The organism is Roseobacter sp. HKCC-CH-9351 (assembly GCF_037830295.1).
Taxonomy (GTDB): Bacteria; Pseudomonadota; Alphaproteobacteria; order Rhodobacterales; family Rhodobacteraceae; genus M30B80.
On record NZ_JBBLYM010000001.1, the window covers coordinates 170,148 to 396,365 of the forward strand.

The following is a 226,218-nucleotide window of genomic DNA, read 5'->3' on the forward strand; positions in this document are numbered from 1 at the left end:
TTCTTAATTGCGGGCGGCACTGACTTCCTGCGCTCTGATCCCGAATATGACATGGGGATCACGGGCTGCCTTAAAATTCATAATATGGCCGAAAGTTTTGGCGTGGATGTCGAGGTGCATGCCTGTGGGCCCGCGCATCGCCACATGATCGCCCGCAGCCGCAACTCAAATTTCTACGAGGTGGCCCTGGTGGGGCCTGACTGCCCAAATGCAGTGCCGCCAGTGTATGAATGCGGCTACACTGACCAACTCGACTGCATTGACGAAAACGGCATGGTCCAATTGCCTGATGGCGTGGGGCTTGGCGTGGCTTACGACTGGGAGTTTATTGCCGCGCACAAAACACACCAGCTCATTTACAACTAGAGGGCCGATCTAGTCATCAAGACAATATTGGGCCCTGAGCTGGCTATTGGATCTAATCCACACTACAAAATATCATTGAGGCTCAAAAGCACCTCCGGCAGAGAGGCGGCATCCGCACCGCATGAAAAATTTTATTCCAAAAATCGTTGAAGAGAGCCTTAAGCTGTTGGTGCAGCGCCCCGAGTGGGTTCAAGTCGGCGCACTGTGCTATCGCCACAAAAAAGGGAAATTACAGATCCTTCTGGTTACGAGCCGCGGCACAAAGCGCTGGATTATTCCGAAGGGCTGGCCAATGCCGGGCAAGCACGGGTCCCCCGCTGCAAAGCAGGAAGCTTGGGAGGAGGCCGGCGTGGCTGTTGCTCAGATCGAAAGCGAACCGCTCGGACAATATCGCTATCGCAAGAACATGGCGAGTGGCCTGGCCCTGCCCGTCACGACTTTTGTGTATCCCTGCGAGGTATCGAAGGTCGCAAAAAACTACCCCGAGAAAAGCCAGCGTAAGCGTAAGTGGTTCACCCCGAAGAAGGCAGCCAAAAAAGTTTCGGAACCCGAATTAAAAAAGATGATCTTAGATTTCTCGACAGCGATATCCGGACAAGATACACCCGTGGGGCGCTGACGAACTTTACGGCCTTGGAGAGAGATATGGCACAAAATTAGTTTGATCCACGGCACTTGGAGACCCTCGACCTTGACCTCGATCGTCTTTCTGCAATTGAAGTTGCGTCTAATTATGTTTCACGCCCAATTGTTGGCCCGAGTCTTGCGATTGTTTTTATTGCGATAGCCGGTTTAGCCAGTGCCACAATGTTCGGCTTCTCCAATGGTGGCTTCTTAATTGTGTTGGCAGCAATTTTTGGTGCCTACATGGCACTCAACATTGGAGCCAACGACGTCGCAAATAATATGGGGCCAGCCGTAGGCGCAAAGGCAATTACAATTGCCGGCGCTATCGCGATTGCCGTTTTATTCGAGAGCGCGGGCGCATTGATTGCAGGCGGAGATGTTGTCTCGACTATTGCGAAGGGCATTATTGACCAATCCGCATTGTCAAACACTCAGAGTTTCATCTGGGCTATGCTTGCCGCCCTATTGGCCTCTGCCCTGTGGGTTAACTTAGCGACTTGGATTGGCGCGCCAGTGTCCACCACTCACTCAGTTGTGGGCGGGGTCATGGGCGCGGGCATCGCCTCCGCGGGGTTGGCCAGCGTTAATTGGCCCACCATGAGTGCGATCGCGGCGAGTTGGGTCATCTCACCCATGTTGGGTGGCGTCATCGCGGCGGGCTTTTTGGCGCTGATCAAGTCCCGGATCATCTATCAGGAAGATAAAATTCAGGCGGCTCGAAAGTGGGTCCCGATTTTACTTGGAATTATGGCCGGTGCATTTGCAACTTACTCGGCGCTCAAGGGCATCAAGAAGTTAGTGAAGATTGATCTCACCACAGCGCTCGGTATCGGAGTGGCAGCGGGCATCTTAGTCACAATCCTAATGTTTCCAGTGATCAAGAAACAATCCGAGGGACTGGAAAATAGAAATAAGTCGCTCAAGGTATTGTTCCGCATACCGCTACTCGTCTCCGCGGCATTGTTGAGTTTCGCACATGGCGCAAACGACGTGGCCAATGCCGTGGGTCCGCTTGCTGCCATTGTGCAGGCCTCGCAATCAGGTATGGTGGAAAGTACCGCAGCCATTCCCCTTTGGGTCATGATTATTGGGGCGCTCGGGATCTCATTTGGCTTATTCCTATTTGGCCCCAAACTGATCCACATGGTCGGCAATCAAATCACGAAACTTAACCCAATGCGGGCCTACTGCGTGGCCCTCTCAGCGGCTATCACGGTTATCGTGGCCAGCTGGCTCGGGCTACCAGTAAGCTCAACTCACATAGCGGTTGGTGGTGTCTTCGGAGTGGGCTTTTTCCGAGAGTGGGATGCAGATCGGCGGCGCCAGAAGCTACAGATTGGTCTATCAAAATCTGACCTACCGGGGCGCGAGGAGAAGAAGCGCCGCAAGCTGGTACGCCGGTCACACTTCATGACGATTATCGCCGCATGGGTGATAACAGTCCCATCTGCGGCCTTAATTTCAGCAGCAATTTACTTGGTATTTTCAAACCTCTGAGACGACTATTGTCTAGCCAGCGTTATTTGCTAGCCCATAGGCAGTCCTCAGGTGGTTAAAGTGGCGTGCCGCCATACCACGATAGGCCACCCAACCCTCTGCGGTATCCCTCGCCACTTTATCCTCTAGCACCGCCAGGGGGCGTCCAGTTGCATAGGCCAGCATGAGGGTCTGGGCCGCACGCTCGAAAAAATAAAGATCCTCAAACGCATCGGCAACGGTAGGTCCCACGACAGTGACGCCGTGGTTGCCCATCACGAGCACTGATTTATCAGACAGTGCCTCTGCAATCCTTTCGCCTTCCTCTAGCGCGTCCGCAATGCCACCAAAGTGCAGGTCGTACGCGACCCGGCCGAAGAAGCGTGCAGTGTTATTGTCAATCGGCCAGAGTGTGGGGTCTTCAAGGCAGGCTAAGGCAGTCGCATAGGGCGAGTGCACGTGCAACACCACACGCGCGCTCGGCAGTCGCCGGTGGATTGTCCCATGAATACACCAAGCAGATGCATCGGGCGCATTATCCCGCGTCATGACGGATGGGTCACCTGAGTTTAAGGCCAAGAGATCCTCGGGACTGATAGTCGCAAAGTGCTGCCACCGGGGATTTAGAAGAAAGACTTTGCCATCCGGGTCTAGCGCCGCGCTGAAGTGGTTACCGACACTTTCGCTCCAGCCGAGAGCGTGACAAATTCGAAACGCATCGGCTAATTCTGCGCGCAGGGTAATTTCATGTTCGTCCATCATGACTTGAACCGCCCCTCACTGACCAATGCGCGATATGTCGAGCGCATCTCGCCGCGATCAACGTAGCAACCGCGCAGATAGCGATCTCCACTCGTTGCTGAATAGGCCGCGCGCCCGTGAACAATTCGGTGATTATCAAACACCATGCACTCGCCGCCCTTCATCAGGAAGCGCATCATATACTTGTCCTCTTGGAGCATACGGCCAAACCGGCAGAAGGCGGGGTAATACTCGTCCAACAGCGTCTGATCGAGGTCAAAAATATCTGCCATGTGCTGGCTAATTGTGAGACCCGACACCTCGCCATGATTGTCGAGTTCAATCACAGTCTGGCGTGAGCGTGCATCGTAGTGGTCGTGTTCACAGAAGAACGGAATTGAGATCGTTGAGAGGAGCTCAAACCCCCGTGGGTCTCGCAGCCGGAAGTCATTAGCCACTGCAACGCCATCAGAGTAAAGGCTCTGCCCTCCCTCAACCGTGTTGACACGACAGTGAAGGAACTGAATGCCCGGCGCAAACTCCTCGGCGGGTGTGTCTGTGTGTAGCTCGAGCGCAGCCGAGGTGTAGGCGGTGTTGGTTGGATTGATGTGAGTGCGCACATCAAAATACGTGCCGAAGAATGTCGGGCGAACATACCCCATCAACTCAGCAGTCTGGGTCAATCCCTCGTCACTATCGGGCATGCCCGTGACTATCGTAAAGCCATGGACGATCATGGCCTCAATCCACGCTGAGCGCTGTCCAGTGTCTGCAAGGAGATCCGCTTGCGCAAAACGCGGAACTTTGGGGTAGTGATCGCTGTACCAAGCCTCACGCTTGAGGTCAGCTGGATCTGGGCGGGGCTTGCCAATTGCATAAGTTTCAATCCAGTGCAGCGGCATGCGCGTCACGTGATCCTCGTCTGCCCACTCAACGTGCAGGATGCCATCAACAATCCGGGCTGCTTTCGCTCGTGGCGCTTGCTCTAAATGAAAAATGTCAAAACTGCGTTCACGCGTGACTGGGCTGAAGGAACTAGGGCAATTGTCGCGCAGCCAATAATAATTTAGGTAGCGACGGCCCTGCTTGGGCAGGGTCACGAACAGGCCCCTATCCCCCAACTCTACTGCCGTCACGACTGAGGATTTTCCGTCAAGCATTACTTTAGTCCGGATGATTGCAATAATAAATAATTACAATTGCACATTGATTTTTTAAATATAGATGGATTTATATGAATATAACATAAGTCGTGAGTTATAATCATATTATGGACCACTTCCCCCCACTTCGCTTGTTAGTCTGCTTTGAGGCATTCGCCCGGCACGGATCCATGCGCGAGACTGCCGCACAAATGAACGTGAGCCAGCCAGCGATCAGCCAGGCGATTAAGACGCTCGAGGAATATATTGGCACCACACTATTGGATCGGCGCCGCAAACCAGCAAGCTTGACGGAAGAAGGTGAGATGCTGGCACGCTCTGTGCGGGAGGGATTGAGCCAAATTCGCGCGACCATCAGCGACATTCAGGCAGCGCAAGCGGGACATGAGCTGCAAATCACAGTCGCTTGCACTCTGGGGGTTGCAACCTATTGGCTGATGCCCCGCCTCCCGCAGTTTTACGCGCTGCACCCAGAAATAACGGTGAATGTCCAGGCGCCACCCACAGACTTACCGGTACTGTCGCCGGATATCGATCTGGCCCTGCGTTATGGGGCTCAGAATTGGCGCGACGGGCACAACGAAAAGCTGTTTGATGAAGTGGTCTGTCCCGTGGGAGCCCCTAAGTTCATCGACACACTGCGAGCAAGTGGCACTCCAATATGGAGCGCCCCCTTGATACATGTGCGAAACCCGCACACACAACACTGGGCCGGGTGGGAGGCCTATCTCTCAGCCAAGGGCATGCCAGCGCCCAAGCAGGCAGGGCACTCATTCAATAACTATGTCCAAGCCATGCAGGCAGCTCTGGATGGCCGAGGCCTCATGCTGGGGTGGCGCTCAATTACTGCTGGCGCAATTAATGACGGAACACTTCGACCACTCGCAGATCTAGCCCATAATTTTGGCACGGCATATTACATCTCAAGCTCGAAAACACCGACACAAAATACCCGCTCGTTTATTAACTGGATCAAGACGGTGGCTTAGTCTGCGGGGCTAAGTCTACAAATTATATCAACGTGCAGTTATCTTTCATCTTGATAGAAAAAACACGCATGGTAGCCTCTCTTAATGAGCGATCCGATTCCAGAGTTGAGACTGTGGCAAGCCGTCCTGTGGAGGGCCACTCAGGATTTACAAACAAGCGAAAGCAGCAGAGGTCGAGAGTTTCAAGACGTCAGGCGCTGGATTGGGGAATACCCATCGAGGGACTTTCGAGAAGTGTGTATGATGGCGAACTTGGAACCTGATTTTGTACACCCGCGGCTTCATAAAGCACTATCAGAAAAGTTAGAGCACCTAGCACCACACAGACAACGTAAAAACTTTGCCGCCGAGTAGGCGTAACGGCTGAGCTATACTGCTTGTGGGGATAAGTTATGTTTGGGTGTGCAAAAATTTACTTCCACGGGAAGTCTGCTTGCCATTCATCGCATTTGCAGATGGCTCAGGAGAGTTCGCGGAGCAATCTGAAGAAAAGCATCGAAACTACGAGCACTGCTGCAAAACCTAACACATCTCCGACAAATATCGCACCCGAGGCCTGCGCATCAGTGACGTTCAAGCTATAATGCAGCACAGCGTTGATCAGCGCGCCGCCAGCACCGGCGAGAACCAGACTTTTCCAATCGATTGAAACCGCGAGATAATTACGCTCGATAAAGTCAAAGCGGCTCAATACCTCAAAGGCCAGAACGCAGGCCACGAGGCTACCCAAGGCCAGAACAAGCCCTTCGAGGATCATGGCCGCATCACCCCCAAGCCCCGCATAGACCGCGCTGATAGGCAGAAGGTAGAGGATGCTCCGCCAGCCAAATAAATAGGCCGCCAGCACCCGAACACCATGCGGGAAGAACAGCACGCTGCCATAAATAATGCCCGGCACCACGGACTGCTGCAATTTATCCGACACAACGAATACAGCCTCAAAGGCCATCGCGTAAAAGATCGAACACATGACCAAGGCCACAAGATCGGTCATAAGTGCATGCCGCATACGCACAGCCTTACTCGGGAAATTAAAAGATCAAGCCACGATAATATAATCGGACTTGCGACCTGCGCCTGCGCGCTTCAGCTTGCCCTTATCGATCAGGCAGCGCAGGGTGCGAAACTTTGTGCTCACGGGCATGTCCGCAATCAAATCCTGCGCCTCTAAATCATGCAGCGAAAATGAGCCGTCTGCTTTTGCAGCCAATGCCGCGGCACTGAGCACATATTTCTCAGCCTCAGTGAGTTGGTGAATGCCCACTGACGCCTCCATTTTTTCCAACGTATAGCGCAACCGCGCGACATTGGTGAGGATGTCAAAATTTAAAGCCAATTGCCTCCACCTCGCAAAAGTTTGCCTCACTGGGTTGAATTATAACCCGCGAAACACTTGCTGCATAGCCACTCATGTGGCCAAGCACGGCCTGGCCACACAACGCTTCAGTTACTTTATGAGCAAACCGTCAAGTGACTTGCCGGAGGCAAGATGTGCCTCGACCCACTTTGGCTGGCGCCCACGCCCAGTCCAAGTCTGCTCTGAATTGTCGGGGTTCACGTATTTTGGCGCTACCTTGGATACCGACTTCCTTGGTTTCCCCCCCAACAAGTCCGAAAGCGAAAAGCCCATCTCAGCAGCCTGCTTTTCAAGTTTGGCTAGCGCCTCCCTCTTCATTCGGTCTTCGTAGCCATCGATAGCCTTACTGACGCGCTTATTCAAATCACGGAGTTCAGCTAAGGAAAGGTTATCAAGATCTATATTCATTTTGATACTCCAAATCAATTGCGTGAAACTAATTCAATAAATGGAAGAAAAATTCAAGATTTTTTAATGGGGGCCCAAAAAAATTTTTTTAAAATTTTTCATAAATAATTAATTAGTGAAGCGAAAATAGTTAACTAGCTAAAAAATTCAGAATGAAAGAGAAGATTTAATACCAAAAATATAATAATATCAATCTGGCAACGAAATTGCGTACCCAGCTTTCTTGTCCGTTCCGAGACTAGTTACTTAGCCACCTGCACACAAAGCTTTGAGTGAACGAAAAAAAGAACTCCGAGACACACCGTCCTCTCCCCTCAACATTTCAAGAACCTCAACCGGAGAAAATATATTTTCCGAATTGGATGCCGCAAAGGCTGCCCTCAACACCTTCCTCTCAAGATGAGACAGGCTGCCTATCCCAGCAGCCTGCTCCATGCGCTCCAGACGCGATGCCAGTACACAGATACGAGCTAAACTTGCATGCCGCCCCATTGGAAGCCACTCCAAATAATTTAATCCACGCGGACGATGTACCTCAGCAGGTCAAATCAATCAGTTGCGCCAGCAATCGAGGGTAATATTATTCATACAACGGCGACCATTTTATCAAACTACTATTACATTAGAAATCGCCAGAAATGATGAAAATTTATCGCGAGACGAGTGGCAAATGATATACGTGACCCTACAGGCCCTCAGCTGGCTGGGGGCGCCTCTGCAGTTGACGCGTCTACTTCAGCTTCCGACTGGGCAGCCGCGCGCTCAAGTGCAGCCGCCTCACGAGCTATGAAGTCACAGTGAGCACCCAATTGAGCCGACAGTAATTTACCGTCATGCGAAAGGTCAGCAATTTTCCAACGATACCCGTCGCGCAATAACGTCACATCCACGCGCTGCGAGCCCGGAGTGCGACCGGTCAATACGGATACCTGTGCTGCTTGCTGGCTCTCTATCTGGCTCTCGTAAACCAAGGTCTCGGGGAGTTCCGTGAGGATTGGCAGGACGTCACCCATCTCTAGTGGCACCCCATAGGCTTCCTGGTGGCAGGCCGAAGCTCGGGCCGAGGCCTGCACCAAATCATCGGTCAGATATTGCGGCTGCAATTCGGGATCTGTGAAGGCGGCAAGAACCACCCCACCACGGGGCGGGATCACCTGCGCCAAAGCCTGTTGAGGAGGGCTCAACTCTTCCACAGGGGGCATGCTCATCGATTGACACCCTGCAAGGAGGGTGGCGGTCAAGATCGAAGCAACGGGCAAGTGGCGCATGGGTTTGGCCCTCCTTGGGGCAGTCGAAATTCTGGTCACGCCTCCCCTAGCAAACCCTTGCGCTTGGGGCAAAGAAATAGCGCGCGCCGAAGATAAATTCAGCACGCGCCTGTGTATGCTAGGTGGGGTGCCTTAATCCGTCAGGGTCAGAGCAACAAAGCGTGGATCCCCCGCGCGGCGGATCAGCAAAAGAATAGATTTTTGCCCTGCATCACGCGCCTCTCCAACAATTTGGTCGAATTCCTGCGGGGTGGAAATCGGCATTTGTGCGACTTCGGTCACGATATCGCCCGCCTGAAGGCCCTTTGCCGCCGCGTCCGAGCTTGGATCGACCGCCTCAATCACCACACCGCTCAGGCCCCGTGCTGCGAGATCTGCACGATCCTCTTCGGTGATAAGACCTAGGCGCAGGCCAAGCACATCCACGGATGCGGGTTTAATCGGTTCGGGCTGCCCCGCGCCGCCTGCATCTGCGGTCTCGCGGCGCCCCAAGGTGACAGAGAGGGTTTCAACGGCACCACTGCGCAGAACGGCCATATCCACCGTTTCCCCAACAGGGGCCGCGGCCACAACACGCACCAATTCGCGGGTATCCTGAATATCCTGCCCATCAAAGCTGAGGATCACATCGCCCACCTCGACCCCCGCATTACGGGCGGGGCCTTCTGGCACATCTGTGACCAATGCACCGCGCGCCTCCTCCAAGGACAGGCCATCAGCAATATCTTGGGTCACGTCCTGAATGCGCACGCCCAACCATCCGCGGCGCGTTTCGCCGAATTGCTGCAATTGATCAACCACATCGCTGACCACGGCAGAGGCCATAGAAAACCCGATACCAATCGAGCCACCGTTAGGCGACAGGATCGCAGTGTTCACGCCGATGACATCGCCCTCGAGGTTGAACAATGGCCCGCCCGAGTTACCGCGATTGATTGCAGCATCTGTCTGGATGAAATCATCATAGGCCCCCGACAATTCCCGTCCGCGTGCCGATACGACGCCGACCGAGACAGAGAACCCCTGCCCGAGCGGGTTTCCCATGGCCATAACCCAATCCCCCACGCGCAGCGCGTCACTATCCCCAAAGGAGACAGAGGTGAGCGGGCTTTCAGGGTCGACCTTCAAAAGCGCGATATCAGTGTTGGGGTCTGTGCCGATTAATTCAGCCTGCAACACCTCGCCCGTGCGGAATTCGACCGAAATCTCATCGGCCCCTTCGATCACGTGATTATTGGTGACGATAAACCCATTGTCAGAGATCACAAACCCCGATCCCAGCGCCTGAGAGCGGCGGGGGGCTTGGCCCCCTTGACCGTTGCGGTTCATGAAATCGTTAAAGAAATCTTCAAATGGCGATCCAGGTGGCAGCATGGGTTGGATGCCCTGCGGCCCTTGTTGGCGGGCGGCAACGATTGAGGTTGTGGTTATGTTCACCACTGCATCGCCCACTTGATCCACCAAATCTGCGAATGTGTCAGGCCGCGCCGATTGCGCATGCGCGGGGCTTTGCAGGGTGATCAGCCCCAGCGCCAACAGCGCGGTCGCCAAGAAAAGCGCCGCTTGGCGCAGACGCGAGACCGGCGGTGGCGCAATGGCAATTGCCTTCACTCGCGCCACAGCTCTTGGCCGCATCCATTCCGTGGTTTGATAATCGCGTCTCACCTGCACACTCCTTTTTCATCTCCCAAACCACGCCCAGACGAGCTGTGGTTAGGTTCAGTCATAACCAATAGGGTCAGATGAATATTTGGCGGCCCACAAGGCTATTCAAGAACCATCCCTATCACTCTATCTCACACCCCCGTCACAAGGCCGTGAAAGTAATTTACAAACTTCCCGCAAAGGCCAGAATGATAACCCCGAAACACACCGCGCCAAAGCCGATGAGGCGGCGTGTTTCCACGGGGATCGCCGCGAGAAAAGCAATCAGATTTTCCAAACGCGAAGGGGCCAGCACAAAGACCAGCCCCTCGATCAGCAGGGCCATACCAAGCCCTGCAATTATAATGTCCCACGACAATCCCAGCATCAGCGCGGGCTCTGCGAAGACCCCAAGTAATCAAAGAATTCGCTATCAGGGGCCAAGAGGAAGGTTGAATTCCCCGTGCGCAGGGCTTGGCTGTAGGCATTCATCGAACGATAGAATTCAAAGAATTCTGTGTCCTGCGAAAACGCCTCGGCAAAGATGCGGTTCCGTTCGCCATCTGCCTCACCGCGGATGATTTCGGCTTCGCGGGTTGCCGCTGACACGGTCTCAACCACGGTGCGGTCGGCTTGGGCGCGGACACGCTGTGCAGCCTCGGCACCACGTGCGCGTTCATCTGTGGCTTCGCGCTGCCGCTCTGCCTCCATGCGGGCGAAGGTGGCTTCAAGGTTTTGCTGTGGCAATTCCGTGCGCTTGAGGCGCACATCTAGAACTTCAAGACCAACCCGATCTGCCAGGTTGCGTGCCTGTTCCGTGATGCGTGCCATAAGTGAGGCGCGCTCACTGGACAAAATCGTGTTTGACGTCACACCATCAGCACCCAACACGGCACGGATCTGTGGGTTGAGAATATCTTGTAGCTGCGCCTCAGCCGCGCGCAGACCGCCCGCGCCAATCGCCTGACGGAAGGCAACAACATCCGAAATCCGATAGCGCGCAAATGCATCAACCACCAAGCGGCGATCATCAGACGGGGTCACCTCAATCGGTTGGGTGTCAAGCGAAAGGATCCGGTCGTCATAATAAACCACCTCTTGGATGAACGGCACTTTGACGTTCAACCCTGGCTCCTCGATGACCTGACGGATTTGACCAAACTGCAGAACAAGCGCCTTTTGACGCTCATCCACGATGAACAGTGAGCTGAACGCCACGGCAACAGCGAGAACGACAACGGGGATTAGGAAAGCAATACGAGACATCAGTTATTCCCCCCTGCTGCAGAGTCAGTTCTACGCAATTCATTGAGTGGCAAATACGGCACAACGCCATTCCCTCCGCTATTCTCATCCATGACGATCAGGTTCACATCACCCAAAACCTGCTCCATGGTTTCAAGATAGATACGGCGGCGTGTCACTTCGGGCGCCCCGCGATATTCTTGAAGAACCGCCAAGAAACGGCTTGCTTGACCCTCGGCCTCATTGACCACTTGGGCGCGATACCCTTCGGCCTCTTCCAGCAGCTGCGCCGCTTCACCGCGCGCGCCTGCGAGGGCTTGGTTGGCATAGGCATCCGCCTGACGCTCTAGTCGGTCGCGCTCCTGTTCTGCGGCTTGCACGTCACGGAAGGCGTCAATCACCTCGGCGGGCGGGTCAGCGCGGTCAAGGTTAAGGCGCACAATATTAATGCCTGAATCATATCCATCCATCGTGGCTTGGATCAAATCCCGCACCTGATCTGCAACTAGGCCGCGATCCCGGTTTAAAATTGGAGACAGCTCGGACTGCGCGATGACTTCACGCATCGCGGCCTCTGATACAGAGCGTACAGTTGCCTCTGGATCTCGAAGGTTAAAGAGGAACTCTGCGGGGTCTTTGATGTTCCAAACAACTTGGAAATCAATATCGACGATGTTTTCATCCGTGGTCAGCATGAGGCCTTCGCCCGCGCGGGAAGACCCAATCGCCTCGGTGCGCTGCGTGGTGACTTCGATCACTTGGGCGCGCACAAAGGGCCAAGGCGCCAAATGCGGGCCATCGCCCGTGGTGCGATAGAAACTGCCAAAGAATGTTTCAACGCCCTGCTGAGACGGCTGAACCGTGTAAAAGGACGCCAAGAACCAAGCAACGATGCCTGCGCCCGCGCCAAGCAGGAACATGCTGCGTGTCGGCTTAAAACCACCGCCGCCTGCGCCGCCGCCAAAGCCGCCATTGCCGCCACCGCGCCCCCCCATCAAAACGCGGAGTTGCTCTTGGCCCTTGCGAACCAAATCATCCAATTCGGGGATCTGTTGCCCACCGCCCTGTTCAGGGCGGCGCGGGCCACCATTGCGACCATCATCATCGCCACCGCGATTTCCGCCAGAGCCCCAAGGGCCGCCGTTATTTCCAGCCATGCTGCGCTATATCCTCTTGTGATCTCTCGTCTTACATATTCAGTCAAATCTGTACCCTGCCGCGCCACGCTGCACCACATGGGCCATCACCGTCTTATCACAGATGTGCCTTTGCGCCTGATTTTCAAGCCACGCGGACGGGTGTTTTCAGTGTCACCAATTCCTCCGACATGGTGGGATGCACGGCGCAGACGCGGTCAAAATCTTCCTTGGTTGCGCCCATTTTCACAGCAATACCCGCCAATTGGATCATCTCACCCGCCTGCGGGGCGACAATGTGACAGCCCAAAACGCGGCGCGTTTCAGCGCAAACCACTAATTTCATCATCACCCGATCAGACCGCCCCGCAAAACTGGATTGCATCGCTTTGAAAGATGTCGCGTAGACCTCAATTGGGCCTGCTGCGCGGGCCTCTTCCTCAGACAGGCCCACAGTGCCAAATTCGGGCTGCGTGAACACCGCCGAGGGGATTAAATCATGATCCACGGGCGTCTTCTTGCCTTCAAAGACTGTCGCCACAAAGGCCATCGCTTCGCGAATGGCAACGGGGGTCAGGTTCACACGATTGGTCACATCCCCAATCGCATAAATCGAAGGCACGGCGGTTTGGCTGAATTGATCCACCACAATCTCACCACCACGGCCCAATTCGACGCCGAGGGCGTCTAACCCCAACCCATCGGTGTTGGGGCGGCGACCTGTGGCAAAAAACACCTGATCGAAACTTTGCGTCTCGCCATTTGTCGCCTCAACACGCAGGCCCGTGTCTGTTTTCTCAATCCCGATCACATCGGTGCCCATATGGATAGAAATCCCATTGGCCCGCATCTGGTCGCAAATCAGCCCACGCGCCTCATCATCAAAGCTACGCAGAATTTGTGCGCCGCGATAATATTGCGTGACCTCAACCCCAAGGCCATTGAGAATACAGGCGAACTCGCAGGCGATATAGCCGCCACCCACAATCAATATTGATTCCGGCAGTTGCGGCAGGTTGAAAATATCATCCGATACGATGCCATATTCCGCGCCGTTGACATCGGGGCGGACGGGCCGACCGCCCGTAGCAATCAAGATATGTTTCGCGGATTTGATTGTGCCATCGGCAAGGCGCACGGAATGCGGATCCGACAGGGTGGCGCGCTGCGCAAAAACAGTGACGCCTGATTTGCCCAACAGGCCGTTATAAACCCCTTCCAAGCGATCTAACTCGGCGGATAATTTGCGCTGGAAATTCGGCCAATGAAATACCCCCAGTGAAATGTCCCACCCATAGGCCGCTGCATCTTCTGCCATCGGCGCATATTCAGAGGCAAAGACCATCAGTTTTTTGGGAACGCATCCGCGGATCACACAGGTGCCCCCCATGCGGCTATCCTCAGCCAAGGCCACCTTGGCCCCCAAACCTGCTGCAACGCGTGCGGCGCGCACACCGCCAGAGCCGCCACCAATTACGAAAAGATCATAGTCAAATGTCATCAATCAGCCTGAGTTGAGGGATTAGGAGAGGTTAAAGAGGTTATCACCCTCAAGAATTTCGATCTTTTCCCGCTCGACCGTGCCATCGTTGATATTGCGCACCTCAACGGTGCCATCACCATTGCCGATCACAATAATGTCGCAAATATCGAGGAACAAACCATTCTCCACCACGCCAGGGATCTGGTTTAGAACAAGCGAGGCTTGTTGCGGGTTGGCAATGCGCTTGAGATGCAAGTCGATGATGAAATTCCCTTCGTCTGTGCGATAGGGTTCTTCCCCCGAAAGGCGCAAAGATGTGCTGCGACCCAGAACATCGAGATTGACCAAAACTTCCTCAATCAGGGCTTTGGTGGTTTGCCATCCAAACGGAATAACCTCAACGGGCAAGGGGAAGGCCCCAAGACCCGTTACCTCTTTTGCAGGGTCGGCAATCACGATCATCTGATCCGAAGCGGTTGCTACGATTTTTTCTTGCAACAAAGCACCACCACCACCTTTGATGAGGTTCAGGTTTGGGTCAAACTCATCCGCGCCGTCAATCGTGAGATCCAGCCATTTCACCTCGTCCAAGGTTTTGACTGTGATGCCAACTTCACGGGCAAGCTCTGCTGTGCGGGTTGATGTGGCAACACCTGTGACCTGCAATCCGTCTTCGCGCACCATCTCGCCCAGACAGCGCACCATCCATGCTGCCGTTGATCCCGTCCCAAGCCCAAGGCACATCCCATCTTCAACAAAATCAACAGCGCGCTTTGCCGCCACATATTTTGCTTTATCAGTTGGGTTAAGGTCAGCCGCCATTCGCGCGTCTCCATATTGTCATGCCAGAGGGTCAGCCGCACTGCGCCAGTGGCGTTTGTCGATCTCGCATCATGTTTAACGAAACTTGTTCAGGGATGCGAGGGTCAAAGAGACAAACCGAAACTCTGCAAAACCTGATCACGGTAGCGCGCAGGCAAAATGGCAAGCAGCCCTGCCCCCTTGGCCATCAGACGCAGCGCCCCACCCTCGGCCTTGTTGGATGTGCCAATCTGCCCCATCGGATCGAAGGTCAAACCATCGAGAGGCCAACGCAGCCCCTCAGCGGCACAGGCCACAGGGGCAAAAGGGAACAAAGAGACCCGCGTATCTCGCGGTAATTCAAAAGCTATTTCGCGATGCGCAGGGAGGTGGAAAACCACATCCTGCGCGCTTTGCAAAATGACGGGCGCGCCTTGATGCCGTGCCAAGGCCTGCATCGCGGCCAATCCATGATCGGCGCGCGGCCCGAGAAAACCAAAACCAATGATGCCCGCAACATCCAAAACCCGCAAAGATTTCTCAAAATCGGTGCTATCCTGCTCGGGAATGTGATGCAGAACATCCCCGAATTGAGCGCGCGTCTCAGGGCTGATGGAATCCATATCGCCAATCACGGCAACGGGCTGCAGACCAAGGCGTAAGGCGTGATTAGCACCACCGTCAGCCGCGACCACAATCGCTCCAGAGTTGACCAGCGCCTTTACTGGCTGTTCTTCAATTTCTCCACCACCTATCAGGCACACAAGACGTTCGGTGTAGGCTAAACTGTTCTCTGACGCTGATATCCCGCCAAAGCTAAGCTCGTTATCATTCACCTCTACGCTCACGAATGCGTTCAATCCAAATTCTGCAATAGTGAAAAAAAATCGTTTTGGTTTTGGCTCATTAGCCCTAGCGTATCACTCGAAGTGATACTGCAGAAGCTAAAAAATGCTTTTGGAAAATACATAGAGCATAGCTAAACAAAATACTAAGGGGCTCTATAGCTTATGAAGCTGCGCCAATGAATTTGGAATTAAAATGTTAGGATTACCAGTTGATAAATCAATTCAAGCTCAAAGATAAAGTTGTTGTTGTAGTAGGTGGAGCAAACGGTATTGGCGAAGCCTGTGCAAATTATATGGCGTCTTTAGGTTCGCATATCATAATATTGGACAAGGATGGAGCTGCAGCCAAATCGGTTAGCGAGAATATACCAAACTCACTCTCATTCGAGCTTGATATTTGCGACGCAAGCCAAATCGACGAAGTGTTCGAGCAAGTCCCGAGCGTAGACGTCTTGGTGAATAGTGCCGGCGTAGCGCGTCGGCAACCGGCTCTGGACCATAACAAGTCGGACTGGGATTTGGTTGCAAACGTCAACACCACCGGATCTTTTCTATGTGCTCAGGCTGCAGCCAGAAAGATGGTCAAAGCAAAACAACCGGGATGCATCACAAATATAGCCTCAATTATGGGGCTTTCAGGGGGGGGTATTTACCCCAATGTCTCGTATCAAACGTCAAAGGGAGCTATAGTAAATATGACACGTGCCTTGGCAGTTGAGTGGGCCCCTTATGATATCCGTGTCAACTCTGTTGCCCCTACGTATGTGAGAACGGAATTTATTAGACCGTTACTTGATGACCCCTATACTGTTCGACGCATCGAGGAAATGACGCCCCTAGGCAAGATTGCTGAGCCAGGAGATGTGGCTGCCGCTGTCGCTTTTCTATCGTCGTCAGCAGCATCTATGATCACTGGGCATACTCTTCCCGTCGATGGAGGTTTTTTGGCCCAGTAGTGACTGGGTTACGATGGACCTACCAAACCAAAAGGATACCGAAGTCGATGCAAGAAGTAACTTACGATTTTTCCAATAGAATTGCTGTAGTGACGGGGGGGGCAAACGGAATCGGCTCTCAGATTGCCTCACAATACCTTGATGCCGGAGCCAAGGTAGTCATATGGGATCTCCATCCCCCAAAGAACAAAAGAAAAAATGCAATTTTCAAGGAAGTTGACGTTAGTGACCTCAGCCAAGTCGAAAATGCAACCAAAGACACAATTAACAATTGGGGCAAGATTGATTTCCTCTCACACAATGCTGGTTACGCCGGCCCAACTGAGAACACAATTAACTACGACACGGAAGCTTGGATCAAAACTGTGCAAGTCAATTTAATTGGCACTTATATCGTAGCAAAAACAGTAGCTCCATGTATGGTCTCTGAGGGGTACGGTCGCATAATTAATATGGCGTCTCTTGCAGGCAAAGAGGGTACACCCTACGCATCTGCATATTCTGCGGCAAAAGCTGGTGTAATAGGCTTTACTAAGTCGCTCGCAAAAGAGCTGGCCGAAACCAATGTTCGAGTGAATTGTGTGGCACCTGCCGCAGTAAAAACGAACATTCTCGACCAGATGGAACCTGACTTTGTGGAAACTATGATAGCAAAGTCACCGATGAAGCGCCTTGGCTCCGCACGGGAGGTCGCCGATATAGTGATGTGGCTTTCCTCTAGTGCATGCTCATTTAACACCGGCGCTGTTTTTGATATGTCGGGAGGCAGAGCCACGTACTAACGCGTTAGTGTTTACCGTCTTTGTCGCCGTTGTTATCTGCCTGTCCAACGCCCTTGAAAACGGCTTTGAATGGCAGGGCCCACAAAATACCAAGCCCCACATATATGGCAAACTCCACCCAGATGGAGGGGCGCTCAAACAAGCTCATCAGCCACCACGCCGCCGCGATATAGGCAGGCAGCCCGAAGATCAGGATAAGCAGGGACAAACGCTTGCGGGTTTTATAGCCAAGGGCCATGACAGGCAGCTCTCCCTTTGTTCGGTGATCAGATCAATCCGCGAACGGGTCAGTCACAAGAATTGTGTCTTCACGCTCGGGTGAGGTAGAAAGTAGCGCCACGGGGCAGTCAATCAACTCCTCCACACGGCGCACATATTTGATCGCGTTGGCAGGCAAATCCGCCCAAGAGCGTGCGCCTTCGGTCGTCTCATGCCACCCTTCCATCTCTTCATAGATTGGCGTGCAGCGTTTTTGCGCCTCAGACGCGGTTGGAAGGTAATCAATCCGCGTGCCGTCTAATTCATATCCCACGCAAATTTTGAGCGTGTCAAACCCGTCAAGAACATCCAGCTTCGTCAGCGCGATCCCGTTCACACCAGAGGTCGCACAGGTCTGGCGCACAAGGGCGGCGTCAAACCACCCACAGCGCCGCTTGCGCCCTGTGACCGTGCCAAATTCATGGCCACGCGTCCCCAGACGGGTGCCATCGTCATCGTACAATTCCGTTGGAAACGGCCCCTCGCCCACGCGGGTTGTGTAGGCTTTCACGATGCCCAGCACATAATCAACCGCACCTGGCCCAAGACCGACACCTGTCGCAGCCTGCCCTGCAATGACGTTGGAGGAGGTCACAAAGGGATAGGTGCCAAAATCAATATCCAGCAGCGCACCTTGAGCGCCCTCGAACAAAATACGCTTACCCGCGCGGCGCTGTTCGTTCAGAACCTTCCAAACAGGTGCGGCATAGGGCAAAATCTCAGGCGCAATGGCCTTAAGCTTTCCGATCAGCGCATCGCGATCGACAGGCGCGATACCAAGGCCACGGCGCAGCGGGTCGTGATGCTGTAGCGCGCGATCAACACGGGCGATCAAGGTGGCCTCATCCGCCAAATCCGCAACCCGCACCGATCGGCGACCAACCTTATCCTCGTAGGCAGGGCCGATGCCGCGGCCTGTGGTACCGATTTTGGTGCCGGCGCTGGCCGCATCTTCGCGGGCACGATCCAACTCACCATGGATTGGCAGGATCAGCGGGGTATTCTCCGCAATCATCAATGTTTCAGGACTGATGGTCACACCATCTTGGCGGATTTTTGCAATCTCTTCGATGAGATGCCAAGGATCGAGAACAACGCCATTTCCAATAACGCTAAGCTTGCCGCCGCGCACTACACCCGAAGGCAGCGCGTTGAGTTTGTAGACCTTGCCATCAATAACCAATGTATGGCCTGCGTTATGCCCGCCTTGAAAGCGGCAAATCACATCCGCGCGCTCGCTGAGCCAGTCGACAAGCTTGCCCTTGCCTTCATCCCCCCATTGCGCGCCAACAACCACAACATTCGCCATTTTACGATCCGTCCTTATCCGCAGGCCAGAATGGCCGGCTCTTGCAAACGATGGCGTCTATAACGACACGCAGCCTCGGTGAAAAGCGCGAAACGCATAGCCCGCCTGCAGCAGAACGCGGGACGGGCCCGCATCCTTGGGTCATGGAACTGTCACATGTGTTGCAATATTCAAAGGATTCGCCTTAAAGTTGTGAAACTCTTGGCTTGCGGCGGCGGGTCGCATCCCCTAAGTAAGCCGCGAAAAGTGACGGATTGTTACAGACACGCACCTGAGGCCGCTCATGGAAAATATTGTTCTCGTCATCCATCTTATCCTCGCAATCTGCTTGATTGCCGTGGTGCTTTTGCAGCGCTCCGAAGGGGGCGGCATGGGCCTTGGTGGCGGCGGTGGTGCAGGCGGTGGCCTTATGACAGGCCGTCAAGCGGCAACAGCCCTCAGCAAACTCACATGGGCCTTTGCGACTGCGTTTCTAATTACATCGGTCACATTGACTATTTTGGCGGCGCAAAACTCGACCACCACATCTGTGCTAGACCGCATTGGCACATCAGCCCCCACTGACGGGGCCGCAACCGATGGCACAAGCGACAGCGCGCCCGCGGCAGATAGCCTTCTGCCCCCAGCACTGGGGGATGCGCCTGCGCTGCCGCCACGGGCGGAATAACGCAGCATCTAAAATTAATTCACCGCAAAGACCCAATAAATATTGGGTCTTTGTTATTTTTAGCCACATGATATAGCGCTGACCGCTTGCCCTAAGGACACGAATCCTGATACGGTCAAATCCCGTGATACTGGTGGCAAACGCGGTCTGTTTCCAACAGACAAAATAGTCCGCGCGGGAGAATACAGGTATATGGCACGATACATTTTTATCACGGGTGGTGTGGTCTCTTCGCTTGGCAAGGGCCTCGCGTCAGCCGCGCTTGGTGCATTGCTACAGGCACGTGGCTACACCGTGCGTTTGCGCAAGCTTGACCCCTATCTCAACGTTGATCCTGGGACGATGTCGCCCTTTGAACATGGCGAAGTTTTCGTGACCGATGATGGTGCGGAAACCGATCTAGATTTAGGCCATTACGAGCGCTTCACAGGCGTCTCTGCCCGCGCAACGGACAGCGTCTCATCAGGCCGCATTTATTCCAACGTTTTGGAAAAAGAGCGCCGTGGTGATTACCTAGGCAAAACCATCCAAGTGATTCCCCACGTCACAAATGAGATCAAAGATTTTATCGCCATCGGCGAAGATGAAGTGGATTTCATGCTGTGCGAAATCGGCGGCACGGTCGGCGATATCGAGGGCCTGCCGTTTTTCGAGGCGATCCGTCAATTCGGCCAAGAGTGCCCGCGTGGCCAGTGTATCTTTATGCACCTGACCCTGTTGCCCTATATCAAAGCATCGGGTGAGTTGAAAACGAAGCCCACCCAACATAGCGTAAAAGAGCTGCGCTCTATTGGGCTTGCCCCCGATATTTTGGTATGCCGTTCTGAGGGGCCGATCCCGCGCAAAGAGCGCGAGAAGCTTGCGCTGTTTTGCAATGTGCGCCCCGATAGCGTGATTGCCGCACAAGACCTCAGCACGATTTATGATGCACCTTTGGCCTATCACAGCGAAGGGTTGGATCAGGCGGTGTTGGATGCTTTCCAAATCGCCCCCGCCCCGAAGCCAGATCTCAGCCGTTGGGAAGATGTATCAGATCGCATTCACAATCCCGAAGGCGAAGTGCGCGTGGCGATTGTTGGCAAATACACGCAGTTGGAAGATGCCTATAAATCTATTGCCGAGGCGCTGACCCATGGCGGCATGGCCAATCGCGTCAAAGTGCGCGCCGAATGGATTGATGCCGAGATTTTCGACCGCGAAGATCCTGCGCCACATCTTGAAGGCTTCCATGCGATCCTTGTCCCTGGTGGATTTGGTGAGCGAGGAACCGAGGGCAAGATCAAGGCGGCAGAATTCGCCCGAACCCGCAAGATCCCCTATTTGGGCATCTGCTTGGGTATGCAAATGGCGGTGATCGAGGCTGCGCGCAATCTGGCGGGCATGGCCAAAGCAGGGTCGGAGGAATTTGATCACGAAGCGGGTCAAAAGCGGTTCGAGCCGATTGTGTATCACCTCAAAGAATGGGTGCAGGGCAATTATAAAGTCACCCGCAAATCAGATGATGACAAAGGCGGCACGATGCGTTTGGGTGCCTATGATGCGGTTCTCGCAGAAGGCAGCCGCGTAGCCGAGGCCTATGGCACAACCGCCATCGAGGAACGTCATCGCCACCGCTATGAAGTCGATATCAAATATCGTGATAAACTTGAAAAATGCGGTCTGCTTTTCTCGGGCCTTTCGCCCGATGGGAAACTGCCTGAGATTGTCGAGATCAAAGACCACCCGTGGTATATCGGGGTTCAGTTCCATCCAGAATTGAAATCGAAACCCTTCGCACCGCACCCGCTGTTCCGTGACTTTGTGCGGGCAGCCAAGGATGTCAGCAGGCTTGTCTAAGCCTGCCTGACAGGCCCGCGATGCTGTCTTATCAACATATCTATCATGCGGGCAATTTGGCCGATGTGCATAAGCACGCGGCCCTCGCATGGATGTTGGATTACCTGACGCGCAAAGACAAACCGCTGAGTTATATCGAAACCCATGCGGGGCGGGGGCTTTATGATCTTGCCGCCCCCGAAGCCGTCAAAACGGGCGAGGCAGAGGCAGGCATCGCCCGCTTGCGCGCAGGCTTTGCAGCAGATCATCCTTACGCGACCCTGCAGGAAAAAATTGCCGCAAAATACGGCCCACAGGCCTATGCGGGTTCCCCCCTTTTGGCGGCGGAATTATTGCGGCCCATGGATAATTTGCATCTGGCAGAATTGCATCCTCAGGAACATGAGGCCCTGCAGGCGGCAATGATGCAAGCGGGCGGGGCGCAGCTCTATCGCCAAGACGGGTTCGAGATGGCGCAATCCATTTGCCCACCTGATCCACGGCGTGGCCTGATGTTGATTGATCCCTCTTATGAGGTGAAGACCGACTATGTCCGCATCCCAAAAATCATGGGGCAGTTGGCGCGCAAATGGAATGTTGGGATTATAATCTTGTGGTATCCGATCCTCGCAAACAAAGCCCATCAGCCGATGGAAACAGAGTTACGCCAAACCTTTGCTGATGCGATGCTTCACCGCCAGACCTTCCCCCCCGCCCGCGAAGGGCATGGGATGATTGGCTCGGGCCTGTTTGTCCTCAACCCGCCTTTCGGCATGGAGGCCGCATTGGCCGAAATTGCAGCGGTGTTTGCAAAAGCCAAGGCGCATTAGGCGGGTTCTCTTATCGCAAAAACAGCTTATATTGGAGCCTATGTTTGCAGACCTCCTTCGCCGCCTTGGCGCGCCCAAACCAGAACCCATCACTGACAGCGATGCGCGGCTGGCGCTTTGCGCATTACTCGTACGTCTTGCGCGCAGTGACGGCGATTATGCCCAAGCAGAACGCGCGAAAATCGCGGAAACCTTAGCGGCGCGCTACGGGCTTGACCCGTCAGGCGTTGATGCCCTGATCCATGAGGCCGAGGCGGTTGAAGCAGAAGCCCCAGACACGGTGCGCTTTACACGCGCCATCAAAGAGTCGGTCGCCTATGAAGATCGGATCGTGGTGATTGAGGCCCTTTGGGCGATTGCCTTAGCCGATGGGCACCGCAGCGCGGATGAGGACGCGCTATTGCGTATGGTGGCGCCTATGTTGGGGATCAACGACCGCGACAGCGCCCTTGCGCGCCAACGTGTGGCCAAACTTTAGGCAGGCGCGAAAATTACGCGCAAGCCTGCGCGAATTTCGCTGCCATTTCAAAAATGCCGCGCTAGACTGGCCGCATGAGCAGCTATCTCAACGATAATCCTGAGATCAAAACGATCCGTGTTGCGGCCTCTGATCTCAATGGTCAGCCGCGCGGAAAACGGATTGCGCGGCGCTATGCGCAAAAAGCATGGGAAGATGGAACACGCTTTCCCTTCTCCGTCATGAACCTTGATATTTGGGGCGAAGATATCGATGACAGCCCGCTTGTCTTTGAAAGCGGTGATCCCGATGGTCTGCTTCTGCCGACCGAGCGGGGCTTTGTGCCAATGCCATGGCTGAGCAATCCAACCGCGCTGTTGCCGCTTTGGATGTTCCACGAAGATGGCCGCCCCTTTGCGGGTGATCCGCGCCACGCGCTGGCGCGGGTTCTAGATCGGTATAAGGCGCTTGGCCTGACCCCTGTTGTGGCCACTGAGTTGGAATTTTACATCATTGATGATCGCGGCCCCGACTTGCGCGTGCCGCCATCGCCCCGCTCAGGCAAAAGACGCAATCAAGCCGAAATTCTGGCCCTCAGGCAGCTTGATGCCTTTGATCAGTTCTTTACCGAAATTTATGATGCCTGCGAGGCGATGGATATACCCGCCGACACATTGATTTCCGAGGCAGGCCCCGGACAGTTCGAAATTAATATGATGCACCAATCCGATGCTTTGAAGGCGGCGGATGACGCGTGGCTGTTCAAGCTTTTGGTCAAAGGCGTTGCGCGCAAATACGGCTTTGCCGCCTCGTTTATGGCGAAACCCTACGAAGATTACGCGGGCAACGGAATGCATATGCATTTCTCGGTTCTTGATCAGCAGGGGCGCAATATTTTCGACAATGGCAGCGCCGAAGGATCAGAGGCGCTGCACCATGCCATTGCAGGGTGTTTGAAAGGGATGGCGGGGTCTATGCTGATCTGCGCCCCCCATGCCAGCAGCTATGATCGATTTGTGCCAGGCGCCCATGCCCCGACCGCTTTGGCGTGGGGTTATGAGAACCGCACAACCGCGCTGCGGGTTCCCTCTGGCGCGCCTGCCGCGCGGCGGATCGAACATCGGGTCGCAGGGGGCGATGTGAACCCCTATCTCTTGGTGGCCAGTATCCTTGGTGCGGCACTCACGGGGATTGAGGGCAAACTCACCCCCCCCGCGCCCACCCATGGCAACGCCTATGATGCGGCGAGCCCGCATTTGCCCACCACATGGGGTGAGGCCATCGCGGCCTTTGAAGACTGCCAGATGACCGCGCAAATCTTTCCACGGGAGTTGGTCGCAAACTACCTCGCCACCAAGCGTCAAGAGATGCATTACATGGCCGAGCTTTCGCCCGAAGAGCAGATGCAACTCTACCTCGACACTGTCTAAACTGCCCCCTTGCCGAAGGATGCGCGGCGGCGTAGCCTTTGGATATCCTTTTTTTACAGGCCACCCATGATCATTGGCATTTTACAAACAGGCCATATGCCTGACGAATTGAAACCTGATTTTACCGATTACGCGCGGCTTTTTGCCCAGCTTTTAGACGGGCAAGATTTCGAATTCCGCGTCTATAACGTGGTCGATATGGAGTTTCCCACAGGCCTATTTGATGCCGATGGGTGGCTCATTACTGGCTCACGCCATGGGGTCTATGAGGATCATCCGTTTATCCCGCCGCTCGAGGCATTGATCCGCGACATCCACGCCGCGCGCATTCCGTTGATTGGGGTATGTTTCGGGCACCAAATCATCGCGCAGGCCCTTGGCGGTCGGGTTGAAAAATTTTCAGGCGGCTGGTGTGTCGGACGGCAAGAATACCACCTCAAAGATGGCCGCAAATTGCATTTGAACGCATGGCATCAAGATCAGGTGATTACCCCCTGCGAGGGGGCGGAAACCCTTGCCTCGAATGAATTTTGCGCCCATGCGATGCTGTCTTACGGGGGGCATACCTTTACTGTGCAAGCACATCCAGAATTCGGGGCTGATGTGATTGCGGGGTTGATTGCGCATCGGGGTCAAGGGATTGTGCCCGCCCCCCTCTTACAGCGCGCCAAGGCCGAACTGTCAGCCCCCACCGATAACGGGATTTTGGCTGAACAGATGGCAAGCCTATTCAAAAGCGCCAAGGTGCCTGCATGAGCAGCGTTTATGACAGTTTTCTCGACAAGCTTCCTGAGGTTGCGCGCAGTTTTCTAGAAAATCGCCGCTTGGACGAGGTGGAATGTATCGTCTCCGACCTTGCAGGTGTTGCGCGTGGTAAGGCCATGCCCGGCCAGAAATTTGCAGGCCAAACTCAGTTTTACCTACCCAATTCTATCTTCTTCCAAACGATCACGGGGGATTGGGCGGATGCTTCGCCTGACGGGTTCACTGAACCTGATATGGTGTTGACCCCTGATTGGGATACTGTCCTGCCTGCGCCATGGACAGCCGATTGGACGCTACAGGTGATCCATAACATTCATGACCAACAAGGTCAGATGGTGCCCTTTGCCCCGCGCAATGTGCTGCGCCGCGTGGTCGAAATGTATAACGCCAAAGGGCTCGCGCCGATTGTGGCGCCTGAGATGGAATTCTACCTCGTGGCCCCGAACACCGACCCCGCCCGCGAGATCGAGCCACCTATGGGCCGCTCAGGGCGGCGGGCTGCCGCCCGACAGGCCTATTCCATGTCTGCGGTCGATGAATATGGCCCTGTGATTGACGATATCTACGACTTTGCCGAAGCCATGGGCCTTGAGATTGATGGTATTTTGCAAGAGGGCGGCGCAGGCCAAATTGAGTTGAACCTCCGCCATGGCGACCCTGTGCGATTGGCAGATGAGATTTTCTATTTCAAGCGCATGATCCGCGAGGCCGCGTTGCGCCACAACTGCTATGCCACCTTTATGGCGAAACCGATCGAGGGCGAGCCCGGTTCAGCGATGCATATCCATCATTCAGTGGTGAATATGGCCACAGGGCAAAATATCTTCTCGACCCTGACAGGTGATGAAACGCCTGAATTTCTACATTTCATCGCAGGGCTACAGAACAACCTGCCTGCTGCGATTGCCCTGCTAGCCCCATATGTAAACAGCTATCGCCGCTATGTCCCTGATTTCGCAGCCCCCATTAACCTTGAATGGGGCCGCGATAATCGCACGACAGGCCTGCGTGTGCCCGTGTCCGACCCTGCAAGCCGCCGTGTCGAAAACCGCCTGCCAGGCATGGATTGCAACCCCTATCTTGGGATTGCCGCCTCTCTGGCCTGCGGTTTGATCGGGCTGCAAGAGGGCAAAATGCCAAGCGCAGAATTCAAAGGCGATGCCTATCAAGGCGATGACAATATTCCCCGCGGTCTTGGCGATGCTTTGGATTTATTCGTGGAAAACGCGGCAATGACAAAAATCCTAGGGCCTGAATTTTGTAGCGTCTACAAGACGGTCAAAGACCTCGAATATAAAGAATTCCTGCAAGTCATCAGCCCTTGGGAACGCGAGCATCTTTTGTTGAACGTATGAACCCGCTTTATCGCAACGACATTTCGGGACATCATGCCCCCTCTTGGTATGCGGCCTCAGTGCCCCCCGCGCCTGATCGGCCCGCATTGGCCGACACGATCCGCGCTGATGTGGCCATCTTGGGCGCAGGGTTCACAGGTCTTTGGGCGGCCCTAACCCTTGCCCGCCGTGGCGTGCGGGTTGTGGTTCTAGACGCGCATCGCGTGGGGTTTGGGGCATCGGGGCGCAATGGCGGGCAGGTGCATTCTGGCTTTAACAAAGGGCAAGATTGGCTTGAGGCGCGGCTTGGGGTCGATGCGGCCCGCGCCTTATGGGCCCTTAGCGAAGCGGCAAAGAAAAACCTGCGCGATTTTTGCGAGACCCACGCGCCCGAAGCAGAATATCGCTCAGGGATCGCGCATGGCGCTTATAGCATGGCCGAGCGGGATGAATTAGCCCGCGAGGCTGATTATATGGCCCGCACCTATAACCATGAGATCCATGTGATGGATCGTTCCCAATTTGCGGAATTGGTCAAATCCCCGCTTTATCGCGGTGGCACACTTGACCCAAGTGGCGGACATCTACACCCCTTGGCCTATGCCCAAGCCCTTGCCCGATCGGCCGAAGCCGAAGGGGCGGTCATCCACGAATGCAGCGAGGTGACAGAAATTGTCCGCGGGGCAAAGGCAACCCTGAAAACCGCCAAGGGCAGCGTCACAGCAGATCAGGTGATTGTCGCAGGAAATGGGTATCTGCCCAATATTCTGCCGCAAGTGAATGCGGCCGTGATGCCCATTAACAGTTTCATTGCTGCGACCGAACCCCTGCCCCAAAAATGGCAAGAGGTGCTGAACCAAGATATTGCCGTTGCGGATAGCAAATTCGTTGTGAATTACTATCGCTTCAGCGCAGATCGGCGGTTTTTATTCGGCGGGCGGGAAAGCTATTCGATTGGCTTTCCCGATGATATCGCTACCGCGCTTGTCGCACGGATGCATCGCCTATTCCCTCAGCTTGAGGGGGTGAAGATCGACTATGTTTGGGGTGGCGCGCTTGGCATCACCCCCACCCGTTTGCCGATGGTCAAGCGCATCGCGCCCAATATCATCGCTGCTGGCGGGTTTTCGGGACAGGGGGTTGCGCTGTCAGGCATGGCGGGGCGCATCATGGCTGAGGCCATTTTAGGGGATGGGCGCGGGCTTGAGACATTCGCCACCCTTCCCACGCCCCGCTTTCCAGGTGGCAGCGCATTGCGCGCGCCAATCCTTGCCCTTGCGATGACATGGTTTGCTTTGCGCGACCGATTGGGAATTTAGCGCTGCGGCACTGATGCCACAGACGCATGGCGAATTGCCCTGACCGCCCCAGTGTCACAAAAGCTTCGCTAGATTTTGAACCGCGTTTTATGTAAAGATTTTTGAAAGGGACTTTTTCAAAAAGGTGAAATCATGACCGTTGCGCCAAATGTTTATGACGCAGAACCGATCCCCGAAGCCGCGCGTGCCGAGATCGACCGCCTTCTGCACTCTGGCGATCTGTTCCGCTACACCGCCCCCGCCGATGCGCCTGTTGCGCTGCTTGAGCGCGAATTTGCAGATTTGATGGGCGTGAAATACGCGCTTGCGGTGTCCTCTTGTTCCGCCGCGCTGTTTTTATCGCTCGAGGCGCTTGGCCTGAAACAGGGCGCGCGGGTGATTATTCCTGCCTTCACCTTTGCCGCTGTTCCCTCGTCCATCGTGCATGCACGGATGCAGCCTGTATTGGTCGAAGTGGGTGAAAACTACCGCATTGATTTGGACGATTTCACAGCCAAGATCGACCAAGACATTGATGCGGTTTTGATCAGCCATATGCGCGGCCATACATCCGATATGGATGCCATCAAGGCGCTGTGTGACGCGCGCAATATCCCCGTGATTGAGGACGCGGCCCATTCGCTTGGCACGCTGTGGCATGGCGAAAAAATTGGCACGATTGGCAAAGTTGGGTGTTTCTCTTTCCAGTCTTATAAAATGATCAACGCGGGCGAAGGCGGGATTTTAATCTCGAATGATCCCGACCTGATTGCCCGCGCTGTGATCATGTCAGGGGCCTATGAACATAATTGGAAAAAGCACAAAGGCCCGAATGGTCAAAATGACCCAGAATTGGCTGAGGCCTTTGCGCGTTGGCAAAACCAATTGCCGCTTTACAACATGCGCCTGCAAAACCTGTCTGCCGCAGTGATCCGTCCGCAATTGCCTGAATTGGCGCGCCGTGTGCGTGATGGCCTTGCCAATCACGACTATGTCGCGGGTGAGTTGAACAAATCACCTTGGCTGAATGTGCCCCCTGCCTTAGCGCCCGAAACCCGCGCACCAGATTCTATCCAGTTTAATCTGATGGATTTTGCGCGTGATGAGGATGCGGTCGCCTTTCAAGATGCAGCAGCAGCGCGCGGCGTGAAGGTGCAGGTCTTTGGCCTATCGACCGACAATGCCCGTGCGTTTTGGAACTGGCAATTCATTCCCGGTGAGATCCCTGATCTGCCAAAGACCCGCACGATGTTGATGCGCGCCTGCGATGTGCGCCTGCCCGCCCGCCTGACACGCAGCGAGCTAGACTTTATCATTAACGCGCTGGTGATGGCGGCCGAAGATGTGATGGGGTCAGAGGAGGCCGCCTACGGCACGTAACGCAGCACCCCTGATCCAATAGCAAGACAGGCCCGCGCACAATTTTGCGCGGGCTTTTTATTATGGCTTTGGCGCGTTTGCCCAATTGCAGCAGCGCAGATGCGGCGCTAGCCTCTGCACAGACACGCTTGAAGGAGTGACCAGATGCCCGCGCATGATCATAGCCCGCTCAATTCATGGGAAGCCCGCGCTGCAGAATATAGTCTTTATGGCTTTACCGATCTGCCATCCGTTCGGGATCGTGGCACTGTCGTTTTAACCCATGGCGAGGGGCCTTATGTGTTCGACACAAACGGCAAACGCTATTTGGACGCGAACTCTGGCCTTTGGAATATGGTGGCGGGGTTTGATCACAAAGGTTTGGCCGAGGCCGCCAAGGCACAATATGACCGCTTTCCTGGCTATCACGCCTTTTTTGGGCGGATGTCAGATCAGACTGTTGCCCTCTCTGAACGTCTGATTGAGGTATCCCCCTTTGACAGCGGCAAGGTGTTTTATACCAATTCTGGGTCTGAGGCGAATGACACCATGGTCAAGATGCTATGGTTCATGACACAGGCCGAGGGGCGGCCACAGGGGCGCAAGATTCTGACCCGCAAGAATGCCTATCATGGCGTCACCGCGGTTTCAGCCTCGATGACAGGCAAACCTTACAACAGCCTCTTTGGTCTTCCGATGGAGGGGTTCATCCACCTGACTTGTCCGCATTACTGGCGTGAAGGGCGCGCAGATGAAACCGAGGCAGAATTCAGCGCCCGCCTTGGCGCAGAATTGGAGGAGGTGATCGCGCGGGAAGGCGCCGACACAATCGCAGGGTTTTTCGCAGAACCCGTCATGGGTGCAGGCGGCGTGATCCCCCCCTCAGCAGGCTATTTCCAGATCTTGCAACAGATCTTGCGCAAGCATAACATCCCCCTCATCGCAGATGAGGTGATCTGCGGCTTTGGTCGCACGGGCAACATATGGGGATGCGACACTTACCAATTTGTGCCTGATGCGATTATCTCCTCCAAGGTGCTGACCGCAGGCTATTTCCCGATGGGCGCAGTGATTTTAGGGCCAGAATTATCCGCGCGACTGCAAGCCACCATCGACCCAGTCGAGGAATTTCCGCACGGCTTCACCGCCTCAGGCCATCCTGTGGGCTGCGCCGTTGCGCTTAAGGCAATCGATGTGGTTCTGAACGAGGGATTGGCCGATATGGTGAAGATCGGTGCACCCCGCATGGAAGCAGGTCTTCGCGAGATCGCGAAGCACCCAAATATCGGCGAGTTGCGCGGGATCGGCTATATGTGGGCGCTTGAGGCGGTGCAGGATCGCGCCACAAAAACCCCCTTTGCCTCTGATTTATCGGTCAGTGAGCGCATCGCCAACACCTGCACGGATCACGGCTTGATTTGCCGCCCCTTGGGACAGTCCGTGGTTCTGTGTCCGCCGTTCAATCTGACCAATGAGCAAATGGGCGAAATGTGCGACAAGCTGAACAGCGCATTGAACGCCGTGTTTAGAGAGGTTGCCTAAACAGGGAGCAGGGCCGCACCGATGCGCCGCCCCTCGCCAAGCAGCACATTATAGCTGCGCGCGGCTGAAGGGCTGCTCATCACTTCGACACCCAATCCCGCGCCTTCAAGTGCCGCGCGTAGTTTGGCGGGGATATGCGCAATCTCCGCCCCTGTGCCAATCAGCAAAACATCAATTAAACCCGCCGCTGCAAGCAGGGGCGCGGGATTATCATAGCCGCCCCAATCTTGCCGCCCATTGGGCAAGATCAGCTGAGCGCCGTGATAGACCGCCCCGTCAATGCGGAAAAAGCCTGCGCCATATCCGTCAATCGGCATGCCGCCATAATAGCGCACCTCGTTAAGTTCCATTGGAAATACGCCCCCCTTCGGATTAGGTTTTTTCCGCGAAGGTCGTGCCTGCCTTCTGGTCTGGTTTTGTCCAATCGCGCTTTACGCCAATCATCAACACCACGTTCTTTGCAACATAGATCGAGGAATAGGTGCCAACGATGACACCCCAGAAAATCGCAAAAACGAAGCTGCGGATCACATCCCCCCCCAGAACAAGCAGCGCTAAAAGCGCCAAAAGGGTGGTGCCAGATGTCATCAAGGTGCGGCTGAGTGTTTCATTGGCCGATAGGTTCATCACATCCTGCAAATCGCGTTTTTTGTATTTGATCAAATTCTCGCGCAGGCGGTCAAAAATCACCACAGTATCGTTGATCGAATAACCGATTATCGTCAGGATCGCGGCAATGGTCGCCAGATCGAAACGGATTTGGAGAAGGGAAAAGAGGCCAATGGTAAGCAGAACGTCATGCACCAGCGCCGCAATTGCACCCACCGAAAATTGCCACTCAAATCGCAGCCAAATATAAATCAAAATCGCCGCAAGGGACGCGCCCACCGCAATGAGGGCTGTGGCGATCAATTCACCCGAGACTTTGGGGCCAACGGATTCCACCGATGGGAATGTCATATCAGCGGCGATGGTTTGCAACGCGGCTTCAACCGCCGCGATCATCTCGGGCGTAACAGACTCTTCACCCGCCTGTGCCTGAATTCGGATCATGGCCACATGTCGGTTTTCGCCAAAGCTTGGATCGAACACTTCGGAAATCGCGATATCGCCAAGGCCCAGCGGGCTGAGGGCTTCACGATAGGCCCCAACATCGACAGGGGTCGAGCTTTCGGCGCGGATGGTCGTGCCACCCAAAAAATCAATCCCAAAATTCAGACCAAGCGCGAACCAAATCCCAATGGACAGAAACACCGCCACCACAGAGGCCCCAAAGGTGATACGGGCATGACGGAAGAAGTCGATATTGGTGACTTCTGGAACCAGTCTCAGACGTTTCATATCAGACCTCGATCTTTTTGGGGCGGGCGCGTTCGAACCATGTCACGACCATGACCCGCGTCACATAAAGCGCAGCGAAAACAGATGTGATGATCCCAATGGCCAAAGTGACGGCAAAGCCTTTGACAGGGCCAGAGCCAAGGGTGAACAGGATCACCGCGATTAGGAAGGTTGTGATATTGGCATCCACAATCGCCGACATCGCACGATCATAGCCTAGTTCAATCGCGCGGGCGGGGCCGCGTGCAGTTTTCAATTCTTCACGGATCCGTTCAAAGACCAACACATTGGCATCAACCGCCATACCAATCGTCAGGACGATCCCCGCAATCCCCGGCAATGTCAGGGTAGCACCCACAAGGCTTAGGATACCAAAGATCATCGCCACGTTCATCAGCAGCGCGATATTGGCGAAAAGGCCGAAAAGGCCGTAGCTCGCCTGCATGAACAGCAGCACCGCCACAAAGGCCACAATCGCGGCAATCCGACCCGCTGCGATACTATCAGCCCCCAATTCAGGGCCAATGGTGCGTTCCTCAAGGAAGGTCATCTCAGCAGGCAAGGCCCCTGCGCGCAGAAGAACCGCCAATTGGGTCGAACTTTCGACCGTAAAACTTCCTGTAATCTGACCAGAGCCGCCCGTGATCGCCTGACGGATTGTGGGCGCTGAAATAACCTCATTGTCCAGAACAATGGCAAAAGGCGCACCGACATTAGCGGATGTATATTCCCCAAAGAGGCGCGCGCCATGCGGGTTAAAGCGGAAGCTGACATTGGGTTGGCCATTTTGCGCGTCAAAACCGGGTTGGCTGTCAACAAGATCATCGCCCGTCACCACAGGGGTTTCTTCCAGAATATAATACGCGCCCTCTTCATCCATGGAGGGCAGCAGCAGTTGCCGCGCGTCCACACGGGCCTCAGGGTCGCTGGTGCGGGTGATGACAGGGTGAAAGGTCAGGCGTGCCGTGGTGCCAATCAGGTCTTTCAACTCTTGTGCAGAGCCGACACCAGGGACTTGGATCAAAATCCGATTTTCGCCTTGGCGTTGGATTGTCGGCTCGCGGGTGCCTGCCTCATCCACACGGCGGCGCACAATTTCCACAGATTGCTGCATAGTGCGATCATCGGTTGCGATCTTCTCCGCCTCAGAGAGCGAGACGATCAGCACATCGCCCTCGCCGCGCGCCTCAAGGCTGGCTGATCCTACACCTGTTAGGCTGACAACAGGGCCGCCCAAACCGCGGGCCAATTCCACCGCGCGGGCCATGCCCGAAGCCTCACCCAATTGCACCCGCAATTCGCCTGCGGGGGCATCGGTGCGGCGAATGGGGCCGACCTCATCGCGGGCATCGCGCAAGGCATCGCGCAACTCGGGCCACAGCGCGTCCATGCGTGCGGCATAGACATCCTCAACCCGCACCTCAGCCAAAAGATGCGCGCCACCGCGCAAATCAAGCCCAAGATTAACAAGGCTTGAGGGCAGAACAGACGGCCAAAGCGCCAAATCCGCTTCGAGTTCAGGCGTAGAGGGCGCGCCACCTTCGAGGGCAGCAAGGGCATCATTGTGACGCTCGACCCGATCATAGGCCAAATTTGGAACGGCCGAAGCCAGTGCAACCAGAACCACCCCCCAAATCAGGATGCGTTTCCATAGCGGGATATCGAGCATATCTTAGCCTTTTCTCACACAAAGCCCCGCCAAATGGCAGGGCTTGGTCAGTCGAAAATTATTCTTTGGCGGGTTCTGTTTTTGAAACAACCTGCGTGATGGTGTTGCGCACAACGCGGACATTTACACCCGCTGCAATCTCAAGCTCGACCTCGCGCTCATCCTTCACTTTGCTTACCTTGCCCATGATACCGCCTGCGGTCACAACCTGATCGCCACGGCGCAGGGCGGCAACCATCGCCTGATGCTCTTTGGCTTTTTTCTGCTGGGGACGGATCAAAAGCAGATACATGATCGCGAAGATCAAAATCAGCGGCACGAATTGTGCAAATGCTTCCATGGTCGGTCTATCCTTATATTCGCGCCCGCGGCGGCGGAGGCTTGATCAAATTCACCCAAGATCGGGCAGATGGTTGGCGGCCTTGGGTGTATAATGATCCAAGGCCCCTCAATTTGGCGGCACGTTACTTTCCCCCCGCCCGAAGCGCAAGGCAGGCCAATACTGCAACTGCGCCCTGCGGCAATCCTGCCATCGCGCCCTATATGGGTATAAGATGCAGTGCTGTCAGCCCCTGGGGCGCCAAGAATTGTAACACCCCCTTTCCCCGCGCCGCGCAATATTGCATACCGCCCAAAAGGGAACCTGCGCCCCGTTCTGAGATAAAGGCAAATCCAATGCATGACATCCGCGCCATTCGTGAAAACCCTGCACAATTTGACGCAAACCTTGCGCGCCGCAGTCTCGCCCCACTATCTGCGGAAATTCTGGCGTTGGACGAGGCACGGCGCGCCTGCATCACGGCATCCGAGGCGGCGCAGGCCGAACGCAATGCCGCATCAAAAGATGTGGGGGCGGCCAAAGCCCGCGGTGATGAGGCTGAATTCGAGCGCCTGCGCGCCCTTGTTGCAGAAAAGAAAGACGAGATTGCCCGCCTTGAGGACGAGGCCAAGACCCGTGATGCGGCTTTGCGCGATATGCTGGCCACGATCCCTAACGCGCCCGCCGCTGATGTGCCCGATGGGGCGGATGAGAATGACAATGTGGAATTGCACAAATGGGGCACCCCGCGCAGCTTTGATTTCAAACCTGTAGAGCATTTTGAGTTGGCCTCTGTTGCGCCAAGCATGGATTTTGAGACAGCCGCAAAACTGTCAGGCTCGCGCTTTGTGATGCTTGGGGGTGCTGTGGCGCGGATCCACCGCGCCTTGGCGCAATTCATGCTCGACACCCATGTCGATCAAAACGGCCTGACTGAAATGAACGGCCCTGTCCTTGTGCGCCCTGAAACAATGTTCGGCACGGGCCAATTGCCGAAATTCGGGGACGACAGTTATGAAACCACCAATGGCTGGTGGATGATCCCAACCTCCGAGGTGACGCTGACCAATATCGTCTCAGGCGAAATTGTGGAGGAGGCCGCATTGCCAATGCGCTATACCGCGCATTCCCTGTGTTTTCGGTCTGAAGCAGGCAGCGCAGGGCGCGATACGGCGGGAATGCTGCGTCAGCACCAGTTCGAAAAAGTTGAAATGGTTTCGATCACGCATCCCGATCACTCGGATGATGAACAAAAGCGGATGTTGCGCTGTGCTGAGGGCATTTTAGAGGCGCTCAATATCCCCTATCGCACTGTCACGCTCTGCACGGGCGATATGGGCTTTGGCGCGGTGCGCACCTATGACATCGAAGCATGGCTTCCGGGTCAGGATTGCTATCGCGAGATTTCCTCAGTCTCAAGCTGCGGAGATTTTCAAGCACGCCGCATGAATGCGCGCTTCCGCCCATCAGGCGGCGGCAAGCCTGAATTTGTGCATACCCTCAACGGCTCTGGCCTTGCGGTTGGGCGCTGTTTGATTGCAGTGCTTGAAAATGGGCAAGAGGCAGATGGCTCCGTCACCCTGCCTGCGGCGCTGCACCCCTATTTGGGCAGCAAAACACGGCTTTTGGCGGATGGCACGCTTGGCTAACTCTGGCCTAAACCCCATAACATTGCGTGCCGCTGTCACGCTGGTCTTGGTTTTGGCCTTTGCAGGCGCGCCGCTTTTAACCGCGCCTTTCACAGGATTTGACCCCGCAACCCTGCCCTATGATGTCAGCACCCCGCCTGTGCAACCTGCGGGCTATGCCTTTGCGATTTGGGGGGTCATTTACCTGTGGCTGATTGCAAGCGCGGGCTATGGGCTGTGGCGTCACGCCAACAATCCAAACTGGGATGCCATGCGCTGGCACCTGATCGTTAGCGCAGGCATTGGCGCAATCTGGATTGAGGTGGCGCTGCGCAGTCCGATTTGGGCCACGATCCTTATCTTCGTCATGCTGATCACCGCCGTTCTGGCCTGTTTGCGCGCACCGATAAGCCCAACTTCATGGGCGCGGGCGCCTTTGGGCCTATACGCGGGGTGGCTCTCGGCGGCAGGGTTTGTGGCGCTTGCAACAACCTTAACGGGCTTTGGCATAGTGCCCCGCGAGATCGCAAGTTGGGCGGGTCTTTTGGGGGCGCTTGCCACCGCCTCCGCCTTGACCACGCGGCTCAGGGTCATCACCTATCCGATAGCCGTGATCTGGGCCTTGGTTGGCGTGATTGTCTCGCAATGGCAAAGTGATCCATCACTGAGCCTTGCCGCTGTTGGCGGGATCGCCGCTCTCGCCTATCAGGGGATCCGTGCCCGCGTGTGAGGCTTGCGCGCAATCTTGCAAATTGGCAAAATAGGGTTTGCAAAGCCAACCAAGGGGCAAATCCATGCGCGCGAATGGCCAAGATACACGCAAGCTCTATGTTGGCGCGAAATTGCGCGAATTGCGTCAAAGGCTTGAACTGACGCAGAAGGACTTCGCGGCCAAGCTTGGCATTTCCTTGCCCTATCTGAACCAAATGGAAAACAACAACCGCCCGCTTTCGACTGTGGTTGTTTTGGCCTTGGCGCAGGAATTTGGTTTTGATGTGACTGAACTGACCTCGGGCGATGCGGAACGCCTGATCTCTGATATGCGCGAGGCCTTGGCAGACCCCGTTTTCACGGATGGCCAACCTGCGCTGACCGATCTAAGGCTGGCCGCCTCAAACGCGCCCGCGCTTGCCCGTAGTTTTCTATCCCTGCATCGCGCCTATCGTCAGGCACAAGAGCGCCTCGCCTCCTTGGATGAGGCATTGGGGCGCGATGGCAGCGGCGCTGCCCCCTCGCCTTGGGAGGAGGTGCGGGATTTCTTCCATTATTGCGACAATTACATTGATGCCGTGGATCATGCCGCCGAACGTTTTGCCGCGAAAGCGCAAGGGGACCTGGCCGCGCATACCGAGGCCATGTTGGCCGCGCAAGGCGTCACAATTCGGCGCGCGACAGATCAGGGATTGCGCCGCTATGACACCGAAACCCGCGTTTTAACGCTGTCGCCACGCGCCGCGCCCGAAACACAGCGCTTTCAATTGCTGCATCAATACGCGCTTTTGGGGCAGGCGCAGTTGTTGGACGCAACGCTTGATTTCGCGCGGTTCCAATCGGAGACAGCCCGCGCCATTGCCCAAGTCGGCATGGCCAATTATTTCGCGGGCGCTGTGTTAATGCCCTATACCCGTTTTGCCGAGGCCGCGCGCACCACCCGCCATGATCTAGAACGCCTGTCGATCCAGTTTGGCGCTTCAATTGAACAAGTTGCCCATCGTCTGGCCACCCTACAAAGACCAGGGGCCAAAGGGGTGCCGTTTTTCTTTACCCGTGTCGATCAAGCAGGCACGATCACCAAGCGCCATTCTGCGACACGCTTTCAATTCGCGCGCTTTGGCGGGGCTTGCCCTTTGTGGAATGTCCATCAGGCTTTTGAAACACCTACCCAATTCTTGCGTCAATTGGCCGAAACGCCTGACGGGGTGCGCTATTTCATTTTGGCGCGGGATGTTTCGAAATCAGGCGGGGCATGGGGCGCACCGCTGCGCCGCTTTGCGATCTCTTTGGGCTGCGAGGTGAAACATGCCAAGGAATTGATCTATGCCGATGGCATGCCCTTGGATGATGATGGGGCCTATCAGCCCATCGGGATTTCTTGCCGCATTTGCGAACGGCAAAATTGTCACCAACGCTCTGTGCCGCCTCTCGAAGGAAAACTGCGCGTTGATCCGCATGAACGCGGCACACTGCCCTATCGCCTCGAAACTTAGACCATGCAGAATTGACGGCTGACCGCCCTGGGATATAGGGTTTTCGCAACATAGTGACGGAGATGACATCCATGGAATTAGCAGCCTCTCGTATTTTGAACGCAGACCGCGCAACCGTTTGGGCGGCGCTGAATTCCGCCGAGGTGCTCAAGGCGTGCATCCCAGGATGCGAGGAATTGACAGGCAGCCCTGAGGAAGGCTTCGCCGCTACAGTCAAACAGAAGGTTGGGCCTGTTTCAGCAACCTTTAGGGGCGAGGTCACGCTTTCCGATATCGTTCCGCTTGAAAGCTACACGATCACAGGCGAAGGCAAAGGCGGTGTTGCGGGCTTTGCCAAAGGGGGCGCGAAAGTGGCCTTATCCGATGCCGAGGGCGGTGGCACCGAACTGACCTATGAGGTTGAGGCCAAAGTTGGCGGTAAAATCGCGCAACTTGGCTCGCGCTTGATTGATAGCTTTGCCACTAAAATGGCTGATCAATTCTTTGAACGGTTTCAGGCGCAGGTCGAAGGCACTGCTGAGGGCTAAGACGGGGGGCCAATCAGGCCCGCCCCCAAATTTTCAATCTTCGATCACGCCGCCGCCAACATGGCGGCGATTTCGTCTTTGAGACGCATCCGCTCCTTGCGTAGCGCCATTTCAGCCAATTCTTCCAATGGCTCAACACCTGTCTCGGCACGATGCACGGCGCGGTTCACCTCGTGATAGTCAGCCGCCAGTTTTGCAAAGTGCGCGTTTTGGGTTTTCAGCTCATGGATTTTCTCAGCATCCTGCGGAAAATCTTCGGCCAGTTCATGCGGGGTGTTCGACATCGGTTCGCGTCCTTTTACCATTACAGTCACGCCCCATGTAAATCCCCAGACAGGCAGCAGTCTTTGCGCTAAATCAAATGATTGCACTTTGCATGCGCCACAGCTTGGCGCTAGGGTTTCGGCATATAAGGGAGGGACAGAATGGAACATTACGTCAATTGGGGCATTTTGGGCGCATCCAATTTTGCACTAAACGAGATGGCACCTGCGCTGCATCTGGCGGGGCGTGGGCGTTTGGCGGGAATTGCCACGCGCGATGTCGACAAGGCCGCGCCCTTTACTCAGATCGCCCCTGACCTGAAGGTGCATGACAGCTATGACGCGCTCTTGGTGGATCCGATGATTGACGCGGTCTATATTCCGCTGCCCCATACGATGCATGTTGAATGGGGGATCAAAGCCCTCCAAGCGGGCAAGCATGTTTTGGTTGAAAAACCAACCGCAATGACCGCGCCCGAAATCCAACCTTTGATCGAAGCCCGAGATAAATCAGGTCTGGTTGCAAGCGAGGCCTTTATGATCGTGCATCACCCGCAATGGCAAATGGCCCGAGAGATTATTGCATCGGGCCAATTGGGGCAGCTGCAGCGCGCGCGTGCAGCCTTTACCTATAACAATGCGGCCGATACCCAGAACATCCGCAATAAGGCGGCCATGGGTGGGGGATCATTGCCCGATATCGGGGTTTACACCATCGGCTCGACCCGTTTTGCAACAGGTGGAACCTTACGCGAGATTTATGACGCGAAAATCGAATATGAGGGCGATTGTGAAGTTACCGCAGAGGCGCGTGCAGGCTTTGATGGGTTTGATGCGCAATGGCTCACCTCAATGCGGATGCACCCGTTCCAAGAGGTCACCTTCCACGGCAGCGATGGGGTTTTACGCGTCCCAACCCCCTATAATGCGGGCGTGTTCGACCAGGCCCGCCTCGTGATTGAAACAGGGATGGAGCGCCGCGAAATCCGCTTCCCCAAGGTCAATCAATATGTGTTGCAGGTGGAAAATCTAAATGCGGCCATTTTGGATGGTGCCGCGCTCAAATGGCGACTTGAGGATGCGGTAGAAACCCAAGCAACGATTGACGCAATCCGCGTCAAGGCGGGGTAAGAAAAAAGGGGCCACGCATCCGCGCGGCCCCTTTTTCTTTGGCTGTGGTGGCGCGGGGTTATTCCATCGCCTCTAGCTCATCAATCATGCTTTCAATCATCGACAGGCCCTTATCCCAAAACGCAGGGTCAGAGGCGTCAAGCCCAAAGGGCGCAAGCAGTTCTTTGTGATGCTTTGATCCGCCTGCCTTTAGCATATCAAAATACTTCTCCTCGAACCCGTCTTGGCCCTCTTCATAGGCCGCATAAAGTGCGTTCACCAGCCCATCGCCAAAGGCATAGGCATATACGTAGAAGGGCGAATGCACGAAATGCGGGATATAGGCCCAGAAGGTTTCATAGCCTTCCATGAAGTTAAACACAGGCCCAAGGCTTTCGGCCTGGACGCTCATCCAAAGCGCGTTGATATCGTCAGGGGTCAACTCCCCCTCGCGCCGCGCCGCATGGAGTTTGCATTCAAAATCATAAAACGCAATTTGCCGCACGACTGTGTTGATCATATCCTCAACCTTGCCCGCCAACATAACCTTGCGCGCAGCTTGATCTTTGGCCTCAGACAACATTCTGCGGAAGGTCAGCATCTCGCCAAAAACGCTTGCCGTCTCCGCCAAGGTCAAAGGCGTGAAGGACAACAATTCGCCCTGCCCTGCCGCCAGACGCTGATGCACCCCGTGGCCCAATTCATGCGCCAAGGTCATCACATCGCGCGGTTTCCCCAGATAGTTGAGCATCACATAAGGATGGGCATCGGCCACAGTGGGATGCGCAAAGGCACCGGGCGCTTTGCCCTCTTTCACCGCCGCGTCAATCCAACCATCGGTGAAAAACGGCTCGGCCAATTCGGCCATGCGCGGATCAAAGGCTGAATAAGCCTCGGTCACAATACGGCGCGCCTCGATCCATGGCACGATGCGCTCATCCTCCATCGGCAGCGGCGCGTTGCGATCCCAGACCTCCAAAGTTTCAAGGCCCAGCCACTTGGCCTTAAGCGCGTAATAGCGGTGCGAAAGGCGCGGATAGGCCGCCACGACCGCGTTGCGCAGCGCCTCGACCACCTCGGGCTCGACATGGTTGGCCAAATGCCGTGCCGCCTGCGCGGAGGGCAATTTGCGCCACCGATCCTCGATCTCTTTTTCTTTGGCCAAAGTGTTGTGCACCCGCGCAAAGAGGGGCAATTGCGCAGCGAACCCCTTTACCAATGCGCGCGCACCCGCCTCGCGCTTGGCGCGGTTCTGCTCAGATAGGCAATTGAGCGTGGCCTCAATCCCCATCACTTCGCCATCCACCTCAAAGCTCATGCCTGCGATCGTTTCGTCAAAAAGACGGTTCCATGCAGCCGCCCCCACGACCGATTGGTCATGCAGAAATTTCTCCATCTCGTCAGACAGCTGATAGGGCTTCATCGCGCGCATCCGATCAAAGACGGGGCGATACCGCGCCAGTTCGGCATTCGCAGCCAACAACGCCTCAAGATGGGCTTCGTCTAAACGGTTAAATTCAAGGCTAAAGAATACCAGCGCAGTGGTCGCATTGGTGATCTTGTCCTGACAATCGGACATGAATTTTGCGCGGCCTGCATCGGTGGTTTTTTGGTAATAGCGCAAACCTGCAAAGGACATGATCCGCCCTGCCACCATGTCGATCTTTTCATAGCGCAGCACGCAGTCCATCATGGCCTTGGCATCGAGATTGGCCAATTTGCCCTCGTAATCCGCGGCAAATGCCGCGCATTCTTTGGTCAAAAATTCCATGTCGCGTTTGAGTTCTGGGGCATCAACCGATGGGTAAAGGTCGCTCAAATCCCATTCGGGCAAATCCGCCCATGCCCCGCCACCTGTCTCGGACTGGGCATCGAATTGGCGGGGATCAGTATGATGGGTCATGTCACTGCCTTTGATAAACTGCGAAATATCTTTCCCAAGATATGCGGTGCAAACCCCGCGCCCTCAACCCCTAAGGCGCAGATTTCCTCTCAGGGCGCCAAGTTAAAGGTCAAGATCAACCACAACGGGGAAGTGATCGGATGCCACCAACAGCGCTGTGCGCAGATCAATATCCGCATAGCAGGCGGCATCCTCGAACGGATGCCAGATGCGCCACTGCCCCCGTTTTGCGCGCAAATCGGGGCTAACCATGATGTAATCTAGCAGCGCTGACAGATAGCGTTTTTCCTCTGGGATATAAAACCGCGCGCTGGTTTGTGTTGCCGCAGTCAGGCTTTGCAACGCGCGCGCGGCATGCGGATCAAACAATTGTTGCGCCCGCGGCAGATCGCAGCCCAAAACAACCTCAAGCGAGGAGCGCCCAAACAGTTTTTCATATTCATCCAAACCTGGCCCGTCATTGAAATCGCCCATCACAATCAAGGGATCACCTGCGGCTAAATGGTCATCAACACGGGCACGCAACCAGATCGCTTGGGCCAGTTGTTTGCGCCGATTGGCGATGGCGAGGCGCATCACCTCCTCGGGGCTACGAGCCCCATGCGGGGCTTTGGATTTCACATGAACACCGATCATGCGCATTGCGCCTTTGGCGGTTGTTACTGCGACCTCAAGCGGCGGCTTGGAAAAGCCAATCACATCGGCGCGCGCATCAATATCGAGATCAATTCGGAATTTTCCGTCAAACCGCGGCGCGGCCTCGCTTGCTGCGGGATCATGGTGCACATCCATCTGATCAGGATCATACAAAAGCGCAATTTGCTGTTGTGTGTCGTTATCAAACCCTTTGATAGCCTTACGGCAGCGCAACTCAAATCGGGCCGCAAAATTTTCAAGGGCACGCACTGTGTCGCGGGATTTCTTGGTGTCTGGGGCTTCGATGATCATCACCGCATTGGCATCTAGCTCGATGAAAACCCGCCCCAAGGCCCGCACTTGATCCGCGCGGGTGATTTTATAGCGCGATGACCATGTGCCATCTTCAAGCAAGCTGCCATCATCCGAAAACAGCGCATCAAACCATTCGACATTGTAGCTGGCGAAGCGCATCTATCCCCCCTGTCGGGTCTGGGATTTTACAATCTCGTCATAGGCGCGGTTGATCGCCGCCATTTTATGAGCAGCAAGGTTAACCGCTTCGGGTGGCACGCCACGGGCCTGCATCTGGTCTGGGTGGTTTTCCCGCACAAGCGCGCGATAGCGGCTGCGAATATCCTCTGCACTGGCCTCAGGGGATATGCCCAAAATTGCAAAAGGGTCTTGTGGCGCATCTGGGATAAATGTTGCGCGCAGGGCCGAAAACCGCGTAGGCGAAATTCCAAAAATCTCGGCAACTCGCGCCAAAAATTCATCTTCAGCGGGGTGATAGTGACCATCGGCTTGGGCGATATGAAACAGACCTGAAAGCAGATCCTCTAAAATTGGCGCGGCGGGCTCAAACATCCGTGCGATGCGGCGCGCGTAATCCTGAAATCCTGCTACATCCTCGCGCGCTAGGTTGAAAACACGCGCAGCGGCGGCAGTATCGGCCGCAGGAATATGGAACACTTGCCGAAAGGCTGCGACCTCATCACGGGTGACATGACCATCCGCCTTGGCCATTTTTGCCCCAAGCGCGATGACTGCGATGGTAAAGGCCACACTGCGCTCGGGCGGACGGCGCAGGCGCTCGAACAGAACCGAGAGGCTTTCACCACGGGCGAGGGCGGATATGGCATCCGTTATTTTGGCCCAGATCGACATGGGCCTAGCCATAGCTTGTTTGGCAGGGCTTGTCAGAGTTTTTTGGGCTTTTGCCACCACTCAAAGATCTTTCTGCATCAAGACCAGATCGTGCCAGCGTTCAAATTTCCACCCCATGCGCGGCATCCGCCCCGTTTCGGTATATCCCATCGATTTATGGAATTTCTGCGCGATGTCATTTTCGCCACCAATACCCGCAACGAAACGCGCGATGCCTGCCTTTCGCCCTTCGTCCTCAAGCGCCGATAGGAGGCGGGGGCCGAGCCCGCATGCGCGCGCCGATGGGGCCATTAAGATCGTATGTTCTGCGATAAACCTATAACCATCCCCCCCACGAAACGGGCCAAAGCGCGCGAACCCAATGACCCGCGCCCCTTCGACCATCACAAGCGCGCATTGATCGGTGAGAATATGTTCCACATCTTCAACCGTCTTGAGCGTGATTGTGAATGTATAGGCCGTGTCACGGATCACATGGTTCCAGATCTCAAGGATCGAAGGAATATGTGCGGCACGGGCGGGACAAATTTCTAGGGTCATTTTGAAGGTGTCGATTGTTGAGAGAACCAAAATTTAAAGAACCACAGTGCCAGTTTCGGTCGCAAGCGTTACGGAAATCTTAGGCGCGTCCGCCTTGGCGATAGACAGGCGGGTATCCGCAAAAAGAGGCGCAAGCGCGGCCCGAAGCGCCTCTGCCTGTGGCGTTTCTAGCGCGAGCGCCTCAAGCCGCACCCCAACCTCATTTAGGCGCGTTGCAGGATGGCCGCCCGATTGCCATTCGATCAGCGCAGGGAACAGGCCATCAAACGGCAAAATCCCATCTTCAGGGATCGTCATGCGCCACCGCAGATCACCACGGCCCAAATTCCAGACCTTGCCCACAGGAAAGGGAATTTGCGCTAAAACAGCGTCCAAATCTGTCACTGCGCAGACCCAAGACCGCGCCCGCGGCGCGCCAGAGAACCGATCCAAATCAAACCAACGCGGTTGCGAAGGTGCGGGAATGTCTGGGCACGGGGTAATCAGTTCCAAATATTCCGAAGGCCCAAGCCCAATCAGGCGATTATGAGTGCCCATATCCATATGCTGACCGCCGCCTTGAAAGGTCAGGCCATGGGCCGCGGTCAATTCTGCCTCAGCGCTAGCCAAGTCTTCTGCGGCGATTGCCACGTGATCTAATACCATCATCATCTTCAAGTCGCCTTTATGCAGGGTTATGGTCGCGCGCAAACATCCTTGCGCTCTTGCACAACCTTATGATCGTGTTGAATGAAGATTTCGGCGCAAAGGCAAGAGGCAAAAATGACAACCCCGGATGACAAGGCGCTCTTGCGCAAATCTGCCTTCGCCGCGCGTAAATTGGCCCATACCGAATTAGGGCCTGCGCCTGAGGCCGCGACCGCGCGACTTTTGGCTGAAATCGGGCCAGTCGAGGGGGCAATCATCGCCGCCTACATGCCCATCCGCACGGAAATAGACCCCCGCCCTGCAATGGCACGTTTGGGGCAGAAAAATCGCCTCTGCCTTCCCGTAATCGTGGCCAAGGATGCAGCGCTGCTGTTTCGAGAATGGGCTTATGATGGCCCGTTGATCACGGGGGACTTTGGCGCAGAAATCCCGCCAGAAGGGGCAAGCCTGATCCCTGATATCGTCATTGTTCCTTTGGTCGGTTTTGACGATCATGGTCAGCGCCTTGGGTATGGAGGCGGGTTTTACGACCGCAGCCTAGAAGGTCTGCGCGCAGCAAAGCCTAATTTGCGCGCGATTGGCTTTGCCTATAGTGCCCAACGATTTGGCGGCTTGCCCGTTGAGCCAACAGATCAACCCTTGGATGTGGTCGTCACCGAAAGCGGCCTCCACCATGCTGCGCTTGCGCAAAACACCAAAGGGGACTAGGGGTTTCCCCATGAAATGCCTTTTCTTAGGAGATGTGATGGGCCGCGCGGGGCGCGCCGCCATCACCACCCATCTGCCGCGTCTGCGCGAAGACTGGAAACTTGATTTCGTTGTTGTGAATGGCGAGAACGCCACTTCGGGCATGGGACTGTCGGGTGGGCATGCGAAAGATATTCTGGCGGCTGGGGTTGATTGCATAACTTTGGGCGATCATGCGTTTGATCAAAAGGATATGTTTGGCTTTATCGAAAATGAGCCGCGCGTGATACGGCCCCTGAATATCTCGAAAGCGGCGCCTGGACAGGGCGCGCGTATTTTCACAGCACCGGGTGGGCGCAAAGTATTGGTTGCGCAGGCCTTGGGTCAGGTGTTCATGAAACACCCCTATGATGATCCCTTCTCAGCCCTTGATCCGATCCTAAAGTCGCATCCTTTGGGCGGCATGGTGCAGGCGGTCATTGTGGATTTCCACGCTGAAGCGACATCCGAGAAGATGGCCATGGGCCATTACTGCAATGGCCGCGCGAGCCTTGTTGTAGGCACCCACACCCATGTGCCGACCGCAGACACGATGATCTTGTCAAATGGCACCGCCTATCAAACAGATGCGGGGATGTGCGGCGATTATGACAGCGTGATCGGGATGGATAAGGCCGAACCGCTGCGCCGTTTCTTGACCCATATCCCAAAAGAGCGTTTTAGCCCCGCCCTCGGTGAGGCGACCCTATCAGGGATATACATTGAAACCGATGACCGCACAGGCCGCGCCACTGTCGCGCGCGCGGTGCGGGTCGGCGGCAAGCTGTCTCAGGCAACTGCGTGAATAGGGTGCTTGCGCTCTCCTGATCAGATGGGGAAGATGGGGCTGTGGGCGGGCTGACCTTGGCCTGCACAAGCGAGGGTGCCAATGCTAGACTTGGGACTGACACCAACGGGTGAGGCGATTACAACCCTGATCATTTTGGTTGGGATGTTCATCCTATTCCTGCGCGAGACCTACCCGACCGAGGTGGTGGCCATTGGTGTCGTTGGCCTGCTCCTGATCACGGGTCTTTTGCCCTATAGTGATGGTTTGGCGGTTTTGTCGAACCCCGCACCATGGACAATTGCGGCCATGTTCATTGTCATGGGGGCTTTGGTGCGAACAGGGTCGCTTGATCGGGTGACGCGTTTGGCGGAAAGCACGGCCAAAACGCATCCGAAATTGGCGGTGACGCTGTTGCTTGGTTTTGCGGCTTTGGCCTCGGCCTTTATCAACAACACGCCCATTGTGGTCATCATGATCCCGATTTTCGTGCAGGTCGCGAAAATCCTCAAACAATCTGCGTCTAAACTTTTGATCCCGCTTTCATATGCCGCAATCATGGGGGGCACGCTGACATTGATCGGCACATCAACCAATCTTTTGGTCGATGGGGTGGCGCGCAGTCAGGGATTAGAGCCTTTCACGATTTTTGAGGTAACCCCGCTTGGCCTTGTCGTGGTCGCATGGGGCATGATTTACCTTGCCTTAATCGGGCGGCATCTGCTGCCTGATCGCGCCTCTATGGCCACGCTTTTGGGCGGCAATCGGGCCAAAATGAAATTCTTTACCGAAGTGGCCATTCCAGAAGACAGTGCGCTGATCGGGCAAAATGTCACCGAGGTCGAGCTGTTTACCCGAGACGGGGTGCGTTTGATTGACGTTTTGCGCGGGGATGCCTCGCTGCGGCGCAACATGGACGGGGTCACGTTACAGTTGGGCGATCGCGTGGTTTTGCGCACCGAGATGGCCGAGCTGTTGGGGATGCAAAGCTCAAAAGAGCTGCGCACGATTGATAAGCTGTCTTCGGTGGAAACCACCACTGTTGAGGTTCTGATTACACCTGGGTGCCGCATGGTGGGCCGATCCCTCGGGTCTATGCGCCTGCGGCGGCGCTATGGCGTTTACCCATTGGCAGCGCATCGGCGGAACCAAAATATCGGTCGGCAATTAGATGATTTGGTCGTGCAAGTGGGCGACACCCTGTTGTTGGAGGGCGATCCCGCCGACATCCAACGCCTTGCAGCTGACATGGACATGGTCGATGTCTCAACCCCGTCCGAACGCCCCTATCGCCGCGAGAAAGCTCCAATCGCGCTGTTGGCTATGGCAGGCATCGTGGTTTTGGCCGCGCTGAATTTGGCCCCTATTTTGCCCTTGGCCGTCTTAGCCATGGCCGTGGTTCTGATTGCACGCTGCATTGACGCAGAGGAAGCGTTCTCTTTTGTCGAAGGGCGGCTTTTGGCTTTGATTTTCGCCATGCTGGCTGTTGGCGCAGCGCTTGAACACACGGGCGCCATCGAGCTTTTGGTTGGCAGTCTTGCCCCTTGGCTTGAAAATGTGCCGCCCGTGGTTCTGATTTGGACAATCTATTTCATCACAACACTTCTGACGGAACTGGTGTCCAATAACGCAATCGCCGTGATTATGGCCCCGATTGCCATCGCACTTGGGCAGACGATCGGGGTGGATCCGCGCCCCTTGGTCGTGGCGGTGATGATTGCAGCCTCTGCCTGTTTTGCGACACCGATTGGATACCAGACCAATATGCTTGTTTACGGGCCTGGGGGCTATCGCTTTACCGACTATCTCAAAGTGGGTATCCCTTTGAATATATCCTTAGGTGTCGTGGTCTGTTTGACCATTCCTCTGCTTTGGCCACTGTGAAAAGGATGGTTCTTGATCACACGCAATTTTGCACTTGTGCCTTTGGTTTTTGCGCTCTGTGCTTGCGCGCTTTCCCAAGTGAACCCAAACCCTACGGACATCCGCCTTTCGCGTGGTGACCTAGAGGTGCGAATGAGTGATGGAACGACCTGCACCGTAACCGCGCCCGAAGGGGATGTGACGCTGTGGCAAGGGGCGCTTGAGGGCTGCCCTGATGGCTTTGGCTATGTGGTTGAGATTGACCCGCGCAGCAATATCTTGCGCCGCGTGGTCGAATTGGTGGTCAAATCCGTGGCACCCGAAGCCAAGCTTCCCCCGGTGGCAAGCGTGACCATCACCGATGCGCGGGGCCAGACCTACGAATTTGTATCACCCCGCCCCGTTGCCCCCATTCGCTGATCATCCCGAAAGCCGCGCTTGCGCAATCTGGGCCGCAGGGCTAAAACCCCGCGCGAGTTTCAAACACAAGGACGCATGCCATGGCAGGCCATTCAAAATGGGCGAATATTCAGCATCGCAAAGGGCGGCAGGACAAGCTGCGCTCTAAGCTGTTTTCTAAGCTGGCAAAGGAAATCACCGTTGCCGCGAAGATGGGCGACCCCGATCCTGATAAAAACCCACGTTTGCGCCTTGCCGTGAAAGAAGCGAAGTCAAGCTCGGTGCCGAAAGACGTGATTGAGCGCGCGATCAAGAAATCGCAAGGCGGCGATGCGGAGAATTACGAAGAAATCCGTTACGAAGGCTATGGCCCCAATGGCGTTGCGGTCATCGTAGAAGCCATGACAGACAACCGCAATCGCACCGCATCAAATGTGCGTTCGACCTTTAGCAAGAATGGCGGGAATTTGGGCGAAACAGGGTCGGTTTCCTTTATGTTCGACCGCAAAGGTCAGGTCAGCTATCCCGCCTCTGCAGGGGATGCGGATAGCGTCATGATGGCCGCAATTGAGGCCGGGGCCGAGGATGTCGAAAGCAGCGAAGATGGTCATATCATCTGGTGCGCCGACACCGACCTGTCGGATGTTTCGACCGCCCTTGAAGATCAATTGGGGGAATCGGAAAGCACCAAATTGGTCTGGCGCCCCCAGACGACAACACCGCTTGATCTTGACGGGGCGCAGAAGCTGATGAAGCTGATTGATGCGCTTGAAGATGATGACGATGTGCAAACCGTCACAGCGAATTTTGAAATTCCTGACGAGATCATGGATCAACTGTGATCTGACCTGCCCGCATGAGAATTAAAAAAGGCTGGCCATGTGGCCAGCCTTTTTTGCACCTTATTCAGCGGCGTGTTGGCCCTGCCCGTCAGCGCTGGGTCTGACCAATTTTGTAATATCCAAAACATGCAGCAAGGGCAGGTCAGCAGGAAATTCGCCCTCTTCGGCCAAACGGCTGGGAAAGCCCACCACATGGCACCCCGCATCTTGCGCGGCATAGGCCGCGGCACCGCGATCAACGATTACCAAAACCTTGTTTGCTGGAACCTCTAGCGCCCTGATGCAGCTTTGCATGGCCTCAGGATGGGGGGCGTGGCGGGTGACATCGCCGCGCAGGATCACAGCGTCAAAGGAAATTCCTTCGCGGGCACGGGCCGTTGCCCCCAAAAGCGCGCGCACAGGCATCAAATCCGAGCGCGAGACAAAGCCAAGACCCCGCCCCCCATGGGCCGCAGCACGCAGCACATCGCGCACACCCGAACGCAAGTGAATGTTCTGAGCCAGTTTCGCTGCAAAGATTTTCTGGTGGGTCGCATCAAGTGCATCAGCACGATGATCTTCACCATGCAGCGCCGCATAGGCCGCTGCCAAATGACGATGCCCTACCTCATGGGTCAGGGACGCATATGTTTTCCATGACCAGAACCAATCTAACCCATGGATACGAAAGGCCGCGTTCCACGCGGCAAGGTCAAGCTCTGCACAATCGGCCAATGTGCCAAGCCCACCAAAAATCACCGCACCATAGCCCTGCAACCAGTCAGACATTCACCGCAACTCCTTTGGTTTGACTGAAGCAGATCAATGTAAAGGAACAATGAAATGGTCGCCCTTTCTGCATTGCAGCGTGGCAGGTTGGTGCGCGCTTGTGCAAAAAACAAGCGCGATGCCCAAGAAACAGGCAATCCAAAATTCACCTACTTTGTTTGCGGCACCGCTGGCGTGATTTGACGGCGATTCAAGACCGCTTCGCGCCATGTGATAAAGGAAATAGAGCCAATGATAATCGCCCCACCTAAAATCACATAAGGATCGGCCGCCTCGCCAAACACGACCGCCCCCATCGTGGTCGCCCATACAAGTTGAAGGAAGGTCACAGGCTGCGTGACAGTCAAAGGTGCAGCTGCAAAGGCCAAGGTCATTGTGTAATGTCCAGCCGTGGCGAAACAGGCCACAAGGAACAGCCAAAAAATCTGTTCCCATGTGGGTGTGATCCAAACCGCAAAAGCAAAGGGGGCAAGGCCGATGGTCACTGTGACCGACAGCATCCCAACCACCACTGCTGCATCAACCCGATCTGCCATGATCTTGGCGACCAAATAGCCGCCTGCAAAAAACAGGGCCGTGAAAATCATCGCGGAATGCCCCATCGATAATTCGCGAAAGCCCGGGCGCAAGATCACAAGCGCCCCAACAAAGGCCAAAAGCACCGCAAGCGCGCGGCGCAGCGCCATACGCTCGCCCAAGAAAAGCACTGCCATAACAGTGACATAAACAGGGTTCAGATAGTTCATCGCCGTCACTTCAGCGATGGGGATTTGCGTCATCGCATAGAACCAACAAATCACGCCCAAACTGTGCAACACGCCCCGCAAAGAAAACAGCGCCAGATCCCCCCGCGTCAGGCGCGCGCGCAAAATGGGGCGGATCATCGGGATCAAGAAACCCAAGCCTAAAATATAGCGCAAAAAGGCGGATTGTGCGGGCGGGACATCACTGCCAACATGTTTGACCAAGGCCGTCACTAGAACGAAACAGAGGCCCGTCAACAGCATCCACGCCATCCCAATCACGGGGCGCGTGGCTGTTTCTTTTTTGAGGCGTGGGGTGGTCGTCATAGCGCGCATGATGCGCCAATCTCAAAAAACCACAAGCCGCCCTTTGTCGATTTCAGGTGTAGCACGCTATAGTTTGCCCCCGATGGAAATTGTCGCCTGCGCAAGCCCCGCAATGGTGCGCAATTATCCAGAGGCAGCCATCCTAAAGGCCCCCCGTCTGGTCACCGCGCCAAAATCATCTCTGCCCGATATTTGGGCCAAGGCACATTTTGGTAATAAGCATGATGCGTTTGGCCCTGCGCGGATCATGCCCTCGCTTGGGGATTGAGTGATTGGCGCACAATTGGGCCTTGGCTGGGTCGCGGCCCCACATGACATGCTCAAAGGCCCCCTTGAAACCGGCAGTTTGGTGCAAATAGGCAGCGGCAGAGCGCGGGCCGAAAAACCATTTTACTGGCATCTTCAACAGCGACTTGAAGAGGCGTTTACCTCCCTCATCACAGCCCTGAACGCAGAACCCGCCTGAACGCAGGTTAGGCGGGAATGATCCCGCCCTTAACGGCCAGTTCACGCATTTTCTTTTGCAGCTTTTCAAAGGCACGCACCTCGATCTGGCGCACGCGTTCGCGGCTGACATTGTATTTTCCGGACAGTTCCTCAAGGGTGACAGGCACATCTTGTAGGCGGCGCTGCGCGAGAATCTCACGCTCGCGCTCATTCAAAACTTCCATGGCCTGCTCCATCAAGGCCATACGGCTTTGATACTCATCCCGCTCGGCGTAATCTTCGGCTTGGTTAGCATCCTCATCTTCAAGCCAGTCTTGCCATTGCGTGGCACCCTCGCCATCGCTGCCAATCACCGCATTGAGCGAGGCATCCCCGCCCGACAGGCGGCGGTTCATTGAGATCACTTCATCCTCAGTCACACCCAAATCTGTGGCGATTTTGGCGACATTCTCGGGGCGCAAATCGCCCTCCTCCAACACGCCGATACGGGCCTTCGCCTTACGCAGATTGAAGAACAGCTTTTTCTGTGCTGATGTCGTGCCAAGTTTTACAAGACTCCAAGAGCGCAGGACGTATTCTTGGATCGCCGCGCGGATCCACCACATCGCGTAGGTGGCGAGACGAAACCCTTTTTCGGGATCAAAACGTTTGACTGCCTGCATCAGGCCCACATTGGCCTCAGAGATCACCTCGGCCTGCGGCAAGCCATACCCACGATACCCCATCGCAATTTTAGCCGCCAAACGCAGATGCGATGTGACCAATTGATGGGCCGCTTCGGTATCTTGATCTTCCACCCAACGCTTGGCCAACATGTATTCTTGTTCGGGCTCAAGCAGGGGGAATTTGCGAATTTCCTGCAAATAGCGGTTCAACCCCTGTTCGGGGGAAGGTGCTGGAAGATTTGCATAGCTGCTCATAAGCATGTGATCCCTGATGTTCGTCTTAATTTGCACGATTTTTTTAAGAAACCGTGAATGTAACGATGATTAACTTCACCTCAGATGGGAATTTTTATTCCCCATTCAAGGGGAAGCGTGCACAAAGACCCTAGGCCTACCCCCGCAACGAGCAGCAAACAAGGCATACTGCCGTTATTTATAGCAAAGCTCACGCGGATATGATCGCAATGCGCCCCACCCCTTGTCACGAGGCAGCCGCGACATAAGCTAAGGCTCAACGCGTGACGAGGGACAAACCATGCTTAACACCACACAAGGATTTCGGGGCGCCGTGACAGCCCCCCATCATTTGGCCGCACAGGCAGGTCAGGATATTCTCGCCGAGGGCGGCAGCGCCGTTGAAGCGATGGTGGCCATGGCCGCAACAATCGCCGTGACCTATCCGCATATGAACGGGATCGGCGGCGATGGGTTTTGGCTGATCAAACGCAAAGATGCCCCTGTGCAGGCGATTTTTGCAGGGGGCCACTCTGCTGCGTTGGCAAGCCAAGCATGGTATGAGGCGGCAGGTTTCACCGATGCAATCCCCACCCGCGGCGCCAAGGCCGCGTTGACTGTTCCAGGATCAGTGGATGGGTGGCGCGCCGCGCTCGAAGCCGCTCCAAGCGCTACCCCCCTGCCCCTGTCTCGCCTTCTTGAGCATGCGATCTATCACGCAGAAGCAGGCTTTCCTGTCAGCAACAACCAATCCCAGTGCATCGCAGATAAGATTGACGGGCTGAAAGATGTGCCTGGATTTGCGGATACCTATCTGTTTGGCGGCGCAATCCCTGTTGCAGGTGCGCGGTTTACACAACCTTCTTTGGCGGCAACGCTGCGCCAGATCGCACAAAAGGGCATTAAAGATTATTATCACGGCGATTTGGCCAAAACCCACGCGGCCTTTCTTGAGGCTCAAGGCAGCCCTTTGCGTCTTGAAGATTTCACCGCATATAGCGCCCGTGCTGTGACACCGCTGTCGGTCAAGACATCAAAAGCCATGCTTTACAACATGATCCCACCCACCCAAGGGATGTCATCACTGATGATTTTGGGGATTTATGATCGCATCCAAACATGGGCCAAAGAAGGGGTCGCGCCTATTCACGCCCTGATCGAAGCCACGAAGCAGGCCTTTATTCTGCGCAATCGTGAATTGGGTGACCTCAGCGCCATGCGGCAACCGCCGGAGACGTTCTTACAAGATCAGGTGCTAGACGATCTGGCAGGGGAAATTGACCACAAGCGCGCATTGCCATGGCCCTATGAGCCAAAGAACGGTGATACAATCTGGATGGGGGCCAGCGATGCTGAAGGCACATCAGTGAGCTTCATCCAAAGCGTCTACTGGGAATTTGGATCAGGCCTGACCTGCCCCGACACGGGCGTGTTTTTCCAAAACCGTGGTGCAGGCTTTGGTATGGGCAATGGCCCGAACCAAATCGCGCCGCGCAAAGTGCCATTCCATACCCTCAACCCCGCAATGGCCGTGTTCGAAGACGGGCGGGTCATGGCCTATGGCACGATGGGCGGCGAAGGGCAGCCACAAACCCAAGCGGCGATTTTTGCGCGCTATGCCTATCTGGGTCAGGAGTTGCAGCAGGCGGTTACCGCGCCGCGATGGCTGTTGGGGCGAACATGGGGCGATGCAACGACCTCTCTGAAACTCGAGGCGCGGTTTGACCCTGGCTGGATCACGGCCCTCTCCGATATGGGGCATGAGACAGAAATCTTACCCGATTACAGCGATTTGGTTGGTCATGCGGGCGCTGTTGTCACCCATGTGGACGGCTTGGTTGAGGCCGCGACCGACCCCCGCGCAAATGGTTTGGCCTTGGCGCGCTAAGCTAAGGTTGCCTCAAGGCGGGTGACGAGGGTTGCCATATCCTCGGGCAAACCCGCCTCAAAGCGCATCCATTCGCCACTGGCAGGGTGTGCAAAGCCAAGCGAGGCAGCGTGTAGCGCCTGACGCGGAAATTGGTTCACGGCACCCGCAAGCTCGGGCCCAAGCAGCTTTTCCGAAACCCTACGCCGCCCGCCATAGACGGGGTCCCCCACAAGCGCGTGACCTGCATGGGAAAGATGCACGCGAATTTGATGCGTGCGACCCGTCTCTAGCCTGCATTCAATCAAGGCCAAGGCATCGTGATAGCTTTGCAAGGGTTTGACACGCGTCACGGCGTGACGCCCCCCTTGGAACAGAACCGCTTGACGTTGACGGTCAGTTTTATGGCGCGCCAATTGGGTGGTGATCTTTAGGATATTACCATCCTCAAAACTTGTGCCACGCACACCGCGCAGGCGGGGATCAGCGGGGTCAGGGCTGCCATGGCATAGCGCGATGTAATGCCGCTCGGCACTATGGGCGGCGAATTGGTCGGCCAGCCCATGATGCGCACGATCTGATTTCGCAATGACCAGAAGGCCCGATGTGTCCTTATCGATGCGATGCACGATGCCTGGCCGCTTTTCGCCGCCCACCCCAGATAAATTGCCGCCAAAATGATGCAGCAGCGCATTCACAAGCGTGTGGTCAGGACTGCCTGGTGCGGGGTGGACAACCAAACCTGCGGGCTTATTCACCACAATCAGATCGTCATCCTCGTAGCAAATATCAAGCGGGATATCCTGAGGACGGGTTTCCACCTCTGACGCCTCGGCCACACGAATGGTGACCTGATCGCCCTCAACAACACGCGCGCGGGCATCTGTGATTGTTGCGCCATTGATCGCGACATCCCCTGCCGCAATCAACCGGGCAAGGCGGGATCGGCTGAGCGCGGCTTCTTCTGGCACATCGCGGCCAAGTGCCTTATCAAGACGAGGTGCAGGCTCTGGCCCAATCTCGAAACTAATGATGCGGAGTTCCGCCATGAACACGCCTTCCTCAGGTGACGATCCCCAATCTGCCGCGCTGCCATCCCATCTGGTCTGGCTGCAGCGTATAGTTTGGGTTTTGACCCTTGTGATGATCTTGGGCCTGATAACGGTGGTTTCGGTTTTTGTCACCCGTTTCCCAAAGCCCGCGCAAAATGAAATCACCCTTCCAACCGACCTTACCCTGCCCGAAGGGATCACAGCAACGGCCGTGACCTTTGGCGATGGGTGGATTGCGGTGGTCGATCAGGGCGCGCAGATCATTGTGTTTGACGCGACCACCATGGCCGAAATCGGACGGTTGGAAATAACAACCGCGGACTAACGACAGACTGGCAGATAGAGATGGTACCGCCTCCCCGGCTTGAACGGGGGACCTCTGGATCCACAATCCAGCGCTCTAACCAACTGAGCTAAGGCGGCACTGTCGGCGGAAATAGCCCCCTCGCGCCGCGATTGCAAGGGGTGGATGACGCGGATATTGTCATTCATGGCGCAAAGGATTAGGGCCTTTGCCGCAAGGGGCAATGCATCCGTGCCTTTTGTCATCTGGAGAGGAAGAGATGAGTATCAATAGCGAAAGCGATATCGCCGCGAATCTACAGATCGGGCCAACAAGCCTTGGGATGGTGCGCATCTATGTCGAGGCCGAAGGTGTCGACCTTCCGCTTGATTTCGATCCTGACGAGGCAGATGAGATCGCCGAAGAATTGCGCCTCGCCGCCGAAGCCGCACGCAAATCGCGCAAATAATCAATAACGCCCCATCGGGTCGCGCATCCGCGCCAAGCGCCGCGCGGCAGTCTGCGCCAGATCATGCGTGATCTTTTTGCGCCGCGCGGGGGCCAGTTTCACCTCTGGCCCCATGCGGATCACTTCGGCATCGTAATCATCCGCAAAGATCAGCCCAGTATCCTCGGGCAGAATTTCGGTTGGGAAATCGGCATCAACCGCCCAGAAATAGCGGTCACACCATTCGAGGTAGCCGTCCCATTTGCCGTCACTGCGAAAATCAGCCACGCCTGATTTGCACTCGATAATCCAAATTTCACCTTTGGGCCCAAGTGCGATGACATCAACGCGCTTGCCCCGTTTGGGGCAAAACTCCTCCAATGTGGTGAAACCAAGCCGCGCAAAATGCCGACACACCCCCCGTGCAAGACGTTGGCCTGCAGTCATTAAATCGGACGGGTGCGGATCAGAGGCAGTCATAGCCATATGATTGGAACAAATACGGAACAAAAGCAAGGCTTGGGTTGATCCCGCCCCACTTGTCGAAAGCCACGGAAAGACCTAAGTGAAGCGGTGACGGTTCTGCGCCATTCGTATCTGTGGCAACATTCCGGTGGCCTTAATCATTTCCGAGGGAGCTGGCTCTGTCACGGCCCTGGTCGCGTTACCTGGCACCCACCTGTATATGCAGGCTCTCGGGAATTACGCCTCTACGGTGGATGCGGTTCCGTCACCTCAGCCTTAAACTTTGCCGCGCTTATCCTCTCGGATACGAACGGGAATTGGCTGCATCTCGGGGGTAAAGGCCCGATCACGGCGACCCTGATCGCCTTTGTCATCATCGGATAGGGTCATAATGCGATACCCGATTTGCGCCGAACCGAAGGTGATGGTGCAAAAGATATAGAGCATCACAACGGCAAGAACCCCATCGGCGCTGTTCAGAACCAAATGACGCAGATTGGCAAGGTTGAACCCCAACAGCATCGCAACAAAGGCAAAGGCAATCACGGCACCAATGGCCGCATGGCGTAGAATGAAACGGATATTTTCTGGCATCTCGCACCTCCCTTTGCAGGATAATTTGGGATTCCCTAAAAAGAGGTTAGCGCAAAGAAACGCCAGTGCAACTGCGTTTCCTGCGACAGATCGGCCGCATGGCTTTAGCGGTTAAAACGCTTCGGGGCGTGCTTCGCGGGCGATATGATCTAGCACGGCGTTCACGAATTTTGGTTCGCGCCCTTCGGGAAAGAACGCCCGCGCAATATCAACAAATTCCGTGATGATGACCTTGGGCGGTGTATCAGACCCAACCAACTCCGCCCCAGCCGCGCGAAACAAAGCGCGCAAGGTGGGATCAATGCGGTCAATCGGCCATTTTGCAACCAAGGCACGATCGGTCATTTGGTCGATCTTGGCCTGACGCGCCACAGCATCCTCAAGAAGCTGGGTGAAGAGGTCGATATTGCCCTCAGCCATTTCTTCACCATCCAGAACCGCACCAAAGCGATGCGACTCGAATTCGCGGCGCACGGCATCCACGCTTTGGCCAGAATGCTCCATCTGGAATAGGGCTTGCACCGCGTATAGACGGGCTGCCGATTTCATCTGCCGCGCATTTTGTGGGGCAGTCGCTCGGCTGGGGGTGTCATCTGACGGGGTGCTCATCGGGCTTGTATCAATCCTTGGGGCGCGGCATCTCGCGCGCGCATCATCTGTCATAAGTCGCGCCGCATCTAAGGTGCTTCGCGCGGCGCGTCAACGCAGAGAGGTGTTAACCTTTCCAATCCTGCAATCGGGCGACGTAGCGCGCGAGCATATCAATCTCGATATTCAGGCGCGCGCCCACCGCCATTGCCCCCCATGTAGTGACGGATTTCGTGTGGGGGATCACATTCACACCGAACACATCGCCTTCCACTTCGTTCACCGTCAACGATGTGCCATTCAGCGCGACCGATCCTTTTGGCGCGATAAATCCGGCCAAATCGCGTGGCGCGCGAAACCGCATACGGGTGGATTGGCCTTCGTCATACATTTCAATCAGTTCAGCAACGCCATCCACATGGCCCGAAACGATATGGCCCCCCATCTCATCACCCAAGCGCAAGGCCCGCTCAAGGTTGATGTGATGCCCCTCGACCCAGTCCGAAATCGTGGTTTTCGACACGGTCTCGGCCGAGATATCGACCGCGAACCAATCCTCACCCAATGACACAACCGTCAAACAAACGCCGTCACAGGAAATCGAAGCCCCGATATCAATGCGTGTCGTGTCATAATGCGTAGAAATGCGCGCACGCAAATCCCCGCGCGGCTCTAATGCCGTGACCGTTCCGATATCTGTGATGATGCCAGTGAACATCGGCCTGCCTTTCGTTTGAGACCCTCTTTGTCCCTCTGCCTAGCGCCGCCCCTACCTTAGAGCAAGAGCGCGCCCAAAAGCTGCGCCAAATTTGTGCCACAATTTAGCCCTACTGCAACCAACATCTGAGCGTATGATTTTTGTGGGATCGCCTCAATCGTCTGCGCAAAGCGTTTTAGACGCGCGACCATTGGCTGATAATATCCGCCCCAACCGCATGATGGGTAAGGCGCGAGAACCGTGGTGCAGCGGCAAGTTCAGAAATCCCTAAAGCACCAAGCGCGGGCTTCCCCTCGGCACCAATCAGGCTGCCTGCGGAAAATACGCTAAGACGATCCACCAAATCCGCCGATAATAGACCTGCGGCCAAAGCCCCCCCGCCCTCGCAGAAAACGGAGGTCAGACCTACATCCCCCAACGCCTGCAATGCGGCGTTCAACTCAAGATGCCCCCCTTGGGACTGGGCAAGCGAGATCAAATGCGCCCCTGCCTCGCCCCAATAGGCACAGGCCTCATGCGAGGCGTCTTGGCCATGGACAAGCCAAAGCGGCGCCTTCACGATAGAGGCTTGCAAGCGCCCCCCACGCGGCAAATCTAACCTGCGCGAAAGGATAACGCGCAACGGCTGATGCGGGCTGCCAATGTCGCGCAAGGTGAGGTCAGGGTCATCGGCCCGCGCTGTGGCGGCACCGATCATCACAGCATCATGGCAGCCACGCATGACATGGGTCATACGCCGCGCCTCAGGGCCCGTGATCCAGCGGCTTTCGCCACTGGCCGTTGCGATGCGGCCATCAAGCGTTGTTGCCAGTTTCAAATGCACCAAGGGCCTGCCGCGTGTCACACGCATGAAAAACCCTGCATGGGCCTGCGCAGCTTCGGGCGCGGCAATATCGGTCGTCACAGATATACCCGCGTGACGCAGCCGCGCGATGCCCTGCCTTGCGGTGCGCGGGTCGGGATCATCTTGGGCGATGACCACACGGGCCACCCCCGCCTCAATCAAGGCCATGCTGCAAGGCGGGGTTTGGCCGTGATGATTGCACGGCTCAAGCGTAACATAGGCAGTCGCCCCCCGCGCGCCTTCCCCCGCTTGTGCCAAGGCTTGCGTTTCGGCATGTGGCCGGCCCGAAGGTGCGGTCACGCCCCGCCCGATGATCACGCCATCTTTAACAATCACACAGCCAACAGCAGGGTTTGGCCAAGTGCGACCTTGCCCGCGCTGTCCGAGTGTCAGCGCGGCCCGCATGAAGCGTAAATCTTCTTCCTGCGAAGCCGCGATCATTGCGGCTTACCCCTCAGGAGGGATCGGCGGGCGCAATTCAGCAACGAAATCTTCGAAATCATCCGCAGCTTGGAAATTCTTATACACGCTCGCAAAGCGCACATATGCGACTGTATCAATCCGCGCGAGGCTTTCCATCACGATCTCACCGATGGTTTTCGATGGAATATCCGTGTCGCCGATACTTTCCAAACGCCGCACAATGCCAGAGATCATTTGATCAATCCGTTCAGGCTCGACCGGACGCTTCTGCATAGAAATACGAATGGAGCGTTCAAGCTTATCGCGGTCGAAATCTTCGCGCTTACCATTGGTTTTCACGACCACCAAATCGCGCAGTTGCACCCTTTCATAAGTGGTGAACCGTCCCCCACAACCTGGGCAGAGCCTACGGCGGCGGATGGCGACATGGTCTTCGGCGGGGCGGCTGTCTTTGACTTGGGTGTCAACATTTCCGCAAAAGGGGCAACGCATGGTGGTTCCTTATCCCTGCTCAATATCCTGCATCTGGATGTTAGTTATCCACAGCCAGTCTAGGGGAATCAATAGGGATTGGGTAGAGGCAGGTTCAAACTACTGCATTTTGCGACAAAACTGCGCTTTACAAGATCTCGGACGGATGCAGAAATCTTGCCGATGAATCGCTTGACACCTGCGGCGAAGGCCCGTATCCCCTCGCGAGATTAAGGGGCGTGAAGCCTTCCGCGCCCTTTTATAATTATACACCGTTCTTATGACGAGGATGATCCAAATGTCACGCGTCTGCGAATTGACTGGCAAGGGGCCGATGTCTGGCAACAATGTCAGCCATGCCAACAACAAAACCAAGCGCCGCTTCCTGCCGAACCTGACGGAAGTGAATTTGGGCTCTGAAATTCTTGATCGCAGCTTCAAACTGCGTATTTCCAACTCTGCTTTGCGCACCGTTGATGCGCGCGGCGGGTTGGATGCTGTTCTTCTGCGCGCGAAGGATGACGTCTTGTCGCCCCGCGCCTTGAAGATCAAGCGCGAGATTGCCAAAGCGCAAGCTGCGCAAGCCTAATCATCGCTTATCGAGATCTTGACCTTCGCGGGTTAGGATGCTGCAAGAAACGCCCCCAACCCTTGGTTGTGGGGTGTTTCGTTTTATGCGGCAGCGCGACACCATCGCGCAGGGCCAGACATTATCTTTTGTGGTTTTGATTGGCGCCATGACACGCAAGGCTACCAATTGGCTGATGACAGCGCTGATTGCGCTGACGGCGCTAACGAGCAGCGCCCATGCCATGGCGCGCGGTCAAATGGTTTGGGGCGACTTAACCACATTGTGCCTCGGGGCCGAGCAGGTCTGGATCGTCACCGATGCGCAAGGCTTGCCGCTTCTGGATCAAGACGGCACGCCTGTCGCGCACAAACACGCCTGCCTTGATTGCCATCTGGCCCATACTGCCCCGTTGATCCTAAGCCCCGATTGGCAGGCTAATGCAAGCTATCATAAATTTGACCAGACACGCGAAGCTCCCACCCTAATTGGAGCCTCTCTCCCCCGCCACAAACAGGCCCGCGCACCCCCCATCCTTCTGTGAATTCAACCCTATTGAATTTCAACACAGATCTGGATGGAGATATCCAAAATGAAAAAACAGTTTTTCCTCGCGGCAGCCCTAAGCGCGCTGCCCTCTTTTGCGTTGGCCGATATGGTCGTCAGCGATGCCTATGCCCGCAGCACAGGCCCCTCGGCCCCCACAGGTGCGGCCTTTATGCACATCACCAACGACACGGGCCAAGATGACGTCATCACAGGCGTGATGTCAGATGCGGCTGCCAAAGTCGAGCTACACACTCATATCGCCGATGGGGATGGGGTGATGCGTATGGTGCATGTCGAAGAGGGGTTTCCCATTGCAGCAGGCGAAACCATCTTCCTAGAACGTGGCGGCAAGCACGTGATGTTCATGGGGCTGAGTGCACCGATGGAAAATGGTGCTGAGATCGAAGTGACGTTCACCTTCGAGACAGCAAGCCCGCTGACAGTGACTATCCCCGTTGATCTTGATCGTATGCCCGCAGGCCATACCATGAGTGGCCACGGGTCGATGGGCGAAGGCCATAACAACTGATCTCACAAACCCGCGCGAGCTGGGCTCGTGCTTGCGCGGGTTTATCATCTGAGCCCCCTTTCCTATTGGCCCGCCTTGCGCTATCTGACCGCTTACTGCACGCATAGCCTAGGGCCAACATGACCGAGCTTTCTCGCATTCGTAACTTCTCCATCGTGGCGCATATCGACCACGGCAAATCCACCTTGGCGGATCGGCTGATCCAACTGACCGGCACTGTGTCTGAGCGGGATATGAAAGAGCAATTGCTTGACGCGATGGATATCGAGCGCGAACGCGGGATCACCATCAAGGCCAATACTGTGCGGATTGAATACCCTGCCAAGAACGGCCAGACCTATGTTCTGAACCTGATCGACACGCCCGGCCATGTCGATTTCGCCTATGAGGTCAGCCGCTCGATGCGGGCGGTGGAAGGGTCGCTTTTGGTTGTGGATGCCAGCCAAGGGGTTGAAGCCCAGACCTTGGCCAATGTGTATCAGGCGATTGAAGCGGATCATGAGATTGTTCCCGTTCTCAATAAGATTGACCTGCCTGCCGCCGAACCTGAGCGGATTTGCGAACAGATCGAAGATGTGATCGGGATTGATGCCTCAGACGCGGTCATGATTTCCGCGAAAACGGGTTTGGGCATCCCTGACGTTCTAGAGGCAATCGTCACCCGCCTGCCTGCACCCATAGGTGACGCGAATGCACCGCTCAAGGCCATGCTGATCGACAGCTATTACGACCCTTATCTCGGCGTGGTCGTTCTGATCCGCGTGGTGGACGGCAAGATCAAAAAGGGCGACCGCGTCCGTATGATGAAAACGGGCGGGCTGTATCAAATTGACCGCCTCGGCGTGTTCCGCCCCCAGATGGAAAATATTGCAGAGCTCGGGCCAGGCGAGATCGGGTTTTTGACCGCCTCCATCAAACAGGTGCGCGACACCCGTGTGGGCGACACCATCACCCATGATAAAGGCGGCTGTGCGGCAGCGCTTCCCGGGTTCAAGCCCTCGATCCCTGTGGTGTTCTGCGGCCTTTTCCCTGTGGATGCTAATGATTTCGAAGACCTGCGCGATGCGATTGAGAAATTGGCCCTCAATGACGCAAGCTTTACCTATGAGATGGAAACCTCAGCCGCGCTTGGGTTCGGCTTCCGCTGCGGGTTCTTGGGTCTTTTGCACCTTGAGGTCATCCGCGATCGTCTCGAACGTGAATATGATATCGACCTAATCACCACCGCGCCTTCGGTGATTTATCATGTGCACATGCGTGATGGATCGATGGTAGAATTGCACAATCCCGCGGATATGCCCGACCTGACCTATGTCGATCACATCGAAGAGCCGCGGATCAAGGCCACGATCCTTGTGCCTGATGATTTCTTGGGCGACGTTTTAAAACTGTGCCAAGACCGCCGCGGGGTGCAGCTTGACCTAACCTATGCGGGCAACCGCGCGATGGTGGTCTATGATTTGCCGCTGAACGAAGTGGTATTTGACTTCTACGACCGCCTGAAATCAGTGACAAAGGGCTACGCAAGCTTTGACTATCAGATGACGGGCTATCAACAGGATTACTTGGTCAAAATGCAGATCCTGGTGAACGATGAGCCAGTTGATGCCCTATCGACCATGGTGCATCGTGATCGGGCCGAACAGCGGGGCCGCATGATGTGCGAAAAACTCAAGGAGCTGATCCCCCGCCATATGTTCAAAATCCCGATCCAAGCCGCGATTGGCGGGCGCATCATCGCACGCGAAACCTTGGCCGCGCTGCGCAAGGACGTGACTGCAAAATGTTACGGCGGGGATGCAACCCGCAAGCGGAAACTTTTGGATAAGCAGAAAGCGGGCAAGAAGAAGATGCGCCAATTCGGTAGGGTCGAAATCCCGCAAAGCGCCTTTATCAACGCGTTGAAGATGGATGATTGAGGGCGCAGCAAGGCATCAACCTGATCGGAACAGAAAAGAGATGTCAAAACCACTGGGCTATAGCGGCACACAGATTGCGCTGCATTGGGGGATAGCCGCCCTCATCATTTATCAATTCGTCTACCACGAAGGCATTGAAGAGGCCTATGAGCAGGCGCTTGAAACAGGCGTTTACGCGCAATCCTTGGGATGGGCGAGCCACGCCATTCCGGGGATTATAGTGCTGCTTTTGGTGATCTGGCGGCTTGTTCTGCGCCTGCGGCGCGGCGCGCCTGATGCCCCCGCCGAAGAACCCACGATTTTCGCGCGGCTGTCCCATACCGCCCATTGGGCATTTTATGCGCTGATGCTGGCCTTGCCGATCACAGGGATACTGGCATGGGGTGGTCAGATTAAGGCGAGCGCCGAGGTGCATGAGGTTCTCAAGTCGCTTCTCATGCTTTTGGCCTTGGTGCATGTGGGCGCGGTATTGATGCATCAATTTGTCTGGAAGACCAATATCATGCAGCGCATGAAACGCGCAGGTTAGCCCAAGAACACCTTAAGGCTTTCCACAAATTCCCGCGGAGTGTCAGCATGGAGCCAATGCCCAGCTTGCGGAATTTTGGCGAATTTCGCATTGGGAAATAGTGCCTTAATGGAGGGGCGATGCTCGGGTAGAACATAATCGGAACGCCCACCCGATAGGAACAAGATATCACCGTCAAAGGGGGTAAGATCCCCCTCAGGCCAGCCTGTGATCTTCGCCATTTCGCGCGAGAGAACATCTAAATTTAGACGCCAAGCCTGTCCCTTAGCGTCCAGAGATTGCAGCAAAAACGCGCGAACCCCTGCATCGTCCACATGGGCCTGCAATTGGCGATCTGCATCCCCGCGCGTCGCAACCGCGCTGAGATCGATCGCGCGCATGGCATCAATCATAGGTTGTTGCGAATGGCCATAGGTCACTGGGGAAATATCCGCGATCACGGCGCGGCGGATCAATTCGGGCCGCTTCAGTGCCAACATCATCACGGCTTTGCCGCCCATCGAATGGCCAACCACATCGGCACAGGCGCCATGCGCCTCGATCACTTGGGCCAGATCATTGGCCAGATCAGGGTAGCTGTGACTGTCATACCATGGGCTTGCGCCATGGTTGCGCATATCAACGGTGAGGCAATGTCGTTCGACCCGTTTTGCAATCACACCCCAATTGCGCGCTGATCCATAAAGACCATGTGCGATCAAAAGAGGCGGGCGATCCTGCGGCGTGCCATGTTCGACAATGTTCAACATAGGCCGCTTTTTAGGGGATCCCCCGCCCCTTGGAAAGGTGACTTAATGTGCGGGCGCCACAAAGGTGCCATTGCGCAAATCCGCAATTGCTTGGCGGATTTCGTCTTGGGTGTTCATCACAATTGGCCCATGCCACGCGACAGGCTCTTCGATCGGTGCGCCTGAGATCAGAAGGAACCGCACACCTTTAGGCCCCGCCTGCACGGTGATCTCATCGCCTGTGCCAAATCGGATCAACGTGCGATCGCCAGACATATCGCGAATGTTCACTTCTTGCCCCATGACCTCTTTTTCCAAAAGCACGCCTGTGGGTTGACTTGCATCTGCGAACGCGGCTTGGCCTTCGAAGACATAGGCAAAGGCGCGGCGATAGGTGTCGATGCGGAAGTTTTTCTTCACGCCCGCAGGGATCGAAACATCCAAATATTGGGGATCAGCAGCAATGCCATCAACGGGGCCTTTCTTGCCCCAAAATTCTCCAACGATCACTTTGACACGGGTGCCATCGTCATCAATCACCTCTGGAATTTCTTGCGCGGCTACGTCTTGATAGCGCGGATCCGTCATTTTCATAGATGATGGCAGATTACCCCACAGCTGAAACCCGTGCATTTGTCCTTTGGCGTTTCCGAGCGGCATTTCTTGGTGCAAGATACCCCGCCCTGCAGTCATCCATTGCACCGAACCTGCCCCCAATTTGCCAGTATTGCCAAGGCTGTCTGAGTGCTCAACCGTGCCTGCCAGCACATAGGTGATGGTCTCGATCCCACGATGGGGATGCCACGGGAACCCTTTCTGGAAATAGGCGGGGTCTTCGTTGCGAAAATCGTCAAACAACAAGAACGGGTCAAGTTCGGTTGGATCGTGAAAGCCAAAGGCACGGTGCAAATGCACCCCTGCCCCTTCCAAAGTGGGCTTTGCGCTGCGCTCTTCTACAACAGGACGGATCGACATGAGCTTTCTCCTTCTTATGCCCCACACGGTCTGCAGGGTCGCGTTGTGGATCAAACTAGTGCGCAGCCCCCACCATGACAATCTGCACAAATCCGCAAAAAGATGTGCATCTTTGCGAGGGCCAATATTCCATGTATGAGCAAGGAGCAGATTTCAGCGAAAGGAATGCTTCGTGGCCAAGAAACGCGCCCCAGACGAGATTATCGGTTATATCGCCCCCAATATTGCCCGCCGCAGCTTTGCGGTGTTTTGTTTGGGTGGCCTGGGGTTTCTGCTGATCATGATTGCGGCCACAAACCCGCCCCAACATCTCTTCTGGCTCTTGCTATTAATTGTGTTTGGCTTGGGGTCATTGGGGATGGCCTATAAATTGTGGAAAGCCTCATCGCATAAGCTGATCCTGACCCGCGAATGTCTGCGCGAAGAAAATGGCCGCGTGTTGTTCCATATCGACAATGTCGAAAGCGTGGATCGTGGGTTTCTAGCGATGAAGCCGGCGGGGGGCTTTATCGTATTTTTGCACAAACCCGAGGAAGGGGGACGCGTTTATGCCCCTGGTCTTTGGCGGCGTTGGGGGAAATCTGTTGCCGTTGGCGGCGTCACTTCGGCAGGCGAAGCCAAAGCTGTGGCCGATTTGATCAAAATCATATTGGCGGAGCGGGATTTGGAGGCGGCATCCTAAAGCGCGAGGCCGCCCCCGAAAGAGGTCGGCAAAATACCTGAGTTTGTCGCAACTTGACGAAACCCTTCTGCGCTGCTGCCCTAGGGTGAGCCTAGGGACAAAGGGAGAGGTCAGATGCGCTATTCAGGCCTTCGTGTGATCAGCGAAGGATTGCTAGGACAAAAATCATGGACGCGCGCGTGGCGCGATCCTGCTCCAAAAGCGCAGTATGACATGATTATCATTGGCGGTGGCGGCCACGGTCTGGCAACCGCCTATTACCTCGCCAAAAATCATGGCATCACAAATATTGCCGTGCTTGAGAAGGGCTATTTGGGCGGTGGCAATATCGGTCGTAATACCACCATTGTGCGCGCAAATTACCTACTTGAAGGCAATTCTCAATTTTACAGCCATTCCCTGAAACTGTGGGAAGGGCTAGAGCAAGACCTGAATTACAATGTCATGCACAGCCAGCGCGGCATCATCAACCTGTTCCATTCAGACGGGCAACGTGATGCCTTTGCGCGGCGCGGGAATGCGATGATCAATCAAGGCGATGATGCGATCTTGTTGGATCGCGATGAATTGCGGCGCATAATCCCCTATCTCGATTATGATCAAACACGTTTCCCAATTTTTGGCGGGCTCTACCACAAACGCGGCGGCACAGCGCGGCATGATGCGGTGGCTTGGGGCTATGCCCGCGCGGCGGATCAACGCGGTGTAGACCTCATCCAGAATTGCGAAGTCACAGGGATTGATGTGCATCAGGGCCGCGTCACGGGTGTCCAAACCACGCGGGGTGCAATTAGCGCACGCAAGATTGGCGTTGTGGTGGCGGGACGCAGTTCTCAGGTGGCCGCAATGGCAGGCCTGCGCTTGCCCATTGAGAGCCATGTGTTGCAGGCCTTTGTCACCGAAGGGCTAAAGCCCGCAATTGACCATGTGATCACTTATGGCATGGGGCATTTCTATATCAGCCAGTCTGACAAGGGCGGACTGGTCTTTGGCGGTGACCTTGATTTTTATGCATCCTATGCCTCGCGCGGGAACCTGCCCACCGCAGAGCATGTGGTGGAAACAGGCATGACGCTCATGCCGATGATCGGACAGGCCAAAATGCTGCGCTCTTGGGGCGGGATTATGGATATGTCCTCGGATGGCAGCCCCATTATCGACAAAAGCCCGATAGAGGGCCTCTATTTGAATTGTGGGTGGTGTTATGGCGGCTTTAAGGCTGTGCCGGGATCAGGTTATGCCTTCGCGCATCTTATGGCCACAGATCAGCCGCATCAAAGCGCCGAGCGCTTTCGCCTCGACCGGTTTGAGACGGGGCGGGGCCTCATGGATGAAGAAGGCCGCGGCAGCCAACATAATTTGCATTAGAGATCGAGACGGTTATGCGTATCCCCTGCCCCATTTGCGGCGAAAGAGACAGCCGCGAATTTCGTCCCAAAGGCGATATTACATATGCAGATCGCCCTGCGGCTGAGGCGGGCGTGGCGGCGTGGCACAGCTATCTGCATTTGCGAGACAATCAACCGGGCCAAATCGTTGAGATTTGGCGCCATGCACACGGCTGCGGGGTGTGGATATCTGTCACTCGAAACACAGTCAGCCACGCCATCCTAGGGGCACAGTTGCTACGCGATCGAGGGCAAGATCATGCGGGTTGAGGGCAAAGGACGGATCAATCGCGACAAGCCGCTCAATTTTACCTTTGACGGCAAAACCTATCAGGGGTTCGAGGGCGATAGCCTTGCCTCTGCCCTTCTGGCCAATGATGTCGCATTAGTCGGGCGCAGTTTCAAATATCACCGCCCCCGCGGGATCGTGACGGCAGGCTCGGATGATCCAAACGGCTTGGTTGAACTGTCACGCGGGCCATATGGGGCCGCAATCCCAAACACACGCGCCACAATGCAATCCCTCTATGAGGGGCTTGTTGCGAACAGTCAAAACCATCTTGGGCCGCTTGGGTTTGATCTTTTGGCCGTGAATGATCTGGCCGCGCCCTTCTTAAGCGCGGGGTTTTACTACAAAACATTCATGTGGCCGCGCCGCTTTTGGGAAGCGGTTTACGAACCCCTGATCCGCCGCGCAGCGGGTTTGGGCCGCTTGTCCCGCGAGATGCAGGCAGAACCATCTGAAAAGGCCTTTGGGCATTGTGATCTTCTGGTCATTGGCGCTGGCCCTTCGGGCCTGACTGCCGCCCTTGTCGCGGCTGAGGCGGGCGCGGATGTGATCCTTGTTGACGAGAACACAGAACTCGGCGGCAGGCTTTGGCTTGAGGATGCTGCGATTGACGATATGCCTGCGCAAACTTGGCTCGCGCAGATATCGGCCAAGCTTTCTGCCATGCCCAATGTGCGGATCATGCCGCGTTGCACAGTCACGGGGGCCTATGATGGTGGCACCTATGGCATGATGGAGCGCGTGGGACTTGAGCACGCCCCGAATGGCACTGTGCCACGCGAATGTTTCTGGCGCATCACTGCGCGCGCTGCGATTTTGGCCACAGGCGCTGTTGAACGGCCCATCGCATTTGCAGACAATGACCGCCCCGCCATTATGATGGCAGGCGCAATGCGATTCTATCTCGACCGCTACGGCGTCTTGCCAGTGCGCAAAATCGCGCTGTTTGTCAGCACGGATCAAGGACATCGCGACGCGCTTGCCTTGCAGGCCGCGGGGGCAACCCTTGCCGCCGTCATCGATCCGCGCAGCGATGCGCCTGCGCTTGGCGATTATCCCCTTTATCGTGGTGCGGAGGTCGTGGCGACACGCGGCCGAACGCGTATCTCGGGCATAACCATTCGTGATGCCGCGGGAAAAACCACCGATATGGACATAGGCGCTTTGGGAATGTCTGGGGGATGGAACCCCAATATTCACCTTGCCTGCCATATGGGCGCCCGCGCAATTTGGAACGCGGAGAAATCCTGTTTTCTTGCCCCTGAGGGCGCGGTGCCTGCCCTGCATTACGCAGGCAGTGCTGCAGGATATTTCAGCACTGCCGAGTGTTTCACCTCGGGGTTTGCAGCGGCGATCAATGCCCTGTCCGAATTGGGCCTGACGGCCCCTCATACGCCCTGCCCAACCGCCCCCGCTTCGCGCGAGACAGCGAGGCCCCATTGGGTGGTTTCTGGCAAAAAGCGGGCATGGATTGATTTTGCCAATGATGTGACCACCAAAGATATCCGCCTTGCCGCGCAAGAAGGGTATCAATCGGTCGAACATATGAAGCGCTACACGACCCAAGGAATGGCGCCCGATCAAGGACGCAGTTCAAACACGACCGCGATTGCGGTTTTGGCAGATGCCACGGGTCGTGGAATTTCCGAGACTGGCACAACAACCTATCGCCCGCCCTTTGTGCCCGTGTCCCTTGGTGCGATTGGCGCGGGCGCGCAAGGCAAAGGGTTTGCACCGGAACGCCTGACCACCAGCCATGCAGCAAGTGTTGCCCGCAATGCCCCGATGGTGGCCACGGGCCTGTGGTATCGTGCATCCTATTTCCCACAAAATGGCGAGACAACATGGCTGCAATCCTGCAACCGCGAGGTGGGCTATGTGCGCAATGCGGTCGGTGTTGTCGATGTTTCCACTTTGGGCAAAATCGCCGTGTCTGGCCCTGATGCCGCGCGGTTCCTTGATTTTGTCTACAGCAATATGATGTCGACCCTGCCAGAGGGGCGTGTGCGCTATGGTTTGATGCTGCGCGAAGATGGGTTTGTTATGGATGACGGAACCTGCGCGCGGGTAGGCCCCTATGACTATGTGATCACCACGACCACTGCCGCCGCAGCCGAGGTCATGGCGCATCTGGAATTTGTAGCGCAGGTCTTTTGCCCTAATTGGAAACTCAGCCTGACCTCTACAACAGAGGCTTGGGCGCAATTCGCGGTGGCAGGGCCAAAGGCGTTTGACCTTGTGGCGGGTCTGACCACAGACCTGCGCCGCGATGAATTGCCCTTTATGGGATGGGTCGCGCGGGATGTTTTGGGCGTGCCTGCCCGCATTTTCCGCATCTCTTTCTCAGGCGAGGAAGGGTATGAAATCGCGGTTCCCGTGGGCTATGGCGCAAGCCTTTATGACGCGCTTATGACCCGCGCCGAAGCCATGGGGGGCGGGCCTTATGGGGTCGAGGCCCTCAATGTCTTGCGTCTTGAAAAGGGCTTTATAACCCATGCCGAAATCAATGGCCGCATGACCGCGGGTGACTTGGGCATGGCGGGGCTATTGTCCAAGAAGAAAAGTGATTTCATCGGCCGTGCAGGCGCGGCGCGCGAAGGGTTGCTTGACCCTGCGCGCCCCGCATTAATCGGGTTGCGCCCTGTTGATGGCCAATCAAAAATTCTTGCAGGCGGGCATTTGTTCGAGGCCGATGCAAAACCCAGTCGGGAAACCTCAAAAGGCTACGTATCTTCCGCCTGTTTCTCGCCAACCTTGGGCCATCCAATCGCACTTGGCTTCTTTGTGGATGGGCGCGCACGACATGGGGATCAGGTGAAAATGGTTGATCATCTACGCGGGCAAGAAACCCTTTGCGAGATTTGCCCGCCTGTCTTCTTTGACCCTGACGGAGGGCGGATGCGTGACTGATCTTTCCCTAGCCCCAGTTGTAACGGGCCCCAGTGAAATCTCTCATGGCGCGATTCAGCTCAGCATTGATGCCCCCCAAAACATCACGGCACTCTTGCCCCATCCAAACTGCCTTGATGCGGTGAACACGATCCTGAAATCTGATTTGGGCCTAAAATTTCCTGCGCCTAGTGAGGTCGTCACAAACGACACACTGCGGCTGATTTGGAACGGGCTAGATCATGCGCTTCTTTTGGGGGCTTCAGCCCCCCTTGCTCCCTTGGCACCTTACGCGCTTTTGGCAGATCAAAGCGGAGCTTTGGCGCGGTTCACGCTGACAGGGCCTGATCTGGCCGAGGTTTTGGCGCGGCTTTGTCCTTTGGATCTGCGCCCGGCCGCCTTCGGGCCACGGCGTTCTGCGCGCAGTTTATTGGGCCATATTGATGCGCTATTTGTGACAGCCGATGACGGAGATCACATCGAGATATTTGTGATGCGATCCATGGCACAATCAGCCCTGACCGAACTGACCCATGCAATGCAAGGGGTGGCCGCGCGCAGATCAGCCGCGCTGTGAATTTGCCCACAGGGTTCTCCACAGAGGATCGCGCGGCGGCATCTGGACAGCGCCTGCGTTCGCGCAGATACTCGCCCCATGAGTTTACCGCCTGGATTTTTGGATGAATTGCGCACCCGCATCTCGCTGTCGCAGGTGGTCGGGCGCAAAGTCACGTGGGATAACCGCAAATCCAATGCAGCCAAGGGGGATATGTGGGCCCCTTGCCCCTTTCACCAAGAGAGAACCGCATCCTTCCATGTCGATGATCGCAAGGGGTTTTATTATTGTTTCGGCTGTCAGGCCAAAGGCGATGCAATCAGCTTTGTGAAAGATACTGAAAATGTCAGCTTCATAGAGGCAATTGAAATCCTTGCGCGTGAGGCAGGTATGCCCATGCCAGAACGAGATCCACGCGCACAGGAAAAATCAGACGCGCGCGAGAAATTGGCACAGGCCACCGAGGCGGCGGTGCAATTCTATAAGCTACAGTTGAAATCCTCTGCGGCCCGTGACGCGCGGGATTATCTTGAAAAGCGGGGCATAGATGAAGCCACGCTTGCGCGGTTTGAAATCGGCTTTGCCCCATCAGCACGGCGCGGGGCCTTTGAGGCATTGCAGGCCAAAGGTATCGCTGCCGAGGATATCATCACCGCAGGGATTGCCAGCAAACCCGATGACGGTGGCGCGCCCTATGATGCGTTTCGAGATCGGATCATGTTTCCCATCCGTGATCCGCGCGGGCGCTGCATCGGCTTTGGTGGGCGCGCGATGGATCCGAACGCACGCGCCAAATATCTCAACAGTCGCGAGACACCTCTGTTCGATAAGGGGCGCGCCTTGTTCAATCACGGCCCCGCCCGCGAAGCCGCGGGCAAGGGCCAGCCTTTGATCGTGGCAGAAGGCTATATGGATGTCATCGCGCTATGGCGTGCAGGGTTTGAGGCGGCGGTGGCCCCGCTTGGCACCGCCATCACCGCCGATCAATTGCACCTCATGTGGCGCATTTCGCCCGAGCCGATCATCGCCCTTGACGGGGATAAGGCGGGCTTGCGCGCCGCAATGCGCCTGATTGATCTAGCCCTGCCCATGTTGGGTGCGCAAAAATCCCTGCGGTTTTGCATCCTTCCTGAGGGCCAAGACCCTGATGATCTGATCCGTGCCAAAGGGCGCGGCGCAATGCAAACCCTGATTGACGGGGCGCAGCCCTTGGTCAACCTCTTGTGGCAGCGCGAAACCGAAGGCCGTGTTTTTGACAGCCCCGAACGGCGCGCCGAATTGGACAAATCGCTGCGCCGCGCCACGGCACAGATCCAAGATCCTGATTTACGCCACCACTACGATACAGCATTCAAAGACCTCAAATGGCAGCTGTTCCGCCAAAAACGGCAGAGTCCGGCAGCACCTAAAACAGCCCGCAGCCCCCGCAAGGCTGGGTTTATGCGCCCTGACCTCCCTCTCGAACCTTTGGCGGAAACCCTTGCCTCGGCCCTCGCATCAGGGGCAATTAGCGAAAAAGATCTGCGTTGGTCGGTCATCTTGGCGTTGTTGTGTCTTTACCCCGCCTTGCTCGATCATTTTGAGCCGCAGCTTGACCGACTACACCCTGAGCTGGAGGAATATCGCCGCCTGAGTGCGCATCTTTTGGGGACGCGATGCCGTGACAAAGAAAGCCTTAACCAAGAATTAGAGGCTTTTGGGTTATCTCCCCTTCTTGAAAATCTGCTCTCAATGGGCCATGTGCGCATTACACCGCCCATTTTATCGCAGGGCGCGGAAGACAAAGCAAGAGACTGCCTCACGGAGGAATTCGCGAAACTGGCCGCGTGGCATGGGATCGACCATGAAATGGCCGAAGCGCTTGAGGGGTTGGATCGCACCGAAGACGATCCGCACCTGTCATGGCGTTTAACTCAGGCCTTAAAGACGTTACAACAAGCCACAAAGCCGAAAAGAAACGACCAAGCGGATGCCAGTGAAGACACATCTGCATATTCAAACCGCCTGCGCCACTTGATAGAGGAGCGCGTGTGGGAGAAGAAAAAACGTTAATCCGCTTTGCGAATCACTGATTCGCACTACAATGATTTCAGGTGCAAGCGTCAGCCGACCTTGGCCGAGCTTGAACGAAAAGGATAATCGCCGATGGCCAAAGACAGCGATGACGGCAAACCCGAAGGCGAAGAGACCGAAATCGGTCTAGATATGAGTCAAGCTGCCGTCAAAAAAATGATCGCCGAGGCCCGCGCGCGTGGCTTTATCACCTATGATCAATTGAACGCTGTCTTGCCGCCTGAACAGGTCTCCTCTGAACAGATCGAAGATGTCATGTCGATGCTGTCTGAGATGGGCGTGAATATCATCGAAGATGATGAAGTCGAGGACGAGGAAAACAAATCCTCAGGCGGTGAGTTGGTGGAAACCTCCACCTCGCGCGAAGTGGCCTTGGCCAGCAGCGAGACCGAAAAACTGGATCGCACAGATGACCCTGTACGGATGTATCTGCGCGAAATGGGCAGCGTTGAGTTGCTCTCGCGTGAAGGTGAAATTGCGATTGCCAAGCGCATTGAAGCGGGCCGCAACACCATGATCGCAGGGCTTTGTGAAAGCCCCCTGACCTTTCAGGCGATCACCATCTGGCGGGACGAATTGCTAGAAGAAGATATTCTTCTGCGCGATGTGATTGACCTAGACGCCACATTTGGCCGCTCAATCGGTGAAGAAGATGATGAAGCACCCGTGGTTGGTGGTTTGGATGGCGACAACCGCGACAGCGGCAGTGCTGCATCGAACCAGAGTGACGAACCAGAATTAGACGCGGATGGGAACCCAATCGCCCGCGATGATGACGAGGACGAGGACGATCAAGCCAATATGAGCTTGGCCGCGATGGAGGCCGCGCTTAAGCCACGCGTTTTGGAAACCCTAGATCGTATCGCCAATGATTACATCTATCTGGCCGAAATGCAGGACAAGCGTATCTCGGCCACGCTGAATGAAGATTCGAGCTTTGATTCGGGCGATGAGGCCACCTATCAAAAACTGCGCGGCGAGATTGTGGAATTGGTGAATGAACTGCACCTGCACAACAACCGTATCGAGGCGCTGATTGACCAGCTTTACGGCATCAACCGCCGCATCATGTCGATCGATAGCGCCATGGTGAAACTGGCCGATCAGGCCCGTATCAATCGCCATGAATTCATCGAGGCCTATCGCGGCTATGAACTTGACCCCACATGGGTGGATCGCATGGCCGAAAAACCTGGCCGTGGGTGGCAAGCCATGATGGAACGCTCCCGCGATAAGGTCGAAGACTTGCGCGCCGATATGGCCCAAGTTGGCCAATATGTCGGCCTTGATATCAGCGAATTCCGCCGCATCGTGAACCAAGTTCAAAAGGGCGAGAAAGAAGCGCGTCAGGCGAAGAAAGAAATGGTCGAGGCGAATTTGCGCCTCGTGATCTCCATCGCCAAGAAATATACCAATCGCGGCCTGCAATTCTTGGATTTGATTCAAGAGGGCAATATCGGCCTGATGAAGGCGGTGGATAAATTCGAATATCGCCGCGGCTATAAATTCTCGACCTATGCGACATGGTGGATCAGGCAGGCGATCACGCGTTCGATTGCGGATCAGGCCCGCACGATCCGTATCCCTGTGCATATGATTGAAACGATCAACAAACTGGTGCGCACAGGCCGTCAGATGTTGCACGAAATCGGCCGCGAACCCACGCCCGAGGAATTGGCCGAAAAGCTGCAAATGCCGCTTGAGAAAGTGCGCAAGGTCATGAAAATCGCCAAGGAACCTATTTCCTTGGAAACCCCGATTGGCGATGAAGAAGACAGCCAGCTTGGCGATTTCATCGAAGACAAGAACGCCGTGCTACCGTTGGACAGCGCCATTCAGGAAAATTTGAAGGAAACCACGACCCGCGTTCTGGCCTCGCTCACGCCGCGTGAGGAACGCGTGCTGCGGATGCGCTTCGGCATCGGGATGAATACCGACCATACGCTCGAGGAAGTGGGACAGCAGTTTTCCGTGACCCGCGAGCGGATCAGGCAGATCGAGGCGAAAGCCCTGCGGAAGCTGAAGCACCCCTCGCGGAGCAGGAAGCTGCGGAGTTTCTTGGATCAGTGATGCACGGCCTGCCTTTGCTTTTGTTGATCGCCAAAGGCGCGCTCATGCGGAAAACGGCCTAAGGGGCCATTTTTCCCAAAATCTCCGCCGCCGCCGCATCGGGGCTGATTTTACCCTCTGCGACATCACGCACGCGGGTCTCGATGGCGGCGCGGATCGTTTGATCCTCGCGCAGCCGCGCCAATAACCCCTCACGCAATTCTGTCTCGAACCAATGAGCCGCTTGCGTGGCGCGGGTTTCTTCCCAGATGCCCGCCTCCCTTCGCCACTGCGCCAAGTTCTGCATCTCGGCCCATGCTGTCTCAATCCCTGCCCCTTCCGCGGCAGAAACGGCCAGTGCCTTGGGGAACCCTTCGGGGTCTTGCGGGCGTTTGCGCAACAGCCGCAGCGCGCCTGCGTAATCGGCAACTGTGCGGGTGGCGGTGGCGCGCAAATCACCATCAGCCTTGTTCACCAATATCAGATCGGCGATTTCCATGATCCCGCGCTTGACCCCTTGCAATTCATCCCCGCCCGCGGGCGCCAAAAGCAGCACGAAAAGATCGCACATCTCGGCCACCATCGTTTCGGATTGGCCCACACCCACTGTCTCGATCAAGACCACATCAAACCCCGCCGCCTCGCACAGCGACACCGCCGCGCGGGTGCGGCGCGCCACACCGCCGAGGCTTGCCTGGCTGGGGGAGGGGCGGATAAAGGCCGAAGGCACGCGCGAGAGCTGCTCCATCCGTGTCTTATCGCCCAAGATTGACCCGCCTGAGCGCGCAGAGCTTGGATCAACCGCCAAAACCGCCACGCGCAGCCCTGCATCGGTCAGCATCATCCCAAAGGCCTCGATAAAGGTGGATTTCCCTACACCGGGCGTGCCCGAGAGGCCGATGCGCAGCGCCTCACGCCCATGGCCGCGCAGCGCGTCCAAAAGTGCGGCCGCCTGCGCACGATGATCAGCGCGGCTGCTTTCGACCAAGGTCACGGCACGGGCAAGCGCACGGCGTTCACCCGCCAAAATCCGATCCTTGAGATCGAGAATATCCAATTCTGCCGTCATCGGGACTGATTACTCCTTGACCTTACAAGGGCTTTTCTGCCTGTTCGGCCAAGCTACGTCCACCCCGAAAGACTTTTGCCGCCCCATGCGCCTGCCGATTGATGATATCCTGCCCGAGCTGATCGCCGCCCTTGCGCGCGCAGGCCGCGCCGTTTTGCAGGCCCCGCCTGGCGCGGGCAAAACCACGCGTGTGCCCCTTGCCCTGCTTGAGGCGGGGGCGGTGCAGGGTCGTATCCTCATGCTTGAACCCCGCCGTTTGGCCGCGCGTGCCGCTGCCGAACGCATGGCGCAAACCTTGGGCGAGGGGGTGGGGCAGACCATCGGCTACCGCATGCGCGGCGACAGCAAAACAAGCCCTGCCACGCGGATTGAGGTTGTGACCGAAGGCATCCTCACCCGCATGATCCAAGACGCGCCTGACCTGCCTGAAATTGGCGCGATCATCTTTGATGAATTCCATGAGCGGTCGCTCAATGCTGATCTTGGGCTTGCCTTGAGTTGGGAATTACGCGGCGCGCTTAGGCCAGATCTAAAGATCTTGGTCATGTCGGCCACATTGGATGCGGCCCCCGTGGCGGCACTCCTTGATGACGCGCCCCTTGTCACATCAGCGGGCCAAGCCTTTGAGGTGGTGACCCATCATCTGCCCGCCCCCCTACCCAAAGAGACGCGGCTTGAGCGCGCGATGGCCGATCTGATCCTGCAGGCCCTGCACAAAACGGAGGGGGGCATCTTGACCTTTTTGCCGGGTCAAGGCGAGATTGCGCGCACCGCAGCCCTGCTTGATTTACCCCGCGATATTCGCCTGCATCAACTTTATGGGGCAATGCCCTTGGCCGCACAGCGTGCGGCCATTACCCCCGAGGCAGATGGTGCGCGAAAATTGGTGCTTGCCACATCCATCGCTGAAACCTCACTGACCATTGCGGATATATCCGTGGTCATCGACAGTGGCCGCGCCAGGCGCGCGCGGTTTGACCCCGCCTCAGGCATGACACGGCTTGTAACCGAACCCGTCAGCCGCGCCGAGGCGGATCAACGCCGTGGCCGCGCGGGTCGTGTCTCGGCAGGCATTTGTTATCGAAATTGGACGAAGGGCAGCGAAGGCGCGCTACCCGCTTTCCCCCCCGCCGAAATCGAGGCCGCCGATTTGACAGGCTTGGCATTGGAATTGGCCCTTTGGGGCAGCGCGGATGGCTTGGCTTTTCTCACACAGCCCCCTCTGGGCGCTCTGGCCGAGGCGCGGGCCTTGTTGCAGGGGCTTGGGGGTTTGGACGCCGAAGGGCGGATCACGACTCACGGGCGCGCGATGGCTGCAATGCCCTTGCACCCGCGTCTCGCGCATATGCTGTTGTCTGGGGATGCGCGCGCCGCCCGAATTGCGGCCCTTTTGGGCGAGCGTGACCCCCTGCAGGGGCAAACTTCGCAAAGTGATCTGAAGCTGCGTCTGCGCCTTTTGGATGGCCCTGCAGGAAAATCCCCTCCCCTTGCGCGTATCCGTCTTGAAATGGCGCGCCTCAAACCCTTGGCCACAGGTCGCGCGTTAAGTGACGCCCAATATCTGGCTTTGGCCTATCCCGACCGTATCGGGATGCGCCGCAAGGGAGATGCCCCGCGATACATTCTGTCAGGCGGAAAAGGTGCCATCTTTGACGCAGGCGATGAATTGGCAGGCGCGCGCTTGATTGTTGCCAGTGACCTTGATGGCAACCCGCGCGAAGCCCGGATCAGGGGCGCGCTTGCCCTGACCGAAGCCGAGTTGCGCGACATCTATGGCGATCAAATTGCATGGCAGAAGATTTGCGACTGGAACCCGCGCCTGCGGCGCGTTGAAACCAAGCTGCAAGAACGCTTTGGCGCACTCATCCTAGACGAGAGGCATGACCCCAAGCCAAACCCCGAGGAGGTTACAAAAGCCCTCTGCGCGGGTATTCGCGACCTTGGCCTAAATGCGTTAGGGTGGACACGCGGCGCAACATTTCTGCGGGCGCGCATTGCATTCGCGGGCTTGACCGATGTCAGCGATGAGGCGCTTTTGGCACGGCTTGAAGATTGGGCTTTGCCCTTCCTCGGCACCGCGCGCACTGCGGATGATCTGGGGCGGTTCGATCCAAGCGAGGGGCTAAAGCTGTTGGTGGGATATGAGGCCTTGGCCGAGCTTGATCGTCTTGCACCTGCGCATTGGACAACCCCCTTGGGGCGGCAAGTCGCGATTGACTACGGAGATGCTCAACCCGCCATTGCACTGCGCATCCAAGAGGTCTTTGGCGTGACCGAGCATCCGCGCATAGGGCCAGATCGCTTGCCCATTAAATTCACGCTGCTCTCTCCTGCGCAGCGCCCTATTCAGGTGACGCAAGATCTGCCGCAATTTTGGGAAGGCTCTTATGCGGATGTGCGCAAGGATATGCGTGCGCAATATCCCCGCCACCCTTGGCCCGAAGATCCACGCGCGGCTGACCCAACCCTGCGGGCCAAACCACGCGGGACATAACCCTATTCTGCCGCAATCGCGCGGGTGGCTTCGATGGCCTCCCACAGGCGGGCGGGGGTAAAGGGCATCTCAACCTTGGCCCCCATATCCGCAAGCGCATCATTGACCGCATTCGAAACTGCCGCCAACGCACCCACTGTGCCTGCCTCGCCGCAGCCCTTCATCCCCAATGGGTTCGCGGTTGAAGGAACAGGGCGAATGGAGAAGCCGATAAAGGGCATATTATCGGCACGCGGCATCGCGTAATCCATGAAGGTTGCTGTCAAAAGCTGACCATCTGCGTCATAAACCACGCGCTCGCAAACCGCCTGACCAATCCCCTGCGCAACGCCACCATGCACTTGGCCCTCGGCCAGCATTGGGTTCATCATATTTCCGAAATCATCTACCACAGTGTAGCGATCCACGGCCATCACACCCGTTTCGGGGTCAATCTCGACCTCAGCAATATGGCACCCATTGGGATAGGAACGCCCGGGCAGTTTGACATATTCCTGCACCACACACAGATCAGCACGGCCCGCACCGCGCGCGGCCTCTGCAGCCTCTAGGAGCGTAACCACCACATTTGAGCCAGGCGCACGGAAGACACCTTCATCGGCATCGAAATTGACATCATCCGCATCGAGATGATCCGCCATGAAATCGCGCAAGCCACCGATGAGGCTATCACCTGCGGCGCGCAGCGCCATGCCCTGCACAGTGACCGAGCGCGATCCACCCGTGCCGCCACCCATTTCGATCAAATCACTATCACCCTGCACGATCTCAATCGCCTCAAGCTGAAGGCCCGTTTGATCATGGACAAGCTGCGGATAGACCGTTTCGTGGCCTTGCCCGTTTGATTGCGTCCCGACATAAACGCGCGCGCCGGCATCAGTGAGTTCGATCTTGGCCCGCTCATCGGGGTCGCCTAGGATTGACTCGATATAGTAACAAATCCCCGCGCCGCGCAGTTTGCCCTTGGCGGCGCTGGCCGCACGGCGTGCGTCAAAGCCCGACAGATCCGCTTTTTCCAAAGCACGATCCAAAAGCGCCCCAAACTCGCCCACATCGTATAGCTCCCCCGTTGCAGTGCGATAGGGCATCTGATCGGGGCGAATGAAATTGCGCCTGCGCAATTCGGCGGGATCCACCCCCAAGACGCGGGCAGCGTGATCCATGCTGCGCTCAAGGCAGAAAATCGCCTCAGGGCGCCCCGCCCCACGATAGGCATCGACCTGCGCGGTGTTGGTAAATACCGCACGGTTGCGGAAAAACACATTTTGAATGTCATAGGTGCCCGTCAAAACGCGGGCGAATAGGTTTGATTGGATCAGCTGCCCATATTGCGAGACATAGGCCCCAAGATTTGACCAACTGTCCAAATGATAGGCCACGAGGCGATAATTCTCGTCAAAGCCAAGCTCACTCACTGTGACCAAATCACGGCCCGCGTTATCGGCCAACATGGCCTCAGTGCGATCGGACATCCACCGCACAGGGCGGCCCAGATGGCGGGCGGCCATCGCGGTTAGGAAATATTCGGGATAGCCCATGGTCTTCATCCCGAACCCGCCACCTACATCGGGCGTGGTCACACGGACGTGCGAAGGATCAATGCCAAAGAATTTGGATAGATCACCTTTGGTGCCCCAGACCCCCTGACCATTTACGCCCAGATGGATACGCTCACCCTGCGGTTCCGCGAAGCACCCACGCGGCTCGATTGAATTAACGATGATCCGGTTGTCTTCGATGCGCAGACTGACACGATGTTTAGCCTGTGCCATCGCAGTTTTGACAACCGCCTCATCGCCATGTTCCCAATTATAGGCCACGTTATCGGGCGCTTCGTCATGCAGCGCCGCGCCGCCTGCAGAAAGATCTAATTTCACGGGCAGGTCATCAATATCCAATTCGATCAGTTCAGCCGCATCGCGCGCCTGCGCAAGGCTATCTGCCACGATAAAGGCCACGGCCTCGCCCACGAACCGCACCCGCGAGGTGGTCAGGACGGGGCGGCGCGGGGCAGCCGCATCGCTGCCATCGCCGTTTTTCACGGTGACATAGCGCATCGCATTCAGATACCCCGCCGCCTCGATATCAGCGCCCGTGATGACCATATGCACCCCATCCGCGGCACGCGCGGCATCGAGATCAAGGGTGGTGATAGTGCCATGTGCAACAGGGCTGCGCAGCACGAACCCCACCAAGGCATCCTTTGGCGCAATATCATCAATATAGCGCCCCTGCCCCGTCAAAAGACGAGCATCTTCAAGGCGTTTCACTGATTGGCTTGATCCAAACTGTTTCATGATCCCTCCTACTGACATGGCGCTGACCTGCGAAACGCGCCTTCGCTTATGTCGCACAGTAGCGGGCCAGATCGATCTGTCCAGTCTCGCCCGCCGCTTTCTCACGATTTCCCGTAGAGAAGCGCCCCCTTGCCCCTTGGCCTCACCCGCCCCATTGGGTAAGGGAGGCACTGAGAACCCACACGCAGATGCAGCCCGAAGGCAGATCAAATGGAAAAGACATTCGACGCAAAATCAGCCGAAGCGCGGATTTCCGCGAAATGGGAAGCAGGGGAATGCTTTAAGGCAGGGGCCAATGCCAAAGCAGGTTCTAAGGCGTTTAGCATCATGATCCCACCCCCCAATGTGACGGGCGTGCTGCATGTGGGCCATGCGTTCAACAACACGCTGCAAGATGTGCTTTTGCGGTGGCATCGAATGCGCGGCTTTGACACGCTGTGGCAACCGGGCACCGATCACGCGGGCATCGCCACGCAAATGGTGGTCGAGCGCGAATTGGCCAAGGAGGGCAAAGCGCGCCGCGATATGAGCCGCGAGGAATTCCTCTCCCATGTTTGGGCGTGGAAAAAGAAATCTGGCGGCACGATCATCGAACAGCTCAAGCGCCTTGGCGCCTCTTGCGACTGGTCACGCGAGGCCTTCACCATGTCAGGCGCACCCAATGCGCCCGCAGGCGAAGAGGGCAATTTCCATGATGCGGTGATCAAGGTCTTTGTCGATATGTATAACAAAGGCTACATCTATCGCGGCAAGCGGTTGGTGAACTGGGACCCGCATTTCGAGACTGCGATTTCCGATCTTGAGGTCGAGAATATCGACCAAACAGGCCATATGTGGCACTTCAAATATCCGCTCGCGGGTGGGGCCACCTATGAATATGTCGAGAAGGATGAGGACGGAAACGTCACCTTGCGCGAGACGCGCGATTATATCTCGATTGCCACCACACGGCCTGAAACCATGCTTGGCGATGGCGCGGTGGCCGTCCATCCCGATGACGAACGCTACAAGCCAATCGTGGGGATGCTCTGCGAAATTCCTGTCGGGCCAAAGGAACATCGCCGCCTGATCCCGATCATCACGGATGAATATCCTGACCCCAATTTCGGCTCGGGCGCGGTCAAGATCACGGGCGCGCATGATTTCAGCGATTACGCCGTGGCCAAGCGGGGCAATATCCCCTGCTATCGCCTGATGGACACACGCGCGCATCTGCGCGCGGATGGCGCAGCCTATGCCGAGGCCGCGAAGATTGCGCAAGAAGTGGCCAATGGGCACAGGACCCTGACCGAGGCCGAAGTGGACGCGCTGAACCTTGTTCCCGACCATCTGCGCGGGATGGAGCGTTACGCCGCCCGTGATGCGGTTATGGCCGAAATCACCGCCGAAGGTCTGGCCGTGATGACACGCGCCGATGACCCCCGCCTTGGCAAAGCCGCGCTGAAAGCGGATGCAGAGGGCGCTGATGCCTTGGTGCCTTTGGTCGAAGAAAAGACCATCACGCAGCCCTTTGGGGATCGCTCAAAGGTCGTGATCGAACCGATGCTGACCGACCAATGGTTTGTTGACACCGCCAAAATCGTGGAACCCGCGCTAGAGGCCGTTCGCACGGGCCGCACGCGGATCATGCCCGAACAACACCGCAAGGTTTATTTCCACTGGCTTGAGAATATCGAGCCATGGACGATCTCGCGGCAACTCTGGTGGGGGCATCAGATTCCTGTGTGGTATGATGACGAAGGCGGAATGTATTGCGCCCCAACAGAGGCGGAAGCGCAGGCGATGGCAGGCGAACAATCCCTGACCCGCGACCCCGATGTTCTCGACACTTGGTTCTCCTCTGGCCTTTGGCCCATTGGCACGCTTGGCTGGCCTGAAAAGACACCAGAATTGGAACGCTATTTCCCGACCTCAACGCTCGTGTCGGGCTTTGACATCATCTTCTTCTGGGTTGCGCGGATGATGATGATGCAATTGGCTGTGGTCGATGATATCCCCTTCCGTGACGTTTACGTCCACGCGCTGGTGCGCGATGAAAAGGGGCGCAAGATGTCGAAATCCATCGGCAACGTGCTTGATCCCATCGAATTGATTGACGAATTTGGCGCGGATGCGCTGCGCTTTACGCTGACCTCCATGGCCGCGATGGGGCGCGATTTGAAACTGTCGAAAGACCGCATCGCAGGCTATCGCAATTTCGGCACGAAACTGTGGAACGCCGCGCGGTTTGCGGAAATGAACGATTGCAAACCTCTTGCAGGGTTTGATCCAAAATCGGTCAGTCAAACTGTAAACAAATGGATTATCGGCGAAACCGCGCAGGCGCGTTTGGCCCATGACGAGGCGCTGTCGCAATATCGGTTCAACGATGCGGCAAACGGGCTTTATGCCTTTGTTTGGGGCAAGGTATGCGATTGGTATGTCGAATTCGCCAAGCCGCTTTTTGCCTCTGATGACGCGGCTGTCATCGCCGAAACCCGCGCGACCATGGCATGGGTGATCGACCAATGTCTGATCCTTTTGCACCCCACAATGCCCTTCATCACCGAAGACCTGTGGGGCGAGATTGCAGATCGCCCCAAGATGCTGGTGCATACAGATTGGCCCGACTATGGCGCGGAATTGGTCGATGCCGAGGCCGCACGCGAGATGACTTGGGTGATTTCGCTGATCGAAGAAATCCGCTCCGTGCGCGCGCAAATGCATGTGCCTGTGGGGCTTAAGGTGCAATTGCTGCAGCTTGATCTCGATGCGCGCGGTCAGGCCGCGTGGGACAATAACGCAGCGATGATCGAACGGCTTGCCCGCATCTCGGAGCTGACCCATACCCAGACCATGCCCAAAGGGGCGGTCACAGTTGCGGTTGAGGGCGGCACGTTCGGCCTGCCCGTGGCTGATCTGATTGATGTGGCCGAGGAAAAGGCGCGCTTGCAAAAGCTGCTGGATAAGTTAGCCAAAGAAATCGGCGGGCTGAAGGGCCGCGTGAACAACCCCAAATTCGTGGCAAGCGCCCCCGAAGATGTGGTCGCGGAGGCCCGCGAAAACCTTGCGGCCCGTGAGGAAGAAGAAGCCAAGATTAAAACCGCCTTCGCGCGTTTGGCGGAATTGGGCTAAGATGAATGCGGCGGCGCACGAGCGCCGCTGCTGCGTCAATCACAGTGCAAAATGTGCAAGGAAAGGATTGGTAGCGGAGGAGGGACTTGAACCCCCGACACGCGGATTATGATTCCGCTGCTCTAACCAACTGAGCTACTCCGCCAGAAGCATCGCGGAAGTAGGACAAGCGGGAGCAAGCGTCAACCTCAAAATCGAAGCGCCCGCGCAGTTTTTCAATCCACCCGCCCGCTTGGCTCAATCGCAAGATCCTCCAAGATTGGACAATCGGGGCGGTGATCCCCCGAACAGCGCGACACAAGATCGGCCAAGGTCGCCCGCATCGCGGCCAATTTGGCCATTTTCGTATCAATATCCTGCAAATGTTGTTGCGCGATCTCTTTCACATCGGCGCTTGCGCGCCCGCGATCCTCGTAAAGGGCCAAAAGCGCGCGGCACTCCTCGATGGAAAACCCCAATTCGCGAGCGCGCCCAAGAAAGCCCAACTTATGCACATCTTGTTGCGAAAAACTGCGGTATCCGTTTTCACCGCGCGCAGGCGCAATCAAACCAATTTCCTCGTAATAGCGGATGGTTTTGGCGGGCAGGCCCGTGGCCATGGCCGTTTGCGATATATTCATCAATGCCCCCCCACATGACGCAGGCGTAGCGCGTTCATCACCACAAAGACCGAGCTTGCCGCCATCGCGCCCGCCGCCAACATCGGGTTCAAAAGCGGCCCTCCGATCAGGGCCAATGCCCCTGCTGCGACAGGGATCAACGCCACATTATAGCCAAAAGCCCAAAATAGATTCTGCCAAATATTACGCAAAGTGGCCCGCGACAGGGTCATGGCATCCACAACACCCGATGGCGCGCCAGACACCAGAACCACATCTGCCGCCTGCATCGCGATATCGGTGCCACTGCCAAGCGCGATGCCCACATCTGCCTGCGCCAAAACAGGGGCGTCATTGATCCCATCACCGACAAAAACAACGCGCTGCCCCGCCTTTTGCCACGCCGCCACAAGTGCCAATTTATCTTCGGGCTTGAGGCGAGCATGGGCTTCTGTGATGTCCAATTCTGCGGCAAGCGCATCAACCGCAGGCGCAGCATCACCTGAAAGAAGCGCGATCTTCAGACCCATGTTTTTCAACGCGTCAATCGTGTCGCGGGCATCTTTCTTAGCAGGGTCACGAAAGGCCAGACTGCCGGAATAGGCACCATCCTGTGCAAAGTGGATCAGGCTTGCGCCCTGAGGGGGAATGTCTGGGACACTGACACCCAACTCTGCCAAATAGGCCTCTGTGCCTAGGGCGATCTCTGCGCCCCCGACAGTCGCGCGGACGCCACCACCGATGCTGTTCTGGAACCCTTGCATCGCCGCGATGGTCAGCCCACGCGCCTCGGCCTCGGCCACAATTGCTTGGGCGAAGGGATGTTCTGATCCGCGCTCAACACTTGCAGCCAAGGCAATCAGGCGATCTTCGTTCTGCGCGTTGTAACACGCCACAAGCGCAGGCGCGCCCGTGCTGAGGGTGCCTGTTTTGTCAAAGGCCACAATGTCGGCCTGCCGCAAATCTTGCAGTGCGCGTCCCTCACGGAAATGCACCCCCAATTCCGCAGCGCGCCCCGTTCCTGCCATAACAGAAACAGGTGTCGCCAGACCCATGGCGCAGGGGCAGGCAATAATGAGAACAGACACGCCAATCACCATAGCCTGCACGGGGGATGGGCCAAAATTCCACCAAAGCGCCGTGGTTACAAACGCCACAGCGATCACGACAGGCACAAAAACCGCCGCAACGCGATTTATCAAAGATTGGATGGGCAGGCGCGTCATCTGCGCCTTTGTGACCATATCCACGATCTGCGCGAGAACCGTTTTCCCACCTGTTGCAGTCACGCGGTAAATAGCGCTGCCCGCGCGGTTCATCGTGCCGCCCACAACACTATCACCCACAGATTTCGTCACTGGAACAGGCTCGCCTGTGATCATGCTTTCTTCAACCAAGGCCTCGCCCTCGGTCACGATGCCATCGGTGGCAATTTTCTCACCTGGTTTGACGCGGATCAGATCCCCGATCCGCAGTTCAGACGCTGCCACCTGCCGCTCGGCCCCATCTTGCAAGAGGGTGGCGGTGTCAGGGCGCAGTTCCATGAGGCTGCGAATAGCTGCGCCCGCCTGACCGCGCGCGCGAAATTCCAAAAAACGTCCCAAGAGGATCAAGGTGACGATGACCGCAGCGGCCTCGAAATAAATGAAACGGCTGGCTTCTGGGATTAAGTCTGGTGCGAATGTGACCACAGTGGAAAAGGCCCACGCCGCCGTGGCCCCCAACGCAACCAAGGAATTCATCTCTGGCGCGCCGCGCAGCAATGAAGGCAACCCTAGGCGGAAAAACACAGCACCTGGGCCAAATAAGACCAAGGCGGTCAGGGCAAATTGCACAAGACGGACTGCAAATTCCCCAAAGGTCGCGACCTGCCAGTGATGAAACGCGGGAATAAGATGCCCGCCCATCTCCATAATAAAAACAGGCAGGGTCAGGAGCGCCGCTAAGATCAACTGTCGCTTCAGCAGGTGCCATTCATTCTCTGCGCCGCTCTCGGACTGCGCCTCTGCCGCCTGTGTCTCAGGCAGGATTGGATAACCTGCTTGACGCATCATATCGGTCAAATCGGAAAGGTCCAAATCGGGGGCCGCGGTGACATAGGCCTCTTTCATGGCCAGATTGACTTCGGCTTTGATCACGGCGGGATAGGCATTCAAGGCTTTTTCAGCGCGGGAGGCACAGCCTCCGCAACTGAGATTTTCCACGGCAAAACGCCAGTGAGTGGTCTGCGCAGGGTCAAGCGCAACGGGATACCCCGCCTTGCGCATCGCTGCATCCATCGCCGACAGATCAAACTCTGGCGTGGCTGCCACTTGGGCGGTTTTGGTGGTCAAATTGACCTGAGCAGAACGAACATGCGGCAAGGCTGCAAGCGCCTTTTCCGCCCGTGCAGCACAGCCCCCACAAGAAAGGTTCTCAACAGTCAAAGGGATCACGCGCTGCGCTTGATGGTCTAGCATTCTAAAGGGTCACTTATCATTCAGTTGGGGCATTTCCCCATTCAGATAAAGGTTCCAGTTACTGTAAGGTCAACCCCCTTTGATGATCGCCCGCAAATATTGCCCATATTCATTCTTGCCGAACAACTGGGCGCGCGCGGCAAGATCTGCCGCCGAAATCCAGCCTTTGTGATAGGCGATCTCATCGGGGCTGCCCGTCTGCAAACCTTGGCGTTTTTGCAATGTATAGACGAATTCCGAAGCCTCGAGCAGACTGGCATGAGTGCCTGTGTCAAGCCACGCATACCCACAACCCATTTGGCAAACATCCAATTGCCCATCGTCAAGATAACTTTGCAAAAGCGAGGTGATTTCCAACTCACCCCGCGCCGATGGGGTCACCGATTTGGCGCGGGCGAGTGCCGTGCCATCCAGAAAATAGAGGCCTGTCACCGCATAATTTGAAGGCGGCACTTATGGCTTTTCGATGATTTCGCGCACACGGCCCTCAGCATCAAACCCGACCACGCCATATCGCTGCGGGTCTGACACATGATAGCCAAAGACAGTGCCACCTGCTTTGTCATGATCGGCCTCTTTCATCAATTCAGGCAATCCGTGACCAAAGAACAGGTTATCACCCAAAATCATCGCCGAAGGTGCCCCTGCCAAGAAATCCTCCGCCAAAAGATAGGCTTGGGCCAGACCATCGGGCGAGGGTTGTTCAATCCAGTCCAATCGAATGCCCCATTGGCTGCCATCGCCAAGGGCGCTTTTGAACTGGGCTTGATCCTGCGGGGTGGTGATGATCGCAATCTCGCGGATATCGGCCAACATCAGCACCGAAAGCGGATAATAGATCATAGGCTTATCATAAATCGGCAAAAGCTATTTCGAGAGGGCCATGGTAATCGGATAAAGCCGCGTTCCCGTGCCACCCGCCAAAATGATGCCTTTGCGTGCCATAGATCCCCAGTGCGTTCCGCAAGCCTGATGTAAGCTTATGCTATGCAGGGGGCAAGGTTGAAGCAGAAACTTCAACGGGACGGGGCGGTCACTTGACCGCCCCTTCCGATAGGTTACCCCACCACGTTTTCGGCAGGGCCGTATGGATAACCCGTGATATCCTCGGCCCCATCCTTGGTGATGATCAAAATATCATGTTCGCGGTAGCCGCCCGCGCCTGCCATTCCCTCGGGGATTGTCAGCATCGGCTCCATGGAAATCACCATGCCTTCTTCGAGAACAGTGTCGATATCCTCACGAAGCTCAAGACCTGCTTCGCGGCCGTAATAATGGCTTAACACCCCAAAGGAATGGCCATAGCCAAAACTACGATATTGCAGCAAATCGCGTTCCGCGAAGAAATCATTGATCGCATGGGTGATCTCAGCACAGCTGACACCAGGCTTCATCAGGCTCATACCCAATTCATGCGCCTCGATATTCGCCTGCCAATATTCAAGGCTCGCCGCATCCACTTCGCCCACAAACATTGTGCGCTCAAGCGCGGTGTAATAGCCCGAGATCATTGGGAAGGTATTGAGGCTCACGATATCACCGCGCTGCAAAACCCGCCCCGTGACAGAGTTATGCGCGCCATCGGTGTTAAGCCCCGATTGGAACCATACCCAAGTGTCCCGATATTCGGCATCGGGAAAGCGTTTGGCGATTTCCAGCTCCATCGCATCGCGCCCTGCCATGGCGACATCAATCTCACGCACCCCCGCCTTCACGGCGTCCCGAATGGCATAACCGCCCACATCGGCAACTTGCGCGCCTGCGCGGATCAACTCGCGCTCAGCGACAGATTTCACCATGCGCTGGAGCATCGTAGCAGGCGCGACATCGGCGGTGGATTTTGGCGTCAAGAACTCAGTGAGAAGCGCAAATTGGCTCAAGACCAGATGATCGGCTTCGTAACCAACCGCCTTGCCCTGCCCCGCTACATGGGCCACGGCGCGCCAGTAATTGTTGCGCTGCCAATCGGTATAGGTGATCCCATCACAGGCACAGCGCCGCCATGGCTGCCCCGCATCAATACCCGCAGAGATCATGACCGCCTCAGATACGGTCACAACCAACGCATAGGGGCGGCCAAAGGCACAGTAGAGAAAACCCGAGTAATAGGCGATATTGTGCATCGAACTCAGCACAACCGCATCTAGGCCTTGCGCATCCATAATTGCGCGCAGCCCCATCAGGCGGGCATCATACTCAGCTTGAGAAAACGGAAGAATGGCTTTTTCGCCATTGTGGAAACGGAAGAATTCAGGTCGCTGCATCGCCGACCCTCCTTTGACAGAAGACCCCGGCGTTCAGGGCGGTGAAGGTCTGCCATAGGACGACGCCATCGTCCCCAACCTCGCGGCACTATCTGCCGCGAAAGCCTTGAGTCGCGCAAGTCCCCTCTAGCGGCCTAGCACGCCTTCGGGCTAAGGTTTTGCCATGTTGAGCTATTTTCTCAATCGGGCGCTTGCGATGATCCTTAGCCTTGCCGTGGCAAGCGTGGTTATCTTTTGCCTCATTGAGGTTATCCCCGGTGATCCTGCCAGTTTCATGCTTGGCCTAAATGCCACAGACGAGGCGGTTGCAAACCTTCGGGCGGAACTGGGCCTCGATGGGGGGCTTCTGCCCCGATATCTGGCATGGGTCGGGAGCATGGTGCAGGGAGATTTTGGCCTATCCTACACCTATCGCGTGCCCGTGGCCGATTTGATCCAAGATAGGCTTGCCGTTTCACTGCCCTTGGCCATTTACGCGCTGATCCTGTCGACTGCACTCGCAATCCCTGTGGGGGTGCTGGCCGCGGCCAAGCGCGGCGCATGGCCCGATCTTGGGGTGATGGCGGCTGCGCAAATCGGCATTGCGATCCCCAATTTTTGGTTTGCAATGCTGTTGGTGCTGCTGTTCGCGATACAATTACAATGGGTGTCGGCGGGTGGATTTGCGGGATGGGACAGCTTTAGGGCGGGGCTCGCCTCGCTCACGCTGCCCGCTTTCGCCTTGGCCCTGCCGCAGGCGGCCATTTTGGCGCGGGTTTTGCGTTCGGCCCTCTTAGAAACATTAGAGCAAGACTATATCCGCACCGCCCGCGCCAAGGGCCTACGCCGCAGGCAAACCCTATGGCGTCATGCCTTGCGCAATGCAGGCATTCCCGTGATGACGATCTTGGGCCTTCAATTCTCGTTTCTTCTTGCGGGTGCCATTATCATCGAAAATGTTTTCTTTCTTCCTGGGCTTGGTCGCCTGATCTTTCAGGGCATCACCCAACGCGATTTGATCGTGGTCGAGTCGGTCACCATGCTGCTTGTGTTCGCCGTGATCCTTGTAACCTTTTTGGTTGATCTGGCCTACGCCGCCCTTGATCCTAGGCTGCGCAGATGAAGGTGCAGCGATCCTTGATCATTGGCGGTGCGATTAGCCTGTTTTTCCTTGCCCTCGCCTCCCTTAGCCTCCTCTGGGTGCCCCATGAGGTCACAAGCCTTGCGATTGCCAATCGTCTGCAAGGGTCAAGCGCCACCTATCTGCTTGGCACGGATCAATTCGGGCGCGATGTCCTATCTTTGCTGATGGTGGGCGCGCAAACCTCTATTGCGGTGGCGGTGGCGGCCATTGGCATTGGGGCAGGCATTGGCGTGCCTTTGGGTCTGCTGGCAGCCGCACAGCATGGGCGCTTTGGCGATGAACTGATTATGCGGGGCAATGATCTGATCTTTGCCTTTCCCGCGCTGGTGATCGCCATTCTGATCACTGCAACCTACGGCCCCTCGGCGTTTAACGCGATCCTTGCAATTGGCATTTTCAATATCCCCGTCTTTGCCCGCGTGACCCGTGCAGGGGTGCTGCCACTTTGGACATTGGATTACATCCTTGCCGCGCGTGTGGCGGGAAAATCCAAGTTTAGGATCAGCCTTGAACATATCTTGCCCAATATTCTGAACCTGATCATCGTGCAGGCCACAATCCAATTCAGCCTTGGGATTCTGGCTGAGGCCGCGCTCTCCTATGTCGGGCTTGGGGCACAACCGCCAACCCCCAGTTGGGGCCGTATGTTGGCCGAGGCGCAAACCATGATCTACACCCATCCGATGCTGGCCATTCTTCCCGGGGCCTGCATCATGGCCTTGGTTTTTGGCTTGAACTTAGCGGGGGATGGGCTGCGCGATCACCTTGACCCAAGACTGGAGCGCGCCCTGAAATGACCGCTTCGCCCCGCCTTGAACTGAAGAACCTGACAATCACCCATGACGGGGGTGCATTGGTTTCTGATCTTTCCCTGACGCTCGCCGCGCATCGGATCACGGCCTTGGTTGGGGAATCTGGATCAGGTAAATCGATGACGGCGCTGGCGATTATGGGCCTATTGCCCCGAGGATGCAGCGCGCAGGGTTCGGTTCTGCTCAATGGCACTGACAGTCTCTTGGGCCTGTCAGATCGAAAAATGTGCCAGTTGCGCGGTCGAAGGATTGGGATGATTTTCCAAGAACCTATGACCGCGCTGAACCCCGTTATGCAAATCGGCGCACAGGTCGCCGAAACCCTTATGGTGCATCGCATCACTCCCAATCGGCGGGCCGCAATGGCGCAGGCGCGCACCGTTTTGGATCGGGTTGGCTTGGCGCAGATCGCGCTTGATCGTTATCCACATGAGCTGTCTGGCGGACAAAGGCAGCGCGTGGCCATTGCCGCTGCGATCGCGGCAGCGCCCGATGTTTTAATCGCGGACGAGGCGACAACCGCGCTCGATGTCGCCACCCAACAGGGGATTTTAGCGCTTTTGAAAACCCTCGTTGCCGAGGATGGCATGGCGCTATTGCTGATCACGCATGATCTGGCCGTTGTGGCCTCGATGGCTGATGAGGTGGCGGTGATGAACCAAGGCCGCATCATTGAAAAAGGCGAGACAAAGCGGCTTTTGTCCCGCTCGCGCGACCCTTACACCAAGGCGCTCTTATCCGCCGCCCGCCCCGCCCCAAAAGAGACCGAACCCGTGGCAGGCGAGACACTCTTATACGTGGAAGGCGTCAGTCGCATCTATCCGCCCAAACGCCTAGGCTTGCGCAAATCTGAACCCTTCGTTGCCGTGCGTGATGCAAATCTTACCCTTAGGCGAGGGGAATGTTTGGGGATCGTAGGGGGCTCTGGATGCGGAAAATCCACGCTCGCCCGTGCCATTTTGGGGCTAGAGGCCGCGCAATCAGGGAAGATTGTCTTAGACGGCACAGAGGTGCATCCGAACATGCCGCTTGAAAATCGGCGGCGTTTGTCGATTGTGTTTCAAGACCCCTATGGCAGCTTTGACCCCCGTTGGCGGGTGGGGCGCGTGATCGCAGAACCGCTTGATCTGCAAAATGTCCCATCTGATGAGGTCACATCTCGCGTTGCGACTGCACTTGAGCAGGTCGGGCTTTCGCCTCAGCATGCGCAAAAATACCCGCATCAATTCTCAGGCGGGCAAAGACAGCGCATTGCCATTGCCCGCGCGCTGATCACGCGACCCGATATCGTGGTGCTTGATGAGGCTGTTTCTGCCCTTGATGTCTCCGTGCGCGCACGGGTTTTGGATTTGCTAAAATCACTGCAACAGGAATTGCAGCTTTCGTATATTTTCATCACCCACGATCTCACGGTTGTGGCCCATATGGCCGACACTATTGCGGTAATGGAAAATGGGGTGATTGTCGAACAGGGGCCAGCGCCCCAAATTCTATCTGGCCCCAGACATCCTTATACACAAAACTTACTCAACACCGCGCCCCGCTTGGACGCGGCCCCAAAGAAAGGGACAGTTTCATGAGGCTTGCAGGAAAAACCGCAATTGTAACAGGCGGCGCATCGGGATTTGGCGCAGGGATCGTGCGCAAATTCCGCGCCGAAGGGGCCGAGGTGATGATTGCCGATCTCAATGGCGCGGCAGCTCATGACATGGCACAGGCCACGGGCAGCCTTGCCCATGAAACCGATGTCGCCAAGGGCGAGAGCGTGGCCGCCCTCGCCCAATCTGCGCTCTCCGCATGGGGGCGTATTGATATTGTTGTGAACAATGCGGGCATCACCCATCTGCCTCAGATGATGGAAGATGTTACCGAGGAGGTGTTCGACCGCGTCCTCGCGGTGAATGCGAAATCTGTTTATCTAATGGCCCGCGAAATCGTTCCGCATATGAAAACTGCAAAAGCGGGCGCCATCCTCAATATCGCTTCAACAGCCGGTCTCAGCCCACGCCCCAAGCTGAATTGGTATAATGCTTCAAAAGGTTGGATGATCACCGCAACCAAGGCGATGGCGGTGGAACTCGCCCCGCAAGGTATCCGCGTCAACGCACTATGCCCTGTGGCGGGGGAAACCCCGCTGTTGTCCAGTTTTATGGGCGAGGACACGCCCGAAATGCGGGCAAAATTTCTATCAACCATCCCTTTGGGCCGGTTTTCCACGCCCGAGGATATGGGCAATGCTGCCTGCTTCCTGTGCTCGGATGAGGCCTCAATGATCACAGGTGCCGCCTTGGAGGTTGATGGCGGGCGCTGCATCTAGGGGGATGGCGATGTTTGAGAAAGGCGCGAAAAACTTAATCACCGATGTCGCGGGCCTATATGTCGGCCACGCTCAGGATGACGTGATCAAAACAGGGGTCACTGTTCTGACAGCCGAGCGCCCCTTTGTGGCAGGGGTGCATATCATGGGCGGTGCGCCTGGCACGCGAGAAACGGCACTCTTATCGCCTGAGCGATTGGTGCAGGAGGTGGATGCACTGGTTCTCGCGGGCGGGTCTGCCTTTGGCCTTGATGCCGCCTCCGGTGTGATGCATGGCTTGCGGGCCGCGGGGCGAGGCTTCGCCGTTGGTGATAAGCTTGTGCCAATCGTGCCCGCCGCAATTCTCTTTGATCTGATCAATGGCGGTGACAAAGCATGGGGTCAGAACCCCTATGCCGCCTTGGGACGTGCGGCGTTTGAGGCGGCATCCCCTGATTTTGTCCTTGGGACAGTAGGCGCAGGAACAGGGGCGCTGACCGCTGACCTCAAGGGTGGGCTTGGCTCAGCCTCGGTCACCTTTGACGGGATCACGGTGGGCGCTCTGGTCGCTGTCAACGCATTGGGCCGCGTGACTATGGGCGATGGCCCGCAATTCTGGGCAGCCCCATTTGAAATGGGTGCAGAATTTGGCGGGCTTGGGACAGGGGCGTTCGATCCATCCGCACGCCCCTTGGTCAAAGGGCATCGGGACGGGGCAACCACCATCGCGATTGTGGCGACAGATGCCGCATTAACCCAAGCGCAAGCCACCCGCATGGCGACCGCCGCGCATGATGGCATGGCGCGCGCAATTTACCCCGCGCATACACCAATGGATGGGGATTTGGTCTTTGCCGCTGCAACGGGCGCGCGCGCCCTGCGCGATCCGCTCATGGATACGCTGTATTTGGGAAATGCCGCAGCCCTTTGTCTGAGCCGTGCGATTGCCCGCGCGGTCTATGAGGCCACCCCTGCAGCACATGATCCCCTGCCCACATGGGCCGAGAAATTTGGCTGATCACTCAAAAAGCCCTGTCTGCGCAGGCGGGGTGGGAACGGGCAGCCCCAGATGGGCAAAGGCTGATTGCGTCAGCATCCGCCCCCGCGGGCTGCGCGCGATCAGGCCTTGTTGCAAAAGATAGGGTTCAACCACCTCTTCGAGCGCATCGCGGCTTTCGGAAAGAGCGGCTGCAAGCGTTTCAATCCCTACAGGGCCACCGCCATAAGACTCCGCAATTAGGCGCAAATACCGCCGATCTGCCCCGTCAAGCCCAAGCTTATCGACCCCAAGCCGTGTCAGGGCGCGATCTGCAATCGCCACCGTTACGCGGCCATCCCCCTCGACCACGGCGAAATCGACCACGCGGCGCAATAAGCGGCCTGCAATGCGCGGGGTGCCACGGGCGCGCTTGGCGATCTCGCGCGCGCCTTCCTCATCGGCAGGGGCGCCCATCAGGCGCGCGCCACGGGTCACAATCTGCTCCAACTCGGGCGTGTCATAATAAACCAGACGCGTGGGGATGCCGAACCGATCTCGCAAGGGCGTGGTCAACAGCCCCAAGCGCGTGGTGGCCCCGATCAAGGTAAAGGGCTGCAATTCGATGCGCACAGATCGCGCGGCGGGCCCCTCACCTATGACCAGATCCAGTGCAAAATCCTCCATCGCGGGATAGAGCACCTCTTCGACTGCGGGGTTCAGGCGGTGAATTTCGTCAATAAACAAAACATCACGCGGCTCAAGATTGGTGAGGATCGCGGCCAAATCCCCCGCTTTTGCCAAAACGGGGCCAGAGGTCATGCGAAAATTCACCCCCAATTCGCGCGCCATAATTTGCGCCAAGGTGGTCTTGCCCAAGCCCGGGGGGCCATGAAACAGCACATGGTCCATCGCCTCACCGCGCTTGCGGGCACTTTCGATAAACACCCGCAAATTTGCCCGCGCTTCGGCCTGACCAATAAACTCAGTCAGAAGTTCAGGACGCAAAGCGCGATCTTCGCGCAGATCATCCTGCGGGTGCGGATCGGGGCGCAATGTTGGATCAGGCGTGCTCATATCAATCCTTCGGGGCCAAGAGGCGCAGTGCCGCGCGGATCAGCGCAGGGGTCGTGTCGGCCTCGTCTGCCGCGCGCGCAACCGCACTTGCCGCGTCAGAGGGGCCATAGCCCAAATTGGTCAGGGCTGAAATTGCCTCAGCCTGACTTTGCGCATCGGCCTGCGCGGTTGCAGGCGGCGGCGGTGCCGCAGGGTTGGATGCAGGCCCCTGCGGGCCTTCCACCACGGGCGCAGGGGCATTCTGCGTCAAATCGCGGGCCAGACTACCACCCATCGCCATCAAAGCGGGGCCTTTATCCTTTAGTTCATTGACCACGCGCTGCGCCAATTTCGGGCCCACACCTGGGGCCGCTTTGACCGCGCCCCAATCCCCAATCGCAATGGCGCGGGCCAAGGCCTCTGTGCCAAGCGCGCCTGAAATTGCCATCGCGGCTTTGGCCCCCACGCCCTGCACAGATACCAACAAACGATGCCACTCACGATCATAGGGGGTTAAAAACCCAAAAAGCTGCAAAAGGTCTTCGCGCACCAGAAGTTCGGTGTAAAGGCTTGCCACTTGCCCCGCATTCGGCAGGTTCGCAAGAGTGCGTTCTGAGCAATGAACCACATAGCCCACGCCACCGACATCCAAAAGCACATGGTCACTGGCGCGGTAATCCACGCGGCCTGTCAATTTCCCGATCACAGGCTTGCCCCCACTGCATTCATGATCCGCGTTTGCGATTGCGCATGATGGGCATGACATATCGCAATCGCCAAAGCGTCAGCAGCATCAGGGGATTTTGGCGCGCATCCGGGCAATTGCAGGCGCACCATATGTCCAATCTGATCTTTATGCGCGTGCCCCACCCCAACCACAGTTTTCTTTACTGTGTTTGGCGCGTATTCGGCCACAGGCAAGCCTGCCTTGGCAGGGGCCAACATCGCAACACCACGCGCCTGCCCCAATTTCAACGTGGCCGCCCCATCACGATTGACGAAGGTCTGTTCGACCGCCGCGCAATCTGGTGCAAATTCGGCAAGGACGGCGATTAATCCATCATATAGCGCCAAAAGACGCGGGGCGAGATCATCGCCCACCCCTTCGATAACGCCATTTGAAATATGGCGTAGGCGCGGGCCATCCGCCTCGATTACGCCCCACCCAAGATAGCGAAGCCCTGGGTCAATACCGATGATACGCATGGCCTGCTCGCCCTTTGTGGTTCTTTGCATCAGCTTAGCCCATCAATAGCACGAAACAAGAACATTCAACAAGCGGGGCGTGCCAATCACCCCAGATAACGCAGTGTCAGCGCCGCCCATTCCCCATGCTCGGACGCATAAACCCGCTCGAACCCTGCCGCGAGATAGGCGGCAGTGACGTCCTCAGCCTGCTCCAACAAAAGGCCTGACAAGATCAAATAACCGCCCTGCGCGGCATGACGCGCCATATCGGGGGCCAGTTCGATCAGTGGCCCCTTTAGGATATTGGCAAAGATCAAATCAAAGGGCGCACGGGCTGCGAGGGTGGGATGATCAAACCCTGCGGCTTGCACAGCCTCGATCCGATCTGCGAGGTCATTTGCTTGGGCGTTTACACGGGCGACATCAACCGCGATCTCATCAATATCCGAGGCCAGAACAGTCTGCGGAAAGACCCGGGCGGCAGCCAAGGCCAAGACCGCCGTGCCACAGCCAATATCAACCACATTTTTGAAAACATGGCCCTCAGTGAGCAGGCGATCAAACGCAATCAAACATCCAGAGGTGGTGCCGTGATGCCCTGTGCCAAAGGCCATTGCGGCCTCAATCAGCAAGGGCACGGCATCGTTTGGAACTGTATCGGCATCATGGCTGCCGTAAAGATAAAACCGCCCCGCGCGCACAGGGTGCAATTCACGGCGCACCTGCGCGACCCAATCAGTTTCGGGCAATTCTGAAACGACAAATTCCCGCGCGCCATGCGATGCCGCCAAAAGCGCCAATCCGATTTCATCAGGGGCCTCAAGGAAATAGCCGCCCACCTCCCACCGGCCAGAGCCATCTTCGATTTCAAAAACCCCTACGCCATAGGGCGCGGGATCAAGTGCCTCTATGGCCTCACCCAAGGCTTCGGCGGCGGATTTAGCAGGCAATGTGGTAAAGGCGGTAAAGGTCGTCATAAGCACCCTATTTGATCACGGTGGTGATGGGCGCGGCCACGGGTAAACCGCGCCGCGCAAGTAAGGTTTCATTCCCCGCCTCTGGATGACGCGGCACCAAAAGCGATAAGGCGAAAGATGTGGCAGCCATCCCTGATGCAAGCAGGAACACCGCTATCGGCGAGGTCAGCCAGATATACCCCAAGATCGCAGGCAAGAACACCGCTGCGATATGGTTGATGGTAAAGGCCACGGCGGCCGTAGGAGCAATATCAGCGGGATCTGCGATTTTCTGAAAATAGGTTTTGATGGCAAGGGCCAGCGCGAAAAAGATATGGTTGCCGACATAGAGCACCGCCGCCATACCCACGCCCCAATCAAAATGATAGAGGCCCGCATAAAGTAAGAAAATCACGAACAATCCCGCATATTCAAACATTAAGGCCGCACGTTCCCCAAAAAAGGCAACGGCACGACCCAACAGCGGGGCTGCGATCATATTGGCGACCAATGTGACCATGAACAGCGCGGTGATCTCATGCACGGCAAAGCCATAGCGCTCGACCATCATGAAGCCTGCAAAGACCACGAAAATCTGCCGCCGCGCGCCCGACATGAATTGCAGCGCATAATAGAGCCAATAGCGGCGGCGCAGGATCATTTTGCGGTTCTGCGGGGTTGGGCCCTCGAATTGGGGGAAGGCGAAAAATGCAATCACTGCAACCAAGGCGGTAAAGCCACCTGCCACGCCATACACCAAGTCATAACTCAAATCATAAGCACGCCATGTCAGCACGATTAACCCATAGGCCAAAAGCGTGGCCAAAGACCCCATCGACATCAACCAACCAATGGTCTGTGGCGCGCGCTTTTTGTCGATCCATTGCAATTGCAGCGACTGGTTGACTGTCTCGTAATAATGGAACCCGATGGAGGAGATCAGGGTTACAATCAACAATCCCCCCAAGGAGGGGAATTGCGAGGTCAGCGCCGTGGCCAGACCCAACATAACCAAGGACACAAGCGCCAATTTTTGCTCGCGGATCACAAGCAATAAAGCGATCACGCCAATCGCGAGAAACCCAGGAATTTCGCGCACTGAATGCAGCCATCCTATATCGGCCCCGTCAAACCCTGCCGCCTCAATCACAAAATTATTGAGCAATGCAGACCATGTGGCAAAGGCCACAGGCATCGCAAAAGCCATCAGGAACAAAAGAACCTGCGGGCGCTGCCAGCGCGGCAAATGTGAGGTTTCAGAAAGGGGCACGAGCTTCATAGACTTTGCCATAGGCCCGAAGGGTTAGGCTTGGCAATTGAAACTTTCACCCCATACGATCTGCCAAAAGAAATTCCGCCGCCGCATCAAGGCGAATATGCGGGGGGCCAAGCCCCGCGCGCAGGCTTGGGTCTGAAAAGGCGCGCGTCAATGCTTCGCCCGTGCCCTCCACGCTGTCACGCAGCATATCGCCCAAAGATGATATCACGCTTGGCCTGCCCTCATCTGATGCCTTGCGCAAAGATAGGATGCCAAAGCCGCCATGGATAGGGGGTTATGGGCAATTGCATGGCGCGCGCGTTTCCGTTAGCCAAAGCCATGGCCCGTTATGCGCTCAAAGTCGAATATGATGGTCGCCCCTTTGCGGGGTGGCAACGTCAGGCTGATCAACCCTCGGTACAGGGTGCGATTGAGGCTGCGCTTGCACAGCTTGAGGCGGATGTGCCTTCAATCGCTGCGGCAGGGCGCACAGATGCGGGCGTTCATGCCACGGGTCAGGTTGCCCAATGCGACATGGCCCAAGAATGGCAGCCCTTTCGCCTGTCCGAGGCGCTGAATTATCATTTGAAACCTTTGCCCGTGGCGATTGTGGCCTGTGCGCCCGTGTCAGAGGATTGGCACGCTCGGTTTTCCGCAGTTGAACGGCGCTATACCTATCGGCTGATCAACCGCCGCGCGCCCTTGACCCTTGATTTGGGGCAGGCATGGGCCGTCAAGCAGCCCCTTGATCTTGCCGCCATGCAAGAAGCCGCACGCCATTTGATCGGCAAGCATGATTTCACAACCTTCCGTGCCTCTATCTGTCAGGCAAAATCGCCCATCAAAACCCTTGATGAGATACGGATTGAGGCCTTCCCGCGCGGCGATGCGGTCGAGTTTCAATTTCACCTGCGCGCGCGCTCGTTCCTGCATAATCAAGTGCGCTCGATTGTCGGCACGCTTGAGCGGGTTGGCGCGGGATCATGGGCGCCTGACGATGTGCGCATCAGCCTCGAGGCGCGTGATCGGGCCGCCTGCGGCCCTGTCGCGCCGCCAGATGGATTAATCCTGACAGGCGTGGGGTATCCAGATGATCCGTTCAGGGGTCAAGGATCATGACCCCCACCGCTTGGCCCGTGACCCGCGAGATTGTGCTTGTAGGGGGCGGACATAGTCACGCGCTGGTCGCGCGCATGTGGGGGATGCAGCCACTTGCGGGTGCGCGCTTGACCCTTGTCTCGCCAAACCCAACGGCGGCCTATTCAGGGATGCTGCCCGGTGCGATTGCAGGGCATTACCAACAAGACGAAATCGAGATTGATCTGGTTCGCCTTGCCCGTTTCGCCAATGCTCGCCTCATCCTTGCCCCCGCCATTGGGATTGATCGAGCAGAAAAACGCCTGCATCTCGCAGGGGGCAGGTCTATTTCCTATGATATCATGTCGATTGATATTGGCATCACGACTGATATGCCCGCCTTAGCAGGCTTTGCAGATCATGCTTTGCCCGTCAAACCTCTCGAGGGGTTTGCAGCGGCATGGGAGGGCTTTCTAACCCAAGCGCCCAATCCTGCGCGCATCGCCCTTATCGGCGGCGGAATTGCGGGGGTTGAGGTCGCCATGGCCGTGGCGCACCGCCTGCGCACCACAGGGAGCAAGCCCGAGGTAACGATATTTGAGAGCGCAAAAGCGTTGCAAGAATTGCCTTCGCGCGCGGCACGGCTTTTGCGACAAGACTTGCGCACCCAAAACATTACCCTGCACGAGGGCGTTGAGATCACCGAGATCACCGCGCAAATGATCCATCTGCGAGATGAGCCCCCACTGCCCTTTGATTTGATCCTTGGCGCGGCAGGCGCGCGGGCGCATCCGTGGCTGGCTCAGACAGGGCTTGCCCTTAAAGATGGGTTCATCCGCGTGGGCGCCGATCTGCGAAGCGTGACAGACCCCGATATTTTCGCCACAGGGGATTGCGCGCATTTTGATCATGCCCCCCGCAGTAAGGCTGGCATTTATGCGGTGCGCGCGGCAAAGCCCCTTTTTCACAATCTGCGCGCGGCTGCGATAGGGCGCAGTTTGCGCGCCTATCAGCCGCAACGCCATTATCTCAAGCTGATTTCCTTGGGCGATAAGCGGGCCATTGCCACGCGCGGAAGGGTGGCTGCATCCTCTCCATTTCTGTGGACGTGGAAAGACCAAATTGATCGCAAGTTCATGCAACAGCTGACGCAGTTGCCTGAGATGGCGGCACGACCGCAACCGCCGCAAGACCACGCGCTTGGCATAATCGAGGCCATGGGGCCAAAACCGCAATGCGGCGGCTGTGGCGCGAAACTGGGCCAAGCCGCGCTTGAGGCCGCCCTGCCCCCACCCCCAACCCACCGCAAAGACATTGAGATTGGGCGGGGGGATGATGCGGCGGTGCTACATATGGGCGGCGCGCGCCAAGTGATCAGCACAGATCATCTGCGCGCGTTTTGCAATGACCCTGCAGTGATGGCGCGAATCACTGCCATTCACGCACTTGGCGACATTTGGGCCATGGGGGCCGCCCCGCAATCGGCCTTGGCAATGATCACCCTGCCCCCCTTATCAGAAGCGCTGCAAAGTGCTTGGTTAACCGAAATCATGTCAGCCGCCGCCGAGGTGATGTCAGCGGCAGGGGCCGATATTATCGGCGGCCATAGTGCGGCGGGGGCGGAACTGAGCATCGGGTTCACAGTCACAGGTCTTGTTGCAGATCGCGCAATCGGACTTACGGGGGCGCAAGCAGGGGATGCGCTGATCCTGACCAAACCCATTGGCACAGGCGTTCTTCTCGCGGCAGAGATGCAAGGATTGGCAACGGGCCGCGACATTGCGCGGCTTTATCAGGGGCTTACGACACCGCAGGGGACGGTGGCGGATATTCTCGCCCCCCATGCGCGCGCCATGACCGATGTGACGGGGTTCGGCCTTGCAGGCCATATCATGAATATCGCCCGCGCCTCGGGCGTGGGGGCGCAGATTTGGCTTGATCGAATTCCTCTCTATCAAAGCGCGCTTGATTTGGCGGCAGCGGGGGTGCAATCGACCCTCTACCCGCAAACCCGCGCGCATCTTTTGGGGCAACTACGGGGCACAACATCGGGCCCGCGCGCCGATCTGTTATTTGATCCTCAAACCGCAGGCGGGCTTTTGGCAGCCCTGCCCCAAACAGCCCTGCCAGAGGTGCAAGCGGGACTTCAAGCCACAGGTCACAACGGATGGGTTATTGGCGAGATAACGGATCAAACTGGCACGCTAGAGATCAGCTTAGGGGATTGAACCACAGCCCCCAAGCCGCTAATCCCGTGGCCTATGACCCAAGATGCAGTCACACCCTATTTCACCCGCGCTGATGGCAGCTATCTCTTCGCCCGTTGGGGTCGGCCTATCGCCCCTGTGGTGTTTGGGGTTGAGGATGCGACCGTGTCCATCGTCAAGGGCGCGCTTGAGGCGGTTGTCGCACTCGCCGGCCACCAGATGGCCGAGACAGATCCCGAACTGGGCGCGAATTTCATGATGTTTTTCATCCGTGATTGGGACGAAGTTCTTACCACACCCAATATGGATCGCCTGCTGCCTGATCTGGCCGAGATCATTACGCGGCTCAAATCGGTAGACGCCAATCAATATCGCGCATTTCGGTTTGATGCCGATGGTGGCATCAAAGCGGCCTTTGTTTTTGTGCGCATGGATGCGGATTTATCGCGTCTGCCCGCCGATACCATCGCGCTGTCACAAGCGGTGCAGACGATTTTACTTTGGTCGGATCAAGCCTTTCTAGGGCAATCCCCACTGGCCGCAGGGACGGATGGCGCGGCGCGCCTGAAACCTGAAATTGCCGCGATTATTCGTGCAGGCTATGATCCTGTGATGCCCGTCTGCGCTCAAGACAGTACGCATGGCCTACGCATGGTGGCACGGGTGGCTGTCTTGGAGCATAGAAATTGAGCATGACGCATCACTGGCCCATCCGTGTTTATTACGAAGATACCGATCTGGCGGGGATCGTCTATTATGCCAATTACCTAAAATTCATTGAGCGCGCCCGCAGCGAGATGGTGCGCGACCTTGGCATTGATCAAGCGGCGCTAAAGGCCACCCAAGACATCGTATTTGCCGTGCGCCGCGTTGAGGCTGATTACCGCGCGCCCGCAAAATTCGATGATGAATTGGTGGTTGAAACCAAAATTCTGCGCGCAAGCCCTGTGCGCTTGGAATTGAGCCAAGATGTCATGCGCGCAGGCACCGTGATCTTTGCCGCAAAGGTCACCCTCGCCACCATCAATGGTCAAGGCGGCGTGGCGAAACTGCCGCCCGAAATACTGTCGAAATTCTGCTAAGCCCTGAGAGCAAGGATTTGCCAATCATGCGGGCTTGAGCGCGCGCCCATTCCCAAGTGATTTTGAACCTGATATAGGTGAACGCGGCCCCATACTGAGCGCCGCAAAAAGAACGGCGCCGATTTGGGGGTGCTTTGCTCAAAAGGCAAGGTCGGGCATCGAGGCAAATAGAAAGAACGGGCATGGACGCTACAACGCTTAGCATGGCGCAAGAGGCTGATTTCACCCTCATGGCGCTGTTTTTCCGCGCATCCTTTATTGTGCAGGCCGTGATGATCGCACTGATCGTGGCCTCGGTTTGGGTCTGGGCGATCACGATCAACAAATTTCGGATTTATCGCCGCGCAAGGCAAAACACAGCGGATTTTGACGCGGCTTTTTGGTCGGGTCAGCCGCTTGATTTGCTCTATGATCAAATTGCGGAAAGCCCGCAATCGGCCGCGGAACGTGTTTTTGTTGCGGGCATGGCCGAATGGCGCAACTCGCTGCGTGACGATGGCGCGCTCATCCCTGGTGTGCAGCAACGCGTGGATCGCTCGATGGATGTGGCGATTGCCCGCGAAGCAGAGCGCCTAACCGCGGGCTTGACCTTCCTTGCCACAACAGGCGCAACGGCACCATTTGTTGGCCTCTTTGGTACAGTTTGGGGGATCATGCGATCCTTCCAAGAAATCGCGATTTCTGGCAACACATCCCTTGCCGTTGTGGCGCCTGGTATTGCTGAGGCCCTGCTTGCAACGGGTCTTGGCCTGTTGGCCGCGATCCCTGCCGTGATTTTCTACAACAAACTGTCGTCCGACTCAGATCGGATCATTGCAGGCTATGAGAGCTTTGCAGATGAGTTTTCCACCCTCTTGTCACGGCAGCTTGACTGATGGGGGCCTCGGTTGCGCAAAAAACAGGCGGCGGTCGCAGACGCGGCCGCAGACGGGCGGGCAGCAGCCGCGCCATGTCCGAAATCAACGTCACGCCCTTCGTGGACGTGATGTTATGCCTTTTAATCATCTTTATGGTGGCCGCCCCGTTGATGACTGTTGGTGTGCCGATTAACCTGCCAGACACTGCTGCAGAAGCCCTGCCGAGTGAGCAAGAAGAACCGCTTACTGTAACCATCGCGCCCGATGGGCGGGTGATGATCCAAACCACCGAAGTTTCGCGGGATGAACTGGTCACGCGGCTGTTGGCCATTGCAGGCGAGCGCGACAGCACGCGCATTTTCCTGCGCGCGGATGGCGCGATTTCCTATGAGCAAGTGATGCAAATCATGGGCGCGCTGAATGCGGGCGGCTTTCGCGAAATCGGCCTTGTGACCGATGCGGGCGGGCCTGCGCTGGATGGCGCGGCGGGCAGCGGGCCTGAGGGGTAAGTTTGATGCGGCGGGAGCTTTATGTCTCGGCTGGGCTGCACATCGCGCTGCTCTTATGGGTGGCGTTTGGGGATATTTTGTTTCACCGCAAGACGGAAACCGATTTTCAGGTGACGGGCGTTCAAATCATCTCAACCGCTGAATTTGAAGAACTCACCCGAGCGGCGAGCCTGCCGCCTGCGCCCGAACCTGCGCCAGAGCCAACGCCAGACCCTGCACCGCAACCCGAGGTGCAACCACAGCCCCCAGAAATCAGCGCACCCCCTTTGGGCGCGGAGAATGCGCCCCCTTCAGACACGCCAACACCTGAGGCTGCGCCGCGCGTGGCACCAACACCCGCGCCTGCACCGCCGCCTGATGCCGAAATCGCGCCGACTGTTGTTGAGGCAACCCCTGAGCCTGATGCACAGAGTGAAACACCCGTTGAACAAGAGGTGGCGCAAGCCCCCGAAGCCGCAACGACACAGATCGTAACAGAGGCCGAAACACCCGCAGCAAGCCTTGCACCGATTGCGTCACCTGTGCCGACCGCACGGCCACAGCGCCCCACACCCGAACCAACACCCGAACCAGAGCCGCAGCCTGAACCTGAACCCGCGCCTGAACCTGCTGACCCGCTCGCTGATGCGATTGCGGCCGCGGTTGCAGATGCGGTCAGCGCCCCTGCGACACCCTCCGTCCCCTCTGGCCCGCCCCTCAGCAGCGGCGAGGTGAATGGTTTGATCGCAGATGTGCGCGCCTGTTGGAATGTTGGCGCGCTATCCTCCGAGGCGCAGCGCACAATTGTCACCATCTCGGTCACCTTGGGCCAAGATGGGCGGCCAGATGCGGGGTCTATCCGAATGATCGACAGTTCTGGTGGCTCGGATGCATCGGTCTCCCAAGCATTTGAAGCAGGACGTCGTGCGATTTTGCGCTGTGGCGCAAACGGGTTTAACCTGCCCTCAGAAAAATATGACCAATGGCAAACCATCGAGATGGTCTTCAACCCTGAACAGATGAGGCTGAGATGAAGGCGCAGTTGATTACAGTTTTTCGCGGCTTGGGGCTGTGCCTTGCGCTTGGCGCAAGCAGCCTACCCGCATGGGCCCAAGGTGCAGGCGGGCCTTTGCGCATTGAAATCACCGAAGGTGTGATTGAGCCGCTCCCCTTCGCCCTGCCTGTCTTTATCGCAGATACGCCCGACATGGCCGATGCCGCCCAAGATATCACGCGGGTAATTGCCGCCGATCTGCGTAGCACAGGCCTGTTTCGCGAAATCCCAGCCGAGGCCCATATTTCCACAATCACCAGTTTTGACAGCCCCGTGCAATTTGCCGATTGGCAAGCCATCAATGCCCAAGCCCTGATCACAGGTTCGGTGGGCCGCACCCCAGAGGGGCAGATGGTTGTGCGCTTTCGGCTTTTTGATGTGTTCTCGCAACTGCCGCTCGGGGATGGGCTGCAATTCGTTGCAACGCCCGAAACATGGCGGCGCATGGCGCATCGGGTGGCAGATCAAGTCTATAGCCGCATCACAGGCGAAAGCGGATATTTCGACACGCGCGTGGCCCTCATCAACGAGGAAGGGCCCAAAAACGCGCGGCTTAAGCGTCTGGCCCTGATGGATTATGACGGCGCGAATGTTCAATATCTAACAGATAGCAGCGCAATTGTTCTTGCGCCCCGCTTTTCGCCAGATGGGCGCAGCTTGCTCTACACATCCTATGAAAGTGGCACACCGCGCATCTATCAGATGGATATTGCGAGCGTGACCCATCGTCCTTTGGCCGATCTTCCTGGAACCATGACCTTTGCCCCGCGCTATTCCCCTGACGGGCAGCGCGTTGTGTTTTCGGTCGAGCGTGGCGGAAATAGCGATATTTATGTGCTTGATTTGGTCACGGGCATGCAGACACGTTTGACCGAAGCGCCTTCAATTGAAACGGCTCCAAGCTTTTCACCAGATGGCAGCCAAGTCGTGTTTGAAAGCGACCGCTCTGGCAACCAGCAGCTTTACATCATGTCTGCCACGGGTGGCCCTGCGCAGCGTATCAGCCGCGGCAGCGGTCGTTATGGCACCCCCGTCTGGAGCCCGCGCGGCGACTATATCGCCTTCACCAAACAAGAGGCAGGGCGGTTCCATATCGGCGTCATGCGTATTGATGGCAGCGAAGAGCGCCTTTTGACAGCGTCTTTCCTTGATGAAGGGCCAACTTGGGCGCCGAATGGGCGCGTGGTTATGTTCACCCGCGAAACTGCAGGCACAAATGGCGCGCCCGCGCTTTATTCGGTCGATATTTCGGGTCGCAACCTTCAGCGTGTCGCGACACCGGGAATGGCGTCCGATCCCGCTTGGTCGCCGCTGTTGCAATAAACCGCACGTGATTGGCCAAATCATTATGCCCGATTCACAATGCGCTTTGGACATGTTACACAGGGCCAAAGCGGTGCCCACAATCGGGGTGGAATGACCTACCCCCTGTCTTAGGAATGTAAACGATGAAACTTTTGGTAAAATCAACTTTGATGGTTGCGATGCTTGGTCTTGCAGCCTGTTCGCAAGCAGGGCTTGGCGGCAATGGCGCAAGTGGCCAATATGGCGCGGGCGCAGGCGGGAATTACGACCCTGCAAGCCCCGAATATTTCAACCAAACCATTGGTGACCGCGTGTTCTTTGCGGTGGATCAATCGAACCTTTCGGCTGAGGGAATTGCGACCCTAGACCAACAGGCGAACTGGCTGTTGAGCAATCCAAACTACACCGCGATTATCGAGGGTCACGCGGATGAACAAGGCACGCGCGAGTATAACCTTGCGCTTGGCGCGCGCCGCGCGGCATCGGCACAGGAATATCTGATCAGCCGTGGGGTAGCCCCGAATCGTCTGTCGACCATCTCTTATGGTAAAGAGCGCCCAATTGAGATTTGCTCCAACGAAGCGTGCTATAGCCGCAACCGCCGCGCGGTGACGGTGATTGCCGCAGGTGCGGGGGTCTAAGCGATATGCTCAAGCAGGCGCTGATCTGCGGGGTTATGGTCATTGGCCTTGGGGGCGGCATGCCCCCCCATACGGCCTTTGCCCAAACTGACCAAGCCCAAAGCCTTGCCGATATTCGACAAGAGCTATCGGTGCTTTATTTCGAGATACAGCGCCTCAGGCTTGAGCTCTCAACAACGGGCGGGCCAAGCCTGCCCGCTGGAACGGCGAACCCGCTTTCGCGGCTTGATGCCATTGAGACGGAATTGCGCCGTATGACCGCCGCAACCGAAACGCTGCAATTGCGCATCGAGGCGATTGTGGGTGACGGCACCAACCGCATTGGTGATCTGGAATTCCGCCTTTGTGAATTGGAACCTGATTGCGATATCGCAACGCTGGGTGACACGCCGTCCTTGGGCGGTGTTGCCCCCAATGGGGACACAGGCACGCCCTTGGGCCAAGGCAGCACCCTTGCGCCCGCGCCAAGCACTGGCGAGGCCAATGATGGCCCGCAATTGGCCGTTGCAGAACAATCAGATTTTGACCGCGCCCTTGCGGCCTATGATGCAGGCAATTGGGCAGAGGCCGCGCAAGCCTTTAGCCGCTTCGCAGAAACTTATCCGGGCGGCCCATTATCGGGCGAAGCGCATTTCCTGCGAGGTGAGGCCGAAGTCCAGCAAGGGGCGTGGAGCCGTGCAGCCCGCGCCTTTCTTGACAGTTTCTCAGGCAGCCCCGATGGCCCACGCGCGCCTGCGGCCTTGGCCCGCCTTGGGCAATCCTTAGGCGAAGTGGGCCAAATCGAGGAAGCCTGTATCACGCTGTCAGAGGTCGCTACGCGCTATCCAGAGGCACGCAGCGAAATTGCGACTGCCGAAGCAACGCGTGCAGCGCTTGCGTGCAATTGAGTCTGAGCGATAAATTTCATAGTGAGATGGCGCGGCTATGCCCCGCGCCTTTACCGTCAGTTTTGGCCATCATGGTTTCAGGTGGCAGCGATAGCCTTGCCTTAATGATGTTGGCCCATGATTGGGCCGCAGAGATGCGCCAAGACCCTGACAATGGCCCCGTGACGCTAATTGCGATTACTGTGGATCATGGATTGCGCCCCGAAAGCGCCGCTGAGGCGGAAGGGGTAGCGAAAATCGCCCATGATCTTGGAGTTGATCACGTCACCTTGCAATGGAAATGGGATGGCGTGGGCAACCTACAGGCAGCCGCGCGCGCTGCGCGCTATAGTCTTGTTCAAGAATGGCGCAGACGCAAACGGCCTGAAATTGGCGCGATCCTTGTGGGCCATACCCGTGATGATCAGGCCGAAACCTTTTTGATGCGCCTATCGCGCGGATCGGGCGTTGAGGGGTTGTCAGCTATGAAAGCCCTGCCGCTCTCTCATAAGGCCGCAGATGCGGCAGGGGCTGCCCCTGTTATTCGCCCAATCCTTTGGGCGTCCCGCGCTGACCTGCGTGCGGCCCTGCAAGCGCGCGGGATGGGGTGGGTAGATGACCCCTCAAACGATAACGAAGATTATCTGCGCGTGCGCACGCGCAAGGCGATGCGCGATCTGGCCAAAATTGGTCTTGATGTTGACACCCTCACGCGCACGGCAGACCACATGGCCCGCGCCAGCGTTGCACTTTGGGCGCGCGCGGCGGATGTGGCACGCGATGTTGTCACCGAACCCTATCCAGGCATTCTGCGGTTTGACCTGACGCGCCTTGAACGAATTGAAGAAGAAACCCAATTGCGCCTCTTGGCACATGGGGTTGGGTGCTTGACCCAAGCCCCCTACAGGCCCCGCCTCAGCAGCCTAGAGGCCTTGGCAGAAGCCGCATATGCGGGGCGCGGGGCAACGCTTCAAGGGGTGCAAAGTTTTGTACAAGATGATGCGCTGATCTTGGTGCGTGAATTGCGCGCAGTGGCCGATTATGAATGCCCTGCAGATGGGGCGTCTGCGTGGGATGGGCGGTGGCGCATCAAAGGGCGCCGTTTGGGCGAGGCGGTGATACGCCCCTTGGGCGCGCAAAGCCTTGCTGCGCTTGAGCTGCCAAAGGGTTTGCCAAAGACCGCGTTTCAGTCTTATCCCGCGCTTTGGGCGGGGCAAGCCTTGGTCGCCGTGCCCTATTTGGCGCGCGAGGGACTATGCGCGCCGCAATATGATCCATCGGCAGAGTTCCACCGATCCATATTATCGCATTGAAGTCAGCCAAAGCTTCCTTATCTTAGAGGGAACGCAAGCGCGCATGTGGCGCGGCTGCCGCGAAAGCGAGGAGAATTCTCTTGGGCAATGCTCGTAATATCGCCTTTTGGGTCGTTTTGTTTTTGTTGATCCTTGCGCTGTTCAATCTGTTCAGCGGCAACCAGTCATCGGTCAATGCCCGATCAGTGGCTTACTCTGATTTCATCTCTCAAGTCGAACAAGGCTCGGTGAGCACGGCAACGATAGATGGCGAAGCGGTGCAGTTCACCACCTCCGAGGGCACATTTGAAACCACCCGTCCTGCGGACAGTGACATCGCCACCGCCTTGATTGACCAAGGCGTGCGGGTCGAGGTTCGCCCACAGGAGCAGTCAGGATTTATGTCCATCGTGACACTGTGGCTGCCCGTTCTGGTTCTCATCGGGATCTGGATTTTCTTCATGAATCGCATGCAGGGCGGCGGTCGTGGCGGGGCTATGGGTTTTGGAAAATCCAAGGCGAAACTGCTGACCGAAAAGCATGGCCGCGTCACCTTTGACGATGTTGCAGGGATCGATGAAGCCAAGGAAGAATTGGAAGAAATCGTTGAATTCCTAAGAAATCCGCAGAAATTCAGCAAGCTTGGCGGCAAGATCCCCAAGGGTGCGCTGCTTGTCGGCCCTCCTGGAACGGGTAAGACCTTGCTTGCACGCGCCATCGCTGGCGAGGCGGGTGTGCCCTTCTTTACCATCTCTGGCTCCGACTTTGTCGAGATGTTCGTGGGTGTCGGCGCAAGCCGCGTGCGCGATATGTTTGAGCAGGCCAAAAAGAACGCGCCTTGTATCGTCTTTATTGACGAGATTGACGCGGTCGGGCGCTCGCGCGGTGTTGGCTATGGTGGCGGCAATGATGAACGCGAGCAAACCCTGAACCAGCTTCTGGTTGAGATGGACGGCTTTGAGGCCAACGAAGGTATTATCATCGTTGCGGCGACCAACCGCCCCGATGTTCTTGACCCTGCCCTTCTGCGTCCTGGTCGTTTCGACCGGCAGGTGCAGGTGCCCAACCCAGACATCAAAGGCCGTGAAAAAATCTTGGGCGTTCATGCGCGCAAAGTGCCTCTAGGCCCGAATGTCGATCTGCGAATCATCGCACGGGGCACGCCAGGCTTTTCGGGCGCTGATCTGGCCAATTTGGTGAATGAGGCCGCTTTGATGGCGGCCCGCGTCAATCGCCGCTTTGTCACGATGGAAGATTTCGAGAATGCCAAAGACAAGGTGATGATGGGGGCTGAACGTCGCTCAATGGTGATGACTGAGGATGAAAAACGCCTCACCGCCTATCACGAAGCGGGCCACGCGGTGGTTGGATTGAACGTGCCGCAGCACGATCCAATTCACAAAGCGACAATCATCCCGCGCGGTCGTGCCTTGGGTTTGGTTCTTTCCCTGCCTGAGCGCGATCAACTGTCCGTCAGCTACACAAAATACACCTCGAAAATCGCAATGGCGATGGGGGGCCGTGTGGCTGAGGAGTTGGTATTTGGCAAAGAGAACGTCACCTCTGGGGCCGCCTCTGACATTCAACAGGTCAGCCGCATTGCACGCGCCATGGTCACGCAGTTTGGCTATGCCGAAGAGCTAGGCTATGTCGATTACGCCAATGAGCAACAATCTTATTTGGGCTCTTATGGCGGCGGCACGAACCATTCGGCGGCAACGCAAAAGATCATTGACGACAAGGTCAAGGAATTGGTGGATCAAGGCTATGAGACCGCCAAGCGCATCTTGACCGAAAAGCGCGATGATCTTGAGCGTTTGGCACAAGGTCTGCTTGAATATGAAACCCTCACGGGCTCTGAGATCACCCGTGTCATCGCGGGCGAACCTTTGAACCGCGGCAATGATGGGGATGACACAGGCACGGGGGGCGGTGCCTCGATCACCGCGATCCCAAAAACCAAATCGCGCAAACCGCGCAATGACGATGGCGGGATGGAGCCTGAACCCACGCCCTAAGCGGCCATGGTTTTCTAGACCACAAAACACCCCCCGATCCGTTTCGATCTGGGGGTGTTTTCATTTATACGCGCTCTGCTTCTGGCGCACCACGGCGCGAAAAGGTCGAAAACAGTCCGCGCGATTCAGAATCGTCTCCCTATAGTCGCGCTGAATTCGACCTTTTTTCTCAACCCCAAACTATGAATGGGACACGCGCATCATGGCCTTCAAAACCGACATCGAAATCGCACGCGCCGCAAACAAACAGCCAATCAAAGACATCGGCGAAAAGCTGGATATCCCATATGAGGCGCTGCTGCCCTATGGGCACGACAAGGCAAAAGTGTCTCAGGATTTCATCAACAGTCTTGAGGGCCGCGACAATGGCAAGCTGATCCTTGTGACTGCAATCAACCCCACCCCTGCGGGCGAAGGCAAAACCACTACCACAGTGGGGCTTGGGGATGGTCTTTGTGCGATTGGTAAAAAGGCCGCGATTTGTATCCGCGAGGCCTCGCTTGGGCCAAACTTTGGCATGAAGGGCGGCGCGGCTGGCGGCGGCTTGGCGCAAGTTGTCCCGATGGAAGAAATGAACCTGCATTTTACAGGCGATTTTCATGCGATTACGGCGGCGCATAACCTGCTCTCTGCGATGATCGACAACCATATCTACTGGGGCAACGAGCTGCAGATTGATGAGCGCCGCGTGGTCTGGCGCCGTGTTCTCGATATGAACGATCGCGCCTTGCGCGATGTTGTGACCTCGCTTGGCGGTGTGTCCAACGGCTTCCCACGGCAGACAGGGTTTGACATCACAGTGGCCTCCGAAGTGATGGCCATCTTGTGCTTGGCCGATGATTTGGCGGATTTGCAGCGCCGTTTGGGGGATATGATCGTGGCCTATCGCCGTGACCGCAGCCCAATTTACGCACGCGACATCAAGGCCGATGGCGCAATGACTGTTCTGCTCAAAGATGCCATGCAGCCAAACCTCGTGCAGACCCTCGAGAACAACCCCGCCTTTGTGCATGGTGGCCCCTTTGCCAATATCGCGCATGGCTGTAACTCGGTCATTGCCACCAAAACCGCGCTGAAATTGGCGGATTATGTGGTCACTGAAGCGGGCTTTGGTGCGGATCTCGGCGCCGAAAAATTCATGAATATCAAATGCCGCAAAGCAGGGCTTTCGCCCGATTGCGTGGTCTTGGTCGCCACTGTGCGGGCCATGAAAATGAACGGCGGCGTTGCGAAGGCTGACTTGGGCGCAGAAAATGTTGAAGCGGTCAAAAAAGGCTGCCCAAACCTTGGTCGTCACATCGAGAACCTCAAAGGTTTTGGTGTTCCTGTGGTTGTCGCAGTCAACCATTTCTACAGCGACACGGATGCCGAAGTCGCCGCCGTTCAGGACTATGTGAAATCACTGGGATCTGAGGCCATCTTGTGCCGCCACTGGGCAGAAGGATCAAAGGGGATCACCGACCTTGCGACCCGCGTGGCGCAATTGGCGGATAGCGGTTCTGCCGCCTTCCAAACGCTCTATGCCGATGACATGCCACTGTTCCAAAAAATCGAAACGGTGGCGAAGCGGATTTATCGCGCGGATGAGGTTTTGGCCGATCAGAAAATCCGCGATCAGCTCAAAGCATGGGAGGATGCAGGCTATCAAAACCTGCCCGTCTGTATGGCCAAAACGCAATATAGCTTTACCACAGATCCAAACCGCCGTGGCGCCCCAACAGGTCATGCCTTGCCCGTGCGCGAAGTGCGTCTTTCGGCAGGTGCAGGGTTTATCGTTGTGATCTGCGGCGAGATCATGACCATGCCTGGCCTGCCGCGCGTCCCCAGTGCGGAGAATATCCGCCTGAATGACGCAGGCGAGGTTGAAGGGCTGTTCTAAGCGCCTTTTTGAAAAACGCGATCCCCGCCCGTTGCAACAGTAACGCGGCGCGGATATGTGCCTTGCCAACAGACCGAAAAACGACCCCGAATAAGGAATGACGCCATGACCGCCCATATCATTGACGGCAAAGCTTTCTCAGCCAAAGTTCAGAAAATGGTGACCGACCATGTGACCGCAATGAAAGCAGATCATGGCATCACCCCAGGCCTTGCTGTGGTGTTGGTCGGCGAAGATCCTGCAAGCGAGGTTTATGTCCGCTCAAAAGGCAAGCGCACAGTTGAGGCGGGGATGAATTCCTATGAACACCGCCTTGATGCTACAACCTCGCAGGCAGATCTGTTAGCCTTGATTGATCACTTAAACGCGGATCAATCGGTGCATGGTATTTTGGTGCAATTGCCCCTGCCTGACCACATTGACAGCGCGCTTGTGCTCAATGCGATTGACCCTGCGAAAGATGTGGATGGGTTCCATATCTCGAATGTCGGTCTGCTTGGCACAGGGCAGAAGTCCATGGTGCCCTGCACGCCCTTGGGCTGCTTGATGATGTTGCGCGATTATCACGGCAGCCTTTCTGGCCTCAACGCTGTGGTTGTCGGGCGTTCGAATATTGTGGGCAAACCTATGGCGCAACTTTTGCTTGGCGACAGTTGCACTGTCACCATCGCCCATTCCCGCAGTAAGGATTTGGCCGCAATTTGCCGTGGCGCAGATATTCTGGTGGCCGCTGTAGGCCGCCCAGAGATGATCACGGGTGACTTCGTCAAAGAGGGGGCTACGGTGATTGATGTGGGCATCAACCGCATTGCCACCCCTGAGGGCAAAACCCGCCTGGTCGGCGATTGTCATTATGACAGGTGCGCTGCCAAAGCTGGCGCGATCACCCCTGTTCCTGGCGGTGTCGGGCCAATGACCATTGCCTGCCTTTTGGCCAATACTCTCACCGCCTGCGCGCGCAGCCATGGCCTGCCCGAGCCCGAAGGGCTTACCGCTTAAGCGGGATCATGACAGGCGGCTGTCCCAAAACGATGGCCGCCGCATCTGCCCCCAATAGCCCCACAAAGGCGGGATCATCGGCCCAAAGACCGCCTGTATAAGCCCCAAATGCGGGCAAGATCAGGCGCCGTTCATCCATCAAAAACGCAGCGCGCGACAGGCTACGCCCACGCAAAGCCACGCGCATTTTTGGATGATAATGCCCTGAAATCTCAAACTGCCCTAGGGCTAAATCAGCCTGCGCGATATGGCGCAGGATAAAGGGCGGCGCTTCAAATTCATCCAGATGTTCGCCTGAAAGATTTACAGGGCCTGCATCATGATTGCCCAAAATCCAAACCCATTTGCGCCCTGCTTGGATTGGCCCTAAACGCCGCGCCAAATAAGGCGAGAGGTTTCGCGCGGCCTCTAGGTCGTCAAAACTATCCCCTAGACAGATCACCACAGCGGGATCATAGGTGGCAATCTCTTCCGTCAATCGCGCAAGGGTTTCGGGGGTGTCGTAGGGCGGCAATAACCCTGCACCACGCCGCGCCATCCGTTCAGATTTTCCCAGATGAAGGTCGGACACAATAAGAACATCCGCCTTTGGCCAATAAAGCGCGCCTTGCGGCGTAGCCAAAAGGCGTTCCATGCCAAACTGGAATTCAAGATGAGCTTGCATCGCCTATAGATGCGCCAAGCCAAAGACAGGGGCAAGCCCCCTCACCTGTAACCAAGCGCGGCTTGGGGCAGGAATTTTGCGGCTTCTTCCTCCAACAGACGTTGATCGGCAGACCCATGGACAGGGATGCGCCCTGCCTCAAGCAACAAGGGCGCCGCAAATGGGCTGACACGGGGCAGCGCGATATGATCAATACGCCCGCCTGCGCGAGTCAACATCTCGTCAATGCGACCAAAATCGACCAACCCCCGCAACGCATCACGGCGCGTCATCTCAAGTAAAATATGATCGCTGTCATATTTGCGCAGTGTGTTATAAAGGATATCTGACGAAAACACAGCCTGCCGCCCTGTTTTCTTGGTGCCATTCACGCTGCGCTCGATCAGCCCAGAGATCAACGCAACCGCCTTGAAACTGCGCTTCATCACGGCGTTTTCTGACAGCCACCCTTCAAAGGCCGCACGCAATAAATCAGGCTCAAAAAGCGGCCTTGGATCAGCTATGGGATCAAGCCCCCAAATCAGCGTGGCGTAATCATTGGCCACAAAGCCCGTAGGGGCAAGACCCATTTGATCCATGCGATGGGTCAGAACAAGGCCAAGGGTCTGCTGTGCATTGCGCCCCGCAAAACCATGCACACAAAGATGCGCGCGGCCCTCATGGGGGTAGGTTTCCACCAGCAATCGGTCACGCTGCGGCAAGCGGGAAAGGCGCGTCTGATGATCCAGCCAGTCGGCAATATGGGCGGGCAAACCCGACCAATCGCCACTTTCCAATCGCGCCAAAATACGATCAGAGAGTTGCAGGGAGGTTGCGAATTTCGTTCCCATGAATGTTGCAATTTTTGGCCGCTTTTGGGGGCTTGGGCTGACCTCAACCACCAATTCGCGCATGCCCTCATAGCGCACGATCTGCCCCCCGATGAGGAAACTGTCACCTTGGCGCAATTGCGCGGCAAAGTTTTCTTCAACCTCGCCCAAAGGTGCCCCGCCGCGCCGTTTGGCCATGCGCACTTTCAACCTGTCGGTTTCGATAATCGTACCAATATTTTGGCGGATGCGCGCCGCACTGCGTGGATCTCGCAAAGCTAGCGTCCCATCGGGCCGCGTGACCAGTCTTTGCCAGCGATCATAAGCGCGCAGCGCGTAGCCACCTGTCGCGCAAAAGTCCAAGGCGCGGTCAAACTCGGCACGGGTCACGCCCGCATAGGGCGCGGCTGTTGTGATCTCGGCATAAAGATCATCGGGTGCAATTGACCCTGCACAAGCACAGATCAAGATATGCTGGCACAGAACATCCAATCCGCCCTGACGGATGGGGTCATCTTCAAGCCCGCCATCGCGCACCGCCTCAAGCGCCGCTTGGCATTCGAGATATTCAAAGCGGTTGGCGGGCAAAATACGCGCCTTGGATGCAAGATCAAAGCGGTGCCCCGCGCGCCCGATCCGTTGCACGAGGCGCTTAACCTCTTTGGGTGCACCAATTTGTATCACCAGATCAACATCGACCCAGTCGATCCCCAGATCGAGACTGCCTGTGCAGACGATTGCGCGCAGGCTACCCTCACTCATCGCGGCCTCAACCTTAGCGCGGGCCTCACGCGACAACGCGCCATGATGGATGCCAATCGGCAGGGTGTCCTCATTGGCCTGCCACAATTCGTGAAAGAACAGCTCGGCATTGGCGCGGGTGTTGTGAAAGATCAGCGTAGCGCGATGGCGTTTAATCTGGTCATAGACCGCCTGCACGCCGTATCGCCCGCCGCCCCCTGCCCATGGGGGCGGGATATCCGCCTCAAGAATTGCGATATCGGGCGCGGGGCCTTGCGGCGCGGTAATTATCTCAGCCCCGCCGTCAGGCGCCAAATAGGCCGCGATTTGAGAGGGGTCTTTTACTGTGGCGGACAAACCCACACGGGTCATCTGGGGAGACAACCGCGCAAGCCGCGCAAGACACAACATCAGTTGATCGCCCCGTTTGCTGTCAATCAGCGCATGAATTTCATCTAAAATAACCCGCTTCACCGAGGCAAAAATCTTATCCGCCTCAGGATAGGACAATAACAGCGCAAGTGATTCAGGCGTGGTCAGCAAAATCTGGGGCGGGTCAGCGCGTTGACGCCGCCGCATATGGGCCGATGTATCACCCGTTCGATCCTCAATACGAATATCAAGGCCCATCTCGGCAACGGGGGTCTGAAGATTGCGCCTGATATCTGCCGCAAGCGCCTTGAGCGGCGAGATGTAGAGCGTGTGCAGCCCTTGTTTGGGCGTATGGATCAAATCCACAAGCGAAGGGAGAAACCCCGACAGGGTTTTGCCCGCACCTGTGGGGGCAATCAAAACCTGCGCAGGTGATGTCGCACGCAGCATCGCGCGCTGATGCGGGTGCATCTGCCATCCGCGCGCAGCGAACCAACTGTCAATTTGGGCAGGCAATGCGTCCATACCCCGATCATAGGGCGGCCCGCCTGCCCGTCCAATCAAAGATCAGATTTGCGCCACACCTAAGGCAAGATAAAGGATCAACGTGCCCGCCAAGGCCACGCCCATAGGAAACAATTTGCCCGCCTCCCAACTGGCCCATGTTGCGGTAGCCTTGCGGATCGGGGTGATTTTGCCCGCGATACGATGCACCAACCACGACGCCAACAAAACGCCTGCAAAAAGAACCGAGAATTGCAGCCCATCCCCTTTGGCGATGAACAGGGACAAAGTGGCCGCAAATTTTGCATCCCCCGCCCCAATGGCAATCGGGCCGATCGTGGACATCAAAAACCCAACAACCAAGACCCCCAAGGCCCAAACCCAACGCATGGCGTAAACCTCAAGTGGTAACAGAAAAAGACCTACAACCGCGAAAATCGCAATTAGGATAAGCACCGACAAATTCGGAATGCGCATTTGGCTCAGGTCTGTCCAAGTCACATAAAGGCACAACGGTGCGGTCAGGATTAAAAAAACCAAAGCCTCAATCTGCATCAAATGTGTCATTAATTGCGAACCCCGCTGTCTAAGGCGCGCTGTGTTGCGACAGCTGCCTCGAAATATTGTGGATGGGTATCAATGGCCTCAGCCAGCAGGCCACGGCCTAGATCAATGCGATCCTGTCGAATGGCCGCCAATGCCATCGTATAGAGAAGCTGTGCGCGCTCCACTTGGGTCATATTGACAAGAGGAAGGGTAAATTCACCTTGTGCGGCGCGCGCCAGCACAAGGTTATTCTTTGCTGTGAAAACACTTGGATCATAGGCAATCGCCTCTGTGAACAGGCGCTCTGCCTCAGCGTGATCGCCGCAGGTCAGCTTGGAATAGCCCCAATTGTTTAAGACCGATGCGGGGCGTGTCGTCATCCCCGCTGCAGTCTCATAAAACGCATCAGCACGGCCCCAATCCTGCGCATAATCGGCCAGCATGGCCTCAAGCCTGTAGCGCTCATAGGTTTCATAGGTCGGCGGCACTTGATCCAAAACGCTGCGCGCCTCATTCCACTCCCCCGCGCGGATCAAGGCTTCGGCAAAGCCAACCCGATCATCTTCAGACACTTCGGGATGGGCTAAAGCCTGCCGCCGTATAACGACCGCTTCCGCCGCACGCCCCGTCCGTGTCAGACTCTGCGCAAGGCCGCGGCGCGCGCCAATGTCGTTGGGGTTTTCCGTGGTTTGGCGTGAAAAATAGCTGATTGCATCTTCGGGGTCTGCCGAGGTCAGCATGATCGACTCTAAATTCGCGGCACCAATGGCCTGCACCGCTTGATCGGGCTGTTCCGACTGGACAAGGCAGGCCGCCAAAAGCGGGCATGCCAAGCCAAGCAAAAGCCACCGAAACGGGGACAGACGCATTCTGAAATCCAATCACAACTGCTCGGGCGCGCTGTAATTGAGGATGTCAAGCCCCCTATGTTTGATCCAATTTTAGGGTCGTAGTTTCTGGTATTGGTGGGCGCATTCCGAGGCTTTGATGGGGTCGGATATGGTTGTATTCTTTGATCCAGCGATTGATTGTGGCTTGGGCTTGGCAGGTGGCGCGGCTGTTGTGCATCACGCCACCTGAGTTGCTTGCGGATGGCTGCGTTTTTGCAACCATGCAGCCCTAAAGGTCAGACAATATGCGCCTCTGTTGCCGCGCGCAGTTCAGCTTCGGTGACACCATCGGCTAGTTGCACGATCTTGAGGCCGCCTTCGACCACATCCAAAACGCCCAAATTGGTGATGATACGATGCACAACGCCCGTTCCTGTCAGCGGCAAGGTGCAAGATTTCAAAACCTTGCTCTCACCATGCTTGTTGGTGTGATCCATCACAACCACAACACGGCGCACGCCTGCAACCAAATCCATCGCGCCGCCCATGCCTTTGACCAATTTTCCAGGGATCATCCAATTGGCAAGATCACCCGTCTCAGACACTTCCATCGCGCCCAAAATCGCCATAGCAATCTTGCCGCCACGGATCATCGCAAATGATGTCGCGCTGTCAAAATAGGCGGTATGGGGCAATTCAGTGATCGTCTGCTTACCCGCATTGATCAGGTCTGGATCTTCCTCGCCCTCATAAGGGAAAGGCCCCATGCCCAGCATTCCGTTTTCCGATTGCAAGGTCACGGTCATGCCTTCTGGAATATAATTTGACACGAGGGTCGGAATCCCGATGCCAAGGTTCACATACATCCCGTCTTCAAGTTCTTGTGCCGCGCGGGCGGCCATTTGATTGCGATCCCATGGCATGGATTAGGCCTCCTCACGCTGGCGCACGGTGCGCTGTTCAATTCGTTTCTCATGCTGCCCCTTGATCAAGCGATGCACGAAAATTCCAGGCAAGTGGATATGCTCAGGGTCTAGGCTGCCCGCGGGCACGATTTTTTCGACCTCCATAATGCAAACCTTGCCACAGGTCGCAGCAGGCACATTGAAATTCCGCGCGGTTTTACGGAAAATCGCATTGCCCGTTTCATCGGCCTTCCACGCTTTGACGATAGAGATATCCGCAAAGATCCCTTCCTCAAGGATATAGGTTTCGCCGTCAAAGTCTTTGTGGTCTTTGCCTTCGGCAATCACTGTGCCCACGCCTGTCTTGGTGTAGAACCCGGGAATGCCTGCCCCCCCTGCGCGCATACGCTCGGCCAAAGTGCCTTGGGGGTTGAATTCCAGTTCCAATTCACCCGCCAGATATTGGCGCATGAATTCAGCGTTCTCGCCCACATAGGAAGACATCATCTTTTTGATCTGGCGTGTGGCCAGAAGTTTGCCCAAACCAAAATCATCAACGCCCGCGTTGTTGGAGGCCACTGTCAAATCCTTAACACCGCTGTCCACGATGCCATCAATCAGCAATTCAGGAATCCCGCAGAGGCCAAAGCCGCCTGCCGCAATCAGCATTCCATCCTGCAAAAGGCCATCCAAAGCCTCAGCAGCAGAGCCATAGATTTTCTTCATCGGGTCTCACCCTTTTTCCAAAAAGATTTGTGGTAAATTGACCCGCAACCTGAGCGGTGTCAACGTGCTGCAATGCAGCAAATATCAATTTGCGGGTCTGTTAGCGCATATCGGAAACGCTTGCTTCCATCTCGGCGATCCATTCGCTCACAAATGCATCAAACCGCGCATCGGGTTGCTGTGCGGTGATCCGTTCTGACAAAGGATCAGGCGCGGTGATGCGACTGCCGCTCATAACCTCCAGAACCGCATGGGCGCAGAACGGCACGTGCAATTCGGAATAACCGCCTTCATGCACCATCACGAGGCGACCCTCGCACAGCGCGTCAGCCGCGTCCCGTACCTGTTCTGCCATCGCACGGAACGTGTGGCTGCCTGCCATCATTCGCCCCAAAGGATCAACACCTGACGCGTCAAACCCACAAGCGATGATAATCACATCCGGCGCAAAGCGTTCCAATTCGTGGATCACCAAACGCTCCATCGCCTCAAGATAGGCATTATGCCCGCCCCCAGGGGGCAGCGGGATATTGAGGTTAAACCCTGCCCCAGCACCCGATCCACGATCCTCAAACGCACCGCTATCGCGGGGATAATTGCGATCTTGGTGAAGGGAGATGGTCAGAACATCATCACGATCATAGAAAATCGCCTCAGTTCCGTTGCCGTGATGCACATCCCAGTCAATCACGGCAAATTTCGTGGCCAGCCCTTCGGCCCGCGCGGCCTCAATCGCGATGGCGATATTGGCAAGGAGGCAAAACCCATTGGGAAAATCAGGCAAACAGTGATGCCCTGGCGGACGAGACAGCGCATAGGCATTCTCCAAATCCCCCTCAAGCACTGCAAACAGGGCTGATTTGGCCAAACCGGCAGACAGGGCTGCAATCTCGAACCCATCGGGGCCGAAAGGTGTGCGCAACCCCAACTCGCCCCCACCCTGCGCTGAAATATCTTGAAACTGGCGCAAATAGGTTTCGGGATGAATGCGCAAAATATCTTCTTCGGTTGCGGGATCCGCATGGCGGGGCGCAAGTTCAGACCACAGTCCCGTGATCTCAAGTAGGTTTTTCAAGCGCCGCTTCGTTTCAGGATTTTCGGGCAGGCCGCCTGCGGCAGGGGGTTGAACCAATCCGCCCACAGGGGCGAGAAAGGCATAATTGCCACCCGAATGCCAAAAGCAGCGCTCATCCCAGAAAAACCCTGTTGCCATGATCAAACCTTTCCTCATCACCAAATCCACCGCGTGCATCTTGCACCCTAAGAGACAGAGTGCAAGTTTGCTGCTCATTGGCTTTTGAGAGGCACCCCTTGCGCAAATCCCTACCCGACCTCAGCGCCTATGCGCAGACCGGTATACGGCTAAATTTACGCGTCACCCCAAAGGCCGCGCAGAACCGTATCGTGGTCGAAGAAGACCTGTTGCGGGTCTATGTGACCCAAGCACCCGATAGCGGCAAAGCAAATCGTGCGGTTCTCAAACTCTTGGCTCAGGCAATCGGGATCGCGCCCTCACGCCTGACGCTGATACGCGGTGAGACGGATCGGAAAAAAGTGGTTGGCGAGAATATGGGCTAAACCCTGCGGCTTTGCCAAACCGTATAAAGGCCCGAGGCAACAATAATCAAACTGCCAATCAAGGTCAGGGCATCGGGACGTTCGCCAAACACGGCCACGGCCAAGACCATAGCGAAAACCAAACGGGTATACCGAAATGGGGCAATAACGGCAATTTGCCCTCTTCGCATGGCCATAGTCAGGCACATATAGGCGGCAACGCCAAATAAGATGGCAGGCCCTGTCAGAACCATGCCGCCCGCGCCTAGTGGGGCCACGCCGCCCTGATAACCCCAAACGATACCGCCTGCGATGCTCAGCATGATAAACCCGTAAACGCCAAGCTGCGCCGTTGTCATGCTCTTTGGTGCGGCGCGTGTCGCCAGATCACGGCCAGCAAAGCCGATCATGCCCAAGACCGCGAAGAGGGACAGCGGTTCAAACGCGTCCAGCCCAGGCCGTAGGATTAATAGCACCCCAACAAACCCTGCGCCAATCGCCGCCCATTGCCGCCAGCCCACGGTTTCGCGAAAGACCATCACCGCCCCCGCCGCCACCACCAAAGGTGTGGCTTGCAAAATCGCACTGGCCGAGGACAGGGGCGTTAAGGCAATCGCGACCGTGTAACATACCCGACCCGTTATTTCGAACAAGGCACGCCACGCCATGGCGCGACCAAAGGCCTGAGGGTGCAAGATCACCTCGCCCCGAAGGCGCGCCATGGCCACAAAGGCCAACAGCCCACCAAGCCCAAAGGTCACCATAACTTGGCCCAAGGGGATATGCGCCGCTGCCGCCTTGATAAAGACATCCTCGAGGGTAAAGGCAAGCATTGCCAAAACCATGAACAAACTGCCGCGCAAATTGGCCGCGTGATGGGATGTATCAGGGGTCATTGGGGGGTCTTAGCGGGTCGGGCGATCAATCCGATACACCCCTTCTGGCAAGTTCAGCGCTGCCGCCAACTCCCGCAACTGCGCCATAGAGATTGAGATTTTCTGAATGCTATCACTGCGCGGGTCATATTGTTCAACCTGAACGACCTCTTCAAAAGCCGTCAGCACGACATCCTCTTGGAGCGGGCTTTCCCCCTCATCCATCAAGGTTACAACCGTGGCGTCAAAATCATGCTCAATGCTAAACATAAGATCACGCTAGGGGGGAATTTCCCTCTTGGCAATCATGTGATCCTCTCGTGATGAGAATTCGATTGAGATATCTCAAAATGGGCTGCTAAATAGGGTTGGCCTCAACACAAAGGTATTTGGTTCTGATGCGTGCAATTCTGATTTTGCCGATGCTTGCATTCCTTGCCGCGTGTCAGGTGGCAAGCCCGTCACCAAGCGGCGCACCTACAAGCACGGCAAGCAGCGATAATCTGCCCAAACTGGCCCCAGATGTGGCAATGAATAATTTCCGCACAGTGGTCGCCAAGGTCGAACCCATTGCCGAAGATATTTGCCGCCAAGAAACACCAGATCAAAACTGTAATTTCACCATTGCGATTGAGCGTGACAGAAATGCAGGCATCAACGCGTTTCAAACCTTGGACAATGCGGGCAACCCATATCTGGTCTTTACGATTGGCCTTATTGAAGATGCGCGCAATATTGACGAATTGGCCTTTGTGATGGGTCATGAGGCTGCGCATCACATCGCCCGCCATATTCCCCGCCAACGGGCCTCTGCCCAAGGGGGGGCGTTAATTTTCGGCGTGCTTGCCGGGATTGCGGGTGGCGATGCCTCTATGGTGCAAAACGCGGCGGATATTGGCGGCACAGTGGGCGCGCGCCGTTTTAGCCAAGATCACGAATTGCAAGCCGATGCTTTGGGCACTGTCATCGCCTATCGCGCGGGGTTTGATCCGGAGCTTGGCGCACAATATTTTACCCGCCTGCCTGATCCGGGCGAAACCTTTCTTGGAACGCACCCGCCCAATGCGAACCGCATTCAAATCGTACGGGATACGATGGCAAGCTTGCGCTAAGGGTGGGGGTCAGGCGATCTGACCCCAAAGATCATATTCACTTGCCTCATCAACTGTCACAGTCACGATGTCGCCCGCTTTGAGATCTTGGAACCCTTCATCGATAAAGAGATTGCCATCAATCTCTGGCGCGTCTGATTTGGTGCGGCAGGTGGCCCCTTCATCGTCCACCTCATCCACGATCACCTCAAGACGCGTGCCAATTTTGGCGGCCAATTTCGCCTCGGAAATGCTCTGCGCCTTTTCCATAAAGCGCGCAAAACGCTCGTCCTTGACCTCTTGCGGCACATGGTCTGGCAAATCATTTGACCGCGCACCCGCAACATTTTCGTATGTGAAACAGCCAACCCGATCGAGCTGCGCCTCATCCAACCAATCAAGCAGGATCTGGAATTCGGCCTCTGTTTCGCCCGGATACCCCACGATAAAGGTTGAGCGCAGGGTGATCTCAGGGCAGTCCGCACGCCAAGCTGCGATTTCGTCTAAGGTTTTACTCGATGCCGCAGGGCGGGCCATACGTTGCAACGTATCACGATGGGCATGTTGGAATGGGATATCCAGATAAGGCAGAACCAACCCTTCGGCCATCAAAGGGATCAACTCCCGCACATGCGGATAGGGGTAGACGTAATGCAACCGCACCCACGCGCCCAGTTGGCCCAAATCGCGCGCCAAAGGAAGAATTGGGAATTTCTCATCCCGACCAGCCCAATCCGTGCCATAGGCCGAGGTGTCCTGACTGATGACCAGAAGTTCCTTCACCCCTGCCTCAACCAGTTTTTCTGCCTCACGCAACACGGCCTTTGCGGGACGGCTTTGCAGGCGGCCCCGCATATCGGGGATGATGCAAAACTTGCACTTGTGATTGCAGCCCTCGGAAATCTTGAGATAGCTATAATGACGGGGCGTTAGGCTTACGCCTGAACTTGGCAAAAGATCGACAAACGGATCAGGCGCGGGTGGAACGGCAGCATGCACCGCATCCAAGACCTGCTCATATTGGTGCGGGCCCGTTACGGCCAGAACACGCGGATGCGCGCCTGTGATATAGTCAGGCTCGGCCCCCAAACAGCCCGTCACGATCACGCGGCCATTTTCGCGCAGCGCCTCGCCAATCGCGTCCAAACTTTCGGCCTTGGCGCTGTCGAGAAAGCCGCAGGTGTTCACAATTACCGCATCGGCACCGCCATAATCGGCGCAGATCCCATAGCCTTCGGCGCGCAGTCGGGTCAGGATCCGCTCACTATCCACAAGCGCCTTGGGGCAGCCAAGCGAGACCATCCCGATTTTGGGCTGACCCTCGCGGATCGTCTCCTCAATGCGCGCACGGGCAAGATCTGGGCGAAGATTTGGTGGGTTCTGTGTCATATCCCGCGCTATAGCGTGGCTTTTGGCCATCGTGAAGCAAGAAAGCACTCAGGCACCATCGGCGCGGGGCCACATCCAGCCTAATCTTGTTCTGCCGTGACCTCGCGCAACCTTGAACATAAAGGCACCGCCACGGCTTTACGGCCCCGAACCATAGCCGCTAAACACAAAGGTGCTTGGGGTTACAAAAATAGTTTGGGGGATTCTCGATGAAGTGGGTGTTGCGGGTCATTTTGGCTGTCGTGATTTTCGTGGGCGTGGCTGTTGGAGGGATTGCGTTAATTCCAACGGACACCATTGCCAGATTGGCGACAGAGCGGCTATCGGCCAGCCTCGCGCGTGATGTGACCCTGACGGGCGCAGTGCGGCCAAGTTTTTACCCCATGATCGGGATCAGCGCCGAAGGTTTTGAAATTTCCAACCCTGACTGGGCTGCGGATCAAGGCCCGATGCTGCGGGCTGAGGCGTTGCATATCGGGGTCGAAGTCATGCCCCTTTTTTCTGGCGAGGTACGGATTGCGCGCGCGGAACTGATAAAGCCTGACATCATTTTGCTGCGAAACGCGGATGGACAGGCCAATTGGGAATTTTCAACCACCGCCCCCACAGCCGAGACAGGCACAAGCGGTGACCTGCCGCAAATCAGCCTCAGCCTTGCACAGATCAGCGATGGCACCCTGCGCTATACTGATGCCACAACAGCGCAAAGCTATGCGGCCGAAGCGGTCAATCTTCGCCTTGAAGCGCCCGATCTGAACGGCAGTCTGACAGGCAGCTTTAACGCCGCAATCAATGGCGCGCGCTTGAGGGGCGATGTGACCCTCACCACCCTTGCTGATGCGCTTGCGGGGCGTGAGGCGCGCATTGATATGTCCCTGTCTTGGACAGGCGGCAGCCTTGGCTATCGCGGCGCGCTTATGCTTGCCCCGTTCAGCCTTGCGGGCGAGGTGAATGCCGATATCACCGACCTGACCCCGATCACGACTGCGGCGGGTGTCGCAGCGGTAACTTTGCCCGCGGAATTGGGTCGTGATCGTATCGCGCTGAACGGCCCCATTGCGATCACGCCCGAGGGCGTTGCGCAGATCATGGATGCAACCCTTGCGCTAGATGACACGGCCATAACCCTATCTGCAGATCTCAGCACAGGCGGTGAGCGCCCTAAGATCACGGGCCGCATCGCGGGCGGGCGCGTTGACCTAAGCGCCCTGACAGAAGGCAGCGCAACCGAGGACAGCAGCGCAGGCGGCGGATGGCCGCGTGACGAAATCGACCTCACGGGCCTGTTCGCGGTAGATGCCAATCTTGATCTGGCCCTTGCCGAATTGGATTTGGGTATGATGCGGCTGTCAGATATTGCGCTACAAACCACGCTTGATGCGGGCCGTCTGCAGCTCGATTTGGCGCGCGCCGTGACCTATGGCGGCACGATTGCAGGGCAAACTGTGATAAATGGCCGTGGCAATGGATCCGTGGCCAGCAACATGGAGATCCGTGCGGTGCAATTGCAACCCTTGTTGCAAGATTTTGCAGATTATGACCGCCTTTCAGGCACGGGAAACGTCACATTTAACATTTTAGCGGGCGGGCGGTCTGTAGCGGCATGGATGAACAGCCTTGAGGGCAGTGCCGCGCTTGACTTTGGTCAGGGGGCGATTGAGGGGCTTGATCTTGCGGGGATGATCCGCAATCTCGACAGCTCCTATCGGGGCGAAGGCGCGCGCACAGTCTATGACAGCATCACCGCGACCCTTGCGATCACGGGCGGTGTGGCGCGCAATGACGACCTCACCCTAACCGCTGGATGGGGCGGTGTCACAGGGACGGGCGAGATCAATATTGGGGGCCAGTCAGTGGAATATCGCGTGATCCCCGCTGTGCAAACATCCTCCGATGGGTCGAATATTGCCGTGCCCATCATCGTGCGCGGCCCTTGGGCTGATGTCAGTTTTGCACCTGATCTAGAATATTTAGCCAATCAGCGGCTAGAACTGGAACGCGCAGAACTTGAAGCTGCGGCCCAAGCCCGCATTGACGAAGAGCGTGCTAGGCTGGAACAAGAGGCGCGCGATCGGCTCAACCTGACCGCCGAGGGCGATGCGCGCGATGCCATCGAAAATCAACTGCGCAATGAGGTCGAAGGTGCCTTGCGCGGCCTGTTCGGGGGGAATTGATCTATGCGCCGCCTTATGATCACAGCCCTTTGCGTGATGCTTGTGGCCTGCATTGGCACACCCGAACCTGATCTTTACCCAGGCGAAACAGCAGAAATTCGGGCCCTCGTGAATAAAATGGCGCGCCAATATGATGTGCCCGCCCCCCTGATCCACCGCGTGATCCAACGTGAAAGCGACTATCGCGCCCATGCCCGCAACGGCCCCTATTACGGGATGATGCAAATCATGCCCGCCACAGCCCGCAATATGGGGTTTACGGGTGAAGATGCCGATTTACTGGATGCAGAAACCAATCTCATCTATGCGATCAAATATCTGCGCGGCGCATGGCTGCTTTCAGATAGATCTTATGACACGGCCGTCATGCATTACGCGCGTGGCTATTACTATGTAGCACGGGACAGATGCATGTTGGTCGAGACAGGCCTGAGGGAACGCGAGGTCAGGCGCGACTGTCGGGGGTGAGGCGATTTTTGCCGCATATCACCGCTGTCTCAATGCATGCTCGGCAAAACCAGATCGGGAGGGCGGTGGCCATCTGCAAAGGTCTTGATGTTGATCAACACCTTTTCGCCCATCTCAATCCGCCCTTCAAGCGTGGCTGACCCCATATGCGGGAGGAGGATCACATTATCCAATTCCCGCAATCGGGGGTTCACATCATGGCCACGCTCAAACACATCCAAGCCCGCACCCGCGATCTCGCCCGCGCGCAACATGCGGGTGAGTGCGTTTTCATCAATCACCTCTCCCCGCGATGTATTCACAATCACCGCTGATGGCTTCATCAACTTCAACCTGCGTGCATTGATCAAATGAAAGGTCGAAGGGGTGTGCGGGCAATTCACTGAAATCACATCCATCCGCGCCAACATTTGATCCAAGCTTTCCCAATAAGTCGCGCCAAGCGCTGTCTCTATGTCAGCGTGAACCCTGCGGCGGTTGTGGTAATGAACCTGCATGCCAAAAGCAGCCGCGCGGCGGGCCACGGCCTGACCGATGCGACCCATTCCCAGAATACCCAAACGCTTACCCGAGATACGCCCCCCCATAAAGGCGGTTGGCGCCCATCCCTGCCATGTGCCCATTTGCATGACAGCCTGCCCTTCTGGCACGCGGCGCAGAACACCCAAGATCATCGCCATGGTCATATCGGCGGTATCATCCGTCATGACACCGGGTGTATTGGTGACCAAGACCCCGCGTTGGCGTGCAGTGGCAACGTCAATATGATCGACCCCTGCACCATAATTGGCAATCAGCTTGAGCCGTTCGCCCGCTTGCCCCAACATGCCTGCATCAATTTGATCCGTCACACATGGCACCAGAACATCCGCTGATTTCATCGCTGCGACCAGATCATCGCGGCTCATTTTGCGGTCTTCGTCATGGAGCTGAACATCAAACAATTCGCTCATGCGGGTTTCCACCGCTTCGGGCAAATGGCGGGTAACGACAACTTTTAACCTTGGTGCGGGCATGGGCTTCTCCTGAGGCGGATGGCATGTCTGACGCTGTTACCCTTCCCCATTCTGCGCGCGGGTGCAAGCGTTCGCGGGGCCTTGGCCGCGACAGGCGCTTCGTAATGTCATCTTCCCCCGCGATGGCTTTCTCGCTATGGTATGAGAAAGATCAAAATAACCCAGCCCAAAGCGGCGGGACGAGGCCTATTGAGGATAGTCATGCCACGGTCAGATTGGCGCATAACCCTAGCGATTGGTGCGGTTTGTTTTGTGTTTGCGGCCACCGCAGGGGCGCAAAGCACCGATGGCGCGGTGCCGTTGCCACGCCCTGACAATCTTGTGCCAGTCGAGACACTCGAACTTGAGACCGCCACCCCCACGCCAACGCCCAGTTTTGACGCCCCGACCACTGGGCCAGAAACAGGCTTTCCGCTGCCGCGCTATGTTTCGATGGATGCGACACGCGGCTATGCGCGGCGCGGCCCCTCGCGCAACCACCGCATTGATTGGGTCTTTCAAGAACGCAATATGCCGCTGATGGTTGTGGCCGAGCATGGGCATTGGCGGCGGGTCGTGGACCATGACGGCGTGGGCGGATGGATGCATTACGCCCTTTTGTCAGGGCGACGCACAGCGCAAATTGATATTGACCTTGCCGATTTGCACCAACGCCCTGATCCAGATGCCACTGTCATTGCCCAAGCCCAACGCGGCGTGGTCGGACGGGTAAGCGAATGCGAACGCGACTGGTGTCGCTTTGCCGTTGATGGGTTTACAGGATGGGTTGAGAAATCCGCCCTTTGGGGCGTGATGGAGGACGAGATTTTCGACTAGTCCCCTGCGCAAACGGGGCAAGCCGCATTGCGCTTTAGCTTGACGATCCGCGTCTCAGGCCCAAGCCCATCATATAGCAGCATACGTCCCAATAGCCCCTGACCCGCACCTGTAATCTGCTTAATGGCCTCAAGTGCCATCATGGTGCCCACCACCCCTGGAAGCGCGCCAATGACACCCGTCTCGGCACAGGTGGCAGCCATCCCTGCCTGTGGTGGATTGGGAAAGACACAGGCCATGCATGCCCCGCCAGCACTTGGATCGTAGAGGGTAATCTGCCCCTCCCATGCTGAAATTGCACCTGCCAAAAGCGGACGCTTGGCAGACACCGCAGCGCGGTTGATCATTGCCCGCATTTCGAATTGATCCGTGCCATCAATGATTAGACCATAGTCCGCGAATAGCTCTGCCGCGATCGTCTCGTCCAAAGCACGATTGTAAGGGCGGATATCAAGATGCGGATTTATCGCCTTCATCGCACGTTCTGCTGAAAACACTTTGGGCGTATCTTGATCGGCATCGCGGTGAATGATTTGGCGTTGCAGGTTCGAAAGGCTGACATGATCCGCGTCAATCACCCCAATGCGCCCGACCCCCGCAGCTGCGAGATACAGCAAAACAGGCGAGCCCAAACCACCTGCCCCCACCACCAAAACCTTGGCCGATTTCAGCGCCTTTTGCCCCTGCCCACCAATGTCAGGCAGGGTGATGTGGCGGGCATAGCGCTCTAATTCCTCTGGCGTGAAGGTGCCGCTTTGGCGCGGCGCGGGCGTGATCATGGGCTGGGCCACGCGGCGCAAGCGGTTTAGACCCGCACGATAGGCCAGAACCAACAGAACCGCGCCGCCTAAAATCAACCATGGCGCGGCAGTTTCGCCTGTCGCGATGCGCAAAGGGTGGCCCTCGGGCAATACGAAATGGCCCAATACAACCACCCCATAGACAAGGGCGATCATCACAAGACGGGGGTTATAGGCGGTTTTCATCACTGCCCCGAAGCCCCAAAGCGCAGCCATGATTGCAAGAACCGTGACCATCAGACCTGCCCAGTTGAGCCGAAACCACCCGCCCCACGCGCGGTTTCATCCAAACGCGACACAAGCGTAAAACGGACTTGGATCACTGGCGCGACAACGCCTTGAGCGATCCGATCCCCATGGCCAATAACAAAAGGTGCATCGCCCAAATTAATGAGGATAACCCCCAATGGCCCGCGATAATCGCAGTCAACCGTTCCGGGCGCATTGGCAAGCGTCACCCCATGTTTCAGGGCAAGGCCAGATCGCGGCCGAATTTGCAGCTCATACCCGCGAGGCACAGCCACACGAAACCCTGTTTGGATCAAGGCGCGTGTCTGCGGGGCAAGCGTCAGCCCGGCCTCGCGGGCGTCAGCCGTGAACTGTGCGCGCAGATCAAAACCCGCCGCCCCATCGGTTTCATATTGCGGCAGGGGCAGGTCAGGATCGGCCCAGTCTTCGCGTAAGAACTTTACCTCTACTTGCGCCATTATGCCTGCCCCAAAGCCTCGGCCACGCGCAGGGCAAGCCGTGCTGCAGTCTCAGATTTGCTCAAGCGTGGCCATGGATCAGCGCCTGTGCGCGTGATCAGCGTGACCGCATTATATGCACCCCCCATGATCCCCGTTTCAGGGGACACATCATTAGCCACAATCCAATCACATCCTTTGCGCGCCAATTTCGCTTGCGCATGATCAACCAGATTTTCGGTTTCGGCGGCAAAGCCCACAACCAAGGCCGGGCGGCCTTTTTTCATCTGCGCCACAGATGCCAAAATATCTGGGTTTTCCGTAAAGCTGAGACGGGGTAGCGCGCCATCGCCCGATTTCTTGATCTTTTGGTTTGCGGCATTATCCACGCGCCAATCTGCAACGGCAGCGGCAAATATAGCGGCATCTGCAGGTAGGGCCTCTGTCACGGCCTTTGCCATCTGCGCGGCAGTCTCGACCTTGATCACATCCACACCATACGGCGGTGGCACAGATGCAGGGCCTGTGACGAAACTGACCCGCGCGCCCAAATCGCGACAGGCCGCAGCAAGCGCCGCCCCCTGCGCCCCTGACGAGCGGTTGGCGATATAGCGCACGGGATCTATGGGTTCATGTGTTGGGCCAGAAGTAATCAGAACATGTCGCCCCGCAAGCGGGCCTTCAGCAAATTGCGCGGCAATAGCGCTGACAATCTCATCGGGTTCAGCCATGCGGCCTAAGCCAAATTCACCGCAGGCCATGCTGCCCTCATTGGGGCCAACAGAACGAATCCCATGCCCCAAAAGCTGCGCCAAATTGCGCTGGGTGGCGGGATGTTCCCACATCCGCACATTCATTGCAGGGGCGATCAGCACGGGCTTGTCAGTTGCCATCAGCAGGGTCGAGGCCAGATCATCTGCATGACCGCCCGCCATTTTGGCCATCAAATTCGCCGTTGCTGGGGCCACCACAACTAAATCTGAGGCGCGAGATAATTCGATATGGCCCATTTCGGCCTCATCGGTCAGATCAAAGAGATGCGTGTATGGCGTTTGGCCCGCGAGGGCTGCGACCGACAGAGGTGTCACAAATTCTTGTGCCGCCTGTGTCAGAACAGGGGTAACAGCGGCCCCTTGGCCTCGCAAACGGCGGATCAGCTCAAGGCATTTATAGGCCGCGATCCCGCCCCCTATGATCAACAATATACGTTTCCCCGAAATCATGATGATCTCACCTTTTCGCCTGTTCTGTTGCGAAACCTATGTGGCGCGGCGTCTTGGGGCAATGGGAAATACCCCTCACGCGGCCCCTTTGCGGCGCAGCCCGCCCAGAATTTCTTCGAATGAAAAGGCACCAAATAGGCGGCCAAAAAGGGCATAGGCCCCCGCGCCAACTGCAATAAGCCCCGCAAGCGCGAGATAGCGCAATACGCCCCCCTCAAGAACGGGGGCAAGGATCAAGCCTGCACCGTAAAGCACCGCCCCCATCGCAATAGCCGCCCCCGCAATGCGTGGAATGCGCGCGAGATAACGCGCATCATAGGCAGCGACATCACCATAGGTCTTTGCACCACGGCGCAGCTGATAGGCCATGACCCATGCAGAAATGGTGGTGGCCAATGCGGCGGCAATATAGCCGATGACAAAGGCAAGCCCGATGGCGAGAGCGGCATTTATGACCATTGCCACCACGGCATAGTGAAATGGGCGCTTGGTATCCTCGCGAGCGTAAAACACGGGCTGCCAGATTTTCTGAAGAACAAATGCGGGTAGCCCTGCCCCATAAATCGCCACCGCCCAAGCCGTGGCAATAGTGTCTTGGCCCTCAAAGGCCCCACGTTCGAACAAGACCGAGACCAAAGGCACAGGGATAACCATCAACGCAACCGCGGCAGGAATGGTCAGGGTCATCCCAATCTCAGCCGCACGCGATAAGGCGTGCCGCCCCCCTGCATCATCGCCGGCCCGCAAGCGGCGCGAGAGATCTGGCAACAACACAATCCCGATTGCGATCCCAACCACACCGAGCGGCAATTGATATAGCCTGTCGGCATAAGACAACCATGCAATCGCCCCATCAAAGAAGCTTGCAACCTGACGACCCACCAAAACATTGACCTGCACCACCCCGCCTGCAAGCATGGCAGGCCCCGCCACAATGACCAATCGGCGCAAGTCAGGCGTGAATTTCGGCCAAATCGGGCGGATGACCAACCCAGCACGTGCGGCCGCCCACCACACGAAAACCAATTGCGCAACGCCCGCCACGGGCACTCCCCAGGACAGGGCCAGCCCGATCATGCGCGTGGCTTCGGGGCTGTCAGCGGCGCTCTGCGCGCCAAAGATCAGCGCAAGGATGAGGATCACATTTAACAGCGCGGGCGCCACGGCAGCAGCCGCAAAGCGCCCCACAGCATTCAGCATGCCCGAAATCAACGCCGCCAGTGAGATCAACAAAATATAGGCGAAGCAGATACGGCCAAATTCCACCGCGATCCCAAAGCGGGGATCATCGGCAAAGCCTGATGCAATTGCCAAAATCAACCAAGGCATGGCAATCTGCGCAAGCAGGGTGAAGCCAATCAGAACCACACCCAGCATGGATAAGGCATTGCGCGCAAATGGTATCGCATCGCTGCCGTCTTCGATTTTTTTAGAAAAAATCGGCACAAAGGCCGCGTTCATTGCACCCTCAGCAAAAAAGCGGCGAAACATATTAGGTAGAGAAAACGCCACCAAAAACGCCTCGGCCACGCCGCCCGCGCCAAAATAGCGGGAAAGCAGGATATCGCGCAGAAATCCCAAGACACGGCTGACCATTGTCCAACCGCCAACAGCGAGAAAGCCAAAGCCCAATCTGATTTGCGGGGCCGCCACAGCCGCTAGACCCCTGCCCGCTCGGCCACACGCGCGATGGCATCGCGCAACTTGCGCTCCAACACGTCTTGGCGGGATTTGGAGTGGAGTTTGAGACCGAACATATCTTTCACGTAAAACACATCTACCACCTGAACACCGAAGGTCGCGATCATCGCACTGGCGATGTAAATATTGTTCGCGGCCAAAGTCTTGGTCAGATCATATAGCAGACCAGGGCGGTCGCGTGTATCCACTTCGATGATGGTGTAGATTTCCGACCCGTCATTATCGAATGTGATATTAGTCGCCACGTTAAACGTGCGCTCGCGCTTTTTGATTTTGTCGCGCCCCTCAAACGCTTTTGAGGCTACAACCTCGCCCTTTAGGGTTTTGTCGATCATCGAGGTCAGACGCGGCAGGCGGGCATCCTCATAGGGGTTGCCATCAGCATCTTGAACCCAAAACACGGCAGTCGCATAGCCATCTTTCGAGGTATAAGTGCGGGCATCGACCACATTCGCGCCCACCAGTGACAGGGCGCCAGAAAGGCGGCTAAAGATGCCTGGGTGATCCACAAGCGCAAAGCAGACGCGGGTCGCATCGCGGTCAGTATCACGCTGTGTGTCAATCCGGATTTCATCATCCCGAAGGCCAAGCAGCATATTGGCAAAGATAATCTGGCTGGCCAGATCAAGCCCTTGCCAATAGGGGCCATAATGGCGGTCTATTTCAGTTTTAAGATCCGCCTTAGGCCAAGTTGCCAAAGCATCGCGCAGGGCCTTTTTGCCCTCGCTTTCCAACTTGTCGCGGTTAAGATCCTCAAGACCCGTTTCCAAGGCTTCAGCCGTGGCGCGATAGAGGCCGCGCAACAGCGTGGCTTTCCAGTTGTTCCATGTATCAGGCCCAACCCCACGAATATCACAAACTGTCAGAACGGTCAGCAAATCCAGACGCTGCCGCGTTTTTACCAGTTTGGCAAAATCACGCACTGTGCGCGGATCCGCAATGTCGCGTTTTTGGGCCATGTCGGACATCAACAGGTGATAGCGCACGAGCCATTCGACTGTTTCAGTCTCATCGGGTTTGAGGCCCAAGCGAGGGCAGAGTGCACGCGCAATCCGCGCGCCCAAAATCGAATGATCTTCTTTCCTGCCCTTGCCAATGTCATGCAGCAAACAGGCCACATAAAGCACTTTGCGGTTTACCCCACGCTTCAAAATACCAGATGCAATCGGCAATTCCTCGACCAATTCGCCCCGTTCGATCTGCGCAAGGGTAGAGACAACTTGGATCGTATGCTCGTCCACTGTGTAGCTGTGATACATATTGAATTGCATCATCGCCACGATAGCCGCGAAATCAGGGATGAATGCGCCCAAGAACCCCAATTCATTCATCCGCCGCAAGGCACGTTCGGGATTGCCTTGCTTCAAAAGCAAATCAAGGAAAATGCGGTTCGCCTCTTTGTCGCGGCGCATTGCTGTGTCAATGAGGAGCAAATTGGCCGAGATCATCCGCATTGCATCGGGGTGCAGAAGATAGCCTGTGCGCAACGCCTCCTCAAAAATGCGTAATAGATTGATCTTATCGGCCAAAAACGCCTTTTCATTTTCGACAGTCAGACGATTTTGTTTCAGCGCATAGCCGTCTTTGATTTTCTTTTTGCGGCTGCGCCCGCGCAAAAAGCCTAAGATCATCGGTTCGCTTTTGGCGTGACTGGCCTCAAGCGCGGTCAAAAAGATGCGGGTCAATTCGCCCACGCGGGTGGCATGGCGGAAATAATCCTGCATGAAATGCTCAACCGCACGGCGGCCTGAGTGATCGGCATATTGCATGCGTTCCGCGACCTGCACTTGCAAATCGAAACTCAAACCATCCTGCGCGCGGCCTGCAATTGCATGCAAATGACAGCGTACCGACCACAAGAACCGTTCGGCCGCATCAAACGCGTCAAATTCTTCGCGGCTGAACACCTTGAGGGCGACCAGATCTTCGGCCCGCGCCACGCCATGCTGATATTTCGCAATCCAATAGAGCGTCTGCAAATCGCGCAGACCGCCCTTCCCCTCTTTTACATTCGGCTCCAACATATAGCGTTGGCCACCTTGCTTTTTGTGGCGGCTGACCCGTTCCTCAAGCTTGGCTTCGATGAATTCGGAAAGGCTGCCCTCAAACAAATCTTTGCGCAGTGCCGTCTTGAGCTTGGCCGATAATTCGGCATTGCCCGTCAAGTGGCGCATTTCCAACAAGGCCGTGCGGATTGTAAAATCCTCGCGCCCCAGACGCAGACAATCTTTGATGTTGCGGGTGGCGTGGCCCACTTTCAGCTTGAGATCCCAAAGCATGTAGAGACTAGATTCAATCACGCTTTCGACCCAACCTGTGCTTTTCCATGGGGTCAAAAACAGAAGATCAACATCCGAGAACGGGGCCATCTCGCCACGCCCATAGCCGCCAACCGCCAAGATCGCCATCCTCTCCCCCTCGGTCGGGGTGGGATTGGGGTGTAAGCGTGTAGATGAGACACGCAACACCTGCTGCACCAACCCATCGGTCAGATGGACATAGGCGCGCGTCACACGGCGTGCGGTTAGGGGATTTTCCGCAAAGGCCGCATCAATGGCAGATCGACCCTTTGCTTGGGCATCTTGCAAGATCGCCACGACCGCAGCGCGAATTTTGGCAGGATCGCTGAGATTAGATATCGCGCCATCAATTGCGGCAGTAACGGCCTCCGCGTCAAAAATATCTTCCGTGGGACAAATCAATTGCCCCGCAGCAGATGGGATGACCGAAAGGCGTGGGTTCTGTTCAGAATCCAGCGCCGAGGGTTCTTGGGGCGGGGTCAACAAGGATGATCTGCCTGTCTTGCAAAGTCACTACGGCAAGGCCGCGTTCAATAGAGCCATCGGGTAGCAATCGGAATACGCCGTTCGCGCCCGCAAAGCCAGAGCCTGATGCAAAATCCACACCGCCCAAACGGCCCGTGCGACCCACGGTGTCAATCACAGCGCGCATCCCGTCATAGGCCAAGGGCGCAAGGTTATGCGGGGCTTGCTGATAGGCCAATTGATAGCGGGTGCGGAACGCACTTTCGGCATTGGGATCGGGCAGGACAAACCACCCGCCCTGCAAGCCACGAATTTCCAAGGTCTGCGCAGGGATATCCCAACGGGTCAGACCAATGATTTTGGTGGCCTCAGTGTCAAAGCCATTATCTGGCAAGAGTTGACCGAAGAGCGGCAAAGCCCCTGAGGCGTCCGCGGTCAAAATCATCGCATTTGCGCCAGTTTGTGCGACCATTGCCTCAACCTCAGGCAAGGCAGCAACAACGCCAGTCTGACTGAACTCATAGGCGATTTCACCCACAACAGTGGCACCTGAGGCCGCCGCCGCACGGCGCACTGCATCACGCGCCACTTCACCCGCCAAATTGCGCGCATGCACCACCATGATGCGATCACGGCCATTCGCCGCCGCATAGGACACCATCCGCGCGGCGGCATTGTCGTAAGTCAGGCCAAGCACAAACAGATTGCGCCCTGCAATGCTGGCATTGTTCGAGAAACTAAGAACCGAGACATTGGTATTCGCCACGGCCACACCGACCGCCGCCGCCGCGTCCGAGCGCAATGGCCCAAGGATCACATCCGCCCCTTCCGCAACCGCCTGCTGCGCCACAGCTGCGGCCATGCCTGCGTCGGCTTGCGTTGGATAAACCACCAATTCGATTTGCGTGCCAACGGCCTCGGCGGCAGCGAGGCGCGCGGCGTTCTCAAGACTACTTGCCAGAAGGTCGTCCCCTGCATTGGGCGAACCATAGGGCAGCAGCATCGCAACGCGCACAGATTGCCCGACCTGTGGCCCTGTTCCCATTGTGGCCTGACAGGCCGACAGAACCACGCCAAAGAGCAAAAGCAAACTCAACCGCAAGAACTTGCGAAATCTTGTCAAAGTAGGGATCATAGTGATCTCTCCCAGTGGGGCCAATTTGCACAAACCCTAGCCAGTCCTGTCCGCCAAGTAAACGCTCGCAATGGACAGACCGCGCAGATATGTAAGTGAGCTGATGCGAAACGACACAGAAAACGGGCGCGAATTTGCCTACACCCCCAGCGACAGCAAACTGGCCGCAGGTTTGTATTTTGTCGCAACCCCGATTGGCAGCGCGCGCGACATCACCTTGCGCGGGTTAGACATCCTTGCAAGCTGCGATGTCATCGCCGCAGAAGACACGCGCACCTTGCGCCATTTGATGGAAATTCATGGGGTGGCGCTGAATGGCCGCGCAGTCTTGCCTTATCACGATCATAACGGCGCAGAGATGCGGCCAAAGATCATGTCCCTTTTGGGCGAAGGAAAATCCGTGGCCTATGCATCAGAGGCAGGGACGCCGTTGGTGGCCGACCCTGGTTTTGCCTTGGGGCGTGCTGCCATTGCGGATGGGCATATGGTCACCACCGCACCGGGGGCATCCGCCTCACTGGCAGCACTGACCGTGTCGGGCCTGCCCAGTGACCGCTTTCTTTTTGCGGGCTTCCCACCCTCAAAATCGGGGGAACGGCGCAAATTTCTGCAAGATTTGGATCAGACCCAAGCGACACTGATCTTATATGAAAGCCCGAAGCGCATTCATAAATTGTTAAACGAGATGGCCGAGATTTGGAGCCAAGATCGCCAGATCGCTCTGTGCCGCGAATTGACCAAGAAATTTGAGGAGGTCATTCGCGGATCGCTTGCAGATGTGATTGCGGCAATCGAAGATCGAGCATTGAAAGGTGAGATCGTGCTTGTCATTGACCGCGCGGAAAAGCAGGCCGCTGATGAGGCCACCGTGATTGCGGCGCTTCGGGCGCGACTTAAGACTGCACGACTGAAGGAGGCTGCGGCACAGGTGGCAACCGAACTGGGCCTGCCGAAACGCGATGTTTATCAATTGGGTCTGTCCTTGGACGCGGATCCGTGAGCGGGAAAGCCGCCTATCTTGCGGGGCTGTCAGCCGAGGATCAGGAGGCGCGGCTCTATGAAACCCATTGCTATCACTTGCGGGCGCGGCGATGGCGCGGGCGGGGCGGCGAGATAGATCTGATCTTCGAAAAATCAGGCGAAATAGCTTTTGTGGAAGTTAAAAAATCGCGGGATTTTGACACCGCTGTGTCACGTGTGAGTCCCGCACAAAGGGCGCGCATCCTGCAGACAGGTGATGAGTATTTGGGTCTGTGTCCCATGGGCCTTGCGACACCGTGCCGTTATGATCTCGCAGCCCTCAACCAGATCGGACAGGTTCACATCATCGCGAATGCGTTTCTCGAATAGCCTGCCTCACATGAATTGGGCATTGCGTCCTCCCCTGCCAAAGGCCATGAAAGGGTTGGTATAGATACGGGGTGAGACATGGCACTCAAAGTCGCAATTCAGATGGATCCAATCGCGCCGATTAACATTGACGCGGATAGCACGTTTCGCGTGGGGCTGGAGGCACAAGCGCGGGGGCATGAGCTGTTTTACTACACTCCAGATCGTTTGTTTTTTGACGAGGGTCGCGTCTGCGCGCGCGGGTGGCCGATCACCTTACGCCGCGAAAAAGGGAACCACTTCACCCTTGGGGCAGAGCAGACCATCGACCTAGGCGATTGGGATGTGGTGCTTTTGCGCCAAGACCCGCCTTTTGACATGGGTTACATCACCACCACCCATCTTTTGGAACGGATTCATCCCAAAACCTTGATCGTGAATGACCCGTTTTGGGTGCGCAATTATCCTGAAAAATTGTTGGTTCTGGAATTCTCCGATTTAACCCCACCCACTATGATCGCCCGCGATCTTGGCGCTTTGCGTGAGTTCCGCGCGCGCCATGGGGAAATCATCATCAAACCGCTCTACGGCAATGGTGGCGCGGGCGTGTTTCGTCTTGAGCCAAAGGATCGCAACCTCAATTCCTTGCATGAGATGTTCACCTCTATCAGCCGCGAACCCCTGATTGCGCAAAAATTCTTGCCTGATGTGACGGCGGGGGACAAGCGGATCATCTTGATTGACGGCGAGCCCGTTGGGGCGATCAACCGCGTGCCTGCCGAAGGCGAAACCCGATCAAATATGCATGTTGGCGGACGGGCTGAAAAAATCGGGCTGACCGCGCGCGAACATGAGATCTGCGCCAAAATTGGCCCGCTGCTGCGCGAAAAAGGCCAGATTTTTGTGGGGATTGATGTGATCGGCGATTACCTAACCGAGATCAACGTGACCTCACCTACGGGAATTCAAGAATTAGAACGCTTTGACGGGATCAATGTCGCCGAAATCATTTGGCAAGCCATCGAGGCACGGCGTGCGGGCTAATCTTCACGCCCTGTGCTGATGCGATAACTGACCGCTTCTAGGATATACGCCTCTTCGGTTTTGTCGGATGCTGCCAAATCCGCAATGGTGCGCCTCAGCCCGCGCAGCATCATCCTGGGGCAACAGACCATGTCGCGGGAAAGCCTCGCTCAAATGCCACGCAATGAACAGGCTATCGCGTAAGATAGTGTCGTCTTACGTGGCCACGGCAGGCACGCTTGACCCACCGCCAAAGGCACGAACCTGTGCAGCAAAGTCGGGGCTGTAGATCACGGCCTCGTCGAGGGTCACGGGAATATCGAAAAGCGCAAAGCACAGATAACCCCGAAGTGACCAACTGGAATAGGATCGTTGCCCGATCAAAAGCCTGTATGCCATGTCTCACTCCATTCTGTGCCAAGGACACCACCGCTAGGGGCAATACCCGATCCTCACAACAGACCATCTGCCTTCTCTCTGGTGAAATTCAGTGACCGAGAGAGGGGGGATTGTATGGGCATAAGCCTGATATGCGCTTAGCCCTGAATGGCGCGCGATTTGTGTTAGGATTGCGCCGAAATGGCATGTAAAGATCACATCTTGATCTGGGTGCTGCGCCAGAACGCAATCAGACGCGCGGCTCACCCGCGCCATGACCATCGCCCAACTTTCCCCGTCGGGCGGGCAGATGTCTTCCCCTCCCTCCCAAAAGGCGCGCGAAAGTTCAGGGGCGGATTGGCTAACCGCATCAGACCCCTGCCCCTCCCATTCGCCAAAATGAAATTCGCGCAGATGAGGCTCATGAGGCAGGCGCAGGCGCGGCGATAGCGCATCTGCAGTGGCCGCAGCACGGATGAGGTCAGAGGAAATCATCACTGCCTCTGCAGGAAGATAGGCATCAAGCCGCGCTATTTGCGCGTGATCGCTGAGATCAGCAGGAACATCACGCCACCCCGTGATCACCTTGGCATGGGTCGGCCCATGGCGCAGCCAAAAGGCACGGCGCATCACCCCTGCCCCTTCGGCAATTGCCCTTTGAGGACGAGAGGCAGGCCTGCGGCCACCATCACCACAAGATCCGCTGTGGCAGCGATGGCTTGGTTCAATTCCCCTTGATCCTGACGAAAGGCCCGCGAGAGGGGATGATCCGGCACAACGCCCATTCCAAGCTCGTTAGAGATAATGACAACAGGGGCTGGGCAATCGGCGATGGCGTGGGCCAGCGCCGCCCATTCAGCCCGCCAGTCCCGTTTAGCCATACCCAAATTGGCCAACCACAGCGTGGCGCAATCAATCAACACGGCCTCGCTTTTGTGAAGTTGCGTCAGAGCCGCAGGAATATCGGTCGGCACTTCGACTGTGCGCCACTGGGCCGCCGCTCGCGCGGATTTATGCTTGGCGATTTTGGCGTCCATCTCGGCATCATGGGCCTGTGCTGTCGCGAGATAAACGGGCGACAGCCCCGTGTTCAGCACCAAATCCTCGCCAAAGCGCGACTTGCCAGAAGCCGCACCGCCAAAAACCAATGTCAAACCCGCCAAACCCGTCAAAAGAAATTCCTCACCAAAAGTGATCCATTCATCATGCTGCCGCGTAACACCAATAGAACCGCACAAGATGCGGAACAAGACACTGCCAAAAATGATACGCCAACAGGGGGTGCGTTATGGCTTTGGACATGGGTGGAGAAAAAGCGCTTTCGCGCCGTGCGATGAAAGCGGAACTGTTAGACGCAGAGACGGAATTGCGGCTGGCCTATGCTTGGCGCGATCATCGCGATGAGGAAGCCTTGCACCGTCTGGTGACGGCCTATATGCGCCTTGCGATTTCCATGGCAACGAAATTCAAGCGCTACGGCGCGCCAATGAATGACCTGATCCAAGAGGCGGGTCTGGGTTTGATGAAGGCGGCAGATAAATTTGACCCTGATCGTGGCGTGCGGTTTTCAACCTATGCCGTGTGGTGGATCAAGGCATCTATCCAAGATTACGTGATGCGCAATTGGTCGATGGTGCGCACGGGGTCTACCTCCAGCCAAAAATCACTTTTTTTCAATATGCGCCGCGTGCAGACGCGCATCGAACGCGAGGCAATGGCCGCAGGCCAAAACCTCGACAAGCATCAATTGTTGCAGATGATCGCCACAGAGGTCGGCGTGCCGCTGCATGATGTTGAGATGATGGAAGGTCGCCTTGCAGGATCTGATTATTCTTTGAACGCCACGCAATCCGTTGAGGATGAAGGGCGCGAATGGATCGACACGCTTGAGGATGACAGCGAACAGGCTGCAGATTTGGTTGAGCACGCCCGCGACCGCGCGCAACTGCGCGAATGGTTGTTGAATGCCTTGTCATCATTGAACGAGCGCGAGCGGTTCATTGTGCGCGAACGCAAATTGCGGGATGAGCCGCGCACATTGGAATCGTTGGGCGAAGAACTGGGCCTGTCCAAGGAACGTGTGCGCCAACTTGAGGCTGCCGCATTTGCCAAGATGCGCAAATCCCTTGAGGCGCAATCGCATGAGGTGACAGCATTTCTCGCGGGTTGATCCTTCACGCGCCGCTTGCGGTGATTTTTGGCTTGGCCATCTTGGCCATGACCACAAACACGCCACAAGCGGTGGTAACAACATCCCCGATTGAGCCAATAATCGTGGCTGCCGCCCGCTAGATTAGCGTTTGCGAAGGCGTTGCAAAAGCAAGGCCCACCCCTCTGGGATCAATACAAACGACAGAGCAAATCCTGTCACAAATCCTGAAAGATCAGAGACCACGCTGCCCCAATCGCCTTGCAAAAAAGCGAATAAGATTTGAATGCCCAAAAGCATTGCAATCAAGGAAAAAGCACGCATCGGATTGTCGCCTGTCCGACCCATATTGGCCCAGAGGATGAAGGTGAAGGCACCGATCAGAGCATAGACACCCGGATACCCGCCGATCAGGGGATAGGTGCTGTTAAACAGGCCCACAAAGGCCAAAGCCCCGATGATGGAACCCGCAAAGAACAGAACCAAGATCGACAGCCCTGAGAAAACCTGTGACACTATTTTGCCAATGGCCAGTATGAACACACTAACGAACACGGCATGAATAAAACCGCCATGGATCAGCGGATAGGTCACAAGACGCATCAGGTCATTTGCGGGATAGCTGTTATTGGCAAACATCCAAGCGGCAATTTCGTGGAACACGCCATAATCCCGCACCGCAGCCATGCGCCACCCAATCCCGCCTGACCCGCCCAAAAGCCCAGCAGTGGCCAGCTGAAACATCACCTCAAGGCCGAAGATCACCACAGCCAAACCAAGAACGACTGGGTGAAGGTCGTTGAACAGGCTATTATTCTCTTGATCCATGGCTGCACCTTCGGTTGACCTTGTTGCGCCTCGTGGGTAAGCGATGCGCAAGGCAAATGCCAGTATTGTGGAATGATTTTCTTCTGGCATCCGATCACAACCGCAATAGGTCACTAATGGCTGAGACAAAATTCACACCACGCGTCTTTTCCGGCATCCAACCTTCGGGCGGGCTGACCCTTGGGAATTACTTAGGCGCGATGAAGCGTTTTGTAGATATGCAAGAGGCGGGCGGATTTCAGACCATCTATTGCATGGTGGACATGCACGCGATTACCGTTTGGCAGAACCCAAGTGACCTTACCAAAAACACCCGCGAGCTTTGTGCGGGCTTCATTGCCGCAGGGATTGATCCAGAAAAATCCATCCTCTTCAATCAAAGCCAAGTGCCTGAACATGCGCAGCTTGGGTGGTTGTTTAATTGCGTGGCCCGCATGGGATGGATGGGCCGCATGACCCAATGGAAGGACAAAGCGGGGAAAAACGCCGAAAACGCCTCGCTGGGGTTATTCGCATATCCCGCGCTGATGGCCGCCGATATTTTGGTCTATCACGCCACCCATGTGCCGGTCGGCGAAGATCAAAAACAACATTTGGAACTGACCCGCGATATTGCGGCCAAGTTCAACCATGATTTTGGGGTCGACTTCTTCCCGATCGCTGAGCCCGTGATTGAAGGGGCGGCAACACGGGTTATGAGCCTAAAAGACGGCACCAAAAAGATGTCGAAATCCGACCCTGCAGATGCAAGTCGGATCAATATGACCGATGATGCTGATGCGATTTCCAAGAAAATCCGCAAGGCGAAGACGGACGCTGATCCGCTACCGGATGCATTGGCCGAACTGGCGGCGCGGCCCGAGGCCCGCAATCTGGTCAATATCTACGCCGCTTTGGCAGAAATTGATCCACAGGCCGTTTTGGATCAGCATCAAGGAGCGCTCTTTGGTCATTTCAAAATGGCGCTGTCTGATTTGGCTGTGGCAAAACTTGCCCCAATCTCGGCGGAAATGGCGCGCCTGATGCAGGATCAGGCCGAAATTGATCGCATTCTCGGTCGCGGTGCAGAACGTGCGCGCGAAATTGCAGCGCCGATTTTGGCGCAGGCCTATGACATTGTCGGGATGGTGCGCAGCTAGACGCCATTAGTGCATTTTTGCACAGAACCCCTGCGAAATGGTCAGTTTATGTGCGCGTGCTTTGGGAGCAGATTGCCCGCAAAGGAGGACATCATGACATATACTGCACCTGACAGGTTGGCCATTGGCCATGTCCACCTGAAAGTCACCGATCTTGAGCGCTCTATCGCATTTTATCGCGATGTCTTGGGGTTCGAGCTAAAACAACGCTATGGCCGCCAAGCGGCATTTCTATCGGCCGGGGGGTATCACCACCATATTGGTCTCAACACGTGGGAATCCGCGGGGGCTGGCCCCGCACCGCGGCGGGCGGCAGGTCTTTACCACGTGGCTTTCCTCTATCCTGACCGCAAAAGCCTTGGCGGTGCCCTAGCGAATGTGGTTGCCAAAGGCGTGCAGCTTGAAGGGGCGGCAGATCATGGCGTGTCTGAGGCGCTCTATCTTTCTGACCCCGATGGCAATGGGATTGAACTCTACCGCGACCGCGCGCCTGCTGATTGGCCCCGCGATGCATCAGGCGCATTGGAGATGGTCAACGCCCCGCTTGATCTAGAGGCGCTCTTAGCGGAGGCTTGACTTTTTGCTGCATTGCGGCGTATATTTTGCAAGCGCGGCAAGAATAGTGCCGCGCTTAATACTTTCTTTGTCATACCGTTGTTAAGGTTTGCACGCATTCTAAGGCAGGGCGCTTTTGCGCCCTCAACCTCCGTTGGCTGATTTCGGTCGACGGTTCACGGGAAACGGAGGTTCGACATGACTACGATATCGAAGAATGGAACACCGCAGCCGCCCAAATTGGGCGCAGCAGCAAAGGCGGCAAAGCCTGCTCAAGATCCGAAAGCTGGCCCAAAACCCGCGTCATCAGCGATGGAATATCAATTGGGCTTTGCGACTGGCCCAACGGGCTGAAGCGGCCTATAGATAGCCATGAAGAGGATCACTCATGGCAACTGGCAGCAATATAAAAACCTATTTTAACGGCGCTTGGCATGATGGGGATATCCCTGTCATCCGCGCCGCTGATCATGGCGCTTGGCTTGGCTCGAATGTGTTTGACGGCGCGCGCTATGTGGACGGGCTTGCGCCTGACTTGATGGCGCATTGCGCAAGGGTCAACAGATCTGCCGAGGCGTTGATGATCACGCCAAGCCATAGCCCAAAGGCCATGTATGAAATCATTTGGGAAGGATTGGCGCGCTATCCCGCGGATGCCGCCGTATATATTCGCCCCATGTATTGGGCGCTTGATGGGGGCGAATTGGGGATATTGCCAAAGGCGGGCGCAACAGGATTTGCGATCAGCCTTGAAGAAATCCCAATGCCCGACCCCAAGAAAACCGTGCGCCTGACCACCACATATTTCCGCCGCCCCGTCTTGGCGGATAATGTGGTCAACGCAAAAGCAGGCTGCCTATACCCCAACAATGCGCGGATGCTTCTTGAGGCGAAAACCAAGGGTTTTGACAACGCACTTGTGGCCGATGCGATGGGGAATGTTGCGGAAACCGCCACCGCAAACGTCTTTATGGTGCGCGATGGCGTGGTCTATACGCCAATTCCAAATGGCACATTTTTGGCAGGCATAACACGCGCGCGCCATATCAAAAACATGCGCGAAAATGGCATCACGGTGGTTGAAACCGTGCTCAGTTTTGATGATTTCCGCCGCGCCGATGAGGTGTTTTTGACGGGCAACTTGCAAAAAATCACCCCTGTCAGCGCCTTTGACGAGATCACCTATGAGATCGGGCCCATCAGCTTGAAAGCGCGCGATCTCTATTGGGATTGGGCGCGTAGCGAGGCGGCCTCGTAAGGCATCACGCGTTTGTTGTTGAAATGGCGCGTGCAAATGCGCATCCTTTGGCGCGGTGAGAGGGGATGGAAAAATGCGCAAGTTTCTGGTGGTTCTAGACGACACGCGTGAATGTCTTAACGCGATGCGCTTTGCCGCGATGCGGGCAGCCAACACCAAGGGTGCGGTTGAAATCCTCTCCATCATCCCACCTGAGGAATTCCAACACTGGATCGGCATTGGCGATTTGATGCGTGCCGAGGCGCGGGAACGGATTGAGGCACATTTCGAAGTATTTGCAAGATGGATGCGCGACCGACAGGGGATTGATCCCAGTCTCGCCATCCGTGAAGGGGAACCTGTCCAAGAAATTCTCGCGCATATTCACGATGATCCCAATATCGGTGTATTGGTTCTTGGGGCAGGATCGGGCAAGGGTGGGCCTGGCCCATTGGTCACGCAATTGACGAAACAGGCCGGCAGTTTGCCTGCGCCGATCACCATTGTTCCAGGTGAGTTGACCAAAGAACAGCTTGAGCAGATCACCTGATTGGTAAGTTTTAGAACTATTCTAAAACTTGACTTATCGTGGGTGCCATATCATATCAGGCTCATGCTTGCGCGCAGGAGATAGCCCAATGTTTATTCAAACGGAATCCACCCCGAACCCAGCCACGCTGAAGTTTTTGCCAGGGCAAACCGTTCTGGACATGGGCACAGCCGATTTTCCATCGCGCGAGACGGCGGATAAATCGCCACTTGCCGCGCGCATTTTTGCGGTTGATGGCGTAACGGCGGTATTTTTTGGCACCGATTTCGTGACAGTGACCAAGGCCGATACAATCGAATGGGATCATATCAAGCCTGCCCTTCTCGGCGCGATTATGGAGCATTTCCAGTCTGGCGCGCCCGTGATGGGGGATGAGGGGCCCGCCGCAGGGGGCCATGCTGATCACAGCGGCGAGGATGCCGAGATCGTGGGTCAGATCAAAGAATTGCTCGACACCCGTGTGCGCCCTGCTGTGGCGCAAGATGGCGGCGACATTACCTTTCACGGCTTTGATCGTGGGGTGGTGTATCTGCACATGCAAGGGGCCTGCGCGGGCTGCCCCTCATCAACCTTGACCCTGAAAATGGGTATTGAAAATCTGTTGCGCCATTACATCCCCGAAGTGGTGGAAGTGCGCCCTGTCACGGTCTAATCCCCTTTGCTTTGCTTAGGGATAGATACATCGGCCGCGCATTGCGCGGCCGCTTTGGTAGACGGGGGCACAGTACTTGCTGCGCGGTTTGAACCAATGGCGAAAGGTCAGGCGGAACGCCTGATGCCTTTGGTAGATGAGATTTTCGCAGAAGCAGGTAAAACAGCCGCAGACTTGGGTGCCATTGGTGTTGGCATCGGGCCGGGCAATTTCACAGGCCTACGTATTTCCGTCTCAGCCGCCCGTGGTCTTGCACTGGCCTTAGCGCGACCTGCGATTGGTGTCTCAATTTTTGAAGCGCGCCGTTATGGGATCAAAGGCCCCCTCAGCGTGATCGAAGATGCCCGCCGCGATGAGGCCTATCTGCAAAGCTTTGATGATCAGGGCCAAGCAGATGAAGCGCGACTTGTCGGCTTGAACACGCTCACCCCGCGTGAGCTTGCAAAGCAGGTCACAGGAAGTCTGGGACAGCATATTGCAGATGCCTATGGGCTGATCTATGTCGCCCCATCCGTCATGATTGCCACGGCCATCGCGCATATCGCCGAAACAAAACACGCGGCAGATATGCCGCTGCCGCGCCCTTCGCCGCTTTACTTGCGCGCGGCAGATGCAGCCCCTGCGCGCGAATATGGGCCGCGTTTGCTGTGACCCGCACCGCTGCACAAATGGCCGAATTACACGCCCGCGCCTTTAACCAAGGCGGCGCATGGACGCGCAAGGATTTTGAAGAGTTGCTTGTGGCGCACAATATGACCATCAGCCATCATGATCACGGCTTTGCCGTTCTTCGGATCGTGCCACCAGAGGCTGAAATCTTAACCATTGCAATTGACCCAAACCATCAGGGAAAGGGTCACGGAAAAGCTCTGCTTTCTAGACTAATCTCAATAGCTAAGGAAGCTCAAATTAAAGAGATTTTTTTGGAAGTGGACAACAAAAACAGTATTGGCCGGGCGCTCTACACCTCTTTTGGTTTCAACGAAATTGGATTTCGCAAAGGCTATTATCAGTACAAAAATGGCAAGTGCAGCGATGCGATAATGTTAGCAAAAACTCTAGATACAAATTAAAAATCGCCGGTTGATTCAAAATCATTGTGAAAGTTTTATTTTTTTTCCAATATCCTCTCCTGCCAGTAGACTACCCAATAAAAAACGACTTGGCTTAGATCTCGTAACCACCAGGCCCATTCCCTAAGTTCAGATCACAAACATGGAGGTTAAAATGAATTTTGTAAAACAAACTAGCCTTGCAATAGGCTTCACGCTCTTATGCACTGCATCAGCCAATGCATTCACTGCATGCCAAGTTACTGACGTTGGCGGAATTGATGACGCTAGCTTCAACCAAACAGCTTGGCATGGGGTTGAAAACGCGATTGCCAATAGAGGGATCGAAGGAAGATTTTTAGAGTCCCAATCAGAAACTGACTACGCAGCTAATCTCAACGCATTGATGGATGGATCATGCGATATAATTGTTACAGTAGGTTTCCTGATGGGAGAAGCCACCGCTAATGCAGCCACTGCAAACCCTAATCAAAAATTCTCCATTGTGGATTTTGCATATGATCCCACAATTCCAAACGTCCTTGGGCAAGTTTTCGCGACTGACGAAGCCGCGTTTTTAGCCGGATACCTGGCCGCAGGAATGACAGAAACAGGTACTATCGGCACATTTGGGGGTTTAAACATACCTCCTGTGACAGCCTTCATGAATGGCCTTGTATATGGCGTTGACTATTATAATGAACAACACGGTACATCCGTAGCAGTTCTTGGCTGGAACCCAAGTTCACAGGAAGGCCTATTTACGAATAACTTCGATAGCTTGGATGACGGCCGTGCATTTGCACAAAACCTATATGATGAAGGTGCCGATATTGTAATGCCAGTAGCTGGTCCCGTTGGCTTGGGCTCGGCTGCACTAGCGGCAGAACTAGGTTCCGACAGTTTGAAAATTATCGGCGTGGACGCCGATTTAGTTGCTACTGATCCAGAACGTGCTGATGTATACCTAACTTCAGTCCTCAAGCGTATGGATAGTACTGTTGAAGCAGTTATCAACGCAGCTATGGATGGATCTTTTGAAGGAGGCCTTACCGTTGGCACTTTAGCTAACAACGGAGTAGGGATCGCACCATATCATAACTTTGAGAGTGCTGTCCCCTCTGAATTAAAGGCGGAAATTGACGCGGTTCGTGCCGGAATAATTGACGGCTCGATTTCTGTAGGGCCTTAACAGCCTAATCCCTCCCCTGATAAGTTCGGGGGAGGGATCCTTAAGGGTCTATGACAATGGACATAGAATTAAAAGGCATTACAAAACGGTTTGGTTCTGTAATTGCGAACGATCAAATTAACCTGCAAATCAAAGCGGGCGAAGTGCTGGGCTTACTTGGTGAAAATGGCGCTGGAAAATCCACGCTTATGAACATCCTTTCTGGGCTTTATGCGCCCGATGAAGGAAAATTACTAATCGACGGCATTGAAGTAAATTTTCGAGGCCCTGGAGACAGTATCTCTGCAGGAATAGGGATGGTCCATCAGCATTTTATGCTGGTACCAATATTTTCAGTCGCTGAAAATGTAATTCTTGGAGTTGAACCAATTAAGACAGCTGACTATTTAGATTTATCAAAGGCTCGCACTCTAGTTAATAAAATTAGCTCTGAATATGGCCTATCAGTTCCCCCAGATGCCATTATCGAAGACCTTCCAGTTGGGATACAACAGAAAGTTGAAATTATAAAAGTTTTATTTCGAGAAGCTAATGTAATTATTTTTGACGAGCCAACTGCGGTCCTGACACCAAGTGAAGTAGAAGACTTTTTTTCAATAGTAAGAGCCCTTAAAGCGGCAGGTAAGGCGATCGTATTTATTACTCATAAATTACACGAAATCAAAGAAATCGCCGATCGTGTTACAGTGCTGAGGCACGGGCGTGTTACAGGCGAAGGAAATCCTAAAAGACTTACCAAAGAAAAGCTTGCAGAGATGATGGTCGGGCGACAGGTGTCTTTTACGGTAAATAAAATAAATTCCAAAATTGGCCATCCTATTTTAAAGCTCGATAATGTCGAGCTCTATACAAAAGATAACGAACGAGTTCTAAAAAATATAAATTTCAGTATTAACGCTGGAGAGATAGTAGGTGTTGCCGGTATTCAGGGGAATGGCCAGACAGAATTAATAGAAGTCATTACAGGATTAAGAAAAAACTACGCAGGTGAAATGTTTTTAGGCGAACTAGATATTACGAAAGCTAATGCACGCCAGCGCCATATAGCAGGTATGGCCCACATTCCAGAAGACCGTCATAAATTTGGAATGGTTGAAAACTTTTCAATTACAGAAAATATTATTATCAATAATTACTATGAAAATAGTATCTCTAATTTTATCACAATAAATTGGAAAAAAGCTAGGTCGATTGCAGAACTATTGTGTGAAGAATTCGATGTGCGGACGCCGTCAGTTGAACTTAATGGCAAGAGCTTGTCTGGCGGCAATCAACAAAAAATGGTTGTTGCAAGAGAACTAGGTCGCAAACCAAAAATCGTCATTGCTGCACAACCGACGAGAGGCGTTGATGTTGGCTCGATAGAGTATATCCACAGCCGCCTCGTCCAGAGCCGTGATGATGGAAATGGTGTGTTACTTGTTTCATCTGAGTTAGACGAAATCATATCTTTATCTGACCGGATACTTGTCATGTATGATGGCTCTATTGTTGCAGAATTTGACAATACAGATGCAAAACCCAAGCGAAACCAAATTGGACTAGCGATGGCAGGTTCGACAGAAGAAATTTACAATGATCACTAAATCAACCTTTCGAAAAACTGCCGCTGATTTACTAATGCTACAGCAAGGCGCTTACCGAGACGCCATAGTTTTGCCGATCATAGCTATAGCAACTGCGCTCCTAATTGGCGCGCTTATAATGACTGCAACCGGAGTTGATATTGATACTATTGGTAGAAGTTTTTCTGCATTGGGATACGGTGCATTTGGATCAATTAATGCAATTTCTGAAACTTTTACCGCCGCGATACCGTTGATATTAGCAGGTTTGGGGATTGGCGTAGGCTTCCGAGCGGGATTATTCAACATCGGAGCAGAAGGCCAGATAATTATCGGTGGCCTACTAGCAGTAATCTTTAGTTTTACTTTCTCAGATCTGCCAACAATCGTTTTAGTTACTTTTACGTTAATTGTGGGATCCTTGGCAGGAGCAGCCTACGCGGGAATTGCGGGGGTGTTGCGTGCTGTCACAGGCGCGCACGAAGTAATTCTTACAATTATGTTGAATTTAATAAGCTATCGGATCCTTGACTATGCATTACGCCAACCATTCATACAAAAAGATGGTCGCTCGGATCCAATATCTAAGTCGGTCCCAGACAATGGACAATTACCAAAATTACTAGACTGGATAGATCCAAATCTACGCCTTCATGTAGGTGTTTTTTTGATGCTAGGGGCTGTCATCCTACTGTGGTGGTTAATAAGAAAATCAAAAATGGGTTTTGCCATTCGTACAAACGGAGAGAACTCGCATGCAGCGCTTTACGCGGGCATGAACCCCAAGATGGTAATTATAGGCTCCATGGCAATAGCCGGAGGATTAGCCGGCCTTGCTGGCGCAGTGCAAATTTCGGGCGTTTTAGAACGCGCCAGTCCTGGTTTTTCCGCGGGTATTGGGTTTGATGCAATCGCGGTGGCGCTCTTAGGTCGTAGCCATCCAATTGGCATTTTATTCGCGGGGATATTGTTTGGGGGACTTGAAGCAGGCGGCCGTCAAATGCAAATTGATGCAGGAGTTTCAATCGATCTAATTAGTATAATCCAAGCATTGGTTGTTGTGTTTATCGCTGCACCCTTAATTATTCGTACGATTACTCCATGGGCATTCTCAAAAAATAAGAGAACATCATGAGGATTTCCGATATTTTTAATCATAAAAAAATAAATAGATCTCAAACGAGTGGGATAATCCTTTTAACGCTTTCCGCTATTGTTCTGTTCTTTTTGAATGTACCAGATGGATCGTATGCAACTTTCAAACTATCGCGGCCAAACGATGCCCTACCTTTGAAAGACTTAGTTCTATCCGGTGGACCATTTAACACTGTGGCTTCAATGATCCTCGCATTTATTGGTGTGCGGCAATTTTTGAAGGGAGGTGGCCGATGGATCGCGCTTTCTTTAGGATTTGGCTTTCTGATAACAGTCGCCGCTTTTCTGGTTTGGGCCACTGCTGATAAAAGTCTTAATCTCACAGGAATGCTGCAAGCTACCGTAGTGAGGGCCGTACCAATAGCATTAGGTGCACTTGCGGGCCTTCTTTCAGAAAGAGTTGCAGTGATCAATATTGCTATCGAGGGAATGCTACTTGCGGGCGCATTCACGGGTGCACTGGCAGGATCATTGTTCGGTGGCTGGGGCGGAATGTTTAGTGCAATAATCATTGGTGGAAGCTTTGGCTTTATCCTCGCAACGTTAGTTATCACTTTCCGTATGGATCAAATTATTGCCGGAGTGGTCATAAACCTATTAGTGCTTGGACTTACCTCATACGTATCCTCGCAGGTTTTTTCCGAATACAGACATCTGAACAACGCGCCAGTATTTAGGGCAATAAAAATCCCATTACTAAGCGATATACCTATAATCGGACCAGTAATTTTTTCCCAAAATATATTTGTTTATGGCGCACTAATTTTAGTTGCAATCACCACCTATTATCTTTTCTACACGCGCAATGGCCTTAGGGCTCGAGCAGTGGGCGAACATCCGAAAGCGGCAGACACCTTAGGTATAAACGTAATTCGTACGAGGTATTTCCACGTTGTGTTGGCCGGCGCAGTCGCTGGCTTTGGCGGGGCTTGGTTCACGCTCGGTTCAGTTGGACGATTTGATGAAGGGATGACCGGCGGCCGTGGCTTCATCGGCTTGGCGGCGATGATATTTGGACGTTGGCATCCTGTCGGTGCATTGTCAGCTGCACTCGTTTTTGGCTTTGCCGATAGTCTTCAACAAAAACTTGCGCTGCTGAATACTCCAATACCATCTGAATTTCTTGCGATGGCACCTTACTTAGCAACTATAGTCGTCGTCGCAGGTATAATCGGACATGCACGGCCTCCTGGCGCAATAGGAAAACCGTACCAGAAAGAATAGCCAACCACTCAAAATGTGATTTGACTATTTGTTCTCCACCAAACGCAAACTATAAATGAAATTATTGCAGTTAAAAAATGGATAATATCTCAAAAATTCAGTCAATTACGGGAACTATGCCACCCGATATAGGTGTAATCTTAGGGTCAGGAATGGGCCATCTTTTAGATTTAGTTCAGGGACACAAGATACCCTACTCTGATCTTTTAAATTTTCCAATTTCTAAGGTTTCAGGTCACAAATCTGAACTTGTTATAGGAGAATTGGAAGGTCGCAGAGTTTTAATTTTTAATGGCCGAAGTCACTACTATGAACAAGGCAAAGCAGATGCAATGCGCACACCGTTAGAAACTTTCAAGAAACTCGGTGGCAAGAGGATTATAATCACCAACGCGGCGGGATCGTTAAGTTCAGAATCTCTTCCCGGAGACTTAATGTTAATAAACGATCACATCAATTTTTCAGGACTAAACCCACTTATCGGTATCGAAGACGATGCCCGATTTGTTCCGATGAAAAATGCTTATAGTACTGCGATGCGTGCAGACTTGCGCCATGCCGCAGAGGAAAAGGGCATCCGCCTTCGCGAAGGGGTCTATGCGTGGTATTCTGGCCCTTCCTTCGAGACGCCAGCCGAAATCCGCGCAATCCGCACCCTTGGCGCAGATGCGGTGGGAATGTCCACTGTGCCCGAAGTCATCTTATGTCGCTTTTTAGGTCTTGAGGTTGCGGCAGTATCGGTCATCACAAACATGGCAGCAGGCCTCTCTGATGAAGCCATCAGCCATGAGCATACAAAGGCCATGGCCCCCTTGGGAGCACAGAAATTCGAAAGCCTTTTGCGGCACTATCTCAAAAATGGTTAAAGAAATTTAACTTTTCCCGACTGTCTGCCTGTGCTGTAAGGGGATAAGAGTGATGAACGGCCCCCCTTATGCAAATCTATCTGCCCATCGCCGAAGTCAGTGTTGACGCTTTTGCCATTCTTGGGATTGGCGGATTGGTTGGCATATTGTCAGGTATGTTTGGGGTCGGCGGCGGCTTTTTGATCACGCCTTTGCTGTTTTTCATCGGCATCCCCCCCGCTGTGGCGGTTGCCACATCCGCCAGTCAGGTCGTGGCGTCATCCGTTTCAGGCGTGATGGCCCATCTCAAGCGGCGCACAGTTGATTTGCGCATGGGTATGGTTTTGCTGATTGGCGGCTTGATCGGCGCAGGCGCAGGTGTGCAGCTTTTCGCGATTTTGCGCGCCATGGGTCAGGTCGATCTGGTGGTGCAGATTTCCTATGTGGTGTTCTTGGGCATCATCGGCAGCATGATGTTTGTCGAAAGCCTACGCGCCTTGCGCAGAAGTCGCCATGGCACAGCCCCAAAGCGGCGCAAACATAACTGGGTTCACACCCTGCCCTTCAAAATGAAATTCCGTGTTTCGGGGCTGTATATTTCTGTAATCCCCCCACTTGTTGCAGGGGCGTTTGTCGGGCTTTTGGCGGCCATCATGGGGGTCGGTGGCGGGTTCATCATGGTGCCTGTCATGATCTATCTCCTGGGAATGCCCACCAAAGTTGTGGTTGGCACATCCCTGTTCCAGATTATTTTTGTCACTGGCTTTGCCACTGTGATGCATGCCGCAACGAACCGTACGGTCGATATTTTTTTGGCGATTGTTCTTTTGGTCGGCGGCGCGATTGGCGCGCAAATCGGAACGCAAATCGGCACAAAATTACGGGCCGAGCAATTGCGGATTTTATTGGCGAGCCTCGTCTTGATCGTCTGTGCAAAATTGGCTTTTGATCTCTTGGTCGAACCCGCCGAGCTCTATTCCATCTCTTACCAAGCGGGGGTGGGACTATGAGAATGCTTGTCGCACTCTTCGTTTATCTGTCCACGCTTCTGCCGGTCTGGGCCGAAGATGTGGTCGCTGGGTTCAGCCAAGACAGCATCTCGATTACGACCAATTTCTCTGGTTCGGAAATTTTGATTTTTGGGGCTGTGCGGCGCGAAGCGCCCATTGCACGCGATACAGACCTTGAGGTCGTGGTGACTGTCGCAGGCCCAAGCCGCCCTGTCACAATGCGGCGTAAGGAACGCTTTGGCGGGATTTGGATCAACCGCGCCTTTGCGCATATCGATGCTGCGCCAACATTTTATGCTGTCGCCACCAGCGCCCCCTATCGTGACGCGATTAGCAGTGTTTCTGATGTGCTTTATAGCATCTCTCTGCCGCGTGCGTTTCGCAATGCCGCTGGCGGAGCAGATCATGCCAGTGGGTTCCTCGAAGCCCTAGCCCGTCTGCGCGCCGAAGAAGGCCTCTATCAGATTAATGAAAACAGTGTCGATCTGCGGGAAGATACCCTATTTTCGACCTCTATCACCCTGCCCGCAAATTTGGTTGAGGGGGATTACTTGGTGCGCATTTTCCTGACCCGTGAAGGGCGCGTCATCAGTGCACATGAAAACACGATTGCCGTTCGCAAAGTCGGGATTGAGCGCGCAGCCTATCGTCTCGCCAATGAACAGCCGCTGCTTTACGGGTTTTTGGCGCTCTTCATCGCCATTGCCGTGGGGTGGCTTGTCTCCGCTCTATTCCGCATGATCCGGGCCTAATTGGGCATCTAAGACCAAAGGCACGCTTGGCACCTCCAGATCACCGACACCAAGCGGGCTTTTGGGCTTTGACAGCATATAGCGCGTTACCCAAATCAAGCGGTTCTCGGCCCGCGTAATCGCCACATAGGCCAAGCGCTTCCACAATGGTTGCCCCGCTTCGACACGGCCCATGCGGCTTGCCGCGTAAAGATCAGGGGCAAAGACCTGCACATCGGGCCATTGGCTGCCTTGTGCCTTATGGATCGTCACCGCAGCCCCGTGCAAAAACGCAGCGCCCATATGGGCGGCATAGGGGATGAATGGTTCCTCCTCATCGGGCAGTTCAATTTTCACGATAGAGGCGGCCGAAAGGCGCGGCGCCTCGGCCCCTATGACATGCAAGCGCGAAAACCCAGGTTTTGAGCCTGGCCCAACATAGACAATCTGCGCCCCCTTAATCAGACCGCGCGCCTCAAGATCAATGCGCTTCTTGCGATGCTTCAGCGGCAATTCAATCCCATCACAAATCAGAGGTTCGCCCGGCAATAGCGCATCAGAGGGCGCGCCATGCACCGATCGGAAGCCCGTGATCAATCGCACCCTTGTGGTATTGCGCCAAACCAAAACGGGGCTGCGGGCCATCAAATCACTATCAGCGCGCGGCGAAACAACCACGCGCTCATCCCGCGCGGCCGCCTGCTCAATCATCCGTTCAAATTGCTCGAACTCAAGCGCGGGATCCCCCAAGGCATGGGCCAGATCAAGGATCGGGTTATCTGCATCTTGGCGATGGATACGGCCCAAGGAAAAAACCGCTTTTTGGTTGATCTGCTCGAACACCATTTTGCCTGACTGCCCCACGGGCGCCAATTGGGCGGAATCGCCGAACAGAACAAGCGCGGGAAATATCTCGCGCAAATCCGTGAATTGCTTATCATCCAACATGCTGGCCTCATCGACCAGACCGATATCCAACGGCTCCTCTCGCCGTTTCCAGCCTGTGATGAAATCTGATCCCCGCAACCCCGCCGCTGCCAAGGCTGCAGGAACAGATTTATGCGTTTCATAGATCAGGCGCGCGCGCTCGAGCGCCTCATCACTCAGGGCTTCAATCTGCGGCCTTCCCCCCTGCCCTGTAAGCCATTCTGCGACCTTTTCAAATTCAGGGTCATAAACAGGCGTATACAGAATACGGTGGATCGTTGTGGCTGGCACCCCGCGCATGCGCAAAACGCTTGCGGCTTTATTGGTGGGGGCAAGGATTGCAGCAGACCTGCGGTCTTTTCGGCGGCGTGGCTCGAAATCACCTGTGATCAGGTCGACCCCGGCGGTCTCAAGACCTTTTACCAAGGCCGATAGTAGCATCGTTTTCCCAGAGCCCGCTTTTCCCGTAATCGCCAGAACGCCTGATTGGCCATCTGAGATTGGGGTGATCGTCTCGGCTTCAATGTCCACACCATGCCCCGCCAACATGGCGGCAACACTACCAAAGGCCTCGGCCTGATCGGAGGAGAAGGTCAACGCAGACATGGGCGCACCCTAACGCCCAAGATGCCCCCCTTCCACGGCAAAAACACCGCTTCGGATAAGTTAACCAAAATTCATGGAAAGTGTTTTTCAAATTTTGGGTTTTTTTATTCATCTTGGCACGGCATGTGCAGCACCAGAGCGCCCGCAGGGAAAGCCTGTCGGGATACGGCTCGGAGACTCCGGCCATAATTAATTGGTACGGGAAAACCCCACATGTCCATGGAAGATGAAGAACTGCTTGAGGCAGTTTTGGCTTTGCTTATTTCTGAAACATCAGATTTCAGCGATTGCGCCAAAAAACTTGCAAAAGAATGGCCCGAAGTGCGCGTGTCCGATGTGATCGGCGTAGTGCTAAAAGCCTGCGAAGTGATCGCACGCACTTTCAAGGATGGCGAAAATCGTCAAGACATCCGCAAAGGGCGTGAGTTCGCGCTATGGCTCTCTTACACGGCTTACGAATTACCCAGCGCGCGGTCGATCCCGTGCTCATGCAAGACCTGCACAAGGTTGAGGGCGCAGATTAGGCAGCGCCCAACTCGACAGCCAAAACTGCTGCACAATCCCCTGATTTAATCAGGCCAGGTGCGTGGCGAGCCACGAGCAAACCATCACGCTTGGCCAGAAGGCCGAGCGGGGGTTTGCCTGTGGCCTCAACAGGCCAAATACGGGCGACAAAATCGCCCGCGCGCAGGCGCGCGCCCAAATCAACAACGGGTTCATAAAGCCCATTCATCTCGGCAAAGGTAAAACAATCCGCATCAGGCATATCTAACAGGCTGCTTGGTGCCTGTTCTACCTTGCCCTGCAAAACGCCCAAATGAACCAAAAAATTGCGCACCCCGCGCTTGGCGATCGCGACTGTTTCCGCACGCGCCATCCCTGCGCCACCAAGCTCGGTCGTCACGAAGGTTTTCCCTGCGCGCTCAACCGCGCCGTCAAACATACCTGTGTCATCAATCTCAAGCATTTTAACAGTATATGGTGCGCCAAAGGCGCGGGCGGCCTGCGCACAAGCCTGATCTTGGGCCGCATCGGGCAAGACATGGCTAGCGGCAAAGGGCAGAAAATCCAACGTCTTGCCGCCTGAGTGGAAATCCAAAACCGCATCAACCCGCGGCAGGAGTTCATCGTTGAGATATGCTGCGATTTTCTGTGTGACCGTGCCCCGCGCATTTCCAGGAAAGGCGCGGTTCATATTACCTTGATCAATCGGCGATGTGCGGCTTGCCGCCAAAAAGGCGGGCGTATTCATCTGTGGCAGAATGATGACCCGCCCCGCGACATCAGAGGCCTCAAGCGAATAGGCCAAATCATGCAGGGCAATCGGCCCTTCATACTCATCCCCATGATTGCCGCCCGTCAACAGAACGGTCGGGCCATCCCCATTGCCGATGACGCATATCGGAATCATAACATGGCCCCATGCGCTGTCATCGCGGCTATGGGGCAGGCGCAAATGGCCATGCGCCTTGCCCATGCCATCAAGGGCAATGGTTGGGGTCATTTCACAAATACCTCGCGTGGCAAGTTAGACAGGCATTCAACACCTGTCTCGGTGATCAGGATCGGCTCAGTGATTTCAAGCCCGCCATCATCCAACCACAAAGCAGGCATGAAATGGAAGGTCATTCCTGGTTTAAGAACGGAACGATCTCCGCGCCGAAAGCTCATCGTGCGCTCGCCCCAGTCAGGCGGATAGCTTAGACCAATCGCGTAGCCACAGCGACTGTCTTTCTCGAACCCCATTTCATTGAGCTTTTTGTTAAAGGCATTCGCAATATCTTCACAGAAATTCCCTGGCTTCGCTTGCTCAAGGCCTGCATGGATTGCCTCGACCACCGCCTCTTCGGCACGGCGATATTTTTCAGGCGGCTCGCCCAAGAATAGGGTTCGCGATTGAGGGCAATGATAGCGGCGATAACAGCCTGCGATTTCAAAAAAGGTCGCTTCGCCCGCAGCCATAGGTTTGTCATCCCATGTCAGATGCGGGGCCGTGGCATCCACACCTGAGGGGGTCAGGGGCACGATGGCGGGATAATCGCCCCAATGACCATCCGCACCCAAAATGCCTGTGCGGCTAATCTCGGCCACAAGAGCGTTTTTCGGCATGCCGGGCTCAGCCGTTTCACGGATGACTTCGTGCATCCGCTCCACAATCTTTGCAGCGCGGCGCATATAGGTGATTTCCTGCTCGGATTTCACCGCGCGTTGCCAATTGACCAAACCTGTGCTGTCCACAAATTCAGCATCAGGCAGCCCCTTCACTAGAGCCGCATAGGCAGCAGCAGAGAAATAGTAATTATCCATCTCAACGCCAATGCGCCCTCGCAGGCCACCATGATCATGGATCAGGCTCGCAAGGGTTTCATGCGGGTGTTTTTCGGGGTTTTGCACATAGGTGTCATCATAGCCAACCACAGCGTCATCTAACATCCAGACTGTGCGTAAAGCACCCAATCCATCCATCGCGCGGCCCCACCAAATCGGCTCACCTTTATGGCCCAAGAGCACCGCTTGATGGACGTAAAATGACCAACCGTCATAGCCCGTCAACCACGCCATATTGGACGGGTCAGTTACAATGATGAAATCCAAATTTCGCGCGGCCATCTCGGCGCGCGTGCGCGCAATACGCGCCTGATATTCTTGGGTTGGAAAGTTATGAATGCGAGAAACCATCTGCCGCCTCCTGTTGGTGGACCAAGTTTTCGATAATTCACCGCCCACCGCTTCCCGCTTCGCGTCATTGCTTGCACCAAAAACGTCGCTTGCGCCAATCACAGTGTCGGGTCTGTGATCCATGACTTCGCCGCAAGGCATGGCACTGGGACGGATTTTCTCTTAGGCTTGCGGCAAACGTGCCAAACCACATGACAAAGGACAAAGCCGATGCTTACCAATGATCAGCTGTCGAAATGGGATCGCGACAGCTTCATGCACCCTTCAACACATCTTGCGCAGCACGCCCGCGGCGAAAGCCCCAATCGGATCGTGCAAACCGCAAGCGGCTGTCACATCACCGACCGCGATGGAAATCGTTTTTTGGACGCATTTGCTGGGCTTTACTGCGTGAATATCGGCTATGGCCGTCAAGAAGTGGCCGAGGCCATTGCCGAGCAAGCCCGCGAATTGGCATATTACCACGCCTATGTAGGCCATGGCACTGAGGCCTCAATCACGCTTGCGCAGATGGTCATGGATCGTGCGCCCGACCATATGTCAAAGGTCTATTTCGGGCTTGGTGGATCGGATGCCAATGAAACCAACATCAAACTGGTTTGGTATTACAACAATATCCGTGGGTTGCCGCAGAAGAAAAAGATCATCTCGCGCTGGCGCGGCTATCACGGCTCAGGCCTGATGTCGGGATCCCTGACAGGGTTGAGCCTGTTCCATCAAAAATTTGACCTGCCTCTTGATGCGGTCTTGCACACAACCAGCCCTTATTACTTTCGCCGTGATGACCTCAGCCTCTCCGAGGCGGAATTCTCTGCCAAATGCGCGGCTGATCTTGAGGAGCTGATCGCCCGCGAAGGTGCAGACACTATCGCGGCCTTTATCGCAGAACCCTTGCTGGGAACAGGCGGGATTGTACCGCCGCCGGCAGGGTATTGGGAGGCAATCCAACCCGTTCTGCAAAAGCATGACATCTTGTTGATTGCAGATGAAGTGGTCACGGGCTTTGGCCGCATGGGATCAATGTTTGGCTCGCCCCATTATGGGATCACACCAGACATCATGACCATCGCCAAGGGCCTAACCTCGGCCTATGCGCCGCTCTCAGGATCCATTATTTCCAACAAAGTTTGGAAGGTTCTTGAGGATGGCACCGATGAATTCGGCCCCTTGGGGCATGGTTGGACATATTCCGCCCACCCCATCGGCGCGGCGGCAGGTGTTGCCAATCTCAAACTTTTGGACAGCCTGAATTTGGTTGAGAATGCCCGCGACACGGGCGCCTATTTCAACCAAGCCATGCGCACCGCCCTTGCTGAGCATGCCCAAGTGGGCGAGGTGCGTGGTGATGGGATGCTATGCGCGGTAGAATTGGTTGAGGATCGCGACACTCGCACCTTCTTTGACCCCGCCAAAAAGATTACCCCCCAGATTGTCGCCGAAATGGCGCGGCGCGGGGTGATTGCACGGGCCATGCCACAGGGCGATATCATTGGCTATGCGCCACCGCTATGCCTCAGCCGCGAGGAAGCGGATACTGTCGTCAGCGTGACGGCCGAGGCAATCAAAGAGGTTTTGGAACGACGTTAAATGAGGTCAACGCAACTTGGCCCCATTTCAACTCCATAATTTCTCAGAAAATAGGAGCTCTTAGCAGTATCACAGAATAGCTGCCCTCAAGCGTTGTAACTTTAAAAAACCGAGTTCCCTCAAGACCATTTATCACTGCATTTTACCAGCATCAAAATACTCTTGAGAGACCTACACGCTCTTTTTGCTAACTTTTAGACGGACACGATTTGTGGCTTCTTTGGTGCCGTCATGATCTGTGCCAAACCAAACGTCTAATGGAACCTCCATAGTTCCATAGTTACATTCAAAATACCTATGATGTAACTGATGATGAAAGTCCGCCGAGTCGAGTAACGTCGTCTTTTTAGCCAGAATTTTTTCAAAACCAGAATGTGAAAAAGCCGGGCCAAGCGACGTCATAAATAGATGAACAAAGACTATAGCGGGTTCGGACGGTATCACAAAATGTATCAATACTGACGATTGATAAATTAAGTTTTCGATTGGATGCATTGAAATGCCAGACCATGGGCCGGTGTGCACGTTCCTATGATGGGTACTGTGGACGTGCTTGTACAAGAAGGGATGATGCAGCAACCGATGGATAAAATAAAAGTGACCAGATCGAACCATTGGCAGCACCAAAAGCCATGCAAAAAATTGTAAAGGGTGGTCGTTGAATGGCATCACGCTTATCAAGCCATTGGCGAGAAGATTTAAATACAAAATCTCGTATGCCGTCCACACGGTAACACCGCTAACCAGGCTCCAAAAAATATTGTCATACACCTGGTCATTAAAACTGAAAAACTTGTTTTTTTGGGCCATTTTTCGTTTTAAAAATTTAAAGTCATCTCCCTGCATCCTTAAAGAATAAAGATACATATGAAGTGACCCGGCCACCAAAAATAGTATGGCTGAGTTACGAACGTAGGTTAAAGCTATAATTTCAGAACTTGGTTCCTGAAAGGCTTCAAGGCTAGGAGTTAAGTAATGATAAGCTCCAACCGCTAGTATTGCGATAAACAATGCCCGTGAAATGCTGATCCAACGGAAAACAATCCATCTGAACGTCTTCGCGACATCGATAGGCCACTCAAACAACGGATTGTATCGAATAGGCTCATTTGGACTATAGTTCCAAGATTTTTTATCAACGGAGGAATTAGCCATTTTTTATCACCAAGCCGAAAACACAAGACACCGTACCCAAGAGACCACCTAGATCGAAAAAAGCGAATTCGTCAGCGGAACCCGTATGCTACTGCAGAATTCGTAATCTTCATAGTTCTCAAACAGTTTTGACAAAGCTTACCTTATTATTTCATGTTTCTATAAGTGTAAGCTTCAGAGGCAGTGTACCTATGACAGAACTCAAAGCATGCCCATTTCTGCGACTTCATCCTGATGACAACACACTTGTTGCGAGAATTAACGCTGATGAGGGCACAAAGATCGACATGGATGGAGGCCAGGTGCGATTGTCTCAAATGATCCCAATGGCTCACAAGATCGCCTGCAGGCATATCAAGTCTGGAGATGTAGTATTAAAATATGGCATGCCGATCGGCGTAGCTACAGTGGACATCGCGCCTGGCGAACATGTGCACGTCCACAACGTACGTTCTGCCTATACACCAAGCGTTGTATTACACGAAGCAGATGCCGTCAGCTGAGGAGAGTAAAATGATTGAAGGCTGGCTGCGACAAGATGGCAGAAAAGGTATACGAAACAGTGTTTTAGTAGCGTATTTGGTGGAATGCGCACATTTTGTAGCATCCGAAATCGTGACAGAGTTCCGGGGCCAAGACGTACAATTAATTGGTTTTCCAGGTTGCTTTCCTAATGAATATGCTGCGCAAATGATGGAGCGCCTCTGCACCCATCCCAATGTTGGTGCAGTCCTATTCGTTTCTCTGGGATGTGAAAGCTTCGACAAAGTGCGTGTTTCTGCAGCCGTAGAAGCATCGGGCAGGCCCGTCCGCACGCTTGTAATTCAGAAAGCAGGTGGCACTAAATCGACAATAAAATTAGGCCAGGACTGGATAAAAAGCGCACTTTTAGAAATTGACAATGTTTCGCGCACACCGTTGGCACCCTCTGACCTAGTAATCGGGACGGTCTGTGGCGGATCAGATGGAACATCAGGCATATCAGGTAATCCTGCCGCCGGACGCGCATTCGATTTCCTAGTAGCAGAAGGCGCAGCCTGTATTTTCGAAGAAACAGGGGAGCTAATCGGTTGCGAAGAAATCATGGCAGAACGCGCAGTGACCCCAGAATTAGGGCAGGCAATACGAGAAAGTGTACTCAAAGCCGAACGTTATTATCAAACACTTGGGTATGGGAGCTTTGCTGCAGGTAATGCCGCAGGTGGGTTATCCACAATTGAAGAAAAATCACTCGGGGCCTATGTAAAATCCGGCAGTAGTCAAATATCCGGCCTTATCAAACCAGGCGATATCCCTCCATGCGGCGGACTGTATCTAATGGACGTGGTACCGGATGGAGACGTTCGGTTTGGCTTCCCGAACATCAGCGACAATGCTGAAATCGTTGAGATGATAGCCTCTGGTGCGCACATGACCCTATTCGTCACAGGGCGCGGCTCAGTGGTAGGCTCTGCAATATCACCAGTCATTAAAATTTGTGCCAATCCAGAGACCTATCGTGCCCTATTTGACGATATGGATATTAACGCAGGCGACATTATCGAAGGTCATCGTACGATCGACGAAGTAGGACAAGAGATTAGTGAACTTGTATATGCTGTCGCAGGCGGTCAACAAACTAAATCTGAACAGCTCGGTCATCGAGAATTCATACTTACCTACAAAAGCTTTGAGCCGATTGGACCAGCCTGTTTACCAAATCTTCATTCATAACTTGAGTGTTTATTGGCAAAGCAGCTAATCATAGCTAACGGTTGCTCTGGGCTTTGAGAAACAAACAATCAAGAGTGCGCTGATTACGTGGCCGGTTGTACTGATGCGTTGGGTGCTTTTGAGCCATGTTCAAAAGGCACTACAGCGAGTAGAAAGCGCATAAGCGCGCCCCCCAGTGCGATCGCCGTCAACGCCAAGATCGCTGCGAATGACAGGGTAGGCACACCAGACAGGCCAGCACCCACGGTGCATCCGCCGGCCAGAACTGCGCCGAAGCCCATCAGTCCGGCACCAGCCAAATAGCGCGCGGTTTGGCGAGGGCTGTCAAAGCTAGACCAAGCAAATTGCCCCTGTAAGAGCGCCGCCGAACCCGCACCCAGCACTGTGCCTCCCATCAATCCCACACCAAAGCCAGGTGCAATGGCGGTCGAGGCAACAACCCAAAACAAAGTTTCGGTGACAGGTGCCGTGAAAGACAGGCTTTGCAATGCGATTGGATCGAAGTCGTCAAACAAGATATAGCCCGTGCCAACCCAGCCCAGAGGCACCAAAAGTCCCAACAGCGCTGCCAGACCCAGCATTCCGGCCCCAAGGCCCGAACGCCAGGCAAAGACCAATGCAGCGCCCGCAATCAGCGCCGCCAACAGGAGTGGCGTACCCGGCAGAGTAGGGGCTAATTCCATGGTGATAGCTTTTAAGCTAGTGTGCAGGCCCGACAGCACCCCTTTTAACGTGGCATGGGCGACAATTGCGAATACCACTAGCACCAGAAGCGCTCGCAGATTGCCGCTCGCGCTCAGCACAGTCAGCCGCGACACGCATCCGCGCGTCAAGATCATGCCAGCGCCAAAGGCGAACCCGCCAACGACAATGGCCACAACGGGCAGATTTGTGACCATGAAGCGATGACCTGCAAAATCGATCCAGCCCATCAGTGTAGCTGCCTGCGTACCCAGCGTAGCTGTGGCCAGCGCCATCAGCCAGATACCGGCGGCTTGACGGCGATCCTCACCATCGATCATCCGGCGAAAGCAGAGGCGCGTGATTTGCGCTAAAGCACCAAAAGCGCATCCCAAAACCAATGCAAACCACAGAGCGGCCTGAGGAGCAGTAAGGGTTTCAAAGCCCAGCTGTTCGAACATGACGAATCCTCACAAAAGCAGAACTTTGTCCTCTTTTGCGAGAAAATAAGGTGCTGACAAGCCCAAAATAGCCCAGAAACACGGCTAAATGTGGAACATTTGTTCTGTTTTTTTTGCATAGATGTAAACGCCTTTCTGCCCAAGCGCCGAGGCAAGAGAAAATGGCCCGCCAGATCCGGCGGGCCATAACAATGGTTCTTTTTGTTTTACCGCCCGCGAGTGCCCATACTTAGTTGAAGCGCAGCGCGTGGGTAGTCAATCCTGGCGACCCAAAGGTAACGCTCTAATAGACCCGTAGCGGCGATATAACAGTGGCAGGGTGGGGTGTTAGAGCTTTTCGGGCGGGTGACTACCCTCAGCCCCAAAATGTAATCTGACGTGGATTTTTGAGACATTTTCTGCTATCGTCATGTTGGAAGACGGCCTCTGCTGAACCGACACTCCAGAAGATGGCCTATCCCTCAAGTGGTCCAAGCATACCGTCTTCCACCCCCATCAACCACAGCGGCTTATCCCCTCAAAGCTTGACCAAGTAACCCTGTGCGCTCAAGCTCTGGTGAAACAGGAGCCACGCCATGAAGCGCATCATCTTAGCCACAACCATCGCAGCCGCCACATTCGCAGGGCCAGCTTCTGCAGGACAGAATGATGGATAACCTTCTTCACCCAGCTAATCACTACAAGCAACGATGCCCTAGATGTCAGTCACCACTGAACACGATTGTTGTGCATGGGCATGAGCAGTGCGCAATATGTAAGTCCAATATTTTTGAATGCTGTTCAGGCGATACTTGTGAGACTGACCACAACCTGAATGTGGGCTATAAGCGGGGATGAAATTGACGGGTCATTCCGATGGCCCCCTAAACCCCTCCTTTGGAGCCTATGCGTACGTGTCGCCATACGTACCACTGTACGTAACAAATGATATTTTGTGGATTATATCTATATATTTTATAATAAAATAAATGGGTTAGGAGGATTTGGTGGAGCCTAGGGGGATCGCCACCAGTTTCCTATAGTGTCTATATTAATACAATAATATCAATATCTTATAGAATTCTTATCAGAAATATAGCCCGCTCAATATAGCCCTTCGTATAGCCCTGCGTATAGCTCCACCTCTGCACACCAAAAGTCCAAATGTTCTGCTTTTGTTCTTGACATTGGACAGCAAATGTGGTATAACTATCCATAGTAAGTTGAAGCCTGTTCGCTTGCTCAAATCCCCCTAATCAAAACTGAATGTGAAAGGAGCACAGACATGTCTGATCCTGACGATATTCGATTCAAGGACATGGTCGAAATGCGCAGACTAGAACCCACGAAATACTACGCTCGTGATATCCAAGCCCAAATCGTAGAGCTTTGCCAAAAGTTCGGCTGGTCATGGTTTGACATCCTAGGCGATGACAATGGGGCTAGTTACTTGGAAGGCCGCCAGAAATGAACGTGGTGTCTTTGGCACATCAAGGCTGCGACCGCATGGAGTTAAAGCCTGCGTTTTGCGAGAAGGTGCATCTGGTATCTGATTTGCTTAAAGGCTTTCAAATACTGAGCATCAATAGAGCCGGACTAAATAGCAAAGCCCACCGCCCCTTCTGTGCTGCCATTGCCTTGGCGAGTGAAAGCGAACTCAACACCACCTTGGATGTCCACACTCGAAACTGCGAGACCTACTATCTTGACGGTTTATCCACGAGGTTTGTGGGGTGGCTCGACAAAGCCGTAGCTGCTGGCGTTCTCGAATGTGACAACCCTTTAGGCAAAGCACACGGTCGCCTGCGTGTAGCTAACCGAACCAACCGCTTCTTAGCGAAATACGGTTAACATTATTTTAAATTAATAAAACATTTCAATACTTTAAGGTGTTTCAGAAGGTATTGATCTTGTGCTGTCTATTGCTGAATTGCTTGGCGGCCTGTCAGTAGAAACCGACCTTATTCCATACGCCCACCAGACTTTCTGACACGGCGTAAAACAAACAACCCCGACAACACGAAATAAAAGGAGCCTAATAATGGCTAATGGAATCATGAATCCTATTCAAAGAAATACAGACGCCAAATCTATCTTGGACGAGATGAAGGCCAAGCTTAATGGCAATCGCACAAAAGACCCCGAAGCGGTGTTGCAAGGTATGAGTGAGCAAGAGCGTGCGGTTATCCTGAACGCAGTCAAGATGATTGACATGATGCGCCAACTATCTGGTCAGAGTGCAGCCGAAATAATAGCCGACAGATTTCCTCATATGCCGATGGAACGCCGTGCAATCTTTTTAGCAATATTAGGTGAGGACGGGGCTCAGCCCAGCTTGGACACCAGCATCGCAGATGCCGCACATGACAGGCTATATCAGGAATATGAAGAAGCCTTGCCGCCCTTGGAACAGGTCTTGGCCAGACGTCAAACACCACTCGTAGACCGCAATGCTCAAGCCAATCTACTGCGAGAAATGAACGCAACGGCCAGAACAACCCCTCGCCCCCGTAGGCCAAATAGTAACAGTGATGACGAACTTTTGAATCTTAGAATGGCTCTGACAGCGGCAGAAAGCGGTGGAAGATCAGATGCCGTTTACACTTTGCGGGATGGGTCGGCACGGTACGTTGGTTCGCTTCAAATAGGCCAGCAGAGATTGACTGACTTTAACAGAGCCAACGGAACCGATTACACACAGGACGATATCCTAAACGATCAATCTGTGCAGGATTCCGTGAATGACTGGCACATGGAAGACTTAACTCGTCAGGTTGATAGCTACATCGAAAGTCTTGGGGATCGTGGCCGTACTGTGAGCAGGACTGGCGCAATAGCTGCAGCACACATTTCTGGAATGGGCGGCTTGGCTAGGCTCGTTGAATCGAACTTCGAAGATAATCCCACAGACGAACTTGGTGGAAGCGCTCTTGGGTATTACCAACGCTTTAGTCGATCAAACTGAGGCCGGTTATGAGTTTCCTTTGTAGGGCATCTTCAGCTTGCTCACTAGGGGTCAAATAGCCTGAGAAACAGCCTACATGTTAATAGGCGGCGTTGTGACACTGGTAAGTGTAGCGGTCACGATAAGAATCGCCACGATGGCGATAGCCTCAAATGCTATGGAACGCCGAAGCTTCTTGCTCGCAGCTTGCGCCGACCGAACCATTTCTGGAACTAATCTGAACCTGTTGAGCGCTGCTAAACTCAGAAGCCCGGCAACCAAGATAAGTTTGGCAAGGAGTGTCACGCCATAGTCTGTCGTCAATAAAAGCGACAATGACCCTAACATGCACCACGCAAATACCAGTCCGACTATCGCCAGAATTGGCACTGTCAGACCCGCCAAAACGCCAAATCTGTGCAGCAGCACAACTCCATTCGCCTCACGAGAAGCTCGATATAGGGGTGCTAGACCTGCTACCCAAAATGCCCCTGCCAAGATATGGACGACGATGAGCGGCGCAAGGAGATAACGAGGTTCTCCCAGAGAATGACCAATCGTTGCAAATGACGTTGCAACAATGATTGCCCCGATCAGACCAACAACAAGCTGTAACTGTCGCGAGACAATTGTAGCCAGAATAAGAGCGCACCCAATAACTTGAAGAAGCGCAAAGCTTCCTAAAGGACTTTCCCAAACGATCTGAAGCATGATCGGGTCAAGCATCCCCTCCAACCCACCCCCAGAAATACGGGCCGAACGGACAGCAATCCGCAAGGCAACAAGAAGCGGCAAGGCTACCGCGCATAGGATGGCGACATCCTTAGCCACTTTCTTGATCTTGCTATCGGCGTTAGGAAAAGCCGCTAAGAATAGCGGCCCTCCTAAACACAGAAGGCTTGCTGCGTAATTACCCGCCTTAAGCGCAATTGCGGTCGCAATGATGCCATCCAGCATCACTCAACCACCTCAAAAGAAAAGCTGCCCTCCATGGGATGACCATCGCTAGACAGCCCTCTCCATTCAACCTCATAGTTGCCGGGCTGAAGCGCATCTTCAGGGGTGGCGACGAACTCAGTCGTGGGATCTAGGCCTGTTTGACGCTCAAGGGCGGTATCACCACTCGGCCCCACAAGTGAGACCGCCGTCACGCGCATCGGGTCGTCAAATCGTATTTCAATTTGATCAACAGCAGTGACACGCGAGGCATTAGCCGGTGTCGTTTCTTCAGATTCAGAATGCGCGAATGCTGCCGCATAACTGCCCAGAACCAAAAGGGACGCAAAAAAGACCTGTTTCATCGTTGTCGCTCCATTTCGTCATGCATGGCCTTAATTTCTTCTGGCCAAGTAGATTTGATGTAACTCAGCACCGCGATGATCTCTTCGTCCGTCAAAATGCCCTCATAAGCGGGCATGTTTGACTGATAGCTCGGGTCATTAATAAGGGCTGCGACGCCGTATTTGGTTAAACCAAATAGCGTAAGACTATCGTGATGCCATGTGTGGCCATCTTTATTATGCGGAGGCGCGGGCAGACGCCCTTCTGCATCTCGTTGGCGCCAGTTGGGTTGACCCTCCAGATTGGCACCGTGACAAGACGCACAGTTGTTCTGATAAATTTGGCTGCCTTGTAAGACGACCATCGGGTTTTCAGCCTGTAAGGTTACTGCTTGAGCGGGCTGGTTGCTGCCCATGACAAAATAACCAACAGCCGCAAAACCTGCACCTGCTGCACCAAGAATTAATGCTCGTTTCATTTCTGATTATGTCCAATTCGATCAAGACCAAGCGACCTTTCACATCACCCAAGGCTTAGGGGGAGTGGACCTATCGCTATTACCACTAGAAAATTTTCACTGCGTCATGACGGCGAAGCGTAGCCGTCCTTCTATGACCAGCGTCACCCTCGTGGCGGGGTCCTGAGCCGTGGCACGATGAACTCATCTGGCAAGACAGTATCTACTTGGAAGTCAATAGATGCTTGCTGCGCAACAAGCTGCAATATTTCTGTAGGTGCTAGGACAGCCATAAACACTGAGCAAGTTGAAGCAGAGTGTTTGATCTCGTCACAGCATGCGACATCGCCATGTCCATCCATGCCAGCAACAGTCATGTGTGGTTCCGATATAACGGTGTGCGCGTTCGCCGACACAGCAAACATCGCCCCGAGAAGAACGAAACACCCTAAAATTGCACTGCGTAATAATGCCATGGGAGCAGGCTAAGAAAATACGACCCCAAATGCAACACACAGGCACCATAAGTCCTCTCTTATATGGAAATCTGTAAGCGATCCCTAAGGAGCATTGATGAATGCCAAGGCTTCAACCAACTACAAAGGTTATTCCTTCTTCCACAAAGATTTGATTCGAAATTGCTACACAATTAATACCTCTCACGAGATGAGGTGCAAAAAAGTGGCATTACCTAAAACGTGAAAATAAAAACAACTCTGCATTCATGAAGGTAGCTGGGGAGAATGACAAAGCCGCCAAACGCAAAGGCGATGATCCCTACGATTGGTGGGTCGTAGATCACGAGATTGACCTGTCCAAGATAGCATTTAATGTCATAATGGATGAAGACTTTATCGCCCTTGCAAAGGCAAAAGCTGCCGCAGGTTCAGAGGCAGATTTCGAGTTCTGGAAGCAGTAGCAAAAACGCCGAGGACTCAATTAAGCTATCCATTCTTAAAAACCCAATCTGTGTGGGGCAGCATATACGATATATCCCCCATAGGCCGGGGAGCCGGTATGCCCCCGTGCAAAGACTAAGTGTTTGTTTATGAATGCCAAATAGAAGCCAAGCCCTAGCAGTGCGTGGGCTGTAGCAAATAAGTATACGCTTGCGCATTCTCTGATCGGCATGAAATTCTGTAGCACAAAAGTCTTGTTTTGTCTTTTGCTACATGATATCTGTGCAACATACCCCCGTGCTACAAAGGACAGCCGAAATGCCCATCACTGTGCTATACGCCAGATGCTCCACTGCTGATCAGCAAGTCGAGATTCAGCGGGAACAAGCGGAAGCTGCCGGCTTTCAGATTGACGAGGTGGTTGAGGATCAGGGTGTTTCTGGTGTCAGTACCACGCTCCAAGAACGCACCGGAGGCAGTAGGCTTTTTGATATGTTGCGTGACGGCGACACGTTGCTAGTCCGTTGGATCGACAGGCTAGGCCGGAACTATGATGACATCTCTCAAAACATGCGCCACTTCCTCGACAAGGGCGTGACCATCAAGACCGTTATCAACGGTATGACATTTGACGCTAAGCCGAAGGATGCGATGGCGAAGGCGGTACGTGATGCGATGCTTTCTTTTATGTCAGCTATGGCAGAAGCAAATGCCGTTGCGATGAAGGAAGCACAGGCGGCGGGAATTGCACATGCCAAAGAGAAGAATCCGAACACGTTCAAGGGTCGCAAGCCCACGTTCACGTATGGCGATGTTAAGAATGTGATGGAACTTAAATCTCAGGGCATTGGAGTGAATGAAATTGCGAGGCAGTTAGGCCTCAATAAGTTTCTTGTCTCTCGTATTCACCGTGATCCGGCAGGGCATATGGACAAACTAAAACGTTGGTTTGACGGTGCAGACCGCAGACTTGAAGCAAACGTTAAACGTGTCATTCCCAACTTCAATTTGGAGAAGAACGAACGCATTAAAGCCCGTGATGGCAAAACTCCACTCCAACGAAACAAAGAAGAGATCGAACGCCGTAAAGCTGTGGCAGAAGAACGAAACAAGGAAACAAAAGTCCTAGATCACGGCATCAATGCAGGACTTAAATCTTCGTTAAAGAAGAAGAGTGGAGGACATGGAGGCAAAAACAAACTTTCTAGCTCGTAAGGTTGTAGATAGTTTTGCTCTGACCCGTCATATCCTCCACCTCCTCCACTAATGCACCTGCGTCCAAGTGGTTTTGATGCCTAACCACATGTTGCCGGACGATGTCTTTTTTTGTTCGACACCATCAAGTTTTGACAGGGCCTTCTTGAAATGAATCGTGTTCTTTGGACGCTTGCCAAGGTTTCCGCAGAACCTCTGATAATCTGCGTAAAGAGATGAAGCTGGTGTTCGTGCTTGCATTTCTAAATCGCACTCGTCCTGAATAAACTGCGTAACCGTGTCCATCGCATTCTGATACTCTGCGACTTCATCAAGTACGGCTTTCGGTGGATTTAAGCCCTCTTTCTGCCACGCCAGACAACCGTCTATTACCCAATTCAATATTCCAGACATTTCCGCTTTAAGCTTTTTACTCAGATCACGATCTTGCTCCTCCGGCCGAAATGTACGGTTGAAGGGTATTGTGTTTATTCTGCGCCAAATCCCGTAATCAGAGTTATTGATCTGCGGCAGACTATTGGTTGCGAGAAACAGCTTAGCAATTAAAGCAAATTCCACCCACTTTCCGTAAAGAGGTCTGCCCTTCAGAAAGTCACCGCCCGTCATTTGCTTGACCTTGGCCTCCGCTAAGGCTTGGCCTTCCTCTGTTTCATTAACGGAAACCAGTCTGGCTCCAATCAAATCTACGAGGTCATCGCCTACACCGGAGTTTCCTGCGATCAACATCTGTGATGCGGCAGACGTTCCGTAGTCACCCCAAAGCGAGTTAAGTGTGTTTAGGAATGTGGACTTACCATTTGCGCCATCGCCAATCAAAAAGAACATTGCTTGCTCTTTCGTAAGTCCGGTCAGGCTGTAACCTAAAACCTTTTTAACGAAGTGAACCAAGTCACGATCGCCTTCGAACACCTCGTCAATAAAGCCCTCAAATACGGGGCAGGAAGCACTCGCATCGTAGGACACGTCTAAACTTTTGCTGACCAGCTTATCGGGGTCAGGGGCGAATATTTCCCCTGTCTCTAAGTCCAGATAAGTATCACGGGTTGCGACAAGCATTGGGTTTTGATCGAACGCTGTGACATGAATAGCCTGTTGAGTTGCCGCCACTTTGATCAAGTTCTCAAGACGGTTGACGCTCTTAAACTTGTCCAATTCCTCTGCGGGCTTGTACTGCGTATCACGAATAAGCTCAGCTTTTGTTTCGTCCACAAACTGGATGGCACGTTGAAGTATCTGGTTGGCGTGATCCGGAACCCACTTAACACCATCCCACAGAAACCATTGCTTGTGTTCAATAACGTAAAGCCCTTTGCGGTTTAGCCAGAAACCAAGCTCATTTCCCAAGTCACCTTCATTGTGTTGGGTTGGATTGCGAAAGCGCCCATGGTTCACAATGTCAGATGTCCGGTCTGCCCCGAACTGGAGCGAGTGAGATGGGTCTTTACCCAAGTACAAAGCTATGCGGTCTGCGATGCGGTTTGCTTTGTCAGGGCCTAATATACGCACGAGCCCACGAAAGCCTTCGAGTTTCTCTTTTGGTTTTTGCGCAGATGTCTTGACGGCGTTCAATCTGTCCTGACGATCTTTGTCGCCTGTCAAGCTAACGATACGGTCAATCAAATCCACTAATAGCTGCGCACCAATACCCTCTTTCAAGCAATAACCTGCGAAGGCCAAAGCAAGATCGTGGCGGGTACCCTCCCTCCAATTTGCTGCAACTTCTGCAACTGCTGCAACAAACGAGACATCTTTGTGGAGTTCGTCATAAGTAACGAGCGGTGCGGAGAGATTCAGGCTCGTCACCCGAAGCGGAACTCCAGTCTCGTGTACGGAGGGAGGGATCATTGTTTGGCCACCCTCACCTCGCAACTCAATAAGCGTGTTGCCTTCCGTTGAGGTCATCCTTTGCGTGGTGCCAAAAGTCGAAGCTTTGTAGAGATAATGTGCGCTGTCGTTAGTGCCACGATTAAAGCTGGCGTGGGGTGGCGGCAGTATCAAATCAGCTACGGCAACAGCCGCAGGGCTATCTAAATCGGCATCCAGTACACCCGATGCTTCGCCTAATAATAAGCCGACATTTCCGTGAGGAGTATTAGCGGCATCGAAAGTCTTACCCTTGTTGCGCCAGTCGCTTTCAACAGGGCGCTTACTACGAGGACGTAGTTCAAGAAAGGCTTCCTTGTCACTGATATGTTTAAACGCTTCTTCCATGATTTTCCCTTAATTTCAGTAGGTTACGGTTTCATTGTCTCTCCTCACAATGTTACTGTAGCATTAACTCCTGTAGCATATCAATAAAAAAGTGTAGCACTAGTCTACGTTGCACAGTTAAAGTATTGAAAATAAACCAAAAGAAAATTGCATTAACGCCTGTAGCACAGACATTAATTGCCAAGAATCATCTCGAATCGTGGTGTTTTTTAGAGGAAGAAAGGAAGGAGGCCGTATATCAGCCTACCCAACTCTTGGATTATGCCCTCGTAAATCAAGTACAAGAAGATGCCCACTCCAGCCGCAATGCCATATGCGGTCACTTCTGTGCCCTGTCTGTCATCAAAAAACCTGTAGGCAATGTATCCACCGATAAAGCCAAAGAGCATGAGCACTCCGGTGAAGAGAGCCAAACCAAAAACCCACCGAAGCAAACCTTCAAACATCAGACGCTCTCCTGATAAAGGACAGGTCTAGGCGGCGTATTTCATTCAACACAGTAGCCACCTGTGCTGCCTCACCATACGTGCCGGCTGTCTGCGTAGTACCATGACCCAACATTCTTTCTCTAAGCTCCCAGTCGATGGTTGGAACAGCATTTCGGCAGATGGTTGTGAAGGTGTGCCGGAAGCTGTGAAGCGTTAATCTCCTATCATTGGGATCATCACGTACTGCGTGGACATAGCTAATCAAACGGCGTGAGGCTTTGTTGGAAACCTTGTTGTCTGCGCCAGATACAGGGTAACTAAACAGGCGATCTTTATCGCTTTTATTCCAGCTAAACCCCCGTTCCGGTAACATTCGCACTATCTCCGGATGAAGAGGCACATTACGGCGAGAAGGGGCGTTTTTAACGACCATATTCTGAGTGTCGAGCCAGTGGACGGTAACGCCATTTACTTCTCGTTCGTGGATATCACGCCACCGAACACTTGCAATCTCCTCTAAGCGACAGCCGGTCGTGGCCAACATCGCTAAGCAAAGACGGTCTTGGTCAGGAATATCCATAGACCACAGCTTGGCATATTCATGATCACGGAAGTCACGATAGGATTGCTTGGCTGCTCCTCGCCCCGCAAACTCCAAACCTTCCCACAAAAGCCCCGAAGAATAACCTTGCTGATACGCAAACTTCAGAACGTTTGTGAGCGGCACGAAATACTGTTTCAAAGTTTCAACAGCGACCCCTGCCTCTTGATCTTTAACGTCAACAATATCCTGCAAGGCATCCATGTACTTATAGGCCAGAGGTTGGTTGAACTCTGATAAGCGAACTCGCCCTGCCCACTTTTGAAATGTCTTTAATTTGCTGCGTTGATCATTAAGCGTCTTTTGTCTTTTGGGTTCGTTGGTTTTGGCATTTCTCAAAAACGAGGGGTGTTCGAGATATTCCTCTACAACAGCGTCAAAAGTCTTGGTTTCTTTAACAGGAACAAACCTTTCGCTATTCAACCTACGGAACTCAAGTAGGAAGCTTTCTAGCGCATCACGAACCAAATCAGCGTGCTCTGCTATGAGAGGAGCGTCCTCCCAGTCCGTAGCTTGGGTTTCTATTACGCCCCCTGCCCTGACACGGACATCATCTTCGATTTGGTAACGAGATTCTTCTTCGAATAGTTTTTTACAGATGCTGTTCAAATCTTTAGGCATTTGATCTGGTCGGTTTTTATAGATCAAAGATTCAAGCTGCATGTAAGCTATCGAAAGAGGGTGGTTTGTTAGTTCTGCTTGATCGAACTCAGCCCATATCTGAGCCTCTAAATCCCGCAACTTATCACGAGCGAGCTCCCAATTATCCGTGCCTGTGGACTTATATCTCTGCTTTGATCCTATGATGCTGCGCAGATTGGAAGGTACTGTCACATAAGCATACAGGCTCTTCTTGCCACTCTTTGGCGCAAGGGTTGCCTTTGGATAAACAGCCATTGCGTATAGCCCTTCGTATAGCCCTGCGTATAGCCCTAATGGTGGCACATAGGCTAAATCAGGTCAACGAAATAAGGAAATCAATGGGTTAGGAGGATTTGGTGGAGCCTAGGGGGATCGAACCCCTGACCTCTTGCATGCCATGCAAGCGCTCTCCCAGCTGAGCTAAGGCCCCAAAACCGTTTGCAACATTCGTTGCGATCTGCGGTTTATGGTGTCGCGCGGGGCAGATCAAGGGAAAAAACCGCCCCACACGCAATGGTCAGCAGAGTGATCTACTCTTCATCATCCGAGCCGACATCGGCAATGTCATCAAGCGAGACATTATCGTCATCGTCATCTTCGAGAAGATCGTCATCCAGATCGGAATCATCATCCAATACCAAATCATCTTCATCATCCAAGATCACTTCATCGTCCGCACGGTCTTTGGCCTTGGCGGCAGACGCAGCAGATGGTTTTTCCGCAACCAAGCTGCGGCCACCTTTACCGGTGTCCAATGTGACCACCTCGCCCGTATATGGGCTAACGATCGGGTCTTTTTTAAGGTCGTAGAAACGCTTGCCTGTGGTTGGGCATACGCGTTTAAAACCCCATTCCTCTTTGGGCATGACACCCCCTTCAATGAACGCTATCGAGAGAATTGCGATCCCCTGCCATAATGTGAATAGGGTGTCAAAGGCTTTCCGAATACTAATTCAAGGATTGCCCGTTTAATTGACGAAAGACGGAGGCTTATTGCGATGCTGCGCAAGATATCATCTTGGATTCACCATTTGGATGGGCCACAGCCCGTTGAGGTGGTGATGAAGAAATCAGTGCGCGCCACGCGGTTTTCCTTACGGGTGTCCAACAGAGATGGCACTGTCAGCCTAACCATGCCCCATTGGGCGCTCGAAAGTGAGGCTTTGGCCTTTTTGAACGCTCGCCGTGAATGGTTGATGAGGCATTTACAAGACCGCCCAGCAGCACAGCGCCCTGCTATTGGTGCGGTGATTCCCATCGAAGGTGCTCCCCATCCGATCATCGAAGGCAGTGGCCGTTCGGCAAAGCTTGCCGATGGGTGTTTAAGCGTTGCCGATGATCCACGCTTGCCCATTCGCGTGGCCGCGTTTCTGAAAACCCGCGCCAATGCGCGGCTCCACACAGCCTCGGAATATTACGCGAATAAACTGGGAAGACAGTTTTCCAAGCTCACACTTCGTGACACCAAAAGCCGCTGGGGCAGTTGCTCGGCGCAGGGTCATTTGATGTATTCTTGGCGACTGATCATGGCCCCGCCTGAGGTGCTAGATTATGTCGCCGCCCATGAGGTTGCGCATTTGGCAGAAATGAACCACGGTCCAAAATTCTGGGCACATTGCGCCTCGCTCTGCCCTGAGTATCAACGGCATCGCGCATGGCTGAAAACCCATGGGAACGAGATTTTAGCGTGGCGCTTTGAGAGCTTGCCAACAGGATAGGGTTTGTGATCACATATGGCCTATGCCGACTAACCCGCGCCCAACTGAACAAACCGTTGCGGTGGCCCATGAACGGGTCTATCGCGCTTTGCGCTCGCGCATTATGCATGGCGAAATTTTGCCAGGGCGGGCAATGACGCTGCGTGGAATTGGCCAAGAATTTCAGGTCTCGATGACGCCTGCACGCGAGGCGGTTAGGCGTTTGGTGAGCGAAGGCGCACTGTCCCTATCGGCGTCAGGCCGCGTGTCGACCCCCGAACTCAGCAATGAACGGATCGAAGAACTGGCGGCGTTGCGCGCATTGCTTGAGCCTGAATTGGCCGCACGCGCCCTGCCGCGGGCGCATATGGCCCTCATCGAACGAATGGAAAGCACTAATAGCGCTATTGCAGGGGTGATCCATACGGGCGATGCCATTGCCTATATCCGCCACAACCTTGAATTCCACCGCACGCTCTATTTGCGGGCGCAAGCGCCAGCAATGTTAGCTTTGGCCGAAACGGTTTGGCTGCAATTGGGACCAACAATGCGCGCGCTCTACGGGCGGCTACACCGAACCGATGCGCCACAGCATCATCGTTCCATCCTCGCCGCATTAAAAGCTGGAGATGAGCCAGGGCTGCGATTGGCTGTTCGGGCCGATGTCACCCATGGATTGAGGCTATTGGCCACCTGAGGCTGACCATTAACCATTGCTTAAACTGCATCAGGTTTTGAATGGGCCATGCGGTTTACAGTCCCCCAATCAAGAACCCGCCGTCAGACTTGCCCAAGGTTTTTTCAACTGTTGTGCAAGACACCCCAATGGAGAGATGCCGAATGCCTCCCCTGCATTCGGCATCTCTTTGTTTTAGACGCCGCAAGTCAGGCGTGGATCGCCCCATCCCCACAGGCCAATGCCGCCTCGCGCACTGCCTCAGAGAATGTAGGATGCGCATGACAAGTCAGCGCCAAATCCTGCGCACTGGCGCCAAATTCCATCGCGACACAAACCTCATGGATCAAATCCCCTGCCGCAGGGCCAATGATATGAGCCCCCAAAATGCGGTCAGTGTCTTTGTCGGCAAGGATTTTCACAAAACCATCCGCCGCGAAATTCGCCTTAGCGCGGCCGTTGCCCATAAAGGAGAATTTCCCAACCTTATAGGCACGGCCCTCAGCCTTCAGCATCTCCTCAGTCGCGCCGACCGAAGCCACTTCGGGGTTTGTGTAAACCACGCCAGGGATCACACCATAATTCACATGGCCATGTTTGCCCGCAACAACCTCGGCAACGGCCATACCTTCGTCCTCGGCTTTATGCGCCAACATTGGGCCTGCGATACAATCACCAATCGCATAAACGCCCTTAATATTGGTCTGCCAGTGGCCATCCGTTTTGATTTGTCCGCGCTCGGACAGTTCCACCCCAAGCGCATCAAGGCCAAGCCCCTCAGTGTAGGGTTTGCGCCCAGTCGCAACCAGAACCACATCTGCAACAACCTGATGGTCGCTGTCATCTTTCTTCAATTTGTAGCTGACAGTCGCATTGGTCTTGGTTGTTTTTACCCCTTGAACAGCTGCCCCAAGCGTAAATTTCAAACCCTGTTTTGAAAGGATTTTTTGGAAATTCTTGGCAACTTCACTGTCCATACCGGGGGTAATGGTATCGAGATACTCAATCACCTCGACTTCGGCCCCAAGACGGGCATAGACCGAGCCAAGCTCAAGACCAATGACCCCAGCACCAATGACAACCATTTTCTTGGGCACTTTACCCAGAGCCAAGGCACCCTCAGAAGTGACCACGATTTTTTCGTCTACCTCAATGCCTGGCAGCGTGGACGGCATTGAGCCAGATGCAATGATGATCGATTTTGCGTTGTGGGTTGTGTCGCCAACCTTCACCTGCCCCGCTGCAGGGATGGAGCCGAACCCTTTGATCCAATCCACCTTGTTCTTTTTGAACAGGAATTCGATCCCTTTGGTGTTTTGGCCAATCACATCATCTTTATAGGCCAGCATACCTTTCCAATCGACCTTGGGCGCAGCACCTTTGAGGCCCATCTTGGCGAAGTTATGTTCTGCCTCGTGCAAGGCATGGCTTGCGTGCAGCAGCGCCTTAGACGGAATGCAGCCAATATTAAGGCATGTGCCGCCCAATGTGTCGCGGGCTTCGACACAGGCGGTTTTTAGACCCAACTGTGCGCAACGGATTGCGCACACATAGCCACCAGGGCCTGCGCCAATAACGATAACATCATAATCTGCCATAATCTTCGCCTCCTTAGCGCTCGGTCGTGGCCCTGTGTCAGGCCAAATTTGCCAAGCGCATAGGAAATTGGCGTGCGCGAAACAAGGATTTTCACCCCTCACCCCCCCAAAAACGGGCCAAAATAGCGCGGCTCAGGGGGTGATTTTCGACTTTGTGATCACAAATTAAAAAACTGCGATCACAACCATAGAGATTGTCGCAAAGAACCCAACCGCCCAAATGATAGACCGCCACGGCGTAAGTCCCTGCGCATAGGCAGGCACATAAAGAATCCGCGCCACCAAATAGGCATGTGCGCAGATTTCAGTGGCGGCATTAGACGCCCCAAGCGCTGTCACCAAACCCACCGCTATGGCAAAAAGGATCAATGCCTCAAAATGGTTGTTTAACGCGCGCTGCAATCGGCCCGCCACACCCGTTAGGCTTTTGGCTGTATCCCTCGGGCTCATGGAATACCCGACCCCGACCTGTAAATTCGCAACAACGCCGTAAAGTATCAATTGGAATACCTGTAAAAAGAAAGCGAGGGCGAGAATGTAGAGCTCGGTCGTCAATGTGGTTTGCATGCCTAAGCCTTTCGTTGCAGCGGGCCAAGCTATCGCAGCTTGGGTGGTTTATCTGGATCCGATCCAGGCGCGGGGCGTTTCCGTGGCTTTTCAACCTGCGGCAAATCAAAACGCAAGCCAACCTTCGCTAATTTCGCGACAAAGGCCTCATGTGCCGGCAAAAACACCACATCAAGCATGCCCGCCTCAACGCCCGACAGATGGAGCGTTTCTGAAACGGCACGCGCCAAGGCCTCATGCGCCTCGGGCGCAGCATCGATAAAGCATAGGATATGGCTGTGACTGCCATCGGCATACTCGGCTAAGGCAAGATAGGCACCTGCGGCCAACCCCGTCAGCCCTGCTAATTTGGCGTCCAAAGCAATCAACACATCTTGCGGCAGGCCGCGTGGTGCGTTCAGCGACACGGGGCGCGCATCTATGGATGTTGGCCCCTGCTCTGCAATATCGCGCAGCCAAATCATCGCAGCGCCGTCAAGCAAGATCTCGCTGGGCGCGACCCCAAGGTTCAAGCCCAGACCAATATCCTGAGGCGCCAACATTTTGGCCAAGGCCCGCCCCGTAAGCGCAGCATAGGGCGCTTCTATCCCGTCCACGAACTGAGACAGCCGCTCTTCTCGGTCAAAGGCTAAGACGAAGGAAACCCCCTCAGATGTCAGGATTTTTGGCTCAATCCGATCCTGCCCAGCGGCCATTGGGCGCTCAAGCAGCACGAATAGCTCAGCCCCCAAAAGGCGGTCATAGAACCGCAGTCGCGGCATCTGGGCATCTGGGTCTGCTTGCATTTGCGCATAGGCATGATCCAAGGGCGTTTCGGTCATCCATCAACACTCCAACATCTTGCGCAAAAGACGCGCAGGTCAGGATTATTCACCCCATCCCGTATTGCCCCGCCTCGGCCTGCGCAAGGGCGGGGGGCAGGATCACACGCAATCTTGCAACAAAATGCCAAACACTTTACCTGTCTATGAGTGTCTTTCCTGTCGCGCCTGACGAGGTGGCTTATCAGCGCAGTTTTGAAAATACATTGCTTGCCTTCCTTGTGTTTTCGGGCATCTACCTGTTGATATCAATGACAGCATCCATTCTTCGCGAACAGGTATCGGCGTAAAAAATATGAGAGACGTGCAAATCGGAAACCTGACGGTCGGCAACGACCGCCCGCTCACCCTTATTGCGGGGCCTTGCCAATTGGAAAGCGCGGATCATGCGCAGATGATTGCAGGTATCCTAAAAGAGGCCTGCGAAAAGGCAGGCGCGCAGTATATTTTCAAGGGCAGCTTTGATAAGGCCAATCGCACCTCACTCAATGCCGCGCCCCCCTTGGGCTTGGATAAAGGCCTTGAGGTTTTGGCATCTGTTAAATCCACGATTGGCGTGCCTGTTCTGACCGATATTCACGAAAAAGAGCAATGCGCGCCCGTGGCCGAGGTGGTGGACGTTCTCCAGATCCCTGCTTTTCTGTGTCGCCAAACCGCCCTTTTGCTAGCGGCGGGAAGGACGGGTGCCGTGATCAACGTCAAAAAGGGACAGTTTCTTGCCCCGTGGGATATTCCCAATGTGGTCGCCAAAATCGAAAGCACGGGCAATGATCGGATCCTGCTCACCGAGCGCGGAGTCAGTTTCGGCTATAACCGCCTCGTGGTTGATATGCAGTCTCTGCCCGAGATGGCAAAAACGGGCTGCCCCGTTGTAATGGATGCAACCCACGCTGTGGCACAACCTGGGGGCTTGGGTGGCGCATCAGGCGGGCAGCGCGAATTTGCACCTGTTTTGGCCCGCGCCGCCGTGGCGGTTGGTGTGGCCGCGGTCTTTACCGAGACGCACCAAGACCCCGACAACGCCCCTTGCGATGGCCCCAACATGATCCGCCTGACGGATATGCCCGCATTAATTGAAATGTTGATGCAGCTTGACCACTTGGCCAAAGCCAACCCAATCCGCATTTAACCCAAGCCCAATAAGGTATTCGTCATGACAAAACCCCTCACCGAGGTCACCCCGAATACATGGGCCTTCTTGCGCGATCCGATGATCAAACCGACAGGGTTTCGCGAATATGATGCACGCTGGCGTTTTCCCGAAGAGATTAACCTGCCAGGCGTTACTGCCTTGGGTCTAGGGCTTGGAACACAAATGCATGAGGCCGGCATTCGCCCTGAGATCGTGGTGGCCAATGATTACCGCGACTATTCGCTCTCGGTCAAAAACGCGCTGATCTTGGGCTTGATGCGGGCGGGGATCAAGGTGCGGGATATCGGCCCCGCCCTCAGCCCGATGGCCTATTTCGCGCAATTTCACCTTGATGCGCCCGCGGTGGCCATGGTGACAGCCAGCCATAACCCCAATGGATGGACAGGGGTGAAAATGGGATTTGAAAAGCCCCTCACCCATGGCCCAGTCGAGATGGCGCGTTTGCGCGATATCGTTTTGGACGGCGCGGGCGTGGCGCGCACGGGCGGCGCGTATGAGTTTGTCGATGGCGTCAAAGAGGCCTATTTGGATGATCTCGTTGGCGATTTCAAAATGACCCGCAAGCTGCGCGTGGTCTGCGCCACGGGCAATGGCACGGCTTCGGCCTTTGCCCCTGAGTTATTCGCGCGCATAGGGGTCGAGGTGGTCGCATCGCATAATGCGCTTGATTACACATTCCCGCATTACAACCCAAACCCCGAAGCGATGGAAATGTTGCATGACATGGCGGACACGGTGCGTGAAAGCGGCGCTGATTTCGCGCTTGGGTTTGACGGGGACGGCGATCGTTGCGGCGTGGTCGACAATGAAGGCGAAGAAATTTTCGCCGATAAGATGGGCGTGATCTTGGCCCGCGATCTGGCCAAACATCACAAGGGTGCGATTTTCGTAGCTGATGTGAAATCTACGGGGCTGTATGCCTCTGACCCTGAATTGCGGGCGCTTGGCGCGCGGGCGGATTATTGGAAAACCGGCCACAGCCATATGAAACGCCGCGTGCATGAATTGGGCGCACTCGCGGGGTTCGAAAAATCGGGCCACTACTTCTTCGCGCCGCCTCTGGGACGTGGCTATGATTGCGGCATGCGCGTTGCGGTAGAAATCTGCAAATTGATGGATCGCAACCCTTACGCCTCTATGGCGGATCTGCGCCGCGCTTTGCCCCAAACCTACGCCACCCCGACCATGTCGCCCTATTGCGCGGACACGCAAAAATACGATGTTCTCGCTCGGTTGGTGGAAAAACTCGTGGCTTTACATGGTCAAGGCGGCTCACTGGGCGGGCAGAAAATCGTGGATGTCGTAACGGTAAATGGCGCGCGGGTGGTGTTGGAAAATGGCGGATGGGGCCTTGTGCGGGCCTCATCCAACACGCCAAATTTGGTGGTTGTCTGCGAAAGTCCCGCCAGTGAAGCAGAAATGCGCGCAATCTTCCAAGACCTAGACGCGATCATTCGAACAGAACCCGATGTCGGGGCCTATGATCAAACGATTTGAGACCACGAAAATAAACCAAAGATTTTTCACACAAGGGTCTTGATCCTACGACCCGCGCAAAGTAACTAGCGCGTCACAGTTGGGGTGTAGCCAAGTGGTAAGGCAACGGTTTTTGGTACCGCGTACCGTAGGTTCGAATCCTACCACCCCAGCCAGTTCTTCCCAAAACTGACCGCTACACCCGACAGGTAACAAAATGGCGCGCTCGCGGCTGATCATGCCATCCCAGCAGTGGATACGTCTATATTTCGTTGGGATTGCGCGCTTTGATGCGCGCATCCTTTCGCGATAGCTGATAGGGTCTCTCATTGGACAGGTTCGGAATTTGTGCCCGCGCGTGATCTGCACGGCTCAAATCCAAATCGCAGATATGCAAGGCGGGCGCGGCCGTGCCTGCATCCAATAAAATCTCGCCCCATGGAGCGACAACCATCGAATGACCATAGGTGCTGCGCCCATCTTCATGGCTGCCTGATTGGGCGGCGGCTACGATAAAACTACCCGTCTCAATGGCACGAGCACGCAGCAGAACCTCCCAATGAGCTTGGCCCGTGGTCACCGTAAAGGCCGATGGCACAAAGATCATGCGCGCGCCCGCCTTGGCATAGTCGCGAAAGAGATGGGCAAAGCGGATATCATAACACACGCTCATCCCCCACGGGCCCCAAGGGGTGTCGACCAACACCGCCTGATCCCCCGGATCAAATCGGCTCGATTCTCCAATTGGGGCCTGCCCGTCCAGTGCGATATCAAACAGATGAATTTTATCATAGGCTGCGACCACATCCCCATCAGGCGCGATCAAAACAGCGTGATTACGGAATTTTTCTGCGCCTTCAGGTCGGATCGGTGTTGTGCCTGCTTGGATCCAAAAGTTGTGCCTGCGCGCCGCATTGCGCGCGGCATCCAGAAACGGATCTTCCGAAGCGGTCTTGACCTGTGCCAAAGCTTTCTCACGATCGCGGCACATCAAACCCGCCACTTCAGGCAGACATAAAAGATCTGCGCCCGCTGCCGCCGCATCGCGTGCAAACTCTTGCATCACGGCGATATTTGGGGCGTGGGTCGTGGCAGAACACATCTGCCCAAGAGCCACACGCAGATGATCGGCAGCCTCGCTCATCACCCGCCTGCCTCGGCGCGGGCAATAAGGTTTGCAACCTCAGGGCCAAGTGCCTCGACCACCAAAGCCACGCCCTTGGCATTAGGGTGAATGCCATCGGGCTGCATCAAATCGCTCAATGCCTCTTGGCGGTTACTTTCTGCGGCCGCGGCAATAGGCCCAAGAAAATCAAGCACAAGACTAGTCTCATATTGGGCCGCGAGATCGGGGTAAATCGCGTCAAATTCAGCCTTAAATGCGGGGCCGTAATTATTGGGCGCGGGCAAGCCCACCAAAAGAACAGGCAAATTGCGCGCAGATATTTTCTGCAAAATTGCCTCAAGGTTGGCGCGACTGGTTGCAGGTGGAATCCCACGCAATAGGTCATTTCCCCCCAATGCCACGATCACGGCATCCACATCAGGGGTCAGCGTCCAGTCAATCCGAGACAGCCCCCCTGCGGTCGTGTCACCCGAGACACCCGCATTGACGACTTGTGCATCAAGACCTTGCTCATTGATCCAATTTTGCAGCTGCGGCACGAAACCTTCGCCTTGGGGCAAGCCGTATCCTTGGGTCAGACTGTCGCCCAGGGCAACGACCTGCACCTGCGCGACCCCCGTCTGTGGCAGCAGCATCAGCAGCACGCCAAAGAGCGCCGCCCAGACAAGCCGCCCCTTGCCGCAGCGCGGCAAAACCCCATATCGAGTTTCAACCAAGTATGCGGGGTTATTGAACATGGCCGAAACCATCCTTTCGCTTGAAGACGCAAGTCTGTCCTTGATGGGCAATGCGGGCCCTGTCGATATCCTACATGGGGTGTCTTTGACGATAAGCAAAGGGGAAAGCGTCAGCCTCGTTGGGCCATCGGGTTCGGGTAAGTCTTCGCTCTTAATGTTGATGGGTGGATTAGAGCGCCCCACATCGGGCACAGTGCGTGCGCTTGATCATGATTTGGGACGTATGGATGAAGATGCCTTAGCGCGGTTTCGCCGCAACCATATGGGCATTGTTTTTCAATCTTTTCACCTGATCCCAACCATGACTGCGCTTGAGAATGTTGCAACGCCCCTTGAATTGGCAGGGGTGGCAGATGCGTTTGATCGGGCCGAGGCGGAACTGGCTTCGGTTGGCCTTGCGCATCGTGCGGGGCATTATCCTGCGCAAATGTCAGGCGGTGAACAACAGCGCGTAGCCTTGGCCCGTGCGGCAGCACCGCGCCCCTCGATCTTATTGGCGGATGAACCCACAGGTAATTTGGACGCAACCAATGGGGCGCAGATCATGGACCTTTTGATAGATCTGCAAACCCGTCACGGGGCTACGCTGATCCTCGTCACCCATTCTTCGGAACTGGCCGCAAAATGTGACCGCATGGTCACCTTGCGCGATGGTCGGGTCGTCTCAGAAACACGCCCGCAAAAAGGATCGTGCATATGATCATGGCGTGGCGAATTGCGCAGCGCGAATTGCGCGCGCAATGGCGTGCGGAGTTGCGTGGTTTTCGCATTTTTCTCGCCTGTTTGATTTTGGGCGTGGCGACTATCGGCACTGTTGGCACAGTGCGCAGCGCAATTGGCGATGGCTTGTCGCGTGAGGGGGCGGTGATCCTTGGCGGAGACGCTGAAATGGAATTCACCTATCGCGGCCCAAATGATGAAGAGCGCGCCTTTATAGCAGCAATCTCAACGGATCTCTCTGAGACCATCGAACTGCGGTCTATGGCGGGTTTCACGGGGCCCGAGGGGATGGATTACACCCTGACCCAATTGCGAGCGGTCGATGCGGCCTATCCGCTCTATGGCGCGGCGGGTCTTATACCAGATCACCCGATCCAAGAGGCCATTTCAGCGCAAAACGGCCTGTATGGCGCGGTGATGCAGCAAGTGCTGATTGATCGTTTGGGCATGCAAATTGGTGATATCTTCACCATTGGAACAGCAGAATTTCAACTGCGCGCCGCCCTTGATGCAGAACCTGATGGCGCGGCAGGCGGCTTTGGCCTTGGCCCGCGCACCATCATATCGCTGGACGGATTAACCGCCTCAGGCCTGATCCAACCCGGCACACTATATGAAACCGAAGTGCGGCTGAAACTGCCCGAAGGGGCAAATTTCGATAGCTTGCGGAGTCAGATGGAGGCAGCTTTTCCCGAAGGCGGTATCCGCTGGCAAGACAGCCGCCGCGCGGCCCCAGGGGTGCAACGCTTTGTCGATCGTATCGGCACGTTCTTGGTGTTGGTTGGCCTCGCAGGTCTGGCCGTAGGTGGGGTTGGCATTGCTGCCGCGGTGCGGGCCTATTTGGAAAATCGTCTATCCACCATTGCGATCCTGAAAACCATCGGGGCCGAGGGGCATACGATCTTTGCCGCATATCTGATCCAAATTATTATTTTGGGTGCCGTTGGCGTTGGCATGGGCGTGGTGCTTGGGGCGCTGTTGCCGCTTGTGGCGGCTCCGTTCTTGGACCCGCATATGCCTGTGGATTTGAACATAACCATCGCCCCTGCTGCCCTTCTTGAGGCGGCGAGCTATGGCGCGCTGACGGCGTTAATCTTTACGCTGCTACCCTTGGCGCAAACCGAACGCCTGCGCGCCGCAGCGATCTTTCGAGATGCGGCAAGCCCAGCCATTGCCATCCCGCGCAAACGCTATATCGCAGCGCTGCTTGGCCTATGCGCCGCGCTCTTGGGACTGGCGCTATGGCGGTCTGGCGTGCCGATTTTGACGCTTGGCGCAGCAGGGGGGATTGCCGCAGCCCTTTTGATCCTATGGGTGGCTGCATGGGTGTTGCGCCGCGTCTTGCGCAATTTGGCGCGCGGGCGCGCCTTACGCGGACGGGTCATGTTGCGCGCGGCCCTCGCTGCGATTGCCGCCCCCCGTTCAGAAGCGACCGCGGTGATGATTTCGCTGGGTCTGGGCCTGTCAGTTCTGGCGGCGGTGGGGCAAATCTCGTCCAATCTACAAAATGCGATTGACCGCGACCTTCCCGAGGTTGCCCCCTCCTATTTCTTTGTCGATATCCAACCAAACCAGATTGACCCCTTTCTCACCCGCACGGCAAGCGACCCTGCGGTATCACGGGTGGAAACCGCGCCCATGCTGCGCGGTATCGTGACGGGGATCAACGGGCAAGACGCGCGCGAAGTAGCAGGGGATCACTGGGTCGTGCGCGGGGATCGTGGCCTGACCTATCTGGACGAAGCCCCACCATCTGACCAAATTGTTGCAGGGCAATGGTGGGATCAAGGCTATGACGGGCCACCATTGATGGCCTTTGCCGCCGAAGAGGCCGCCGAATTAGGTGTCGGGCTTGGCGATCAGATCACTGTTAACGTTTTGGGGCGGGAAATCACCGCGACCATTGCAGCGCTGCGTGAGGTTGATTTCTCGAATGCAGGGATTGGGTTTGTTATGACCCTCTCCTCTAACGCGTTTGCAGGCGCACCTCATACATTCATCGCAACAGTCTATGCCGAAGAGTCCGCAGAAGCGCAGTTGTTGCGTGATATTGCGGGCGATGCCCCCAATATTACCGCCATTCGCATCCGTGATGCACTAGACCGCGTGGCCGAGGCGCTTGGGGCCATTGCAACGGCAACGTCCCTTGGCGCAGGCGTGACCCTGTTGACAGGATTGATCGTCTTAATCGGTGCGGCCGCATCGGGCGAACGGGCGCGCAGCTATGAGGCGGCACTTTTGAAAACCCTCGGCGCCTCGCGTGGGCAAATCCTGTCATCCTTCGCCCTTCGTTCCGCATTGTTAGGGGCGATGGCGGGCTTGGTCGCCCTTGGTGCAGGCACGCTTGGAGGCTTTGCGGTCATGGAATTTGTGATGGAGGCGCCCTTTCAGTTTGATCTTACCTCGGCCATTCTCATCATTGGGGGCGGTGCCTTGGTCAGCCTTGCTGCGGGGCTTGGTTACGCATGGCGACCTTTGGCCATGCGCCCTGCGGGACGGTTGCGCGCGCGCGATTAAGCGCGCGGCCGCGCCGCAAATTTAGCCTTGCTTATGCGCCCATATCCGCGCAGATTTTAACCATGTTCAAACTGTTCAAGCGCACCCCCAAACCCACAGGACAGGCAGCCTTAGGTCAGGGCAAAGGCGGGCAACCGCGGCCTGAATTGGCAAGCTATATCGTGGGCGACCTTATGGGCTGCGCCAGTTTGCTTGAAGGCATTTTGGCGCGCATTGATGCCCATATCGGCAATAGTGGCGCAACAAATCCACAATTGGTTTTCGTTGGAAATTACTTGCACGCGGGCGGGCAAGGGTTAGCCACGCTCGACCGCCTGATGGATCTGACCCAAGAATTTCCAAATAACGTCACCTGTCTTTGCGGTGCGCAGGAACGGCTTTTGCTCGATAGTTTAGATGCGCCGGCGGTGCGACTTCAACGCTGGCTGCGTGCAGGGGCACCGCGATTTTTGCAGGAACTCAAGCTTGACCCGAACCTGCCACCCGATGACTTGGTTACACATTTATCAGAAGTCTTGGGAGAGGCGCGCATTACATGGTTAGCCAACCTGCCGTTGTTTTGGAAATCAGGCAGCTTGGCTGCAACCCATGCTGGCGCTGATCCGCATCATCCGCTTGACCAACAAAGCGGGCGCAATCTGATCTGGGGCCATCCTGAATTTGCCTATCGCCTGCGTGGAGATGGCCTATGGATAGCCCACGGCCATAACGCTGTCGAAAGCGCAACCCAAGCGGAGGGGCGCATCGCGCTAAACACCCGCCCCGATGAAACAGGACGCCTAAGCGCCGTGGCAATTTTGCCCGATGGCAGCACCACCGAATTGCATACCTAAGAGAGAGGTGAGTGCGGACTAACCGGGGAGAGCTGATTAATCCGCGCTTTTAAGGAGAAATCGGGTGTCCCTCAGGGGTGACGGCAGGATCCCGTCAGGACACCCGAAACGCTTTGCACATCTCAAACCACTGGAAGGGACTAACAACCAGAGACTTGGGCCTTGCGTGTAAATGGCCTTTGCGCGCGTGGCTTCGCATCGGCCCAATCAGGTTTGCGCCTGATCATGACCAAGATTTAGGGTCACCCTTGCTGAAAGAAAATATTGCATTACAACATATTTTGATAGGAAAAAACTAACGAGGCATCTGCCATGCCAATTCCAAAAATTCCGCTTACCTTGCGCCAACTTCGGTACTTGGTCGCGATTGAGGAAACGGGCCATTTCCGCCTAGCGGCAGAATCCTGTGGGATATCGCAACCCTCGCTCTCGGTGCAGATCAAAAACCTGGAGGAGGCATTATCCCTGACCCTGATTGAACGGGGGCGCGGGCCTGTAAAATTGACCCTAGCGGGACGCGAAGTTGTGGCGCGCGCGCGCGATATTTTGGACGCGACTCAAGCGATTGTTGATCTATCCGCAACCTTGCAAACGGGCCTCGCGGGCACATTGCGCCTTGGCACGTCCACCACGCTGGGGCCTTATCTAATGCCACATATCGTGGGCGATTTGCATCGCTCCCACCCTGATCTGCGCCTATATGTGCGCGAGGCGGCCCCACATGACCTTGCCCGTCAAATCAGCGAAGGGGGCCATGATCTGATCCTGACGCAATTGCCAATCCCTGGCGCGTCTTTGGTCACGGAGCGGTTGTTCCGAGAGCCCTTGGTCGTGGCAATCTCAGCCGATCATCCGCTCGCGCAGCTCAGCCAAATTGAACCGCAAGACCTCAGCGGCGAAACAATCCTGTCACTGTCGCCGAATTATGCGCTGCATGATCAGATATCTGCACTTTGTGTTGAAACAGGGGCGACATTGTCGCGCGAATATGAGGGCACATCGCTTGATGCCCTGCGCCAGATGGTTGCAATGGGGATGGGGGCCACGTTTTTGCCTGCGCTTTATGTGCGTTCTGAAATATTGGGGCGCGCGCAGGATGTTGCGGTAAGGCCTTTTAAGGGCAAGCGTTTTTCGCGCTCTATTGGGCTTGTATGGCGCTCAACCTCAGGGGCCAGCACTGCGCATCGGCAATTGGCCGATGTGATCCGCGGCTATGCGCGTCAATTGCCCGAACTGATCATCGAGGGCTAGGCGCGCCCCAATATCGCACCGCTTTTGCCACGCTTGCGCCCTTCTGCCGCCGTTCTTGAGTGAAACAATCTGTCCCATAGAGGCTCAATGTTGAGCCGCAGTGTAGAAGGCGATAGAGTATGAATGAGCAGCAAGACGAAAACAATCAACGGCTAAGCCTTGCCGATTTAGAGGCGCTGAGTTTTGACAGCCTCAGCAGATTGTCAGCCAAAACACATCAAGCCAAACCTCTTGCACGCCGCATCGCCCGCGCCGAAGCCGAGGGACGCGCCCGCGCAGGCCTTCGCTATTTATTGCATTGCCTTGAGGATCTGGCGCTTGGTCGCTGTGATGGGGGGGCGATGCCGAAATTGCAGCCCAGACAAGGCGTGCGGTTACATTGTGACATCGCCAACGGCTTTTTGCCCGCGGCCTTTGATCTGGCCCTGCCCGAGTTTCTGCAGATCGCCGAGGCGGAAGGCACGGCCTGTTTGGCCTTTGCCAATGGTCATAGCCCAGGATTTCTGCCGCAGATGGCCGAAGACGTTGCGCGGCGCGGCTATGTGAGCTTGGCGCTATCGACCGACACGGCATGCATCAGCATAAACCCGCCTTTGCCCCCGACTTTGGGGGATAATCCAATGGCACTGGCAGTCCCTGACAAGCGCGGACAGGGTGTGTTGATTTTTGAACAAGGCCAAGCCGCGATACCGCGCGACACTGTGTTTGATCACATCAAATCAGGAACCACGCTGCCGCCCCACCTTGCGCTTGATGACCACGGGCGCGCCACGCAAAATCCCCGCGCGGCGATTGAGGGCAGCATCTTGCCTGTTCAGGGCAGCTACGGGTTAAATATTGCGGTAATGGTCGAAATTCTCGTGCTCAGCCTTGTTGGGGCGGGGGCCTCGGCCATGATCAGTGGCCCTGATGATCCAAGCAGCGGGCCGCTGCGCATGGGGCATTGTCTTTTTGCCATCAAGCCGCAATCATACGGGCAGGTATCGGCGCTTGAGCAATTCACCCAAGCCCTTCTTGCCGATGCCCCCAATAGGTTGCAGGCGCTTTCGCGTAGGCAAAAATTTGAAACCGCGCTGACAGAAGGGGTCGCTGTGCCTCAGGCGCTATTGGAACGGATCATCGCCGCATGACGCGACCCGATCTTAAGGGGATCAGCCTCAAGAGCCTTGAGACCTTCGAGGTCATGGCGCGCACGGGATCGCTGTCCGATGCGGCAGAGGAAATGGGTCTATCCGTGCCCGCCGCCTCGCAACAACTGCGCAATTTATCTTTGGCGGTGGGGGTTGAATTGATTGACACCCGCAGGCGGCCTATTGGCCTGACACCTGCGGGGCGGTTGTTCCTAAAACGGGTGCAAGTGGCGCTTGGCGCGCTGCGTGCAGGGCAAAAAGATCTCAGCCGCCTAAACCTATCGAGCATATCCGCCCTTGGTCTTGGGGTTATTGATGATTTTGAGAATGATCTAACCCCACAATTGGCCGCACGTTTGGCCGAGACGCTCAGCGATTGTAAATTCCGCCTACAAACTGGGGCGAGCCACATCTTGCTCAATATGTTGGCCAAGCGGAACCTTGATATGATCATTTGCGCCGCACCGCAGACCGCGCCCGCAGATATCGTGGCGCACCCGATTGTGCAGGATCCCTATATTTTGGCCCTCCCAAAAGGATATGCCTTTGAGGGAAGGTTCGAAGACTTGGGCGGGCTTGCTTTTTTGGGGCGCGACCCTGCGCAGGTCATGGCGCGGCATATTGATGAGTATCTTCAGATGCATGATATGCAGGTTAGTCGCAGATTTGAGATCGACTCGAACCAATCCATTTCGGCCCTCGTGGCGGCAGGGCTTGGTTTCACCATCACAACGCCCCTGAGCCTGATGCGGGGCGAGCGATTTGCGGATGGGATTGACACCTACCCCTTGCCCTCACCCGCGCAACCGCGCCAGATCATGCTCTATTGCAGTGATGACTGGACGGGCGCCATTCCCAGTGAAATGGCGAACCTGATCCGCGATCTTTCACAAAAGCTGTTCATCGCGCCAGCCCTGCAAAGGATGCCTTGGCTGGGGGCGGATTTCCGCGTGCTTTAGCGCCCTTAATTTCGGGTGACTCGCGCGCGGTTTTGGCCCTCCATCAACCGATAATCAGGAAAAACACCACATGTTGGGGTTGCGCCGCAGCGCAGAATTTAGCGCTAACTCTCTAAAACCGCACAAATACAACCTATGGTTTAAATTTGCTCGCCACCAAACTAGGTATGTTTTCCACGGAAATTTTCGAAAATTGTTAATAAATTTACAAATTCTGCAACGCAGTGTAAAGTTGTTACACAGAAATCGCGGAAATCAGGATGTATTACTTCTGAAGCCAAAAACTTGGTGTAAACTGTTTGTCATTGATAGCGGTGTGCCTGATCGGGAAATCAGGCCAAGAATGGGGCCACTGTCGACTTTGCGAAACCGCCCAATGGAGGGGGCAAGGACGCAAAATTTGGGGATCGGGGAGGATCTGTTTTAGTCATCACATGAGCTGCGTTTGTGTCGTTTGTTTACGTTGAACAGGCACGAACCGCCATATTTCCACGAAGGGATCGGGGTGAGCGACACCCAAGCTGCGGCGCGGCACCCTTTGTCAAACGACATCCGCGCCGCCACCTTTGAGGGAGAACTACATTGCCAACGACTTCGAAATTCCCTGACCTTCTTGCTGGCGCGCATATTGACGCGGATAAGTACACAGCAATGTATGAAGCCTCCATTTCCGATCCCGAGGCGTTTTGGGGCGAACACGGCAAGCGCCTTGATTGGATCAAGCCCTACACCAAGGTCAAAAACGCCTCCTTTGCCTATGATAAAGTAGATATCCGTTGGTATGAGGACGGCACGCTGAACGTAGCGGCAAACTGCATTGATCGCCATTTGGCAACGCGCGGCGATCAGACCGCGATTTTGTTTGAACCAGACGATCCCAACGAAGCCGCGCAGCATATCACCTACGCACAGCTTGGCGATGAAGTGGGCCGTTTTGCCAACACCCTGAAATCATTGGGCGTTAAGCGCGGTGATCGTGTTGTTCTCTATTTGCCTATGATCCCCGAGGCATCCTATGCCATGCTTGCGTGCGCGCGCATCGGCGCAATCCACTCGGTGGTCTTCGCGGGCTTCTCGCCTGACGCATTGGCAAATCGGATCAATGACTCGAAAGCACGGGTTGTCATCACTTCGGACGGCGCCCCCCGCGGCGGTCGTGTGACCGATCTGAAATCTAACGTGGATAAGGCGCTTTTGCATTGTGATGACAATGTGAAATGCTTGGTCGTGAAGCGCACAGGTCAAGATGTAACTTGGACCGATGGTCGCGATATCTGGTATCATGACGCCTCTGCGGGCCAATCCACCGCCTGCCCTGCGGAAGAAATGAACGCTGAAGATCCGCTGTTCATTCTTTACACCTCGGGCTCAACGGGAAAGCCGAAGGGCGTTGTTCATACGTCAGGTGGCTATCTGACTTATGCTGCGATGACGCATCAATACACATTCGACTATCATGATGGCGATGTGTTCTGGTGCACCGCCGATGTGGGTTGGGTGACAGGCCACAGCTATATCATCTACGGCCCGCTTGCGAATGGCGCGACAACCTTGATGTTTGAAGGCGTGCCAACCTATCCAGACGCGGGCCGTTTCTGGGCTGTTTGTGAAAAGCACAAAGTGAACCAATTCTACACCGCCCCTACAGCCATTCGTTTGCTGATGGGTCAGGGTAATGAATTCGTGAACAAATATGATCTCTCTAGCCTCAAGCTTTTGGGGTCGGTGGGCGAGCCTATCAACCCAGAAGCATGGAATTGGTATAATGACGTTGTTGGCAAGGGGAACTGCCCCATTGTTGACACATGGTGGCAGACCGAAACGGGCGGCCATTTGATTACGCCTCTGCCAGGTGCAACCAAACTTAAGCCGGGCTCAGCGACAAATCCATTCTTCGGTGTTCAGCCCGTGCTGTTGGATGCGACCACTGGTCAAGAAATCCACGAAACCGCCGCAGAAGGCGTTTTGTGTATCAAAGACAGTTGGCCTGGTCAGATGCGCACTCTGTGGGGTGATCCTGATCGCTTTGTGCAGGCTTATTTCAGTGACTACAAAGGCTATTACTTCACAGGGGACGGATGCCGCCGTGACGAAGATGGCTATTACTGGATCACGGGCCGCGTGGATGATGTGATCAACGTGTCGGGCCACCGCATGGGCACAGCCGAGGTTGAATCGGCGCTTGTGGCACATGAAAAAGTATCAGAGGCCGCAGTGGTGGGCTTCCCCCATGATCTCAAAGGTCAGGGGATCTACTGCTACGTTACGTTGATGGCGGGCGAAGAGCCCTCCGAAGAATTGCGGGCAGAATTGACCAATTGGGTGCGTAAAGAGATCGGCCCAATTGCAAAACCAGACGCGCTGCAATTTGCACCTGGCCTGCCAAAAACGCGGTCGGGGAAAATCATGCGCCGCATTTTGCGTAAGATTGCCGAAAACGATTTCGGCAGCCTTGGCGACACATCGACCTTGGCAGATCCAAGCGTGGTGGATGACCTCATCGCCAATCGCATCGTTAAGTAACGCGTGGAATTCAGTAAATGACGGCAGATACGATGACACGACCAGTTAACTTAATCCTTCTCGGGCCTCCAGGCGCTGGGAAGGGCACCCAAGCCCGCATGCTAGAAGAGGCATTCGGGCTTGTGCAGCTGTCCACTGGTGACTTGCTGCGTGGCGCAGTCAATGCAGGCACACCCGCAGGCTTGACCGCGAAATCGGTTATGGAAAAGGGCGAGTTGGTCTCGGATGAGATTGTGCTCGCCGTTCTCGAAGAACGCCTTCAGCAGCCCGATGTGGCCGCAGGCACAATTCTGGATGGTTTCCCCCGCACCGCCGCGCAAGCCGAGGCACTTGATGGCCTTTTGGCGGCACGGAACCAGCAGATTGACGCTGTCATCAGCCTTGAGGTGGATGATGAAGCGATGGTGGCCCGCGTATCGGGTCGCTATACCTGCGCCGATTGTGGCGAAGGATATCATGACGAATTCAAGCAACCCGCAACACAGGGTGTTTGTGACAAATGTCAGGGCAGCTCGTTTAAGCGCCGCCCTGATGATAATGCCGAAACAGTGCGCACGCGCCTGTCGGCATATCATGCCCAAACGGCCCCCCTTATCGAGTATTACAATGCTCGCGGCACGCTTAGCAAAGTCGCGGCTATGGGGGCTATTGACGATATTGCCAAGGCACTTGGCAATATCGTGTCCCACCTCACTGGGGCGTAATTGGGCAAAAGAATTCTGTCGGCGCCTTAGGAGGAGGCGGCGTCAGATGTCACCGTTGGGGCAGTGCCTCACTGGTTAGAAACCGAAGGGAGATATCAATGGCCGAAAAGGCAAATAACTCTGAATACTGGGCCGCGAACATCCGCTTGGTCACCCTATGCTTGGTGATCTGGGCGCTGTGTTCCTATGGCTTTGCTATTCTTTTCCGCCCGATGCTTAGCGGCATCGCGGTGGGTGGCACAGATCTGGGCTTCTGGTTTGCTCAGCAAGGTTCAATCCTCGTATTCCTTGTTCTGATTTTCTTCTACGCAGCGCGTATGAACAAATTAGACAAAGAATATGGCGTGGACGAAGAGTAAGGGACGGGCCAGATTATGGAACAAACAACACTCAATATTATCGTTGTGGGGCTGTCGTTTGCGCTCTACTTCGGTATCGCAATTTGGGCCCGCGCGGGCTCCACATCTGAATTCTACGCCGCTGGGCGTGGTGTTCCGCCTGTCTTGAACGGTATGGCAACTGCAGCTGACTGGATGTCGGCGGCCTCCTTCATCTCAATGGCAGGTCTTATCGCATTCGTAGGCTATAACAACTCGACCTTCCTCATGGGCTGGACGGGCGGTTACGTGCTTATGGCGATGCTTCTTGCACCCTATTTGCGCAAATTTGGCAAGTATACGGTTCCTGAGTTCGTAGGCGACCGTTTCTACAGCCAAACTGCACGCGTTGTGGCCGTAGCCTCACTGATTGTGATGTCCGTGACTTACGTTATCGGTCAGATGACTGGTGCTGGCGTGGCCTTCTCTCGCTTCCTCGAAGTTGACAAAACAACGGGTCTCTACATTGCCTCCGCAACCGTTTTCGTTTACGCGGTTTTAGGTGGCATGAAGGGCATCACCTATACGCAGGTGGCGCAGTATTGTGTTCTGATCACTGCGTATACGATCCCTGCTGTGTTCATCTCACTGCAACTGACAGGTAACCCAATCCCAAGCCTCGGCCTCTTCTCCGAGCACACCGCCTCTGGCCAGCCTCTGCTGACCACATTGGACGGCTTGCTGACGGATCTGGGCTTCAATGCTTACACCACAGGCTCTAGCCCATGGTTGATGGCCTTGTTTACCTTGTCTCTAATGATTGGTACCGCGGGCCTGCCCCACGTGATCATTCGCTTCTTCACCGTTCCCAAAGTGTCAGACGCACGTTGGTCTGCTGGCTGGGCACTGGTGTTCATCGCGCTGCTTTACCTAACCGCTCCTGCGGTGGGTGCTATGGCTCGTTTGAACATCATGACCACCATGTGGCCAAATGGCGTTGAAGGTGAGCCTGTTGCACAAGCTGATCTGCCTGATTGGTTCAACACTTGGTCGGTGACTGGCCTTCTGGCTGTTGAAGACAAGAACGGCGATGGCCTGATCCAGTACTACAATGAAAATAACGCTGGTATGGCTGAAATGGCAGCTGAGCGTGGTTGGGCAGGAAACGAGCTTGTCACGTTCAACCGTGACATCCTCGTTTTGGCAAACCCAGAAATCGCACAGCTTCCAGGTTGGGTTATCGCTCTGATCGCGGCAGGTGGTCTGGCAGCGGCTCTGTCCACTGCGGCGGGTCTTCTGTTGGCGATCTCCTCTTCCATCAGCCACGATTTGATCAAGTCGGTGATCAATCCTGACATCACGGAGAGAGGCGAGCTTCTGGCCGCACGCATCTCGATGGCAGGCGCGATTGCTTTGGCAACCTATCTTGGTCTGAACCCTCCAGGCTTTGCGGCGCAAACCGTGGCTCTGGCATTCGGTCTGGCAGCAGCTTCGCTGTTCCCAACACTGATGATGGGTATCTTCTCCAAGCGCATGAACTCCGCAGGTGCAACAGCAGGTATGCTTGCAGGTTTGATTTCAACCTGTCTCTACCTGTTCACATTCTTGGGTTGGTTCTTCATCCCAGGCACCAACATGCTGGATAACACTGCAGCGAACTACCTGTTCGGCATCCCACCAACCCATTTCGGGCCAGTGGGCGCATTGCTGAACTTTGCAGTTGCATTCGCAGTATCCCGCGTGACAGCAGAGCCGCCGCAGGAGATCCAAGACCTCGTGGAATCCGTACGTATCCCACGTGGCGCAGGTGCAGCCATCAACAAGTGATCCTTTGATCACTTAGGGGCTACCCCTTAAGAAAAATGGGCGCATTCCGATCAATCGGGATGCGCCTTTTTCATAAATAGTCTAGGCTGAGCCAGACCGACCAAACAGACCCAGATCCAGATGCCAAAAGAAATCCTGACACTTCTGTCACAAACGCACCCCTATGACAGCTTACCGCATGATTATCTGGTGGAACTGGCAGGGCAGGTGAACCGCTCCATGGCGAAAGCGGGCGCTGTGATTTATCACGCGGGCACGCCGCTTGAGGCGCTTTACCTCATCGTGTCAGGGCAGGTTGATATCACCGAACCCAATGGTGAACTGGTCTCGATCCTCGGCCCAAAAAACTCCTTCGGAGAGCGTGGCTTGATGCGCGATGGTATTGCGCCTGTCACCGCAACCGCGGTGAAACCAACCGAACTTTTGGAAGTCACGGCGCCACTTTTCCATAAATTGGTGAAAGAGCACCCCGCCTTTCTAGATTTCTTTGACCGCACCCGCCCAGCCCGCGCCAAGCGCAGTGCGTTGTCGACCCAAACCTTGGGCGATTTAATGACGCGCAATCCTCTGACTTGCACAGCGCAAGACAGCTTGCTGAGCGCCGCGAAAAAGATGCGGGATCACCGCGTCTCTTGCTTGCTTGTCACCTCCGAAACGGGGGCGCTGCAAGGGATCATCACCACACGCGACTTAACCAATCGCGCGATGGCGGCGGGGCTGCCATCAGACACGGCCGTGGCTGAAGTGATGACGCGCGACCCCAAGACCTTGCCCGCCTCCGCCCTTGTGGCTGATGCGCTGCATTTGATGGTCGAGCATGGGTTTACCCATATGCCCGTCATGGATCGCGGGCAGCCCGAAGGCATATTAAGCCAGACCGATATGATGCGCTTTCAGGCGACCAGTTCCGCCTCAATCATCATGGATATCGCCTATGCCGCAAATAGCGCAGAAATTGCCAAATATGTAAAAGGCATCCCTGCCCTTTTGATGCAATTAGTTGGGGCAAATAATGATCATCAGGTGGTCACACGCCTGATCACCGATATCGGTGATGCCGCGACCCGGCGGTTGCTAAAACTTGCCGAAGACCATCTTGGGCCGCCGCCTGTGCCCTATCTGTGGCTGGCCTGTGGCAGCCAAGGTCGGCAAGAACAAACGGGCGTGTCCGACCAAGACAATTGCCTGATCATAGACGATGCCATGCGCCCAGAAGACGACGCGTATTTCGCCGCTTTGGCAAAATTCGTCTCGGATGGTTTAGATGAGGCAGGCTATTTCTACTGCCCAGGTGATATGATGGCGACCGCCGCGCGTTGGCGGCAACCCTTACGCGTTTGGCGAAACTATTTCTCGAAATGGATTAACAAACCTGACACCGAGGCGCAGATGTTGGCATCGGTGATGTTTGACCTGCGGCCCATTGGCGGCACGATGGCCCTATTTGACGATCTTCACGCCTCGACCCTTGCAGAGGCTTCGGGAAATTCGATTTTTGTGGCTCATATGATTTCCAATTCGCTCAAGCATACGCCCCCGCTTGGTCTCTTTCGGGGCTTTGCCACTGTTCGGTCGGGCGAGCATAAAGATCGCATTGATCTCAAGCATAACGGCGTTGTGCCCGTGGTGGATTTGGGGCGCATCTATGCGCTGAAAGGACAGTTGACCGAAGTAAACACCCGCGCGCGCTTGGTTGCCGCAATTGACGGAGGTGCGGTTTCTGCCTCGGGCGGACGGGATTTATTGGATGCCTATGACATGATCGCGGAAGCGCGGCTTGCGCATCAAGCGCGCCAAATCTGCAATGGCCACGCGCCCGATAATTTCATGGCACCTGCTTATTTATCCGATTTTGATCGAAGTCATCTCCGCGATGCCTTCGTTGTGATTAAAACAATGCAATCGGCAATCGGACAGCGGAGCGGGTTTTTATAACCCCCACGCCTGTTTTTGGTTGCCACGAAAAGAGAAAGACCAACGAAATGCAAATGTTCCTCGTCCTTATTGCGGCACTGTCCTCGGCCTTTGCAGGGGCAGGCATCGCCTATGGCCTGCGCCGCCTGATAGGAGAGCGGATACCAAAATGGTTCGTGCCTGCAGGCGCGGGGCTGGCGATGATCCTGACCACAATATCCCTCGAATATTCATGGGCGCGCGGCGTCATGGCAACCCTGCCCACAGACACTGTAATGATCGCCACGCGCGAACAGCGCGCTGTTTGGCAGCCGTGGACATATGTGAAGCCATGGATCAAAGGCTTTGTCGCGGTTACCCCGTCAGAGACTATCGAAACAGTCGAAGGCTCGGGCCAATGGGTTGTGCAAACGCGCCTGCATGAGCGGTGGCAGCCCGCGATCATCAAACCCATCTTGGTGGATTGCACCACCCCCGCCCGCGCAGAGATTTTTCCAACCACCAGTTTTGATGCTGATGGCCGCGCCGAGAATGCCGATTGGTTAGCGGTTTCCGCGGATGATCCGTTGATTGCCGTGGTCTGCCCAACTCTGGGCGGCTAGGCCGCGTAACCGCTGCGGGAGGAGGAGGCCCGCACGCACATGTTCACCCATCTTAGTTTGCGTTTGCGCATCTTTTTGTTCTTTGCGCTCTTGGCCCTTGGGGGCGCGGCCCTGCTGACCGCGGGTCTGGTGATTGGGTATGTTCGTTTGGGCGAGGATCACGCGCTATCGGCCTTTATCACCGCAGGGGCGGTTGGGGCATTTGCAATTATCGGCCTGTCTGCTTGGGTTTGGACGAAGTTCGATGAGTATGTCGCCCGTCCCCTTGAGGCATTGGCCGCGGATATGCGCGCCCGCGCCCATGCCGATGTGGATGATGAAATCAATCCAAACTATGCGCGATATTTGGGTGATTTAGCCCCTGCTGCTGCGGCTGTTGCCGCGCATTTGACCGAAACGCGCAACGCAATGGCATTGGCCGTGGGGCGTGAAACAGCACGGCTTGGCCTTGAGAAGCAGCGCCTTGAAACCTTACTAGCCGAAATTCCCGATGGGGTCGTGTTCTGCACGCCTGACCATAAAATCGCGCTTTACAATGGCAAGATGCGGGACCTCTTCAATGATGATGAGGGGTTGGGTCTGAACCGCCCCCTTGATCAGCTTTTGCGCATGGCCCCCTTGCGCGAGGCTTATGGCAGGCTGTTGCGCGCACAGAGCGCCAAGGGCACGGATATTTTGGTAACAACCCGCCACGATGCCCGCCTTTTCGAGGCACGGATGCGCTTATTCTGGCTCGAAGGTCAGGAAACAGCCGATCCTGCCTATCTCTTGTGCTTGCAGGACCGATCCAAGGATTTGGCACTGCATGGCATGCGCGAGGCCCTGTTTGCCGATTTAATTGAGGCCGTGGATGCTGTTTTGCCAGACCTTCCCCAAGGGACGCCGCGTGCGCAGTTGGAAAAGACGTTACGCGATGTGCAAAAAGAAAAAGCCAAAACCGATACAGCATGGTGGCCCCTTGAGCAGCTTGACCTATCCGATATTGCAATCGCGCTTGCCACGCGCTTGGCGCAAAAGGATATCCAACTGCAGTATGACGCGCTGCCTGACCTGCGACTGCGCGCCGATGGCTTTGCCATCAGCCGCTTGTTAGAGCGCCTGACGCTGTCGTGGATTGGCGCAGGGGCGTCTGACATTCGACTTTCGGCCCGACTAACAGAGGGAGAGGCCATTCTTGACCTGCAGGGAGATGCAAAGGCCCCTGACGCGGCACGGCTCAATGATTGGTTAGACAGCCCCCTGATCACGGGCCATTCACGCTTTGCGGGGGCCGATGTTTTGCGCAGCCACGGCGCCAAGATCGAAACCACAGATCAACGGATCAGCCTGTCCCTAGCCGCCGCCCCCGAAGCGCTACAAACGCCGCGCGTGATCCAATATGATTTTGACCTGTTGCAAACCGCACTGCCTGCTGAGCTGTCACAGGCCCCGCTGAAAAACTTGTCTTTCGTAGTGTTCGATACAGAAACCACCGGGCTGAACCCGCAAGTCGATGAAATCTGTCAGATCGCCGCGATGCGGATTGTAAACGGCAAATTGGTCGAGAGCGAACGCTTTGACACATTGGTCAACCCTGCGCGCAAAATCCCTGCGGCCTCAACAGCGGTGCATCACATCACCAATGAGATGGTGGCAGACGCCCCATCGGTTGTTGATGCCTTATCGCGGTTTCATCGCTTTGCCGATGGCGCGGTTCTGGTGGCACATAATGCCCCCTTTGACATGGCTTTTCTACAGCGCCGCGAAGCGGCCATTGGCGCGCGTTTTGATCAGCCGATCTTGGACACTGTTCTGTGTTCGGCCATCCTTTTTGGTCAGTCTGCGGAACACACATTGGACGCGCTATGTGACCGCCTCAGCATCCGCATACCCGACAATGCCCGTCATACCGCACTTGGCGACACATTGGGAACGGCGCGGGCCTTTGTGAAGATGTTGCCCATGCTTGAGGCGACAGATATTCAAAATTTAGGGCAGTTGATCACGGCCTTTGATCGTCATGCGCGGCTCTTGCGCCATTTGAACTAAGGCGCGAAGGCTTGACATTCCCCTCTTCGCGCGCATAAGACCAGTGCAACTTCCAGCAAGCTTTGGCTTTCTGGTCTTAGGACATGTCCAAGATCGCCCCCCGTCAGCGAGTTTCGCCCACGGGGGCCTTGGTGCATTGCAATGCGGTGGCCTGATGCACAGATCACCAGAGAGATGACGCGACAAAGGGGCCTTGGCCAATGTTTGAAACACTTTCAGAACGCCTCTCCTCGGTCTTTGAGGGGCTGACAAAGCAAGGCGCTTTGTCTGCTGATGATGTGAAAACAGCCCTGCGCGAAGTGCGGGTGGCTTTGCTTGAGGCAGATGTTTCTTTGCCCGTGGCGCGGGAATTTATTCGCGCGGTCGAGAAAAAGGCCACAGGCGCTGCGGTGACAAAATCGGTGACCCCGGGTCAACAGGTCGTCAAAATTGTGCATGACGAATTGATCGCCACCCTTCAGGGCGAAGGCGAGATTGGCGCACTGAAAATCGACAACCCGCCTGCACCCATCCTGATGGTGGGTCTGCAAGGCTCAGGGAAAACCACAACAACCGCGAAACTGGCCAAGCGCCTGAAGGAGCGCGAAGGCAAGCGCGTTTTGATGGCATCCCTTGACACAAACCGCCCTGCCGCGATGGAGCAGTTGGCCATCCTTGGCCAACAAATTGGCGTGGATACCCTGCCCATCATCCAAGGTGAAAACCCTGAGACGATTGCAAAGCGCGCCAAAACCCAAGCGGGGCTTGGTGGCTATGATGTCTATATCCTCGACACCGCAGGGCGCTTGCATATTGATCAAGACCTGATCGCGCAGGCCGCAGCCGTGCGTGACATTGCCAACCCACGCGAGACACTCTTGGTCGTGGATGGCCTCACGGGCCAAGATGCGGTGAATGTTGCGCAGGAATTTGACGATAAAATTGGCGTTTCTGGCATCGTTTTAACTCGTATGGATGGCGATGGTCGCGGCGGCGCGGCACTGTCGATGCGCGCCGTCACGGGCAAACCGATCCGCTTTGTGGGGTTGGGTGAAAAGCTCGAGGCGCTTGAGACATTCGAAGCACAGCGTGTCGCTGGCCGCATCTTAGGCATGGGCGATATCGTGGCCCTTGTTGAAAAAGCCCAAGAAACCCTCGAGGCTGAACAGGCCGAGCGCATGATGAAGCGCTTCCAAAAAGGTCAGTTCAACATGAACGACCTTAAAGGCCAGTTAGAGCAGATGCTGAAAATGGGCGGGATGCAGGGCATGATGTCGATGATGCCGGGCATGGCCAAGATGCAAAAGCAGCTTGATGATGCAGGGCTTGATGACAAGGTGATCAAACGCCAGATCGCGCTGATCCAATCCATGACAAAGCGGGAAAGGGCCAACCCTGACCTTTTGCAGGCAAGCCGCAAAAAGCGCATTGCCGCAGGCGCAGGGCAAGATGTCTCTGACCTGAACAAGCTTTTGAAAATGCACCGCCAAATGGCCGATGCGATGAAGAAGCTGGGAAAAATGGGCAAAGGAGGAATGCTCAAGCAGGGCCTTGGCGCATTAATGGGCAAAGGCGCACCCAAAGATTTGGCGGGCATGGATCCTTCAGCAATGGATCCCAAAGCGATGGAGGCCGCAGCCCGCAAGATGGGGCTTGGCGGCTTGGGTGGCGGCGGTGGTCTGCCGCCCCTGACGGGCTTTGGCAAAAAGAAATAAAGGGATCACATCATGACTGATACAGCCGCCCGCGCCGCAGCGTTGCTCAAGGAACATCGCGCCTCGATTGATCGCTTAGACGCAATTCTTGTCTATACCCTTGGCGAGCGGTTTAAGCACACCCAAGCCGTAGGGAAGTTGAAGGCACAGCATGATTTGCCCCCTTCCGACCCAGACCGCGAAGCCAAACAAATCGCGCGGCTTGAGCGTTTGGCTGAGGAGGCCGATCTCGACCCCGAATTCGCCAAGACCTTTCTGAAATTCATCATTCAGGAGGTCATCCGTCACCATGAACAACACATTGAAAACGGGCAATAAACAAAGACGCCCCGATCATCTATCCGAAGGAGAAGACTAACATGGCAATGAAAATCCGCTTGGCCCGTGGTGGCTCGAAAAAGCGCCCATTCTACAGCATCGTGGCCTCTGACAGCCGCATGCCTCGCGATGGCCGCTTCATCGAGAAGCTCGGCACATATAACCCGCTCTTGGCAAAAGACAGCGAAGATCGCGTGAAAATGAACATGGAGCGCATGAAATACTGGCTCGAGCAGGGTGCGCAGCCCACCGACCGCGTAAGCCGTTTCTTGGAAGCAGCTGGCGTTTTGGCAGCGAAAACCCGCAACAACCCGAACAAAGCCGTTCCAGGCAAAAAAGCACAAGAGCGCGCAGAAGAAAAAGCCGCTAAGGCCGCAGAAGCAGCAGCCGCACCTGCACCTACCGCTGAAGAAGCGCCCGCAGAAGAGGCCGTTGTTGAAGAAGCAGCAGCACCTGAAGAAGCGCCTGCCGCTGAGGAAGCGCCTGCCGCTGAGGAAGCGCCTGCCGCTGAGGAAGCCGCAGAAGAAGCAAAGGCTGAGTAATCAGCCCCCTGCCTTGCCCCCGCTTGTTGTGTACTGGGGGCAAGGTGGCCTTAGGGCCAAGCGTAGATGTGGCTTTGAGTATCTTAAATGCGCCGCCTGATCCTAATTTCGATCCTATGCCTTTTCGCCTACATAGGTGGGCGCGTTGAAGAACGGCGCAATGCGCAAGCGGCCTGTATTGCCCTTTCGGGCGAATGGGTCAGCGCAGATCGGTTATGCCTAAGAGAGGGCCCCGTGGAATGAGCGATCAAAACCTGATTTGTGTCGGTGCGATTGCAGGCTCCTTTGGCGTGCGCGGTGAAGTGCGCCTCAAAAGTTTTTGCGCCAATCCCGAAGATATCGGCACTTACACGCCACTGTTTTCTGAAAAAGGCGACCGCAGTTTTGAGCTTAAAATCACCCGTGCCGTCAAAGGTGGCTTTGCCGCGCGGGTTGTTGGGGTGATGACAAAAGAAGCGGCAGATGGCCTTCGCGGCACCCGTCTGTTTGCACCGCGCACGGCCCTGCCCGCCCTTCCTGATGATGAGTTTTATCACAGCGACCTTCTCGGTCTTAACGTGGTCGACACAGGCGGCGCGGCGCGCGGCAAGGTGGCGGCCGTGTTGAACCATGGCGCAGGTGATATTCTCGAACTGCGCAGCGTGCCCAATCACAAAGGCAGCGTTCTTGTGCCTTTTACACAGGCGGTTGTTCCCACAGTCGACCTCAGCGCCAAGCGCATCGTGATTGATCCGCCAGAAGGCTTGTTTGACGATGACGTCTAAACCACCCCGCAGCTATGGCCGTCTGTCGATTTCGGCCAATGCGGCCCCACGGGACTTGATGGGGCCGCAGCGCCTGAAGGACGCATGGTGCGCGAAGGTCATCACACTCTTCCCTGACATGTTTCCAGGTGTCTTGGGGGGCTCACTGACGGGTAAGGCATTGCAAAGCGGTCTTTGGGCATTAGACACCATCGACCTGCGCATCTTCGGCGAGGGCAAGCACCGCAATGTTGATGATACGCCCGCAGGGGGCGGCGCAGGGCTGGTCTTGCGTCCCGACATTTTGGGGCGCGCCATGGACATGGCCGCTAATAACACACCACCTAACCCCGCACGATGGCCACGCATCTATCTGTCACCTCGGGGGCGGCCTTTTACACAGGCCGATGCCGCGCGCTTTGCGGGCTGTGACGGCATGACCCTGTTGTGCGGGCGGTTCGAAGGGGTGGATCAACGTGTGATTGACCATTACGAGATGGAAGAAATCTCACTAGGTGATTTTGTTCTGACGGGCGGCGAGATTGCCGCCCAAGCGGTGCTTGATGCCACCATTCGCCTTATTCCGGGTGTCTTGGGAAATTTTGACTCGACCCAAGAAGAAAGTTTTTCCAATGGCCTGTTGGAGCATCCGCACTATACCCGCCCCGCTGAATGGCGTGGGATGGTGATCCCCGAGGTTTTGACATCTGGCAATCACGCCCGCGTTGCCGAGTGGCGCCATGCCCAAGCCGAGGCTTTGACGCAATCGCGCCGCCCTGATCTTTGGGCGGAATATCTCTCTAAACAGGGCAAGACAGGGCGCGATAAGGCTTGATCCTTTAGGATTTGCAGCCTATACGCCATCCGTCCGCAGTCGGAATCGGCTGATCGGGCCTCTTTGGTTTTTCTTGGGGCTTTGTCCCCGCGCTTTTGCGGAACTTCGGCGCAAGGCAGATTGGCCAAAGATCACATTAGGAAAGTCAGCGTGACCTCTGGCGGACACCCCCATATGGGAACAGGTGGATCCGGTCGAAGACCAGAGCTCTCAGATGCGACCACACCTTCGCGGAGCAACCGCGAGCATTTAGAGGAGAAGATCCAATGGATCTGATCGCACAAATCGAGGCGGAACAGATTGCCGCCCTTGGGAAGACCGTTCCCGATTTCAAAGCTGGCGACACCATTCGCGTTGGCTTTAAAGTGACCGAAGGGTCGCGTTCTCGTGTGCAGATGTATGAAGGCGTTTGCATCAGCCGTAAAAACGGCAAAGGGATCGCAGGTTCGTTCACTGTTCGCAAAATTTCATTTGGTGAAGGCGTAGAGCGCGTATTCCCCCTCTACTCGACCAATATCGATTCAATCGAAGTGGTGCGCCGCGGCCGTGTTCGCCGCGCGAAGCTGTACTACTTGCGTGATCGCCGTGGTAAGTCGGCCCGTATCGCCGAGAAAACAAACTATCGCGAACTCAGCAATAACGCAGAAGCGTAAGAAGGGCTTAGACGATGAAAAAAGACATCCATCCCGATTACCACGTCATCGATGTCAAAATGACCGATGGCACCGTTGTTCAGATGAAATCCACTTGGGGTTCCGAGGGCGATACGCTTGCGCTGGATATTGACCCTTCTGTGCACCCTGCATGGACAGGTGGTGGCGCGCGCTTGATGGATACAGGCGGCCGCGTTTCCAAGTTCAAAAAGAAATACGAAGGTCTGGGTTTCTAATCCAATCGCACCTAACTGTTTCAAAACACCGTCCCTTTGGGGCGGTGTTTTTCATTTTAGCCATAAGTTAAATGTCTTTCTTGATAAATAGCGCAGCATTCCTTCCGTATATTGAGGATCAACGGAATGCGCCCACAATATCGGGTGCGCAGTGGGGTAAGTGAGGTTCGTTTTGGCGCATATTATCGTATTCGGGAACGAAAAGGGCGATTCGGGCAAGTCGACCACAACCATGCATGTGGCCACAGCACTGGTGTGCGAGGGGTTTAAGGTTGGTGGTCTAGATCTGGATTTGCGGCAGCGCAGTTTCAACCGCTATATCGAAAACCGCCAAGCCACGATGCAAAAACGTGCAATCTCTCTGCCCTGCCCGCATTGATGCTTAGTTCTCCAGCAAGGCGCAAAAGATGAAAAATCTATGGGCTGCGACAGCCTGTCGCTCCGACAAAGAAAAAGCCCCGCTCTGCTGAGCGGGGCAATTCCATCTCATAACGGGGCGAAGGCCCGCGTGATGATTATTCGTCTTTGTTCAATGCAGCGCCAAGGATATCGCCCAAGCTTGCACCAGAATCGGATGAGCCATACTGCTCGACCGCTTCTTTTTCTTCGGCGATTTCGCGTGCCTTGATCGACAGGCCCAGTTTGCGGGTCTTCGCATCGATATTGGTTACGCGCACATCGATCTTGTCACCAACCGAGAAACGGTCAGAGCGCTGATCACCACGGTCGCGGCTGAGGTCAGAGCGGCGAATGAAGGATTTCATGCCTTCATATTCCACTTCCAAACCGCCTTCTTCGACCGAAGTCACAACAACAGTGATGACCGAGCCACGCTTCACACCGCCAACGGCATCTGCGAATGGGTCACCATCAACAGCTTTGATCGACAGGGAGATACGCTCTTTCTCAACGTCAACTTCGGCTACAACCGCTTTGACCATATCGCCTTTGCCGTAATCGCCGATCACATCCTCGCCACGGCCTTCCCATGTCAGGTCAGACAGGTGAACCATGCCGTCAATGTCGTTGTCGAGGCCGATGAACAAACCGAATTCGGTGATGTTCTTGATCTCGCCTTCAACCGCGGTGCCAACAGGATGGGTTTCTGCAAACACTTCCCATGGATTGCGCATGGTCTGCTTGAGACCAAGCGATACGCGGCGTTTGGAGCTGTCGATCTCCAGAACCATAACTTCGACTTCTTGGCTGGTCGAAACGATCTTGCCAGGATGCACGTTCTTCTTTGTCCAAGACATCTCAGAAACGTGCACGAGACCTTCAACGCCAGGCTCCAGCTCAACAAATGCACCGTAATCGGTGATGTTGGTCACGCGGCCCATGTGAACGGATTCAAGCGGGAATTTCGCTTCAACGGAATCCCATGGATCGTCCAACAGCTGCTTCATGCCGAGGCTGATGCGATGGGTATCTTTGTTGACCTTGATCACCTGAACCTTCACGGTCTCACCAATTGTGAGAACCTCTTTTGGATCATTCACACGGCGCCATGCCATGTCGGTGACGTGCAACAGGCCGTCAACACCGCCCAAGTCAACAAATGCGCCGTATTCGGTGATGTTCTTGACCACACCATCCACGATGTCGCCTTCGCCCAGTTTGCCGATAACTTCGGCGCGCTGCTCGGCGCGGCTTTCCTCAAGGATTGCACGGCGGGACACAACGATATTGCCACGGCGGCGATCCATTTTCAGGATTTGGAATGGCTGCTTGAGGCCCATCAAAGGCCCTGCATCCCGCACGGGGCGCACGTCAACCTGAGACCCAGGCAAGAACGCAACAGCACCGCCAAGATCAACGGTGAAGCCACCTTTGACGCGGCCAAAGATTGCGCCATCGACACGCTCTTCTGCGGCATATGCTTTTTCCAAGCGATCCCATGCGGCTTCGCGGCGGGCCATTTCGCGGCTCAGAACCGCTTCGCCACGCGCGTTTTCCACATTGCGCAAGTACACCTCTACCTCATCGCCAACTGCGATTTCGGGGGCCTCGCCGGGATTTGCGAATTCTTTAAGGTCGATGCGGCCTTCCATTTTGTAGCCCACATCAATGATGGCTTGGCCCGCTTCGATTGCGATGACCTTACCAGTGACAACCGCACCTTCCGCGGGGGTGTCAATCTCGAAGCTTTCATTCAGAAGGGCTTCGAATTCTTCCATAGTTGCTTTAGCGCACATAGATATTCAGTTCCTTTTCATAGAGCTATTCGGGCCATGCGGTTGTCTCCGCAGGTCTTTGGTTTCGTTTTCAATCGCCCCCTCGAAAATGATGAAGGGCCGGAGGATATCCCGACCCTGCTCAATCCGAGACGTTGACCGTCTACTTGATTGCGTGGCTCTTACAGTCATTGCGCCAGTATGACAAGGGTTTTGGCCATTTTTCACACTAGCCCTTGAGGCGGGCTGTCACATGTTCTGCCGCAAGGCGAACAGCCGCCTCAATGTCCAAATCGCTGGTGTCGATCACCACCGCATCCTCGGCGGCACGCAATGGGGCATCTGCACGCGACATATCGCGGCTGTCGCGCTCAATGATCTCGTTCAAGATGTGCGCTTCATCTCCCCCAAGTTCCAAATAGCGGCGATGCGCGCGCACTTCGGGGCGGGCTGTGATGAATAATTTCAAATCCGCATCGGGGCAGATCACCGTGCCAATATCGCGCCCATCTAAAACGGCGCCGCCACTTTGACGGGCAAACTCGCGTTGAAATGTCACCAAGGCACTGCGCACCTCGGGGATCACAGCAACTTTTGAGGCAGCTTGCCCCGCCGTATGGCTGCGCAGATCAGTGCGGGCCAGATCGGCAGCTGTCAGATTTTGCGCGGCCATCTCAGGCGCGGCGCCATCGGCCACTTTTGCCCCAACGGCCCGATAAAGCAGGCCTGTATCGAGATGGGCAAAGCCAAATTGATCAGCCAAGCGGCGGCTTATCGTGCCCTTACCTGCGGCCGCAGGCCCATCAATGGCGACCGTGAAAATCAAACGTCCACCTCGCCAAGCGTGGCGCCAAGCCCCCGCATCAGGTCAATGAAGATGGGGAATGAAGTCGTAATTGGCCCGCCATCATCAATTTGCACGGGTTCTTTCGTGGACAGCCCCAAGCACAAGAAAGACATGGCGATCCGATGATCCAAATGCGTTGCACATATCGCGCCGCCTTGCACACCGCCCGCACCGCGGCCCTGCACAATCCACCAATCAGGGCCATCTTCCACCTCAACCCCATTTGCGCGCAGACCTGTGGCCATGGCATCAATGCGGTCGCTTTCCTTGACGCGCAGTTCTTTGACCCCGCGCATCACAGTCGCGCCCGTGGCATTCGCGGCCACAACCGACAGAATTGGGTATTCATCAATCATACTTGCGGCGCGCTCAGGCGGAACTTCGATCCCCTTGAGATGAGGTGAGAAACGCGCACGGATGTCTGCCATAGGCTCTCCGCCTTCATCGCGGATGTTTTCATAGGTCAAATCCGCCCCCATCTCGATCAGGGTTTCAAACAAACCTGCGCGGGTGGGGTTAAGTCCGATATTTGGCACCAATACATCTGAGCCTTCCGTGATAAGCGCCGCACAAATTGGAAAGGCCGCGGAGGAGGGATCACGGGGCACAGTGATATCCTGTGGGCGCAATTCTGGTTGGCCCTCTAAGGTGATCACGCGCCCCTCATCGGTCTGCTCGCTCGTAATCGTTGCGCCAAAACCCGCAAGCATCCGTTCGGTATGGTCCCGCGTGGCCTCTTCTTCGATGACCACAGTTTGTCCGCGCACATTCAAGCCCGCCAACAGAACCGCAGATTTGACCTGCGCTGAGGGCACAGGCAACTTATAGCGCACAGGCACGGGGGTTTCCGCACCGATAATCGTCATCGGCAAGCGCCCGCCTGAGCGCCCAAAGGCCTGTGCACCAAAAAGGGCGAGCGGGTCTGTGACCCGTGCCATGGGGCGCTTATTGAGGCTTGCATCGCCTGTAAAGGTGGCGGCAATTGGGGTTGTGGCCATAGCCCCCATAATCAGACGCACACCCGTTCCAGAATTGCCGCAATCAATCACATGATCAGGCTCGGCAAAGCCACCAACACCAACGCCGTCCACATGCCACTCGCCATCCGCAACACGCGTGACGCGGGCACCGAAGGAGGCCATCGCCTTGGCCGTATCCAAAACATCTTGCCCCTCAAGCAACCCTTTGATGCGCGTCTGCCCAATGGCCATCGCCCCAAAAATAAGGCTGCGATGCGAGATGGATTTATCGCCTGGCACATGCGCCTCGCCCGACAAACCCGCGGATTTCCGCGCCTGCATTTTTATAGGTTTTCCGTGGGCAGACATGCTTCATTCCCTCGCAAATTAACTTGGCCCATCTGATAGCGGTGACAGCCCGCCGCGTCCACAGGCTTTGGGGGGTATTACCCCAATCGGCGGAAGGTCAGATAATGGGGAACCCGCCCCTCCCGCAGGGCTTTTTGTTCGTAACGGGTGGAAATCCAATCGCCCCAAGGTTTGCGCCAATCCTCTGGTCCTTCGGCCAACCATTCAAACCCTGCCTTTGGAACTTCCTCCAATGTCTGGCGGACATAGTCGGGAATATCAGTGGCAACCCGAAAAATCCCGCCGGGCTGCAAAACCCGCGCTAAAGGTTCCAAATGCTCAGGCGTGACGAAACGGCGGCGATGGTGGCGTTTCTTCGGCCACGGATCAGGATAAAGCAAAAACGCACGCACTATTGATGCATCAGGCAGCACATCAAACATATCGCGCACATCGCCCGGAAAAACCCGCAGATTGGCGACACCGCTGGCGCGGATTTTGCCAAGCAGCATGGCCACGCCATTGATATAGGGCTCGCAGCCAATCAATCCGACATTGGGGTTCAGCGCAGCTTGGTGCACCATGTGCTCGCCGCCGCCAAACCCAACCTCAAGCCAAACATCGCGCCCGCCAAATATCGTCTCAAGATCAAGGGCTGTGCGATCGGGGTTCTCGTCCCAATCAACCGCGCCAGGACTAAGCTTGGCCAAGTCTTGTTCCAAATAGGCTTCTTGGCTGTCGCGCAGGTTATGCCCTTTGCGGCGGCCATAGAAATTGCGGTGAGGTCTGGCTTCAGTCATCTTTGAAAGAAGGCCCCAACCAAATCGGTCAGGGCCATACTCCATGTGCAAGGTTCAAATTAGAGCGCGGATTTGATCGCATCAACCAGATCAGTGCGCTCCCACGAGAAGCCACCATCTGCCTCGGGGGCGCGGCCAAAATGGCCATAGGCCGCGGTGCGCTGGAAGATTGGCTTATTCAAACCCAAATGCAGGCGAATGCCGCGTGGGGTCAGGTTCATCGCCTGCGCCACGGCGCGCTCAATCGCGGCCTCATCGACATTGCCCGTGCCATGTGTGTCGGCATAGATCGACAAAGGCTTGGCCACGCCAATCGCATAGGACAGCTGAATAGTGCAGCGATCTGCAAGACCCGCAGCCACCACGTTTTTCGCCAAATAGCGCGCCGCATAGGCGGCTGAGCGATCCACCTTGGTTGGATCTTTGCCCGAGAACGCACCGCCGCCATGTGGGGCCGCGCCACCATAGGTGTCTACGATGATCTTGCGCCCCGTGAGGCCCGCATCGCCATCAGGGCCACCAATGACGAATTTACCCGTTGGGTTAACGTGCCATTCTGTGGCGGCGGTCAGCCACCCCTCGGGCAGCACTTCGCGGATATAAGGCTCGACCAAGTCCCGCACATCAGCGGAGGTCATGCTTTCGTCCAAATGCTGTGTCGACAAAACCAAGGAAGTGATTTCAACTGGCTTGCCATCCTCATAGCGCACAGAAAGCTGCGATTTCGCATCTGGCCCAAGCTGCGGGGCCGCACCCGATTTGCGTGCCTCAGCCAAACGGCGTAGGATCGCATGAGAATATTGGATCGGGGCGGGCATCAGATCAGGGGTTTCATTGGTGGCAAAGCCAAACATGATCCCTTGGTCGCCTGCACCCTCGTCTTTATCCTCTGCGGCGTTCACGCCTTGTGCGATATGGGCGGATTGCTCGTGCAAGAGGTTGGTGATCTCACAGGTTTTCCAATGGAATTTGTCCTGCTCATACCCAATGTCGCGGATACACGCGCGGGCGATATCTTCGATACGGCCCATGTAGTCGCGCAGCTTATCTTGGTCGGACAAACCAACCTCGCCTCCGATAACAACGCGATTGGTCGTGGCGAAAGTCTCGCAGGCAACACGCGCTTCTGGTTCTTCGGACAAAAACGCGTCCAAGACCGCATCAGAGATACGATCGCATACTTTATCAGGATGACCTTCCGAAACGGATTCGGAGGTGAAAACATAGTGCTTACGGGACATGATAAGTGCTCCATTGGGGTTAAAGCCGCCACGTCAGGAAGCCGTTGTGGGGCCAAGATTGCGCCGCTTTATCTTCAACTGCGGGTGGGATCAACCATATCAACACGCCGCTTGCGCAAAAATGCGCCCAAGAGCCCCAAAAGCATCACCCCATAAGCTACATCCCCAAACCGCGCATAAAGGGTCGGGGGTAAGGATGGGGGCAAGGTGGCATCAATCACACCCATCTCTCCCATTCCCAAAGCAGACATGATTTCGCCACGCGCATCTATCACGGCGCTGACCCCTGTATTGGCGGCGCGCAAAATAGGCAAACCTTGCTCCGCTGCGCGCAGCTGAAGCAGGGCCAAATGCTGGTACGGGCCTGAAAACTGACCAAACCACGCATCATTGGTGGCATGGAACATCCAATCAGGGCGCGGCACATCCGCAATATAATGCGGGAAAATAGCCTCGTAACAGACCATCGGGAACACCGTTCCAAGATCTGCGCCGAGGTCAAAGACCTGTGGCCCTGACCCGCGTGAGAAACCTAGACCCATGCGATTTGCGAGCCCGTGTAACCCCATCTCGCGCGCAAGGGATTGCAAGGGCATATATTCCCCGAAAGGCACCAAATGATGCTTATCATAGGTTGCGGTAACTGCGCCCGTTTGATCCACCAAGGCAAGGGAGTTATATGCAACCTCCCCCTCAAGACGTTGTGCGCCCAAAAACAACAGGCCACCGCCTGCAGCAGAGGCCAGATCTTGGCGGATGGTTTCGGTATTCTCCAGGAGCGAAGTTAAAACCGTTTCGGGATAAAGCACCAAATCGGGCCGTGCGCCCCCTGCATCACGGACGGGCAGAGCGGTGAGATCAAGAATCCGATCTTGAAAAAACGGCTTCATCTCAGGCCGCCATTTGAGGTCTTGTGCAGCATTGGGTTGAATGATGCGGATCAGCGGCGCATCTGGGGCCGCCTGTGGCGCGGGAAAGACTGGCATGAACACCCAAAGCGCCACAATGCCGCCCAACAGCCCCCCAACGAAACGCCACGCGCCTTTAATTGTAAAATGGGCCAAAAGACCCGCAGCACTGAGCAACAGGAGGCCCATCCCATGCGCACCGATGACCCCCGCCAAAATCCGCAAATTGGTGCCAATCATGGCGTGGCCAAACATTGCCCAAGGAAACCCCGTCAGGATATAGGCGCGCAGATATTCCCCAAATGACAGCGCCAGAACAATCGCCATGATGCGGGCCGCACGGCCTTGGGGACGGGCCAAAGCGCATGTCACCCAGACGGGCAGTGCGAAAAACAGAGCCAACCCACCTGATAAGGCCAAAATAGCAAAAGGGGCCATCCACCCCTCTTGCGCTGCATAGACCATGAAGGGCTCGACAATCCAATGCAGCGCAAGGATGAAGTAGCCCAATCCCCCCCAAAACGCGAAAACCGCGGCGGCCTTAGGGGTTGGCGATTGGGCCAAGAGATAGATCAAAGCGCCCAATCCCAACGGGGTCGCGATGAGTATGTTAAACGGCGCAATGCCCAGAGCCGCGCCTAAACCTGCGCAAAATGCCAACAGACGCGGATCGCGCAGCCGTGTCATGATCACGCAGCGTCACCTTTGGGCAATCGCACACGCAACCGTTTGATCCGCCGCGCATCGGCATCGACAACTTCGAACTCGGCACCAGAAGGGTGCGGAACGATTTCCCCGCGCGCGGGAATACGCCCCGTCAGTTTGAACACCAAACCACCAAGGGTGTCTATTTCCTCATCTTCGTCAGCGTCCAGCAGTTTGATCCCAATCTCGGCTTCAAACTCGTCTAATGGGGCACGGGCAAGGGCGAGATAAGCGCCTGATTTCTCATGGCTCCATGGGCTGTCTTCTTCGACATCATGCTCATCTTCGATCTCACCGATAACCTGTTCGATCAAATCTTCGATGGTCACCAAACCATCGACACCGCCATATTCGTCAATCACCAAAGCCATATGGGTGCGCTCGGTCTGCATTTTTTGCAGAAGCACCCCAATCGGCATGGAGGGCGGCGCATAAAGCAAGGGCCGCAGCATAGAGCGTAAATCGAAATCACCGTCCGACTTGTGAAAGCCATGGCCTAAGGCAACGTCTTTCAAATGGACGAGGCCGATGGGGCTATCGAGGGTGCCATCGTAAACAGGTAGGCGCGTGTTGCCGCTTTCGCGAAACACCGCGATGAGATCGTCAAGGCTGATATCAGCGGGCACCGCCGTTATCTCGACACGCGGGATCGACACATCCTCGACCCGCAAACGGCGCAGATTGGACATGCCAAATTGCGCAAAGGATTTACCCTCGCTTGCGGGGTGGCTCAGGCTTTCGCCTTCGGCATGATCTGCATGATCGGGGTCTGATGGGCTAGACCCAAAAAGACGGGAGAAGAAACTTTGCCTTTGCGGCAGAGGCTCGTCATCAAGGGGCGCGCTTTGCGCCGCGATAGACGAGGGTTCGGGATTTGAGCTCATAGCCCCTTTCCAAGGTTACACTGACAAAACTTGTGCCATCCGCCCTAATATGGGTCAGCAACCCCCAGTCTGGCAAGGATGCGTGTCTCTAAACTTTCCATCACCGTGGCATCGGGATCATTTATATGATCAAATCCCAACAAATGAAGGATCGAATGAACCATCAAATGGGTCAAATGATCATCAAAATCTTTGCCCTGCTCCTCCGCCTCGCGGGCGCAAGTTTCATAGGCGACTGCAATATCGCCCAATTCATGTGGTGGGCCATCCGCGGCGGGGGTCGGCAATTTGGGCATTTGACCACGGGGCAGATCAATCTCTTCTGCGGGCCAAGACAACACATTGGTCGGTGTCGGCTTGCCACGAAAATCGCTGTTTAGGGTTGCGATTCTGGTATCGCCACAGGCCAAAACCGAAACTGCAAACCGCGCAGGATCAAGCCTAAGCTCGGCACAAATACCTTCCGCCGCGCGCGCAGTGACATCTTCAATGTCACAAGCCTGCCACGCAGGGGTTTCGATCAGAATGTCAATTTCCATGCGCCTTGCGCCTAACCTTTAACCTCATCGGCGTCATAGGCCTCGATAATCTTGGCGACCATCGGATGACGCACCACATCTTTTGCGGTGAAATAGTTAAAGCTGATCCCTGAGACAGCACCCAAAATGCGTTCGGCCTCAGCAAGGCCAGAATTTACGCCACGCGGCAAATCAACCTGACTGCGATCACCCGTGATAACCATGCGGCTGCCGCGTCCCAGACGGGTCAAGAACATCTTCATTTGCATTGTGGTTGCGTTTTGGGCTTCGTCTAAAACCACATAGGCATTGGCCAATGTCCGCCCCCGCATAAACGCCAAAGGTGCAATTTCAATGGTTTTTTCTTCCATCAATTTCTGCAATTGCCGACCGGGTAGAAAATCGTGCAGCGCATCATAAAGGGGCTGCATATAGGGATCGACCTTGTCCTTCATATCCCCAGGCAAGAATCCCAAACGCTCGCCCGCTTCCACAGCAGGGCGCGACAAGATGATACGATCCACATGGCCATTGATCAAGCGGTTCACAGCGACAGCAACCGCCAAATAGGTTTTTCCCGTTCCCGCAGGGCCAATCCCAAAGGCCAGTTCGTTTTTCAGCAAGTTTTGAACATAGGCTTTTTGCGCATCGGTGCGAGGCTCGACCGTTTTCTTTCGGGTGCCGATTTCCAACGAGGATGCACCAAACATTTCAATCTGGTCCCCCGCGCGAACGCCTGTCCCCTCAACAGAGCCAGGCATACGGATTGCGCCCTCGACATCTTCGGCCTCTACTGATTTTCCCGCCTCTAATCGCGCATAGAGACTGCCCAAAACTTCGGCCGCGCGCTCCCGCGCCTCGCCATGCACGGCCAATTGGTTGCCACGGCGAATGATCTGCACCGACAGCGTTGTTTCAATTTGCGTGAGATTTCGATCAAATTCTCCACAAAGGTCGATCAGAAGGCGATTGTCAGGAAAGCTCAGCTGCAAATCCGCAGGGGGGCCAGATTTAGGGGTGGCGGGTGCGCTCAACGTGGACAATGCCAACATACTCTCCTTCGCTTAGAGAAGATTCCTGAGTTGAGAGTGCCAAGCCCTCGCAGCCAAATCAATAGTTAGTGTGATATGCACGAAAATTTCACATATCTAGGCGACAGATGACCGATATTTGCGCCTAGAACAGACCAGCAGAGCGAGTATCAGGCACAACCCCACCTGTAGCGTAGTCACCAACAACTGAATTTGGCGGGGCAAAAGCCGTGCAAACAGGCAAGCCAGACACGGGATCACGGCAGCGCGACCAATACCCTTCTGCGCCATCGTCAATCATCCAAATGTGGCAACCATCAGGGTCGACATAGATGGCGGCCTGTAACTGGCTAGGGTCTTTTGCGTCCAAACCGCGATCACGATTGCTCACAATTGGGCGGTCTAGACCTGAACAGCCCGACAAAACAGTAGCCGCCCCAATTAGGGCAATCGCCAAATATCGCTGACGCATCATGGCCCCCTTCACCTATAACATACGATTTCAACGCGGCGGTTGCGCTGCATATTGGAGGCGCTGTCATTGGGCGCAATTGGTCGGCGTTCACCATAGCCAATTTCACGCGCCACGCGCGCCCCAACACCGCGCGCCATATTGGCCACCGATTCGGCACGGGCCTGCGAGAGGCGGATATTGTATTCATCTGAGGCGCGCGCATCAGTATGCCCATAAATCACATAGGCAAACGCACCCGCCGAGCGGAAAAACTGTTCCAATTGCGCGCGACCATTTGCGGTCAAATGCGCGCTGTCTGTCGCGAAAAGAACATCGCTATTCGTCACTGCGCAGGTGTTGACGCGCATACAGACAAGCATCCCCGTTTGGGGATTCACACGTCCCTCCATGTAGCCCTCAAGACCGCCATCGGCGACTCAATGCATACAGCCGTCAGGATCAATCCAGATCCCCGGCTGCACGCGACCAGGAATAGCCCCACTCTGCGCCGCCGCGAATTGTGGCACAAAGGCAAGCAGCCCAATCGCCAAAAACCGCGCAGAATGTGCCATTCCATGTTGGATAAAGCTGTTCAAAAGCACGCCCAATCTCAAAATTCTTTCCCTGCGACCATCCCGCTAAAACGCGGAAGAATGGTTAACAGCGCGATTATTCGAGAGAATATCCGAGCAATTTCGCTTCAGAAAGAAAAATATTTTAATATTTAGATATAAATTAATAATAAATCTTAACAAATCGTTAGAAATTGTTCCTGTTGGGGCATCCTAACCGCCGAAGGCCACCCCAGACATCCGCAGACTATACCAACGCGCCTGTCAAGGAATTAGTGGCAGACTTAATGATTCGAACCATTACCACTTGACCAATTAATTCAGCAGGCGCGATAGCATGAACCGAATGCAAATAGCCCGATTTTCCAATCAATTGCCCCTCTTGGCGCCCATGCTTTTCAAACAGAACTGGCATTTCGCGCCCCACCATGCTGTCTTGAGCCGCCCTTTGTTGTTCGGTCAAAAGCGCCTGCAATTCTTGCAAACGGGCATCTGCAATCTCAGGCGCAACATCTGCACGCTCGGCTGCGGGCGTGCCGGGACGCGCGGAATATTTGAACGAATAAGCCTGTCCGTAATTCACTTTGCGCACCAAATCCATCGTTTGCGCAAAATCTTCATCTGTCTCGCCGGGGAAGCCCACGATGAAATCCCCAGACAGCAACAAATCAGGGCGCGCGTCGCGGATGCGCGCAATCAGGTCGAGATAGTCCTGCGCGGTATGTTTGCGGTTCATCGCTTTGAGAATACGATCAGACCCAGATTGCACAGGCAAATGAAGATAGGGCATCAGCTTGTCACTATCGCCAAAAGCCGCGATCAAGTCATCTTCCATGTCATTGGGGTGCGATGTGGTAAAGCGGATACGCGCCAAATCTTCGATTTTCGCCAATTCACGGATCAGGCGCGCAAGCCCCCATTCACGCCCATCCTCATCTTGCCCATGATAGGCATTCACATTTTGCCCCAAAAGCGTGATTTCGCGCACGCCGCGTTCGACCAGATCGCGCGCCTCCCCCAAAATGCGCGCAACGGGGCGACTGACCTCAGCGCCGCGAGTATAGGGCACAACGCAAAACGCACAGAATTTGTCGCAGCCTTCCTGCACCGTTAAAAACGCACAAGGCCCGCGCTTGGCACGGCGATCTTTTGGCAGATGCAGAAACTTATCTTCTTCGGGGAAATCCGTATCAAGGGCCTTTTCCCCTGCCTCAACCGCGCGCATCATGGCAGGAAGGCGGTGATAGGTCTGCGGGCCAACGACCAAGTCCACAATCGGTTGACGGCGCATAATCTCTTCGCCTTCGGCCTGCGCGACACAGCCCGCAACACCGATTTTCAGATTGGGGTTCTCATCGCGCAAAGGTTTCAGGCGGCCCAATTCCGAGTAGATCTTTTCCGATGCTTTCTCGCGAATGTGGCACGTGTTCAGCAGGATCACATCCGCTTCTGCCGCACTGCCCACCTGCTCATAGCCCTGACCAGACAGCGCCTCTGCCATACGCTCGCTGTCATAGACATTCATCTGGCAGCCATAGGTTTTCACAAATAGCTTTTTGGGTTCAGTCATTGCACGGGGCCTTTTTCGCAGATCGCAGCACAGGGTCATTTAGCCCAATAGGGGGCGCACATCAACGCATGTGACCCATTGAAATAGACCACAAAGCCCCGCAAATTGGGGTTGGGTTACAAAAATTTCATAATTGGTCGGAATAAACCGCATATGCAGATCAAAGACTATGCATCTTTGGCCGAATTTCGCCGCCTGCCGCGGGGCGGGTTTGGCAAGGGGCCTTTTGCAATTTTGATTGCAGAGGATCGGGTTGAATTGGCCTCGACACTGTCTCATTTGATGCAATTGGGGTTTCGCCATGTGTTCATCGCAGCCCCCGCTGGTTTAGACATCTCACCCGAGACAGAGGGGCACACCCCAAACACTGTTTCGATTATTCGCGCGCAAACCCGCCGCGCAGATGCCGCTGCCAGTCTTGTGAATGCGCTGATCCCTCTCGTGCCAAATGAATGGGTGCATTACTGCTATAACGCTGAATATTTCTTTTACCCGTTCTGCGAGGATCGCACTGTGGGAGAAATGGCAGCCTTCATCGCGGAAGAACGCCGCGACTGCGCGCTGACCTATGTGATTGATCTCTACGCACAAGACCTGAACATTGCACCAAATGCCGTGAACCTAGATCATGCCATGCTCGACAGTGCAGGGTATTTTGCCGATGCGCGCCGTGATGAAACGGGCCGCGCTAAGGACCGCCAACATGATTTTTTTGGCGGTTTACGCTGGCGCTTTGAGGAACATGTTCCCAAAGAACGGCGGCGCATTGATCGGATCGGGTTCTTTCGGGAGAAGGAAGGGCTGCAAATGTTCGAAGATCATCGCCTCAGTGACGAGGAAATGAACACTTTTGCGTGCCAATGGCACCATTCCATCACCGCAACCATATGTTCGTTTCGCGTGGCCAAAGCACTGCGCAGCAATGCAGGATCTCGCTATGATATCGGGGATTTTCGCTAGCACCGCTCAAAGCGGTTCCAATGGTCTAGTCAGCAATTGATGGATTTGGGCCTGATGGAACCAGGGCAGTGGTTCTAGTCTCACAGACGCCCCTGCTACGGAACACCGCCTGCGCGCACGAGGGAGGGCGCGCGCGCAGGGGTGTCTGAAGGTCTGTCTCAGACCTCTACATCTGTCACTTCAAGTGCAGGTGTTTGTTTGGATGCCTTGCCAGATGTGATTGCAATCTGACGCGGTTTTTTTGCCTCTGGCACCTCACGCAAGAGATCGACATGCAACATGCCGTTCTCATGGCTTGCTTGGGTCACGCGCACATGATCGGCCAATTGGAACCGCTTCTCAAAAGCGCGGGTTGCAATGCCACGATGCAAATAGGTGCGGGCGGTGTCGTCTTTTTCTTTGCGGGCCGCGATGACCAGTTCCGTCTCGCGTTGCTCAACACGCAATTCAGCCTCTGAAAAACCCGCAACAGCGATTGAGATACGATAGGTATTCTCATCGGTTTTTTCGATATTATAAGGGGGGTAGCTGTTCGCGCCCGTTTCTTGCGTCAGCAGGCTGTCTAACAAATCAGCCATACGATCAAAGCCGACAGTGGCGCGGTATAGGGGGGTTAGGTCGTAGTTTCGCATAGGACATCCTCCATCAGAAGCGATACCAAGATTTGCGTGGCGCTCTACATCATGAGACACGCCAACAAGGGTTCAGGTCGGCCCGCTTGGCGGCACCGACCTTTCTGATATTGGAAGCAGCTGTTTGGGTTTCAAGACCCCTGAAACAGGGATTTAGCGCAAGATTGGCACAGGCATTTCCTGAGGTGCGCGCGACATCGCAGGCGGTTTCGGCCCACCTGTGGCCCAATCAAGCAACTCGACAGTATGCACTATAGGATGCCCTGTGCCTGACCCAATTTGCATCATGCAGCCGATATTGCCCGCAGCAATCACATCGGGCTGCAGGGCCTCAAGCGTGCGGATTTTGCGCGCCTTAAGCTTGCCCGAGATTTCAGGTTGCATAAGGTTATATGTGCCTGCCGATCCACAGCATAAGTGACTGTCGGCAGGTTCCAGCACCGTGAACCCCGCGGCTCTGAGCAAATCCTTCGGCGCGGTTTTCACCTTTTGGCCATGTTGCAGCGAACAGGCTGCATGATAGGCCACGTTCAAATCTTCGGGGGCTTTGGCGTCAGAGAAGTCCAGCTTTTGCAGAAGCTCCGAAATATCCATCGCAAGACCTGATATGGTTGCAGCATCTTCCGCCAAAGGATCGTTGCGGAACATATGTGCGTAATCCTTGACTGTGGTTCCACAGCCAGACGTGTTGATCACAATCGCGTCCAATCCTGCGCCGCGCGCCTCGCGCATCCATGCTTTGATATTGGCTGCCGCAAAGGCACGCGATTCCGTCTCGCGGCCCATGTGATGGGTCAAGGCCCCACAGCAGCCTGCACCTTCGGCCACAACCACCTCGCAGCCCAAACGGCGCAACAGGCGAATTGTGGCATCGTTGATATCCGTATTCAGCGCCCGTTGTGCGCATCCCGTCATCAAAGCAACCCGCATTTTGCGCGCGCCATGCGGCGCAAAACTTTGTGCATCATCATTGCGACTAACGGGCGGGATTTGCGCAGGTACCATGCTCAACATCGCCTTGAGCCGCGCATCAGGCATCAAAAAGGCAAAAGGCCGCCCAATCTTCGCCCCCAAAAGTGCAAGGCGAAACCGTGTCGGATAGGGCAGAATTTTCGCCAAGGCAAAGCGCAGAACACGATCCGTAAAAGGGCGCTTATAGGTGCGCTCAATATGGGCGCGGGCGTGGTCGACCAAATGCATGTAATGCACCCCCGAAGGGCAGGTGGTCAT

223 protein-coding genes, 4 tRNA genes, 1 other RNA gene, 3 pseudogenes and 1 riboswitch (2 of these 232 running past the window's edge) are annotated in these 226,218 nt (G+C 55.4%); of the genes and pseudogenes, 125 read left to right on the plus strand and 106 right to left on the minus strand.

Annotated elements, in window-relative coordinates; all coding sequences use genetic code 11:
• From AAC632_RS00880 to AAC632_RS00890, 3 genes are all read left to right on the plus strand, one after another.
• Positions 1-366, plus strand: the 3' portion of a protein-coding gene (locus AAC632_RS00880; RefSeq protein WP_340298557.1) for an enolase C-terminal domain-like protein. Its footprint begins 810 nt before the window's first position; only the last 366 of its 1,176 coding nucleotides appear in the window; its start codon lies off the left edge, out of view; it ends in the stop codon at positions 364-366.
• Between the two features lie 121 nt (positions 367-487).
• Positions 488-985, plus strand: coding sequence for an NUDIX hydrolase (locus AAC632_RS00885; RefSeq protein WP_340298556.1), 498 nt, complete (start codon positions 488-490; stop codon positions 983-985).
• A gap of 56 nt (positions 986-1,041) precedes the next feature.
• The gene (locus AAC632_RS00890) at positions 1,042-2,490 is read left to right on the plus strand and encodes an inorganic phosphate transporter (protein ID WP_340298555.1); all 1,449 of its coding nucleotides are present in this window, start codon (positions 1,042-1,044) and stop codon (positions 2,488-2,490) included.
• 12 nt (positions 2,491-2,502) lie between these two features.
• On the opposite strand, the gene AAC632_RS00895 is transcribed toward AAC632_RS00890, so the two are convergent.
• Together AAC632_RS00895 and AAC632_RS00900 are read right to left on the minus strand one after the other, a co-directional pair.
• Complete coding sequence (locus tag AAC632_RS00895; RefSeq protein WP_340254604.1) at positions 2,503-3,231, minus strand: class II aldolase/adducin family protein; 729 nt, start codon at positions 3,229-3,231, stop codon at positions 2,503-2,505.
• On the minus strand, positions 3,228-4,370 hold the full coding sequence (locus AAC632_RS00900; RefSeq protein WP_340299844.1) for a TauD/TfdA family dioxygenase: 1,143 nt from the start codon (positions 4,368-4,370) through the stop codon (positions 3,228-3,230). The genes AAC632_RS00895 and AAC632_RS00900 overlap by 4 nt, the downstream gene beginning before the upstream one ends.
• Positions 4,371-4,480: 110 nt before the next feature.
• Between AAC632_RS00900 and AAC632_RS00905 the strand changes: the two genes are divergently transcribed.
• Positions 4,481-5,362, plus strand: a complete 882-nt coding sequence (locus tag AAC632_RS00905; RefSeq protein WP_340298792.1) for a LysR substrate-binding domain-containing protein — start codon at positions 4,481-4,483, stop codon at positions 5,360-5,362.
• Positions 5,363-5,822: 460 nt separating this feature from the next.
• On the opposite strand, the gene AAC632_RS00910 is transcribed toward AAC632_RS00905, so the two are convergent.
• From AAC632_RS00910 to AAC632_RS00960, 11 genes are all read right to left on the minus strand, one after another.
• Complete coding sequence (locus AAC632_RS00910) at positions 5,823-6,356, minus strand: hypothetical protein (RefSeq protein ID WP_340298553.1); 534 nt, start codon at positions 6,354-6,356, stop codon at positions 5,823-5,825.
• 45 nt (positions 6,357-6,401) lie between these two features.
• Complete coding sequence (locus AAC632_RS00915) at positions 6,402-6,698, minus strand: hypothetical protein (protein WP_340298552.1); 297 nt, start codon at positions 6,696-6,698, stop codon at positions 6,402-6,404.
• 111 nt (positions 6,699-6,809) lie between these two features.
• Entirely contained in the window at positions 6,810-7,127 is a 318-nt protein-coding gene (locus AAC632_RS00920; RefSeq protein ID WP_317655501.1) for an H-NS histone family protein, read from the minus strand.
• A gap of 695 nt (positions 7,128-7,822) precedes the next feature.
• The gene (locus AAC632_RS00925) at positions 7,823-8,335 is read right to left on the minus strand and encodes a hypothetical protein (protein ID WP_340298551.1); all 513 of its coding nucleotides are present in this window, start codon (positions 8,333-8,335) and stop codon (positions 7,823-7,825) included.
• A 192-nt stretch (positions 8,336-8,527) separates the two neighbouring features.
• Positions 8,528-10,030, minus strand: coding sequence for a Do family serine endopeptidase (locus AAC632_RS00930; RefSeq protein ID WP_340298791.1), 1,503 nt, complete (start codon positions 10,028-10,030; stop codon positions 8,528-8,530).
• A 193-nt stretch (positions 10,031-10,223) separates the two neighbouring features.
• Complete coding sequence (locus AAC632_RS00935) at positions 10,224-10,427, minus strand: DUF2065 domain-containing protein (RefSeq protein ID WP_317655503.1); 204 nt, start codon at positions 10,425-10,427, stop codon at positions 10,224-10,226.
• Complete coding sequence (gene hflC / locus AAC632_RS00940; RefSeq protein WP_340254580.1) at positions 10,427-11,305, minus strand: protease modulator HflC; 879 nt, start codon at positions 11,303-11,305, stop codon at positions 10,427-10,429. Before hflC ends, AAC632_RS00935 begins: the two co-directional genes overlap by 1 nt.
• The gene (hflK, locus tag AAC632_RS00945) at positions 11,305-12,441 is read right to left on the minus strand and encodes an FtsH protease activity modulator HflK (RefSeq protein WP_340298550.1); all 1,137 of its coding nucleotides are present in this window, start codon (positions 12,439-12,441) and stop codon (positions 11,305-11,307) included. Before hflK ends, hflC begins: the two co-directional genes overlap by 1 nt.
• 124 nt (positions 12,442-12,565) lie before the next feature.
• On the minus strand, positions 12,566-13,921 hold the full coding sequence (gorA, locus tag AAC632_RS00950) for a glutathione-disulfide reductase (protein ID WP_340298549.1): 1,356 nt from the start codon (positions 13,919-13,921) through the stop codon (positions 12,566-12,568).
• 21 nt (positions 13,922-13,942) lie between these two features.
• Entirely contained in the window at positions 13,943-14,725 is a 783-nt protein-coding gene (rpiA, locus tag AAC632_RS00955) for a ribose-5-phosphate isomerase RpiA (RefSeq protein ID WP_340298548.1), read from the minus strand.
• 104 nt (positions 14,726-14,829) lie between these two features.
• Positions 14,830-15,552, minus strand: coding sequence for a thiamine diphosphokinase (locus tag AAC632_RS00960; protein ID WP_340298547.1), 723 nt, complete (start codon positions 15,550-15,552; stop codon positions 14,830-14,832).
• 209 nt (positions 15,553-15,761) lie between these two features.
• Between AAC632_RS00960 and AAC632_RS00965 the strand changes: the two genes are divergently transcribed.
• Together AAC632_RS00965 and AAC632_RS00970 are read left to right on the plus strand one after the other, a co-directional pair.
• Entirely contained in the window at positions 15,762-16,508 is a 747-nt protein-coding gene (locus AAC632_RS00965) for an SDR family NAD(P)-dependent oxidoreductase (protein ID WP_340298546.1), read from the plus strand.
• Positions 16,509-16,555: 47 nt separating this feature from the next.
• Positions 16,556-17,290, plus strand: a complete 735-nt coding sequence (locus tag AAC632_RS00970; RefSeq protein WP_340298545.1) for an SDR family NAD(P)-dependent oxidoreductase — start codon at positions 16,556-16,558, stop codon at positions 17,288-17,290.
• Positions 17,291-17,294: 4 nt separating this feature from the next.
• On the opposite strand, the gene AAC632_RS00975 is transcribed toward AAC632_RS00970, so the two are convergent.
• Together AAC632_RS00975 and AAC632_RS00980 are read right to left on the minus strand one after the other, a co-directional pair.
• On the minus strand, positions 17,295-17,528 hold the full coding sequence (locus AAC632_RS00975) for a DUF2842 domain-containing protein (protein WP_340254560.1): 234 nt from the start codon (positions 17,526-17,528) through the stop codon (positions 17,295-17,297).
• Between the two features lie 33 nt (positions 17,529-17,561).
• The gene (locus tag AAC632_RS00980) at positions 17,562-18,857 is read right to left on the minus strand and encodes an adenylosuccinate synthase (protein ID WP_340298544.1); all 1,296 of its coding nucleotides are present in this window, start codon (positions 18,855-18,857) and stop codon (positions 17,562-17,564) included.
• 283 nt (positions 18,858-19,140) lie between these two features.
• Here AAC632_RS00980 and secG point away from each other — a divergent pair, with 283 nt between their 5' ends.
• The 10 genes from secG to AAC632_RS01030 all read left to right on the plus strand — a co-directional run bounded on the left by secG (position 19,141) and on the right by AAC632_RS01030 (position 30,354).
• Entirely contained in the window at positions 19,141-19,524 is a 384-nt protein-coding gene (gene secG, locus AAC632_RS00985) for a preprotein translocase subunit SecG (RefSeq protein WP_340298543.1), read from the plus strand.
• A gap of 192 nt (positions 19,525-19,716) precedes the next feature.
• Positions 19,717-21,360, plus strand: coding sequence for a CTP synthase (locus tag AAC632_RS00990; RefSeq protein ID WP_340298542.1), 1,644 nt, complete (start codon positions 19,717-19,719; stop codon positions 21,358-21,360).
• A 20-nt stretch (positions 21,361-21,380) separates the two neighbouring features.
• The gene (gene rlmJ / locus AAC632_RS00995) at positions 21,381-22,169 is read left to right on the plus strand and encodes a 23S rRNA (adenine(2030)-N(6))-methyltransferase RlmJ (protein ID WP_340298541.1); all 789 of its coding nucleotides are present in this window, start codon (positions 21,381-21,383) and stop codon (positions 22,167-22,169) included.
• Between the two features lie 40 nt (positions 22,170-22,209).
• Positions 22,210-22,647 carry a tellurite resistance TerB family protein gene (locus tag AAC632_RS01000; RefSeq protein ID WP_340298540.1) on the plus strand — a complete coding sequence of 146 codons (438 nt, stop codon included), beginning with the start codon at positions 22,210-22,212 and terminating at the stop codon, positions 22,645-22,647.
• A 74-nt stretch (positions 22,648-22,721) separates the two neighbouring features.
• On the plus strand, positions 22,722-24,056 hold the full coding sequence (locus AAC632_RS01005; RefSeq protein WP_340298539.1) for a glutamine synthetase family protein: 1,335 nt from the start codon (positions 22,722-22,724) through the stop codon (positions 24,054-24,056).
• 66 nt (positions 24,057-24,122) lie between these two features.
• The gene (locus AAC632_RS01010; protein WP_340298538.1) at positions 24,123-24,812 is read left to right on the plus strand and encodes a type 1 glutamine amidotransferase; all 690 of its coding nucleotides are present in this window, start codon (positions 24,123-24,125) and stop codon (positions 24,810-24,812) included.
• On the plus strand, positions 24,809-26,176 hold the full coding sequence (locus tag AAC632_RS01015; protein WP_340298537.1) for a glutamine synthetase family protein: 1,368 nt from the start codon (positions 24,809-24,811) through the stop codon (positions 26,174-26,176). Before AAC632_RS01010 ends, AAC632_RS01015 begins: the two co-directional genes overlap by 4 nt.
• The gene (locus AAC632_RS01020) at positions 26,173-27,474 is read left to right on the plus strand and encodes an NAD(P)/FAD-dependent oxidoreductase (protein WP_340298536.1); all 1,302 of its coding nucleotides are present in this window, start codon (positions 26,173-26,175) and stop codon (positions 27,472-27,474) included. Before AAC632_RS01015 ends, AAC632_RS01020 begins: the two co-directional genes overlap by 4 nt.
• A 132-nt stretch (positions 27,475-27,606) precedes the next feature.
• Positions 27,607-28,833 (plus strand): DegT/DnrJ/EryC1/StrS family aminotransferase, encoded by a 1,227-nt coding sequence (locus AAC632_RS01025; protein ID WP_340298535.1) that lies wholly within the window; start codon positions 27,607-27,609, stop codon positions 28,831-28,833.
• A gap of 144 nt (positions 28,834-28,977) precedes the next feature.
• Entirely contained in the window at positions 28,978-30,354 is a 1,377-nt protein-coding gene (locus AAC632_RS01030) for an aminotransferase (protein ID WP_340298534.1), read from the plus strand.
• Here AAC632_RS01030 and AAC632_RS01035 read toward each other — a convergent pair.
• The 4 genes from AAC632_RS01035 to yajC are packed head-to-tail and all read right to left on the minus strand — an operon-like array spanning position 30,351 to position 33,704.
• Positions 30,351-30,704, minus strand: a complete 354-nt coding sequence (locus AAC632_RS01035) for an Mth938-like domain-containing protein (protein WP_340298533.1) — start codon at positions 30,702-30,704, stop codon at positions 30,351-30,353. The two genes, AAC632_RS01030 and AAC632_RS01035, sit on opposite strands and share 4 nt — an antisense overlap.
• Positions 30,705-30,726: 22 nt before the next feature.
• Complete coding sequence (gene secF, locus AAC632_RS01040) at positions 30,727-31,695, minus strand: protein translocase subunit SecF (protein ID WP_340298532.1); 969 nt, start codon at positions 31,693-31,695, stop codon at positions 30,727-30,729.
• Position 31,696: 1 nt separating this feature from the next.
• Positions 31,697-33,364, minus strand: coding sequence for a protein translocase subunit SecD (gene secD, locus AAC632_RS01045; RefSeq protein ID WP_340298531.1), 1,668 nt, complete (start codon positions 33,362-33,364; stop codon positions 31,697-31,699).
• A gap of 58 nt (positions 33,365-33,422) precedes the next feature.
• The gene (yajC, locus tag AAC632_RS01050; protein ID WP_340254518.1) at positions 33,423-33,704 is read right to left on the minus strand and encodes a preprotein translocase subunit YajC; all 282 of its coding nucleotides are present in this window, start codon (positions 33,702-33,704) and stop codon (positions 33,423-33,425) included.
• 335 nt (positions 33,705-34,039) lie between these two features.
• On the opposite strand from yajC, the gene serS reads away from it, so the two are divergent.
• From serS to AAC632_RS01070, 4 genes are all read left to right on the plus strand, one after another.
• Positions 34,040-35,332, plus strand: coding sequence for a serine--tRNA ligase (serS, locus tag AAC632_RS01055; protein ID WP_340298530.1), 1,293 nt, complete (start codon positions 34,040-34,042; stop codon positions 35,330-35,332).
• Complete coding sequence (locus AAC632_RS01060) at positions 35,316-36,041, plus strand: hypothetical protein (RefSeq protein ID WP_340298529.1); 726 nt, start codon at positions 35,316-35,318, stop codon at positions 36,039-36,041. Before serS ends, AAC632_RS01060 begins: the two co-directional genes overlap by 17 nt.
• A 64-nt stretch (positions 36,042-36,105) precedes the next feature.
• Positions 36,106-37,518 (plus strand): helix-turn-helix domain-containing protein, encoded by a 1,413-nt coding sequence (locus AAC632_RS01065; protein ID WP_317655529.1) that lies wholly within the window; start codon positions 36,106-36,108, stop codon positions 37,516-37,518.
• A 71-nt stretch (positions 37,519-37,589) separates the two neighbouring features.
• Positions 37,590-38,045, plus strand: coding sequence for a CoxG family protein (locus AAC632_RS01070; RefSeq protein WP_340298528.1), 456 nt, complete (start codon positions 37,590-37,592; stop codon positions 38,043-38,045).
• A 44-nt stretch (positions 38,046-38,089) separates the two neighbouring features.
• Here the strand turns inward: AAC632_RS01070 and AAC632_RS01075 are convergent, their stop codons facing one another.
• Positions 38,090-38,329, minus strand: coding sequence for a YdcH family protein (locus AAC632_RS01075; protein ID WP_317655531.1), 240 nt, complete (start codon positions 38,327-38,329; stop codon positions 38,090-38,092).
• 141 nt (positions 38,330-38,470) lie between these two features.
• On the opposite strand from AAC632_RS01075, the gene AAC632_RS01080 reads away from it, so the two are divergent.
• Entirely contained in the window at positions 38,471-39,439 is a 969-nt protein-coding gene (locus tag AAC632_RS01080; RefSeq protein ID WP_340298527.1) for a Gfo/Idh/MocA family protein, read from the plus strand.
• A 58-nt stretch (positions 39,440-39,497) separates the two neighbouring features.
• Here the strand turns inward: AAC632_RS01080 and AAC632_RS01085 are convergent, their stop codons facing one another.
• The 5 genes from AAC632_RS01085 to AAC632_RS01105 all read right to left on the minus strand — a co-directional run bounded on the left by AAC632_RS01085 (position 39,498) and on the right by AAC632_RS01105 (position 44,315).
• Positions 39,498-41,321 carry a M3 family oligoendopeptidase gene (locus AAC632_RS01085; RefSeq protein ID WP_340298526.1) on the minus strand — a complete coding sequence of 608 codons (1,824 nt, stop codon included), beginning with the start codon at positions 41,319-41,321 and terminating at the stop codon, positions 39,498-39,500.
• Between the two features lie 102 nt (positions 41,322-41,423).
• A complete protein-coding gene (locus tag AAC632_RS01090) occupies positions 41,424-42,431 on the minus strand; it encodes an endonuclease/exonuclease/phosphatase family protein (protein WP_340298525.1) in 1,008 nt (335 codons plus the stop codon).
• On the minus strand, positions 42,432-43,124 hold the full coding sequence (locus tag AAC632_RS01095; RefSeq protein WP_340299847.1) for a molecular chaperone DjiA: 693 nt from the start codon (positions 43,122-43,124) through the stop codon (positions 42,432-42,434).
• A 60-nt stretch (positions 43,125-43,184) separates the two neighbouring features.
• Complete coding sequence (locus tag AAC632_RS01100) at positions 43,185-43,664, minus strand: GNAT family N-acetyltransferase (RefSeq protein WP_340298523.1); 480 nt, start codon at positions 43,662-43,664, stop codon at positions 43,185-43,187.
• A gap of 33 nt (positions 43,665-43,697) precedes the next feature.
• The gene (locus tag AAC632_RS01105) at positions 43,698-44,315 is read right to left on the minus strand and encodes a VOC family protein (protein WP_340298522.1); all 618 of its coding nucleotides are present in this window, start codon (positions 44,313-44,315) and stop codon (positions 43,698-43,700) included.
• A gap of 111 nt (positions 44,316-44,426) precedes the next feature.
• Between AAC632_RS01105 and AAC632_RS01110 the strand changes: the two genes are divergently transcribed.
• From AAC632_RS01110 to AAC632_RS01130, 5 genes are all read left to right on the plus strand, one after another.
• Positions 44,427-45,020, plus strand: coding sequence for a 5-formyltetrahydrofolate cyclo-ligase (locus tag AAC632_RS01110; protein ID WP_340298521.1), 594 nt, complete (start codon positions 44,427-44,429; stop codon positions 45,018-45,020).
• Positions 45,021-45,030: 10 nt separating this feature from the next.
• The gene (locus AAC632_RS01115; protein WP_340259917.1) at positions 45,031-45,843 is read left to right on the plus strand and encodes a TIGR00282 family metallophosphoesterase; all 813 of its coding nucleotides are present in this window, start codon (positions 45,031-45,033) and stop codon (positions 45,841-45,843) included.
• Positions 45,844-45,927: 84 nt separating this feature from the next.
• Positions 45,928-47,709: an SLC13 family permease gene (locus tag AAC632_RS01120; protein ID WP_340298520.1), complete on the plus strand. Its 1,782-nt coding sequence runs from the start codon at positions 45,928-45,930 to the stop codon at positions 47,707-47,709.
• 12 nt (positions 47,710-47,721) lie between these two features.
• The gene (locus AAC632_RS01125; protein ID WP_340298519.1) at positions 47,722-48,108 is read left to right on the plus strand and encodes a hypothetical protein; all 387 of its coding nucleotides are present in this window, start codon (positions 47,722-47,724) and stop codon (positions 48,106-48,108) included.
• An 80-nt stretch (positions 48,109-48,188) separates the two neighbouring features.
• Positions 48,189-48,929 (plus strand): YebC/PmpR family DNA-binding transcriptional regulator, encoded by a 741-nt coding sequence (locus tag AAC632_RS01130; RefSeq protein WP_317655546.1) that lies wholly within the window; start codon positions 48,189-48,191, stop codon positions 48,927-48,929.
• A gap of 60 nt (positions 48,930-48,989) precedes the next feature.
• On the opposite strand, the gene AAC632_RS01135 is transcribed toward AAC632_RS01130, so the two are convergent.
• Positions 48,990-49,697 (minus strand): HAD hydrolase-like protein, encoded by a 708-nt coding sequence (locus AAC632_RS01135; RefSeq protein WP_340298518.1) that lies wholly within the window; start codon positions 49,695-49,697, stop codon positions 48,990-48,992.
• 149 nt (positions 49,698-49,846) lie between these two features.
• Complete coding sequence (locus tag AAC632_RS01140) at positions 49,847-50,776, minus strand: DMT family transporter (RefSeq protein ID WP_340298517.1); 930 nt, start codon at positions 50,774-50,776, stop codon at positions 49,847-49,849.
• Position 50,777: 1 nt separating this feature from the next.
• Here AAC632_RS01140 and AAC632_RS01145 point away from each other — a divergent pair, with 1 nt between their 5' ends.
• Positions 50,778-51,035: a hypothetical protein gene (locus AAC632_RS01145; RefSeq protein ID WP_340298516.1), complete on the plus strand. Its 258-nt coding sequence runs from the start codon at positions 50,778-50,780 to the stop codon at positions 51,033-51,035.
• A 205-nt stretch (positions 51,036-51,240) separates the two neighbouring features.
• Here the strand turns inward: AAC632_RS01145 and rpoH are convergent, their stop codons facing one another.
• Positions 51,241-52,134 carry an RNA polymerase sigma factor RpoH gene (gene rpoH, locus AAC632_RS01150; protein ID WP_340298515.1) on the minus strand — a complete coding sequence of 298 codons (894 nt, stop codon included), beginning with the start codon at positions 52,132-52,134 and terminating at the stop codon, positions 51,241-51,243.
• Between the two features lie 280 nt (positions 52,135-52,414).
• On the opposite strand from rpoH, the gene AAC632_RS01155 reads away from it, so the two are divergent.
• Positions 52,415-54,001, plus strand: a complete 1,587-nt coding sequence (locus AAC632_RS01155; protein ID WP_340298514.1) for a gamma-glutamyltransferase family protein — start codon at positions 52,415-52,417, stop codon at positions 53,999-54,001.
• On the opposite strand, the gene AAC632_RS01160 is transcribed toward AAC632_RS01155, so the two are convergent.
• On the minus strand, positions 53,998-55,029 hold the full coding sequence (locus tag AAC632_RS01160; RefSeq protein ID WP_340298513.1) for an RluA family pseudouridine synthase: 1,032 nt from the start codon (positions 55,027-55,029) through the stop codon (positions 53,998-54,000). The two genes, AAC632_RS01155 and AAC632_RS01160, sit on opposite strands and share 4 nt — an antisense overlap.
• Here AAC632_RS01160 and AAC632_RS01165 point away from each other — a divergent pair.
• Complete coding sequence (locus tag AAC632_RS01165) at positions 55,028-55,357, plus strand: DUF6476 family protein (RefSeq protein WP_340259909.1); 330 nt, start codon at positions 55,028-55,030, stop codon at positions 55,355-55,357. The genes AAC632_RS01160 and AAC632_RS01165 overlap by 2 nt on opposite strands.
• 21 nt (positions 55,358-55,378) lie before the next feature.
• On the opposite strand, the gene AAC632_RS01170 is transcribed toward AAC632_RS01165, so the two are convergent.
• Positions 55,379-55,455, minus strand: a tRNA-His gene (locus AAC632_RS01170).
• A 140-nt stretch (positions 55,456-55,595) separates the two neighbouring features.
• Between AAC632_RS01170 and AAC632_RS01175 the strand changes: the two genes are divergently transcribed.
• Positions 55,596-55,784 carry a DUF6324 family protein gene (locus AAC632_RS01175; protein WP_317655555.1) on the plus strand — a complete coding sequence of 63 codons (189 nt, stop codon included), beginning with the start codon at positions 55,596-55,598 and terminating at the stop codon, positions 55,782-55,784.
• Here the strand turns inward: AAC632_RS01175 and AAC632_RS01180 are convergent, their stop codons facing one another.
• Positions 55,785-56,249 carry an MmcB family DNA repair protein gene (locus AAC632_RS01180; protein ID WP_340299848.1) on the minus strand — a complete coding sequence of 155 codons (465 nt, stop codon included), beginning with the start codon at positions 56,247-56,249 and terminating at the stop codon, positions 55,785-55,787. It abuts the gene before it with no gap.
• Between the two features lie 90 nt (positions 56,250-56,339).
• Here AAC632_RS01180 and ssrS point away from each other — a divergent pair.
• Positions 56,340-56,495, plus strand: a non-coding RNA gene (ssrS, locus tag AAC632_RS01185) — 6S RNA.
• A 9-nt stretch (positions 56,496-56,504) separates the two neighbouring features.
• Here the strand turns inward: ssrS and AAC632_RS01190 are convergent.
• The 5 genes from AAC632_RS01190 to nrdR form a co-directional block, all read right to left on the minus strand.
• Positions 56,505-56,822, minus strand: coding sequence for a hypothetical protein (locus AAC632_RS01190; RefSeq protein ID WP_340298512.1), 318 nt, complete (start codon positions 56,820-56,822; stop codon positions 56,505-56,507).
• 111 nt (positions 56,823-56,933) lie between these two features.
• Positions 56,934-57,431 (minus strand): transcription antitermination factor NusB, encoded by a 498-nt coding sequence (nusB, locus tag AAC632_RS01195; RefSeq protein WP_340298511.1) that lies wholly within the window; start codon positions 57,429-57,431, stop codon positions 56,934-56,936.
• Between the two features lie 106 nt (positions 57,432-57,537).
• Entirely contained in the window at positions 57,538-58,128 is a 591-nt protein-coding gene (locus AAC632_RS01200) for a riboflavin synthase (RefSeq protein WP_340259907.1), read from the minus strand.
• A gap of 175 nt (positions 58,129-58,303) precedes the next feature.
• Positions 58,304-59,413 carry a bifunctional diaminohydroxyphosphoribosylaminopyrimidine deaminase/5-amino-6-(5-phosphoribosylamino)uracil reductase RibD gene (gene ribD, locus AAC632_RS01205; RefSeq protein WP_340298510.1) on the minus strand — a complete coding sequence of 370 codons (1,110 nt, stop codon included), beginning with the start codon at positions 59,411-59,413 and terminating at the stop codon, positions 58,304-58,306.
• Between the two features lie 6 nt (positions 59,414-59,419).
• Positions 59,420-59,887, minus strand: coding sequence for a transcriptional regulator NrdR (gene nrdR / locus AAC632_RS01210; protein WP_317655566.1), 468 nt, complete (start codon positions 59,885-59,887; stop codon positions 59,420-59,422).
• Between the two features lie 277 nt (positions 59,888-60,164).
• On the opposite strand from nrdR, the gene rpmB reads away from it, so the two are divergent.
• From rpmB to AAC632_RS01235, 5 genes are all read left to right on the plus strand, one after another.
• The gene (gene rpmB / locus AAC632_RS01215; protein WP_340254438.1) at positions 60,165-60,455 is read left to right on the plus strand and encodes a 50S ribosomal protein L28; all 291 of its coding nucleotides are present in this window, start codon (positions 60,165-60,167) and stop codon (positions 60,453-60,455) included.
• Between the two features lie 85 nt (positions 60,456-60,540).
• Positions 60,541-60,978 (plus strand): hypothetical protein, encoded by a 438-nt coding sequence (locus tag AAC632_RS01220; protein WP_340298509.1) that lies wholly within the window; start codon positions 60,541-60,543, stop codon positions 60,976-60,978.
• A gap of 48 nt (positions 60,979-61,026) precedes the next feature.
• Positions 61,027-61,512: a copper chaperone PCu(A)C gene (locus tag AAC632_RS01225; RefSeq protein ID WP_340298508.1), complete on the plus strand. Its 486-nt coding sequence runs from the start codon at positions 61,027-61,029 to the stop codon at positions 61,510-61,512.
• A 119-nt stretch (positions 61,513-61,631) separates the two neighbouring features.
• Positions 61,632-63,431 carry a translation elongation factor 4 gene (gene lepA / locus AAC632_RS01230; protein WP_340298507.1) on the plus strand — a complete coding sequence of 600 codons (1,800 nt, stop codon included), beginning with the start codon at positions 61,632-61,634 and terminating at the stop codon, positions 63,429-63,431.
• Between the two features lie 40 nt (positions 63,432-63,471).
• Positions 63,472-63,960 carry a cytochrome b gene (locus AAC632_RS01235; protein ID WP_340298506.1) on the plus strand — a complete coding sequence of 163 codons (489 nt, stop codon included), beginning with the start codon at positions 63,472-63,474 and terminating at the stop codon, positions 63,958-63,960.
• Here the strand turns inward: AAC632_RS01235 and AAC632_RS01240 are convergent.
• Entirely contained in the window at positions 63,957-64,709 is a 753-nt protein-coding gene (locus AAC632_RS01240) for an alpha/beta fold hydrolase (RefSeq protein ID WP_340298505.1), read from the minus strand. The genes AAC632_RS01235 and AAC632_RS01240 overlap by 4 nt on opposite strands.
• A gap of 42 nt (positions 64,710-64,751) precedes the next feature.
• Positions 64,752-65,663 carry a pirin family protein gene (locus AAC632_RS01245; protein ID WP_340254420.1) on the minus strand — a complete coding sequence of 304 codons (912 nt, stop codon included), beginning with the start codon at positions 65,661-65,663 and terminating at the stop codon, positions 64,752-64,754.
• A 172-nt stretch (positions 65,664-65,835) separates the two neighbouring features.
• On the opposite strand from AAC632_RS01245, the gene AAC632_RS01250 reads away from it, so the two are divergent.
• The 7 genes from AAC632_RS01250 to rpoD all read left to right on the plus strand — a co-directional run bounded on the left by AAC632_RS01250 (position 65,836) and on the right by rpoD (position 75,610).
• Positions 65,836-66,345, plus strand: coding sequence for a hypothetical protein (locus AAC632_RS01250; protein ID WP_340298504.1), 510 nt, complete (start codon positions 65,836-65,838; stop codon positions 66,343-66,345).
• Between the two features lie 114 nt (positions 66,346-66,459).
• Positions 66,460-67,713, plus strand: a complete 1,254-nt coding sequence (locus AAC632_RS01255; RefSeq protein ID WP_340298503.1) for a sarcosine oxidase subunit beta family protein — start codon at positions 66,460-66,462, stop codon at positions 67,711-67,713.
• 14 nt (positions 67,714-67,727) lie between these two features.
• Positions 67,728-68,003 carry a sarcosine oxidase subunit delta gene (locus tag AAC632_RS01260; RefSeq protein WP_340298502.1) on the plus strand — a complete coding sequence of 92 codons (276 nt, stop codon included), beginning with the start codon at positions 67,728-67,730 and terminating at the stop codon, positions 68,001-68,003.
• Entirely contained in the window at positions 67,993-70,932 is a 2,940-nt protein-coding gene (locus tag AAC632_RS01265) for a sarcosine oxidase subunit alpha family protein (protein WP_340298501.1), read from the plus strand. The genes AAC632_RS01260 and AAC632_RS01265 overlap by 11 nt, the downstream gene beginning before the upstream one ends.
• Positions 70,925-71,488: a sarcosine oxidase subunit gamma gene (locus AAC632_RS01270; RefSeq protein WP_340298500.1), complete on the plus strand. Its 564-nt coding sequence runs from the start codon at positions 70,925-70,927 to the stop codon at positions 71,486-71,488. Before AAC632_RS01265 ends, AAC632_RS01270 begins: the two co-directional genes overlap by 8 nt.
• 78 nt (positions 71,489-71,566) lie before the next feature.
• Positions 71,567-73,519: a DNA primase gene (dnaG, locus tag AAC632_RS01275; RefSeq protein WP_340298499.1), complete on the plus strand. Its 1,953-nt coding sequence runs from the start codon at positions 71,567-71,569 to the stop codon at positions 73,517-73,519.
• Between the two features lie 93 nt (positions 73,520-73,612).
• Complete coding sequence (gene rpoD, locus AAC632_RS01280; protein ID WP_340298498.1) at positions 73,613-75,610, plus strand: RNA polymerase sigma factor RpoD; 1,998 nt, start codon at positions 73,613-73,615, stop codon at positions 75,608-75,610.
• Between the two features lie 58 nt (positions 75,611-75,668).
• Here the strand turns inward: rpoD and meaB are convergent, their stop codons facing one another.
• Complete coding sequence (meaB, locus tag AAC632_RS01285) at positions 75,669-76,658, minus strand: methylmalonyl Co-A mutase-associated GTPase MeaB (protein WP_445322666.1); 990 nt, start codon at positions 76,656-76,658, stop codon at positions 75,669-75,671.
• Positions 76,659-76,743: 85 nt separating this feature from the next.
• On the opposite strand from meaB, the gene hrpB reads away from it, so the two are divergent.
• Entirely contained in the window at positions 76,744-79,152 is a 2,409-nt protein-coding gene (gene hrpB / locus AAC632_RS01290) for an ATP-dependent helicase HrpB (protein ID WP_340298497.1), read from the plus strand.
• Positions 79,153-79,154: 2 nt separating this feature from the next.
• Here hrpB and AAC632_RS01295 read toward each other — a convergent pair whose 3' ends face one another.
• Positions 79,155-81,449, minus strand: a complete 2,295-nt coding sequence (locus AAC632_RS01295; RefSeq protein WP_340298496.1) for a xanthine dehydrogenase family protein molybdopterin-binding subunit — start codon at positions 81,447-81,449, stop codon at positions 79,155-79,157.
• Between the two features lie 210 nt (positions 81,450-81,659).
• Here AAC632_RS01295 and AAC632_RS01300 point away from each other — a divergent pair, with 210 nt between their 5' ends.
• Positions 81,660-84,563, plus strand: a complete 2,904-nt coding sequence (locus AAC632_RS01300; RefSeq protein ID WP_340298495.1) for a valine--tRNA ligase — start codon at positions 81,660-81,662, stop codon at positions 84,561-84,563.
• Between the two features lie 68 nt (positions 84,564-84,631).
• On the opposite strand, the gene AAC632_RS01305 is transcribed toward AAC632_RS01300, so the two are convergent.
• From AAC632_RS01305 to AAC632_RS01325, 5 genes and pseudogenes are all read right to left on the minus strand, one after another.
• Positions 84,632-84,708: transfer RNA gene (locus AAC632_RS01305), tRNA-Met, on the minus strand.
• Positions 84,709-84,778: 70 nt separating this feature from the next.
• Positions 84,779-85,183: a Cu(I)-responsive transcriptional regulator gene (gene cueR, locus AAC632_RS01310; RefSeq protein ID WP_340298494.1), complete on the minus strand. Its 405-nt coding sequence runs from the start codon at positions 85,181-85,183 to the stop codon at positions 84,779-84,781.
• Entirely contained in the window at positions 85,183-87,621 is a 2,439-nt protein-coding gene (locus AAC632_RS01315) for a heavy metal translocating P-type ATPase (protein WP_340299850.1), read from the minus strand. Before AAC632_RS01315 ends, cueR begins: the two co-directional genes overlap by 1 nt.
• 69 nt (positions 87,622-87,690) lie before the next feature.
• Positions 87,691-88,566, minus strand: a pseudogene (gene rfbA, locus AAC632_RS01320) (glucose-1-phosphate thymidylyltransferase RfbA).
• Positions 88,567-88,679: 113 nt separating this feature from the next.
• Positions 88,680-89,885: an aminopeptidase P family protein gene (locus tag AAC632_RS01325; RefSeq protein WP_340298492.1), complete on the minus strand. Its 1,206-nt coding sequence runs from the start codon at positions 89,883-89,885 to the stop codon at positions 88,680-88,682.
• A 163-nt stretch (positions 89,886-90,048) separates the two neighbouring features.
• Here AAC632_RS01325 and AAC632_RS01330 point away from each other — a divergent pair, with 163 nt between their 5' ends.
• The 5 genes from AAC632_RS01330 to AAC632_RS01350 are packed head-to-tail and all read left to right on the plus strand — an operon-like array spanning position 90,049 to position 95,134.
• Complete coding sequence (locus AAC632_RS01330; protein ID WP_340298491.1) at positions 90,049-90,987, plus strand: ABC transporter permease; 939 nt, start codon at positions 90,049-90,051, stop codon at positions 90,985-90,987.
• 2 nt (positions 90,988-90,989) lie between these two features.
• Positions 90,990-91,805 (plus strand): ABC transporter permease, encoded by an 816-nt coding sequence (locus tag AAC632_RS01335; RefSeq protein ID WP_340298789.1) that lies wholly within the window; start codon positions 90,990-90,992, stop codon positions 91,803-91,805.
• Positions 91,802-93,400, plus strand: a complete 1,599-nt coding sequence (locus AAC632_RS01340) for an ABC transporter ATP-binding protein (RefSeq protein ID WP_340298490.1) — start codon at positions 91,802-91,804, stop codon at positions 93,398-93,400. The genes AAC632_RS01335 and AAC632_RS01340 overlap by 4 nt, the downstream gene beginning before the upstream one ends.
• Entirely contained in the window at positions 93,397-94,137 is a 741-nt protein-coding gene (locus AAC632_RS01345; protein ID WP_340298489.1) for an SDR family oxidoreductase, read from the plus strand. The genes AAC632_RS01340 and AAC632_RS01345 overlap by 4 nt, the downstream gene beginning before the upstream one ends.
• Positions 94,138-94,147: 10 nt before the next feature.
• Positions 94,148-95,134 carry a P1 family peptidase gene (locus AAC632_RS01350; protein ID WP_340298488.1) on the plus strand — a complete coding sequence of 329 codons (987 nt, stop codon included), beginning with the start codon at positions 94,148-94,150 and terminating at the stop codon, positions 95,132-95,134.
• Here the strand turns inward: AAC632_RS01350 and ruvB are convergent, their stop codons facing one another.
• The 6 genes from ruvB to AAC632_RS01380 form a co-directional block, all read right to left on the minus strand.
• Positions 95,135-96,169: a Holliday junction branch migration DNA helicase RuvB gene (gene ruvB, locus AAC632_RS01355; protein ID WP_340298487.1), complete on the minus strand. Its 1,035-nt coding sequence runs from the start codon at positions 96,167-96,169 to the stop codon at positions 95,135-95,137.
• A 1-nt stretch (position 96,170) separates the two neighbouring features.
• The gene (gene ruvA / locus AAC632_RS01360) at positions 96,171-96,854 is read right to left on the minus strand and encodes a Holliday junction branch migration protein RuvA (RefSeq protein ID WP_340298485.1); all 684 of its coding nucleotides are present in this window, start codon (positions 96,852-96,854) and stop codon (positions 96,171-96,173) included.
• A complete protein-coding gene (ruvC, locus tag AAC632_RS01365) occupies positions 96,851-97,354 on the minus strand; it encodes a crossover junction endodeoxyribonuclease RuvC (protein WP_340298788.1) in 504 nt (167 codons plus the stop codon). The genes ruvA and ruvC overlap by 4 nt, the downstream gene beginning before the upstream one ends.
• An 86-nt stretch (positions 97,355-97,440) precedes the next feature.
• Positions 97,441-98,313: a 50S ribosomal protein L11 methyltransferase gene (locus AAC632_RS01370; protein WP_340298483.1), complete on the minus strand. Its 873-nt coding sequence runs from the start codon at positions 98,311-98,313 to the stop codon at positions 97,441-97,443.
• 7 nt (positions 98,314-98,320) lie between these two features.
• Positions 98,321-99,571: an MFS transporter gene (locus tag AAC632_RS01375; protein WP_340254357.1), complete on the minus strand. Its 1,251-nt coding sequence runs from the start codon at positions 99,569-99,571 to the stop codon at positions 98,321-98,323.
• A gap of 46 nt (positions 99,572-99,617) precedes the next feature.
• On the minus strand, positions 99,618-99,779 hold the full coding sequence (locus AAC632_RS01380; RefSeq protein ID WP_340298481.1) for a hypothetical protein: 162 nt from the start codon (positions 99,777-99,779) through the stop codon (positions 99,618-99,620).
• A 110-nt stretch (positions 99,780-99,889) separates the two neighbouring features.
• Between AAC632_RS01380 and truA the strand changes: the two genes are divergently transcribed.
• From truA to folD, 14 genes are all read left to right on the plus strand, one after another.
• Entirely contained in the window at positions 99,890-100,669 is a 780-nt protein-coding gene (truA, locus tag AAC632_RS01385; RefSeq protein ID WP_340298787.1) for a tRNA pseudouridine(38-40) synthase TruA, read from the plus strand.
• Positions 100,666-102,855, plus strand: a complete 2,190-nt coding sequence (gene selD / locus AAC632_RS01390; protein ID WP_340298479.1) for a selenide, water dikinase SelD — start codon at positions 100,666-100,668, stop codon at positions 102,853-102,855. The genes truA and selD overlap by 4 nt, the downstream gene beginning before the upstream one ends.
• Before the next feature lie 33 nt (positions 102,856-102,888).
• Complete coding sequence (locus AAC632_RS01395) at positions 102,889-103,524, plus strand: hypothetical protein (protein ID WP_340298477.1); 636 nt, start codon at positions 102,889-102,891, stop codon at positions 103,522-103,524.
• A 2-nt stretch (positions 103,525-103,526) separates the two neighbouring features.
• Positions 103,527-103,916, plus strand: coding sequence for a tol-pal system-associated acyl-CoA thioesterase (gene ybgC / locus AAC632_RS01400; protein ID WP_340298475.1), 390 nt, complete (start codon positions 103,527-103,529; stop codon positions 103,914-103,916).
• Positions 103,917-104,098: 182 nt separating this feature from the next.
• Positions 104,099-104,791: a protein TolQ gene (gene tolQ, locus AAC632_RS01405; RefSeq protein WP_317655619.1), complete on the plus strand. Its 693-nt coding sequence runs from the start codon at positions 104,099-104,101 to the stop codon at positions 104,789-104,791.
• The gene (tolR, locus tag AAC632_RS01410) at positions 104,791-105,282 is read left to right on the plus strand and encodes a protein TolR (protein WP_340298474.1); all 492 of its coding nucleotides are present in this window, start codon (positions 104,791-104,793) and stop codon (positions 105,280-105,282) included. The genes tolQ and tolR overlap by 1 nt, the downstream gene beginning before the upstream one ends.
• 5 nt (positions 105,283-105,287) lie before the next feature.
• Positions 105,288-106,295, plus strand: coding sequence for an energy transducer TonB (locus tag AAC632_RS01415; RefSeq protein WP_340298473.1), 1,008 nt, complete (start codon positions 105,288-105,290; stop codon positions 106,293-106,295).
• Positions 106,292-107,638: a Tol-Pal system beta propeller repeat protein TolB gene (tolB, locus tag AAC632_RS01420; protein WP_445322665.1), complete on the plus strand. Its 1,347-nt coding sequence runs from the start codon at positions 106,292-106,294 to the stop codon at positions 107,636-107,638. The genes AAC632_RS01415 and tolB overlap by 4 nt, the downstream gene beginning before the upstream one ends.
• Positions 107,639-107,763: 125 nt before the next feature.
• The gene (gene pal / locus AAC632_RS01425; RefSeq protein ID WP_340298471.1) at positions 107,764-108,261 is read left to right on the plus strand and encodes a peptidoglycan-associated lipoprotein Pal; all 498 of its coding nucleotides are present in this window, start codon (positions 107,764-107,766) and stop codon (positions 108,259-108,261) included.
• Positions 108,262-108,266: 5 nt separating this feature from the next.
• Positions 108,267-109,148 carry a tol-pal system protein YbgF gene (ybgF, locus tag AAC632_RS01430; protein ID WP_340298469.1) on the plus strand — a complete coding sequence of 294 codons (882 nt, stop codon included), beginning with the start codon at positions 108,267-108,269 and terminating at the stop codon, positions 109,146-109,148.
• Positions 109,139-110,440 (plus strand): tRNA lysidine(34) synthetase TilS, encoded by a 1,302-nt coding sequence (tilS, locus tag AAC632_RS01435; RefSeq protein ID WP_340299852.1) that lies wholly within the window; start codon positions 109,139-109,141, stop codon positions 110,438-110,440. The genes ybgF and tilS overlap by 10 nt, the downstream gene beginning before the upstream one ends.
• Positions 110,441-110,520: 80 nt before the next feature.
• Positions 110,521-112,437, plus strand: coding sequence for an ATP-dependent zinc metalloprotease FtsH (gene ftsH / locus AAC632_RS01440; protein WP_340298465.1), 1,917 nt, complete (start codon positions 110,521-110,523; stop codon positions 112,435-112,437).
• Between the two features lie 202 nt (positions 112,438-112,639).
• Positions 112,640-114,316 carry a formate--tetrahydrofolate ligase gene (locus AAC632_RS01445; protein ID WP_340298463.1) on the plus strand — a complete coding sequence of 559 codons (1,677 nt, stop codon included), beginning with the start codon at positions 112,640-112,642 and terminating at the stop codon, positions 114,314-114,316.
• Between the two features lie 105 nt (positions 114,317-114,421).
• The gene (gene folD / locus AAC632_RS01450) at positions 114,422-115,315 is read left to right on the plus strand and encodes a bifunctional methylenetetrahydrofolate dehydrogenase/methenyltetrahydrofolate cyclohydrolase FolD (RefSeq protein ID WP_340298461.1); all 894 of its coding nucleotides are present in this window, start codon (positions 114,422-114,424) and stop codon (positions 115,313-115,315) included.
• Here the strand turns inward: folD and pdeM are convergent.
• The 8 genes from pdeM to AAC632_RS01485 form a co-directional block, all read right to left on the minus strand.
• On the minus strand, positions 115,305-115,979 hold the full coding sequence (gene pdeM, locus AAC632_RS01455; protein ID WP_340298460.1) for a ligase-associated DNA damage response endonuclease PdeM: 675 nt from the start codon (positions 115,977-115,979) through the stop codon (positions 115,305-115,307). The two genes, folD and pdeM, sit on opposite strands and share 11 nt — an antisense overlap.
• 41 nt (positions 115,980-116,020) lie before the next feature.
• Positions 116,021-118,426 (minus strand): ligase-associated DNA damage response DEXH box helicase, encoded by a 2,406-nt coding sequence (locus AAC632_RS01460; protein WP_340298459.1) that lies wholly within the window; start codon positions 118,424-118,426, stop codon positions 116,021-116,023.
• 42 nt (positions 118,427-118,468) lie between these two features.
• Positions 118,469-118,972 carry a prepilin peptidase gene (locus AAC632_RS01465; protein WP_340298458.1) on the minus strand — a complete coding sequence of 168 codons (504 nt, stop codon included), beginning with the start codon at positions 118,970-118,972 and terminating at the stop codon, positions 118,469-118,471.
• On the minus strand, positions 118,972-119,820 hold the full coding sequence (locus tag AAC632_RS01470) for a tetratricopeptide repeat protein (protein ID WP_340298456.1): 849 nt from the start codon (positions 119,818-119,820) through the stop codon (positions 118,972-118,974). Before AAC632_RS01470 ends, AAC632_RS01465 begins: the two co-directional genes overlap by 1 nt.
• Positions 119,821-119,875: 55 nt before the next feature.
• Entirely contained in the window at positions 119,876-119,980 is a 105-nt protein-coding gene (locus AAC632_RS12210) for an integrase core domain-containing protein (protein ID WP_445322687.1), read from the minus strand.
• A 97-nt stretch (positions 119,981-120,077) separates the two neighbouring features.
• Complete coding sequence (locus AAC632_RS01475; RefSeq protein WP_317655652.1) at positions 120,078-120,704, minus strand: CoA transferase subunit B; 627 nt, start codon at positions 120,702-120,704, stop codon at positions 120,078-120,080.
• A gap of 3 nt (positions 120,705-120,707) precedes the next feature.
• A complete protein-coding gene (locus tag AAC632_RS01480; RefSeq protein ID WP_340298454.1) occupies positions 120,708-121,412 on the minus strand; it encodes a CoA transferase subunit A in 705 nt (234 codons plus the stop codon).
• A 100-nt stretch (positions 121,413-121,512) separates the two neighbouring features.
• Positions 121,513-122,625: a class II histone deacetylase gene (locus AAC632_RS01485; protein ID WP_340298785.1), complete on the minus strand. Its 1,113-nt coding sequence runs from the start codon at positions 122,623-122,625 to the stop codon at positions 121,513-121,515.
• A gap of 98 nt (positions 122,626-122,723) precedes the next feature.
• Between AAC632_RS01485 and AAC632_RS01490 the strand changes: the two genes are divergently transcribed.
• Positions 122,724-122,990, plus strand: a complete 267-nt coding sequence (locus AAC632_RS01490) for a DUF167 domain-containing protein (protein ID WP_340298452.1) — start codon at positions 122,724-122,726, stop codon at positions 122,988-122,990.
• Here AAC632_RS01490 and AAC632_RS01495 read toward each other — a convergent pair.
• Complete coding sequence (locus AAC632_RS01495) at positions 122,987-123,865, minus strand: DMT family transporter (protein WP_340298451.1); 879 nt, start codon at positions 123,863-123,865, stop codon at positions 122,987-122,989. The two genes, AAC632_RS01490 and AAC632_RS01495, sit on opposite strands and share 4 nt — an antisense overlap.
• Before the next feature lie 9 nt (positions 123,866-123,874).
• Entirely contained in the window at positions 123,875-124,114 is a 240-nt protein-coding gene (locus AAC632_RS01500; RefSeq protein WP_317655657.1) for a hypothetical protein, read from the minus strand.
• A 128-nt stretch (positions 124,115-124,242) separates the two neighbouring features.
• Here AAC632_RS01500 and AAC632_RS01505 point away from each other — a divergent pair, with 128 nt between their 5' ends.
• Entirely contained in the window at positions 124,243-124,956 is a 714-nt protein-coding gene (locus AAC632_RS01505; protein ID WP_340298449.1) for a M57 family metalloprotease, read from the plus strand.
• A 9-nt stretch (positions 124,957-124,965) separates the two neighbouring features.
• On the opposite strand, the gene rimO is transcribed toward AAC632_RS01505, so the two are convergent.
• Positions 124,966-126,324, minus strand: coding sequence for a 30S ribosomal protein S12 methylthiotransferase RimO (gene rimO / locus AAC632_RS01510; protein ID WP_340298447.1), 1,359 nt, complete (start codon positions 126,322-126,324; stop codon positions 124,966-124,968).
• Positions 126,325-126,533: 209 nt separating this feature from the next.
• Here rimO and AAC632_RS01515 point away from each other — a divergent pair, with 209 nt between their 5' ends.
• Together AAC632_RS01515 and AAC632_RS01520 are read left to right on the plus strand one after the other, a co-directional pair.
• Positions 126,534-128,498, plus strand: coding sequence for an AsmA family protein (locus AAC632_RS01515; protein ID WP_340298445.1), 1,965 nt, complete (start codon positions 126,534-126,536; stop codon positions 128,496-128,498).
• 3 nt (positions 128,499-128,501) lie between these two features.
• Positions 128,502-128,966, plus strand: a complete 465-nt coding sequence (locus AAC632_RS01520) for a lytic transglycosylase domain-containing protein (RefSeq protein ID WP_340298444.1) — start codon at positions 128,502-128,504, stop codon at positions 128,964-128,966.
• Positions 128,967-128,995: 29 nt separating this feature from the next.
• On the opposite strand, the gene AAC632_RS01525 is transcribed toward AAC632_RS01520, so the two are convergent.
• Positions 128,996-129,982, minus strand: a complete 987-nt coding sequence (locus AAC632_RS01525; protein WP_340298442.1) for a 2-hydroxyacid dehydrogenase — start codon at positions 129,980-129,982, stop codon at positions 128,996-128,998.
• Between the two features lie 201 nt (positions 129,983-130,183).
• Between AAC632_RS01525 and AAC632_RS01530 the strand changes: the two genes are divergently transcribed.
• Positions 130,184-130,798, plus strand: coding sequence for an SH3 domain-containing protein (locus tag AAC632_RS01530; RefSeq protein WP_340298440.1), 615 nt, complete (start codon positions 130,184-130,186; stop codon positions 130,796-130,798).
• On the opposite strand, the gene AAC632_RS01535 is transcribed toward AAC632_RS01530, so the two are convergent.
• The 6 genes from AAC632_RS01535 to AAC632_RS01560 form a co-directional block, all read right to left on the minus strand.
• A complete protein-coding gene (locus tag AAC632_RS01535; RefSeq protein WP_340298438.1) occupies positions 130,795-131,835 on the minus strand; it encodes a HesA/MoeB/ThiF family protein in 1,041 nt (346 codons plus the stop codon). The genes AAC632_RS01530 and AAC632_RS01535 overlap by 4 nt on opposite strands.
• Complete coding sequence (gene dut, locus AAC632_RS01540; protein ID WP_340298436.1) at positions 131,835-132,305, minus strand: dUTP diphosphatase; 471 nt, start codon at positions 132,303-132,305, stop codon at positions 131,835-131,837. Before dut ends, AAC632_RS01535 begins: the two co-directional genes overlap by 1 nt.
• On the minus strand, positions 132,305-133,507 hold the full coding sequence (coaBC, locus tag AAC632_RS01545) for a bifunctional phosphopantothenoylcysteine decarboxylase/phosphopantothenate--cysteine ligase CoaBC (RefSeq protein ID WP_340298435.1): 1,203 nt from the start codon (positions 133,505-133,507) through the stop codon (positions 132,305-132,307). Before coaBC ends, dut begins: the two co-directional genes overlap by 1 nt.
• Positions 133,508-133,582: 75 nt before the next feature.
• On the minus strand, positions 133,583-135,160 hold the full coding sequence (gene murJ, locus AAC632_RS01550) for a murein biosynthesis integral membrane protein MurJ (RefSeq protein WP_340298434.1): 1,578 nt from the start codon (positions 135,158-135,160) through the stop codon (positions 133,583-133,585).
• A gap of 5 nt (positions 135,161-135,165) precedes the next feature.
• Entirely contained in the window at positions 135,166-137,991 is a 2,826-nt protein-coding gene (locus AAC632_RS01555; RefSeq protein ID WP_340298784.1) for a [protein-PII] uridylyltransferase, read from the minus strand.
• Positions 137,954-139,108, minus strand: coding sequence for a penicillin-binding protein activator (locus tag AAC632_RS01560; protein ID WP_340298433.1), 1,155 nt, complete (start codon positions 139,106-139,108; stop codon positions 137,954-137,956). The genes AAC632_RS01555 and AAC632_RS01560 overlap by 38 nt, the downstream gene beginning before the upstream one ends.
• A gap of 103 nt (positions 139,109-139,211) precedes the next feature.
• On the opposite strand from AAC632_RS01560, the gene rsmI reads away from it, so the two are divergent.
• The 3 genes from rsmI to gshB all read left to right on the plus strand — a co-directional run bounded on the left by rsmI (position 139,212) and on the right by gshB (position 141,481).
• On the plus strand, positions 139,212-140,108 hold the full coding sequence (gene rsmI, locus AAC632_RS01565; protein WP_340298432.1) for a 16S rRNA (cytidine(1402)-2'-O)-methyltransferase: 897 nt from the start codon (positions 139,212-139,214) through the stop codon (positions 140,106-140,108).
• Positions 140,105-140,458, plus strand: a complete 354-nt coding sequence (locus AAC632_RS01570) for a YraN family protein (protein ID WP_340298431.1) — start codon at positions 140,105-140,107, stop codon at positions 140,456-140,458. Before rsmI ends, AAC632_RS01570 begins: the two co-directional genes overlap by 4 nt.
• Positions 140,459-140,536: 78 nt before the next feature.
• Positions 140,537-141,481 (plus strand): glutathione synthase, encoded by a 945-nt coding sequence (gene gshB / locus AAC632_RS01575; RefSeq protein WP_340298430.1) that lies wholly within the window; start codon positions 140,537-140,539, stop codon positions 141,479-141,481.
• A 195-nt stretch (positions 141,482-141,676) separates the two neighbouring features.
• On the opposite strand, the gene AAC632_RS01580 is transcribed toward gshB, so the two are convergent.
• Genes AAC632_RS01580 through cobU form a run of 3 tightly spaced genes read right to left on the minus strand, consistent with a single transcriptional unit; the run spans position 141,677 to position 143,088 of the window.
• A complete protein-coding gene (locus tag AAC632_RS01580) occupies positions 141,677-141,859 on the minus strand; it encodes a hypothetical protein (protein WP_340298429.1) in 183 nt (60 codons plus the stop codon).
• Between the two features lie 33 nt (positions 141,860-141,892).
• The gene (locus tag AAC632_RS01585; protein ID WP_340298428.1) at positions 141,893-142,468 is read right to left on the minus strand and encodes a histidine phosphatase family protein; all 576 of its coding nucleotides are present in this window, start codon (positions 142,466-142,468) and stop codon (positions 141,893-141,895) included.
• Positions 142,468-143,088, minus strand: coding sequence for a bifunctional adenosylcobinamide kinase/adenosylcobinamide-phosphate guanylyltransferase (gene cobU, locus AAC632_RS01590; RefSeq protein ID WP_340298427.1), 621 nt, complete (start codon positions 143,086-143,088; stop codon positions 142,468-142,470). The genes AAC632_RS01585 and cobU overlap by 1 nt, the downstream gene beginning before the upstream one ends.
• A 38-nt stretch (positions 143,089-143,126) precedes the next feature.
• Here cobU and AAC632_RS01595 point away from each other — a divergent pair, with 38 nt between their 5' ends.
• A complete protein-coding gene (locus AAC632_RS01595) occupies positions 143,127-144,008 on the plus strand; it encodes an RNA polymerase factor sigma-32 (protein ID WP_340298426.1) in 882 nt (293 codons plus the stop codon).
• A 123-nt stretch (positions 144,009-144,131) separates the two neighbouring features.
• Here AAC632_RS01595 and AAC632_RS01600 read toward each other — a convergent pair whose 3' ends face one another.
• Positions 144,132-144,815 (minus strand): rhomboid family intramembrane serine protease, encoded by a 684-nt coding sequence (locus AAC632_RS01600; protein WP_340298425.1) that lies wholly within the window; start codon positions 144,813-144,815, stop codon positions 144,132-144,134.
• A 116-nt stretch (positions 144,816-144,931) separates the two neighbouring features.
• Here AAC632_RS01600 and trpS point away from each other — a divergent pair, with 116 nt between their 5' ends.
• From trpS to AAC632_RS01675, 15 genes are all read left to right on the plus strand, one after another.
• A complete protein-coding gene (gene trpS, locus AAC632_RS01605; RefSeq protein ID WP_340298424.1) occupies positions 144,932-145,954 on the plus strand; it encodes a tryptophan--tRNA ligase in 1,023 nt (340 codons plus the stop codon).
• A gap of 93 nt (positions 145,955-146,047) precedes the next feature.
• Positions 146,048-146,530, plus strand: coding sequence for a VOC family protein (locus AAC632_RS01610; protein WP_340298423.1), 483 nt, complete (start codon positions 146,048-146,050; stop codon positions 146,528-146,530).
• Positions 146,531-146,707: 177 nt separating this feature from the next.
• A complete protein-coding gene (locus AAC632_RS01615) occupies positions 146,708-146,863 on the plus strand; it encodes a hypothetical protein (RefSeq protein ID WP_340298422.1) in 156 nt (51 codons plus the stop codon).
• Between the two features lie 34 nt (positions 146,864-146,897).
• Entirely contained in the window at positions 146,898-147,767 is an 870-nt protein-coding gene (locus AAC632_RS01620; RefSeq protein WP_340298421.1) for a branched-chain amino acid aminotransferase, read from the plus strand.
• Between the two features lie 73 nt (positions 147,768-147,840).
• Positions 147,841-148,296, plus strand: coding sequence for a universal stress protein (locus tag AAC632_RS01625; protein ID WP_340298420.1), 456 nt, complete (start codon positions 147,841-147,843; stop codon positions 148,294-148,296).
• Between the two features lie 88 nt (positions 148,297-148,384).
• Positions 148,385-148,948, plus strand: coding sequence for a NifU family protein (locus AAC632_RS01630; RefSeq protein ID WP_317655688.1), 564 nt, complete (start codon positions 148,385-148,387; stop codon positions 148,946-148,948).
• 6 nt (positions 148,949-148,954) lie between these two features.
• The gene (tsaB, locus tag AAC632_RS01635; RefSeq protein ID WP_340259846.1) at positions 148,955-149,599 is read left to right on the plus strand and encodes a tRNA (adenosine(37)-N6)-threonylcarbamoyltransferase complex dimerization subunit type 1 TsaB; all 645 of its coding nucleotides are present in this window, start codon (positions 148,955-148,957) and stop codon (positions 149,597-149,599) included.
• Complete coding sequence (rimI, locus tag AAC632_RS01640; protein ID WP_340254246.1) at positions 149,596-150,021, plus strand: ribosomal protein S18-alanine N-acetyltransferase; 426 nt, start codon at positions 149,596-149,598, stop codon at positions 150,019-150,021. The genes tsaB and rimI overlap by 4 nt, the downstream gene beginning before the upstream one ends.
• A gap of 154 nt (positions 150,022-150,175) precedes the next feature.
• Positions 150,176-151,192 carry a BMP family lipoprotein gene (locus tag AAC632_RS01645; protein ID WP_340298418.1) on the plus strand — a complete coding sequence of 339 codons (1,017 nt, stop codon included), beginning with the start codon at positions 150,176-150,178 and terminating at the stop codon, positions 151,190-151,192.
• A gap of 56 nt (positions 151,193-151,248) precedes the next feature.
• The gene (locus AAC632_RS01650) at positions 151,249-152,778 is read left to right on the plus strand and encodes an ABC transporter ATP-binding protein (protein WP_340299854.1); all 1,530 of its coding nucleotides are present in this window, start codon (positions 151,249-151,251) and stop codon (positions 152,776-152,778) included.
• Positions 152,768-153,892: an ABC transporter permease gene (locus AAC632_RS01655; protein ID WP_340259844.1), complete on the plus strand. Its 1,125-nt coding sequence runs from the start codon at positions 152,768-152,770 to the stop codon at positions 153,890-153,892. Before AAC632_RS01650 ends, AAC632_RS01655 begins: the two co-directional genes overlap by 11 nt.
• Positions 153,889-155,136: an ABC transporter permease gene (locus AAC632_RS01660; RefSeq protein WP_340298416.1), complete on the plus strand. Its 1,248-nt coding sequence runs from the start codon at positions 153,889-153,891 to the stop codon at positions 155,134-155,136. Before AAC632_RS01655 ends, AAC632_RS01660 begins: the two co-directional genes overlap by 4 nt.
• A 77-nt stretch (positions 155,137-155,213) precedes the next feature.
• On the plus strand, positions 155,214-156,002 hold the full coding sequence (locus tag AAC632_RS01665; protein ID WP_340298415.1) for a purine-nucleoside phosphorylase: 789 nt from the start codon (positions 155,214-155,216) through the stop codon (positions 156,000-156,002).
• Positions 156,003-156,070: 68 nt separating this feature from the next.
• A complete protein-coding gene (locus AAC632_RS01670) occupies positions 156,071-156,991 on the plus strand; it encodes a sulfite exporter TauE/SafE family protein (RefSeq protein ID WP_340298414.1) in 921 nt (306 codons plus the stop codon).
• A 2-nt stretch (positions 156,992-156,993) separates the two neighbouring features.
• Complete coding sequence (locus tag AAC632_RS01675; RefSeq protein ID WP_340298413.1) at positions 156,994-157,743, plus strand: TIGR02186 family protein; 750 nt, start codon at positions 156,994-156,996, stop codon at positions 157,741-157,743.
• Here AAC632_RS01675 and AAC632_RS01680 read toward each other — a convergent pair.
• Positions 157,720-159,255 (minus strand): ATP-dependent DNA helicase, encoded by a 1,536-nt coding sequence (locus AAC632_RS01680; protein WP_340298412.1) that lies wholly within the window; start codon positions 159,253-159,255, stop codon positions 157,720-157,722. The two genes, AAC632_RS01675 and AAC632_RS01680, sit on opposite strands and share 24 nt — an antisense overlap.
• Before the next feature lie 213 nt (positions 159,256-159,468).
• Here AAC632_RS01680 and AAC632_RS01685 point away from each other — a divergent pair, with 213 nt between their 5' ends.
• The gene (locus AAC632_RS01685) at positions 159,469-159,828 is read left to right on the plus strand and encodes a hypothetical protein (RefSeq protein ID WP_340298411.1); all 360 of its coding nucleotides are present in this window, start codon (positions 159,469-159,471) and stop codon (positions 159,826-159,828) included.
• Here AAC632_RS01685 and doeB read toward each other — a convergent pair.
• Positions 159,776-160,759 (minus strand): N(2)-acetyl-L-2,4-diaminobutanoate deacetylase DoeB, encoded by a 984-nt coding sequence (doeB, locus tag AAC632_RS01690; RefSeq protein WP_340298409.1) that lies wholly within the window; start codon positions 160,757-160,759, stop codon positions 159,776-159,778. The genes AAC632_RS01685 and doeB overlap by 53 nt on opposite strands.
• Positions 160,756-161,934, minus strand: a complete 1,179-nt coding sequence (gene doeA, locus AAC632_RS01695) for an ectoine hydrolase DoeA (protein WP_340298408.1) — start codon at positions 161,932-161,934, stop codon at positions 160,756-160,758. Before doeA ends, doeB begins: the two co-directional genes overlap by 4 nt.
• Positions 161,935-162,144: 210 nt before the next feature.
• Here doeA and AAC632_RS01700 point away from each other — a divergent pair, with 210 nt between their 5' ends.
• Positions 162,145-163,521 (plus strand): aspartate aminotransferase family protein, encoded by a 1,377-nt coding sequence (locus AAC632_RS01700; protein ID WP_340298407.1) that lies wholly within the window; start codon positions 162,145-162,147, stop codon positions 163,519-163,521.
• A 171-nt stretch (positions 163,522-163,692) separates the two neighbouring features.
• On the opposite strand, the gene AAC632_RS01705 is transcribed toward AAC632_RS01700, so the two are convergent.
• Positions 163,693-164,676: a sterol desaturase family protein gene (locus tag AAC632_RS01705; protein WP_340254217.1), complete on the minus strand. Its 984-nt coding sequence runs from the start codon at positions 164,674-164,676 to the stop codon at positions 163,693-163,695.
• A gap of 191 nt (positions 164,677-164,867) precedes the next feature.
• Between AAC632_RS01705 and AAC632_RS01710 the strand changes: the two genes are divergently transcribed.
• Both AAC632_RS01710 and AAC632_RS01715 read left to right on the plus strand, forming a co-directional pair.
• On the plus strand, positions 164,868-165,179 hold the full coding sequence (locus AAC632_RS01710) for a UxaA family hydrolase (RefSeq protein ID WP_340298406.1): 312 nt from the start codon (positions 164,868-164,870) through the stop codon (positions 165,177-165,179).
• Positions 165,180-165,189: 10 nt separating this feature from the next.
• Positions 165,190-166,389 carry a UxaA family hydrolase gene (locus tag AAC632_RS01715; protein ID WP_340254211.1) on the plus strand — a complete coding sequence of 400 codons (1,200 nt, stop codon included), beginning with the start codon at positions 165,190-165,192 and terminating at the stop codon, positions 166,387-166,389.
• A gap of 83 nt (positions 166,390-166,472) precedes the next feature.
• On the opposite strand, the gene AAC632_RS01720 is transcribed toward AAC632_RS01715, so the two are convergent.
• Positions 166,473-167,531, minus strand: a complete 1,059-nt coding sequence (locus AAC632_RS01720) for a YeeE/YedE family protein (RefSeq protein WP_340298405.1) — start codon at positions 167,529-167,531, stop codon at positions 166,473-166,475.
• 1,264 nt (positions 167,532-168,795) lie between these two features.
• On the opposite strand from AAC632_RS01720, the gene AAC632_RS01725 reads away from it, so the two are divergent.
• From AAC632_RS01725 to AAC632_RS01735, 3 genes are all read left to right on the plus strand, one after another.
• The gene (locus tag AAC632_RS01725; RefSeq protein WP_340298404.1) at positions 168,796-168,981 is read left to right on the plus strand and encodes a hypothetical protein; all 186 of its coding nucleotides are present in this window, start codon (positions 168,796-168,798) and stop codon (positions 168,979-168,981) included.
• Entirely contained in the window at positions 168,978-169,361 is a 384-nt protein-coding gene (locus AAC632_RS01730; protein WP_340298403.1) for a hypothetical protein, read from the plus strand. Before AAC632_RS01725 ends, AAC632_RS01730 begins: the two co-directional genes overlap by 4 nt.
• A 190-nt stretch (positions 169,362-169,551) precedes the next feature.
• Positions 169,552-170,475, plus strand: coding sequence for a hypothetical protein (locus tag AAC632_RS01735; RefSeq protein ID WP_340298402.1), 924 nt, complete (start codon positions 169,552-169,554; stop codon positions 170,473-170,475).
• A gap of 72 nt (positions 170,476-170,547) precedes the next feature.
• Here the strand turns inward: AAC632_RS01735 and AAC632_RS01740 are convergent, their stop codons facing one another.
• From AAC632_RS01740 to AAC632_RS01750, 3 genes are read right to left on the minus strand one after another with little or no spacing between them, the layout of a single operon-like run.
• Complete coding sequence (locus AAC632_RS01740) at positions 170,548-171,411, minus strand: copper resistance D family protein (RefSeq protein WP_340298401.1); 864 nt, start codon at positions 171,409-171,411, stop codon at positions 170,548-170,550.
• Positions 171,411-171,755 (minus strand): copper resistance CopC family protein, encoded by a 345-nt coding sequence (locus tag AAC632_RS01745; RefSeq protein WP_340298400.1) that lies wholly within the window; start codon positions 171,753-171,755, stop codon positions 171,411-171,413. The genes AAC632_RS01740 and AAC632_RS01745 overlap by 1 nt, the downstream gene beginning before the upstream one ends.
• Complete coding sequence (locus tag AAC632_RS01750) at positions 171,752-172,213, minus strand: c-type cytochrome (RefSeq protein WP_340298399.1); 462 nt, start codon at positions 172,211-172,213, stop codon at positions 171,752-171,754. Before AAC632_RS01750 ends, AAC632_RS01745 begins: the two co-directional genes overlap by 4 nt.
• Positions 172,214-172,916: 703 nt before the next feature.
• On the opposite strand from AAC632_RS01750, the gene AAC632_RS01755 reads away from it, so the two are divergent.
• Both AAC632_RS01755 and AAC632_RS01760 read left to right on the plus strand, forming a co-directional pair.
• Positions 172,917-173,111: a hypothetical protein gene (locus tag AAC632_RS01755; protein ID WP_340298398.1), complete on the plus strand. Its 195-nt coding sequence runs from the start codon at positions 172,917-172,919 to the stop codon at positions 173,109-173,111.
• 298 nt (positions 173,112-173,409) lie between these two features.
• Positions 173,410-174,306, plus strand: coding sequence for a recombinase family protein (locus tag AAC632_RS01760; RefSeq protein WP_340298397.1), 897 nt, complete (start codon positions 173,410-173,412; stop codon positions 174,304-174,306).
• Positions 174,307-174,354: 48 nt separating this feature from the next.
• On the opposite strand, the gene AAC632_RS01765 is transcribed toward AAC632_RS01760, so the two are convergent.
• The 5 genes from AAC632_RS01765 to AAC632_RS01785 all read right to left on the minus strand — a co-directional run bounded on the left by AAC632_RS01765 (position 174,355) and on the right by AAC632_RS01785 (position 179,054).
• Positions 174,355-176,517, minus strand: a complete 2,163-nt coding sequence (locus tag AAC632_RS01765; protein ID WP_340298395.1) for a phage/plasmid primase, P4 family — start codon at positions 176,515-176,517, stop codon at positions 174,355-174,357.
• Between the two features lie 209 nt (positions 176,518-176,726).
• Entirely contained in the window at positions 176,727-176,963 is a 237-nt protein-coding gene (locus AAC632_RS01770) for a hypothetical protein (protein ID WP_340298394.1), read from the minus strand.
• Positions 176,956-178,443 carry a tyrosine-type recombinase/integrase gene (locus AAC632_RS01775; RefSeq protein ID WP_340299857.1) on the minus strand — a complete coding sequence of 496 codons (1,488 nt, stop codon included), beginning with the start codon at positions 178,441-178,443 and terminating at the stop codon, positions 176,956-176,958. The genes AAC632_RS01770 and AAC632_RS01775 overlap by 8 nt, the downstream gene beginning before the upstream one ends.
• A 99-nt stretch (positions 178,444-178,542) precedes the next feature.
• Positions 178,543-178,618, minus strand: a tRNA-Ala gene (locus AAC632_RS01780).
• 100 nt (positions 178,619-178,718) lie between these two features.
• A complete protein-coding gene (locus AAC632_RS01785) occupies positions 178,719-179,054 on the minus strand; it encodes a TIGR02300 family protein (protein WP_340298392.1) in 336 nt (111 codons plus the stop codon).
• A 132-nt stretch (positions 179,055-179,186) separates the two neighbouring features.
• Between AAC632_RS01785 and AAC632_RS01790 the strand changes: the two genes are divergently transcribed.
• Both AAC632_RS01790 and AAC632_RS01795 read left to right on the plus strand, forming a co-directional pair.
• A complete protein-coding gene (locus AAC632_RS01790) occupies positions 179,187-179,906 on the plus strand; it encodes a M48 family metallopeptidase (protein ID WP_340298391.1) in 720 nt (239 codons plus the stop codon).
• Positions 179,907-179,928: 22 nt separating this feature from the next.
• Entirely contained in the window at positions 179,929-180,582 is a 654-nt protein-coding gene (locus AAC632_RS01795) for a GntR family transcriptional regulator (RefSeq protein WP_340254193.1), read from the plus strand.
• A 188-nt stretch (positions 180,583-180,770) separates the two neighbouring features.
• Here the strand turns inward: AAC632_RS01795 and lpdA are convergent, their stop codons facing one another.
• The 3 genes from lpdA to AAC632_RS01810 all read right to left on the minus strand — a co-directional run bounded on the left by lpdA (position 180,771) and on the right by AAC632_RS01810 (position 183,547).
• Positions 180,771-182,159 carry a dihydrolipoyl dehydrogenase gene (gene lpdA / locus AAC632_RS01800; protein WP_340298390.1) on the minus strand — a complete coding sequence of 463 codons (1,389 nt, stop codon included), beginning with the start codon at positions 182,157-182,159 and terminating at the stop codon, positions 180,771-180,773.
• A gap of 165 nt (positions 182,160-182,324) precedes the next feature.
• Positions 182,325-182,726: an MAPEG family protein gene (locus AAC632_RS01805; protein WP_340298389.1), complete on the minus strand. Its 402-nt coding sequence runs from the start codon at positions 182,724-182,726 to the stop codon at positions 182,325-182,327.
• A 29-nt stretch (positions 182,727-182,755) separates the two neighbouring features.
• A complete protein-coding gene (locus tag AAC632_RS01810) occupies positions 182,756-183,547 on the minus strand; it encodes an SseB family protein (RefSeq protein ID WP_340298388.1) in 792 nt (263 codons plus the stop codon).
• 128 nt (positions 183,548-183,675) lie between these two features.
• Between AAC632_RS01810 and AAC632_RS12215 the strand changes: the two are divergent.
• From AAC632_RS12215 to AAC632_RS01825, 4 genes and pseudogenes are all read left to right on the plus strand, one after another.
• Positions 183,676-183,837: pseudogene (locus AAC632_RS12215) on the plus strand (capsule biosynthesis protein); the annotation flags it as partial.
• Positions 183,838-183,842: 5 nt separating this feature from the next.
• On the plus strand, positions 183,843-184,676 hold the full coding sequence (kdsA, locus tag AAC632_RS01815; RefSeq protein ID WP_340298387.1) for a 3-deoxy-8-phosphooctulonate synthase: 834 nt from the start codon (positions 183,843-183,845) through the stop codon (positions 184,674-184,676).
• Positions 184,677-184,700: 24 nt separating this feature from the next.
• On the plus strand, positions 184,701-186,197 hold the full coding sequence (locus AAC632_RS01820; RefSeq protein WP_340298386.1) for a phosphomannomutase/phosphoglucomutase: 1,497 nt from the start codon (positions 184,701-184,703) through the stop codon (positions 186,195-186,197).
• A gap of 80 nt (positions 186,198-186,277) precedes the next feature.
• A tRNA-Gln gene (locus AAC632_RS01825) sits at positions 186,278-186,352 on the plus strand.
• 86 nt (positions 186,353-186,438) lie between these two features.
• Here the strand turns inward: AAC632_RS01825 and AAC632_RS01830 are convergent.
• Together AAC632_RS01830 and AAC632_RS01835 are read right to left on the minus strand one after the other, a co-directional pair.
• Positions 186,439-187,320 (minus strand): carbon-nitrogen hydrolase family protein, encoded by an 882-nt coding sequence (locus AAC632_RS01830; RefSeq protein ID WP_340298385.1) that lies wholly within the window; start codon positions 187,318-187,320, stop codon positions 186,439-186,441.
• Entirely contained in the window at positions 187,320-188,039 is a 720-nt protein-coding gene (locus tag AAC632_RS01835) for an arylesterase (RefSeq protein ID WP_445322664.1), read from the minus strand. The genes AAC632_RS01830 and AAC632_RS01835 overlap by 1 nt, the downstream gene beginning before the upstream one ends.
• On the opposite strand from AAC632_RS01835, the gene AAC632_RS01840 reads away from it, so the two are divergent.
• The 21 genes and pseudogenes from AAC632_RS01840 to AAC632_RS01940 form a co-directional block, all read left to right on the plus strand.
• Complete coding sequence (locus AAC632_RS01840) at positions 188,038-188,739, plus strand: ABC transporter ATP-binding protein (protein WP_340298384.1); 702 nt, start codon at positions 188,038-188,040, stop codon at positions 188,737-188,739. The genes AAC632_RS01835 and AAC632_RS01840 overlap by 2 nt on opposite strands.
• Entirely contained in the window at positions 188,736-191,276 is a 2,541-nt protein-coding gene (locus tag AAC632_RS01845; RefSeq protein ID WP_340299859.1) for an ABC transporter permease, read from the plus strand. The genes AAC632_RS01840 and AAC632_RS01845 overlap by 4 nt, the downstream gene beginning before the upstream one ends.
• Positions 191,225-192,109 carry a serine/threonine protein phosphatase gene (locus tag AAC632_RS01850; protein ID WP_340298382.1) on the plus strand — a complete coding sequence of 295 codons (885 nt, stop codon included), beginning with the start codon at positions 191,225-191,227 and terminating at the stop codon, positions 192,107-192,109. The genes AAC632_RS01845 and AAC632_RS01850 overlap by 52 nt, the downstream gene beginning before the upstream one ends.
• Positions 192,110-192,421: 312 nt before the next feature.
• A complete protein-coding gene (locus AAC632_RS01855) occupies positions 192,422-193,360 on the plus strand; it encodes a hydrogen peroxide-inducible genes activator (RefSeq protein ID WP_340298381.1) in 939 nt (312 codons plus the stop codon).
• Positions 193,361-193,479: 119 nt separating this feature from the next.
• Complete coding sequence (locus AAC632_RS01860) at positions 193,480-194,490, plus strand: Ldh family oxidoreductase (RefSeq protein WP_340298380.1); 1,011 nt, start codon at positions 193,480-193,482, stop codon at positions 194,488-194,490.
• Complete coding sequence (locus AAC632_RS01865; RefSeq protein WP_340298378.1) at positions 194,487-195,449, plus strand: LysR family transcriptional regulator; 963 nt, start codon at positions 194,487-194,489, stop codon at positions 195,447-195,449. Before AAC632_RS01860 ends, AAC632_RS01865 begins: the two co-directional genes overlap by 4 nt.
• A 651-nt stretch (positions 195,450-196,100) precedes the next feature.
• On the plus strand, positions 196,101-197,972 hold the full coding sequence (acs, locus tag AAC632_RS01870; RefSeq protein WP_445322672.1) for an acetate--CoA ligase: 1,872 nt from the start codon (positions 196,101-196,103) through the stop codon (positions 197,970-197,972).
• 17 nt (positions 197,973-197,989) lie between these two features.
• Positions 197,990-198,676 (plus strand): adenylate kinase, encoded by a 687-nt coding sequence (locus AAC632_RS01875; RefSeq protein WP_340298376.1) that lies wholly within the window; start codon positions 197,990-197,992, stop codon positions 198,674-198,676.
• Between the two features lie 98 nt (positions 198,677-198,774).
• Positions 198,775-199,035, plus strand: coding sequence for a DUF4212 domain-containing protein (locus AAC632_RS01880; RefSeq protein WP_317655725.1), 261 nt, complete (start codon positions 198,775-198,777; stop codon positions 199,033-199,035).
• A gap of 15 nt (positions 199,036-199,050) precedes the next feature.
• Positions 199,051-200,820 (plus strand): sodium:solute symporter family protein, encoded by a 1,770-nt coding sequence (locus tag AAC632_RS01885; protein ID WP_340298375.1) that lies wholly within the window; start codon positions 199,051-199,053, stop codon positions 200,818-200,820.
• 120 nt (positions 200,821-200,940) lie between these two features.
• Positions 200,941-202,755, plus strand: coding sequence for a DUF294 nucleotidyltransferase-like domain-containing protein (locus AAC632_RS01890; RefSeq protein ID WP_340298374.1), 1,815 nt, complete (start codon positions 200,941-200,943; stop codon positions 202,753-202,755).
• Positions 202,756-202,808: 53 nt separating this feature from the next.
• Positions 202,809-203,336, plus strand: coding sequence for a hypothetical protein (locus AAC632_RS01895; RefSeq protein ID WP_340298373.1), 528 nt, complete (start codon positions 202,809-202,811; stop codon positions 203,334-203,336).
• Between the two features lie 39 nt (positions 203,337-203,375).
• Complete coding sequence (locus AAC632_RS01900) at positions 203,376-205,364, plus strand: 3'-5' exonuclease (RefSeq protein ID WP_340298372.1); 1,989 nt, start codon at positions 203,376-203,378, stop codon at positions 205,362-205,364.
• A 200-nt stretch (positions 205,365-205,564) separates the two neighbouring features.
• Positions 205,565-207,058, plus strand: coding sequence for a signal recognition particle protein (gene ffh, locus AAC632_RS01905; RefSeq protein ID WP_317655730.1), 1,494 nt, complete (start codon positions 205,565-205,567; stop codon positions 207,056-207,058).
• Between the two features lie 12 nt (positions 207,059-207,070).
• Complete coding sequence (locus AAC632_RS01910; protein WP_317655731.1) at positions 207,071-207,376, plus strand: chorismate mutase; 306 nt, start codon at positions 207,071-207,073, stop codon at positions 207,374-207,376.
• 41 nt (positions 207,377-207,417) lie between these two features.
• Positions 207,418-207,918 (plus strand): 30S ribosomal protein S16, encoded by a 501-nt coding sequence (gene rpsP, locus AAC632_RS01915; protein WP_445322663.1) that lies wholly within the window; start codon positions 207,418-207,420, stop codon positions 207,916-207,918.
• 239 nt (positions 207,919-208,157) lie between these two features.
• Entirely contained in the window at positions 208,158-208,682 is a 525-nt protein-coding gene (rimM, locus tag AAC632_RS01920) for a ribosome maturation factor RimM (protein WP_340298370.1), read from the plus strand.
• Positions 208,672-209,496, plus strand: coding sequence for a tRNA (guanosine(37)-N1)-methyltransferase TrmD (gene trmD, locus AAC632_RS01925; RefSeq protein ID WP_340298369.1), 825 nt, complete (start codon positions 208,672-208,674; stop codon positions 209,494-209,496). Before rimM ends, trmD begins: the two co-directional genes overlap by 11 nt.
• 266 nt (positions 209,497-209,762) lie before the next feature.
• On the plus strand, positions 209,763-210,149 hold the full coding sequence (gene rplS, locus AAC632_RS01930) for a 50S ribosomal protein L19 (protein WP_340298368.1): 387 nt from the start codon (positions 209,763-209,765) through the stop codon (positions 210,147-210,149).
• Between the two features lie 14 nt (positions 210,150-210,163).
• Positions 210,164-210,385 carry a 50S ribosomal protein L31 gene (gene rpmE, locus AAC632_RS01935; RefSeq protein WP_317655736.1) on the plus strand — a complete coding sequence of 74 codons (222 nt, stop codon included), beginning with the start codon at positions 210,164-210,166 and terminating at the stop codon, positions 210,383-210,385.
• 172 nt (positions 210,386-210,557) lie between these two features.
• A pseudogene (locus AAC632_RS01940) lies at positions 210,558-210,758 on the plus strand (division plane positioning ATPase MipZ); the annotation flags it as partial.
• Positions 210,759-210,900: 142 nt separating this feature from the next.
• Here AAC632_RS01940 and rpsA read toward each other — a convergent pair.
• From rpsA to miaB, 13 genes are all read right to left on the minus strand, one after another.
• A complete protein-coding gene (gene rpsA, locus AAC632_RS01945) occupies positions 210,901-212,580 on the minus strand; it encodes a 30S ribosomal protein S1 (RefSeq protein ID WP_340298367.1) in 1,680 nt (559 codons plus the stop codon).
• Positions 212,581-212,788: 208 nt separating this feature from the next.
• Positions 212,789-213,385 carry a (d)CMP kinase gene (locus AAC632_RS01950; RefSeq protein ID WP_340298366.1) on the minus strand — a complete coding sequence of 199 codons (597 nt, stop codon included), beginning with the start codon at positions 213,383-213,385 and terminating at the stop codon, positions 212,789-212,791.
• Positions 213,382-214,734 (minus strand): 3-phosphoshikimate 1-carboxyvinyltransferase, encoded by a 1,353-nt coding sequence (aroA, locus tag AAC632_RS01955; RefSeq protein ID WP_340298365.1) that lies wholly within the window; start codon positions 214,732-214,734, stop codon positions 213,382-213,384. The genes AAC632_RS01950 and aroA overlap by 4 nt, the downstream gene beginning before the upstream one ends.
• A gap of 77 nt (positions 214,735-214,811) precedes the next feature.
• On the minus strand, positions 214,812-215,513 hold the full coding sequence (gene trmB / locus AAC632_RS01960; protein WP_340298364.1) for a tRNA (guanine(46)-N(7))-methyltransferase TrmB: 702 nt from the start codon (positions 215,511-215,513) through the stop codon (positions 214,812-214,814).
• A gap of 59 nt (positions 215,514-215,572) precedes the next feature.
• Positions 215,573-216,754 (minus strand): methionine adenosyltransferase, encoded by a 1,182-nt coding sequence (gene metK / locus AAC632_RS01965; protein WP_317655744.1) that lies wholly within the window; start codon positions 216,752-216,754, stop codon positions 215,573-215,575.
• A gap of 6 nt (positions 216,755-216,760) precedes the next feature.
• Positions 216,761-216,810, minus strand: a riboswitch (SAM-SAH riboswitch).
• Positions 216,811-216,828: 18 nt separating this feature from the next.
• Positions 216,829-218,349: an apolipoprotein N-acyltransferase gene (gene lnt / locus AAC632_RS01970; protein ID WP_340298363.1), complete on the minus strand. Its 1,521-nt coding sequence runs from the start codon at positions 218,347-218,349 to the stop codon at positions 216,829-216,831.
• Between the two features lie 2 nt (positions 218,350-218,351).
• On the minus strand, positions 218,352-219,251 hold the full coding sequence (locus tag AAC632_RS01975; protein ID WP_340298362.1) for a hemolysin family protein: 900 nt from the start codon (positions 219,249-219,251) through the stop codon (positions 218,352-218,354).
• Positions 219,252-219,295: 44 nt separating this feature from the next.
• Positions 219,296-219,790, minus strand: a complete 495-nt coding sequence (ybeY, locus tag AAC632_RS01980) for an rRNA maturation RNase YbeY (RefSeq protein WP_340298361.1) — start codon at positions 219,788-219,790, stop codon at positions 219,296-219,298.
• A gap of 11 nt (positions 219,791-219,801) precedes the next feature.
• Positions 219,802-220,821, minus strand: a complete 1,020-nt coding sequence (locus AAC632_RS01985; protein ID WP_340298360.1) for a PhoH family protein — start codon at positions 220,819-220,821, stop codon at positions 219,802-219,804.
• A gap of 124 nt (positions 220,822-220,945) precedes the next feature.
• Entirely contained in the window at positions 220,946-221,275 is a 330-nt protein-coding gene (locus AAC632_RS01990) for a hypothetical protein (RefSeq protein ID WP_340298359.1), read from the minus strand.
• An 8-nt stretch (positions 221,276-221,283) separates the two neighbouring features.
• Complete coding sequence (locus AAC632_RS01995; RefSeq protein WP_340298358.1) at positions 221,284-221,652, minus strand: OmpA family protein; 369 nt, start codon at positions 221,650-221,652, stop codon at positions 221,284-221,286.
• Between the two features lie 39 nt (positions 221,653-221,691).
• Complete coding sequence (locus AAC632_RS02000) at positions 221,692-221,868, minus strand: hypothetical protein (RefSeq protein ID WP_340298357.1); 177 nt, start codon at positions 221,866-221,868, stop codon at positions 221,692-221,694.
• Positions 221,869-222,073: 205 nt separating this feature from the next.
• Complete coding sequence (gene miaB, locus AAC632_RS02005) at positions 222,074-223,396, minus strand: tRNA (N6-isopentenyl adenosine(37)-C2)-methylthiotransferase MiaB (protein WP_340298356.1); 1,323 nt, start codon at positions 223,394-223,396, stop codon at positions 222,074-222,076.
• A 153-nt stretch (positions 223,397-223,549) separates the two neighbouring features.
• On the opposite strand from miaB, the gene AAC632_RS02010 reads away from it, so the two are divergent.
• Positions 223,550-224,356 (plus strand): hypothetical protein, encoded by an 807-nt coding sequence (locus AAC632_RS02010; protein ID WP_340298355.1) that lies wholly within the window; start codon positions 223,550-223,552, stop codon positions 224,354-224,356.
• A gap of 158 nt (positions 224,357-224,514) precedes the next feature.
• Here AAC632_RS02010 and AAC632_RS02015 read toward each other — a convergent pair whose 3' ends face one another.
• Entirely contained in the window at positions 224,515-224,988 is a 474-nt protein-coding gene (locus AAC632_RS02015; protein ID WP_340244575.1) for an Hsp20 family protein, read from the minus strand.
• Between the two features lie 153 nt (positions 224,989-225,141).
• Positions 225,142-226,218: the 3' portion of a glycolate oxidase subunit GlcF gene (glcF, locus tag AAC632_RS02020; protein ID WP_340299860.1), read on the minus strand. Its footprint extends 246 nt past the window's final position; the window shows 1,077 of its 1,323 coding nt (coding positions 247-1,323); its start codon lies beyond the right edge, outside the window — the gene reads right to left on this strand; it ends in the stop codon at positions 225,142-225,144.

What these genes read in the sequence shown, in the direction of transcription:
- AAC632_RS00980 (WP_340298544.1), bottom strand. Translation starts at nt 18,857, where the DNA reads ATGGCGAATGTTGTGGTTGTTGGCGCGCAATGGGGGGATGAAGGCAAG.
- AAC632_RS01650 (WP_340299854.1), top strand. Translation starts at nt 151,249, where the DNA reads ATGGACATAGAATTAAAAGGCATTACAAAACGGTTTGGTTCTGTAATT.
- AAC632_RS01245 (WP_340254420.1), bottom strand. Translation starts at nt 65,663, where the DNA reads ATGTCGATCCGTCCTGTTGTAGAAGAGCGCAGCGCAAAGCCCACTTTG.
- ffh (WP_317655730.1), top strand. Translation starts at nt 205,565, where the DNA reads ATGTTTGAAACACTTTCAGAACGCCTCTCCTCGGTCTTTGAGGGGCTG.
- AAC632_RS00885 (WP_340298556.1), top strand. Translation starts at nt 488, where the DNA reads ATGAAAAATTTTATTCCAAAAATCGTTGAAGAGAGCCTTAAGCTGTTG.
- rplS (WP_340298368.1), top strand. Translation starts at nt 209,763, where the DNA reads ATGGATCTGATCGCACAAATCGAGGCGGAACAGATTGCCGCCCTTGGG.
- AAC632_RS01145 (WP_340298516.1), top strand. Translation starts at nt 50,778, where the DNA reads ATGCGCCAATCTCAAAAAACCACAAGCCGCCCTTTGTCGATTTCAGGT.
- AAC632_RS01075 (WP_317655531.1), bottom strand. Translation starts at nt 38,329, where the DNA reads ATGTCGAACACCCCGCATGAACTGGCCGAAGATTTTCCGCAGGATGCT.
- ybgC (WP_340298475.1), top strand. Translation starts at nt 103,527, where the DNA reads ATGACGCATCACTGGCCCATCCGTGTTTATTACGAAGATACCGATCTG.
- secD (WP_340298531.1), bottom strand. Translation starts at nt 33,364, where the DNA reads ATGCTCGATATCCCGCTATGGAAACGCATCCTGATTTGGGGGGTGGTT.
- AAC632_RS01755 (WP_340298398.1), top strand. Translation starts at nt 172,917, where the DNA reads ATGAAGGTAGCTGGGGAGAATGACAAAGCCGCCAAACGCAAAGGCGAT.
- yajC (WP_340254518.1), bottom strand. Translation starts at nt 33,704, where the DNA reads ATGGAAGCATTTGCACAATTCGTGCCGCTGATTTTGATCTTCGCGATC.
- AAC632_RS01725 (WP_340298404.1), top strand. Translation starts at nt 168,796, where the DNA reads ATGTCTGATCCTGACGATATTCGATTCAAGGACATGGTCGAAATGCGC.
- pdeM (WP_340298460.1), bottom strand. Translation starts at nt 115,979, where the DNA reads ATGCAAGCTCATCTTGAATTCCAGTTTGGCATGGAACGCCTTTTGGCT.
- AAC632_RS01730 (WP_340298403.1), top strand. Translation starts at nt 168,978, where the DNA reads ATGAACGTGGTGTCTTTGGCACATCAAGGCTGCGACCGCATGGAGTTA.
- nusB (WP_340298511.1), bottom strand. Translation starts at nt 57,431, where the DNA reads ATGAGCACCCCGTCAGATGACACCCCCAGCCGAGCGACTGCCCCACAA.
- AAC632_RS01895 (WP_340298373.1), top strand. Translation starts at nt 202,809, where the DNA reads ATGTTCCTCGTCCTTATTGCGGCACTGTCCTCGGCCTTTGCAGGGGCA.
- truA (WP_340298787.1), top strand. Translation starts at nt 99,890, where the DNA reads ATGGCCCGTTATGCGCTCAAAGTCGAATATGATGGTCGCCCCTTTGCG.
- AAC632_RS01260 (WP_340298502.1), top strand. Translation starts at nt 67,728, where the DNA reads ATGCGTATCCCCTGCCCCATTTGCGGCGAAAGAGACAGCCGCGAATTT.
- cueR (WP_340298494.1), bottom strand. Translation starts at nt 85,183, where the DNA reads ATGAATATATCGCAAACGGCCATGGCCACGGGCCTGCCCGCCAAAACC.
- AAC632_RS01705 (WP_340254217.1), bottom strand. Translation starts at nt 164,676, where the DNA reads ATGGCTAATTCCTCCGTTGATAAAAAATCTTGGAACTATAGTCCAAAT.
- aroA (WP_340298365.1), bottom strand. Translation starts at nt 214,734, where the DNA reads ATGTCTGCCCACGGAAAACCTATAAAAATGCAGGCGCGGAAATCCGCG.
- AAC632_RS01350 (WP_340298488.1), top strand. Translation starts at nt 94,148, where the DNA reads ATGTTTGAGAAAGGCGCGAAAAACTTAATCACCGATGTCGCGGGCCTA.
- AAC632_RS01520 (WP_340298444.1), top strand. Translation starts at nt 128,502, where the DNA reads ATGCGCCGCCTTATGATCACAGCCCTTTGCGTGATGCTTGTGGCCTGC.
- metK (WP_317655744.1), bottom strand. Translation starts at nt 216,754, where the DNA reads ATGTCCCGTAAGCACTATGTTTTCACCTCCGAATCCGTTTCGGAAGGT.
- AAC632_RS02010 (WP_340298355.1), top strand. Translation starts at nt 223,550, where the DNA reads ATGCAGATCAAAGACTATGCATCTTTGGCCGAATTTCGCCGCCTGCCG.
- doeB (WP_340298409.1), bottom strand. Translation starts at nt 160,759, where the DNA reads ATGACCCCAACCATTGCCCTTGATGGCATGGGCAAGGCGCATGGCCAT.
- AAC632_RS01190 (WP_340298512.1), bottom strand. Translation starts at nt 56,822, where the DNA reads ATGCCAGAAAATATCCGTTTCATTCTACGCCATGCGGCCATTGGTGCC.
- AAC632_RS01765 (WP_340298395.1), bottom strand. Translation starts at nt 176,517, where the DNA reads ATGGAAGAAGCGTTTAAACATATCAGTGACAAGGAAGCCTTTCTTGAA.
- AAC632_RS01025 (WP_340298535.1), top strand. Translation starts at nt 27,607, where the DNA reads ATGACCGTTGCGCCAAATGTTTATGACGCAGAACCGATCCCCGAAGCC.
- AAC632_RS01840 (WP_340298384.1), top strand. Translation starts at nt 188,038, where the DNA reads ATGGCCGAAACCATCCTTTCGCTTGAAGACGCAAGTCTGTCCTTGATG.
- ybeY (WP_340298361.1), bottom strand. Translation starts at nt 219,790, where the DNA reads ATGGAAATTGACATTCTGATCGAAACCCCTGCGTGGCAGGCTTGTGAC.
- AAC632_RS01295 (WP_340298496.1), bottom strand. Translation starts at nt 81,449, where the DNA reads ATGAAACAGTTTGGATCAAGCCAATCAGTGAAACGCCTTGAAGATGCT.
- AAC632_RS01515 (WP_340298445.1), top strand. Translation starts at nt 126,534, where the DNA reads ATGAAGTGGGTGTTGCGGGTCATTTTGGCTGTCGTGATTTTCGTGGGC.
- lnt (WP_340298363.1), bottom strand. Translation starts at nt 218,349, where the DNA reads ATGACACGGCTGCGCGATCCGCGTCTGTTGGCATTTTGCGCAGGTTTA.
- AAC632_RS01860 (WP_340298380.1), top strand. Translation starts at nt 193,480, where the DNA reads ATGAATGAGCAGCAAGACGAAAACAATCAACGGCTAAGCCTTGCCGAT.
- doeA (WP_340298408.1), bottom strand. Translation starts at nt 161,934, where the DNA reads ATGGTTTCTCGCATTCATAACTTTCCAACCCAAGAATATCAGGCGCGT.
- AAC632_RS01900 (WP_340298372.1), top strand. Translation starts at nt 203,376, where the DNA reads ATGTTCACCCATCTTAGTTTGCGTTTGCGCATCTTTTTGTTCTTTGCG.
- selD (WP_340298479.1), top strand. Translation starts at nt 100,666, where the DNA reads ATGACCCCCACCGCTTGGCCCGTGACCCGCGAGATTGTGCTTGTAGGG.
- AAC632_RS01805 (WP_340298389.1), bottom strand. Translation starts at nt 182,726, where the DNA reads ATGCAAACCACATTGACGACCGAGCTCTACATTCTCGCCCTCGCTTTC.
- lpdA (WP_340298390.1), bottom strand. Translation starts at nt 182,159, where the DNA reads ATGGCAGATTATGATGTTATCGTTATTGGCGCAGGCCCTGGTGGCTAT.
- AAC632_RS01000 (WP_340298540.1), top strand. Translation starts at nt 22,210, where the DNA reads ATGTTTGCAGACCTCCTTCGCCGCCTTGGCGCGCCCAAACCAGAACCC.
- AAC632_RS01600 (WP_340298425.1), bottom strand. Translation starts at nt 144,815, where the DNA reads ATGGATCAAGAGAATAATAGCCTGTTCAACGACCTTCACCCAGTCGTT.
- AAC632_RS01315 (WP_340299850.1), bottom strand. Translation starts at nt 87,621, where the DNA reads ATGCTAGACCATCAAGCGCAGCGCGTGATCCCTTTGACTGTTGAGAAC.
- trmD (WP_340298369.1), top strand. Translation starts at nt 208,672, where the DNA reads ATGACGTCTAAACCACCCCGCAGCTATGGCCGTCTGTCGATTTCGGCC.
- AAC632_RS01560 (WP_340298433.1), bottom strand. Translation starts at nt 139,108, where the DNA reads ATGATCCCTACTTTGACAAGATTTCGCAAGTTCTTGCGGTTGAGTTTG.
- AAC632_RS01875 (WP_340298376.1), top strand. Translation starts at nt 197,990, where the DNA reads ATGACGGCAGATACGATGACACGACCAGTTAACTTAATCCTTCTCGGG.
- hflC (WP_340254580.1), bottom strand. Translation starts at nt 11,305, where the DNA reads ATGTCTCGTATTGCTTTCCTAATCCCCGTTGTCGTTCTCGCTGTTGCC.
- AAC632_RS01035 (WP_340298533.1), bottom strand. Translation starts at nt 30,704, where the DNA reads ATGGAACTTAACGAGGTGCGCTATTATGGCGGCATGCCGATTGACGGA.
- AAC632_RS01140 (WP_340298517.1), bottom strand. Translation starts at nt 50,776, where the DNA reads ATGCGCGCTATGACGACCACCCCACGCCTCAAAAAAGAAACAGCCACG.
- AAC632_RS00910 (WP_340298553.1), bottom strand. Translation starts at nt 6,356, where the DNA reads ATGACCGATCTTGTGGCCTTGGTCATGTGTTCGATCTTTTACGCGATG.
- AAC632_RS01095 (WP_340299847.1), bottom strand. Translation starts at nt 43,124, where the DNA reads ATGTCGATCTGGGCCAAAATAACGGATGCCATATCCGCCCTCGCCCGT.
- AAC632_RS01890 (WP_340298374.1), top strand. Translation starts at nt 200,941, where the DNA reads ATGCCAAAAGAAATCCTGACACTTCTGTCACAAACGCACCCCTATGAC.
- AAC632_RS01080 (WP_340298527.1), top strand. Translation starts at nt 38,471, where the DNA reads ATGGAACATTACGTCAATTGGGGCATTTTGGGCGCATCCAATTTTGCA.
- AAC632_RS01475 (WP_317655652.1), bottom strand. Translation starts at nt 120,704, where the DNA reads ATGCCATGGGATCGCAATCAAATGGCCGCCCGCGCGGCACAAGAACTT.
- AAC632_RS01330 (WP_340298491.1), top strand. Translation starts at nt 90,049, where the DNA reads ATGTTGAGCTATTTTCTCAATCGGGCGCTTGCGATGATCCTTAGCCTT.
- AAC632_RS01135 (WP_340298518.1), bottom strand. Translation starts at nt 49,697, where the DNA reads ATGTCTGACTGGTTGCAGGGCTATGGTGCGGTGATTTTTGGTGGGCTT.
- AAC632_RS00900 (WP_340299844.1), bottom strand. Translation starts at nt 4,370, where the DNA reads ATGCTTGACGGAAAATCCTCAGTCGTGACGGCAGTAGAGTTGGGGGAT.
- AAC632_RS01620 (WP_340298421.1), top strand. Translation starts at nt 146,898, where the DNA reads ATGGCAACTGGCAGCAATATAAAAACCTATTTTAACGGCGCTTGGCAT.
- AAC632_RS01630 (WP_317655688.1), top strand. Translation starts at nt 148,385, where the DNA reads ATGTTTATTCAAACGGAATCCACCCCGAACCCAGCCACGCTGAAGTTT.
- AAC632_RS00990 (WP_340298542.1), top strand. Translation starts at nt 19,717, where the DNA reads ATGGCACGATACATTTTTATCACGGGTGGTGTGGTCTCTTCGCTTGGC.
- AAC632_RS00935 (WP_317655503.1), bottom strand. Translation starts at nt 10,427, where the DNA reads ATGCTGGGATTGTCGTGGGACATTATAATTGCAGGGCTTGGTATGGCC.
- AAC632_RS01910 (WP_317655731.1), top strand. Translation starts at nt 207,071, where the DNA reads ATGACTGATACAGCCGCCCGCGCCGCAGCGTTGCTCAAGGAACATCGC.
- tolR (WP_340298474.1), top strand. Translation starts at nt 104,791, where the DNA reads ATGGGGGCCTCGGTTGCGCAAAAAACAGGCGGCGGTCGCAGACGCGGC.
- AAC632_RS01460 (WP_340298459.1), bottom strand. Translation starts at nt 118,426, where the DNA reads ATGGACGCATTGCCTGCCCAAATTGACAGTTGGTTCGCTGCGCGCGGA.
- AAC632_RS01480 (WP_340298454.1), bottom strand. Translation starts at nt 121,412, where the DNA reads ATGAAGAAAATCTATGGCTCTGCTGCTGAGGCTTTGGATGGCCTTTTG.
- AAC632_RS01415 (WP_340298473.1), top strand. Translation starts at nt 105,288, where the DNA reads ATGCGGCGGGAGCTTTATGTCTCGGCTGGGCTGCACATCGCGCTGCTC.
- rpsA (WP_340298367.1), bottom strand. Translation starts at nt 212,580, where the DNA reads ATGTGCGCTAAAGCAACTATGGAAGAATTCGAAGCCCTTCTGAATGAA.
- miaB (WP_340298356.1), bottom strand. Translation starts at nt 223,396, where the DNA reads ATGACTGAACCCAAAAAGCTATTTGTGAAAACCTATGGCTGCCAGATG.
- AAC632_RS01180 (WP_340299848.1), bottom strand. Translation starts at nt 56,249, where the DNA reads ATGGCTATGACTGCCTCTGATCCGCACCCGTCCGATTTAATGACTGCA.
- AAC632_RS01105 (WP_340298522.1), bottom strand. Translation starts at nt 44,315, where the DNA reads ATGATGATGGTATTAGATCACGTGGCAATCGCCGCAGAAGACTTGGCT.
- AAC632_RS01395 (WP_340298477.1), top strand. Translation starts at nt 102,889, where the DNA reads ATGACCCAAGATGCAGTCACACCCTATTTCACCCGCGCTGATGGCAGC.
- AAC632_RS01485 (WP_340298785.1), bottom strand. Translation starts at nt 122,625, where the DNA reads ATGGCAACAGGGTTTTTCTGGGATGAGCGCTGCTTTTGGCATTCGGGT.
- AAC632_RS01775 (WP_340299857.1), bottom strand. Translation starts at nt 178,443, where the DNA reads ATGGCTGTTTATCCAAAGGCAACCCTTGCGCCAAAGAGTGGCAAGAAG.
- AAC632_RS01720 (WP_340298405.1), bottom strand. Translation starts at nt 167,531, where the DNA reads ATGTTCGAACAGCTGGGCTTTGAAACCCTTACTGCTCCTCAGGCCGCT.
- AAC632_RS01655 (WP_340259844.1), top strand. Translation starts at nt 152,768, where the DNA reads ATGATCACTAAATCAACCTTTCGAAAAACTGCCGCTGATTTACTAATG.
- AAC632_RS01240 (WP_340298505.1), bottom strand. Translation starts at nt 64,709, where the DNA reads ATGTTGAACATTGTCGAACATGGCACGCCGCAGGATCGCCCGCCTCTT.
- tolB (WP_445322665.1), top strand. Translation starts at nt 106,292, where the DNA reads ATGAAGGCGCAGTTGATTACAGTTTTTCGCGGCTTGGGGCTGTGCCTT.
- AAC632_RS01845 (WP_340299859.1), top strand. Translation starts at nt 188,736, where the DNA reads ATGATCATGGCGTGGCGAATTGCGCAGCGCGAATTGCGCGCGCAATGG.
- ruvB (WP_340298487.1), bottom strand. Translation starts at nt 96,169, where the DNA reads ATGAGCACGCCTGATCCAACATTGCGCCCCGATCCGCACCCGCAGGAT.
- AAC632_RS01530 (WP_340298440.1), top strand. Translation starts at nt 130,184, where the DNA reads ATGCCACGGTCAGATTGGCGCATAACCCTAGCGATTGGTGCGGTTTGT.
- tolQ (WP_317655619.1), top strand. Translation starts at nt 104,099, where the DNA reads ATGGACGCTACAACGCTTAGCATGGCGCAAGAGGCTGATTTCACCCTC.
- rpiA (WP_340298548.1), bottom strand. Translation starts at nt 14,725, where the DNA reads ATGGCGGCTGACCTTAACCCAACTGATAAAGCAAAATATGTGGCGGCA.
- AAC632_RS01100 (WP_340298523.1), bottom strand. Translation starts at nt 43,664, where the DNA reads ATGACCCTAGAAATTTGTCCCGCCCGTGCCGCACATATTCCTTCGATC.
- rpmE (WP_317655736.1), top strand. Translation starts at nt 210,164, where the DNA reads ATGAAAAAAGACATCCATCCCGATTACCACGTCATCGATGTCAAAATG.
- AAC632_RS01670 (WP_340298414.1), top strand. Translation starts at nt 156,071, where the DNA reads ATGCAAATCTATCTGCCCATCGCCGAAGTCAGTGTTGACGCTTTTGCC.
- AAC632_RS01300 (WP_340298495.1), top strand. Translation starts at nt 81,660, where the DNA reads ATGGAAAAGACATTCGACGCAAAATCAGCCGAAGCGCGGATTTCCGCG.
- ybgF (WP_340298469.1), top strand. Translation starts at nt 108,267, where the DNA reads ATGCTCAAGCAGGCGCTGATCTGCGGGGTTATGGTCATTGGCCTTGGG.
- dnaG (WP_340298499.1), top strand. Translation starts at nt 71,567, where the DNA reads ATGAGTTTACCGCCTGGATTTTTGGATGAATTGCGCACCCGCATCTCG.
- AAC632_RS01580 (WP_340298429.1), bottom strand. Translation starts at nt 141,859, where the DNA reads ATGGCATACAGGCTTTTGATCGGGCAACGATCCTATTCCAGTTGGTCA.
- AAC632_RS01835 (WP_445322664.1), bottom strand. Translation starts at nt 188,039, where the DNA reads ATGTTCAATAACCCCGCATACTTGGTTGAAACTCGATATGGGGTTTTG.
- AAC632_RS01340 (WP_340298490.1), top strand. Translation starts at nt 91,802, where the DNA reads ATGACCGCTTCGCCCCGCCTTGAACTGAAGAACCTGACAATCACCCAT.
- AAC632_RS01445 (WP_340298463.1), top strand. Translation starts at nt 112,640, where the DNA reads ATGGCCTTCAAAACCGACATCGAAATCGCACGCGCCGCAAACAAACAG.
- AAC632_RS01595 (WP_340298426.1), top strand. Translation starts at nt 143,127, where the DNA reads ATGGCTTTGGACATGGGTGGAGAAAAAGCGCTTTCGCGCCGTGCGATG.
- AAC632_RS01060 (WP_340298529.1), top strand. Translation starts at nt 35,316, where the DNA reads ATGGCACGCTTGGCTAACTCTGGCCTAAACCCCATAACATTGCGTGCC.
- AAC632_RS01200 (WP_340259907.1), bottom strand. Translation starts at nt 58,128, where the DNA reads ATGTTCACTGGCATCATCACAGATATCGGAACGGTCACGGCATTAGAG.
- AAC632_RS00925 (WP_340298551.1), bottom strand. Translation starts at nt 8,335, where the DNA reads ATGAGCATGCCCCCTGTGGAAGAGTTGAGCCCTCCTCAACAGGCTTTG.
- AAC632_RS01500 (WP_317655657.1), bottom strand. Translation starts at nt 124,114, where the DNA reads ATGTTTAGCATTGAGCATGATTTTGACGCCACGGTTGTAACCTTGATG.
- AAC632_RS01785 (WP_340298392.1), bottom strand. Translation starts at nt 179,054, where the DNA reads ATGCCCAAAGAGGAATGGGGTTTTAAACGCGTATGCCCAACCACAGGC.
- trmB (WP_340298364.1), bottom strand. Translation starts at nt 215,513, where the DNA reads ATGACTGAAGCCAGACCTCACCGCAATTTCTATGGCCGCCGCAAAGGG.
- meaB (WP_445322666.1), bottom strand. Translation starts at nt 76,658, where the DNA reads ATGACGGCAGAATTGGATATTCTCGATCTCAAGGATCGGATTTTGGCG.
- AAC632_RS01745 (WP_340298400.1), bottom strand. Translation starts at nt 171,755, where the DNA reads ATGAAACAGGTCTTTTTTGCGTCCCTTTTGGTTCTGGGCAGTTATGCG.
- AAC632_RS01110 (WP_340298521.1), top strand. Translation starts at nt 44,427, where the DNA reads ATGACAACCCCGGATGACAAGGCGCTCTTGCGCAAATCTGCCTTCGCC.
- dut (WP_340298436.1), bottom strand. Translation starts at nt 132,305, where the DNA reads ATGGCGCAAGTAGAGGTAAAGTTCTTACGCGAAGACTGGGCCGATCCT.
- rpoH (WP_340298515.1), bottom strand. Translation starts at nt 52,134, where the DNA reads ATGAGCAGCTATGCAAATCTTCCAGCACCTTCCCCCGAACAGGGGTTG.
- trpS (WP_340298424.1), top strand. Translation starts at nt 144,932, where the DNA reads ATGGCTGAGACAAAATTCACACCACGCGTCTTTTCCGGCATCCAACCT.
- AAC632_RS01155 (WP_340298514.1), top strand. Translation starts at nt 52,415, where the DNA reads ATGCTTAACACCACACAAGGATTTCGGGGCGCCGTGACAGCCCCCCAT.
- AAC632_RS00970 (WP_340298545.1), top strand. Translation starts at nt 16,556, where the DNA reads ATGCAAGAAGTAACTTACGATTTTTCCAATAGAATTGCTGTAGTGACG.
- AAC632_RS01010 (WP_340298538.1), top strand. Translation starts at nt 24,123, where the DNA reads ATGATCATTGGCATTTTACAAACAGGCCATATGCCTGACGAATTGAAA.
- AAC632_RS01675 (WP_340298413.1), top strand. Translation starts at nt 156,994, where the DNA reads ATGCTTGTCGCACTCTTCGTTTATCTGTCCACGCTTCTGCCGGTCTGG.
- AAC632_RS01160 (WP_340298513.1), bottom strand. Translation starts at nt 55,029, where the DNA reads ATGGCGGAACTCCGCATCATTAGTTTCGAGATTGGGCCAGAGCCTGCA.
- AAC632_RS01020 (WP_340298536.1), top strand. Translation starts at nt 26,173, where the DNA reads ATGAACCCGCTTTATCGCAACGACATTTCGGGACATCATGCCCCCTCT.
- AAC632_RS01120 (WP_340298520.1), top strand. Translation starts at nt 45,928, where the DNA reads ATGCTAGACTTGGGACTGACACCAACGGGTGAGGCGATTACAACCCTG.
- AAC632_RS01985 (WP_340298360.1), bottom strand. Translation starts at nt 220,821, where the DNA reads ATGTTGGCATTGTCCACGTTGAGCGCACCCGCCACCCCTAAATCTGGC.
- AAC632_RS01760 (WP_340298397.1), top strand. Translation starts at nt 173,410, where the DNA reads ATGCCCATCACTGTGCTATACGCCAGATGCTCCACTGCTGATCAGCAA.
- AAC632_RS00975 (WP_340254560.1), bottom strand. Translation starts at nt 17,528, where the DNA reads ATGGCCCTTGGCTATAAAACCCGCAAGCGTTTGTCCCTGCTTATCCTG.
- rlmJ (WP_340298541.1), top strand. Translation starts at nt 21,381, where the DNA reads ATGCTGTCTTATCAACATATCTATCATGCGGGCAATTTGGCCGATGTG.
- AAC632_RS01740 (WP_340298401.1), bottom strand. Translation starts at nt 171,411, where the DNA reads ATGCTGGATGGCATCATTGCGACCGCAATTGCGCTTAAGGCGGGTAAT.
- rimM (WP_340298370.1), top strand. Translation starts at nt 208,158, where the DNA reads ATGAGCGATCAAAACCTGATTTGTGTCGGTGCGATTGCAGGCTCCTTT.
- AAC632_RS01685 (WP_340298411.1), top strand. Translation starts at nt 159,469, where the DNA reads ATGTCCATGGAAGATGAAGAACTGCTTGAGGCAGTTTTGGCTTTGCTT.
- AAC632_RS01750 (WP_340298399.1), bottom strand. Translation starts at nt 172,213, where the DNA reads ATGAAACGAGCATTAATTCTTGGTGCAGCAGGTGCAGGTTTTGCGGCT.
- AAC632_RS01265 (WP_340298501.1), top strand. Translation starts at nt 67,993, where the DNA reads ATGCGGGTTGAGGGCAAAGGACGGATCAATCGCGACAAGCCGCTCAAT.
- AAC632_RS00930 (WP_340298791.1), bottom strand. Translation starts at nt 10,030, where the DNA reads ATGCGGCCAAGAGCTGTGGCGCGAGTGAAGGCAATTGCCATTGCGCCA.
- AAC632_RS01505 (WP_340298449.1), top strand. Translation starts at nt 124,243, where the DNA reads ATGCGTGCAATTCTGATTTTGCCGATGCTTGCATTCCTTGCCGCGTGT.
- AAC632_RS01885 (WP_340298375.1), top strand. Translation starts at nt 199,051, where the DNA reads ATGGAACAAACAACACTCAATATTATCGTTGTGGGGCTGTCGTTTGCG.
- AAC632_RS01830 (WP_340298385.1), bottom strand. Translation starts at nt 187,320, where the DNA reads ATGAGCGAGGCTGCCGATCATCTGCGTGTGGCTCTTGGGCAGATGTGT.
- AAC632_RS01625 (WP_340298420.1), top strand. Translation starts at nt 147,841, where the DNA reads ATGCGCAAGTTTCTGGTGGTTCTAGACGACACGCGTGAATGTCTTAAC.
- AAC632_RS01115 (WP_340259917.1), top strand. Translation starts at nt 45,031, where the DNA reads ATGAAATGCCTTTTCTTAGGAGATGTGATGGGCCGCGCGGGGCGCGCC.
- AAC632_RS01470 (WP_340298456.1), bottom strand. Translation starts at nt 119,820, where the DNA reads ATGCGTCTGTCCCCGTTTCGGTGGCTTTTGCTTGGCTTGGCATGCCCG.
- ruvC (WP_340298788.1), bottom strand. Translation starts at nt 97,354, where the DNA reads ATGCGTATCATCGGTATTGACCCAGGGCTTCGCTATCTTGGGTGGGGC.
- AAC632_RS01850 (WP_340298382.1), top strand. Translation starts at nt 191,225, where the DNA reads ATGGCGACCTTTGGCCATGCGCCCTGCGGGACGGTTGCGCGCGCGCGA.
- AAC632_RS01820 (WP_340298386.1), top strand. Translation starts at nt 184,701, where the DNA reads ATGACAAAACCCCTCACCGAGGTCACCCCGAATACATGGGCCTTCTTG.
- AAC632_RS01710 (WP_340298406.1), top strand. Translation starts at nt 164,868, where the DNA reads ATGACAGAACTCAAAGCATGCCCATTTCTGCGACTTCATCCTGATGAC.
- AAC632_RS01375 (WP_340254357.1), bottom strand. Translation starts at nt 99,571, where the DNA reads ATGAAGCTCGTGCCCCTTTCTGAAACCTCACATTTGCCGCGCTGGCAG.
- AAC632_RS01990 (WP_340298359.1), bottom strand. Translation starts at nt 221,275, where the DNA reads ATGATGCGTCAGCGATATTTGGCGATTGCCCTAATTGGGGCGGCTACT.
- AAC632_RS01665 (WP_340298415.1), top strand. Translation starts at nt 155,214, where the DNA reads ATGGATAATATCTCAAAAATTCAGTCAATTACGGGAACTATGCCACCC.
- AAC632_RS01645 (WP_340298418.1), top strand. Translation starts at nt 150,176, where the DNA reads ATGAATTTTGTAAAACAAACTAGCCTTGCAATAGGCTTCACGCTCTTA.
- AAC632_RS01700 (WP_340298407.1), top strand. Translation starts at nt 162,145, where the DNA reads ATGCTTACCAATGATCAGCTGTCGAAATGGGATCGCGACAGCTTCATG.
- AAC632_RS01345 (WP_340298489.1), top strand. Translation starts at nt 93,397, where the DNA reads ATGAGGCTTGCAGGAAAAACCGCAATTGTAACAGGCGGCGCATCGGGA.
- AAC632_RS01090 (WP_340298525.1), bottom strand. Translation starts at nt 42,431, where the DNA reads ATGCGCTTCGCCAGCTACAATGTCGAATGGTTTGATGCGCTGTTTTCG.
- rpoD (WP_340298498.1), top strand. Translation starts at nt 73,613, where the DNA reads ATGGCCAAAGACAGCGATGACGGCAAACCCGAAGGCGAAGAGACCGAA.
- pal (WP_340298471.1), top strand. Translation starts at nt 107,764, where the DNA reads ATGAAACTTTTGGTAAAATCAACTTTGATGGTTGCGATGCTTGGTCTT.
- AAC632_RS01165 (WP_340259909.1), top strand. Translation starts at nt 55,028, where the DNA reads ATGAACACGCCTTCCTCAGGTGACGATCCCCAATCTGCCGCGCTGCCA.
- AAC632_RS01810 (WP_340298388.1), bottom strand. Translation starts at nt 183,547, where the DNA reads ATGACCGAAACGCCCTTGGATCATGCCTATGCGCAAATGCAAGCAGAC.
- AAC632_RS01615 (WP_340298422.1), top strand. Translation starts at nt 146,708, where the DNA reads ATGACTACGATATCGAAGAATGGAACACCGCAGCCGCCCAAATTGGGC.
- rsmI (WP_340298432.1), top strand. Translation starts at nt 139,212, where the DNA reads ATGCGAAACGACACAGAAAACGGGCGCGAATTTGCCTACACCCCCAGC.
- secF (WP_340298532.1), bottom strand. Translation starts at nt 31,695, where the DNA reads ATGAAACGTCTGAGACTGGTTCCAGAAGTCACCAATATCGACTTCTTC.
- AAC632_RS02015 (WP_340244575.1), bottom strand. Translation starts at nt 224,988, where the DNA reads ATGCGAAACTACGACCTAACCCCCCTATACCGCGCCACTGTCGGCTTT.
- serS (WP_340298530.1), top strand. Translation starts at nt 34,040, where the DNA reads ATGCATGACATCCGCGCCATTCGTGAAAACCCTGCACAATTTGACGCA.
- AAC632_RS01065 (WP_317655529.1), top strand. Translation starts at nt 36,106, where the DNA reads ATGCGCGCGAATGGCCAAGATACACGCAAGCTCTATGTTGGCGCGAAA.
- AAC632_RS00920 (WP_317655501.1), bottom strand. Translation starts at nt 7,127, where the DNA reads ATGAATATAGATCTTGATAACCTTTCCTTAGCTGAACTCCGTGATTTG.
- AAC632_RS01015 (WP_340298537.1), top strand. Translation starts at nt 24,809, where the DNA reads ATGAGCAGCGTTTATGACAGTTTTCTCGACAAGCTTCCTGAGGTTGCG.
- AAC632_RS01255 (WP_340298503.1), top strand. Translation starts at nt 66,460, where the DNA reads ATGCGCTATTCAGGCCTTCGTGTGATCAGCGAAGGATTGCTAGGACAA.
- AAC632_RS01005 (WP_340298539.1), top strand. Translation starts at nt 22,722, where the DNA reads ATGAGCAGCTATCTCAACGATAATCCTGAGATCAAAACGATCCGTGTT.
- kdsA (WP_340298387.1), top strand. Translation starts at nt 183,843, where the DNA reads ATGAGAGACGTGCAAATCGGAAACCTGACGGTCGGCAACGACCGCCCG.
- AAC632_RS01880 (WP_317655725.1), top strand. Translation starts at nt 198,775, where the DNA reads ATGGCCGAAAAGGCAAATAACTCTGAATACTGGGCCGCGAACATCCGC.
- folD (WP_340298461.1), top strand. Translation starts at nt 114,422, where the DNA reads ATGACCGCCCATATCATTGACGGCAAAGCTTTCTCAGCCAAAGTTCAG.
- AAC632_RS01585 (WP_340298428.1), bottom strand. Translation starts at nt 142,468, where the DNA reads ATGCGCCGTGCCTTTTGGCTGCGCCATGGGCCGACCCATGCCAAGGTG.
- AAC632_RS01790 (WP_340298391.1), top strand. Translation starts at nt 179,187, where the DNA reads ATGCTGCGCAAGATATCATCTTGGATTCACCATTTGGATGGGCCACAG.
- rpsP (WP_445322663.1), top strand. Translation starts at nt 207,418, where the DNA reads ATGGCAATGAAAATCCGCTTGGCCCGTGGTGGCTCGAAAAAGCGCCCA.
- rpmB (WP_340254438.1), top strand. Translation starts at nt 60,165, where the DNA reads ATGTCACGCGTCTGCGAATTGACTGGCAAGGGGCCGATGTCTGGCAAC.
- AAC632_RS01220 (WP_340298509.1), top strand. Translation starts at nt 60,541, where the DNA reads ATGCGGCAGCGCGACACCATCGCGCAGGGCCAGACATTATCTTTTGTG.
- AAC632_RS01610 (WP_340298423.1), top strand. Translation starts at nt 146,048, where the DNA reads ATGACATATACTGCACCTGACAGGTTGGCCATTGGCCATGTCCACCTG.
- AAC632_RS01660 (WP_340298416.1), top strand. Translation starts at nt 153,889, where the DNA reads ATGAGGATTTCCGATATTTTTAATCATAAAAAAATAAATAGATCTCAA.
- AAC632_RS00905 (WP_340298792.1), top strand. Translation starts at nt 4,481, where the DNA reads ATGGACCACTTCCCCCCACTTCGCTTGTTAGTCTGCTTTGAGGCATTC.
- coaBC (WP_340298435.1), bottom strand. Translation starts at nt 133,507, where the DNA reads ATGATTTCGGGGAAACGTATATTGTTGATCATAGGGGGCGGGATCGCG.
- AAC632_RS01235 (WP_340298506.1), top strand. Translation starts at nt 63,472, where the DNA reads ATGTCAAAACCACTGGGCTATAGCGGCACACAGATTGCGCTGCATTGG.
- AAC632_RS00895 (WP_340254604.1), bottom strand. Translation starts at nt 3,231, where the DNA reads ATGATGGACGAACATGAAATTACCCTGCGCGCAGAATTAGCCGATGCG.
- hrpB (WP_340298497.1), top strand. Translation starts at nt 76,744, where the DNA reads ATGCGCCTGCCGATTGATGATATCCTGCCCGAGCTGATCGCCGCCCTT.
- hflK (WP_340298550.1), bottom strand. Translation starts at nt 12,441, where the DNA reads ATGGCTGGAAATAACGGCGGCCCTTGGGGCTCTGGCGGAAATCGCGGT.
- AAC632_RS01975 (WP_340298362.1), bottom strand. Translation starts at nt 219,251, where the DNA reads ATGAGCTCAAATCCCGAACCCTCGTCTATCGCGGCGCAAAGCGCGCCC.
- AAC632_RS01680 (WP_340298412.1), bottom strand. Translation starts at nt 159,255, where the DNA reads ATGTCTGCGTTGACCTTCTCCTCCGATCAGGCCGAGGCCTTTGGTAGT.
- lepA (WP_340298507.1), top strand. Translation starts at nt 61,632, where the DNA reads ATGACCGAGCTTTCTCGCATTCGTAACTTCTCCATCGTGGCGCATATC.
- AAC632_RS01175 (WP_317655555.1), top strand. Translation starts at nt 55,596, where the DNA reads ATGAGTATCAATAGCGAAAGCGATATCGCCGCGAATCTACAGATCGGG.
- AAC632_RS01130 (WP_317655546.1), top strand. Translation starts at nt 48,189, where the DNA reads ATGGCAGGCCATTCAAAATGGGCGAATATTCAGCATCGCAAAGGGCGG.
- AAC632_RS01770 (WP_340298394.1), bottom strand. Translation starts at nt 176,963, where the DNA reads ATGTTTGAAGGTTTGCTTCGGTGGGTTTTTGGTTTGGCTCTCTTCACC.
- nrdR (WP_317655566.1), bottom strand. Translation starts at nt 59,887, where the DNA reads ATGCGTTGCCCCTTTTGCGGAAATGTTGACACCCAAGTCAAAGACAGC.
- acs (WP_445322672.1), top strand. Translation starts at nt 196,101, where the DNA reads ATGTATGAAGCCTCCATTTCCGATCCCGAGGCGTTTTGGGGCGAACAC.
- AAC632_RS01535 (WP_340298438.1), bottom strand. Translation starts at nt 131,835, where the DNA reads ATGGTCACGGTTCTTGCAATCATGGCTGCGCTTTGGGGCTTCGGGGCA.
- AAC632_RS01795 (WP_340254193.1), top strand. Translation starts at nt 179,929, where the DNA reads ATGCCGACTAACCCGCGCCCAACTGAACAAACCGTTGCGGTGGCCCAT.
- AAC632_RS01325 (WP_340298492.1), bottom strand. Translation starts at nt 89,885, where the DNA reads ATGCAGCGACCTGAATTCTTCCGTTTCCACAATGGCGAAAAAGCCATT.
- ribD (WP_340298510.1), bottom strand. Translation starts at nt 59,413, where the DNA reads ATGATCGCGGCTTCGCAGGAAGAAGATTTACGCTTCATGCGGGCCGCG.
- AAC632_RS01735 (WP_340298402.1), top strand. Translation starts at nt 169,552, where the DNA reads ATGGCTAATGGAATCATGAATCCTATTCAAAGAAATACAGACGCCAAA.
- secG (WP_340298543.1), top strand. Translation starts at nt 19,141, where the DNA reads ATGGAAAATATTGTTCTCGTCATCCATCTTATCCTCGCAATCTGCTTG.
- AAC632_RS01715 (WP_340254211.1), top strand. Translation starts at nt 165,190, where the DNA reads ATGATTGAAGGCTGGCTGCGACAAGATGGCAGAAAAGGTATACGAAAC.
- rimO (WP_340298447.1), bottom strand. Translation starts at nt 126,324, where the DNA reads ATGACACAGAACCCACCAAATCTTCGCCCAGATCTTGCCCGTGCGCGC.
- AAC632_RS01465 (WP_340298458.1), bottom strand. Translation starts at nt 118,972, where the DNA reads ATGACACATTTGATGCAGATTGAGGCTTTGGTTTTTTTAATCCTGACC.
- AAC632_RS01370 (WP_340298483.1), bottom strand. Translation starts at nt 98,313, where the DNA reads ATGACGACCTTTACCGCCTTTACCACATTGCCTGCTAAATCCGCCGCC.
- AAC632_RS01225 (WP_340298508.1), top strand. Translation starts at nt 61,027, where the DNA reads ATGAAAAAACAGTTTTTCCTCGCGGCAGCCCTAAGCGCGCTGCCCTCT.
- AAC632_RS01085 (WP_340298526.1), bottom strand. Translation starts at nt 41,321, where the DNA reads ATGACCCATCATACTGATCCCCGCCAATTCGATGCCCAGTCCGAGACA.
- gshB (WP_340298430.1), top strand. Translation starts at nt 140,537, where the DNA reads ATGGCACTCAAAGTCGCAATTCAGATGGATCCAATCGCGCCGATTAAC.
- AAC632_RS01030 (WP_340298534.1), top strand. Translation starts at nt 28,978, where the DNA reads ATGCCCGCGCATGATCATAGCCCGCTCAATTCATGGGAAGCCCGCGCT.
- AAC632_RS01495 (WP_340298451.1), bottom strand. Translation starts at nt 123,865, where the DNA reads ATGACCCCTGATACATCCCATCACGCGGCCAATTTGCGCGGCAGTTTG.
- AAC632_RS01070 (WP_340298528.1), top strand. Translation starts at nt 37,590, where the DNA reads ATGGAATTAGCAGCCTCTCGTATTTTGAACGCAGACCGCGCAACCGTT.
- gorA (WP_340298549.1), bottom strand. Translation starts at nt 13,921, where the DNA reads ATGACATTTGACTATGATCTTTTCGTAATTGGTGGCGGCTCTGGCGGT.
- AAC632_RS01865 (WP_340298378.1), top strand. Translation starts at nt 194,487, where the DNA reads ATGACGCGACCCGATCTTAAGGGGATCAGCCTCAAGAGCCTTGAGACC.
- AAC632_RS01855 (WP_340298381.1), top strand. Translation starts at nt 192,422, where the DNA reads ATGCCAATTCCAAAAATTCCGCTTACCTTGCGCCAACTTCGGTACTTG.
- AAC632_RS01525 (WP_340298442.1), bottom strand. Translation starts at nt 129,982, where the DNA reads ATGCCCGCACCAAGGTTAAAAGTTGTCGTTACCCGCCATTTGCCCGAA.